The sequence below is a fragment of the Natronolimnobius baerhuensis genome, assembly GCF_002177135.1.
Classification (GTDB): domain Archaea; phylum Halobacteriota; class Halobacteria; order Halobacteriales; family Natrialbaceae; genus Natronolimnobius; species Natronolimnobius baerhuensis.
In genome coordinates this window covers 57672-284153 of sequence record NZ_MWPH01000002.1, presented here as the reverse complement: position 1 = coordinate 284153, position 226482 = coordinate 57672, and the positions used below count along the sequence as shown (strand labels likewise).

Genomic DNA, 226482 nt, shown 5'->3' with positions numbered 1-226482 from the left:
GCCGACGGCAGCCGATTAGTTGGCCGGGCCGCCAGCGTAGACGGATATCCGAGATATGCACAAGTTTCCCCGCGTGGGGAGCATTGATAGGCAGACGATTCCTTTGCGTGTATAATGACTGCAACACTGCAGCTCTCGCTGGTCGTCGGACTGGCGGCGGAGTTGTTCCCCAACGGGGTGAGCCACTACGCGGTCGGTGGCCTCCTCGTCGGGCTGGGAACCGCCGTGATCTACTTCGGCACTGGTATCGCCGCTGGCGCGAGTACCTTCCTCGAGTCGACGCTCTCGTACGGCTCGAGTCTTTCGCGCTTCCAACAGTATCGTCCTTCGCGTGACTGGCGCGTCGTCTTCACGCTCGGCATCGTCGCGGGCGCGGCCGTCTACGCGCTAACCTTCCAGTCCGGCCTCGTCTCGAGCGGGCTCTACCAGCCCGCCACGACCGGCCAACTGTACGATGTCGGCGGGATCACGCTCTGGCTGACCGATGTCCAGCCCTGGCGGCTGTTCCTCGGCGGCATTCTAATCGGGATTGGCACCCGCGTCGGGAAGGGCTGTACCTCCGGCCACGGCGTCTGTGGCGTTGGCTCGGCCTCGAGTGCGTCGTTCGTCGGCGTCGCGACCTTCCTGTTGGTGGCAATCGGCGTGGCACAACTGGTTGCGGCACTGGGGGTGAGTCCATGAGTGCCGAACACGAACAGCACCCGCTGTTCATGCCGCTGGTGTTCGTCGGCGGCCTGATCTTCGGCTTCGGACTCGGGTTCAGCCACATGGCCCAGCCCGAGGTCGTGATCAACTTCCTGAACTTCGATGACTTCGGCCTGCTGTTCGTCATGGGTGGTGCGGCGGTCATCACGGGCATCACCTTCTTCGGCATCGGACTGTTCCGAGAACGCGCACCCCTGACCGGGAGCGTCTACGCCCGTCGGCTGAAGACCCTCGATAGGAACGTCGTCCTCGGTGGCGGCATCTTCGGCGTCGGCTGGGGGCTGTCGGGCATCTGTCCCGGCGCAGCCTACGCGAGCCTCGGCGTCGGAAACATCTTCATCCTCTACGGCATCGCCGGCATGTTCGTCGGCGCGTACATCCAGGGCTTCGTCCGCTCGAGTCGCGCTGACGAGGACGCCCCGGCCACGGCGGCCGACTGACCGGGCGGCTTTTTGTCACGACCGTCGTATCGCTGACCAAATGAGCCTCGAGGCGTACAAACGACACCTTCGCACGCGAGTGCTCCTCATCTGTCTGCTAGCCGTCGCCATCTTCGGTGCTCGCTGGCTGGGCCTGCTCGAGGGCACGGGATCACGTTTACCGGGTCCAGGGGCCGGCGCACCAGTTTTGGCGGCCCTGGCCGTTGCGGGCTGGCTCGTTATCGCGGGTATCGGTGCAGTTGGGCTGTATCGGTGGCTCCGGTCCTAGCGTGTTCTATGTTAGTTCTCCATACACGACACAAACGCCTAACAGGCAGGTGTCCGAACACATCGTATGGTCGACAAAAACGTCGTTCGTCGGGGCTACGACGGCCTGGCAGAGACCTACGCCACCGAGCGCGACCCCGATGACCGAGAAGGCGAACTACTCGAGGGACTTCTCGAGCGCCTCCCGGAGTCCGGACGGCTGCTCGATGTTGGCTGTGGGCAGGGAGAGCCGGTCCTAGAGTGTCTGACCGATGAGCCGCAACTCGAGACGCTCGGCATCGATCTGTCGCGCGAGCAACTGCGGTTTGCACGTGAGGCCACAGCCGGCGTGTCGCTCGCCCGCGGCGACATGACGGCGCTGCCAGTCGAAACGAACGCGTTCGATGCCGTCACGGCGTTTCACTCGGTGATTCACGTCCCGAAAGACGATCATCAGGCGGTCATCGACGAGTTCGCGCGCGTGCTGCGTCCGGACGGATTCGTGCTCATGACCGAGGGGACCAACGACTGGCAGGGGACGAATCCGGACTGGCTCGAGAGCGGCGTCGAAATGCAGTGGCATATCGCTGGTGCAGAGCGGACGCGCGAGCAGTTACGGAACGCTGGCTTCGACATCTGCGACGAGTGGCTGGTCGGCGACGAACTCGCCGACGAGGACGCACACTGGACGGTATTTCTCGCGCGACTCAAGGACTACTGAGTGAGTCACGCATACCGAGGCGAGACATCGGATGGTGACGACGCAAAGTCTATCCCTCTGACGTCCATACAGGTGGGTATGGACTTCCCACCGAACCAGGGTCTCGATCAGGACGAAGTCACCGAAGAAGTCGAACAGGTTCTCGAGGAGAACGAGATCGTGCTGTTCATGAAAGGCACTGCGCTCATGCCCCAGTGTGGTTACTCCCGCAAGGCACTCGGCCTGATTGACCACCATCGCGACGAGTACGAAACGGTCGACGTCCTCGAGTCGCTCGATGAGTATCGAACGGCACTCAACGAACACAGCGGCTGGGAGACGATTCCACAGACCTACGTCGATGGCGAGTTCGTCGGTGGGTCGGACATTCTCGAGGAACTCGACGAACGCGACGAACTCGGCGAGACGCTGAACGCGGAGTAGTCCGCGCGCACCTGTGCGGATTCTCGCGGTTCTCAGTCAAATATTCGATTTGAGACGTAATTCCAGTGACCCCAATATCGCTTGTGTGGCAGGTACTGGCCCTCGAGAGAAAAACACACTACGAAGGGAGACTTAAATTTATCCGTAGTCAAAGGCGACGCATTTAATAGCAGATCATATAAGTCACGCCCACGTATTCACAACCAAGCGACCGTCGCCGCAACCTTCCCACTATGTCAACAGAGGATTCCAGACACGTTTATCGGCTGCATTCGACGCTCGAACTGCCCCTCGAAGACCTTCGAGAGCATATCGACGAAGCGAAGTATCCAGAGGGGATCAACGATGTGGAGATCACGCGGCGAAACAACACCCTCATCCTGAAAGCCGTGGCTGAAGACCAGTCGGTCAGTAAATACACGCCGACGGCACAGTTGAAAGCCAGCGTGACCGAAAACCGGGTGTACGAGGAAGATCCCGACGAGCGCCGTCAGTCCTTTAGCTGGGACGAAGAGGAAGAAGAGGAGATTGAGTCCGAACTCGTCGAGTTCGCCGCGTTCAAAGGCGACCGCGAGACCGTGCTCCAGAACTCCTTGCTCCAGTACGAGATGTTCCTCGTGCTCTGTACAATCGCAGAAGCCGCCGAAAAGGGCACGCTAACCGCCATTTCGGAACACGGCGGCACGCTCGAGGCGACCCGGATTGTCGACGGCGAACCACGCCCGGCCGACATCGAGGTCGTCGAGGGGCCACGCGACCACGGCTCCGGCGACGGCGGTGTCAACTGGCGCGATAACAAGTTCATCAGCGACTAACACCGCATCGACTGGTTCTGGTGTCTCTCCAGACGCCACACTCATTCGTTCTCGAGTGAGAACACTGTTTTTGATCAGCGATGGCGTCGGCGGGGAGTCCGTAGAGAAGAATGGGACGTCCCCACGGGTGCAAGCGAGGCGTACGGCTGGCCTATGGAGGCGCCGCCTGCAGTAGTGAGTGACAACAGGCAGGTAGCAGTCCATTTCGACTGTACGGTGGCCCAATACGGTATTGATGGCGCAAACGCTGTCGACAATCGAACCGTTACGCGACGAAAAACCGACCGGCGTCACAGCGCCTCGAGCGAACTATCGTCGCTGCTCCCAGTAGCACGCTGATAACGATATAGCGCGTGTTGGAAGGTGTAGGTGTCATGAGCTACGAGGTGATACGACGTGCGCTGTCTCTTCTTTAATAACACGCCGGCACACGTCCATCTGTACAAACACACGGTCAACCGACTCGAGGATGATGGACACGATGTGCTCGTTCTCGCGCGTAACGACGAGTTCACCGAAACGCTGCTCTCATATCACGACGTGCCCTACGAGACCTACGGTGATCGCTCGGAATCGTTGCACTCGCTGGCCTGGGAACTGCCGGCGCATCTGGCGACAATCGGCCGGCAGGCCCGGGAGTTCGATCCGGACGTAATCTTCGGGATCGGACCCTATGCGGCCTATACGGGGACGATCACACGGACGCCGGCAATCGCCGTGCTTGACTCCGAGCCGTCGCTCGATCACGTCGTCTCTCGGCCGTTCGTCCAGGCGTTTCTGACGCCCGCTGCGTTCCAGAAGGACCTCGGCGCGAAACACTACGAGTTTGAGGGTTTCAAAGAATCGGCGTATCTCCATCCCGACGTCTTCGAGGCCAACAAGTCGGTTCGTGACGACCTCGGCGTCGAACCGGACGAATCCTATGCCATCGTCCGATTCAACGCCTTCAACGGCCACCACGACGTGGGACGACAGGGCTTTTCCCTTGAGCAGCGCCGACAACTCCTCTCGGAACTCGCAGAGTACGCCACGATTTTCGTCTCGGACGAGGGCGGGGATCTCGAGTACGATGACCTACCGGCGCGGAAATTCGATCTCCACCCGGCGCGAATGCACGACGCGCTCAACGAGGCCGATCTACTGGTCGCGGACACGCAGACGATGATCACCGAGGCGGCGCTGCTTGGCACGCCCGCGCTCCGTTCGAACTCCTTCGTCGGCGAGGACGACATGGGTAACTTCGTCGAACTCGAGAAGGAGGGTCTCGTCGAGAACATCGGAGAATTCGAGGCAGTGCTAGAACGCTCACAGGAACTGCTTGCGGATGATTCGGCTCCCGAGCGGTGGGAGCAGCGGCGAAACGACTACGTCGAAGACATGGTGAATCTCACGGACGTTATTTCGGACGTTGCACTGGCGTACAGCGAGACGAGTACCGAGCCGGTTCAAGTCAACCTCTCGCCACGGGGGGTCAACTGATGCGGGTCTGTTCGGTCGTCGGCGCGCGCCCGCAGTTCATCAAAGCCGCGACTGTGTCTCGAAAGCTCCGCGACGTGGGCGAGGAGGTGCTGGTTCATACGGGCCAACACTACGACAAGGAGATGTCCGACGTCTTCTTCGACGAACTCGATATCCCCGAACCCGAGTACAACCTCGGCGTCGAATCCGACACCCACGGCCGCCAGACAGCGCGGATGATCGCCGAACTCGAGCCGGTTATCGAGGAGACCGACCCCGACGCCATCTTGCTCTACGGCGACACCAACTCGACGCTCGCCGGCGCAATCGTCGGCTCGAAGCGCGACGTGGTCGTCGCCCACGTCGAAGCCGGACTGCGAAGTGGCAATCGCGACATGCCCGAGGAGATCAACCGGATTCTGACGGACCACGCCTCGGATATGTGCTTCGCGCCAAGCAAAGCCGCAGTCGAGGCGCTCGCAAACGAGGGCATCGTCGACGGCGTCCACTGGACGGGCGACGTGATGTACGATGCAATCCTCGCCGCACGCGAGCGCGCACGAGAGAGCACAACGATTCTCGAGGACCTCGGCCTCACCGACGACGAGTTCATCCTGACGACGGTCCACCGGGCGAGCAACACGGACGACCGGGACAATCTCGAGGCGATTCTGGACGGCCTCGCGAGCGCACCGCTGCCGGTTGTCTTCCCTGCGCACCCGCGGACGGTCGACTGCCTCGAGTCGTACGGGCTCTGGGAGCGCGCGAACGAGGAACTCGAGATCGTCGAACCCCTTGGCTATCTCGATTTCGTGCGCCTACTCGACGGCGCAGAGCGAGTCGCAACGGATTCCGGCGGCGTCCAGAAGGAGGCGTTCTTCCTCGGGACGCGCTGTCTCACCATGCGCGAGGAAACCGAGTGGACGGAGACGGTCGACTGTGGCTGGAACCAACTCGTCGGGCCGAATACGGACTTGATCCGCGAGGCGCTGGTCACCGACTGGGAACTGGATCCGCGCCCGCAACCCTATGGCGACGGCTCGGCCAGCGACCGGATCGTTGCCCTGCTACAGGACGAACTCGAGGCCGTCGACCCAGAGCAACGGATCAAAGCGCCGTCGCTCGACTGACACTGGAGGACGACACAGCGTCTCGTCGAGATAATCTCGAGTTGTGGTCCTCCCTAATGTTGCCGCTTCCACTGTGCGGGCTGTGATGGGGATTTCGCGACGAATCGATGGTCGACTGGCCGGCGTTTCACGGACTCCGTAGGCAGAGCAGAACTCGAGGACACGTCACAGACACCACCACGGCACAGCAACCGGCCGTTCGATGATTTTCGCCCGGCAGCCGACAGCCGTCCTCCCGGGCAAGTAGCCGTGTCTGTTTTCTCGTCGCGAATTCCGTCAGAGGTTTCCGCTCCCCCAAAGGGTTTAAGTGAGGTAATTATATGTAATTACACGAAATGACGGAGAACTTCCCCGACTACGTCGACGTCGACTACGACGATGGTACCGGCGAAGACCCCGCGGACTATCCACACATCAACGACAAGATCGAAAAGGCCATCGAGGTCACGCGACAGGGTCTCGAGCAGTACGAGAACCCGGCCGTGATGTGGACCGGCGGAAAGGACTCGACGCTCGTGCTGTACTTCGTGACGCAGGTCGCCGAGCGCTTCGATCTCGAGGTGCCACCCGCAATCTTCATTGACCACTACCAGCACTTCGACGAGATCCACGATTTCGTCGACTCCTGGGCCGACGAGTGGGATCTCGAGGTCGTCTACGCGCGCAACGAGGACATCGGCCAGTACGTCGATGAAAACGGTCTCGAGCCGGGCGACGACATCCCAATCGCGGACCTCGACGACCACAACCAGCACCACGTCGAGAACATCCTCGAGTACGACGAAGACACCTTCCCGTTCCTGCTCGACACCTACGCTGGCAACCACCTGTTGAAGACCGTCGCGCTCAACGACGCACTCGAGGAGCACGACATTGATGGCATCCTCTCGGGCGTCCGCTGGGACGAACAGGAAGCACGCGCCGACGAGACGTTCTTCTCGGAGCGCCACGACCCGGACATCTACCCGCCCCACGACCGCGTCCAGCCCATCCTGCAGTTCGACGAGGCCGCGGTCTGGGAGGCCTTCTGGGACTTCGTCGTTCCCGATACGGTCGATGCGTTCCCCGAGGAAGGCTACGTCCCCGAAAGCAAAGACGACCTTCCGGACGACCTCGAGCCTGCGGACACCCCAGTCTCGCCGAAGTACTGGGAAGGCTTCCGCTCGCTCGGCAGCGAGATCAGCACCGAAAAGACCGAAGAGGACCCGGCATGGCTGCAGAATCTCGAGGAGACGACCGAGCGCGCAGGCCGCGCCCAGGACAAAGAGGACCTGATGGAGCGCCTGCGCGACCTCGGTTACATGTAGACTCGAGGCGTCAACGCCTCAGTGATTGATTCACGCGGGTTTGCGTTTTTGCGTTCATACTCTCAGTCAGCGCCAGCGCTTTCGCGAATCGGCAGCTACTATACATTACGTTCAGACAGTTCGTGCGTGTACCGAAGACTGTTCATGGCGACGGCGCTGCTCGCGTTTGTCGTGCGTCTCGGTGAAGCCGCCGTTGCGCTCGGCTCGGCGAACCCGTTCTGGAACTGGCTCGAGGCCAGTTGGACCGTCGCCTGGATCGGCGTCGTCGCCGTGGGTGTCGGCTGCTATTGTGTTGGGGATCGGATCGGCCTCGAGAGGGACGCTCGATCCGGACTCGCCGCTCTCGGTGCATTCGTCTGCGGGCCAGTCGTCGGCTACAGCGTCGGTTCAGCGCTGCTCATTGGTGTGGGCCTCGAGAGCACGCTGACGCCGGTCGGAGCACTGGTTTCCGGTGTACTCCTCGGGCTGTACGTTTTGCTCGGCGGAATGGCTGGCGTGACTGCTCGCAACGTGATGAACGGCGACCAGGTCGTCAATGCCCGGCTGCTAACCAGCGCAGGTGTTCTCGTCTTCATCGCGGCGATGGCAACGATGTCCGAGTACGGCTACGGGACGTGGGCTGACACCTGGTTTTTCATCCTCTTCAGTTCGTACTTGCTCGGGCTTGCCGGGCTGCAACGACGCAGCGCATCCAGCGCGGCGAGCCCACAGTAACGCCAATCCACGCCGCAAAAAACCACAGTCGCTCAGTTCGTCGCGCGGTACTCGCCGTGTTTGACGCCGATTGCGAGCATGATCGCACCGAAGATCGCCATCGACGGCAGGACCATCATCATGATCGTCTGCGTCGTCATCGGTGCCATCGGCGTCAGTTCCGGCAAGGCAAACAGCGCGCCGACGCCGACGACCAGTACTGCAACGAACGCCGCGAGCATTTTCGGGAGGTCAAGTGCCATACCAGGCGCTTCGGCGTCCTCGAGTAATTATATTTGGAAACCAGACGGTCTCGAGGCCGAACGTCTTCGGTTAGTTCGACGGGCGAACCAGATTCGCCAGCGAGACGAGGATGCCGAGGAACCATCCGAGGACGAACGAGAAACCGATCCACATCGCCGCGTAGGCCGCCCCCTCGAGTTCGAAGTTCGCCCAGAGGTACTCGTTGATGCCGCCAATCGCAAGCGGGTTCGCGAGCAGCCAGGCGGCGAACTGATAGCTCGGCTCGAGGACGTAGGGCTCGAGGGCGGGCGTGACGAGTGCGGCGACGACCGGCGGGAGGAACAGCGCGGTCATCCCGAAGGGATAGGCGAAGACCACGGTCGTGATGCGCCCGCCGACTTTGGCGAACAGCGAGGCGATTGCGGCCGACAGCGTCGCAACACCGCTTGCGGCGGCGACGGCGATGACGGATTCGACCGGAATGTCGACTTGCTCCATGTAGGACATCGCGCCCCAGATGAGCGTGAGCAGTCCCCAGCCCACCAGCGCCATACCGGTGACGCCCGCGATGCCGAGTCGCGTCCGTGTTGAGTCGAGTTTTGATGCGTAGTAGCGCGTCCCCAGTCCGACGACGGTCAGGGGATACATGAGGAGCAGTCCAATCGTTCCGAGGATGCTCCAGAGACGGTAGCCGATTTTCTGTGGAAGCGTTTCTGGCTCCCACTTGCCCATGACGGAGTGGCCGCGGCCGCGTTGCCTGGGGAAGACGATCTCCATCCAAGCTCCGTGTAACCGCTGTAAGTCGGTCTTAACCGCGCCGACGATCCCACCACCGCCACGATTCCGTGTGCGGGTAGACATACGCAAGCCAAACTGCCGGTGTACCGTAAACTTTCCTTCTCTTTCAGCACCGACAACACGTCACCGAAATTGCGGTCACAATCGAGTAAGCAGAGATTTCCCGGCCTCGAGCGGCGGGTTCTTAGTTCCAGGGGGCGTAGTCCGGGTCGATTTCGCGGCTGGTCTCGTCAATTGCATCGATCTGCGCGACATCCTCGCTCTCGAGGTCGAGCGTCAGCGACCGCCAGTTGTCGCGAATGTGCTCTGGCGTGACCGATTTCGGAATCGCGGTAATTCCTTTTTCGCGCAGCCACGCGAGGCTCACCTGAATTTCGGTGACGTCGTGTTTGGCTGCAACGTCTTGAATTTCGGGCTGATCGACAATCGAGCCGCGGGCGAGCGGGCTGTAGGCAACGACCTCGATATCGTGGTTCGCACAGGCCTCGCGGATGTGCTCCTGTGGCAACAGCGGATGGCACTCGACCTGATTTGCCAGAATCGGCGCATCACAGAGATCGACCGCTTGCTCGAGTTGGTCGGGTTCGAAGTTACTGACGCCGACGTTTTCGATCAGTCCCTCGTCGTACAACTGGGAGAACGCCGAGAGCGTCCCTTCGGGGTCGTACGTGCGCGAGGGCCAGTGGACGTACAGCAGGTCGATTGACTCCACACCGAGCCGGTCGAGACTGTCGCGCGTCGTCTCGAGGACGTCCTCATGAGAGAGATTCGAACTCGAGACTTTCGTTGCGAGAAACACGTCGTCGCGGTCGACGTCAGACTGTGCGATGCCTGCGCCAACGGCGTCTTCGTTGTCGTAGCCCTGTGCGGTGTCGATGTGTCGATAGCCACACTCGAGGGCTGTCCGGACGGCATTGGTACAGTCGTCGCCGCTGGCTTGCCACGTACCGAGTCCGAGCATCGGCATGCCATTTGCGGTTGGACACAGTGTCGAGTCGATTGCGTCGACGTCATTGAGCGTCATGTGACGGACAATGTCGCGGCCCTGAAAAGCAGTTGGGGTTGCAGAGATGCACACGCGTGCGTGACGTCACTCTCTTGTTCCACAGACACGTCACGGAAACTGAAAGACATGGGAAGTAATCCGAATTCAGTGTATGGACTGGCAGAATGGATGGCTTGATAGCTATATTTCTGGACGGTCATATAAATCACATCGAAAAATAATTGTCGATAGTGGCACTTACATGAGTTTGTCGACCAAAACATAAATAATCTATTCTCTGTGTTTACCCGTTACTATATCCACTCGAGTTCCGTAACTTATTAACCGCGGAGTGTGGCCCTACGTAGCAATGACGCGGATGCTCGAGACAGACAATACCAATCTCTCCGAACAGATCGTTACCGCAGTCGCCACAAAGCGTGATACTGACCCGACTGACCTGCCGCCGCTGTTTGACGCCGTTGATCCCGATGCATTGACGGCGGTGTTTAGTCCAACTACAACTGGTGCGCCACGAACGGGACGCATCGAGTTCCCGTATGCGGGCCACGATATCGAGATTGTCTTCACCGAAGACGAGACCACACTCTCGGTTAACTGATTCACGATTGTCCGTCCGTCTCGAGCGGACGGGGGTGGGACCAGGGCGTGGATCAGGATAGCCCTCGAGTGCTGTCTCCCTGTTACAGTGAGTGGCAACTCCGCACTACGCGTTCGAGGAGCCGTTCGGGGAACCGCAACCGCGAAAATCCGGGCGGCGGCGTTCGAATTCGAACGAGGATATCCGGCGATGGGGTCTGGCTCGTTCGAGGGCACGCTCAGACGATTTCCTGTCCGCCAGTTTCGGCACACCCTCGACCAGGCAGCGCCTGCGCGTCCATCGGTACGGCAATCCGTCTCAGTGGTCAATCCCTGGCCGCTGGAACGTGGTTTCGTCGCCAACTGGATCGGCGACTGCCCGTTCGATATCCGGGGCTGACAGCACCTCGTTTCGACTGGGTTCGTCGCTGTGTGTAAAGTAGTACGTCTCAGCGCAGCCGGCGACCATCTCCGCAAGTTGCTGATCATCGTTGTGAACGACCGAGACGAGATCACCGGCAACAGCGACCAGCACCGTCTCGTCGGGTTTGTGCAGCGCCTCCCGCAACTGGCCTGCCGTACAGTCGGTTGGCAGTTCGATTCGAACGCCGTCGACCGTCACCCATCGCGTTTCCATACCGCTCCTACGTGGGAGCGACCCTATACCATTGTGCCCGCAGCTACAGGCCGCCCCACCTATAGAGACGACTCTCGAGTGCTGAGAATCCGTATTTATCTGTTTTGAAGACGGTCGCTTTCACCGCACTATGTTGGTGTCGGGACAGACCATAGACAGCTGTCGGCTCTCGCCTCCGGCACTCTTAGGAGGGTTGCGGTCGGACAGAGTCGTGTGAGCGAGAATCGCGTCGTTCAGGGACGAATGGTCACAGCGCAGAAACTCGCGGAACTGATCGAGGACGACAGCGTCATGGAAACCGACTCGATGACCGACGCTGATCGGGACTGTCCCGACTGCGGCGGTGACGTGCTCGAGGTGACGTACATGCCATCGATCACGGAACTGGTCACCGGCTGGAAGTGCCAGGAGTGTGACTGGGGCGAAACGGACCGTGACTAAGTAGCCAGGTGATGGCCTCGAGCCGACGACTCCCTACCAGAGCACGAACTCGAGGGCGATAACGAGTGCGGCGAGAAAAACGTGTTCGCCGTCGACGACGAACCCGTAGAACAGCGGCCCGCGCTCAGCGGTCGCGAAGGGAATGTAGCAGGCGACGTAGGCGTTCATCGCGAGGACAACGAGGAACACACTCGAGAGCGCAGTCGTTGTGACGATGACGAGAACCGCCGTTGCGACGACGACGACGTTCCCTGCCTGTGACAGCCGTCGTGTCCACGGAACGCCGACCGTGTTCGGCACCGTTGCAATCCCTTCTGCACGGTCGCCTTCGATGTCTTTGATATCGAAGATGACGGCTGCAATCGTGATCATCGCGGTCATGTACCCCGCGAGAAACAGGATTTCTGGCGTCCAGAGACTGTTGTAGTAGTAGCCAACACCCAGCGGGAGCAACCCCCAGGCGACGCCGACGAAGAGGTTCTTGACGAGCAAGAGTCGCTTGATCCCGCCGACGGAGTACAACACCGCGGCGACGAGTGGCAACAACAAATAAATCGCACCCGGCACCCCCAGGACGACCGCAGCGCCAATCGCACCGAGATAACAACAGATGCCGATTCCCAACAACAGCCGCCCGTAGCGTTTCGTAAACGCCGCTCGATCCGGGACGTTTTCTTCGTCCTCCTCGAGGTCGGTAAATCGGTTGACGGTGTAGACGAACAGGGTCGCGCCGAAGACGATAAACAGCGGAATCGGCTCGAGTGGCAGGTCCGCCAGCACGACTGTCGTGACGACGACGCTCATCGTCGCCAGTGAGATAAAGAGGTTGCTGTGGACCAGCACGCGACAGATCGTCTCGAGCGATGAACGCCAGCGGTGCGCTCGCGACTGTGCGTGGGTGGTCGTCACCGCGGGCCAGCCTCCGAGTAGGGTGGAGACGAATGTGACATCGGATGGTGGGTGCCGACGCGGTCGTGTACGGGCGATGCTGGGGGACCGGCGCGTGTCTGTAGTCCCGTCCCCATCTCGAGCGAGTCGGAAGACCCTACGCGCGCGCTCGAGTCAAACCCTTCGGTCGGTGGCCATGGGTGGCGATAAATTGGATGGTCTTTCGTGATTTATTTGGCACGCAGCGACGATATCCGACAGGTAAACGGCGAATGTGACTTCACAAGAAAACTGTTGATTCGAGTCCTCATCTGGGTACCTTGTGGACAAACTTCGACGACTGGGCGCGTACCACGGTTGCATAGTTTTGATTCAGCAGAAATCTCTGGCTTGCTGAAGTAGTGTCTCAGCAGTTTCCTCACCGAAGTTCATGCACGTCGATGGATTCCGCTCGCGAGTGGAAACTGGCAGGATTTAAGCAAGGTCGGAACGCCCCTTCGAATGGCATGAAATTACACGAGTATCAGGCGAAGGAGGTCTTCGCCGATGCTGGGGTTCCGACGCCGGCATCACAGCTCGCCTCTGACGTCGACGGCGTCGTTGCCGCGGCAGATGAGATCGGGTATCCAGTCGCAGTCAAAGCGCAGGTACAGGTCGGCGGCCGGGGCAAGGCCGGCGGTATCAAACTCGTCGATGACGCCGAGGAGGCTCGCGAGGCAGCCGAGGACATTCTCGGCATGGACCTCAAGGGCTACCACGTCGGACAGGTCCTCGTCGAGGAAGCAGTCGACTTCGTGGACGAACTCTACGTCGGGATCACGATGGACCGCGGCGAGGGCAAACCCGTCGCGATGGTCTCGACCAAAGGTGGCGTCAACATCGAGGAAGTCGCCGAGGAAGATCCTGATGCAATCGCACAGGAACACATCGATCCATCCTTCGGGATGCACCCATACCAGGCCCGCAAGGCCGTCTACGACGCTGGTGTTGACCAGTCGGTCGCCCGCGACGTCTCGAGTGTCCTGACGACGCTCTACGAACTCTGGGCCAACCGCGACGCCTCCGACACCGAGATTAACCCGCTGATGGTCACCTCGGATAACGAGGTCATCGCGGCTGACGCCGTGATGAACATCGACGAGGACGCACTCTTCCGCCAGCCTGAACTGGCTGAAATGGAAGCGGAAGCCGCAAGCACCGGCGACGATCTCGAGCAAAAGGCTGACGAATACAACTTCGATTACGTCCGTCTCGAGGGCAACGTCGGGATCATCGGCAACGGTGCCGGTCTCGTCATGACCACGCTCGACCTCGTCGACCACTACGGCGGCGAGCCAGCGAACTTCCTCGACGTCGGTGGCGGTGCGAAAGCCGACCGGATCGCGAACGCGCTCGATATGGTGTTCTCCGACGAGAACGTCGACTCGGTCGTCTTCAACATCTTCGGCGGCATCACCCGCGGCGACGAGGTCGCCAAGGGGATCAACGAAGCACTCGAGCAGTTCGACGAGATTCCAAAGCCGGTCGTCGTTCGACTGGCGGGGACCAACTGGGAAGAGGGAATGGAGATTCTCAACGAGGACCTCGTGACGGTCGAACAGACCCTCGAGGATGCGGTTCAGCGGTCTGTTGCATACGCTGACGAGGTGAACGAATAATGAGCGTACTAGTCGACGACGACACGCGCGTCGTGGTACAGGGCATCACCGGTGGGGAAGGAAAGTTCCACGCCGAACAGATGATGGAGTACGGCACGAACGTCGTCGCCGGTGCGGTCCCCGGCAAGGGCGGGCAGGAAGCCGCCGGCGTTCCCGTCTACGATACGGTCCACGAGGCCGTCGAAGAGGAGAACGCCGACACGTCGGTCATCTTTGTCCCGCCAGCGTTCGCGGGCGATGCCGTCTTCGAGGCACTCGATACGGATCTCGACCTCGCCGTCGCGATTACGGAAGGTATTCCGACACAGGACATGGCGCGCGTCAACAAGCGCCTTTCCGAGACCGATACGCGACTCATCGGTCCGAACTGTCCTGGCCTCATCACGCCCGGCGAGGCCAAACTCGGTATTCTTCCCGGCAACATCTTCTCGGATGGTAACGTCGGTCTCGTCTCGCGTTCCGGGACGCTGACCTACCAGGTCGTCGATAACCTGACCAACCGTGGCATCGGGCAGACCACCGCCATCGGTATCGGTGGCGACCCGATCATCGGCACCGACTTCGTCGACGCCCTCGAACTCTTCGAGAACGACGACGAAACCGACGCTATCGTCATGTGCGGTGAGATCGGTGGCGAAGACGAAGAGGAAGCCGCCGCGTTCATCGACGAACACGTCGACACGCCCGTCGCTGGCTTCATCGCCGGCCGAACGGCGCCGCCAGGAAAGCGCATGGGCCACGCCGGCGCAATCGTCTCCGGCTCCGGAACCGGCACCGCCGAAAGCAAGATTTCGGCGCTCAACGACGCCGGCGTCCCTGTCGGCGACACGCCGGAAGAAGTCGCTGACCACATCGAAGAGTTCCTCGGCTAACGGAGCCGACACGCAGCAAGCACCGTTTTCGCTCGCGTGTTTCAGTTCTACAGACGTCCTCGAGATAGAGACATCTCCAGAGAGCCTTCTGACGAGCACTCAAAACGAACGAATCCGCGATGTCCATGACCGGAGACGTGGGCGAACAACTAAAACGGAGAGAGGGCACCGAGGACGCGCCGGATGAAGCCGGGCTTCGAAGACGAGTCGTCTTCGGAGTCTGCGTCTGTGGCTGGGTCAGCGTCACTCGAGGCGGGTTCGTCGGCTCGAGTGGCCTCAAGTGAGGGGATCGATTCGGGAGTATCCGGTTCCGAGTCGGAAATCGGGGACGTACTGCTAGTCGTGTCGCTGTCGTCTGTCTCTGAGTCGCTCGCAGTCGCCGACTTGCCATCGTCTTCGAGGATTTCGGCTGTCATCGCTTCGGGTGTTGCCGCCTCGTCCGTACCGACTGTCTCGCTCTCGGCGTCTGACTGGTCCGTCTCCGAGTCGACCGTCTCGCTTTCGGCGTCGGCCACGCCATCTGGATCGACCCAGAGGAACTCCTCGTCTTTCGTCCGCCCTGTAAGGAGGAGTTCCTCGAGTTCGTCCTCGTCGGCGAGCAACGCGTCGTCGATGGTCGAGTCGGGTTCGTCGACCGGTTCGTCAGCGCTTGCGATGATGTCTTCCGGTGTCTCGCCCTCGAGGACGTCATCACTCGTCTGCTCTACGGTGTCGGTATCGGCTTTGAGTTGGCCGAAGACGCTTGCTGCGGTCTGATCTTCGACACCGCCAGTACCGGCGTCGGCGTCACTGGCTGTCGACGATTTAGCGTCACTGGTCGGTGGTCGGGCCGTGCCCTGGTCGACGGCCGACGACGCGTGCTGTTCGTCTGCGATTGCCCCAAAGAGGTCGTCGGCGCTTGCCCCGACATCGAACCCGCTGTCGCCCGAATGCTCCCCAATCGTACTATCGGTCATGGACTCACTCATAGGAGGTACATAATCCCATGTAATTAAGTTTTGGAATTTTATCACTCACGCATCATTAGTAGTTTTCTATATGAGCGTAACGGCCGGGTCGTCGTCCGATGGTGACCAACTGTTTGAAAACTCGAGTTTCTGCTTTACTGGCGTCACTTTTGATCGTCCGACAGTCGTTCGAGTAGTGACTCGCGAACGAACACGTAGCCTTCGTAACTATTATACACTCGTCAACATGCCTAGAAACTATGGTTTACGAGACTGGGAATCCGACAGTTGACGACGCCCTCGAGCGCGTACTCGCCGGGAAACGCCTCGACCGGACCGATGGGGTGGCGCTGCTCGCCCAACCCGTCGAGGCACTCGCTGAGGCCGGCGGTGTGGTTCGCGAGCAGTTCGGCGATGGCACCGTCGATGCGTGCTCGATTGTCAACGCGAAAGCGGGTAACTGCGCCGAAGACTGTGGCTTCTGTGCGCAGTCGGTCCATTTCGACACCGGCATCGACACCTACGATTTTCTCGGCCCCGAAACAATTCTCGAGGCCGCAAAACGCGCCGAAGCCGACGGCGCACAGCGTTTCGGAATCGTCGTCGCCGAGAAAGGCGTCTCGAAAGAACACAGACCAGAGGAGTGGGAAGAAGTCCTCGAGTCGATTCGCCTCGTTCGCGACGAGTGCGACCTCGAGGTCGACGCCTCGCTGGGGATTCTCACCGAAGAGGAAGCCGAGATACTGGCCGCCGAGGGAATCGAACACTACAATCACAACATCGAAACCTCGCCGCGGTACTTCCCGGAAATTGTCGAGACGCACAGTTTCGACGACCGAGTGAAGACCCTCGAGGTGGCCAAAGACGCCGGGATGGACCTCTGTGCCGGCGTCATCCTCGGGATGGGCGAGACGCCGACGGATCGCGTCGAGGCCGCCGTGGCGCTCCAGGAGATCGGCATCTCGTCGCTGCCGGTGAACGTCCTCAATCCCGTTCCCGGGACGCCGCTGGCCGAGCAGGGCGTCGAGATCACTCGCGAGGAGATTATCAAAACAGTCGCGGTGTACAAACTCCTTCATCCGGAGTCGCGAGTCCGACTCACCGGCGGCCGCGAGGTCAATCTTGCACCCGACGAACAGCACCTGCCCCTCGAGGCCGGCGCGGACGGCCTCCTTACTGGCGACTATCTCACGACAGAGGGCCAATCGCCCGCCGAAGACCTCGAGATCATCGAGCGCGCGGGCCTCGAGCCGAATCGGTCGGTCAATGAGTTCGACCCCGAGGCCGTGAAACGACGCCACGAGAGACAGGACGAGATGGCTGCGACGAGCGCGACCGCAGAGTCGAGTGACGACTGAACCATTAGAACAGAGTACCATGCACGAAATTACATTTGCCGTACTCGGAACCGGTGGTATCGGACGACGAGCACTCGAGGTCAGCCAGCACAAGGCGGCGTTGACGCCGGTCGCGGCGTGTGACCGCCACGGCGTCGCACTCGACGCTGACGGACTGGCGGTCGAGGAACTGCTGGCGGCGACGGAGGGGAATATCGATAGTGGCCTCGATGACGTGGCCACGGATGGCGGTGACACGGCCACGAGCGGCGGTTCTGGTGTCAAGCAGCACGGCACCCAGCGCGGCGTCGTCGCCTCCGAGCAGGCGGTCGCAACCGACGAGCCGATTCAGGCGATCATCGATGCGGGCGCAGAGATTGATGCCGTGTTGCTTGCCCTGCCGAACTACGAACACGACTTCATCCCGCGAACGGCAGATCGCTTCATCGAGGCCGGCTACTCGGGCGTCCTGATCGACGTGCTCAAACGCTCGCGCGTGATCGGCATGCTCGAGGACCGACGCGACGCACTCGAGGATGCCGGAATCACGTTCATCTGCGGGGCGGGCGCGACGCCGGGCTTTCTCACCGGCGCGGCCGCGCTCGCCGCCCACTCGTTCGTCGAGGTCGAGTCCGTCGACATCTGGTGGGGCGTCGGCCTGAAGTCGGGCTACGAGGATAACCGGGGGACCGTCCGCGAGGACATTGCACACCTGCCAGGATACGACATCGAGACCGCGCGCGACCTCGCCGACGCCGACATCGAGGCGATCATCGACGACCACGACGGCGTCCTCGAGTTCGAGGACATGGAACACGCAGACGATGTGCTCCTCGAGCGCGCGGGGATCTGTGACGCTGCTGATGTGACCGTCGGCGGCATCCTCGACGTTCGCAGCGACGAAAAACCGACGACGACTACGGTGTCGGTGACCGGTCGGACGTTCGACGGCGAGCGGGCGACGAACACGTTCGAGTTGGGCGATGAGACGAGCATGGAGGCGAACGTCAACGGCCCCGCACTGGGCTACCTCAAAGCCGGTGTGCGGCGGAATCGAAACGGCGAATACGGCGTCTTCGGCCCGGCGGAGTTGCTTCCTCGGTTCTGAGTGACCCGTGTGTCCATGCCTCCATCGACGAACGAGAACCGTGAAAGTGATACCACGGCAATGACTTCCTTCACGCGAATGGAAGATCGCGGGTTCGACCTCGAGAATCGGCGCTCCACGCTCGAGGAACGCGAACTGAAACGAACGCTGTCGCCCGTCGACCGGGTTGCCGAGCGAGGCTACTTCGCTGCGGCCTCTGGGAGCGAGTTACCGGTTCTCGACGCCGATGAGGCGCTGGTGTTCGGTTCGAACAACTATTTGGGGCTGACGGCCGACCAGCGCGTCCAGGATGCGGCCAGACAGGCGGCTGCCACCGTCGGTACAGGCGCGGGTGCGAGCCGTCTCGTCACCGGCGATACGATGGTTCATCGCGACCTCGAGCGCCTGCTCGCCGAGACGAAATCGGCCGAGCGCGCGCTGGCGTTTCCCTCGGGATACGCAGCCAACGTGGGAACGATTACAGCTCTCGAGCCCGACGTTATCTTCTCGGATGAACTGAATCACGCGAGTCTGATCGATGGCTGTCGACTCTCGAACGCAGAAGCGGTCGTCTACGAGCACCGCAACGTTCCCGACCTTCGCTCAAAACTCGAGGCGCGTTCCGAGAGCGCGTCCGAGGCGGACGAATCCTGGCTCATCGTCACCGATACCGTCTTCAGCATGGATGGCACCGTTGCCCCACTTGTTTCGATCTGTGACCTCGCCGAGGAGTTCGGTGCCTGGGTCATGGTCGACGAGGCCCACGCGACCGGGCTCTACGTCGACGGCGGTGGCGTCGTCCAGGCCGAAGGCCTCGAGGATCGCGTCCAGATCCAGATGGGGACACTCTCGAAGGCACTCGCCAGTCAGGGTGGCTACGTCGCCGGGAGTAACGCCTTGATCGAGTGTCTGGTAAACGACGCCCGCTCGTTCGTCTTTTCGACCGGGCTCACGCCGCCGGCCGCCGCGACAGCCAGCGAGGCGTTACACCTCGCGCGACATACCGACGCCCGCGAACGTCTCTGGGAGAACGTCAGCCACCTCCGGGACGGCCTCGAGACGATGGGGTTCGACGTGCCCGGTGATTCCCAGATTCTGCCGGTGATCGTTGGTGAGCGCACTGGCGCGCTCGCACTCGCCGCGGGGCTGCGCGAACGCGGTATCGTCGCCCCCGCGATTCGCCCGCCATCTGTTCCGGAGGGCACAAGTCGCCTTCGCGTGACGCCGCTTGCGACACACGATCAAGCAGATATCGTAGCCTGCCTCGAGGCGTTTCGAACGGTTGGGGACGAACTCGGACTGCTATAACGATGGCAGAGAGCAACGGCGAACACTCGAGCGACGCCATTTCACCGGTCGCCGTCGTCGGAACCGGAACCGGCGTCGGCAAAACCGTTCTGACTGCGGCGCTCACGCGACACGCTCGAGCACTGGGACTCGACGCTCGAGCGATCAAACCCGCCCAGACGGGTCACCCGCCTGACGACGATGCGGCGTTCGTCGCCGAGGCCTGTGGCGACAGCGACGCGGCGACGTGTTCACGGTATCTCGAGCCGGCGCTCGCGCCTCGCGTCGCAGCTGAGATTGCCGACGAACAGCTCTCCTACGAGGAAATACTGGCAGCCTGCCGGGACGAGTGTGAGCGGGCTGAACGCGCGTTCGTCGAAGGAATCGGCGGCCTCCGTGTTCCACTCGCCGGCGACCGCGAGGTAATCGACCTCGTTTCCGACCTCGAGGCCAGCGCCGTCGTCGTCACTCGTTCGGGACTGGGCACGCTCAATCACACCGCGCTCACGGTCGACGCGCTCGAGCGCCGCGGCATCGACGTTGTCGGCCTCGTCTGTAACGAGTACGTAGGCGACACGCTCGCGGAGCGGACGAATCCCGCCGAAATCGAGCGCATGACTGGCTATTCTGTTGAGACGGTGCCGCCACTCGAGGGTAATCCAGAAACGCTTTCGGACGGGGTTGTTGAGGCCCTCTCGAGTGAGTTCCTCGAGCGAGTTGCGGGTGTCTCCGACTGAGACTGCTACCCGGATAGGTCGGCTGGAGCAGATAGTCCAAAAACATATAGTAGTGTGTTATGAATTACCAATATGGCTACAGGTCTGATCGAAGCCGCGACCCCGATTTTGAACGGGCTCGTCGGATACGAGCAAATGGCTGAACTGATGGAGCCGTTCATTCTCACCGCCGTGATCGTCACACCGATTCTGCTCGGTGCGCTCTACGTCGGCGCGCGATTCCTTCTTCGCCAATACCTTCAACGGGATTCGAACAGCAATCAGGGTCAGTATCAGCCAAAACTGCGGTAAGCGAGCGGCCACGTTCGCCGGTACTACGGCCCTCGTGAGCCGACTTGACTACATGAAGTCGCTCAGGCCCGACTGATCCTCGTCCGGTTCAGTCGGTTCCGGCTCCGGTTCTGGCTCACTCGAGTCGTCGTCGACTCCGTCGTCCGTTGACCCACTCGAGGCTGCAAGCGTCGCCTGCCCGTCGGCCTCGTCATCGGTTTCGTCGGGGTCGGCAGACCCGTCGTCCGCGCTCGAGTCCTCGGTGTCGCCGGTATTGAAGAACGCAGAGCCGGAGTGTTCGACGGCGAGTTCGGCCTGTTTCTCCTCGGCGTCCGCGACGATTGATTGGACTTTGTTCGTGTCTTTGCCGCTGCCGGTGATAAACGAGACCTCCGACTCGTCTAAGTCGTAGGTGGCGGCCATCTGCAGGGTGAGCTCGCGATTCTTGCAGTGGTGAGTCATCGCCGACAGGTAGGGCAGAATCTCGCGGCGAGCCGTCGCCACGCTCGTCCCTTCTCGTTCGGCGATGCGTTCGGCGATCCCATCGCGCGTGTTCCGAGTCCCCTTGCTGCGGCCGAGTTTCGACCAGTAACTCGGCGGACCGTAGCGCGTCCACCCGCCTTTCGGTTCGCGACGCGAGGCCGCGACACCGGCGGTCATGTTGTCCGTCGCGTACCGCCAGTACGAGTAGTTCTGACTCGAGCGCACGCGACCGAGCCAACGGTCAGCGTTCGCGAGGTATCCATAGGCGTCGGCCAGTTCTGCGCCGTGGTAATCCTTCGGGACGTTGTCTTCGATCCAGTTCAACATCTCGTCGGGGTTCTCGTCGACGTCGTAGGAGGCATGGAGTGCGCCCTGTGCATCCTCGTTTTTGATCACCGTATCGAGAAACTCGAAGATCCCTTCCGTCGTATCCCGGTCGCCCGTGACGACGTCCTCTACGGTCAGGCGCTCGGCGTCGTCGGCGACCGCCTGCAGATCGTTGACTGCCGAGCGCAGGTCGCCACTCGTCGCGTCCGCAATTTTCTCGAGGGCGGCGTCCTCGTACTCGATCCCCTCGCGGCGACAGATATCCCGCAACACGGGGACAATCGAGCGCTTGGAGACGTCTCGGAACTCGATTGTCTCGCAGTTATTACGCAGCGACTTGCTCATGTCGTAGAACTCGTTTGCGACGAGGACGATTGGCTGGTTTGCGTCCTTGACGACTCGCGTGACCTCTCGAGAGCCGCCGTAGTCTGCGTTGCCGTGGAAATTGTCTGCCTCGTCCAAAATCACGAGCCGGCGACCAGCGCCGCCCGCGGTGAGCGTGCCGCTTTTTGCGGCTTCGCCGGCAACCCGCTCGATGACGTCCGCCTGCCGGTCGTCACTGGCGTTGAGTTCCATTACCGGCCAGCCCATGTCGTTGGCCAGCGCGTGGGCCGCCGAGGTCTTTCCCACGCCGGGACTACCGTGGACGATCACCGCATCCTCGTGGTCGTCCCAGGTTTGTGCCCACTCCTCGAGTTTGTCGCGGGCTTTGTTGTTCCCGCGTACCTCCGACAGCGTCGTCGGCCGGTACGTCTCGGTCCAGTCGCTCATTGAGAGGTGATTGGTTCGAGTCGCGTTTAGGGATTGCGGAGCGTCACTCCTCGGTGACCGACTTCAGGTCGAGACGGGACGTAACATCTGCATACGTGTCGTCGCTCGAGACAATGGTGTCGCCGTTCGATTCCACGAGATGAAGTGCGTCGAACGGTGTAAACCCGTGGTCTTCCACGTACGTCGCCGCCGTAACGACCGTCTCCACGTCACCGCGTACCTCGACGAGGTTGGCGGCGTTCGAAACAACGCGTTCGGTATCACGTTCCTCCCGGTAGGCGACCATCAGGAGTTCGATGAGCGTGAACTGTGATGTCCACAACTCGTCACGGTGTTCCCGGTATGCCGACTCGGCAGCCTCGCCGAGCCAGTCATCGTCCTTAATCAGTGCGAGAAGGAAGTCGGTTTCCGCATACATCTATCATCCGGCCCCATCGAGCGCTGCATTGCGCGCCTCTTCACGGAGTTCGTCTGCCGATTTTTCGACGTCCTCGAATTCGTCCCTAAGGGCCTCGAGTGGGTCGTCGGCGACGGGAACCAATTTAACACCGTCGGAAAGTTGAACGACGTGATATCGGTCCCCGTATCGCTCTCGGACCTCCTTCGGGAGCGTGAGACGGCCACGGTCGTCAAGCGCTACGTCTGACATACCTCGGTGTACGGTGGGCGAAAGTAAAAGCGTTCCCCGATATAGGTGGATACCCATTCCACGTCCGCTTGTCGGAGTTGTCTCTGCTTTCATGAGCAGCCGACGACGGATATCCGACGTTCTCAGTTCATTGAATCTATATCGTATTTGTTCGACTGCACGGTCCAGTCGGTCATTGGATACGGGTTGGGGCGAGTCGCGTTTAGTGATTGCGGACGCTACTCTTCGAGGACCGATGTCAGGTCGAGACAGGACGTAACGTCCTCGTATGTGTTATCTCTCGAGATGATAGTCTCTCCGTTCGATTCAACGAGGCGCAGTGCGTCGAACGGTGTGAACCCGTGGTCTTCCACGTACGTCGACGCCGCAACAACTGTTTCCACGTCACCGCGTACCTCGACGAGGCTGGCGGCGTTTGTGACGACGCGCTCGGTATCACGTTCCTCGCGGTAGGCGACCAGCAGGAGTTCGATGAGCGTGAACTGCGGTGTCGATAACTCGTCGCGGTGCTCTCGGAACACCGACTCGGCGAGGCCGCCGAGCCAGTGGCCCAACGCTCAGGCATCGGGGTTGTAGATGTCGGGGTTTGCTTCGCCGTCGACGTCGATGACGGCGAGAGCGCCTTTCCGTCCGGCTCGTGAGAGCGCGTGATCGACGATTTTCACGGGACCGGGGACTTTCATCTCCATTTCAGCCATGGTAACTGTCCCGGGTGCGACGGGCGTCGTTTCGACGTTCCGTGCGGGATCGCTCAGGAGGTCGCCATCGCGGTAGAGACGACTGAAGACGTTCCCGATGGGGTGGACGGAACTGAGGAGGTTGGGGCCTCCGTTGGCGAAGTGAAGGCGAACCGTTTCGCCGACTTCGGCGTGCATTGGTCCGTGCGTGCCGTCTTCGGTGAGGCCGTACGCTTCCCCGTTGAAGAGGACGTACGTCGGGTCCTCGGCGGCACCAGCGTCGAAATCGTACGAGTGGTGGCCTTCTTCGCCGGTGTCGCCGTCGGTGTAGAGTTCGTGCTGGCCGAGGTAGAGTTCGCGGTCGACCTCGGGGAGTCCGTCTTTGGGTTCGACGAGGATGGCTCCGAACATTCCCGCACTGATGTGGTGATCCATGTTGGGAACGGCACAGTGGTAGATGTGGGAACCTGCGTAGTCCATCCTGGCGCTGATGGTCGCTTCCTCGTCGCCGGGGCGGAGCGTGGTGTGTTCGGCGCCACCACCAGGGCCGTATACCGCGTGGAAGTCGATGTTATGTGCGTACATGTTCGATTCCTCAGGGACGCGGAACGTGAGGTTGACCGTGTCACCTTCGCGGACGCGAACCATCGGACCGGGAACCTGCCCCTCGAACGTCATGAAGTGGAAGGTGACACCTGGCTCGATTTCGGCGATGTGTTCCGTACACTCGATGGTGATGTCGTGCTCGCGTGGCTCGTCCCAATCGACTGGGGCCGGGATGTCAGTGGGGTCGGCAAGGACACTGTCGACGTCGACCGATTCGGCGGCAGGGAGTCCGTCGTCGATCTCGTCAGCGGACGATCCGTTACCCTCGTCGGGAGCGGTGTTCTCAGTCGCTATACAGCCTGCAATCGCAGCGGCGCCCGTTGCGCCGAGTACCTGTAGCATGCGCCGTCGGTCAATGGTGGCTGAGTGAGTCATTAGGGCTCTATCTAATATAAGGTATATTAGGAATATATACTCGAGAGGCGTTTCCTATTTATCAGGAAATTTCAATAAACGACCCATGATATCAGGGGTGTATTTATACTTCTGGGGTGGGTCGTGACAGCTCAACAGCTCCGAACCGCTAACTGATGAGTCAGAAGGGCAAGCGAGAGATTCTCCCAACGAACCAATAGCTAGCGGAACGATCACTACTGAAGGCGATACTCGAGTCGAGACGACGACTCAAAACGTGGCGGAAAATTAACTTTCGACAGCGGCCGGCGACTCCTCGACGTGGTCGTACTTGTCTTCGAACTCTTGGATGAGCTGTCCCATCTTCGCGTACCAATCGTTGAGCGTTCGCTGCATCTGATTTGCGATCTGGTTCGGGTCGGTCGGATAGTAGACGTGGTAGTACCCGCCCTGATCGTAGTTGATCTGTTCTTTCTGGATGAAGCCACTCTGGAGTAGCCGCTGGATCGACCGATAGGCCGTCGAGCGCTCGCGGTCGACGCGCTCGGCGACTTCGTCAATCGTGAGTGGCTCCTCACTCTCGACCATCACGCGGAAGCAGTCTTTATCGAGTTGCTTGAGTCCGTGGATACACTCCAACAGTCCTTCACACTCCATGTCCTGCTGGAGCAGTTCTGCCATCGATTGTGCCATTACTATCTCTCACTACTCGTCGCACCGCTATAAGGGTTATGTGGATATTGTGCAATCACGGTGCACAGGTGAGAGGGCCGGTCATGCACCGATTTTCGCCGAGAATTACCGACGTTCATCGCATCCTGCACAGCCCGTTCGCCAGCGAACGACAAGTCCGATACCAGCCAGCGTCGCGACGGTCACGAGCACCTGCCCGAGTCCTGCACCGGCACCAGCTGCCACACCACCGCCTGCAACGGCGGCCGCACCGGGTGCGAGACAGCAGAGACTTGCCACGCCAGCGAGGCCAAGCAACGACCGGCGTGAGGCACGCTCCGAACCCATAGGCGACGGGACGGACGGAACCCCAATACGTCTTCGGGAACACGAAACCGCGGTCGCAGATCGCAGATTCAGTTCGCAGCGCAGTTGTTCGGTCCCAACTCGAGTTCTTCGACGTCGCCGCCGGGCTGGGTCTTCCCCCAGTTGATCTGCTTGATCTCGTTGTAGTTCGCCGGTTCGTCGGCCAGACTGTCGACAATGGTCTCGACGAACGACTCCTCGTCGCCGTCTGCGACATAACTCAGCAGTTCGTTGGTCGTTTCCGCTCGCAACTCCCCGAGGTCGGTCGTAACCGGTCGGACCGACTCGTCGCTAAAGTGACCGGGGAGCACGACGGTCTCGTCCGGAAGTTCCGTCACCCACTCGAGGCTGGCGAAGAGGTCGTTCGCAGCCGTTCGGATTGCGTCTTCGTCGCCGTCCTCGAGATCGGGTCGGCCGACGCTACGCAGAAAGAGGGTGTCGCCCGACAGCAGTGCATTGCCGAACTGAAGCGAGACGCTGCCCGGCGTGTGTCCCGGTGTATGCTGGACCTCGAGTGAGCGCTCGCCGACCGAAATCGAGTCTCCATCCGCGAGTTGGGAAAGGTGTTCGAGGTCGCCAGCGTCATCGCCGTGGAGGTAATACGGCACGTCGAGTTCACCAGCGAGTCGTCGCGCGCCTGAGACGTGGTCCGCGTGGGCGTGGGTGTCGATCACGCCCGTAATCTCGAGGTCACGCTCGTCGGCCGCGTTCAGGTACTGGTCGATGTACTGGCTCGGATCGACGACGACGGCCTCGCCGGCATCGAAGACGAGATACGAGACACAGCCAGTTCCCGGGCGGACGATCTGAACGACGCCGTCAGTCGCATCGACGTCGTACTGGCGATGGACGCGCCCCCACCCATTCATGCCATCATCGACCGACTTCGCGTCGAAGCCCTGATCGCGAAGGAACTCGGCGGCACGCGCGGACGTGATCCCGGCGACACAGATCGTGACGATTTCTTGCTTCGAGGGGAGGTCCTCGAGTCGGGACTCGAGCGTCGAGAAGTCGTGCTCGAGGAGTTCGTCGTAGATGGGGATGTTGGTGCTGTCCTCGATCTGCCACTCCTCGTAGTCGGCTTCGTTGCGGACGTCGAGGAGAAACAGGTCATCCTTGTCGTCGAGACGCTGTGCGAGGGTCGCTGGCTCGATGTCGTTATTGCTCATTAGAGACAATATAAGTGGATGTGGATTCTTAAAGTCGTTGCCTGAGACGGTCTGCAGGAAGCAATTCCGTGATCTGTGAGAGAAGTACGACCAGAAACACTGCAGTTTCCGGGGTGTTTCTTGAGATGGATGTTGTCAGAATACGACGGGACAGTGGATGGAACGCCCAAACTGACCGTCTTCACGACTGGACGTATCGCTTCGGCCATATTGCGACAATACTACACAACTATTATGCTCTCCGAGGTCGAACAGAGTCTATGAGCGATTCACAGGACGAACGTCAACGCATTCGCGAGCAGAAAGAACGGAAACTTCGAGCGCGCCTCGAGAACGGAACACTCGATGACGGCAACAGTAACGATGGCAACAGACAGACCCCAGCGGAACCAATCCAGATCACTGGCCAAGCCCATCTCGAGGAGGTTGTCTCGACCGACGACGTCGTCCTCGTCGATTGCTACGCCGACTGGTGTGGCCCCTGCCAGATGCTCGAGCCGACACTCGAGGCGCTGGCGGCGGAAACCGAAGCCGCAGTCGCGAAAGTCGACGTGGACGCCCACCAGCGATTGGCCCAACAACTCGGCGCACGCAGCGTCCCGACACTGGTGCTCTACGCTGACGGCGAGCCGGTCGAACGCATGGTCGGTGCACAGGACCGGACAACGCTCGAGCGCTTGATCGCCACGCACAGCTAACCAGTCTCGAGCTGGTCGCCGTTACTTGGTACCCTATTCCTCGATGATCGTTCGTGTATGAATGTCAGAAAGAGACAATATTGGACAGCCCGTGTTTCGGGATAACGGCGTCTAGTAGCTCTTTGAAAGTCTGAACGCTGGCCGACTACGCTGTAAGGTATCTCTGGATGTTTGGATACTGTGCAATGACCGATATCCTTTTGATGGTACAGAGTATATTGTGTAGTAGCTCCAATACAGAGCCGATTTTACTATGAGTGCAGACTACGATATCACGGAGACGCTCGACGTTAAAGGACAGTCTTGCCCGATGCCAATCGTCAAGGCGAAACAGGCCATCGACGACCTCGAGAGTGGTGACGTCCTCGAGGTTGTGGCGACGGACTCGGGGAGCATGAGCGACATTCGAGGATGGGCCGAGGGGACCGACGGCGTCGACCTGCTCGAGCAGGTCGAATCCGACGACCTGTACACCCACTACGTGACGAAGACGGACTAAGATGAGTACAGATACGCCAGCCGACGACACGGACGCACACTCGGCCGGGAGCGACGAGGTTGATCCGGCCGAACTGCAGGCGCTGCGCGAGCGCGTCGACGAACTCGAGGCGTCACTCGCAGACGCCGGGGAGGATGACGACGGGAAGAAGATGACCATCGTCGCCACGCAGGGGACGTTCGATATGGCGTACCCGCCGTTGATCCTCGCGAGTACCGCGGCGGCGTTCGACTGGGAAGTCATCGTCTTCCATACGTTCTGGGGGCTGGACATCCTCCACGAGGAGAAATCGACAAACCTCAAACTGAGTGCTGTCGGCAACCCGAACATGCCGATGCCGAACCTCCTCGCGGCACTCCCTGGCATGGACCGGATGGCCACGCGCATGATGGCGAAGAAAATCGACGAGAACGGCACGCCAACCATTGAGGATCTAATCGACCTCTCGCTCGAGCAAGGCGTCGAACTCCAGGCCTGTCAGATGACCGTCGAACTGATGGACTACGATGAGGATGACTTCTACGACGGCGTCACCACGGGCGTCGGCGCGGCAACGGCACTCCAGCACATGGCCGAGTCGGACGTGCAACTCCTTATCTGAGGATTCGCTCCTGTCTTATAACCGAAATGTTGTTTGGAGTGATTGATAGAACAGCGTGTATGTCCCTCCTCGCAACCGCCGTCTTCTGGCTCGCTCTTGTGGGTGTGCTGGCACTCGCTGCAGGCGTTTCCTTCGTCGTCGGCTCGTTGTACGGACTGTTCGCTCGCCACAGCGACGACGAGACCGCCGCTCGAGGCGCAACCCTCCTCGCCGTGTCACTGGCAGCCATTGTGGGTATCGCGAGTTGGGTTTTCATTCCCGCGGGGCTGGAAGTGACGACGACGCTCGAGGGTGACGGAGTACTCGAGAGCATCACCGGAGCGCTCGTTAGCGGACTCGCAGCGGGCGTTGTCGGCGCAACCACGATAGCCGGTCTCGGACGTCGGTATCCTGAATTTCCCGGCATTGAATCACCGTGGCGTGCTGGTCGACGGTATGGCCGGTATCTCGCGGTCATATTGGCAATCGTCTTTCTGTTTGTTGCGTTCACCGGCCCGGCGATCCGTGCCGGGACGGGTGGCATCGTTGCGATTCTGCTCGCGTTTGTTGTTGCACTCTGGATCGCATCCCCTGTCGTCCAGACACTGACAGGCAGCACTCGAGCCCCCACCGACGCTGAGCGTGAACGGCTCTCACCCCTGCTCGAGCGTGTGAATCTCGAGCCACGTGCTCTCCGCATCCTCGAGGGCGGCGACCAATACGTGACTGTCGATCTGGTCGGCGCTCCCGGCGGCCGCGTCCTATTCGTCGGCGAGGCCGCACTCACCTCGCTCGAGGATGAGACGCTGGTAGGAATGCTTGCAGCCACTCGCGAGCAGGCGGTGCACTATTGGACAGTACTCATTGGGTCACTCTTCGTTTGCGCGACCGCACCGCTGCTCGCTGGCGTGGGCGGCTCGATATCGCTGCTCGCCGGGGCAGGGACGACTGCCGTACTCGTCATTGCTGTATTCGCGTTTGCTCGGCGCGTTCGCTGGTATACCGATACGCGTGCCGCCGAGCGAGTTGGAGCCACAACACTCGCTGATGCGTTCGAGCGGGGCGCGACGGCCGCGGGCGTCGATCTTGGCGACCCCGATGACCGGAACTGGCTGTCGACACGCCCGCCGCTTGCAGCGCGAATCGCCCGCCTCCGTGAACGCGAGGGGCTCGAGGCTGGCAGCGACGAGCACCACGGCTAACTAACCGCGCTTCCAACAACTGCTATGAACGTCGCGATCATCACCGTCGGCGACGAACTGCTGGCCGGAACGACGACCAACACGAACGCTGCCTGGCTGGCGAGTCAACTCACCGACCGCGGCAGCACCGTCACGCGGATTCTGACGATTCCCGACGAGCGCGACCTCATTGCCGACTACGTCGCGCGCTGGCACGCAGATGACGCGTTCGACGCCATCATCGTCACCGGCGGCATCGGCGGCACGCCGGACGACGTCACCGTCGAAGGCGTTGCGGACGGCCTGAACCGCGACCTCGTCGTCGATGACTCGATCCACGACGGACTCCTCGAGAAGGCGGCCATCTTCCGCGAGGAGAACCCGGAACTGGTTGCTGAGTACGACCTCGAGATCGATCTCGAGGCGGCGGCCTCGCTGCCTGCGGGTGCGATACCACTCGTCGTCGAGGAGGCGTGGGCACCGGGCTGTGTGGTCGACGACGTCTACGTCTTTGCGGGGATTCCGGACGAGATGAAAGCGATGTTTCACGCGGTCGAGGCTGAGTTCGACGGGACCGCCACTGCACGCACGATCTACACGCCAGCGCCGGAAGGTGCCTTACACGACGTGCTCGAGGGCGTGAGCGAGCGGTTCGACGTCGACGTTGGAAGCTATCCACGCGGTGAGACACGGCCGGGTCGGATTCGTGTCTCCGGAACCGAGGCAGCGGCCGTCGATGACGCAATCGAGTGGATTCTCGAGCGAGTCGAGACGACCGATCCGGGAGCGTCGACCGGCGAGGCGAACGACTGAGGCGAAACGGAGCGTCAACCCGGTGGTATCAGCGGCATATCTGTGGCCAGTATCCGGTAGCTACTTGACTCGACCGGGCAACCGACGCATATGAGCGGACGTGGGCCAAAGCGCGAACTCGCGGAGAAGATTGCGGGCGAAATCACGCTCAGTGACGACCCTGGAGCCACGTTGCGCAAGTGGCGAACTGATTTCGACGTCTCACAGACGGATCTGGCGGCAGAACTCGAGGTCTCCTCGTCGGTCATCTCCGACTACGAGAGCGGCCGCCGAGAGAGTCCGGGCATCGGCGTCGTCGGCCGACTGGTCGAGGGTCTGCTCGCCATCGACGAACGCCGCGGCGGCGACCGCATCCGACAGTACGGACGCGTCCTGTCGGCCGGCTTCGACAGCGATGTCGTCCTCGATCTGCGCGAGTATGCGACCTCGATCCCGCTTTCGCGCCTGCACGATGAACTCGAGGCGACGAGCGTCACGACAGGCGATACCGACCATGTCAGCGGCCACACTGTCGTCGACAGCATCGAAGCGATCACGCGCCTCTCGAGTGAGGAGTTCTTCCGACTCTACGGCCAGAGTACGAATCGTGTGCTCGTCTTTACGAACGTCACCCGCGGCGAGGGCGTTGGGATTGCCCTGCGTGTGCTCAACCCGACGCCGAACGCCGTCATCTTGCACGGCCTCGAGGAGGACGAACTCTGGGAACACGCCCAGCAACTCGCCCGAATCGATGGCTACGCACTCGCGACGACGACGGTCCCACTCGAGGACCTCCTTGACCGACTTGTCTCACTCGAGTAACGATGGATCGGACGGAGCGTGGGACGGTCGCGTTGCTGGGCGGCTATCTGGTGACGCTTGCCGTCGCGTACGCATTCGATGAGGTGGTGATCTGGCTCGTCTGGGCGATTCTGATGGTCGCGCTATCCGGGAGCGCCATGATGTGGTACAACCGGTGATCGACTGGACTGCCTCGCTGTGGCCCGCTCGAGAGATTATCCGTCAGCTGACGACCATTACGGCTCGATGGCGAATCCCTGCTTTCGTACACACATAGTCGCCAAAACTGCATTATTTATCATGGGTTTGCATGCGGTGATCCATAGACCTATGGAGAACACGACCCAAGTGTTCGTTAGTAATGTCTCTGAGCCAGATCGATCTGACGAATCGGCAACGACGGACGCTTGTGACATTAGTCAACAAGTATCAACAGTCCTCGGAGCCAGTGACTGCCGAAACGCTTGCAAATTCCCTCGACCGTGATTCCGGCACACTTCGGAATCAGATGCAATCGCTGAAATCACTCCAACTCGTCGAAGGGATTCCCGGCCCTCGAGGCGGCTACAAGCCGACAGAGGCCGCCTTCGACGTACTGGATCGGTCACAACTCGAGGATGCAGAAACGGTCGTCTTCGCACAGCAGTATGAGCGCGTGGATACGACCGTCGACGAAATCGACTTTACGAGCGTCCACCACCCGGATCTCTGTCGGGCACACGTTCGATTCCAGCGATCCATTCAGAACGTCTCCAAGGGCGACGAGGTTATCATCGGCCCAACGCCGCTTTCGAATCTCGTTGTCGCCGGGATCATCGTCGACAGCGACAACACGACAAACACGCTGATTATCGACGTTGCACATCTAAAAGCGCCACTGATGGACGGCGACTGATCGCTCGAGTCTAGCAAGCCGAGCCGTCAGTACATCGTATCAGGTGCTGTCTCTGCGTTACTGTCCACTTGCGTCAGTAGATTAATGACTCGTCGTTTTCGACCATATACAGCGTTCGCGCTGCGATATTGACCGCGTGGTCGCCGACGCGCTCGAGGTCGCGAATCGTCAACAGCATTTGTGAGACGTCCTCGAGGAGTGTGTCGTCACTGCCATCAGCGTCGACGAGGCCACGGACGACCTGTCGACTCGCTTGTTCACAGTGGGTATCGATTTCGTCGTCTCGGGCAGCAATATCGTGTGTTGCATCGCTGTTGCCCCTCGCATACGCCTGCATCGCGTCTTCGACCAACTGAATCGTTTTTTCGCCGATCCGCGTGATGTCGATCTCGGCGTACCGATCCGATGTTGTCCGTTGGGTGTACTCGGCGAGGTTCACAGCGAGGTCGCCGACTCGCTCGAGGTCGGTGATGATTTTGAACGAGGAAGCGATCAGGCGAAGGTCGCTGGCAACCGGCTGCTGTAACGCCAGCAGATCGATACAGTCGCCCTCGATCTCGAGGTACAACTGGTTGATCGCGTGATCGCCCGTGATGACTCGTTCGGCCAGTGCCGTATCGTTTCGTCCGTACGCCTCGAGTGCGCGACGGAGTCGCTGGCAGACGAGGTCGCTCAGTTCGAGGACGGATTCACAGAGTTGCTCGAGTTGGTGTTGGTAGTCCGTTCTGGCCATCGTTATCCAAATTTTCCGGTGATATAGTCTTCGACGCGGTCATCTGCGGGGTTTTCGAAGATCGTCGCTGTGTCGTCGTATTCAACGAGCGTGCCACCGGTGAGAAAGACGGCCGTGTTATCGGAGATGCGGGCCGCCTGTTGCATGTTGTGGGTGACAATGATGACGGTGTACTCCTCGGCCAGATCGGCGATGAGATCCTCGATTTTCGAGGCGGCGACGGGATCGAGTGCCGAGGTTGGTTCGTCCATCAACAGCACTTCCGGATCTGGTGCGATGGCGCGAGCAATACAGAGGCGCTGTTGTTGGCCGCCCGAGAGATCAAGTCCGCTCGAGTCGAGTTGGTCCTTGACTTCGTCCCACAGCGCGGCCCCGCGAAGTGCGCGCTCGACTGCAGCGTCGAGGTCCACCTCGTCGGCTGTTCCCTGGATTCGCAGGCCGTACGCGACGTTGTCGTAGATCGACTTCGGGAACGGATTTGGCGACTGGAACACTTGCCCGATCTTCCGGCGCAACGCGACGGGATCGACGTCATCATCGTAGACGTTCTTCTCGCGGAAGTAGAGGTCCCCATCGATGCGCGCGGCCGGAATGCGGTCGTTCATCCGGTTGATCGAGCGCAGGAACGTCGACTTCCCACAGCCCGAGGGACCGATCATGGCCGTCACACGATGTTCTGGAATCTCAATTGTGACGTCTGTGAGCGCCTGGTCATCGTCGTAGTAGACGTCTAGCCCCTCCGCGCTGACGATTGTGTCGGCGCGTCCAGTGGTGCGACTCGAGTCGCTCCCAACGGTTACATCCGTTTCGATGAGTGCGTTTTCCGGCGGGCTGTTCGATCCGCTCGTTGCTTCGGCTGTCGATTCGTCAGTCGGATTGTGTGTGGTGTGCTTAGACATTGCTAATTGAGCCGCCGTCTGTTTCGTATCGCTTCCGTAGGTAGCCCGCGAGAGCGTACATTCCGACTAGGAACGTGAGCAAGACAACGATGCCAAGCGCCGCCAGCCCGTTGAACATCCGGTCAGCCTGGTAGGTCCAGTTGTAGATCTGGGTCGGCATCGCGCTGAACGATGCGAACGGGCCCGAGGGATAGCGCGTCGCGTGAAGCATTGTACCGACCATGATCAGGGGTGCCGTTTCGCCGATTGCGCGAGCGAGTGCGAGGATCGTCCCGGTCAGGATGCCGGGCATCGCCTTCGGGAGCACGACTTGGCGAACGGTTTGCCACTTCGTTGCGCCCATGGCGTAGGAGCCGTCGCGGACACTTTCGGGTACCGCGCGGATTGATTCGATTGAGGCGACGATGATGATCGGAACGACGAGCAGCGCGAGCGCGATGGCACCGGCGAGGATGATCGACCCCATGCCTGCGTCGTTGACGATCAGCGCGAGCACGAGCAGCCCATAGACAATAGAGGGGACCCCGGCGAGGTTCGCGAGGTTCGCCTCGATCAGTCTGGTCGTCCGGTTTTCGGGGGCGTACTCGACGAGGTAGAGTGCACAGCCGACGGCGATGACGAACGCCATACCGGCTGTCAGCACCATCAGCCAGAGCGAGGCGATGATCGACGCCCCGAAACCAGCCTGTCCGGCCCGGGAGGACGACGTGGCCGTGAGGAAGTTCCACAAGTCGATATCGTAGTTCAGCAATGCCTGTGCGGACTGCCAGATCACGTCCGCGATCAACAACACCAGCATGACGAGTCCGAACAGCGACGCCGCGACGAGCAGCCCGTGGAAGACGCGGTTGCGGAACTTCTCGCGGCGCAGGTCGATGTCGGAAAGGAACTCGCCAGCTCGTTTCGTACTCATCGGTACTCCTCCTGGAATCGCCGTTTCAGCAAGTCATTGAGCACGTTCATCGAAAGCGTCAGTATGAACAACAGTAAGCCGACGGCGAACAGGCTCTGATACTCGATGGTCCCAACTGCAGTCGTTCCGCGAGCCATCGAGACGAGATAGGCCGTCATCGTCATAATCTCGTCGAACGGGTTCGCGGTCAACTTCGCGTTGAACCCTGCGGCCATCGTGACAGCCATCGTCTCGCCGATGGCTCGCGAAAGCGCGAGGATGTATGAGGCGAATATCCCAGAGACCGCCGCCGGCAGGACGATTCGCAGTGAAACCTGATACTTCGTCGCACCGAGGGCGTACGCGCCGTTTCGAAGCTCATCGGGCACCGCCTGCATGGCGTCTTCGCTGATCGAGGAGACCATCGGGATCGTCATCGTCCCGACGACGAGAATTCCCGCGAGCATGCTGTAGCGACCGACGCTTGCGCCCATCATACCCGCGGCCAGCGGCTCGAGCAGCCCCGGTGCGAGATGGCTCACTGAGTCGAGTCCTTGGCCCACCGGATTGACGAGGTACGTCGCGATACCGTCGACGAGTACCGGCGTGAGAAACGAGATGGCAAAGTAGCCGTAGACGATGGTTGGGATCCCCGCGAGGATCTCGAGTATCGGTTTGAGTCGGTTCCGGGTTCCTGTCGTCGCATACTCGGAGAGGTACAGCGCCGTCGCGGTGCCAATCGGGATCGAGACCATGCCGGCACCGATTGTGATCGCCAGCGTCCCCCAGACGATTGGGAGGACTCCGTGGGCCGGCGTGGAGTGGTCAGGTGCCCACCGCGTCCCAGTGAGGAACTCGGTAAACGTGATCGTTCGGATGAACGAATCACCATCGAACAGTGCCTCGCTGATTCGTGCGCCGAAGAAGTACTGTGCTGCGTTATCGAACAGGACCAGGAAGATGGCGACCGTCGTCACCACGGTAATCGCCGCACAGCCGAACAACGCCCGCCGGACGCGTCTGTTTTTCTCGTGGGCGGCCTCGAGGCTGTCGTCGCCGGAAATTCCCGACCCTGATTGTGGTTCTGTACTCATGGGTATGGATTGGTGAACTGTTCAGCGGCCGCGTCAGGGATCCTGTCGCTCGACGGTGAGGTCATCGGGGTCTTCGCCGATCTCTTCGAGCACCGACTCGAGTTGGTCGTGGTTCTCGACGATGTGCTCGTCGGGCGCCCGGTAGAAGCCGACCTCCTCGGCGAACTGATGCTGGTTGTTGATGTAGAAGCGGGCAAACGAGCCGATAAGGTCCGGTTCCTCCTCGAGGGAGGCGTGATTAAAGTAGAAAAAGAGCGGCCGGGCAAGCGGCGAGTACTGCCCTTCTGCGATGTACTGTTCCTCGGGCGGGAAGAATTCGCCTTCGTAGTCGGGGTGGTTGCTCTCGACATCGACGGTCTGGAGCGTCCCGCCGGCGTCCTGTAGGCTCCGAAGGTGGCCGACACCACCCCAGCCGAGGGCCCACTCGTTGTCGTCGACGGCGTTCCAGATCTCGTCGGTCTGGCTCGTCGCGGAGTAGTCGTCGCGGATGTTGCCCATCTCGCCGTTGATGCTTCCGGTGAAGTAGTCGAACGTCCCCGACGCCGAGTCCCGTCCGTGTAGTGCGATGTCCTCGTCGGGCCACTCGTCGCGGACGTCGCTCCACTGTTCGACGTCGGACTGGAACTCCCAGATCATGTTGAGTTCCTCGAGCGTGATTTGGTCACACCAGTCGTTGTCCTCGTTGACCCCGACCGCGAGCGTGTCCTGGCCGACGGTGTAGCTGGTGTACTCGATGTCGTTCTCGCCACAGAGGTCGATTTCCTCTTCGGTGATCTCTCGGCTTGCACTCTGGAACGCTGAGTTACCCCGGCAGAACTCCTGGAAGCCCGCGCCGGTTCCTTCGGGTTCGACGTTGACCGCGACGCCGCCGTACTCGGTTTCGAAGTCCTCCGCCGCAATCTGCGTGATCGGCGCGACGGTGTTCGATCCCGATGCCTGAATCTCCCCTGAGAGGCCGCTGTCATCACTTCCAAAACAGCCGGCCAGACTCAACGCACCGACGCTCCCGACCGTTGCAATCGCCGATCTTCGCGTCATCTTGTCCCCCGCTGGGTGTTGGCTGGGTGCCATCACTCGATCCTTTCCAGAGGGCACATAAAAGCGATTCTAATATCTATATAGTCTATGGCATAAGTATATAGATTTAGCAATAGTCTGCTGTATACCGATAGAGAGCTATGTTCGACACAATAGACCCCAATACACACCTCTCTTTGTGGCTCGCTCTCAGTTTCAGACTCACCGTGTGTCTCTTGGGACCATCCCCGTATGTGTTACGTAGGACGAACCGACCGTAACACGACACTGGCGAGGATATCGAATACACCAAACACGATGGCAAACACGCCGAGTACCATCGGTCCAACCCCGAACCCGAGTGCTGTTGTTGACTCGAGGAGGCCGATTCCACCGACAGCAGCTAATCCGATGCCAGCCTGTGTCGCATCGACTCCCGACCGAGAGAAGAGAACGGCGAGTCCACCGATGACAATGAGCGCCGACACGACTGGAAACGAGAGAACGGATGCGCCGCCGAGCAACAGAATCCCGCCACAGATAACGCCAATGCCGGACTTTCCGAGTCTGCTGACGCCATCCGACGACGCGTCGGTCATAGTCGGTGTTTCGACCCAACCGAGAAAAGCGATTCGTCTCTTTGGCGACTCCGCGCGAATCTATATAGATATACCACCGATTGTGTCGTCTTAGGCGATCTGGTCTTCGTACTCGCCAGCCGAGAGCAATTCCTCGAGGTCGTCGTCGGGGTCGATCTCGAGCATCCAGCCCTCGCCGAAGGGGTCTTCGTTGACCAGTTCGGGGGCGTTGAACAGGTCCTCGTTGACGGCGACGACCTCGCCGCTGACGGGCGCGTAGAGGTCTGAGACGGCTTTGATCGATTCGACGACGCCGAACTCCTCGTTCTGGGTGACGCTGTCGCCCTCGTCGGGGAGTTCGACGAAAACCACGTCGCCGAGTTCGTCCTGTGCGAAGTCGCTAATTCCCACGCGGACGATGCCGTCGGTTTCGTGTGCCCACTCGTGCGATTCAAGATACTGTCGGTCCTCAGGGATGTCGAAGCTCATTATTGGGTTTCGATGAAGGGTAGTGGTTCAACTCTTGCCTTTTTCGACTGGCCGCGGACGACGACCTGCAGGGTCGTCCCCGGTTCTGCGTACTCGACCGGCACGTACCCAAGCCCGAGTGCCTGCTCGAGCGTTGGGCTCATTGTTCCACTCGTTACGGTGCCGATGACCCGACTCTCCGTGTTCGTGATGTCGTAGCCGTGGCGGGGGACCCCACGGTCGATCAACTCGAAGCCAACGAGTTGCTCCTCGAGGCCGTCCGCCTTGACTTGCGCTAAGGCGTCGCGGCCGATGAACTCGGTCTCGAGGTCGACGGTGAAGCCGATGCCGGCTTCGTAGGGCGTTCTTGGGTCGGATTCGTGGTCGAAGTCCTGGCCTGCAAGGAGCAAGCCTGCTTCGATGCGCAGCGTATCGCGTGCGCCGAGTCCGCATGGCTGGCAGTCAAACTGCGCCCAGATCGATTCGGCCTCAGTTTCGGGAACGATCAGCTCGAATCCATCCTCGCCAGTGTAGCCCGTACGAGCAATCCAGCAGTCGACGCCGTCGATGGTTGCGTTGGTCGCCTCGAATCGCGAGAGATCCGTGACCGGATCGTCGGTGACGTCAGCGACCAGTTCGACGGCGTTCGGGCCCTGGACCGCGAACATTGCGTACTCGTCGGTGCGGTTATCGACGGTCGCCTCGAGGTCCCACTCGTTGCGGTAGTCGATCCAGCGCTGGTGAGTCGCCTCGTCGGTCCCGGCGTTTGGCACGAACAGATACGTTGGCTCTCCCTCGAGGTCGTTGCCGTCGCTTTCGGCGACACTGCTTGTGTCGACGGGAGACCCGTTATCCTCGTTTGGCAGCCGATAGATGACGGTATCGTCGATGATGGTGCCGTCCTCGTCGGTGATCGTCGCGTACTGGGAGTCCCCAATTGCGAGTTCGCTCACGTCGTTCGTGGTGAGCCGTTGCATCAACGCCGTCGCGTCGGGGCCGGTAACGTGAATCTGGCCCATATGCGAGACATCGAAGATGCCGGCGTCCTCACGAACGGCTGCGTGTTCCGTTCGGATCGAATCGAACTCGACAGGCATATCCCAGCCGCCAAACTCCGTAAACTTCGCTCCACGCTCGTCGTGGATCCCACGTAACGGCGGCGTCTGAAGCGGCATAGTCGGGTGGACACTCCCGGGATAGTAATGTCTTTTCGTCGGCCAGTGCTGCTATCGCCGCTTCTCGAGTCGACTCTCTGTCATAAATAGGTGACGCGAGCGCTCGAGTCCGGTTACCGACCGCGTTCTTCGATTTCGAACGCGTAGGTGGCGCTGCCACTGCTTGCGTGTACTCGCAGTCCGAGATGCTCGTCGCCCTCGAGGTCGAGGGTGAGTTCGCCGTCCGCAGATAGCGACTCCTCGTAGGACCACCGATCCGGCACACTGCCGTCAGTATTTACGTAGAGTGTGACCGCAGCGTCGCCGGAACTCTCGAGCGTGATCGTCACGCCACAGGGGTTCGCCGTTCGCAGCGCGTACGTGTAGTCGTCGCTGTCGCCCCACCAGTTGCCCTCGAGTTCTCCCTCGGCTGCTGCACCGTCGGTTTCGGTGCCACAGCGGGGCTCGTCATCGCTATCGTCTTCATCTGGCTCGTCCTCGTCTTCGTCTCCGTCCTCGGGTTCGTTTTCGCCACCGTCGCCGCCAGTTTCGTCGATGATTTCGTCCGGTGTCAGTTCCTCGCCATCGAGTTCGACCCACATCACGTCGGGTTGCTCGAGGTCAAGTGAGTGGATCGGCCCGGTCACAGTGAACGAGTCACCGTGGCCGCCACCAGTGATTCCGCCGGCGTGGACTGGATCACTGTCGTCGTCGATGAAGTCCTCGCTCGTGTAGGTGCCACCTTCAATCGACCCGCCGGACGGACTCTCGTACGGCGCGTCGGTGAACTCGACGGGACCGGCCGCCGTGAACTCGTAGCCGGCGTTGCTGGCGTTTGGATCCGTGATAAACGCAAGGAGTCGCTCTATGGGGTCGACAGCATCGTCATCGTCGTCGCTCCCACCAGTTTCCTCGATGACTTCCTCGACACTCATCTCCTCGCCGTCGAGTTCGATCCACATGACATCGGACTGCTCGAGGTCGATATCGATGACTGCACCGTCGACGCGGAAGGCATCGCCGTGGCCGCCGCCGGTAATGCCGCCGGCGTGGACGGTGTCGCCGTCCTCGTCGATGAAGTCCTCGCCGGAGTACGTTCCACCCTCGATAGAGCCGCCGGATGGGCTCTCGTAGGGAGCCTCGGCGAATTCGACAGTACCCTCCGCCGTGAACTCGTAGCCTGCGTTTCTGGCGTCTGGGTCCGTGATGAACGCGAGGAGACGACCCGATTGTTCGTCCTGTTCGTCGTCATCGTCGGATTCGTCTTCCTCGTCTTCGTTCCCGCTATCCGGTGTCTCTCCGTCGTATCCCTCGGGAACGGTCGTGACGGCTTGCCCAGCATCGACGCGGCCGTCGCCCTGTGCGTTCGCAGAGAGTCCAACGTCGACCGCTGTCGACTGCAGGTGGTTGCGCAGTTCGGTCCCGGAGAGGTCGGTATAGGCCGATAAGACCAGTCCGGCAACGCCGGCGACAACGGGTGCTGCCATCGACGTGCCCGACATTCTGGTGTAGTTGTCCCAGGGAACCGCAGAGATGAGACGCGAACCGGGCGCGGCGAGGTCAATATCGGGGCCGTAGTTCGAGAACGACGAGCGCGAGTTGTTGCTGTTCAGTGCGGACACCGCGACAACTTCGTCGTAGGCTGCTGGGTACATGACGCCGTAAGAACCCGAATTCCCGGCTGCACCGACGAGCAACACGTCGTTGTTCGCGGCGTACCGGCAGGCCGATGCGAGCGTGCGGAAACTGCTCGAGGAACCCAGCGAGAGGTTAATTACGTCTGCGCCGGCGTCGACTGACCACTGGATCGCATCGGCGATGTCCGAGAGCGACCCGCGACCGCTTCGGTCGAGCGCTCGAGCGGAGAGCAGCGAGCAGTTGCTGATTCCGGCGTGGCCGGTGCCATTGTTCGTCCCGGCAGCAGCAATCCCGCCGACGTGAGTGCCGTGTTGTTCGTCGCCAGCGACCGGGTAGGGGTCGCTGCCACGGCCGACGAAGACGTTGCCGTGGTTCGAGACGCTGTCGTCCATATTGTCGGCCAGCACTGGATGATCGTACTGAATGCCCTGGTCGACAATCGAGATAACGACGTCGTCGCTGCCGAGTGTCGTCTCCCAGGCCTGTTCGCAGTTGACCTGCTGTGGTGCATGTTGTTGACCGTAGTAGGGGTCATTTGGCGTCGCAAGCGCCTCGAGCGTGGCGTTTTCTTCGACGTACTCGATCTGGTCGATGCCCTCGAGCGTGTCGATGATCGTTTTGCGTGCTGACTCGGGCGTTGATTCGGGAAGTGAGATGACCGCGTAGTGGATCGTCTCGTTCGTGTGTTCGATCCAGGCGTCGCCGGGAATTTCGGGACCGACTTCGGCTTCGATATCTGAGACAGACGGGGAGATACCGATGAGCAGTTCGTCTTCTTTCGGACCGGGGTCGCGCCCATCGTCGTCGGCACTGACGAGGCCAGTCGATGCGAGTAAGCCGGCCATCGAAGCCGACCCGGCACCCGTCAGAAATGAGCGGCGGTTGTATTCGGTGTCGTCGTGAGCCTCCCCATCATGGGGATCGTTCTGTGCCATGAGACGAAAGTCATCAAAACCTGAATGTAGTAAACGTTTATCGAACTTGAGTGTATTTATTCGGCGTATTATTCGAACTAGACGTCTAGAATGAGAAATAAATCAGTAATAAAGCGTGACTCTGTACACGTCGGTCTCTATACGACGTCAGTTCCCCGACAAAACCCGGCAAGGGTTTCCTCGACATGTGTGTCATGTTCACAGTGGACTGTATCGCTGTAACGCAGATTCTCAGGAGTCAATAGAACGCCTCACTCTGGCGATTTTGAGTACTGAATCTGGCGCGCGGGCCGTGGCTCAAGCGGGACGGTGACGGCCGTTCCGTCACACCTATCTCTCGGCCCCGGCAACTTCTCGGCATGTTTGATCAGGTTCGTTCCCGTCTCGGTCTCGAGGCGGAAACGCAGTCGCCACCCTCGGTCGGTCTCTTCGTGGACGGACCGAACGTCCTCCGAGAAGAGTTTGATGTTGATCTCGATGAGCTTCGAGCTGTCGCCCAGGATCTGGGCCGCGTCGGCGTTATCCGGCTCTATCTCGACGAACACGCCACACCGGGACTCATCCAGGCCGCTGAAGCCCGCGGCTTCGAAGTGATCGTCACGAGCGGCGATGTCGACGTCAAACTCGCGGTCGACGCCACTGCCCTCGGGAGTGCCGGCACCATCGACCGCCTCGCAATCGTCTCGAGAGATACGGATTTCAAGCCAGTCCTCGAGCACGCGGGTACCACAGGAATCGAAACAATTGCAATTGCACCGGGATCGTACGGTCGCTCGGATGCCCTCCGGAACGCGGCGGACAAGGCGGTCACAATCGAGGAGTAACTCGTCTTGCGCGTTGGTGAGACAGCCCACACCGTGTGAACCGACTCGAGTCTTTATGCCGACACCTCTCGTTCGAGTACCTATGGACACGGTATCACACCGCAATCGGGAGACAGCCTATGACTGGGTCGATCAGGGCGGGAACGGCCCGACGCTCTGTTGTATCCACGGAAGCGGCGGCCGCCACGATGTCTGGTCGTTTCAACACCGTCTGGCGGACCGCTACCCACTCGCAGCAGTCGACCTCAGCGGCCACGGCGACTCTGACGATATCGATGCGTCTGCAGGGTATTCGACGCTTTCCGCCTACGCCGATGACACCTTGGCCGTCGTCGAAGACACCGACGCAGACGTCCTCGTTGGCTCCACTCTCGGCGGTGCTGTTGCCATGCACATTCTACTTGAGCGGTCCTACAGCCCTGACGCCGTCGTCTTGACAGGTGCTGGCGCACGACTCGGCGTCCTTGAGGATCTGCTCGCGTGGCTCGCAAACGACTTCGAGCGGGCAGTCGAGTTCCTCCACGGCGAGGATCGACTCTTTCACCAGCCGGCCCCGGAACTCCAGGCCGATTCGAAAGATCGCTTCTATGAGTGCGGGCAGGCCGTGACCAACCGCGACTTTCGAACCTGCCACACCTTCGACGTTCGCGACCAACTCGAGGAGATCGAAGTGCCGGTCCTCGCCGTCTGTGGCGAATACGATCAACTGACACCGCCATGGTTCCACGAGTTCCTCGCAGACGAGATTCCCGCCGGCGAGTACGCCGAACTCGAGGATGCAGCACACTTACCGATGCTCGAGCAACCCGGTGCGTTCAACGACGCCGTCGTGGACTTTCTCGAGCGAGTGTGTTGAGTTGGAGTGAGCATCTACCCGCGGTGGCATCGATTTCGACCCGCGGAGCGATGTTGCACTTAACTGTCTATCGGCCGCCTCGAGTCCGTCTCATCGTCGGGAACCACCTGATCTGCAATCGATACGTCGCCGTATCGGAGGCGGACCCAGAGGCAGATGAGGGCGACACCAACTACCAGTCGAACAATCCACAACTCGACACTGACAGCGAGCGACGGCGTCGTGGTCCACTCGGCGACGACGATCGAGGGAAGCGTCAGTTCGGGGTCAGCGGAGACAGGTGACTGCATAACCGAGAGAATCGCCACCCCACCGAAGTGGACGCCGATCGGGAGTCCGAGCTGTCCAGTAAGTACGTATGCCGTTGCGAACAGAACACCGCCGACGGCGCTCGTAATGACGGCTGCGAACCCGCCGCCGAGCAGATGTATCGCCCCGAATAGCGGGAGGCTGACCGCGATTGCACCGAGAACGGCCGCCGTTCGCTCGAGAGTGCGCGCGTGGAGTCCCTCGGCCGCAGTGGGAATAAGAATCGCACGAAAGACCACTTCCTCGAAGGCGGTGTTGCTGAGATAAAACAGGACGAAGACCAGCAACACAGCCGGTGCCAGAATCGTCCCACCGACACCGATACCCGTCAGCTCTACGCTGACAGTCGAGTAGCCACGCAAGACGTGATAGCCGACTGCACCCACGCTGGCGAGGGCACCAATGAGTGCGCCTGCGCCGAAATCACTGACCCATCGACTGGAAATCGCAAATCCGTAGCTACGAACGTATCGGTGGTCGAGACGCGCAGCGACCACGATTCCCGTGATCGCCGACAGTGCGATCAGCACTGTCAGTGTCGCCAGCCCGGTTACGGTCGCGATAACGGTTGCCGTCCCCGTCGTACTCGTCCCGGCGACAGCACCCATAGCACTCTCGAGAAGCAGATGACTAACGAAATAGACTGAAACTGCGACGACGAGCGGGATGAGTGCCCGCCATGTCGCGCGCAACCGTGTTTCGCTCGAGGCGTACAGGAGTGTGCCAGCAGCGGTTCGGTTGGGATCGGTATTGCTGTCGACTGTCGAGTCAGCCATAGAGGGTGTACGAAATAGACATCCAAATACCGCCTATCACAGCTTCAAACGGAGAACCTGTGGGTGATAACAGAAATGGGGCAGACTATGTATAGCCGGGTAACCGCTGTCAGGGCTCCATCGTAATCGCATAGAGGATGCTCAAAAACGCGAAGACGTTCGTTACTTGGTAGATAGTAATCGTCCAGAACTGAGAGATGTCGACGACCCTCGTAATGACCGTCATCGCGAGTTCGGGAACAATGATCGCGGCAAACCCGAGCGCGAGAAACAGCATCGGGCGGCTCTGATTCCGGCGATAGCCCTGTAACGCGATGATGATAATCGCAAGACCAAGCACGGTTAGGATAACAAACAGGCTGCTCTGTACAATGGCTTCGAACGATAGATTGATGGTTGGAATCATGCTCACAGTTCCTCGATGAGTCTGGTAAACCGGTCCGCCGGTGTGTCTGTGCGTTCGATCGACAGTTCAAACCCGTCTTCGGTAAGTGTGACCGACAGTCGGCGCACGTTCGTTTTGTACACCTTGTAGTGGTTACCATCACGCTCGGGAACGGTCGACGCAACCACTAAATCGTGCTCGCGAAGCGTTTCGAGGCGACGATAGATCGTGACTGTCGACACGTCACAGTGGTCTGCAAGCGCGCTCGCCGAGACGGGGTCTGACTGTGCGTGAACGAGGATAGAACGGGCAACAGCATCTTCGAGAACACTGCCGATTGTTTCGACATCGCACTCCTCGCTCATATATAGAACTCCGTTTTGTGCGTCGTAAGGTAAACCCCACAGCTTCAGGGCCTGAAGTCGCGGGTAAGACGAGGTATGGGAGACGAATAGCGGCGCTCTGAGACCATCGGTCGAATCACACGTTCCGTAGTGGAGTCGCTCGCGGGATGGAGTCTCTCCTCGCACTCGAGAAGAATCGCATACGTGTCGGCCGCCGAATTTCCGGCCGCCTAGTCGACCGTCGTTCCCGGCTCTCCACCCTCGAGAAACGCCTTGATGTCCGCGAGGCCGAAAATAGACGCTGACGCCTCGAGTTCGAGGAGGGTCTGGACTTTTGCGGCCATACCGCCGGTGACGTCAGTCGATTCACTCTCGCCAAGGACGGACGCAACGTCGTCGAACGCTGTGATTTGCTCGATGACGGCATCATCGTCGTCCAGCACGCCCGGAACCGTTGAACAGAGTCCGACGCGGTCGGCCTCGAGTGCCGTCGCCAGTGCGGTGACGAGTTCGTCGCCGCTGACAACTGTCACGCCCGCGCCCGCATGAGCGACGAGGTCGCCGTGGAGGACGGGGACGAACCCTTCCTCGAGCAGCGTTTCGACCTGGCCGGTCGGGAGCGTCAGATCGCCGTCGGTGTCGCGGTGGGCCGCCGAGAACGGATGCACTGGGACTGCAGGCACGTCGTGTTCAGCCAGTCGGGTGAGGACGAATTGGTTGAGCGTCGTCATCGCGCCGTGGATGTCGAAGACGGCAGCCGTGTCGTGGCTTCCCTCGGTCGTCGTCACGCCGTGTTCGCTTGCGTTGTGGTGGCCGAAGCTCCCGCCGCCGTGGACGATCACAAGTCCCTCATCGCGTTCTTTGGCTGCATGCGTCACAGCAATTGCCGCTGCAGCCTCCTCGAGTGCCGCGCCGTCGAGCGTTTCGGGCCGATCCTTGTCCGTGATTGCGCTGCCGCCGAGTTTCAGGACGATCATTCGAGCCGTTTCACCCCTGTTTCGGCGAGTTCGGCGCGGAAGGCGTCCTCACAGCCGGGTGTAAACGAGAGCGCTGTCTCTGTTTCGGGCGTCGGATCGAGCGCCACGATACAGCCACCCCCGCCTGCACCCGTCAACTTCGCGCCGTGGGCACCTGCATCGCGAGCCCCCCAGACCATCGAATCAAGCGATCTCGAGGAGACACCCAGCGCCGACAGGAGGCCGTGATTGAAGTTCATCAGCCGGCCAAGTTCCTCTAAATCACCTGCAGCGAGCGCGTCTTCGCCGTTGCGGACGATATCGCCGATAGTTTCGACGGTGTCGGCCGCAAAGTCGTACTCCTCGCGCAGGTCGCGCACGCCAGAGACCAGTTCACCGGTGTCGCCCGCCCCGCCGTCGAAACCGATGACCAACGGGAGGTCGGGTGCGTCGATTGCCCGGCAGTCGTCGCCCTCCACGCGAACCGCGCCGCCGGTCGCAGAACAGAATGTATCTGCACGAGAGGCCTGTCCGTCCTGGACCGCGTGTTCGGTTCGGTAGGCACGCTCTGCGATTTCGTCAGGCTCGAGCGTGACCCCGAGTTCCCGCGTTGCGGCGTCGATGGCGGAGACGACGACTGCAGCGGACGAGCCTAGCCCTGCCCCGAGCGGGATGTCGCTCTCAATCGTGACGTCGAAGCCAATATCGTCCTCGTCAGTTACGTCGTATACCTGTTCGATTGCGCCGTCGACGTACTGTGTCGCCGCCATCAACAGCGATTCCGGCGCGTCGACGTGTGGGTGCTCGCCGGCCGTGCCGTCATACTCCACGGTGAACCCGTCCAGGCTGAGATCGTCCGCGTGGACGCGTAATTTCCCGTCGGTTCGTTGCTCGGCGGTGACCTGGGCCCGTACCTCGATTGCACACGGGACCGCAGGCTCGCCATAGACCACCGCGTGCTCCCCGAACAGATAGACCTTCCCGGGAGCGCTCGAGACTGTCATACTCGGCCGTTCGGCCGACGACGGTTAATAGCTATCTTCTCGAGCGTGCGAGTCGTGGACTCACCACACGACAATTGAGTATTCGAGGGTGTTATCCCTGGGTGGTTCCGAACGGGGATATGGACCGACGTACGTATCTTGGACTGGTCACAGGAACTGCAATCGCCAGCACGGCTGGCTGTCTCGATGGCGACGATGGGGCTGCTGACGACTCGAGTGACGATACTGACGAGTCGGCCGAGACAGATGAGTCAGGTACCGACTCAGTCGGCGAGTGGGCCGACGGTCACATCGAGTTCGGTCTCCCGCCGTTTCAGGACGCCGAAGACCTCGAGACACAGTACGCTGGCACCTTCGAGTGGCTCGCCAACGGCTTCGACGGCGTCGACGAGGTCGAGGGCGTTCCAACGACGAGCTACGCCGGCGTCGTCGAGAGCGTCGTCAACGGCCACACTGAACTCGCGAATCTCTCGCCGTTTATCTTCGTCCTCGCACAGGAAGACGACGTTCACCCGCTGGCGATTAACTGGTCACACGGCTCGGACTCCTATCACACCTACATCGCGACGCGAGCAGACACCGGCATCGAGACCATCGACGACCTCGAGGGCACGACAATCGCAATGGTCGATCCGATGTCCGCAAGCGGTGGCATGTTCCCTCGCTACCGGCTGAACGAGGCTGGCCTCCACGCGGGCGACCTCGAGACCGAACCCGAAGACTTCGACATTCAGTGGGCCGGCAGCCACGACGCCGCACTCCGCGTACTTGAGGAGGGCCACGTCGACGCCGCAGCATACGGCGATTTCGAGCATCCAGATGACGATGACATCGTCAAGATCGCCGAGAGCGACCCGATTCCGTTCGACGTGATCGTCGCCAAACCCGACACGCCCGACGACGTGCAGAACGAACTCGCCGACCGACTGATCGAAACGCCCGAGGACGCACTCGCGGACCACCGCGTCGACGAGTACGGCGAGTTCGATCCCGACCTGTACGATCACGTCCGCGACATCGCCGAACAGATGGGTCTCGATATCGAGACGCTCGACGACGCCGAAGACGACGACTAATACGCGGGCCTACTAACCGCGACGTACTCACACGCAATGCTCTCCGTCACCGACCTCACGAAACGCTACGGCGACCACGAGGCGTTCGCCGACGTTTCGCTTGACCTCGAGCCTGGCACGCTCACGATCCTCATCGGACGCTCGGGTGCCGGCAAGACGACGCTCCTGCGGTGTCTCAACGGCCTCGAGGAGCCAGATGCAGGCCGGATTCGACTTGACGGAGAACCAATCGACCCAACCGACGTCGCGCTCGTCTTTCAGGACGGTGCTCTTCTCGAGACGAAATCCGCGCTCGCAAACGTCCTCGATGGCGGTCTCGGTCGCGAACCGGTCTGGCGGGAACTGCTCGGCTGGCACGACCCCGACGAAAAACGCGCCGCACTCGAGCGCCTGCATGCGGTCGATTTGGCTGGGTACGCGGACCGTCGCGTTGGGGACCTCTCCGGCGGCGAGCGCCAGCGCGTTGGCATCGCCCGCGCGCTCCAGCAGGAGCCGCGAGTAGTGCTCGCGGACGAACCCGTCGCCTCGCTCGATCCGGAAACCGCGCGTGCCGTCCTCGAGCGCCTCGCAACGGTCGTTTCCGAGCACAACCTGATCGGCCTCGTGAGCTTGCATCAACCCCAACTCGCCGACGGACTGACGGACCGATATCTCGGCCTTGCAGATGGCCGTCTCACGCTCGATGCGACAGCAGATGAGGTCGATCCCGAGTGTCTCGAGGAGGTGTACGAGTCCGATGTCACGGCGTGATCGACCAGCGAACGGGGCCGATGAACCGGGCGTCGACGAGGAGTTCGACCAGATTCAACAACGCTGGCGACGACGCATGCTCGGGCGCGTCGCTGCCGTCGTGGGCCTGCTCGCACTCGTCGTCGCAACCGCGCGCTGGCTCGGATTCGACCTCGCGTATCTCTGGGCTCACCGAGACAACCTCCGAGATGTCTTACTCGAGGAGATGCTCGCGCCCGGCCAACTCTGGGCGCAACTCCAGGGTGACGCCTCGACACTCGTCCCGGCCACGCTCGAGACGCTCGCGATTGCAGCCGTCGGCACGGCACTCGGCTTGCCGCTCGCGTTCTGTCTTGGGATTCTCGGTGCGAGTAACGTGACGCCGCGGGTCGTCCACGAACCCGTCCGGCTCCTGCTCGGCGGCGTGCGTGCCGTGCCCAGCATGGTCTACGCACTCCTATTCGTGATTCTCGCCGGCCTTGGCCCCGTCGCTGGCGCACTCGCCATCGCCATGGGAACCATCGGCGACCTCGGCCGCCTCTTTGCCGACGAGATGGAAGAAATCGACAGCCGGCCAGTCGAGGCCGTCACCTCGAGCGGTGCGGGACTCCTCGCGACGACCTCCGCCGCCCGGATTCCACAGGTTGCAACCGCCTACGTCGCCTGGACGCTCTTTTATCTCGAGCTCAACGCGCGCAAGAGTTCCGTGCTCGGCATCGTCGGAGCCGGCGGGATCGGCTACCCGCTCATTATGGCGTTCAACGCGCGCAACTACACGCGGGTGATGGCCGCTATCGTCGCAATTTTTGTGCTCGTCGTTGGTGTCGAGTTCGTCGCGAATCGACTGCGTGATCTGCTCGATGCGGATCGTCAGACATCCCACTGACTCTCACCAGCACCTCGAGAGTGCGGACCACTCGAGCGAACCGGTGTAGTCGGATTTAAGCCACCGTCGTCCAAATCCCGAGCCATGTCGCTCGTCCTGCCGAACGAACTCGTCGTCGACCACTTTCTCCCGACAGTACGGGCGATGCTCGCGACGCGCCTGTCTGATCGCGGACTGACCCAACAGGAAATTGCAGACGAACTCGGCGTTACGCAAGCCGCCGTCAGCAAGTACGTCAGCGGCGACAGCGGCGGTGACGACCGATTCCGAGACCATCCCGAAACGGTCGCGACCGTCGACCGCATCGCTGATGGCCTCGCAGGTGGTGAGATGGACGGCTACGACGCCCTCGCCGAACTGCTCTCGCTCATCCGCTCGCTCGAGGACCGCGGCCCGATCTGTGAACTCCACGAAGAGCAGATGCCCGAACTGCAGGGACTTGGCTGTGATCTGTGCGTTCGTGGACTCGACCCCAGCGTTCGAGCTGAACGCGACGTGCTCGCGACCGTCCGAACCGCTGCGCGAACGCTCGCTTCGATCCCGGAGATGGCTGCGTTCATCCCGAACGTTGGCACCAACGTGGGGATGTGTCTCCCTGAACCGCAAGACGAAACCGATGTCGCTGCCATTCCCGGCCGAATATACGCAATGGGCGGGCGCATCGAAATCCCTGCAAACCCCGAATTTGGAGCCTCAAAACACGTCGCCACGGCTGTCCTCGCAGCCAATGCTGTCGATGCAGATGTTCGAGGCGCACTCAACGTTGCAACCGATGAACGCATTCTCGAGGCCGCCCGTGAGACCGGACTCGAGCCACTCGAGTTCGATGCAGACTACGAGGATCGACACGCGCATCTCCTCGAGCGATTCACAGAGTCGGATGGCGTCCCGCGAGTGGCCTACCACCGCGGCGCGTTCGGCATCGAGCCGACGACGTTCATTTTCGGGGCAACGGCCGCCGACGCAGTCGACTTGCTCGAGTCACTGCTAGTAGATGATTCGTCGCTCGCTGTCGATAGCGCTTGACAACGCACAGAATAGTGTTTGGCTTCGTGTGCCGGTTACAAGAGTGTAAGCAGAATCCGAACCGGAATCCCAATCGCAAACAGCGCGACCAACGCTGCCGTCGCGAGAAAGACCGGCGTCGGCATTTTCCCCTCGTCGAATTCGAACAGTAGATCGACCATACCCCGGTTTCGGACGGCCTGCAGGTAACTCCTTCGGACAGTACTGAGAGCGACTCGAGTGATGTGACTACGAGATTCCCGCTGAGAACCAGTGAAAATGATCGCTCGAATCGAAGCGAAACGCGTCTTTTAGACCATGCTCTCGAAGTCGTCGAGCGAGTACGACGGCTCGGCACCGCGTCGGTCGAGGACTTCGTTTGCGAGGAGCCAGTAGACGACTGAAAGCGCCTTTCGACCCTTGTTGTTCGTTGGGACAACGAGGTCGACGTTGCTGACTTGGTTGTTCGAGTCACACATCGCGATAACTGGGATCCCAACGGTGATCGCCTCTTTGACTGCCTGGGCGTCACCGATTGGGTCAGTGACGACGAGGACATCGGGTTCGATGTACCCGTCGTACTTTGGATTGGTCAGCGTCCCGGGGATGAAGCGGCCGGTGCGGGCGCGAGCGCCCACGGCTTCGGCGAACTTCTCTGCTGGGAAGCGACCGTACTGGCGCGAAGACGTGACCAGAATCTGCTCTGGATCGTAGTTTGCGAGGAAGTCCGCGGCCGTGCGGATGCGGCCGTCGGTCTTCGAGACGTCGAGAACGTAGAGACCATCGGTTCGGACGCGGTGGATGAACCGCTCCATGTCGTTGGTCTTTTGCTGGGTCCCGATGTGAACACCGGCACCAAGGTAGTCCTCGACGGGGATGAGCAGGTCGGCTTCCTCGTCAGACATCACGTCGTCGTCGAGGGTTGGACCGGCATCTTCCTCATCGGCTTCTTCAGCATCGGCCGCGTCAGCGGCGTCAGCGGGCTGTTCGTCTGCAGGCTCGACGTCCTCCTCGGGATCGGCGGCAGGGCCAGCCCCTTCGGCTGGCTCCTCGTCGATCTCCTCTTCGGCGGCGTCGAGCCCTTCCTGGGTTGCGTTATCGTCTGTCATGTCGCGTCGTCTGCGATTCTGATGAGCTCGTTGAGCTTTGCGGTTCGCTCGCCGCCGACGGCACCCGTCTTGATGAAGGGTGCATCGGTCGCCACGGCGAGGTGTGCAATGGTCGTATCCTCAGTCTCACCCGAGCGGTGGGAGATGACCGAGTCATAGCCGTTCTCCGTCGCGAGTTCGATTGCGTCGAAGGCGTCGGTCAGCGTGCCGATCTGATTCGGCTTGATCAGGATGCTGTTCGCTGCATCCTGTGCGATGCCGTCCGTGAGACGCTCGGTGTTCGTCACGAACAGGTCGTCGCCACAGATCAGTGTCTGGTCACCGACGCGGTCGGTGAGTTCGGCAAACGCCTCGTAATCGTTCTCGTCGAGTGGGTCCTCGACGTAGACGAGGTTGTATTCTTTGACGAGTCCAGCGATGTAGTCGATCTGTTCGTCAGTGTCGCGGCTGATGCCAGCAGACTCGTACTCGTAGGTTTCCGAGTCGGCGTCGTACATCTCCGCGGCAGCGACGTCCAGCCCGAACTCGATCTGGAAGCCAACCTCGTCTTCGACCAGCGACACGGCCTCGTCGACAAGTTCGAACGCGTCCTCGTCGTTAATCGACGGCGCCCACGCACCTTCGTCGCCCTTGCCCGACGGAACATCACGTTCCTCGAGCAGGTCGGCAACGGCGGCGTGGACGGCGGCGTTTGCGAAGACGGCGTCTTCGACGTTTGGTGCACCGACGGGGACGGCAAGGAACTCCTGAATGTCCGTCGCGTCAGCGGCGTGTTCGCCACCGCCGACGACGTTTCCGAGTGGGACCGGGAAGTTCTCGCCGCGGAACGCACCACCGAGGTGCTGGAACAGCGGGGCACCGAGGACATCGGCACCAGCTTTTGCGGCGGCCATGGAGATGGCGACCGCGCTGTTTGCGCCAATTTTCGAGAAGTCATCGGTGCCGTCGGCGGCGTGCAGAATCGAGTCGACCTCGCGCTGGTTGCCGGCGTAGGCATCCCCAACGAGTCGGGGAACAGCGTGTTCGCGGGCTGCCGCGATGGCTTCGCCTGGTGGCTTCTCGATGGCTTCGTACTCGCCAGTGCTGGCACCGCTCGGTGCGGCCGCACGGCCAAAGCCACCGCTTTCGGTGATCACGTCTGCTTCGACCGTTGGGTTCCCGCGGGAATCGAGGATGCGGCGGAGTCGAACGTCTGTGATGAGCGTCATCGATCCTTCCCTCGATTGACGGTAAACGGCAGGACGCCAGCATCGTACTCTTCGGCGGCGATCAGGATCGGTTGGGACTGATCCGTCTCGACGAGTACCGGCGCGCCATACGACACTTGCAGTGCCCGTGCGCCGAGGATGCGTGCTTTCTCGTAGCGGTTATGTTGCTGTTGCATAGTTTGGGTTCGCCTCGCTACTGGTACGGTGAGACGACGTCGACGAGGTCAGTGTGACTGACGAGCATCCGCCGACAGCAGTAGCGGTCGACACCGAGTTCGTCGAGTACTTCTTGTGGATCCTCGTCGCCCTCGTTCGCTCGTTCGTCAAACTCTTCCCAGTGTTCGCCGACCACGTTGCCACAGGTGAAACACCGAACCGGTACCATCATTGTTGAATCACCTTAGCGGTAGGACTTCTGGTAGCGCGCCCGAGCGCCTGGGCCGCCCCATTTCTTTGGTTCGGACTGGCGAACGTCGTTGACCAGCAGCGAGCGGTCGAACTCCATGTACGCATCGCGGAGTTCAGCATCGTTCGTGTGCTGGACGATCCCGCGTGCGATGGCCGTTCGGACAGCGTCTGCCTGCCCGCTCACACCGCCACCTTCGACGCGGATATCGATGTCCATCTCGTCGCGCAGTTGCTCACCCGCGATACGGAACGGCTCGAGCATTTTGAGCCGAGCCATCTCGGGGTCGACCAGTTCGACTGGCTGCGAATTGATTCGCACGCGACCCTCGCCCTCGCTAACGGTAGCGCGGGCAACGGCCGTCTTTTTCTTTCCACTCGTGTTAGTTACCATGTGACGTTAGCACCGAGTTGGTCGGACACTTCGCCCAGCTGGACGAAGCGGATGTTCGACAGACGATCCAGCGACGTGCCCTCGAGGACCTCCGCGTCCTGCTCGCCCTCGTAGGGGTTGCCGACGTAGACACGGATGTTCTCGAACGCTTCGCGGCCGCGTGGCTTCTTGTACGGAAGCATGCCACGGACTGCGCGCTTGAAGATCGTATCCGGTCGCTTTGGATAGTACGGCCCGCGGTCGGAACCGAGTTGGATCCGCGTGCGGTAGGTGTCGAAGATGTCTTCTTTGTTGCCGGTGATGATCGCATCTTCGGCGTTGACGATTGCGACCGTCTCGCCATCGAGGCCGCGCTGGGCGACTTCGCTTGCGACACGACCGAGAATACAGTCTCGAGCGTCGACGACGATGTCGGCGTCGAACTCGGATGCGTTAACACTCATGCAATCACCCGTACCTCAGAGCCGTCGGGGTTCTCTTCGAGCAGTTGCTCGAGCGGTACTAGCTCTCCAACTTGTTCGATCTTCGTCTCGGCCGACGACGAGAAGTCGACGGCAGCGACGGTGACCGATTTCTGTAGTGCGCCTGAACCCAGCACCTTGCCGGGAACGACGACAGTCTCTTCTTCGCGTGCGTATCGCTCGATGCGGCCTAGGTTAACCTCAGCGTGGGAACGCCGGGGCTTCTCGAGTCGATCCGCAATATCTCGCCAGACGTCGGCGTCCGAACTGCGGGACGTCGACTTCAGCTCGGCGATAAGATCGTTGAGCCTCGGATTAGTCTTGCTACTCATTGGTTTCCTCCAAATAGTATCGATGTGGATGTCGATGAATGCGCCGAGACCGGACTCGACGCTGAAACGGATTCGATTTCGGTTCTGCAGAAATGGAAGTGATGCAGGGAGCAGGATTTGAACTGCCGGGAGACGGCATAACCGCTCCGACTCCCGTAGCCCAAATCTGCACGGTGCATTTTCACGGCTCGTCTATCAGACGAACCGGAAAAGTGCAGGGAGCAGGATTTGAACCTGCGGACTCCTACGAGACAGCGCCCTGAACGCTGCGCCGTTGGCCTGACTTGGCTATCCCTGCGTGCACTTCCGTCTACCCGTCGCCCCTTCAAACCCCTTTCGATTCCAGTCCCTGCGTGTGAGTGTGCTGGCGTCCCAGCCTTGCGGCTCACGGGACGCACTGTGGACACACTCGAGTCAGGTGCTGGGGTCGTGTGGGTGGGGCGGTGGGTCATTTGTCTATAGTTGTACGGCTTCTTCGAGGTCGCGGGCGCGTGACTCGATTGAGTCGGCGGCGCGCGTGACGAGTTCGTCGACCGGCATTGAGCCGTCCGTCTGCACGTGGAAGACGAAGGCGTTCGAGACGTCTTCGACCGTCACCTGCTTGCCGGGATAGCGATTCGAGAGGTCGTGATCGAACTCGCTGGTCGAGACGAGTTCACCGTCGTCTTCGACAACACCGCGTACGATCTGACTCTCTTGGGCTTCGAACTCCGGCAGGTCGTCCCCGACCGTTACACGCTGAAGGTGGCTGTATCCGACTGCAGCGGCACCTTGATGTTTCGCGTGTGATTTTCCGTGGTCAAGTACGGCGTCGGCTTCGGCCTCGAGTCGCTGCCCGTCTTTGAGATCGATAATCGGCACGTTCTGTTCGGCGGGCTGAACGAGGTCGTCGCTGGACTCGAGGTCGCCCGAGTATGCCGTGTTCGGTCCCTCGACGTCGATTGCAAGCGTGACGGTGGCGTCGTCGCCGAACTCACCCTCGGGGGGAGTCGTCAGTGGGACGAGACCCAGGCGAAGTGCGAGTTGCTCGTCGAACATGACCGACGAGTTCTCGATGAAGCGAACTTCATCGATTGACATCGTCGGGACGTCGGCGAGCATCGCACGGCGGATGCCGTTGGCGAAGGCGGGGGTGACACCCCGGACGAGGAATCGCGCTTCGCGTTCCTCGCGTTCGACAAACTCGACGTCGTACTCTGCACTCATGGTCTAGTAGCCGCCCTTGCCTTTGGGTGCGCGCGATCCGTCGTGTGGGACCGGCGTGACGTCTTCGATGCGCCCGATTTCGATGCCGGAGCGTGCAAGCGCACGAATCGTTGCCTGCGCGCCCGGACCGGGGGATTTCTGGAGGTTTCCACCGGGGCCACGGACGTGTACGTGTAGGCCCGTGATGCCGGCTGCTTTGACCTCCTCAGCGATGGACTCGGCCATCTGCATCGCCGCGTATGGCGATGCTTCGTCGCGGTTCTGCTTGACTGCCGTCCCGCCGGAGGACTTGGCAATCGTTTCCGCGCCCGTGACATCCGTCACGGTCATGATGGTGTTATTGAACGATGCGTGCACGTGGGCAATTCCCCACTTGTCGTCGTCCTGGCTCATGGATTATTGTCCCTCCGCTCGTTCTGGGTGAAGCTCGTCCGCAAGCGGGCTCGTCTCGTCGAACGCGACGAGGTCTTCCTCATCGATGTCGACGACGTACGATGGCACCTGGTGGCGCTGGTCGTCGACGACGACGTGCCCGTGGATAATGAACTGTCGAGCCTGCTGGGGCGTGTTTGCGAGGCCCTTGCGGTACACAACCGTCTGCAGTCGGCGCTCTAAGACGTCTTCGATCTCGAGGGACAGAATGTCACCGAGGTCGTCTTCCTCGTCAAGGATGCCGACGCGCTTGAGTCGTCCAAGGAACTCCTCGGAGCGTCGCTGGACGGTTTCGTCGCCTTGTGCCTGGCCGAGCAGGTCTCGAGCCTCGCGCCGGTAGGAGCGAAGTTCGGACTGTGCTCGCCAGAGCTCTTCTTTGTTCGAGAGACCGTAGCGGTCGAGCAGCGAGTGCTCGGAGGCGATCCGCTCACCCTGATATGGGTGATTTGGCGTCTCGTAGTTCTTGGTATCCGTTCCGAGAGGCATTATTCGTCACCCTCCTCTTCGGCAGCGGCTTCTTCAGCCTGCTCTTCGCGGATTTCTTCGACGTTAACTCCGATGGTGCCCTCCGTACGACCGGTGGACTTGGTTCGCTGGCCACGGACCTTCTGGCCGCGCTTGTGGCGAACGCCTCGGTAGGAGTTAATCATCTTCATCCGGTTGATATCGTGCTGCCGGGTCAGCTGCAGATCGTTGCCGATCTCGTGGGTTGTTTCGCCGGTGTAGAAGTCGTTCTGGCGGTTGTTGAGCCAGTTTGGAACTTCGTCGGCGTAGTTCTCTACCAGGGTCACGACCTCGTCAATGACGTCGTCGTCGAGTCGACCGAACGTTGCCGTTCGATCAACACCCGCTTCCTGTGCGATGAGTCGGGCGGTCCGGTGACCAATCCCGTTCATCTCCGAAAGCGAGCGCTCGACCGACTTCGTCCCGTCGAGGTCGGTTTGACCGATACGGACGAAGTACTGAAGGTCTTCGTCGTCTTCTTGTTCTTGAGGTTCTTCCGCGCTCATAGTTGGGTATGTGTGTCTGGTCTGCGTGCGTTGCAAACGACTGACGAAAGCGCCAGTCCGACTGGCGAACAACACACGCGGCCACTCACCGCTGAGTGACGCGTGTCGGATTGTTCGACAGTAGTGTATCCGACGTCGTGGCGGGGATTCGAACCCCGGAGGCTTGACGCCACATGGTTAGCAACCATGCGCCTTGGGCCGCTTGGCTACCACGACACCGTGTCTTGTATCATCGCCCTTGCGGACTCGAGGATCACTCCTCTACACGTATCGCACCCAATTCTACCGCCGACGGGTACTTAAGCGCAACGAAAGGTGGTGAGATCGATGCGGTTCACCATGTTACCACTGCACACAAAAATGCTGACAATTTACTGAACTTCGAGTGAATACTAGCGAAAAAGACGCCTCATACCGCCTCCGGCACGCGATTTTCCCGGCAAAGATACCTCGAAGTATTAACTTATTACTATCGGCCTACAAGTGCTGGTAACTAGTGTCACGAAATACGCTCTTCCTTCGACTGCTTGCTGCCATTGGCGCAATCACCGCCATCGCTCTGGCCGCAGCAACGCTCGAGTCGCCGCTTGAAAGCGGCGGGAACGGCGGAATTGGAAACGGTGAAGGAGGTACACCGATGCAGCCACCGCCGACTGAACAACCGAACTCAGGCGTCGCCGATATCCCTGTCTTCCTCGAGTATCTGCTGTATGCACTTGCAATCGTCCTTGCGCTTGCGTTCGTCTGGTATTTACTCGCTCACCGCCGCGATGCGCTCCGGATGATCGCCGTCGGGTTGGGTGTCATCCTCGTCGGCGTTGGGCTCATCTACCTGTTCATGGAAAGTGGTGGAATGGATGTCGAGCCACCGGCTCCCCCTGAGGAGGTGAACGAAACGGATGGTGGCGGCAGTGGTACCAGTGGTGACGGCGACAACGGGGTGTTCTCGATGGGTCCCATACTGTTCGTGTTGGGCGTTATCACCGCAATCTTCGTCGGCGGCCTGTTCGCCACTCGAGAGGCAGGCGACGATGATGATCCGGCACCAGCCGAAGCCGACCCAGAACCAGACGAACACACCGACGCCGCGGCCGTTGCAAGCGCGGCCGGCCGTGCCGCAGACCGGATCGATACGGCAGGCGGCGACGACGTCGACAACGAAATCTATCGCGCCTGGCAGGAGATGACCGAGTTACTCGAGGTCAGCCGGCCCGAGTCGAGTACCCCGCGGGAGTTCGCAGACGCCGCTATCGATGCCGGCCTCGAGCGCGAGCACGTGGATGAACTCACACGTCTGTTCGAAGACGTCCGCTACGGCGATGCCGAGACGACGCCGGCGATGGAAGAACGTGCCCTCGAGGTGCTTCGACAGATCGAAGACACGTACGCTGGGGCAACAGCCGACGAGACACAATCGGACGCCGAATTCGGAGGTGACCAGTCATGAACTACCGACAGCTCGCACTGCTCGCCGGACTACTCTTGTTTGCCGGGGCGATTGCGGTCGCGACCGGCACGATTACGATGTCGTTGAACGAAGGCCTAATTATCCTCGTCGGGCTGGTCGCACTCGCAATCGGGACTCGCTCGCTCTTTCGACGTCGTGGCGCTCGCGTCAGCATTGACACGCCGACACCGGAACAACGAGCCGGTGTCCCAGCGCCCGGCGAGACAATTTCGGATGCAATCGGTGAGTTCCGCTCGATGACTTCGGAGTACAGCGTTGGCAGTCGCCGAATCGCAAGCGGGCTCCGAATCGCGGCGACAGCCGTACTCACCCGCTTTGGGGGCCACACCCGCACGGAAGCCGAGCAGACGCTCGACGACGGAACCTGGACGGACGATACGACGGCTGCCAAGTTTCTCGCACCGGAACGCCACCGCGAGCGATCACTTCAGGATTGGCTGCCAAATCGACTGAGTCGCCAGGAATCGTCGTTCCAATCGGCCGTGCGCCACACGACCGACGCAATTGCAAACGTCGGCTACAACAGCGGGACGCTCGAGGATGGAGACAGCGACACTGATGCCAACTCCACGTCGTCACTGCCGACCTACAGCGGTCGACGCGCGCACGCAGAGACTGCCTCGAGAACGACGACGGCCGACGTCGAGGGCATCGAAACGCGCGACCAGCGCTCGACGGAGTACTGGACTGGTATCGGCGTCGTCGCGCTGTTTGCGGTCGGCATCGGCGCGGTCGCTGAAGCGCCCGCCGTTGCACTCGCCGGCGTTATCGGCGTTGGCTATGCCGGCTTTGCACACGCGTTTGACCCGCCCGAACTCGAGATTGCAGTCGACCGGGAACTAAGCGTCGACAATCCCGAACCGGGCGACGAAGTCGACGTGACTGTTACGATCACCAACGAGAGCGGTCGCTTCGTTCCCGACTTGCGATTCATCGACGGTGTGCCGCCCGGACTGGCCGTCACACAGGGCTCGAGTCGCCTCGGAACGGCGCTTCGACCACAGGAGTCCGTCACGCTCGAGTATACGGTACTGGTCCAGCGTGGCACACACGAGTTCGATCCGGCGCTGGCGATTGTTCGTGATCTCTCGCGCTCGCGCGAGCGCGAGTATCTTGTTGAGAGCGAGAGCGAACTCGTCTGCGAACCAGTGTTGCGCCCGGTTGGCACCTCGGTCCCGCTGCGCTCGACTGCTGCCTCATTCTCTGGACGGCTCATGACCAGCGACGGTGGCTCCGGAACGACGTTCCACTCGGTTCGTGAGTACCGACCAAACGACCCACTCTCGAGGATCGACTGGAACCGTCACGCCAAAACGGGCGAACTCGCCACACTCGAGTTCCATGAAGAACGCGCAGCACGCGTCGTGGTGCTCGTCGACGCCCGGAAGATGTCGTTCCTCGCGCCCGAACCCGATGCGACACACGCCGTCGACCGGTCGGTCGGGGCTGCCGGTCGAATCGCTGCGTCACTGCTTGCAGAGGGCGATACGGTCGGCCTCGCTGCACTCGGCCCAGTCAGTCGAACCGGTGATGCGGCGGCTGACGCGGATCCATGTTGGCTCGCACCCGCGTCGGGACGCGACCACGAGGTTCGCTTGCAGGACCTGCTCGCGACGCATCCACAGTTCGATGCCACCCGACCCGAATCGGAGAGTCGCTGGCTCCCGCAGTTGCGGACGCTTCGCCGACGTCTCTCGGCGGAAACACAGATTATCTTCCTCTCGCCGCTGTGTGATACCGGCTCGGTCACCATTGCCCGCCAACTCGAGTCCCGGGGCCACCCCGTCACCGTCGTCAGTCCGGATCCGACCAGCGAGGAAACGACGAGCCAGCAACTCGCGGCCGTTGCCCGCCGGGTGCGTCGATTCGACCTGCAGCGAATCGGGATCCCGGTGATCGACTGGCCCGCCGACGAGTCCATCGATGAAGTGTTCGCGCGCCACGCGGGTGGTCGCCAATGAGTGACGCTGCTGCGACCGGCGAGCGGTCACACGCAGACACAGAACCGACACCAAGCGACACCACAACCGGAATGCACGCTCCCGACACCAACACTGACGCTGACAGCGAGACCGCTCCCGACGACGTCACCGACGAGGGGAGTATCGCGCTCACACACAAACCAACGCTTCTCTCGAGTGGCGTTGCACTCGTGGCTGCCGTCGTCGCGACTGCCGTGGCCGGCCTTGCCTCAACGACCGGTCTCGGCTTTGGGGCAGTCGGCGCACTCGCCATCGGTGCCGGCCTCGCCACAGGCGGGCGAACATTTGTCGACGTCGGCGCAGTCGCAGTCTTCTTCGGCGTCGTCGTTGCCGGCCTCGAGGCGACCGTCGTCGGGCCGACAGTGTTCGGGACGATTGCGGTCGTCCTGGCCTGGGACCTCGCACACACCGCAATCGATATCGGCGAGCAACTGGGTCGTGAAACACAGACCCGCCGGCTCGAGGCCGTGGCAATCGTCTCGAGTCTGCTGGTGGGCTTGCTCGCGGGGGCAATCGGCTATGCGGTGTTCATCGCCGGTGCTGGCGGGCAGCCGGTTGCGATGGTTGTCCTGTTGTTGCTGGCAGCAGCGCTCATTACAATTGGATTGGGCAAGCGCCGACAGCAGTCGGGACGCCAGCGCTCTCGGCATACGGAACGATCACGCCGCCACTAAAATTGGACGAGAAACGACTCGGCGAGGCGTCAGGCTCCCGCGAATTCCTCGATATACTTGTCGTTGACCTCCCACTCGCCGGCGTCGTTTTTGACCATGTATTCGCCGTAGTAAGGGACGCGATTCGAGACGACCTCGCGGAAGGCCTCACGAATTTCGGGTTTCGTCATTTCGCCCATCGATTTGAGGTCGTCGTTGCGGTTGAGACAGCCCTTCAGGTAGCCTTCGTGTGTCACGCGCACGCGATGGCAGTTCGCACAGAAGGTTGGATTCTCGACGGGGTCGACGATTTCGACCATGCCGCGGCCGTCGCAGTCGTCGCTTTCGATCCAGTAGCGCTTCCGGTTGTGCATCTCGCGGTGTTCGATCTCCGTGGCCTGCTCGGCGAGCCAATCGTGGACGCGCTCGATATCGATGTTCCACTCCGGCTTGCCCGTCAACTCGGGCATGTACTCGATGAGTTGCAGTTGCAGCCCCTCGTTTTCCGCGACGTGGTCGACCATCTCCGGCACGTAGCCCGCGGTGTGCTCGAAGACGACCATATTGAGTTTGACCGGATCGAGACCCGCCTCGAGTGCGGCGTCGACGCCCTCGAGGACTTTCTCGTAGGCCCCACTTTTTGTGACTGCGGCAAAATCCTCGGGATCGAGTGCATCCTGAGAGACGTTGACCCGCTCGAGGCCGGCATCGACGAGGGCCTCAGCGCGGCCGGGCAGGAAGGTCCCGTTGGTTGTCAGCGAGACATCCATCGACTCGGGTGTGCGACGGATGATCTCCGCTAAGTCCTGGCGAAGCATCGGCTCGCCGCCGGTGAACTTCACCGCGTCGACGCCGAACTCGGCGGCGACCTCGAGAAACGTGACGACGTCGTCGGCTGACATCTCGTCGTCCTGTGGGTCCATTGGTCCGCGGGTGTCCCCCAGGCCCTCGTTGTGACAGTAGACACAGTCGAAATTACACCGATCAGTGAGAGAAACGCGGACGCCGGTGACCTCGCGTCCGAAGTCGTCGGTGAGCATGTCACGCAGTTGCAGGCGGATCCGCTTAAACTCGCCGGGTATTTCTACCGCACGTAACCTATTTTGGTTTCGAACAGGGTGTGCTCACGGCCGTTCTCGCGACTGCCCTCGAGTTCGGCACAAGACCTACGCCCGTGACGACCGAATCGGCCAGTATGGACGAGGATATGCTCGCGGATCAGCGCCGACTCGTCGACCGCATCGAATCCGAGGGCTGGGACGTGACCGACCTCGAGATTTCGGCCTACGACAGTCCCTGGTCCGACGAAGACGACCCCGAGGCGACGATTACGATCACGGCGCGAAAGCCCTACGAGGGCGACGGCAACGGATCAGCGGACGGCGACGAGGACGAAGACGACGACAATCCATTCCGACTGAAGTGAGCCCTGTCACTGTGAGGCCGTCGCCGCCCCGAGAAACTGAAACGGCTCGCTTGCTTCTAACTGGTCGGATGCGTCGCCAGCGAAAACCGCTGACTGGTCCGGCCCCAACCGAAGTACACGGGCCTCAGCACCAGCCTCGAAATCGAGTTCCTCGAGTGACACCCAGAACGCGTTCGGCATGAGTGCCGATTCGAAGTAATAGATGCCATCGGTGTGGTCAGCGACGGTTCGCCAGCGCGTCGAGGAAATGTGTGGTTCGTCCGGCGTGGCGATGCCGTACGGGACGGAGACGTTCCGGATCACGCTTAACACGCTCGCGGTCGCGGCTCGCCGATCATCGGTCTGGGGAATCGCATCGACGTAGAACCGCGCTCGAGCGAAGCGGTCTGCCGGGCGGTTCGTTCCCGGGAGCATGACCGTACCGCCGATGTCTTCCCAGTACTCGACCAGCGCACGTTGCTTCTCGAACGTCGGCGAGTTGGTCATCACCTGATGCTCGCGGCTGTGGTGGATCACCAGGTCGCCGTTGACGTACTCCATGATCGCGCTGTCGCCGGTCACATCCGACAGCGAGAGATGGAGTGCTGCCAGTCGATCCTCGCCCGGCACCTGCTCGGTCACGACAGCGAATTCCTCGCGCTCGACGTGGTCGACCGCCTCGGCAACGGTGGCGAAGTTGTCGAGCATGTACTGTGCCCACAGCGAAATCGAAATGGCGGGCGTCTCTCCGTCCCAGTCTGGATACTCCGATTCGGGCAGCCACAGCAGATTGGCCGCCAATCCGGCCTCGTTTAGCCCATCGGTCGTGGCGATGTCGTACGCCGTCGCGACTACGCTGCCGTACTCAGCCGTCCAGGTCAGCGACGCCGGCCCGACGTTCCCCTCGCGCTCGAGGCCGCGCGGGAGCGCCCAGATGTTAGTCCCGATATCCTCTTTCCAGTCCATCGACCGAGCGGTAAGTACGCGACCGTCGGGACCGAGATAGGTGAGTCGCGTACACATCAGTCCGCACCCTCCGTTCGAGCGACTCGAGTCGCCCGTTTTCGCTGTTTGGAGTGTCCATTCAACCCGTCGTTCGTGGCGTCTCGAGAGGCACACACGAGGTGGTATTGGCCGTTCATTTGCACTCGTGGCACCCCGCCTGAGGTGATAAACATTACACAGGATACGCTGGTAGACTGCCCACACAGACTCTCGTGATCGGTGACGTCTCGAGTACTGTCCGGTAGTATCAAGAACCTATACGCCAATCAGTCGTCACGATACATGCCCTCCCCGATACGCAGCCTCCGCGTTCGAATGGCAAGTACGCTCCTTGCGCTTTTCGTGGTCGTCGCCGTTTTCCTCGCTGGCATTTGGGCAACCCTCTTTGGATTGCTTACGATTGTTGGATTTAGGCCGGCAACCTGGCCCGCGACTATCCTCACTGTCGTCTTGCTGGGCGTGATCGGCTACGCCGAGTACAAGCAACGGGACACAATCGAAGCGCTGGCGGGCGCTCGCCCAATCGATCCCGACGCAGAGTCCGAACTCGAGCGAATCACCACCCGAATCGCCGCTCAACTCGATGTCCCGAAGCCGACGATTGCAATCGCCGACCGACACGCACCCGAGGCGATGGCCGTCGGCTTTCGCCCATCGAACATCCACCTCGTCATCTCGAGTGGGGCGCTTGACTCACTCGAGACGACCGCGGAGCTCGAGGCGGTGGTGGCACACGAACTCGCCCACGTCGCCAACCGCGACGCGATGGTGATGACCGCAGTCTCTGCCCCTGTGGTGCTCGCCGATGGCCTACTCACGCGATTCGAACGGATCAACGACAACGAGGACAACAACGCTGCGTTTCTCTCCATCCTGACCGTCCCGCTTGGACTCCTCTCGCTCGTCGTCTCCTTTTGCGGGCGCTGTCTCACGGCACACCTCTCTCGAGAGCGCGAACGCGCCGCCGACCGCGCCGCCGTCGGCGTCACTGGTTCCCCGGCCGCACTCGCGACCGCGCTCGAGCGCCTCGACGACGAGATTACGGCGACGCCGACGCGAGACCTCCGTGATGCAGCCGCCGTGTCGTCGCTGTCGATCCTCTCGCTTGAGCCTGACGAACCCGAAAAGATCATGCTCGGTCCCGAGGGCCAGCAGGAACCGTCCTACTGGTGGCTTCGAAAACGCCTCTACAAACTGTTTCGGACGCACCCGCCGACGCCTGAACGGCTCGAGTGGTTGGCCGATGCGGAACGCCGGCAGGAGTAGGATTTCCGATAGTTATTTTTGACGTTGTCGTGTAGAACGCAGCATGACTTCCCCAGACTCGCCGATGAGTGAGTCAGCGACGAGCCACACGGGTTCCGACTCGCAAGCCTGGAGCGAGCGGCTTGTCGGTCGGTTCCGGAGGGCCGAAGATCCGCGGGAACTGTCGTGGGTCATCGTCGCCAGCGCAGCCATCATCGCAGGCGTCGCCTCCGCCGCGGGCGTCTCAGCCGGAAACGCATGGGTGTTCGGCTGTTTCGTCATGCTCGTGTTTGTGGGTGCCGAGTATAGCCTTGCTCGAGTACGCTGAGACAGCAGTTCTGGCGTCTCTGGACTGGCGCGCCGATGGTATTTTGAGCGCTGCTCGCACAGCACTGAGTGAATGGGCACTGGTGACGGCGAGTCGGACCAACGCGGCTACGGCGAGGGCTGGGAGGACCTCCGCCGGCAAACGCTGCGCCGCGATGGCTACGCCTGTACCCGCTGTGGGGCTGACGACCGCACGCTGCAGGCTCACCACATCATCCCGCGTGGACAGGGCGGCCCGGACGAGTTGTCGAACCTGTTGACGCTGTGTCGGCCCTGCCACGGCGTCATCCATCAGACGAACAAGTCATTCGACGACGTGCGCGACGACGCCCCGCTCTTTCCCAATCCCGACGCACCCGACCCCGTCGCGCGGATGCAGCGTCCGGACGATGGCTACTGCAGTCGCTGCGGTCACGACCAGTACCCGAACGACCTCGTCGCCTGGACCGACATTCCGGATTCCGACTCGAGGACACCTCGCGCCAGCGCCCCCGACCACCTCACGCTCTGCAAACCGTGTGCAGGCTTCCTGCTCGAGTGCGAATGTTCACCGATCCGGCGCGAGGACCTCACTGCCAACCATCGCTTTGGCATCCACGAACTCTCAGCGTGGCGACTCGACGCGCCTGTTCGCTCGAGTGTGTTTGCACCCTCGCAGGTCGCGGTCCGCCGGACGCCCCGGACGCTTCGCGAACGAGTAGTCGATGATACGCCGCTTCGGTTCGTCTGGAACCACGAGGGCGGGCGCTGGCTGGCGATTGGCGTCATAAGCTACGTGGCGCTGGTCTTCGTCGTTGCAACTGTGCTGTAACAAGCGAAACAGACTGCAATCGAATCGGCGGACGTGTGCTCGAGCGGGTGTCGAGGGCTTCTCGAGCCGAAATTCGATTACCCGAATTTGCCCGTAATGTAATCCTCGACGCGGTCGCTCTCGGGATTCTCGAAGATTTTGTTCGTGTCGTCGAACTCAACAAGGTGGCCGCCGGTGAGGAAGACCGCCGTCTTGTCGGAGATGCGGGCCGCCTGCTGCATGTTGTGGGTGACGATGACGACCGTATACTCCTCGGCGAGTTCTTCGACCAGATCCTCGATTTTCGAGGTTGCAACGGGGTCGAGCGCGCTCGCTGGCTCGTCCATCAGAATCACTTCCGGGTCCGGCGCGATAGCGCGGGCGATACAGAGTCGCTGCTGTTGCCCACCGGAGAGTTCGAGGCCACTCTCGTCGAGTTGATCCTCGACCTCCTCAAGGAGGGCAGCGCGCTCGAGAGCCGTTCGAACCTCTGCTTCGACGTCGACGTCGGCACCGTCTTTGCCCTGGACGCGCAGGCCGTAGGCGACGTTGTCGAAGATGCTCTTCGGGAAGGGGTTCGGTTTCTGGAATACCATTCCGATTTTCCGGCGCAGTGCAACGGGGTCGACGTCCTCGTCATAGACGTTTTTCCCGCGGAAAGAGAGATCACCGTCGACGCGTGCGATGTCGATCAGATCGTTCATCCGGTTGATCGAGCGCAAGAACGTTGATTTCCCACAGCCGGAGGGGCCGATCAGGGCCGTCACTTGCTGCTCGGGAATCTCCATGTCGATGCTGTGGAGGGCCTGATCGTCACCGTAGTAGACATCGAGATCGCGTGACTCGATAATCGGATCTGCAACATGTGGTGAGCCAAGTGGCGCATCAGTCATCGGGTCCGACCGACTCTCACCCGCCTCGGACGTCGATACGGTTCGTTGTCCGCCGCTATTCGCGGTCATAGGAGATACGTGAATCTTGGGCCTCGAGCAGTTACCAGTTCCGGATTTCTCCGCGGGGCCGGCGTGGACTGTTCCAGTCGTCTCCGCTCGCGTGACATACGCAAACCAGCGCGACGGGTGAATAAAGGGGATGCTATGAGGACTCTATTGAGACACTGCGATCTATAGAGGACTATATAGACCGACGACGGTCGTACTCCCGGGCATGAATCAGATCAGCAATTGGCACTCGAACCAGTAACCGAGCGACGCTTCAGAATCTCGAGAACAGCCGTCTCAGGAGTCGACTCAGGCAGAAACGCTCGAGTCGATTGGGTCCTCGCGGTTGCCGTTGATCTGGATGAAGCCGTAGTCACAGTCGGGGCAGTGCCACTTGATCTTGGTTCCCAGATGGAGGGTCGTACTCGCAGCGCGGTAGAACGTTTTGTCCGCCTCGCAGTCGGGGCATTCGTGGTCGAGTTCCAGTGTCATACGTGGGCGTTGCGTGCCGAGCGAGTTTAACGTACTGGTTCCGGGCGTCGACAGTCACACTGTTCGACTGAACGCGAGGATCGAATATCGATACTGCTGTTGTCCGGTACTATAAGTGCGCGTCTGCCGTCGACTCGACCATGTCGATCTACACTGGTCGCGGCGATGACGGGGAGACGGACCTCCGCGATATGACTCGTGTCTCGAAAGCGAGTCCGCGAATCGAAGCCTACGGCACTGTTGACGAACTCAACGCCCTCATCGGGACGATTCGTCCATCTGGATACGACGATATCGACGACTGTCTGCAGATGGTGCAAAATCACCTCCACATCATTCAAGCGGAGTTTGCAACACCCGAACCCGATGAAGACGACCCCGAAATCCGGCCCGATCACATCGATACTATCGAGACGTGGATCGACGACTTCGACGAGGAACTCGAGCCACTGACCTCGTTTATCCTCCCAACAGGAAGCGATGCCGGGGCGCGCCTGCATCATGCGCGAGCAGTGTGTCGCCGTGCTGAACGCCGCAGCGTTGCCCTCGCGGAGACAGAACAGATCAACAACGATGCCGTCCAGTACCTGAATCGCCTCTCGGACGGACTGTTCACGTTTGCCCGCGTGGTCAATGCTCGCGATGGCGAACCCGAAGACGCACCGCAGTACTAACGGTTTGTGCCGAAAGGGATGGATTCGACAGGGAATTGGTGGTTTGCCGCCAGTAGTTTCGTCTCGAGTCTGGAGACGATCCTATCGGGCAATCAGTTCCTGTTCTGTTGTCGTCTCGAGGAGTGCCTCGGCCACGTCGAAGTGTCGATCCGGCGAGATTTGTTTCGACTGGGGCGTGTACTCGACGATATCCGCGTCATCTAACAGCGGGAGATGGACGTGATGGAGTTCGATTTTGAACCGTGCTCGAGGGTGACCACCGTCCGGAGTCGTCGATTGTCGTTGCTCAAAGTGAGAGAGGATCGCTGTGATCTCAACCGTGTCCGATTTGGAAGCGAGGTACGCACACAGTTCGCGGCGACGGTGATCAGCGAGCGCTTCAAAAACCATATCAACAGTATCAACCTCTGTCATCGATTCTAATTTCCATCAGCTACTACTGTGTCGAACTGCCCTTGCAACGCAGGCCTTTATATATTACTGCCGCTCGAGTGTCGATTCGATCAGCGCCACGATGGCCCGACGCAACTGCTCCGAAACGGACTGCGAGGCCATTCCCAGCTGGGATCCGAGTTCACGCTGAGAGATCTGCCGTGGAATCTCGAAGTAGCCAGCCTCGTACGCCGTGAGTAACACCTCTCGCTGTGAACTCGAGAGCGAGGCCTCGAGAAGGTCACTACCCGCTGTTTCTTGGTAGAGTGCTAACAGCGCAAACGAACAGTCGTGATTGATGTAGGTATCTCGGTACTTGCTGAGTGTCGCTCGATCCGGGAGTCGCATCCGAATCCGCCATTCACCCTCTGTGGCCTGTGCATCGAGTAGTATAGCATCGTCATCGGCCCACATCGGAAACGTCGACATGTTGCGACCGACAGCCGTGAAATCGACTCGATACAAGTGCTGTGACTCGACGGTATCTAACCAGTGTAGATTCGTCACCGTTGGGTCAACTGCAACCGCTGTTTCGAACGGATCGTGCTTGACGCCAGACATCCAAAAGAAGAACCTGATCTTCCCACTCTGCGTCCAATACTGCGCCTCGTGAGACAGTTCAGCCGCAGGGTTGGCCCTCATCGTGTTGTGGAGTATTGTCGACGAAACAACGTACTCGGCCACCAACACGCCTAACCAATTAGGTCTATGGTGTATAAAGGATACTTCATCCGCAATTCGCAGTTCCGTACCCGAACATGGACGCCTGTCTTTGCTAACCGGGAGCGTCTGCTCGGGGAAACTCATGGGGACGTGTTCGCCGCTGGGGCACCCGAGAGGGACTCAACCACGGGTGACGAAAGGAAGTCTTAAGTCGCACGCAGGGCAATCATTTCGTGCGGGTTGGTGATCTAGTCCGGTTATGATACCTCCTTCACACGGAGGAAGTCGACAGTTCAAATCTGTCCCAACCCACTACTTCTGTCGCGAACAAATTCGTGAGCGACAGCATCGTCACGTTGGGGCAGTTTGAACCAGACGAGTCGCGCGCAGCGCGCACGTCTCGGCGAGGTTCAACTCTGTCCCAACCCGGAACTCGAGCCGACACGCAACCCATTCTCTACACCGACTGTTGGGTACACTCGAGGATGACACTCGAGTTCAGAGAGTGACTGTCCAGTTCCGGTGGTACTCGACTGCTAACGCTGGCCGTTCAACATTACCCTCGAGCGACTTTCTAACCAGTGATTGGTCCACAATCGGGATGGCACGAGGGTGAAATTCAGCGGGTAATGGCGTTGTTTACTTTGGTCCCGTACGGTGGCGCCTGTGATATGACGACAGCACAGACGCTCAGGAAGCATCTCGTTCCGAGTGAGTCGTTGAACGCGGTGTACGAGGGAGAACTCGAGACGGAGACGTCACGGACGCCGGTCACGCTCGGGGTAACTGATCGGCGGCTGGTCGGCTGTGGCGAGGATGGGACGTTTGTGGACGTCAAACACGACTATCTGACGACGATTCAGAGTACTCGGCGAGCGACATCGTCGTTTCGCGGGGTGGACGACCGGGTTGTGATGGCTGGTGGCGGAGTGATGGCGGTACTATCGCTATGTGGAATCGTCCTCAGTGCTGTGCTGGCTGGAATGGGCGGACTGTCCACGCTCGGATTGTCGGTCGCAGTCATTGCAGGAACCTGTGCCGCAGTGCTTGCGTTTCATCACGGGAGCCGGTTCGATCTGTTCGACGCGTTCGATGGGATGGACCAGGACCGTCCACCAGGCCGCGCTACCACAGCAACCCCCGATGGCGGCTCCGAACGCGACCTCGAGTCGGAGCGACAGAAGCTACTGCTTGCAGGCGGTGTAAGCGCGGTGCTCGCGACGCTCTCGTTTGGCTGGCTAGCGCAGTCGGGGAACGTCGCTGCAGTACTGCTGGTCGTCAGTGCACTTGCTGGACTCGCCATGGCGCAGTACGGCCGAATCCTCGAGAACGAGTACGACGGGATTGACTTCGAGACGCAGTACCGAAAACAGATTGAGGTGACGACTGTCGATGGCCGAACGTTTTCGATTTGGACCGACCCGTCGGCTGATCTCGAGCGCGAACTCGGGTGTTTGACGTCACAGCGCCAGCAGTTCTCACTCGAGAGCGTGCAGTACGAGCCGCGCTGAGTGGGCTGTGAGGGGTGGCCCACCAGTCGGAATCGATTTGCAGTCGCAGTCAAAACTCCGATCTGTGTTCAGGGATCGAACAGCTGTTCAAAACGGTGTGCTCGTCGCTGGTGGCTTTTTTCTGTTCACCGGCGTCGTCACAGGCCTGCTCCCAACGCCAGTCTTCGACCGCATGGTCCCCCGGACAGCACTCGAGTACGGGTTGCTCGCGACGACATCGCTCTTGCTCGGCGTCTACGTCGTCCAGCGGTCGACGCTCAAGGAGTGTTCTGGCGATGCGTGTGCCTACGGCGGGGCTGCGGGTGGCTTTGTTGCAGTTGCCTGTCCCCACTGTAACGCGATCCTCGTGGCAGCGGTTGGGACGTCGTGGCTTGCGACGTACGTCGATCCGCTGCGGCCGCTGCTCGGTGGGGCTGCAATTGCCCTGATTAGTGGGGTTCTATATCGACGATGGCAGCGGGAGGTGTCGCAGTGAGACGGACTCTCGAATCAGGTGGCGTCTGATCGACGGGGGGCGGGGAACCAGCGTCAGTCTTATTCGCGATGCGACTGGTACATGAGGTCCCACAGCGCGTCTTCAACCGTGTCATTGCACTGTTCGTCCAACTTTTCGTACAGTCGCTCCGAGATCGTGACTTCGGGCATCAACGATGGCTACAATCGGCTCCTATGTAAAGGTACCCTAATACAGAATCGAGTTAAAAATTCTGTTATGGTTGAAATAGTGATGTATTTGAGACTGGATAGCGGGTATCCGATTAGACGTCAGTCTCGAGTTTCGCTGCGACGATTGCGGTGTGAACCGTGCGCAGGTCCGTCTCCTGAATCGTCGCTGCGGCCTCAAATCGTTCGCGAAGCGCTGTGACCTGTGATGGTGTCGCAGCCACCGAAATAAGTCTAAACTCGGTCGGGTCGACGGCCTCGACCGCGTCGAACGCTGCCTCGTCGTACAGCGTCGCAAACTCGCTGACCAGTTCCGAGACGAAATCGTTCGTCGCGTCCGCACCAGGATCATCCGTCGAGATGGGGGCTGTCGTCTCCTCGAAGTACGACTCGAGGTCGACGACGCCTGCCTGTTCGTAGATGTACTCTTCGAGTGCGTCGGCAACCGTGGGTGAGACGTAGACACCGAACAGCGTGAACCGATCCTCGTCCATCATAGCTGGTCGTTTGCAGGGAAGATACAAAAAGCCGGACGGAGAGCGACGGGGCGATCCTCGAGCGCTCTCGTCTGTTCGACTACTCGAGGTCGCGTTCAGTTGTGCCCATCGTAATCTCGCCGTCGGCGCGAATCGTGCCGTCGACTTCGGCTCCGGGCTCGAGCGTGAGGTCGCGACAGGAGACGTCGCCGAGGATTCGTGCGTCGTTGCCGACGACGACATCGCCGTCGCGGGTCGTCAGATCGCCGTGAATTCGGGTTTCGGTGCCGACGGTGACGTCGCCGCGAGCGCGGAGACTGCCGAAGATGTTGCAGTTTTCACCGACATCGATTGTTTCTGCGCGGACGTTACCGTGGAGTCGGCAGTCGTCGCCAATCGTTGCGGGCGTTGAGACGCGCCAGGCGTCATCACCGACGCTCGCATTTCGTGGGATAACAAGGGGCTCTGCTGTTGGCTCGTCGTCTCCGTCGTCGACGACTTCGGAGATTAAACGCTGTGCGGTCTCTTCATCACCGACAAGCAAGAGATGTTTGAGATAGACGAACAGGAGGACGATTGTCGGCATCGGATTTCGAATGACGATCCAGCCGTTGGCCTCGAACCCCTCCTCGATGTCGACGTCGTCGCCAATGTCGAGGTCGCCAGCGACTTTGAGCTTTCCTGCGATATGAACGCGCTCGCCGATATAGGCGTCCTGGCCGACCAGTACGTTATCCGCGACATCACACCACATATCGAGTCGACAGTCACCACCGGCTTCGATGTCGCCGCCGAACTCGACGTTTTCTCCGGCGAGGACGTTGCGGCCGCGTACGCCGAACTCAATCGTCGACCGACTGCCGACGAGGACGTCACCATCGGTCTCTAAGGCGACTTCCTTTGCTTCGGTGCCGGCGGGGACGACGAGTTCGTCGAGCGGGTCCGTACTGAATGCCACACTCGCATCCAATGTGACCCCCGAGTAATAAACCTCTCGCGATGTCTGACACGGATCGGCTAGGGTTGGCTGTCGTCTCGCTCAGTCGACCAGTTTTTACTATCCCATCACGTACGCCCGGCTATGACAACGCTCGCGTTCGATGACGATGGCGTCGATGTCGTGTATGAAGGAACCGAGTTCCGCCTCGAGAAAGAGTTACTCGAGGAAGCAATCGAGAAAACGTACTACGACGTGACCGACCACGAAGTGCTCAAAATCGTCGCGAAACAGCCGAATCTACAGGGCGAACCCCGACGCGTTGGCGATATTCTCGACTGAGTCAACGTTCAGTTGTGCAGTCGGCTACTTGCTTTTCTCGTCTCCGTAGCGCTCAGCGGCCGATTCGAACCCCAACTCCTCGTGTTCTCGTGTTCGTCGGCCCTCGAGTTCCGCAATCGCATCCGGTTCGGGTGCGGCGTCATCCGTGATCCGCGCCCAGGAGTTGTGGACTTTCGCGTGACACCAGCGACAGAGATATACTGTGATTTCGTGCGAGAGCGTCTCGCCGTCGCGTGCATACGACAGATGGTGCTCCTCGAGCAGTGGGCGCTCATCGTCGTGGGCCATGCGCTTTTCCTCGAGTCCACAGCGGATACAGGCGCGTTCGCGGTTGCGTGAGCGAAAGTGTGGACAGTCGGCCCACGACCACTCGTGTTCGGGATCGACGACAGGACACTCGTGGTCGTTCTGTGCGCGCTCGCGGGCGAACTCGGGATCGTGTCCGTACTGCTCGAGGGCGTACCGACAGCGGCCATCGCCTGTGAGATAGTCACACAGCCCGGCGAACTCGTAGGGGTCGTCGACGCCGACCGATGTTCCCTGTGGCGTTTTCTCCATACCTCGTTAGGAGCCAGTTTCACTGCAAGAATTTGAATCTTCGGCTGCTGTTCGACGACTTGTGTTCAGCCTTCCAGAACGATATTGTAGAGACGCCCCTCTCTCAGTCCCATTTATCAGATTGACATCCTCCCCGCCCTGAAGGGCGAGGATTCCCGAGCGTTGGGATATTACGGTTTGCAGTCCACCACTTGTTCCCTCGGTGAGAATCCGTGGGACAAGTCATGAAGGTAGACTCCGGGCTGTGCCAACCAGCCGGTACTCCTATCCTCATCCAAACTGGCCGAAGACTCGGAGTTACTTTCGTTGTTGATGTCGAGCCGGATGTTCTCCGCCCCGTTCACGTCAGCGTTGAACGCCGCGTCACACTCCTCGCAGACGTACAAGCCACGTTCAACGCGCTGACTATCGTCTTCTCTACCGCAGACGCAACACGTCTTGCTCGTGCCACGTTCTGAAACCTCTACGACTCCGATGCCCTCGATTTTCGCCTTGTAGGTGAGAATGTTGGTGAATCGGTCGAACGCCCATCCGTGCAAATCAAGGTTTCCATGCCGACCCCAGTTCTTCGACTCGCCGTTTTCGTCTTCACGCACGCCGTTGAGTTTCCCGATGTTGATACGACCCACGCCTCGCTCGACACACTGTTCAACGATATGTTTGGCGAGACTGTGGAAAAAGTGGGTGCGGCGTTCCGACCACTTGTGGTGCAATCGGGTGGCTTCAGAACCGCTTGAGTTGTCGCACTTGGCGATTTCTTTCGGGAAGTAGTACCCGTCTTGCTTCACTCGGTTGCCGGGGTAGAGGTCGGCCTCCTCGGTGCTGTAGGCGACGGCGGCGAAGTTACAGATTCCAAGGTCGATACCCGCCGTCTCGGTGCCGGGTGCGGTAGGCGTCTCCACTTCGTGTTTGCAGACGAGGTGTAGTTCCCACCGCTGTTTCGACTTACTGTAGACGGCGCGGACTTGTTGCAGGTTTTCGACCGTGACCTCGGGGCGTGTCTCGTATTCGACGAGGATGTAGTCCCAGTCTCGCGGGTGGTCTTTGTGGTTCGCACCTTTCGAGAGCCGAACGCGGTTGTGGTTCGAGTCGTGACGGATGCCTTTCTGCTTCCACGTCACCGTGCTGCGTGGGTGTTCTTCGTGGACGCGATTGCCCTTGTTGTCGTAGGAGTTTTTCTTGCGGTAGCCGGGCGGATTCGCTCGATTATCCGACTTGCGTTTGCTGTACCACGAGTTGAAGGCTTCAGCGAGTTCCTCCAGAACGCGCTGACTGGACTGTGAATGGAGTCCTTTGTACTTGTTGTGGGTCTTCAACTCGCTTTTCAAGTCCGAGTCATCGGGAATCTCGCCCGTGTCCTCCCAGACTTCTCGGGAGTGATAGTTCGCAACGTTCCACAGTTTCGATGCACTCCACGCGTGCAGGTCGAGTATCCGCGCCACTTGGGAGTGGTTACGGATTTTCGCCCGGTATGTTCGGTGGACGTGCATTCGTGAAACGTCTCCATAACAGGTTATGTTGGCTTATACTGTAAATTTTTGGGTTGGCACGTGGAATATCCAGCCGTGCAGTTATCGGTGGAGAGTGCCATCCAGTGACGGCGCGTATCCCCGCCGTGAACGGCGAGGTTTTGCGCCTGTTCACCCCATAATACACTGGACACCCATCGGGCGTGAGCTTTTTGCGTCCTGCACGTCGATTCGATGCAGTGACACTCCGACACGTTCGCTCCGGTGCCGACGCTGTGACACTCGCCTCGAGTGTCGATATCGCCGACTCGCTGGTGAGCCAGACGCGCGGGCTGATGTTTCGTCGCTCAGTTCCAGACGACTATGCGCTCGTCTTTCAATTCGGGAGCGCGAAGACGCGCGATATCCACATGCTGTTCGTGTTCGTCCCGCTCGATGTGGTCTGGCTCGTCGATGGGGTCGTCCAGCGTGTCGAGCGCTTGCGCCCCTGGCTCGGCTTTAGACGCGAGGAGGCAGACACCATCGTCGAACTCCCGGCAGGCGCTGCGGCCGATGTTGAAGTCGGTGATCGGCTCGTTCTCGAGGAGTAACGAAACGCACTCGAGGTGTGAAACCGGCGAGTTTAAGTCGCAGTCGTTCGATAGAACGAGATACTATGGCACGAGATTCCGTCTCACCGCCGCACGAGGATAGAGGAAGTCGGGGCGACCCGGCTGGATGCGAAATTCAGCGACGAACGTAGTCGCAGTTCATCACATTTGCCTGTTAATTACTCCACCGAGCAGACGATTCCATCGGACCGTACCGTCCGCCTTCTCGATACCACGCTTCGCGACGGCGAACAAGCCCCAGGTGTGTCGCTCTCACCCGACGAAAAGGTCGAAATCGCCCGCGGCCTAGAGCGTGCGGGTGTCGCCGTCATCGAAGCCGGAAGCGCCTGTACCGGTGCGGGTGAGCGACAGGCCATCTCGAGAGTCACCGACCTCGAACTCGACGCCACCGTGACGAGTTTCTGTCGCGGCCTCGAGCACGACATCGACCTCGCGCTCGAGTGTGACGTCGACGGGGTCCACATCGTCGTCCCCGCGAGCGACCGCCACGTCGAGGGCAAGGTCGGCACCTCCCGCGAGGACAACCTCGAGGCCACCGCCGAACTCGTCGAGTATGCCACCGACCACGACCTCTGGGTCGAAGTCATCGGCGAGGACGGCTCTCGAGCGGATCTGGACTATCTCGAGGAACTCATGGCGACCGCACTCGACGCGGGCGCGGATCGAACCTGTTTCGCCGATACCGTCGGCCACACGGGTCCCGAGCGCACCGCCGAGGCAGTCTCCCGACTCGCCGATCTCGGCCCCGTCAGCGCACACACGCACGATGATCTGGGTCTCGGCGTCACGAACGCCATCACGGCCGTTTCGGCGGGTGCTGATCTCGTCCACTGTACGGTCAACGGCCTCGGCGAACGCGCCGGTAACGTCGCCTTAGAGGAAGTTGCAATCGCGCTCTCACACGTTTACGACGTGGAAACGCTCGAACTCGAGGAGCTGTACGATCTCGCCCAACTCGTCTCGCGAGCAACGGGCGTCCAACTCCCACCGAACAAGGCCGTCATCGGCGAGAACGCCTTCACGCACGAAAGTGGCATCCACACGGACGGCACGCTCAAAGACGACAAGATGTACGAGCCCTATGCGCCCGAAACCGTCGGCCGGGAACGCCGGCTCGCACTCGGCAAGCACACCGGCCGCGCGGGCGTCAAGGCCACGCTCGAGGAACACGGCGTCGAAGCTGGCGACGACGAGATTTCCGAAATCGCGACGCGCGTGACGGAACTCGGCGACCGCGGTCGTCGCGTCACCGACGCCGACTTGCTCGCAATCGCCGAGGACGTCACCGGCGACGACCGCGAGCGCGTCGTCGAACTGCTCGATCTGACTGCCACCAGCGGCGGTGCCGTCCCGACCGCGAGCATCCGACTCGCAGTCGACGGCGAGGAACGCGTCGCTAGCGGCACCGGCTCCGGACCCGTCGACGCCGCCGTCTCCGCCGTGCGCGAAGCGCTCGGCTCGCAGGCCGATGCGGAACTCGAGTCCTATCGCGTCAACGCCGTCACGGGCGGCACCGACGCCGTCGTCACGGTCGAAGTGACGATGGCTCGCGATGACCGCTCGGTGACCGTCGCCCGCAGCGAGGCCGACATCACCCGCGCCAGCGTCGAGGCGATGGTCGACGCGCTTGATCGACTTCTTGCCTCCGAGAATCAGCCACTCACGCCCGCAGACGACTAATCTCCGTTTTTATTCCTGCTCGTCGGTGCCCGGCATCATACGATCATGAATGCCCCACGGGTCGAACAGATAGACGACCGCGAGAAACAGGGCTAACACGACGACGAACAGCCGAATCGCGTCGTCGAACGACGTCGGCATACCGAACTCGAGGCTCATCGCCATCAATCCTGCAACGCCGATCCAGAGCAGCCCGACGATCAACCGTCCGCGTGAATTCATATGCGAGTGTTCGAACGAACCGTTATGAAGCTCTCGAGTTCGTATGCCGGTGGCGTTACAGTCCCAACTGATCTGCAACCCAGCTCGGGTCAACCGTCCCCTCCTCGAGGACGTCCTGTCGGTCGTCGACCTGCCCGACATCGGCGTACGAAATCGGCCCGGGAACCTGCTCGGCGTTCGGCCCCGGCTCGTTACCGATATAGATCACGTTCGGATTCGTGTTGTACTCCTCGAGCAGTCGGAACGTCGAGTCGGGGCTGCCGTACTCGCCTTCGACTAACCGCGTCGCTTCCGCCTCAGTGAGCGTGTCGGCATCCTCGTCGTCCTCGTCTGCAGGCTCTTGCTCGCCGGCGAGTATCTCGATTGCCTCTACTAACTCTTCGTCATCCTCCTCGTCTGGGTCGTTCTCGAGTGCACGCGCCAGTGGGACGTTATCGACGTACTGCTGGGGATCGCTCTCGGGGTCGTTCATGTCACCAAACTGGATCGCGCCGGGCGGACAGGCATCCTCGCAGGCGGTCGTCCCGACCATGTCCTCGCCCATCTGGCCGTCCTGACGCGCCGGATCGAAAATGCACTTTTCCATGACGCCGCGCGGACCGGAGCCACTGACCCAGCGGTCGCGCTCGTCGAACTGCATCTCCGCGTCCATCTCCTCGGCTTCCGCGGTCGGGTCATCCCACTGGAAGTAATTCACCCCGTAGGGGCAAGCGACCTGACAGTATCGACAGCCGATACAGACGTCATAATCGGTCAACACGAGGCCGCCTTCGTCTCGAGTGTGGCGAGCGGTCGTTGGACAGACCTTCTCACAGGGCGCATCGGTACAGTGCTGGCACGGCCGGATGAGGTAGTTGAAGTCCCGTGTATCCTCGAACTCGTCCGGCTCAGGCGACTCGACCGTCCCATCGTCGTAGGCCAGCACGTACATCCAGTTCGCCCCTTCGTTCCAGTTGTGCTCAGCGTTACAGGCCACGACACAGGAGAGACAGCCATCACAGACCTCGAGGTCGAGCGCCATCCCCCACTGGACGTCGTCGCCATCGCCCTCACCATCGGCGTCGGCTGCCGTCTCGTCGTCCTCCTCGTCTTGGGCCGCAACGGCACGCTCCGGGTCGTCACCGCTTTCTGACATAGTCCACGCACCGAATCCGACAGCGCCAGCCCCGGCTCCCATCTTCTTCATCATGCCACGGCGGGAGTCCTCGTCGAGTCCAAGCCGTGAAAGGAGTTCAGCACCGTCGTCGTCTGCCTCTCGAGCGGCTTCGATCTCCTCGGCCATCGGGCGGCTATCCTCGCCGAACTCCTCGACAACCTCCTCGTGGTAGCGGTCGTAGAACACCTCGTCGGAGAGTTCGCCTTTCGTCACCCGCATCGCATCCTTGGCCATCTCCATCCCGAGTTCGGCGTCGTACTCCGTCTCCTCGAGCATCTTTTCGAACTCCTCCTCGGCGGCCTCGCCGAGGGGGTGAAAGCCACCGTCGTCGTCACTGTGTGCATCGCTGGGTGAGTCAGGTGAACTCATCGCCTCTCACCCCACTGTTCCGGCGCGATCACAGACTGCGGATACCTCGAGATTATAGTCACGAACACGGTTCTCCGACCAGCCCAGTACGAATAAAAAAGGCCCCTGAGAATGACGGGCATGGACCGCGGTTACTGGGTTCGTTGCCTGGGTCAACGTGGTGGTCTGACTGCTCGAGAGTCGGCAGTCAGACTCGTCGCTCGAGTTGTAGTAGGAAGGCTTAAGCGGCGTAACAATGCCGAGAGGGAGATTTGAACAACGTCCAGACGTGCCCGCTCCGTTGTGCGCGCCTGACCTCGTTCAAATCTCCTCTGTATCGGTTTACAGCACCTGTCTGTGATTCGCGCCGCTATGCGTCGCTCATCGGAATTGGTGTTGTAAAAGCGCCGAGAGGGAGATTTGAACTCCCGAGTCCGTGAGGACAGTAGATTTCGAATCTACCGCCTTGGCCGGGCTAGGCTATCTCGGCTCACCTGTACATACCGGGGAGACGTTTTTACCGGTTTCGATTTTTCGCTGTGAGTGGAACGGATTCACGTGACGGCGTTTGGCCGTTGTGTCAATACACCACCTCGAGTGCCGAGAACGAAACTAATTTGATACGAGGGGCCGACGGCGTTGCCATGGACGTTACGCAGGCCAGCAGCGAGTGCGAGGCCGTCCTCGAGACGATCAGTGAGGCAGTCATCTGCGAGCGGTCGTTCCTCGAGGAGATTATGGTCGGCGTCGTCGGCCGCGGCCACGTACTCTTAGAGGACGTGCCCGGGACCGGAAAGACGCTCACCGCCCACAGTATCGCAAGCGCGCTTGGACTTTCCTTTTCCCGCATCCAGTTCACGCCCGACCTCCTGCCCGCGGACGTGACTGGCACGCACGTGTTCAACGAACGCGAGCGCCAATTCGAGTTCAACGAAGGCCCCATCTTCGCGAACATCGTGCTCGCCGACGAGATCAACCGCGCGCCGCCGAAGACCCAGGCCGCGCTGCTCGAGGCGATGGAAGAAGGACAGGTCACGACCGATGGCGAGACGCGCCAGTTGCCTGATCCCTTCTTCGTGATCGCGACGCAGAATCCCGTCGAACAGGAGGGGACCTTCCCGCTGCCAGAAGCGCAGGTTGATCGCTTCCTCGTCAAGACCTCGATGGGCTATCCCGACGAGGCCGGCGAGATCGAACTGCTGCGCCGCCGTGCGAGTCGCGAAACCGGGAGCCCGTCGCTTGAGTCGGTTCTCGAGCCTGAACAGGTTGCACAGCTTCGAACGGTCTCCGAATCCGTCCGTGTCGACGAGGATCTTCTCGAGTACGTCGCCAAACTCGCCCGCGAGACGCGGACTGATGGCCGCGTTGATGTCGGGGTCTCGCCACGTGGGACCCAGCGACTGTTCGAGGCGGCTCGCGCCTACGCGGCCATGCGCGGCCAGGAGTACGTCACGCCGGACGACATCAAGCGCGTCGCCCAGCCGGTGCTTGCCCACCGACTCGTCCTCACTCCCGACGCAACGGTCAACGAAGTCCAGAAATCACGCGTGATCGAGAGTGTCCTCGAGTCGGTACCAGTGCCGACGATTGACTAAGGCCTTCGACCGCACTCGAGAAACGTCGACTGATCAGGGCGACGTTTCGCACTTGAGAGACACCAACTCGAGCCTCGATTCGAGTTCGCTATCCGGTGTTTTTCATCCCGGCTGCGATTCCTTTCACCGTCAGGCGCAGCGTTCGCTCCTCGATGTCTGTGCGGTGCGTTCGGTCGAGCAGATAGGTTTGCAGCAGGTTCAGTGGATCGACGTAAGGATTCCGGCGCTCTAAGTTCTCGCCGAGCCAATCACGCGTGTGCAGTTGATCGCGCTGGCCAATGGTCTGAATAAGTTCCGTAGCCCGCTCGTACTCGCCGGTAAGTCGCGGGAAGAAGGTCTCTCGCAGGTCTTCGTCAGCCATATTCGCGTACCGCTCGGCGATCTCGAGTTCAGTCCGTGATAGCGAGAGTGCGGCATTGTCGACCGTCGTCCGGAAGAAGTCCCACTCGTCGTACATCTCCTGGAGGATTTTCTCCGAGCCGCCGTCCTCGAGGTAGGCGTCGATACCCGTCGCGATGGCGTACCAGCCCGGGAGGATACAGCGCGACTGGGTCCAGGAGAACACCCACGGAATCGCTCGCAGATCCTCGACGGTACGTTCGCCCGACCGGGAGGCTGGCCGCGAGCCAAGATCGAGGTTTTCGATGACGGTGATCGGCGTCGCCTGCTCGAAGTACTGGACGAACCCGTCGCTCTCGAGCAGATCACGGTACTCCTGGCGAGCGGCGTTGGCCATCGTCTCCATCGCGTCCATCCACTCGTCGGGAATCTCTTCTGTCGGGTTGTTGATCGCGTTGTGACGTGCGCGCAGTTGGGCGTTTACCATCTGTTCGATGTTGCGCTCGGCGATACGCGGGTTGCCGTACTTCTCGGCAATTGCCTCGCCCTGCTCAGTGAACTTGACCTGCCCCGTAACGGTGCTGTTTGGCAACGCGAGTAACGCCTCGCCCATCGGCCCGCCGCCGCGAGAAATCGAGCCGCCGCGGCCGTGAAACAGCCGCATCGTTACGTCGTAGTCGTCACAGATTTCGCCCAGTCGGCGCTGGTTCTTGTACAGCGACCAGTTCGCCGCGAGGAAGCCGTTCTCTTTGTTCGAGTCGGAGTAGCCAAGCATGATCTCCTGGGTCTGTCCGCGAGCCTCGAGCGCCTGGCTGTAGGCTTCGTTCTCGAACAGCGTGCCCATGATGCGCCGGGCACCGGAGAGGGCGTATTCGGTCTCGAGCAGCGGCACGATGTCGAGTCCGCAGTGTTCGGGCAGGGAGACGACACCGGACTGATCGGCGAGGAACAGCACCTCGAGGACGTGGCTTGGCTCGTCGGTCATCGAGATGGCGTAGGTGTCGATGGCCTCGACGCCGTACTCGGTCTGCCAGTCGCCGAGACTGTCGAACAGCCGAAGCACGCGGGCGGAGTCGTCCGAGAGGCCGTCGGTGTCGCTGAGGTCGATCACACGCTCGTCCTGCAGGATAGCATCCGTCAGTAACTCGACGCGCTCGTCTTCGTCTAAGGCGTGGTAGTCGATTCCTTCACCCTCGAGGGCGTCAGCGATGGCGTCGGTGTGTTTTTGCTGGTGTTCGCGCAGGTCCAGACTGGCCAGCGAGAAGCCAAACGTTGCGACCTGCCGTCGAATTGGATCGACATGGGCGGTGACGACGCTTTCGCCGCCGTTGTTCTGGAGACTCTCCGCGATGACCTCGAGATCCTCGAGCAGTTCGTCGACGGTTTCGTAGCCGCCGGGGCGAACATCGCCGACGCGGTCGAGGCGCTCGCGCATGAGCTTGAGTTTCTGGCGGTACGGTTCGCCGGGGTAGCGATCCTCGGCTTCGCGGGCGCTTCCCGGAAGCCGCTCCCGATCTGCCTCGAGCGTCGCCTGAAACGCAGAGCCCGCGTCGATTCGGCTGCCATCCTGACTGAGCACGCCTGAGAGCCGTTTGAGTTGTTCGCGGTAGCGCTCGAGGACGAGTGACCGCTGGCGCTCGAGCGTGTTGGCCGTGACGTCGGGCGTGACGTATGGGTTCCCGTCCCGGTCGCTGCCGGCCCACGAGCGGAACTCGAACAGTTTGGGAATCTCGAGGTCGCCGTCGACTTCCTCGTCGATGGCATCCGCAAGTTCGTCGTACACCTCGCCAACGACGTCGAACAGCGTGTTCTCGAGATACCACTGGACATTGCGTGCCTCGTCTTCGGGTTCTGGCTGGCGGTTCCGAACCTGCGGCGTCTGCCAGAGGCTCGTCACTTCCGAATCGATATCGCGCCAGACCTGCTCCGACTCCTTGTCTGTCAAGAGCCGTTCGTCCAGCGTTTCGAGGTCGGTCGCAATCGCTCGCAGCTTCGATTTGACCGTTTTACGCCGGGCTTCAGTCGGGTGGGCGGTAAACGTCGGCTCGATGAGTACGTCATCCAGTACCTGCTGGACGGTCTCGAGGTCGTCCGCACCGAGTTGCTCGGCTGCCGTCTCGAGGCTGTCCTCGAGCGTGCCCTCCTGTGATGCCTCGCGGATTGTTCGCACGCGCTCGCGCTCCTCGGCGAGATTAATCAGTTCGAAGTAGGTCGTAAACGCCCGCGCGACGACCCGCTGTTGGTGTGGTGAGAGCGTTTCGAGTTCCGAGATGAGTGACTCCCTCGAGTCGATATCCCCTGCGCGGTAGTCGATTGCTGTCTGGCGACAGGACTCGACCGTCTCGAACGACTTTCGAGAGGTTTGGCCCTCAAGTACGTTTCCAAGGAGTTCCCCGAGTTCGCGAACGTCCTGGCGAACGTCTCTGTTATGGAGTTGCATATCACGTCGATTGCGCTGGGGGTCTAAAAATCCCTCGCAGGCCGATTCACTATATAGTGGCTTACTTTCTGAGATAGTACAGTACAGGTGTGCATGAGTAATAGGGCCTGAGCAGTTCGTTCGAGACGACGACACATGCCCTACCGGGCGAATTCTGGTCTCTCGAATAGCGGCCTCTCTCAATACTCAGTCGCCGCGTTTCCGAGAAAGCCCTGATTCAGAAGTTCTTCGTACTATGTTGACTGTACATATACTCAGTGTTGTCTTCGCATCGATGCTTCTCCTCGAGATAGGGACTAGTTGTGCCACTCAGCAGCCGCTTTCGGCTGCGTTCACATCTTGTGTTGTACAGTCCTACTAGAATGCTGTGATGGAGAACGGCGTTTCCCTATAGACAAGAGGTCCCTTGAAGAAGAGAACAGCGCTCGAACGAAGCCAACCGTTCTCGTAACGTGTTACTTGACCAGGTACTGTTCGGTTGCGTCTCTCACACTGACTCGAGGTTACGCATTTTGCATGAACAACGCAAAGTACAGTCGCATCGCGCCTAGGAATACCGCGACGAACGTGAGCACGCCGAGCCCTGTTCCGGGATACCCACCACCGAGGGCGGTCCCGATTGCGTTCGCGAGCGCGCCTGCAACGGCGAGTGTCACCAGCAAGTACGCGATGTTTCCAAGCCAGTACACCGCGTCTGCAATCGAGTCGGCTCCGAGTCGTGCTGGTTCGTCCATAGAAATACTACAGATGGATTCCCTATAGCTGTTGTGCGCAGGTACTGGCTCAGTTACTCGTGGTGCTCGAGTGGTCTCGTCCGTTCTCCGAGAGATATTTTAGCGAACACTCAGGTACTCTCTCACTGTCTGAACCGATGGTTATGACAAATAGCCCTCGAGCAGATATTCTGGGCGGTGGCATTCCGTTTGGATTGCTCTGTCTCGCAAACGTCGAAGCGGGAAACCTCCTCGCAGTGATCGCATTCGGGTCCCTGTTCCTCGGAACCGTGATCGTCTGTGTGTCGGCGACCGCAGCGGCGTGGGTCAGTGCCAACAGAGCGGTGTACATCGGGTTCGTCGCACTCATTGCGCTCGGTGGGCTTCTCGACTGGATTCTGTGGTGAGTGCAGACTGATTTCTTGGTCACTACGGATGCGTATTCATCAAGATTGAATTCGCTCTATGAAGGTCACAGTTCGGTTCACTGTTCGCTCGAACCACGGATTCTCGGTGAAAAAGAAGTGGTCTCCCGGTGGTGTACGCAGTTCGACATCCACACCCGCGATGTTGAGGGCGTCACGGTACGCACGCGTTTCACGCATTGTGAGCCACTCATCGTCTTCTGCAAGGTACAGTAGCGTCGGCGGATGCGAAGATGTAACGCGCTCACGTGGTGACGCTTCTTGGTACTGTTTGGGGATCTCGGTCGGCGACCCGCCCATGAAGTCTGCTGTTTCACCGTGTTCTTTCGCACCGAGTAGGTCGTAGGGGCCATCGAAACAGACGAGTCCATCGACCGTCATCGCAGCGTTTTCGTATTCGTCATCGGGTGTCGGTTCGCTCGCCGCAGTTGCCCCGGTCAAAGCAGCGAGATGGGCTCCGGCTGAGTGCCCGCAGAGTACAATTTGGTGTGGCGTGATTCCGAACGGCTCCTCGTGTCGAATCCAGCGAACCGCACTCTTTACGTCCTGTACTGCAGCCGGATACGTCGCTTCGCCGGAACGCCGATAATCGGTCGTCAGCGCAGGGATACGTTGCTCGGCGAACGCTCGACATCGGTCGTCAAAGAACGACCGGTTGCCGCGATTCCAAACGCCGCCGTGAAGACAGATGACGACCGTGTCTCTCCACTCCTCGGTAGACGGAAGAAACACGTTCGCAAGAAGGTCGCGTTCAGGGGTTTGTTTGAAACGGATATTTTGTTCTTCAATGACACTACCCATGGGAACTAAGTAACGACACGTCCACAAAAATGTTCGCAGAGAGTGGTCAGTTACACCGGGGAGTGCGATCTATGGTACCCAATTTACTTCCCTCACTGATCACTGCGTGCAACTGCAGCACAGATAAAAAAAGCAGAATACGGGAGCGTTCGCCAATCATCAGTTCGTACTCACGATCTTGATCACAGATACTGAGTCCACACAGCGTACACAACAGATAAAATGCGATCTATTCTCGTCTGTTTCGTGATTACTACTGCTGTGGACATACTCTAGCAAAAGAGTCTTTGGACGATCAACTCTCAGAGTAGCGTATGTCCGACTGTATCTTTTGTGACATTGTCGACGAAGAGGAATCTACCCACCGAATTTACGAGGACGAGGAAAGCCTCGCCTTCCTCGACATCGAGCCGACCAACCCCGGACACGTGCTGGTTGTTCCGACGGCTCACTACGAAACGCTGACGGATATGGAAGAGACATTCGTGGGTAGCGTGTTCCAGACCGCTTGGCGTATAGCGGACGCCATCGAGTCGGCCTGTAATCCGGACGGAATAAACATCGTCCAGTCGAACGGGACTGCTGCTGGTCAAGAGATTTTCCATGCACACGTCCACGTCGTACCGCGGTACGAGGACGACGATGTGACCCTTCACTGGGCTTCCGGCGACTCTACCGAGAAGTCAAATCAAGAGGTTGCCGCCGCCCTCCGTAGCGAACTGTGAGAATGTGCTAATTCGTACTCACGATCTTGATCACGTCGCCCTCCTCGAGTTCGTACTCGTCGCTCACTTCCCGACTCGATTTCGCGTTGACGGCGTGCAGGTAGCCGTCGCCGATATCGGAGTGGACGGCGTAGGCGAGGTCGACGGGCGTCGAACCGTCGGACAAGAGAAAGGCATCGGGTAGAATATTCCCGCTGCCGTCGGACCACTTCGCGGCGTCTTCAACTGGATACGCTGTGATGTGCTCGAGTAGGTCGTAGACGGCGTAGTTGAGCGCGCCCTGGACACCGGTGCCGTCCCAGTTGGTCATCGTCTCGCGGAGTCCCTCGAGTGCCTCGCGCTGGGCGTCGGTGACGTCGTCGCCGATTGCGAGTGACTTGTCGCCAGGGTCGTAGTCGACGAGACCGTTCTCTGCTGCCCGCCGGAGCGCGAGTTCGCCCTCCGCAGTCGTCGGGATGACGGGTTTATCGAGTTCGAGTAGCTTTTCGACGTTCTCCTCGGGAGCGACGTCGATTTTGTTCGCGGCGACGACAATTGGCTTGGTGCGCTCGCGAACAAGACGGGCGAGTTCCTCGCGGTGGCTATCCTCCCACTGGATCGGGTCGGCCGGGTAGTCGAGTTCGCGCAGGACTTTTGCGATCTGGGTCGGTGAAGCGCCAAAGCCTGAGAGCATGTCCGCCAGCACGTCGTCGATATCGAAATCGGGCGAACGAGACTTTCGCTCGACGGATTCCCAGTTGTTTTCGACGATACCTGCAAGCCAGAGGTCCATCTCCTCCTCGACGAAATCGATGTCCTCGAGTGGGTCATGTTCGCCGATGTCGACGGGTTCGCCCTTCTCGTTCGTGCCACCGGAGGCGTCGATCACGTTGACGATGACGTCGGCGTTCGTGAGTTCATCGAGGAACTGGTTCCCCAGGCCTTTCCCCTCGTGTGCACCGGGGACGAGTCCGGCGACGTCGATCAGTTCGATTGGGACGTAGCGTTTGCCGTCCTCGCAGTCGTCAGCGTTACAGCGCTCGTCGCGCTCGAGGCACGGACACTCCGTTCGGACGTAGCTGACGCCCCGATTAGCGTCGATTGTCGTGAACGGGTAGTTGGCGACGTCAACCTCGGCCATGGTCGCCGCGGTGTAGAACGTGGACTTGCCGGCGTTTGGTTTTCCGGCAAGTGCAATCGAGAGCATGCGTCCTCGTAGCATCGTGGGTTCAAACTGTCTTTCGATTGTGTGTCTCGCGCTGGCGTCGACAGCCGCTCGCAGCTCTCGGTGGGACGACCAAGTCAGCCGCCGAGGCCAGTTCTGCTTTAAAACACAAATCCGTGCATCCGATGGCACTTGCACCAAGCGTCCCACCAACCGAATGCGCGGTTGCTCCCGTTCGACACAGTTGACTCGAGCACTGGTCCGCGCGTTGCATGATCGGAATAGATGTGGTGGGTGCTGGCGTCGCGCTCGCACTCGCGGTTGGAATTGGATTGTGTGCTCACGAGTGGTCGCATGCACTCGTACTCCGATCTGCAGGAATCGATTTTACCCTCGAGTATCTCCCAGATCGCTCGAGCGGACCGCTTGGACTCCTTGCGAGTTGTCCGTGGGCTGTCGTGGAACCCCAGCCTACCGGCCGCGATTCTGCCTGGGTGCTTCGAATCGCGGCGCTCATGCCACTGTTGCTTGCCGCTCCCGTCCTCGCACTTGGTGCTGCGGGGTATCTGACCGCCGCGACGCCGGCTGTCACGGCAGCGGCGATTGGCTGGCTCGCCTGCTCGATTCCAAGCCCACAGGACTTCTCCGTTGCCTTTCACGCCGAGCAACTGCTCGAGGAAGCGACGGACACGAGTGCGGTGGTAACGTGTTCCCGCGCTGACTGACGGTCGCCGGGTATCACCGTGTAGTGTGTTGCGTCCTCGAGTACGGTTGCGTCTTCGCTCTCCAATCTGTTGCTCTTGATGGGGACGAACTGCGAAAAACTGTGGCGGGCGACAGGTATCTGCGCCCGCAAGTAGATCTGTCCGCAGCGTCGGCCACACAGCCACGAATGGCCGATACTGCATGAGCACGAGTGATCCACCGGCGCTCACAGGCGATCTGGTGCCGATACGTCGGGGTCGGCATCACGCCGACAGTTGTATTACTGTTTGTTCAGCAATAAACCTATCTCTTAGCGCGAATACGACCAAAAGGTTGGATTTAGTGCCTGAACGTATTTCTTGGACCTGTCCTTGGTCGAAACTGTTGTATTCTTGAATGAGTAGCTGCCGGCAACTCTCCGTTTGTACACGTCGCTCCGACTCCGTGATCGGTTGCTCGCTGGTCCCCAGTTTAGGGATCGGCCTTCGTCGGCGCTCGTCGGTCAGTCAATTCTGAGCTGATCAGTGCATCGTGACTGCGCCGAAGCCGCTCCGACAGCGCCTGATGAGAAATATCTAATTCGGAGGCCAGTTCCTCGAGTGTGACCTGTCGCGGGACATCGAAGTAGCCCAGTTCATGTGCCATCGTGATCGTCTCGTACTGGGTCTCCGTCAGCGGCGTCTCGAGTCGGTCGAGATCGAGGTCCGCCGAATCGGTTTCCGTGATCCGTGTGACGTTGACGTGATAGTCGTACTGCTCGAACAGCGCGTGCGAGGCAGACACCGACTTGCGGTCGTGATACAGCAACCGAAGCGACCACGTGTTGTCGTGGCTGCGCGCCGACAGCATCGCCCCGTTGTTGCTCGAGACGATCTCCTGAAACAGTTTGATCTCCGATCCAAACTCGAGTCGGAACAGCCAGCGAGTGGCGCTTGCCCCAGTCGACTGTGTCTCGCCACTCAGGCAGGCGACGACCGAAACCGATGGATCGTCCTCGAGTGCGCGTTCGACCGTGTGTCGGTCTGGACCCGAGACGTGAACCAGCGGTGCTGTATCACCAATCAATCCGCCAACCTCACATTCGAACGTCGGGACGCGATCAAACGTCCGTGCGAGTCCAAGCCGTTCAGCCGGAATCTCGAGTTCGACGACCGTAGTCATCACCGGAATCCACCACAGAGACGTATAGACGCGTTGGGTTTCCGGTAGCCTTTCCCGCCACCCAATTCGGGTGAGAGTCAGTGTAACCAAACGGTCGGTTTGAGTAACCAATTACGCTGGCACTACTGTCGGTGACGAATACACTGCACTGGCCAACGCCCCCGTCGCTTTTCGAATCGAGGCAGTCTCACCCGTCTCGAGTCACTCGGTCTTGTCGCCAATAGATTTCGACGACACTCTCACTGCAAGCATTGACGTGGCCACTTCAGGGAGGGCTGTTTACCCGTCCTATGACGATACCTGTCGCATGGATATCCCGACTGATCGGCACCTCATTATGGTGATCGTCGCGACCGGGTTCGCGGTCCTCATCGGCGACTGGGCCGGTGGACTCGTCCACGCAGAAGCGACCGGGCTCAAGGAGATCGGCCTCCGCGTCGGATTAGGTGTCGTCTTCTTTGCTATTCTGCTCGGCCTCTGGTATCAGTTCGAACGGATCGTCGACGACTCGAGTGAGGAGTTTCTGTTCTCTCGAGCAGTATGCACCGCTCACGACGTTGTTCGCGGTGAGGAAATGGGGTCGGAGGGATTTGAACCCCCGATCGACTGATATCTCCGGTGCGCCTCGGAACTCCAGAGGGTCATCACACGGACACTGATCAGGTGTCCGATCAGTATATCAGTCTGGAGTGTCGTCCCGGGCGCGGTGCCTCTGGAGTCAGTCGCCATCCCTGGCTTGGCCACGACCCCTCGAGCATACGTTGGGGGATCCGCCCTAAAGTGGTTTCGATTCGAACCGTTACAACCAGGGGGCGCGTTCCTCGGTGTCGGTCGAGTCGTCGCCGGGAGACGACTTTGTGTCACCGCCGGTGCTGTCGTCGCCGTCACCAGCGTCACTCGAGTCAGTCGAACTCTCTCCCAGACTCCCGCCGTCGGTGAGCGGGCCGGTTCCGACTGCGGGGGCGAACGAGTCGTCGTCATCATCGTCCGAGTCGCCGCCGCGCTCGAGTGGGAGATCGAGGGCGAACAGGCCGGCGACGATGAGCGCGGCGAGTGGGGCCTGGCCGAACGTATCGGCGACCAGCGCGATTGGGAGCAAGCCCAGCGCAACGGCGCTCCCGAATCGGAAGCGGTCGAGGTCCATGTACTCACGCAGGTACGGGCCGGTGAGTGCAATGGCGAGCGCGAAGGCGACGCCAACCGTCGCGGAGAGCGTCGCGTTCATCACGAGCGCGGGGTCGTCCATGAGGACGAACGCCATGCCGTTCAGATCGAGACTCGCAACCAGTCCGAGGCCGATGATGACGGCGGGGCTGGGGAGATACTCGCCGATAGTCGCACTCGCGGTTTTTGCGGCGATTGCGAGGATTACCAGGGCGGCGAAGCGCTCGAAGATAACGATATCGAGGACGCTCTCGATTGCCGGCGCGAGCGCGGCCTGAATGGCCGCAAGTAGTATGAGCGGAATCCCGACTAACAGGACTATCGTCGCCTGCTCGCGGGGCGTGCCGCTCATCTCCGCGAGGATGACGGCGACGGTTGCACTGCCACCGAAGATGAGCAGTCCGACCTGAACTGCCCCCATCGGACTGTCGAGTGCGCCCGCGAGGATCAGCGCCGGGAAGACGCCGTCGATCAGCGGGAGCATCATTACCAGCGCCAGCAGCCGCGTGTCACCGCCGACTAATCGCTCGAGGCGAAGGGCAATCGGGTGTTGAGAGGTACTCATCGGTCAGGGACAGTGGCCATGACCCGAGGCCGGTGGGTAATAGGGTGGACGATGCCGTAACTGGGACGTCGGCGTCCAGTTCGTCCAGGTGTGGCCCCGTGCTGTGAGTTTGCGTTTGCGATTCCCGAATGTAAACGTGAAGGCGGAGTCACTGCTCACCTTGCCACCGATTCGGGAATCGATTGTACTCACAGCGTACATATTTGATGAAACGATGGGATTGTCAATAAGCGTTGTGTGAGACCGGTTTTCACGATCAGTCGCGTTCCCGACACTAACGTGCAGGTCCGGGCGTCGGTGTACTGATCTGCAACCTCAACCGGTGACGAAACGGAAAACGCGTTACTCTGGCGGCGCAACAACGATAATCTCGCCGCGACTCGAGACGGTTACATAACACCCGTGGTAGGAAAAGGAAACGAGTGTGGGGTGTGGACGATGTCGGCCATGGGCCATGAGTTCGGTCATTGCCTCGGTGTCGATGGAGTTAAACAGTGGCGGCATCGCGTCGACAGCCTCGTCGACGATGGTTGCAACGGTTGTGACGACTGTGACGACGACTGCATCAGATTCGTCAGTGTCGAATTCGGTGCGGATGACTGATTCGGGATCTGTCTCGAAAAACGCGTCGGCAGCAGCCACCGATTCAGCACGAGTCGTGTTATTATTCATTACTCCACATACGGATAGCGGAGTGGTAAGCGGCCGCGCTGACTAGTCAGCGTGCGTCTGCACCGGATTTTTCGAACAAGTGTCTGAAGACGATCTGTTGGGCTTTGCGGAGGTGCTGGTTGAACGTCTGGCGTGTCACACCGAAACTCGCCGCGAGTTCGTCGCCGGTACTGGTCCGGGGAGTCTCGAAGTAGCCACTGTAGTAGGCCGCATCGAGCGTTGCCAGTTGGCGGTCAGTCAGCGCATCCCGCACGACATCGGCCAGCAACTGCGGCGAGTAGACGAGGTCATCGTCGACCAGTTCGACCCCGGTGTGGAACTGTCGAATGCCATCCGCAACACGGCGATACTCGACATCACCCGGCAGTTCGCCGAGAAATCGAACCTCGTCGTCGGCAACGATGATCGCACAGGGCTGTCCACCGAGCGTCTGGAACAGTTCCGAGACCGTCGCTGACTCCGCACGCGCCTCGAGACGGCTGTATCCCTCCGTCGTGCTGAGCAGTCGGACGTCCGTGTAGTGGGGAACCTCGTCGATGGCAGCGAGAAACTCGCTCGCGGAGAGGTCGGCCGTGCCCATGTACTGGACAGTGCCGTTGTCGGGGACGGAGACGACGGATTCGATATCAATGCGTCGTTCGGTGGGCGTCTCGTTGGAACTGTTGGTATCGCTGTCACCGTCACTGTCGTCACCGGTATCGACATCGGACTCGTCGCTGTCGTCGATTGCATCGGGAGCGCCACGGAGCGACGGCGGCACGGCAGACTGGTCGACACGAAACTCGAGGTGGCGCATGTGGTCGCTGGTCAAGCGGTCCTCGCGCTGTTTGAGCGCTGTGACGTCCTCGAACGCGAGGACAACGTACTCGACAGTGCCGCCGTCGGCCACAACGGGACAGGAGTTGGTTGTGAGCCACCGTTTGGTGCCATCCGGAAGTTCGATCCAGTGTTCGAAGCCGAAAACGGGGTCGCCAGTTTCGAACACACACGTAACGGGATGGTCAGCCGGCGGAATCGGCGCGCCATTGTCGTCCGTCAGCGGCCACGTCGCCGGACCCGCCGTCTGACTCGTCAGTTCCGCCATCGAGATACCAAGCGTCTCGGTTGCCCGTTCGTTTGCAAACGCGATTGCCCCGCTCGAGTCGATGACGAGGGTGCTGATCGGCCCGACAGTGAAAATGCGCCGGGCGAGATCGGCTGGGAGGTGCCGAGCATCGCTGTCCGCATCGGACTCAGCAGCCTCGTGTGTCTCCGTTCGACCCCAGTCGGCAGGATCCGTCATCGAACCACCACTGGGAACTGATAGAACGCAGGATTGAGTCGGAGTGACTGTCTATTCGCTCGAGGGGTTCCGTCGACGAACGTCCGGTTTCTAGTTGTTTCATGCCCTGTACACACCATACGCCTACTTCGTTGTCAGCGAATATGAGTTGCGCGAGGAAACTGACAATCGAATATCTTCTTTGGCATGAGTAGGTCTGCTTTCTTCGCATCCGATTCGAGACGTCACTGCTCCGAAAGAATCACTGGTGGCCAGCGGTCTCGTCCGGAAAGAGTTGTTCCGGAAGGTACGCCGAAACGACCCAGTTCGGCGCGTTGACGACCTGATTGATTTTCAGATCGACAGCGACTGAGCACAGGATATATGCTTCTTCGCGCGCGAGGCCGCGCTCGCTGTGGAGATGATCGACCATCCCTCGAACGGCCTGTTTCGTCGCTTCATAGAGATCCGAATCGACTCCCGTCGTGCCGTACATGGGTTCGTCGCGGCCACTTGCGACGGCCGTTTCAAACTGGGGTCGCTCGAGCGAGCGATCTGACTGCAGGCTGAAGCGACAAGTGACGGACATCGGTGCCTCGAGGCCGTTGATACAGACCTCGCCGTCGCCCTGAGCAGCATGGCAGTCGCCGATACTGAACAGGGCGTTTTCGACGGCGACAGGCAGGTGCAGCGTCGACCCCGCAGTTAAGTGCTTAATATCGAGATTGCCACCGACGGATCGTGGCGGGTTCGTGCTGTGTTCTCCGTCCGCAGCAGGTGCAACGCCAATCGTTCCAGGGAACGGCTTGATCGGCACCTCGATGCCGTTCGTAAAGTGCGCAACGCCGTCCTCGAGGTCCCAGACGTGTATCGCAGGCTCCGGAAACTCCTCCGGAAGCAATCCGAGACCCATCTCACCCGGCAGGACGAGCGTGTATCCCCAGCCCTGATGTTCGAGTGCCAGAATTTCGACGGAGAGGACGTCACCGGGCTGGGCACCCTCGACTGCGACTGGCCCCGTCAGCGGGTGGATCTGGTCGATATCCAGCGACGGAAGGTCCGCGACCGTCGACGCTCGCGTGAGTTGGCCGTTCGTGGCATCTCGACACTCAAACTGGACGACGTCGCCGGGATCAATCGTCAGCACTGGCTCGAGGGCATTGTTCCAGACGCTGTGTATGGTTTCGTCGGTCGCTGGCAGGTGGTGATCGATTGCAGTGTTCGTCTCCGACATTCAGTGACTAGACGGCCTGACAGATGATAAACTGTTCACTGGTTGGGGCCGATGACTGTTTTTTGGCACACACAGATAGTGCGTGCTGATCGTAGGACCCATGTGAACGTGTATCTTCCTGACAAACGGTTCTATCTCGCAACCCTTTTTGCTGACGGCTTCGGACGGTTTACATGGCGAACGACGTTCCCGAGCACGAGCCTTATTTGTCGAAGCTACAGGTACCGGAAGCGCTAACGTTCGACGACGTCCTCTTGCGACCCAAAGAGAGCCGTGTCGAACCAGACGATGCAGACCTCACCTCGCAGGTCTCGAAAGACGTCGAGGTATCAGTGCCGATTCTTTCAGCAGCGATGGATACCGTCACCGAGAGCCGCATGGCTATCGCAATGGCTCGCCACGGTGGACTCGGTGTCCTTCATCGCAACATGAACATCGACGAGATGGTCGAGGAAATCGGCCGCGTTAAAAGCGCCGACGAGCTCATCATCCCACAGGATTCAGTCGTCACCGCTGACCCCGAGATGTCCGTCCGCGAAGTCGACAGCCTGATGGCCCGCGAAGGCGTCGGCGGTGCACCCGTCGTCAACACTCGCGGTGAAGTCCTTGGTATCATCTCGAGTACGGACATCCGCCCACATCTCGAGGTCAACGAGGACGACCCGGTCACGGAGGCGATGACGGACGAAGTCATCACGGCCGGGGACAAGATCGAGCCACGCGATGCGTTCGAGTTGATGTACGAGCACAAGATCGAACGCGTGCCGGTGGTCGACGACGAGAACCTCCTCGTGGGTCTCGTCACGATGCAGGGCATTCTCCAGCGTCGTGAGTACGAGGAAGCTGTCCGCGACGACGACGGCAAACTCCGCTGTGGCGTCGCCGTCAGTCCCTTCGAGATGGACCGTGCCGAGGCCGCAGACGAGGCGGACGCGGATATCCTCTTTATCGACACCGCTCACGCACACAACCGAAACGTCATCGACGGCGCTCGAGAGATCAAGGAGGCTGTCGATGCGGACGTCGTCGTCGGCAACGTCGGCACTCGCGAAGCGGCCGCCGAACTGGTCGACTTTGCAGACGGCATCAAAGTCGGCATCGGGCCGGGCTCGATTTGTACGACTCGAGTCGTCTCCGGGGCGGGGATGCCCCAGATCACGGCCGTCGCGCAGGTCGCAGATGTCGCGAGCGAACACGACGTTCCCGTCATTGCAGACGGTGGCATTCGATACTCCGGTGATGCGATCAAGGCAATCGCAGCCGGTGCGGACGCAGTCATGCTCGGCTCGTACTTCGCAGGCACCGAGGAGGCACCGGGCCGCGTCGTCACGATGAACGGCAAGAAGTACAAGCAGTACCGCGGGATGGGCAGTGTCGGTGCGATGAAATCCGGTGACAGCGACCGATACCTCAAAGAAGAACCGGACGAGGAAGAAGACTATGTCCCCGAGGGTGTCGAAGCCGCGACGCCGTACAAAGGGACACTCAAGTCCGAACTCCACCAACTCGCTGGCGGTATGCAGTCGGGGATGGGCTATGTCGGCGCGCCGACGATCCCCGAGTTCAAAGAGCGCAGTGAGTTCGTCCGCGTCTCCTCGGCCGGGCAGGCTGAGAGCCACGCTCACGATGTCGTGATTACGGACGAAGCGCCGAACTACTCACCGGATAGCTGATAAATTCGTCTGTCAGACGTCCATCGCGGGCGTTGCAAATGCTCCTTCGTCGAGTTCCGGTTCGTACTCCTCGAGCGCCGCGCGGACGAGGGCGAATACGCTGTCTTTCCCCCAGCGAGCCGTGTTGATGTGCAGGTCGTAGAACTCGCGGTCGTTGAGATCGATGTCGTAATAGGACTGATACCGACCCGCCTCACTGACTTCTCGAACACGCATCTCTGCTTCGGTCTCGAGTCGGCCCTCGATGCGCTCGAGGCGGACGGATTCGGGGGCATCGAGCCAGATTCGCAGGTCGGCACGTTCGCCGGCGAGCCAGCCAGCGAGTCGTGACTCGAGGATGAAGGGTTTGTTTGCCGTGCCCCATTTCTCGGCGATTTGCTGGAGCCGTTGATCGAGTGCGCGGTCGATCTCGTCGGATTCCTCGGCTTTAGCCGTTAGTTGGTTGAGACTCATCTCGCGGTCTTCGGCGAGTTCACGGAAGATGTCGCCGCCGGAGACGTACGGACAGCCAATCGCGTCAGCGAGGCGTTCACACAGCGTCGTCGCGCCACAGCCAGGTGGCCCGGAAACGGTAATAAACAGACTCGTTTCGATCTCCGCTGTCGATGTCTCGAATGAAGCCATATGTATCCAACAACAGGAGATCTGAAAAGCAATCCGACTCCAGCCATGAGGTGGGAAGACCATCGCATCGATGGGCACTCCGGTGTGAACGCAGCAAAGAGAAACGCATACAGTTGTTCAGTGCCGACTCACCAGTGTGAATCGCCGCAGCGTACTGCAGTCCGCAGGTGCACTCGGAATGGCTGGACTTGCAGGCTGTCTCGAGGGGGTCCAGGAACATTTCGGTCTGCAAGGAATCGTCCCACTCGAGATCTACAGCGAGGCCGAGGACGCGTACAACCTCCAACTGCAGGCTCGAGAAGACGAGACTGGACGCGAAACGTACGACGAGAGCTATGCGGTCACGCCAGAAGAGAGTATTGTGGCCCCGAATCTCGAACGGACGAACCAGAATCTACAGGTTGTCAAATACGAGCGAGACACCGACAATTCGATTGCTCGAGCCGTGTCTATCACCGACGAAACGGAACTCATAGTGGTGTATATCCGCGATGACGATCTCGTCGTCGAGGTCCGACAGAGCGACGACGTCGAGGTATACGATGGCGACGACGGCGAAATCGAGGCTAACGCGACGGATCTCGACGAGAACGGCGAGACGGACACCGAGGACGAACACAGCGAGTCCGACTAGCCCAACTCAATTGATTGCCGGTGATCAGTTACGGATACGGATGGAACGCACGCTCGAGTCGCGGCTCGAAGCCTAACTCGTCCGGGACGGTCTCAGCTCGTTCGCCGAAGAACGGCTCGCCGGTAAACAGCGGCTGTGCCTCGGGGATGACGACGCGAACCGCTTCGAACCCGATAGCAGAGACGTCCCGCGTCGTTATCCGCGCTGCAGACGGCGTCAGTCCTGCGTCCGTTACCCGCTCGAGAAGTGCCTCGAGTGCGTCCTGACCTGTCACCTCACCATCCGGGCCGACACTCGCTGCGGGAACCGTTCCATCGACATCGACGAATTCCTGAACGGTGTCCGGGAACATTGCATACTCTCCAATCGAACCCGATTGGTTGGCTGCGTTTGCCGCACCGATATCACGCAGTTCCATCCAGTTCTGGAGTGCCTCCTCGAGCGCCGAACTCGCGGCCTCCGTGGCATCCAGCCCTGCTGCGGAGCCGGCTGCAAACGCGGGCCACTCCGAGCTGTCAGGGTCGACAGCCCCCCCTGCAGGGTCACGATGGACGGCGACGGCGACGACCGGGACGTCTACGTCCTGGGTGACCAGCAGCGGCGTCACCGACAGCCCTTCGCTTCGCGCCCGGCGCTCGAGAACGTCGAATCGCTCGTTCTCGACTGTCAATTCGAGCGGCTCAAAAGACGAGTACCAGGCGAGCATCGTCGCATCGCGTTCGATGACTTCTGTTAGCCCTGAGATGAGCGCGTCGACGGTCGACGAACCGAGGCCGAGGCCGGTCGTAATCGCGGGCACCAGCGACGGGCCGGGCTGGGGAAACTGGACGGCCGCGGCAGGAAGGTGAACCGCTTCTCCGGTGGCGAGATTCTCGCCAGGGACCCAGGGATACTCGCTTTTCGGATCGTACTCGGCATCGGCAGGTCGGACGAAGTCAGCGGGTGAGACCGGATTCTCGAGGTCACCTTCGCGTGCGTGAACAAACTCCGACTCGCGGTAGACACCGGCACAGTAGCGCTCGAGACTCTCGCCGACGCCTTTCATCAGTGCGGCGTTCCAGTCATCGGCGACGCCGGCGGCCTCTGTCGGCGCGGTCGCGTCGCTGAACCCGCTCGTGTTCGCACTCCGGGCCAGATAGTACGGCACCGGAAACGAGTGGATTTCGCCGATGCTTGTGACGATTCCAACCCGGTCGTCGATTGCCGCTTCGGCGTGTTCAACCGCGGCATCGAGGGCAAGCGACTCGTCATCACGCTCAAGTCTGCGGTCCCGTTCGTCCCCATCGCAGTCACAACCGGGGACGGGCAGAAACCGGCGGCGATTATGTGGTAGTTCGACGACACGGCCGATAATCGAGTCGTCGGCACCTTCGAAGACGCGAACGCACTCTCGGCCTGCAAGCGCGCCGGCGAGTCGGGCCGTGCTGCGGTCTGCGCTTGGTTTTGCAGCAGTCTCGTCAGTCGTCGACCCAACGCGCGTGCGAAGACACTCGAAACAGCCCGCGCCAGCACCGGCGGCAAAACCTGAGATGGCGGCGTCGACGCCTGGAAGGGGGTGGCCCCCAACACCACCGATTTCGACGGCGACCCATGGTGTTCCGCCCGCTCGAGCGGCCTCATTTGCCCGTAGGAATGTCTCCGAACCGGCTACGTCGCTGACAACACCAAATCGCGCGTCGGTCAACTCTGCGGGTTCGGCATCAACGACACCGATATCGACATCCTCGAGCGCAGTGGCGACGGTTTCATACACTGGATCGTCGCCGACAAGATGTACGTCCATACCTGACTGTTACTGTCTGTGAGTAAAAACGCCATGTTCGCAGTGGCGAACAGCGCCCTCGAGTCGGGCGTCAAACAGACTCGTGTACGTCATGCCGGTGCAACTGCAGAACGGTCGTGGTTGCACCGGTCCATCGGTACACAGACCGTCTCAGTTCTGGTCCGTTCCGCCGTCGGTATCCGTCGCTCCCTGTCTCGTCTCCGCAACGTCAATCGTCTCACCCGTTTCCTCTGCGGGCATGTCCTCGCCTTCCTTGATTGCCTGGGCTTCCTGTTCCATCGCCTCGATGTCCATCTCGGCGTCCTCGATTTCGCCGATGATCTCCGCGATGTCGTCGAGACCGATCAGTTCGCGCGTTTCGTCGTCAAAGTCCAGACTCTCGAGGGAGTCGCCGTCGTCTTTGACGTCACTGCCGGAGAGGTGCTTCCCGTAGCGGCCGACCATCGAGGTGAGTTCCTGGGGCATGACGAACGTCGTCGAGTCGCTCTGGCCGATCTCTTCGAGCGTTTCCATCCCCTGATCGATGATCGCGCGTTCGCCCATCGACTCGGCGGATTTTGCTCGTAGCACGGTCGAAATCGAGTCACCCTGTGCTTCGAGGATCTGACTCTGCTTTTCACCTTGTGCACGAATGATCTCGGACTGCTTGTTACCTTCTGCCTTCTCGACGGCACTGCGGCGTTCACCCTGTGCCTCGAGAATCATGGCACGGCGTTTGCGCTCTGCGGAGGTCTGTTGCTCCATTGCGCCTTTGACGTCGCGCGAGGGCGTGACCTCCCGAACTTCGACGCTTTCGACGCGGATCCCCCACTCGTCGGTGGGTTCGTCGAGTTCTTGGCGGATCCGCTCGTTGATCATCTCTCGCCGGCTGAGGGTGTCATCAAGTTCCATGTCACCGATAACTGCCCGCAGCGTCGTCTGTGAGAGATTCGAGACAGCGCGTTCGTAGTCGTCGACCTCGAGAAACGCCCGTTTGGCGTTCATCACGCGGATGTAGACGACAGCGTCGGCGGTGACGGGCGAGTTGTCGCGCGTAATCGCTTCCTGACTCGGCACGTCAATCGTCTGTGTTCGCATGTCGAATGCGTAAATCCGCGAGACGAACGGCGGGACGATGTTGAGGCCGGGCTCGAGCAGTTTTCGGTACTCACCGAAGACCGTGAGTGCGCTTCGCTCGTAGGCGTCGACGATTTCCACCATCGACCAGACGGTGACGACGACGAGAACGAGTGCGAGCGCCCCCACGAGGAGGAGTGGGTCCTCGAGTTGGAGTTGCAACGGCGTGAGTGCATCGAAATATGATACCATTATGCAAACTATGGGTTCTAGCCGAATAACTCTTGGCCGAAACGACGTAGGGAACGGGCAGAAACGAGACTGTGACGATTCGAGTCTCAACACTTAGGGATTATCGTAGGAGTTCATAGTTTCCTAACGACAAACCGAGAAACGTCGCTACTGACCATACTTCGAACCCTCCGGTTGGCTACGATAATCCCTAACTGGCTCGACAGCGCTTGCTCAGACAGATTGCTGTACCGATTGACTGGCGTACCCGCCGCCCGGGTCGCGGGTGCGCCGGTACTGACGGACAGGAACCCGTCTCACTCGTCGTTGCGCAAGCGCTCTAAGACTTCCTCGGCGTTGTCGACTGCTTTCTCCTTTTTGGCGGGGTAGGCTTCGACCTTGCCGCGGAAGGTGATGCCGTCGCCCAGTTTGACGTCGCCGCCGAAGGCAGCCTGCTTGTCGAGGCGCAAAAAGAGTTCGGTGTTTTCGGTGACGCGCTCGTCGAGTTCGTCGATCAGCGTGTCGAACGACTCGAGATCGGCCAGTCTCGAGAGGACGTGCCGAATGTCGTTGGCGTTCTCAACGCGTGCAGAAAGGACGAGAATCCGGTCACCGTAGTGGCCGTCGCTTTCGACGCGTTCGATTTCGAATGGGTCGCGTTCGTCGTCATCGCTCCCGGGAAGGAAGGTTCGAAGCGCCTCCTCGACGCGCTTTTCATCCTCGGTGGCGTAGCAGAACGTTCGTAAATCGACGTAGTGAAGCGGAATCTGGGGCATCTGCTGGTCTGTAGTATCCGGTGGCCACAGTGGCCGTGCTCTGGCGGTTATTCGTCGTCTTCGTCAGCGTCTGCGTCCTCGTCGGCTTCCTCGAGGTCGCTTTCGGGAACGCCGGTCTCTTGGCCGTCCTCAAAGCTAACGGTGTAGGTGGTGTCGCCGAACATCGACTCCATCGTCTGGGTGATGGTACCGATTTCGCCGTCGAACTCGCTGTGCTCGTCGTTCAGAACGACCTGGTCGTCTTTCTCGAAGCTCATAGCGTGAGATTCCCCGTCTGCCCGTAAAAAGGAACTGATTCGATAGCTCTGGCGAGACGATGGGGCACCGATCAGTCTCGACTATCCGTGTTACTCTCGAGAACGTTTCCGTGCTCGTCGATTTCGTCGTTGACGATCCGCGTACTCGAGATGATATCGCCATCGTCGGCTTCGACGTGGGGGACGACAATGACCTCGAGCGGGTCGTGGCCGCGTTCGCGACGGATCTCGTTGATTCGCTCGCCGCCATCACGAGTTTCCGGCGAGACCACCAGATAGTCGAACTGCGGTTCGGTCGCGATGCCCGTTGGCTCCTCGAGCGGCCGGATCTCGAACTCGCGGTTCTGACTGGCGGCGAGCGCCTCGAGTTCGTCGGCGAGGGCGGCCTTGCGCGTGTCGTACGACCGAACGTGGCGTTCGACGTGGCGCGTCTTCGGTGCGAGGTCGTCACTCGTCAATCCGACAGTTACGTCTCCGAGTTCGAACGCCCGCTCGAACAGCCGTCGATGGCCGTCGTGAACAGGGTCGAACGTCCCACCAAGCGCGACGTCCATACCCGTGCTGACTGGCGCGGTGCGTATAAAAGGGTCGCCTCGCCGGACAGTCCACGCTGGCCACCGCCATACGCACCCAATTTATTTCGACAGCTGTCGAATGCCCCTTTCGCATTGTTTTTAGTGGTCGGATACAGTGTCACGGGTATGGGACTCGACGAGGATTCACTCGACTATCATCGCACCGATCCACCGGGGAAACTCGAGATTTCGACGACGAAACCGACGAACACGCAGCGCGACCTCTCGCTTGCGTACTCGCCCGGTGTCGCCGCACCGTGTCTCGAGATCGACGCAGACGAACGCGACGCCTACACGTACACGGCAAAGGGCAATCTCGTCGGCGTCGTCTCGAACGGCTCTGCAGTGCTCGGCCTCGGTGATATCGGCGCACAGGCATCCAAACCCGTCATGGAGGGGAAAGGCGTCCTGTTCAAGCGGTTTGCTGACATTGACGTTTTCGACGTGGAACTCGACGAGGAAGACCCACACAAAATCGTCGACGCCGTCAAAATGATGGAGCCAACCTTCGGCGGCATCAATCTCGAGGATATCAAAGCGCCGGAGTGTTTCACCATCGAAGAGCGTCTGCGTGAGGAAGCGGATATTCCGGTCTTCCATGACGACCAGCACGGAACCGCGATCATCTCCGGTGCGGCGCTCATCAACGCTGCCGACATCGCTGACAAGGACCTTGCGGATCTCGAGGTCGTCTTCTCCGGTGCTGGTGCGAGTGCAATTGCCTCGGCCCGATTCTACGTCTCGCTTGGCGTCAAGAAAGAAAACATCACGATGTGTGACTCGACGGGGATTATCACCGACGAGCGCGCTGCAAATGGCGACGTCAACGAGTACAAAGAGCAGTTCGCTCGAGACCTGCCCGAGGGCGACCTCGCCGACGCAATGGAGGGCGCGGACGTCTTCGTCGGCCTCTCTGCCGGTGGCATCGTCTCCCAGGAGATGGTGCGCTTGATGGGCGACGATCCGATCATCTTCGCGATGGCAAATCCCGATCCGGAGATCGGCTACGAGGACGCCAAAGACGCCCGCGACGACACCGTCATCATGGCGACCGGCCGCTCGGATTACCCGAATCAGGTCAACAACGTCCTCGGCTTCCCCTTCATCTTCCGTGGCGCACTCGACGTTCGCGCAACCGAGATCAACGAGGCGATGAAAGTTGCCTGCGCCGAAGCACTCGCGGAACTCTCTCGCGAAGACGTGCCCGACGCAGTCGTCAAAGCCTACGGCGACGACCCACTCCAGTTCGGCCCTGACTACATCATCCCGAAACCCGTCGACCCGCGCGTCCTCTTCCGTGTTGCACCGGCCGTCGCCGAAGCCGCGATGGAATCCGGTGCCGCACGCGTCGACATGGACCTCGAGGAGTACGAGGAGGAACTCGAGGCCCGCCTCGGCAAGTCCCGTGAGATGATGCGTGTCGTCCTCAACAAGGCAAAGAGCGACCCCAAGACGGTCGCGCTGGCCGAAGGCGAGAACGAGAAGATGATCCGCGCGGCCTACCAGATCCAGGAACAGGGCATCGCTGCCCCGATTTTGATCGGCGACGAGAGCGAGATTCGCCAGAGTGCGGCGAACCTCGGACTGGACTACGAGCCACAGGTCGCTGACCCGTCGGCTGGCGACTACGAGGCCTACGCCGAGCGCCTCCACGAACTTCGCTCCCGCAAGGGAATTACGCGAAGCGAAGCCGGCGAACTGATCCGTGGCGACTCGAATTACTTCGGCAGCGTGATGGTCGAACAGGGCGATGCCGACGCGATGTTGACTGGCCTCTCCCATCACTATCCCTCCGCGCTGCGTCCGCCGCTGCAGGTCATCGGCACCGCAGACGACGTCGACTACGCGGCCGGGGTCTACATGCTGACGTTCAAGAACCGCGTCATCTTCATTGCCGACGCGACGGTCAATCAGAACCCCGACGAGGACGTCCTCGCCGAAGTCACCAGACAGACCGGTGACCTCGCCCGGCGGTTCAACATCGAACCGCGCGCGGCCCTGTTGTCGTACTCGAACTTCGGCAGCGTCGACAACGAAGCCACGCGCAAACCCCGCCGTGCTGCGCAGCAACTTCAGAACGACCCAGATGTCGACTTCCCCGTCGACGGCGAAATGCAGGCCGACACCGCCGTCGTCGAGGACATTCTCGAGGGCACCTACGGCTTCTCGGAACTCGAGGAGCCCGCGAACGTACTCGTCTTCCCGAACCTCGAGTCGGGCAACATCGGCTACAAACTGCTCCAGCGCCTCGGCGGCGCAGATGCCATCGGCCCGATGCTGGTCGGGATGGACAAGCCGGTTCACGTCCTCCAGCGAGGCGACGAGGTCAAAGACATTGTGAACCTCGCGGGCGTGGCTGTCGTCGACGCACAGGATGAGTAGACAAGCGTAAGAAACGGGACTGCGAACGGTCGGACGAAATGCGTGAGCAGGCCTCCACGTCCCGTCGGCATCGCACGGCTCGAACGACGAGACGGCGCGTCCTCGCCACGGTCGGTGCCGTCGGACTCATTGGCATCGGGGGCCACACAGCAGTTTCAGCGCGGTCGCCTCCGGACTGCACTCGAGTCCTCGAAAATGTTGCAGACACGGACGTGCCTCAGGCGACGCCACAGCCGGTCGACGACGACATTTCGATGTTCCGACGTGGCCTTCGTCGATACGGCTACTACCCCGACGAGACCGTTCCAGACGAGGTTCGCGTCGACTGGTCGTTTCCGGTGAACCGTATCGGGCACACGGCGGCGAAATCGACGCCGAGACCGACGCCCGACGGCGAGACTGTTCTCATTGCGAGCGACACCGGAGCTATTCACGCCGTGACGCCAGAGGGCGAGCGACTGTGGACGCTCGAGACCGGCGCTGGAAACAGTCTCGGCTTTCACGGGACGCCTGCAATCGTCGGCGAAACGGCCTACATCGGCGGCTACGACGGCGCGTGCTACGCGGTCGATATTCCCACCGGCGAACTGCTCTGGCGAACCAGCGCCCGCGAGTTCGGCGGCTCGATTGCCATCGGCTCGAGTCCGGCCTACATCGACGGCACCCTTTACTTGCTCGCGGAGTACTCCAATCCGGCGAGTGGTGCGCTCTGGGAACTCGACGCCGAAACGGGCGCGACGACCTGGAGCGACGACGACATCTGGGGGATGCCCCATCCCTCGCCGGCAATCAACTGCGAGGCCGGGCGACTCGTTTCGGGCTCGAACGACGGCGTCGTCTACTGCTGGGAATTTCCCTCACTCGAGCGCGCCTGGACGTTTCAGGCGGGCGGCGAGGACGGCCCCGACGGGGACGAGATGGCCGGCGGGCAGTTCCATCTCGGCGCGGAGATCAAGGGCACGACACCGGTCTACGACGGCGCGGCCTTCGTCGGCTCGTGGGATGGGAATTTCTACCGGCTCGACCTCGAGGACGGCACCGAGGAGTGGGCCTTCGACACCGGCCGAGTAATCATGTCGAATCCGGCGGTCGACCCTGAGGAAGGCGTCGTCTACGTCGGCGGCGACGACAACCACGTCTACGCGCTCGAGGCCGAGACGGGCGAGGAGCTGTGGTCAGCGAATGTCGGCGGCAGCGTGATCGGCTCGCTCACCGCAACTGCCGAAACGATTCTGGTCGGCTCCTACGACAGCCATCTCTACGCACTCGAGAAAGCCACCGGCGAGCGCCGTTGGCGCGTCGAGAATCGCGGCCACGTGACGAGTGGGGCAATTCCTCGAAACGGGCAGATTTACTACGCCGAACGGGGTGTCTTTTCGAACTACTACGATGACGATGCAGAGACGGTATTCGAGGAACCGGGTCACGCGTACTGTCTGGTTGCAGACGAGTGACTGGTTTTCAGCGGTCTCGAGTGTGGAGACACAACGCGACGGTTGATCTGAACCCGTCAGCACGAAAGCGTGCATTCAAGTATTCGCCCCGACTGATTTCGGGTATGCAAGATCAGGGACGCTCTACGCGCAAGCGTACCGGCGGTCGACTGAAGAACGTTCGAAACACGCGAAAAGACGAAATCGGGCGTCTGCCCACCGAGACGCAGGTTGGCGAACCCCGCTTCCGAACGATTGCCGTCCACGGCAACGGCACGAAAACGCGTGCACTTGCAACGAACGTTGCAAGCGTCAACAAAGGCGACGAGACGGTCGCAGCCGATATCGAAGACGTCGTTGAGAACGACGCCAACCCGAACTACGTCCGCCGAAACATCATCACGAAGGGTGCCGTCATCGAAACCTCCGAAGGCCGCGCCCGCGTCAAGTCGCGTCCCGGCCAGACCGGTCAGGTCAACGCTGTTTCGCTCGAGTAAGACGGATTGTCGGACCGAGTGATCGGTAACAGAATCTGCTGCATCCGCGATTTCTGCGGGTGCGCTGACAGTGACGGAGAGCCAGCGGTCTGCCGGTGTTGACATCCGAGTCTGTGAGCCGTGTCGCCATAGCGCTCATATCGGATGCGTCCGTTAGTCGAGGTATGCCAATCGTTGCAGCCGTTGACCAGTCCGACCGAGCGGCCGTCGTCGTCGAACGGGCCGCGGATCTCGCCGAGAAATACGATACTGAACTCCACGTCCTCCACGTTGGACACCCGACCAGTGATTTCACCGAGGTTTCCGCGGATGCCATGCGTGAACAACACGAGGTCACAGCGAAAACGACAATCGAGAAAACGCAGAACGCGGCAACTGCAGTCGCATACGACATTGCGACGATGGTTGACGGCCTCGAGAACACCGATTACAAGGCGGTTGGACTGGTCGGCGATCCAGCGGAGGTTATCCGGTCGTATGCCACGGAACACGACGCCGAGTACATCGTCGTCTGCGGTCGGCACCGACGACCGCTCGGACAGGCGTTGTTCGGCAGTGTCACACAGGCGCTGCTGTTGAACGCGAACCGGCCCGTTGTCGCCGTGCCCTACGAGGACGACGAGGCCTAACTGTGGCGGTAACGGGATAGCATTATTAGTCTACAGGGTCAGCACCCGACTATGCCGACCATCTTCGCCGGATTCGTCTCAATCGCGATTATCCTCGCGGGCGTCCTGTGTTGGTACGAGTACACGCTCTACACCGCCGACGAAAAAGCTCGAGCGCCGGGACTGTTGTCCGTCTACCTCGGCATTACGGCACTGATGTTCGTCGCCGGAATCGGTGGTCTTGCGCTTACGATCATGACAACCGGCTGGGAGTGGCTGTTGCTCGGCGTTATCGGGATTCTCGCTGCTGCTTCCTCCGTGATCCAGTCACGGCTGCACGACCGAATGGGGCTCGATCAAAGTCCGTTCCTCGAGCGCGTCCTCAAGTAGTTCGGCTACGGCCGCGGTGCAGCCTTCTGTAACGCTGTTTCAGCGATATTTCCACCGTAGTCAGCACTTCGAGAGAGGGAGTCGACGATTAGTCCGAGCGACTGGGCTTGGACTGGTTCGAGGTCACGCAGCATATCGTCAATCGTTCTGGTGTGTTCGTCGATCTCGAGGACGGCTTCGCGGGCGGCGTGGCCGAGTCGATTCGCTTCGTCGGTCTCGTCGGCAACGAGTGCGTCCATGGCTTTCGCAAGCACGTCAGAGGCATCAGTACGAAGTGCAGCGAGTGCGTCGGCCACCGACTCCGGGATATCCTCGAGTTTGAGCGCAAGATTGCTGATTTTGGCAGCGTGATCAGCGACGCGCTCGAGTTGGCGCGCACTCGAGTGATAGTCGAAACAGTCCTCGCGCGGGAGGCCGAGTTCTTCGGCGGCTCGCGGTGAGCGCAGCGTCGCACGGAAGATTCGGGAGACGACGAGCCAGAGCCGGTCGACGTCGTCGTCGCGTTCGATGACGTCGCGTGCGATGTCGTCGTCGTTTTCGACCAGAGCGGTGATCGCGTCCTCGAGCATCGACGTTGCGATGAGACGCATCCGTGAAACAGCGTTGACAATCGACAACTCCGACGAATCGAGCAGATCCTGAATGACGACGCTGTCAGTCGTTTCCTCGAGGACTTCGACGCCGACGAGACTCTGGGTGGCGTCTCGAATCGCGCGGCGTTGATCCGTCGTGATCCGACTGGCCTCGAGTCGGATGATGTCGAAGCCGCTGACGTACATCGTCATGACCGCGCGCGTGAGTCGCTCGTCCTCGAGATCCGAGACGTCGAGCGTTCCCTCTTGACGACCCGTTTCGTTACGCGGGGTGACCAACAGCGCGTCGTCTTCGGGGTACAACTCGACTGTCGTTCCAGAACTCACGTCGTTCGCTGTTGCCCAGCCTTTTGGCAGCGAGACGGTATACGTCGACCCACCCGTTACTTGGACTTTCCGCGTCTCCATAGCCCCCGATTGCTGGCCAACCACTATAAATCCCGTCGTATCTATAGATTGGCAGCGTCGGATACGTTGGGTGAAACGGCTACAACGGCCGTTCTCTCTCTGAATCTCTCTCGAGAGCTGGGTTGGTAACCGTACACCTACATAGCAATATATAGTAAACATAGTAGGGTATTTAGAGACAATATCCTCTCTAGGTGAGTGATGGGAAACGAGCCGATAACTGGCAGCGCTGACGGTGGGCAAACGACCACTGGTCGGCGGGCATTACTCGGCGTCGCCGGAACCGCACTGGCGGGACTGGCGGGATGTATCACCCGCGGCGAGGACAGTGGCCTCGAGGGCGAGATTCGGATCGACGGTTCGAATACGTTGTTACCGAACAGCGCGCTCGTCGCCGAACTGTTCATGTGGGACAATAACCAAGTTCGGATTTCAGTCAGTGGGTCGGGGACTGGGGCCGGATTTCAGCAATTTTGCCGAGACGAAACGGACTTACAAAACGCGAGTCGTGCGATCAGCGATGATGAGGAACGCCAGTGTACGGACAACGATGTTGACTGGCTCGAACTCGAGGTCGTGATGGACGGGCTTGCGGTTATGAAGCATCCGGACAACACCTGGTGTGACGAACTCACTGTCGAGGAACTCAGACAGCTGTGGGAGCGAGGATCGGATATCGAAACGTGGTCCGACCTCGACGACGACTGGCCCGACGAAGAGATCTCCTTTTACGGCCGAGATGCTGCCTCGGGAACGTACGACTACTTCACCGAGCAGATCAACGGTGCCGTCGGGAATATCCGCAACGACTACAGCGGGTCACCGGACACGAACAACATCATCCGTGGCGTCCGTGGGAACGAGCACGCCATCGGGTTTGGTGGTGCTGGCTACTTCTACGAAAACGAAGACGACCTCGACCTGATCAGCATTTACAACGGTGAGGAGTACGTCGTCCCGACGCCAGACACAATCGAATCTGAGGCGTATCAGCCGCTCTCGCGGCCGATGTATCTCTACGTGAATCTCCCGGCACTCGAGCGTCCGGCGTTCCGTGAGTTCGCACGATTCTATCTTCGAAACACGCAGGAAACGGCGCGCGATGTCGGATTCTACGCCGTTCCTGATGAGACAATCGATGAGCAACAGGACAAACTCGAGGCGGCAATCGAGGAGCATGCATGAGTACGGACACTGAGCCGATGGATCTGAGTCGGGATGGAAACGACGTGGGGACGATTGGCGACCGTCTCGCACGCTACATCTTCTTCGCGTGTGCGTTCGTCACGGTTGCAACGACGCTTGCGATCATCGTTGTCTTGGTCGATGGTGCAATTGATTTCTTTGCGCAGGTTTCATTCCTCGAGTTCTTTACGGAGACGAACTGGTCGCCACGCGCAGCGGATAATCCGAGCTTCGGCGTGTTGCCACTGGTCTGGGGAACCCTCATGATCACCGTCGGGGCCGCCCTGATTGCGGTTCCAGTCGGGACGCTGACGGCGATTTACCTCTCGGAGTATGCGGATCCGCGCGTTCGAAAAGTTGCAAAGCCGACGCTCGAGATCCTCGCGGGAATTCCGACGATTGTGTATGGGTTCTTCGCGGTCTCGTTCATCACGCCGTATCTTCAGGTGCTTGGAGAGAACGTTGCGTTCATGCCAGTTCCGGGGACGTTCAACGCTGTTGCGGGTGCAATCGTTGTTGGCATCATGATTATCCCGATGGTGTCGTCGATTTCCGAAGACGCGATGTCGTCCGTTCCCGACTCGTTGCGAAACGCAGCCTACGGGCTTGGTGCGACGAAATTCGAGGTTTCGACACAAGTCGTCCTGCCGGCATCGCTGTCGGGGATTCTGGCAGCGTACGTTCTCGCGATTTCGCGTGCAATCGGCGAAACGATGGCCGTAACGCTCGCTGCGGGCGCACTGCCCCAGATGACCCGCAATCCGTTCGAGGAGATTCAGACGATGACGGCGTACATGGTCGAAATCGGGACTGGTGACGCTTCTGTCGGGTCGATTGGCTATCAGAGCCTGTTCGCCATCGGATTGACGTTGTTCGTGATGACGTTTCTGATGAACGTCTTCAGTATGTGGATTCGGTCGCGCTACCGGGAGGAGTATCAATGAGCACACAGACAGCAGACGAGACGGATGAGTTCGAGTTCGACGAGTCAGCAGTCAAGCGCAAACGCCAGCTCGGGAAGGTCTTCCTCGGGCTGTGTTTCGCTGCGACCATGGTCGGCGTCGTTGCCCTCATTGCGTTGCTCTACGACGTCGTCAGCGAGGCCTGGGGCTGGCTCACCTGGGAGTTTCTGACGTATCCACCGTCGCAGATCGTCGAGCACTACAACCCGGCGAACTACGGCAATCTCCCAACTGGTCCCGGCGGCATGTACCCGATGATTATCGGGTCGATCTACCTGATTACGCTCACTGCCATCTTCACCCTCTTTCTGGGTGTCGGCGCAGCGATCTATCTCGAGGAGTATGCCCCTGAGAATCTGCTTACGCGGTTCATCGAGGCGAACATCTCGAATCTCGCGGGTGTGCCCTCGATTGTGTACGGTCTGCTCGGGCTTGCGGTGTTCGTCCGAGCGATGCAAACCGGAGCGAGCCTCATTGCTGGTGCCTTGACGCTGACGCTGCTCATCTTGCCAATCGTCATCGTCCAATCACAGGAATCACTGCGCGCGGTGCCAGACTCGATGCGTCAGGCTTCCTATGGCACAGGGGCAACGAAATGGCAGACGATTCGAAATGTTATCCTGCCCGAGGCAGTGCCGGGGATTATGACCGGGATTATCCTCTCGCTTTCTCGAGCAATCGGAGAAACTGCGCCAATCCTGATGGTCGGGGCGGCAACGACGTTGTTTGCGCCGCCGTCGCTGACCGACCCGACCGGCCCCTTCGGCGCGATGCCGATGCAGATCTTCGAGTGGGCGAAGTTGCCCGAGGAGAACTTCCAGCACGTCGCTGCAGCCGGGATCGTCGTCCTGTTGACGCTGTTGTTGCTGATGAACGCCGTCGCGATCTACATCCGGAACAAGTACGACCCACGCGGGTAGTGTCGCCACGGCACTGTCGGCGATATTCGATTGGTAACTGAGCGTACTGATTTCGGTTTTGACCCGACAGACGATGCCTGCGGTGGGTTTATCCGCTCGACAAAGTATGGGTCTGTATGGGCAACCGAGGACACACCTCCGATGAGGGTGATGCTGTGCCCCCGGACGCGACACCCGGCGGCTACCACCACCTATTCGATGTCCTCGACGAACGCATCGCACAGTTTGATGCCACCGGCTGTCTCGTCTCCGTCAATGAGAGTTTCCTCGAGTTGCTTGGCACGAGCCGTGATGCAGCTGTTGGAACCCATCTCTCAGCGATCTTCGCACGTAAGGACGGTGACCGCCTCGAGAACGCACTCGCGTCACTTCTCGAGGGGGACACAGCCGAACGGACGCTCGAGGTGACGATGCGTACTGCAGACGGTGGCCACATTGTCTGTCACCTGGCTCTCTGTGTCGTCCACGACTCGGCTGGTGATGCGCGAGTCGCGATGGTCATCCGTGACACTGAACCAGCCGACCAGGAGCCGACACACTCACGGTCGACACCCCCAGTGGAATCGCTGCAGTCAGTAATCGACGAAGCCGACGTCGGTGTGTTCGTCCTCGATGAGTCGTTCGATGTCGTCTGGATTGACAAGAGTATTGAGACCTATTTCGGGGTTAACCGGGACGACGTGATCGGACGGGACAAACGCACGCTCATTCAGAATACGATTGCAAGCCGCCTCGAGGATCCCGCGACGTTCACAGAGACTGTGTTTGCGACCTACGATTCGAATACGGGTCCTGAACAGTTCGAATGTCACGTGCGTCCGGGACCAGACCGAGAGGACCGCTGGATCGAGCATCGAAGCAAGCCAATCAAATCCGGGCCGTACGACGGCGGTCGTATCGAGTTGTACTACGACGTTACGTCCCGCAAACAGGCCGAGAACGCACGCGTCGAGAGTGAAAAGCAGTTCCGCTCACTTGTGGATGCAGTCGAGGAGTACGCAATTTTTAGACTCGACCCGGACGGCCACGTCGTCAGTTGGAACGCTGGCGCAACCCGGATCAAGGGCTACGAACCGCGAGAGATTCTCGGGAAGCACTTTTCGCTGTTTTATACGGCTGCTGATCGGGACGAACACGTTCCGCAAGCGAACCTCGAGCGTGCACGGGAAAACGGCGTTGCCAAAGACGAAGGCTGGCGGTGTCGGTCGGATGGCTCACGGTTCTGGGCGAGCGTCACGATCACGGCGATTCGAGACGCAGATGGCACCCTCGAGGGGTTTGCAAAGGTGACGCGAGACATGACCGACCGTCGGGAACGGGAACAACGGTTGCAGCGGGAACGGGATCTGGTCGAACGGATTCTCCAGACCAGCCCCGTCGGAATTGCCGTTATCAATCCGGATGGTACGACGAACCAGGCCAACGAACGGATGGCTGAGTTGCTTTCAGTTCCTGTCGATGACGAACCGACGCTCGATCCAACCCAGCGCAAACTCTACGATTCAACGGGCTCGGTCATCCCGATTGAGGAGCGACCAGCGAGGCGTGTCTTCGAGACCGGTGAGCCAGTGACCGACAGGGAGGTCCGCGTTACGGAGCCAGATGGTCGAACGCGCTGGCTCTCGATCACTGCGACGCCACTCACAGATGAGTCGGGAGCGCCCGACCAGGTCGTCATGACCGCGACAGACATCACCGACCTCAAAACGATGGCGGAGCAACACAAACGGAAACTCGAGGAGCGCGAAAAAGAGTATACTGCGGTGCAACTCACGACGAGCCTGCTGGAGCCTGGCGACAAACCGACCGACAAATTACTCGATGAACTCGTCCAGACGCTTCCACAGGCGTTTCGGTTCCCTGAGAAGACCGAGGCGCGTCTCACGATGGGGGATGCGGAGGCGACGACGGATGGCTATCTCGCAGTCGATCCATCGATTGGTGCACAGACGGCGACAGCGAACGGGACACCGATTACGGTCACTGTCTGTCTCACAGACCCACTCACAGAGACCGAAGAGATGCCGTTTCTCACTGAAGAACAGGAGTTGATCGATACGCTCCTCACGCTCATCACGTTTCACTTCGAGCGCCGCGAGTACATCGACGAGTTACAACTCGAGACACGACGCCTCGAGCAGTTCGCCTACGCTGCCAGTCATGACCTGCAGGAACCGCTGCGGATGGTCTCGAGCTATCTCCAGTTGCTCGAGCAGCGAAACGCGGATGCGCTCGACGAAGACGGCATGGAGTTCCTTTCGTTTGCAAGAGACGGTGCAGATCGCATGCGTAACATGATCGATGGACTCCTTGCGTACTCTCGGATCAAAACGCACGGTGACCCGTTCGAGTCGGTCAATCTCGAGGTCGTCCTCGAGGGCGTCCTGTCCGATCTCGAGGGCGACATTACGGCGACGGACGCCGATATTACAGTCGAAGCGTTACCGACGATTCAGGGCGATCCACAGCAACTCTCGCACCTGTTCTATAACCTGCTCGAGAACGCGATCCAGTACAGTGACGAGCCGCCAGTCGTCACCGTTTCGGCCGAGCAACGGGGACCCGAATGGGTCATTTCGATCAGTGACGAGGGAATCGGTATCGATCCGGATCTGCATGGCCGGATTTTCGAGGTATTCGAACGCCTCCATAGCCGCGACAAGTACCCTGGCACCGGAATCGGACTCGCGATTTGTCAGCGGATCGTCGAACGCCACGGTGGCGACATTGGGGTTGAGTCGACGGTCGGAGAGGGCTCGACGTTTTCGGTCACGTTCCCAACGGCCGACGAACAGGACAGCTGATCAGGGTACACAACCGTCCAGACGGGACAGGGATACGTCAGTGATCGTCGGCATGCTGAGTATCCGTGGGTTCTGAGTGCTGTTGTGACTGCCAGCCAAGACAGAATAGGCCAACGCCAATTACGATCCACGTTACTGGAACGATGGCCCCGAGGATGTATCCAGAAGTCGGAAGCAGATCGAACATGTAGAGGTATGGAAACAGAAATGCCAGCAGTGCGAGCGCGAGCCCGTAGCCGGCGAACGCCATCATTTCAGTCGCGCGAAGCTGGTCTCGAAACACCGAACTGTACGTGAGAAACGCGGCGTAGGGGACGAACGAGACGAGTTTGACGACGAACTCGAAGATCGGCCGGAAATTCAGCCAGATGCCACTATCGTAGTGCGTGAGATAGACCGCACCGTCGTCGTCTTCGACGATCCCGTACATTTCGTAGGCCTCGACGTTATCCGGGAACGCTGGTCGCTCCTCGTATTCGTCACACATGAGCAGTCGGTCGTCACAGACCAGGACGATACCGAGCCGTTGCCAGCCGTCGCCCCGATTGTCGTCTTGTGATCGAGGGAGTGTTTTTGCCTCCTCGAGCGCTTGTTGCGTCGACGAGTCGAAGCTGCTCACCTGGACGGGATCGCCCGGCGTCACGTCGTCCTGTCCGACGGTCTCTTCGAAGGCCTCGGTTGATTCGTGGGCGATGGAATACGACGACGGACTCTGTGAGTACGGATACGTGAGCGCTGCCGGGTACGCAACAAAACCGACGAGTACGAGCGCAACGAGCAGCGAAATCACCACGACGAGCCGAGAGTTCACTCTGCAATCATGTCTCACTCGACGATAAATGTTTTCCGGTTGGTACGAACACACCCAACGCGAGACGGAACCGCTACTCGTCGTCGGTGAGTGCTTGCCAGGATAGTCGCGGGTTCCGCGCCGCGCTCGTCTGGTCGATCCGTCGGGCGGTGGTTCGGTCGGGCGCGTCCTCGAGCACCTCGTCGCCTTCCTCAGCGACAGCGTTGAAGGCGGCGGCGAGGCGGTCAAGCGTCTCCTTGCTCTCGATTTCGGTCGGCTCGGTCATCAGCGCCTCGGGGACGATTTCGGGCCACTTCGTCGTCGGCGGGTGGACGCCGTAATCGAGCATCCGCTTGGCGACGTCGGCCGCGTCCTGCTCGCCCGCGCTGGCGACAAACTCGTGATGGAACGGCTCGTAGGGCACGTCGTACTCGAGTTGGCTCGCGAGGTAGTTCGCGTTGAGGACGGCTTTGGCGCTTGCGTCCGCGAGTCCGTCGTCGCCGAGTCGCGCGATGTAGGCGAAGGCCTTGATGAGTACGAGCCAGTTGCCCTGATAGCCGTGGACGTGGCCGATGGTGTGGTCAGGGTCGAACAGCTCGTAGTCGACGTCGCCACCGTTGGCCTCCCGCACTCGAGGCGCGGGCAGGAAGGGCTCGAGGTCCTCCACAACGCCGACCGGTCCCGCGCCGGGGCCGCCGCCGCCGTGGGGCGTCGCGAACGTCTTGTGGACGTTGTAGTGCATGACGTCGAAGCCCATATCGCCGGGCCGTGCACGGCCGAGTAGCGCGTTCAGGTTCGCGCCGTCGTAGTAGAGCAGGCCGCCCACGTCGTGGACCATCTCGGCAATTTCCTCGATGTCGCGCTCGAAGAGGCCGAGCGTGTTCGGGTTCGTGAGCATGAGCGCCGCCGTGTTCTCGGAGAGGGCGGCCTCGAGCGCCTCGAGTTCGACCCGTCCCTCCTCGTTACTCGGCAGCGAGACGACGTCGTAGCCACCGAGCGCGGCGGTCGCGAAGTTCGTTCCGTGGGCGCTTTCAGGGATAATGACCTCGTCGCGGTGGCCCTCGCCGTTGTGCTCGTGGTAGGCTGCGGCGACGCGGATCCCGACGAACTCGCCGGCCGCGCCCGCAGGTGGCTGGAGCGTCACGGCGTCCATGCCGCCGATTCGGCCGAGGTAGTCCTGCAGTCGAGCGAGTAACTCGAGGGTGCCCTGGATCGACCGTTCGGAGCGGTCGGGGTGGACGGCCGCCGAAGGCAGCGCGGCCACGTCCTCGGTGAACTTCGGATTGTACTTCATCGTACACGAGCCAAGCGGATAGGGACCGCTGTCGATGCCGTAGATCATCTGCGAGAGGCGCGTGTAGTGGCGTGCGAGTTCGGGTTCGGAGAGTTCCGGCAACTCGAGTGAGTCACGCGTCAGGTCGTCGGGAAGCGGGGAGTCGACGCGTGTCGCCTCTCCTTCCTCGCCAGCGTCGGCGTCGCCAATCGCGACTCGCGTGAGGTCCTTTTCCGAGAGCAGCGGTTCGTACTGGCCGTTCTCGACGTAACGAGCCTGATCGTAGCGAACCTGGCTGGCGTCTATCGGTGTCTCCGCAGTTGTCCGTTCGTCGCTCATCGAACCACCTCCGAGACTGCCGTGACGAACGCATCGAGTTGCTCGTCAGTGACGCCCGCAACGCAGAGCTGGAGTTCGTGCTCGCCGACGACGTGGACCGCAAAGCCGCGCTCCTCGAGGGCGTCTGCAACCTCCTGTGCAGGCTGGTCGACGTGGGCGACGAACTCTCGAAGGTGGTGGCGGTCGTGAACCGCCGCTGTAACGCCCTCGAGGTCGTCGAGACGCTGTGCGACCTCGTCAGCGCGTCGGACGCCGCGGTTGGCGAGTTCGACCATGCCGGTCGGGCCGAGTGTGGCCGCGTGCATCGCCGTTCGGAGTGCGACCCAGGCCTGATTCGTACAGATGTTGCTCGTCGCGCGCTCGCGGCGGATATGCTGTTCGCGCGTCTGCAACGTGAGCGTGAACGCGCGTCGGTCGGTCGCGTCCTCGCTCGCACCGACGAGTCGGCCAGGGACCTGCCGAAGATAGTCGTCGCGACAGGCAAAGAGCCCGAGGCCCATCCCGTAACTCGTCGGCAACCCGAGCACGCTCGCGTCGCCGATCACGACGTCCGCACCGACATCCGCGGGACGCTGCAGGACGGACAGCGCAACCGGATCGGACCCGAGGACGAACAGTGCCTCGGCGTCTGCGGCGGACTCGCCAATAGCCGACAGATTTTCCTCGATTGTCCCGCGAATCGTCGGGTTCTCGGCGTAGATCATGACTGTTTCTTCGTCGACGATCTCCTCGAGCGCCTCGAGATCGGCGTTCCCGTCAGCTGTGGGGTACGTCTCGACTTCGAGGTCGGTGCCAGCGACGTAGTTCTCGAGAGTGCTCCGTCGTCCCTCGCGCAGTATGTCGGGGACGAGCACGCGGTGGCCGCTGGTATCGCGGACGCGGTCGGCGAGCGTCGCCGCTTCACCGAGTGCCGTCGCCGCATCGTACATCGAGCAGTTGGCGATTTCAAGTCCCGTGAGTTCGACAAGCAGCGACTGGTACTCGAACAGTGCCTGCAGAAAGCCCTGTGAGACTTCCGGCTGGTACTGCGTATAGGAGGTCAGAAACTCCGAGCGATCCGCGAGGTGGTCGACCAGCGAGGGGATGTAGTAGCCGTAGTGTCCCCGCCCGAGTAGTTCCGTCAGCTCGTCGTTGCGCTCGAGGACCGAGCGAACGAGGCGTCTGGTCTCTCGTTCCGTTCGTGCGTCGATTCCGAACTCGTCGTCGAATGCGACGGCCGCCGGAATGTCAAAGAGGTCCGCAGCCGTTTCGACGCCGACCGCCTCGAGCATCGCAGTCCGTCCATCGTCCGTATGGGGAGCGTATGGACTCCCCGTTTCGTGTGATCCATGCATATTAGCGTGCCTCTCGAGTCCCCTGACTCGTCGATAGGGTTCGTTGCAGGTGCAGATGCAGCCGTCGGGGTACCGCCGACAGCCACCTAGCCGTCAGTCTCCGCCCGTATCCGTCGTGAAAGCCCGTTTCGGCCACGATAGCTGTTGCTAGCGGCCAGGGGGTAATGAACACATTCTTTCTGTGACCGACGCCAGCGATGGCCGAACCAGTTAGGACTCATCGCGGTCGCCATCACGCTCGTCTCCCAGGATGTCAGTCTCCGGGTCAGCCGCACGCTCGAGGACAGTCATCACGCCCACGGCAGACGTATTGACTGCGGGGTCTGCCGCGCGTTCGTCGGCCGAGATCGGTTCCCCGTTGCCAGCGCGTTCGCGGGCGAACACGTCGAGCGTGATCTTTGCGCCGCCGAGGACGACGGGACCGATGAACAGTCCGACTGCGCCGAAGACCAGCAGGCCGCCGAAGATACCGACGACGACGATTGCGGAGTTAAAGGCGCTCGTGCGGCCGATCAGTGCCGGACGGAGGTAGGTATCGGAGGCGCTGACCAGCGAACCGTAGACGACGAGTACGGCGGCCGCGACGTACTGACCGGTCGCGAACAGGTAGATCGAAACGGGAACCCAGACCCCGAACGCTCCGACGAGTGGGAGCAACGCGAGGACGAACGTCGCCACCGTCAAGAAGATCACGGCGGGAACGCCGAGGATGGCCAGCCCGATCCCGAGGAGAACGGCCTGAATCGCCGCGACAGCGACGTTCCCGACGACAGAAGCCCACATGAGTTGGTCGAGGCCAGTACACAGTTCTTCCTGTAGCTCATCTCGAACCGGCAACACGCGTCGGAACCACGCAACGAGTGCGCCCCCATCGCGCAGCAGCGCAAAGAGAACGAACACCGTCACCGTCAACCCGATTAATACGTTTGGCAGTCGCGTCACGAGTTCGAGGCTGCTCGTTGCAAGTCCCTGCAGGGCCGATCCAATCGGCTCCTGATACGTCTCCCACATCTCGTGCAGATCGACCGAGTAGCCTGTCGACTCGAGTTGGCCTTCGATTTCAGCAATGCCGAGTCCATCCTCCTGAATGGCCGTCGCAATCTGGAGTGCTTCGTCGAGTGCAATCGCGAGGACGTATGTGAGTGGCAGTAAAATTGTGAGGATTGCAACAGCGACGAGGGCGAGCGCAGCAGTCATCGAGCTAACATACCGCTCGAGGCGTCGCTGGGCCGGCATGAGGATGTACGCGAGGACGAGTCCAAGCAGAACGTACTGAAGATACGGCAGGATGACGGCGATACCGAGCAGGGCGCTCACGATGGCGACAATGGTTAACCCGGTCCGATCTGAGAGCCACTGTGTCGGTCCGCGTGCGGGCGTCGACTCTGTCGAATCGGATCCAGTAGCGCGACGGGACGGAACCGGCGATATCGCAGTGGCGTCGAAATCAGCGTCTGCATGTTCGCCAGCATCGGCTCCATCGTCGCGTCCAGAATCGGCGTCGGGCCCGCCCATAGCGGAGCTACAACGGCATCACATATTAGCCCAGTGAAACATCACGGCCAAGGAGAGCACGGACGGACTCAACAGCAGTTCGTCTCAGTCCTCGAGCAACGACCGCGAGGAGTTCGTCACGACGAGCAGGCTGCTCAGGCCCATCGCGATGGCGGCCAAGAGCGGGTTGAGCAGGCCGGTCACTGCAAGTGGGATCGCGATGGCGTTGTAACAGAACGCCCAGCCGATGTTTCCTTTGACGCGGCGATCCGTCGCCCGCGCGAGTTCGAAGACTGTTTCGACCGACGAGAGATCGTCATCGACAAGCGCGACATCGGCCGCATCAGCGGCCATTGCAGTCCCACCGCCAAGCGAGATACCGAGATCCGCAGCCGCAAGCGCCGGCGCGTCGTTCGTTCCGTCGCCGACCATCACCGTCTGGCCGGTCTGCTTGAGGCGGTCGACAGTTTCGGCTTTCCCTTCCGGTGGCACACCTGCGAACACCTGATCGATGGCCGCGTGCTCGCGGAAGCGCTGCGCTGCGCTCGCATCGTCACCGGTCAGGACGACGATGTCGGTGTCGTCGGGGATTGCAGACAGCGTCTCGCCCCAGCCCTCGCGTAGTTCGTCGCCGACGACGATCACGCCCGTTGCACGTCCGTTTCGACCAACCGCGACCGGAACGCGTCCAGTCTCGCGATGGCCGTCGATTTTCGCCTCGAGTCCCTCGGAAATCTCCCAGCCCCGCGAGCGGAACAGATCGGGGTGTCCAACGACGATTTCCTCTCCGTCGACGACACCCGACACGCCGTGTCGGTGGCTCTCGAAGGCCTCGAGGCGGTCGTCTTCGAGGCCGTCGCCGTCGCTGTCACTCTCGTCATCCCCCACGTGCGCGGCCGACGGTTCGACCGCGCCGCCGTCCGTGGCAGTCTGTTCGGCGCCACCCACGGCCGCAATCGCCTCGCCGACCGGGTGTGCAGACCGCCCCTCGAGCACTGCTGCCTGCTCGAGCAACTCGTCGTCGCAGTCGGTCTCGAGGACGGTCATATCGCCGGTTGTCAGCGTCCCGGTCTTATCGAAGACGACCGTGTCCGCGTTCCGAATGCGCTCGAAGACGGTGTCGTCGAAGACGACAATCGACTGCTCGAGGGCGTCGCGGATGCCGGCGGCGACGGCGAGCGGGGTCGCAAGCCCGAGCGCGCAGGGACAGGAGACGATCAGGACGGTGAGTCCGATCAGCAGTGCATCGTCGATGCTCGTGCCGAGAACGAGGTTGAGCGCCGTGACGACGACCGCGAGGACGAGCACAACCGGGACGAAGATCGTCGCGAGTTTGTCCGCGAGCTTCTGGATGCCGTGTGTCCCGCTCTGGAGGTCCCAGACGAGTTCCGTAATGCGGTCGAGACTGCTCGTCGCGTCCTCGCCGACGCGAACCGTCACCGCGCCATCTGCGACCATCGAGCCACCGACAACGACATCGCCCGCGTCTTTCGTCACAGGGAGTGATTCGCCAGTGATGACCGCCTCGTCGACTGCGGCCTCGCCGTCGACGACCGTCCCGTCGACTGGGATTCGCTCGCCGGTTCGAACGAGCACTCGGTCGCCAGCCGCGAGTTCCTCGAGCGAGACGTCTTCCTGGTCGCCTCCCTCGCTGAGTCGGCGGGCACTGTCAACCTGGACGCTCGTCAGATCCGAGAGGCGTTCGGTCGCCTCGCGTTTGAGCGAGGACTCGTAGTAGCCCCCGACCGAGACGATGACGATGATCGCGACGGTCACGTCGTAGTAGATGTGCGGGCCGTCGACCGCAATCGAGAGCGTGCTGTAAACCCACGCGCTGACCGCGGCAATCGCGACGAGCAAGTCCATATTCGGCGAGCGCGTCTTGATCCCGACGTACGCTCCCTGCAGAATCGGCTTGCCGGTGACGGCGAGGATGATCGTCGTCAACGCCCCGATCATCAGGTAAAACGGCGTCGCCAGTTCGCTCGCCAGCGTTGCCTCGAAGAACTCGAGCGTTCGCTCGTCGTAGAACCACGCCCCGAAGTACGTCGGATAGATGATGACGACGTACTGCAACATCACCATCATTCCCATCAGGACACCGACCGCGATACGGGCCATCTCCCAGTTGTCCGCCTGTCGACGACTGAACGCATCGTCGCGGTCGTAGGCGCTGTAGCCGAGTTGACTGATCGTCTCCTCGAGGTCGGCCTGCGAAACCGCATCGGGGTCGTGGTCGATCCGAGCCGTTTCCGTCACGTAGCTTGCACTCGCCGCGCTGACGCCGTCAGTTTCGGTCGCGACTGACTCGATAAAGGCCTCGCAGCTCGCACAGTACATTCCGTCGACCTCGAGATAGGTCGTCTCGTGATCAGATGGGATATTGGAGTCGTCGACGTCGTTCTCACGGGCGCGACGAACGTCGTCCACGTCGACATCAGCCTCGATGTCACCGAGTACGTCGTAGACGTCTCGACAGCCGACACAGCAAAAGCGGTTGCCGTCTGCGGTGACGTCGCTGCCGTCGACTGGGAGGGCACAGAGCGTACACTGTTCATCAGCGTGATCGGCAGTCATCGGTGTGCGTGTGCGGTAGCGCGCATAGTTCAGTGTTGATCGTGGCCGCCTGCGTCCATACCGGGAACGTCGATGCCGTCGTAGAACGGCAGTTCAGGATGTGGGAGCCAGTGGATGCCGAGACTCATCAGCCCGTGTGCGAGTAGCACGTAGCCAAGGACGATAAACGCCACTCCAAGCAGCCGGTGAACTCGCCGCCGGTGGGTGATATCGACGCTCTCGATCAGCGTCCCGTAGGCGAACACCGCTGGAATCGTCCCAACGCCGAGTGCGGCCAGTGCAAGCGCGCCACTCGTCGGCGAGCCGGTTGTGAACGCGTACAAAAACGCGGGGTACAGGATCGGACACGGCAACAGACCATGGAGTGCGCCGAGGCCGATGATTCCCGGGCCGTTCGCAAAGCGGTCGACATGGGTCGTCAACACGCCGACGACGCGCTCGAGGCCGGGAATAGATACGCCGCCGGTCGTCCGCCCGAGCAGGTAGTACACGCCAGTGACGATGATGAACCCCCCAATCAGAAGTCCAGCACCACCACGGACGAGGTCAGCAACCGACGTGAGTTCCGCCGTCGTCACGAACAACACGCCGCCGAGTGCGCCAAAGGCGGCCCCCAGAAGCGTGTAGCTTGCCGTTCGCCCGAGATTGAACAGCACATGCTGGCGGACCTCGTACGTCGTCAGATGACTCCCGCGCCCACTCGAGCGAACGGTTTCCGTGCCGCCGTCGGTTGCCCGTTCGCTCCCTCCAGCGTCCATCCGCTGTGCATACACCGTCACGAGCGGTCCACACATTCCAATACAGTGTGCGCCACCGAGGAGTCCGATGACGAAAAACAACGTCACGTCGATGCCGAGGAATGTAAGTGGGTCCATCTATCTCTCGAGTAGTGATTCCGGGTAGTTCGACGTTCGGGTTCGCCTCTCGAATCCCGACCGCACCCCGTGCGTACTCGCGCTAGCCGCTCGAGCACATAATCGGTTTCGTCTCGGACGATTGAGTGAGGCGACTCTCAAGAGACGTTCCAATACTGTCTCGCTCCCACAACTCGACGCTACAAAACCGCCCACACCGTGATCGTTACTCGACGTAGCGGTACTTCCGCTCGCCCATACGCCCCCACCCATCGAAGACAAACTCCGAGTCGGGCGTCGTGAACTCCTCGACATCGACGTCCATCTCGTGGTTATGCGCGTCGTGAATCTCCTCGTAATCCGCCCACGACATGTCGTATCGCTCGGCGAGTTGCTCGTCGATGTTCAACGCCTCGAGTTCGGCTTCCCAGCCGTCCTGAACGATTTCGGCATGGATCTCAGCCTGTGCGCCACTGCCGTAGGAGCCCACGAGTAACTGCTCGCCGGCCATATCGCGGCCCTGCTCAAAGGCAGTCTTGAGCGCGCTGACTCTGGCGATGTGTACCGAGCCAGTGTACCAGTTGCCGACTTCGCGGGCAATCGACAGCGTCGGATCAATCGTCTCCGCGTACCACTCCTGGTAGCGGTCGGTCTCTTTGAGCGAGTCCATGTAATCGCGGACGGCATCGTGGAACGCCTCCTCGTCGTCGAACGCCTCTCGACGAGGCTGACGGCCGATTTCCTCGGCGAGTGTCTCCTCGATGGCAGTGTCGCGTGTGATGTGGCGATAGGCGAGCATCGCTGCCTTCCGAACCATACCGGGGAACGGCGTGTGGAACGGCGCGAACGAGACATCCGTTGGGTGCACGTCGCCGGCGACGCTCTCGTAATCCTCGAGCGCCTCGCGCATGCGAGCGAGATACACCTGCACCGACCGCTTGCCGTCGACGGATGGGAACTGCTGATTCGGCTTGAGGAAGTCCGTCTCGTCCGCCGAACCATAGCCCTGATGCGTCGAAAGTTCGACCAGATCCGGGTCCTCGTCGATATACATTGCGACGGCACCCGCACCCTGAGTTGCCTCGCCGGCGTCACCGCGGGCGTACAGTGCGGTGTCAGTTGCGATCACGAGCGCGCCGCGACCGCGGTTGCGACCCGCGCGAATCCAGTTGTACGCGTCGTCCAGACTCTGGGTCCCCGCAATGCAGGCGAACTTGCGCTCGCCCTTGTTCGCGTGGTGGAAGTCGCCGTCGTACACCGACTCGAGGCAGCCTGCGACGTACGTCGAAACCGGCTTCGAGTTGTCGAAGGAACTCTCAGTCGCAACGTCGATGCGACCGATGTCGTCGGGCTCGAGGCCCTTGCGTTCCATCAATCGATGGGCGGCGTTGGCCCCCATCGTGACGATGTCCTCGTAGCTGTCGGGGAACGAACTCGCGTTGAGACCGAGGCCCTTGGTGTACTTCTCGGGGTCTTCGCCTTTCTCCGGGGCGAACGTGCCGGGAAGATCCATCTTGAGGTTCCCAGTCCAGATTTCAATCGCGTCGATACCGACTGCAGTCATACCAACCCAATAGTGGGGAAGCCATATGGTAGTGTCGTTCGTGGTTTCGACGATTGTTGAACAAGATCAAAACCAGAGATAGATCAGAATTTCACTTATGGTTTTTCTTCGACACATGTCGAAAACCCAAATAAATAGGTGAAACCAGTGGGTTGTGTCGGTTTGACTCGACTGTCGAGATCAGCAGAGACAAATCATAAACAAAGGTGTTCCTGCTTAGTTTATTGTACGCTGGTAATATATGAGGACCTGTTGATAGTTGCCGGGTTCCCGTTCGTAGACTACGTTCAACTCTCCTGTGTCTTGAACTTCTTCCCTCGCAGCACTGTTCAACTCAAACGCAAGCTGTTCCGTGTCAGGTCTTGAAATATCTGCGTCTGCGGACTCTCGCTGGAGTTCGGAGCCATCTTCGTTAACGACAACAATGTCAATATCCCCATCATCCGAATCATCAGGTTCATAGAAACTGTATTCCATTTGAATGAGGTACTCATCAGCCGTTGTCGATACTCCTTCTGTTCTCATTCCAATCTCCATGTCATGATTTTGTGTATTGGGTATGCTCTCTGTCTCGAGGATAGCAAATTCATTCCACGGGTCCTCTCGCTCTGGTTGAGTCATGTCTTCGAAGTCCGACACCATTCCCCGTGCAGAGGAACCAGGAGGAATCGTTTCGTCATAGTAGGAGTCACCTGAACCACTCCCATCATTATAGCTAGTCACATACGAAACCTGACCAGTATTTCCATCGCTGACGTCAAACGATCCCTCTCCGTTGGCATCGTCAGTTATCGACGAAATGGCTCTTAGGCCGGTTGAGTCGGTCGCTTCAATCTCGATTTGGTAGCCGGAACATGTTCCCTCATTTGTACTACAGTCATCTTCTAAACTAGTTATACCTGTCTCAGAATCGCTGTTAGGTTCACTGATCACTTCGGAATCGACAGTAATACCATCCTGATCATACAATCGAATATCAACTTGGTCTAGGTTGCCGTCAGGATCTGAAACAGTCCACTCAACCTGATACTCGACGTCAAAGTTCGGGCTATTACCCCGTTGTTCCGTTTCATCAGTAACATCAAACTGATTAATGGTTGGGGCGTTCTGTTCTTCTCCGTTTTCGTCGGATTCTTCGATGGTCAACGGTGCTGTCTTACTTTCGTCTTCACTTGTCCAGACCCCTCGAGCATCCATCGATTTTACCTCCAACTCGTAGTCGCCGGATTCCAAGTCCCCAACATTAATATTGTCAGTCCCATTTTGAATAAGTTTCAAATCGACGAGGTCTTCTGGCTGATAATCAGGCTCTTCAAGTTGGAGCACCCCTTCATCTACTACCTCACCATTTTCCTCTGTAATGGTCCAGTTAGTGTCAATGATCGGTACGCCGCCACGTTCGCCTTCAGTATTACCTGTTTGAGTAAACTCCGTATTGTTGAACATGGCATTCACCTCAACGGATTCTTCCTCGCCTTTAGTTATCGTGTCAGGATTAATCGTGAGAGCAGTTACTTCGGGACCAGAGAGTCTGCTTGCGTCCCCTTCCATCTGAGAGTCACTCGTCTCTTCGGTAATATCGAAATCTCCACAACCGTCACCGGTGCCGTCGCCAACGACAACACACGCTATCCGGAGTTCGTACTCCTCGTCTGCCTCGAGTTCGATGCTCACAGTCCCCTCGGCGTCCGAGTCTTCATCAATCGTCACGTTCGACTCGTCGATATTGTTGTTCCACGCATCCGGTGTTTGCGTCGGAATCTTGATCTCCTCATCATCATTGTCCGGGACAATTGTTATCGGATCAGTCGGCCCACTCTTGAGTCGCACATCCATGCTGACGGCACTGCTTGAGGTTTCGGATAGATCACCGTCGACCTGTATGATTGTCAGGTCGGTGCCGTCAACAACGGGTTGAGACGTAAGGTCAACACTATTACCACCGAAATCATTGAAAGCGAACCCGTGTTCAATACGGGTTGTTGGGGCATTCCTATATTCGTTATAATCGGGTTCGTACACCAGTCCAGTGGTTGTAATACCATCATCAAAAATCTCTGATTCGACGTCGATCGGCACCTCATCATTGTCCCCGTCATCAACCACGTAGTCACCCGTGACTGAAGCATCGATTTCGATGTTGTCCTCCCCAGTTGTCTCGAGCGTCCCCTGTGGATTTGGGGGATTTACTGCGACTGTTCGAGTCGGATACTGCGTTCCTAGTGTTACCGAACTCGAGTGAGATTCGGCTCCGGTTCCGGTATTGAGAATCCCATTCCGAAGTTCTTGCATTTCGTTGTGAACTTCGTGGTTATGATTGAACTCGACCTCAGCATTCTGCTCGGGGACAACATTAATCTGATACAACGCGAGCGCAGAAAAAAGGATAGCAAGCAGTAACACTGCCCCAATCTGGACCGTAACGGCCCGGTCGTCCCCACGACGCATTCTAAAACAGGATAGTCGTCATCACGTATATGTCTGTCGGCATATGGATATGTTCGCCTTCGAAGACAATGAATTGAAAAACAGTCGTAGGTCCGATACGATACTGCGGGCGTTACTCGTCGTCTTCTTCGACAACTTCCGGATCGCTCATTGCGCTCTGGAGGCTGTCGAGACCATTGATCCACTCAGTGACCAGGCCGTACTCGAGGTCTTCGGCGACCTGCATATCGAGTTTTTCGCCGTCGACAATGAGTGTGCCAGCCTGGGCGGCGTAGCCGAGTGCAGCATCGAGATCTTCTTCGGCTTCGGCGTCTGCGGCAGCGCCGAGGTAGTCACCGACGCTGCCCTCTTCGGCGGGACCGTTGGCGATGAACTCTTCTGCGGCGAAGAAGACACAGACGAGGCTGGTCTGAACGCCGTCGACGAGGATCAGTTTCTCTTCGTCTTCGATATCGACTTCGCTGAGAACGATCTCACGGACATCTTCGATCTCGGCGAGTGCGTCCTCCTGGTCGATGTCCCCATCGTCGTAGGCGGCGACGATCTTGGCGATTGCAATCGCGGTATCGTCTTGTAGGTTCAGCAGGAGCCGCGCCGATGACTCGTCTTCTGGATCGATCTCTTCGTCTTTGATGCGGCCGATCCAGTTCTGCCAGCGTTCCTCCGAGTAGAACTCGGTCGGGGGATTGCTCATACAGACACCTACACCGGCCGCTTGAAATGCCTTTCTCTACACTAGCCGCCTCGACAGACAGTCGCGAACAGTGATCGAACTCGAGTGGACGGCCTGAGTGTCCGTCTCGACCCTCGAGGCACCGAATTTCCATCGTGATTCGTTTCGATGGGGCCGCTTACGGGCGCTCGAGTGTTGCCTTGGTGTCGATACCGTATACGCGCTTGGGCGTTTCGACGTGGGCGTTTCGGACGGCGTCGTCGTATCCTGCCTCGAGCAGCCAGCGGACGCGCCGCGGGACGGTCTTTGGCCCGAGAACGGCACCCGGTCGGCCGGGGTCGTCGACGTAGTCGGTTTCCATCAGGAATGGCTCGCCGCGCTCGGCCGCGCGCTCGAGGCGGTCTTTCTCGCTCATGACGCTCGGTGTGGGGCCCTCGAGTCGGCCTTCGGCGTAGTGTTTGACGACTTGGTGGCGCGCCATGCCAGCGTCTTCGGCCCAGTCGGCGACCTCGGTGAGGTCTTCGCTGGCTTCCGTATGGAGTTGAACGGCACACTCGAGGTCGCCGCCGTGCTCGAAGGTATGGCGCATGACGGCGTTTGAGGCGTCCCAGACCGCGTCAGAGACCTCGTAGTGTGGCCGACCGGATTTCAACGCCAGCGCGTCGCCGTCGGCGACGTACTCCGCGGCGAGATCGAGTCCACCCTGCATGATCTCGCGGGCTTCGTCCGGACTGTAGCCGCGTTCGTCGACCAGTCGCGAGATCAGTCCGGGATGGACGCCGAGGACGGGCCAGGCGCGCCCCTCGAGTGCGTCCGACGCCTCGGCGACGATCTCGAGGGTACGTTCGAAGACGGGGCGAAAGTCCTCGCCGGAGTCAACTTCACAGTCGAGGTGCCAGGAGGGTTTGTTGACGACGAGCAGGTGGGTGCCGCCAAGATGGGCGAAGTCCTCGACGGCGTCGATGCCGCGGTGGTTGTCGGGGTCGAGATGCAGGTGATTGTCCAGGACTGGCGTGTCGGCCTCGAGCATACGCGGACGTGGTGCGCGCGGGGTGAAAAGCCACCGTCTTGGTTGCAGTCTCTGGCCATCGGCCAGCACAGTCGCTCGCTTTCCACCGGTACGTGCTGTGAACCGCAAACAGCGGGTTTCTACGGTACCCCACTCACGTCATGCGATTCACTGGCGAAATGTTTTTATAGTAGCATAGATTACCTTGAGTTAGTTGAACCATGACTCTCGAGCAATTCACTTCGGACGGCGGGCAGGTTGCCCGGCGCTACGAGTACGACGACGCGACGGTACTGGCGGTCGATTTCGGAACGGAGGCTGTGGATGCCTCGGCCGATGTAGCCGATGGCACCGTTATCGTTATCGCTGACGACGAACAGTACGAGTTCGATCTCCCCGACGGTGCAAGCGACGCGCACACGTTTATCAAAAACGGGGTCCTCACTATCGAACTGGAGGACGATCTATGAAACTCACCGTCAAACCACTGAAACAGAAAGACGCTGGCCGCGGACTGGCCGCAATCGACCGCGTCTCTATGCGGGAACTCGATCTCGAGAACGGGGACTATATCGTCATCAGCGGCGGTGGCGAGAGCCAGGCCGTTGCGCGAGTCTGGCCGGGCTACCCCGAAGACGAGGGTCGCGGGATCGTCCGAATCGATGGACGACTGCGACAGGAAGCCGACGTCGGGATCGACGACCGTGTCGACATCGAGCCCGCGGACGTCAACCCTGCAAAGTCGGTCACTGTCGCATTGCCACAGAATCTCCGAATTCGGGGCGATATCGGCCCGCTCGTTCGCGATAAGCTGAGCGGACAGGCCGTCACCGAGGGCCAAACGGTGCCGTTCTCGCTTTCGTTTGGACCGATGGCGAGTTCCGGCCAATCTGTGCCGCTGAAGATAGCGAGCACCTCGCCAAGTGGGACCGTCGTTATCACCGATTCGACGAACATCGATATTTCGGAGACGCCAGCCGAACAGGTCAGTTCCGGCGGCGCTGGCACGTCGCCCGAGGGCGTCCCGGATGTGACGTACGAAGATATTGGGGGCTTGGACAACGAACTCGATCAGGTTCGCGAGATGATCGAGTTGCCGATGCGCCACCCCGAACTGTTCCAGCAGTTGGGGATTGAACCGCCAAAAGGCGTCCTGCTGCACGGCCCACCGGGTACCGGAAAGACGCTGATGGCGAAAGCCGTCGCCAACGAAATCGACGCCCACTTCGAGACCATCTCCGGCCCGGAGATCATGTCGAAGTACTACGGTGAGTCAGAAGAGAAATTGCGGGAAGTCTTCGAGGACGCAGAGGAGAACGCCCCCGCGATCATCTTCATCGACGAACTCGACTCCATCGCCGCCAAACGCGAGGACGCAGGTGGCGACGTCGAACGACGCGTCGTTGCCCAACTGCTCTCGCTGATGGATGGCTTAGAGGAACGGGGCCGTGTCACCGTCATCGCGGCGACGAACCGCGTCGACGACATCGACCCCGCACTCCGCCGTGGCGGTCGCTTCGACCGCGAAATCGAGATCGGCGTCCCCGACAAGGACGGCCGCAAGGAAATCCTGCAGGTCCACACCCGCGGGATGCCCCTGACCGACTCGATTGACCTCGAGCGCTACGCCGAGAACACCCATGGCTTCGTCGGTGCTGACCTCGAGAGCCTCGCCCGCGAGGGCGCGATGAACGCACTGCGTCGGATTCGTCCCGACCTCGATCTCGAGGAAGACGAGATCGACGCGGAAGTCCTCGAGACGCTGCGCGTGACCGAGGGCGACTTCAAAGAGGCTCTCAAGGGCATCCAGCCCTCGGCAATGCGCGAGGTCTTCGTCGAAGTCCCCGATATCACCTGGAACGATGTTGGCGGTCTCGGAGATACCAAAGAGCGCCTCCGCGAGACGATCCAGTGGCCACTCGATTACCCCGAGGTCTTCCAGCAGATGGACATGCAGGCCGCAAAGGGTGTGCTCATGTACGGGCCACCCGGAACCGGGAAGACGCTCCTCGCGAAAGCAGTCGCGAACGAAGCTGAGTCGAACTTCATCTCCATCAAGGGGCCCGAACTGCTGAACAAGTACGTCGGCGAGTCCGAGAAGGGTGTCCGCGAGGTCTTCGAGAAGGCGCGGTCGAACGCCCCGACCGTGATCTTCTTCGACGAGATCGACTCTATCGCGGGCGAACGCGGCCAGGGACAGACCGACTCCGGCGTCGGCGAGCGGGTCGTCTCCCAGCTGCTGACCGAACTCGACGGACTCGAGGAACTCGAGGATGTCGTCGTCATCGCGACGACCAACCGCCCCGACCTGATCGACAGCGCCTTGCTCCGCCCCGGCCGACTGGACCGCCACGTCCACGTTCCTGTGCCGGACGAGGAGGGCCGCAAGCGCATCTTCGAGGTCCACACCCGCGACAAGCCCCTGGCCGATGCAGTCGACCTCGAGTGGCTTGCCAGCGAGACGGAAGGCTACGTCGGTGCCGACATCGAAGCGGTCTGTCGTGAGGCGTCGATGGCCGCCAGCCGTGAGTTCATCAACTCGGTTGATCCCGAGGAGATGACCGACACGATTGGCAATGTCCGCATCAGCACGGACCACTTCGAGCACGCACTCGAGGAGGTCACCGCCAGTGTGACCCCCGAAACGCGTGAGCAGTACGAAGAGATCGAAGCGGAGTTCGATACGGCCGAACCACAACAGCAGGACCAACTCGGACGAACGTTCCAGTAATCTGCTGTGGTGCGTACTCGCGATATCACATTCGCGTCCAACGCACCAATCCACGGTGGCCGGTTTTCGGTCACCGTCTCGAGTCTGCGTCGGCTAACTCACTTTGGAACGGACCAGTCTGTATCTGAGGAGGAGAAAGCGTCCAGAAACCGCTGTTACGTCCTCATTCGTCGTTTTCGCGATTCTGCAGCGGTGACACCGTTACTGACTCGTCACCATCGACCGTGATGAGACAGTCCTGGTACTCGAACTGGATCTCGAGGTCGGCGTCAGTTGAGCGCCCGATAAGTCGCTTGAGGGCATCTGGATCGACGCTTTCGTACAGGGGACGAGTGAGATTCGGTGGCTGTGTGTCCTGAACCGCAGCGACACCATCGATGATTCGGTGGACGACTGACTCAGTACCATCAGTTACCGGACGCTGTGTTGCCATCGATATCGCTATGGCCGACTACAGTGTAAATGTGTCGGATATAATAGATTATTTGGTTACTGGCTCCGGTGTGCGTCGTTCGTGTCTCAACGCAACAGACAGTGTAATATATTCGACTCGAGGCTACTCGTCCGTAAATTCTTCACCGAGGTGATTGAACTGCTGCTCGGTTTCGTGGGTGACAACACCGGTTTTTGAGATCTCTATCCCGAGTTCGTTCAATTCGCTGACGACGTCCTCGGCACGTTCCTGCGTTTTCGTAATCAGTTCGATGTGGATATTGTCTTCGTCGGCCAGCAGTTGCGTGACAGAGATAACGTTGGTGACGGTACTGACACGCTCGAGGAGTTCTTCGGGGTCATCCTCGAGAATCGTCCCGACGAGTAACATGTGCTGTTCGTAGCCCGCCGTTTCGTAGTCGATTACGGGTGTATAGCCCTCGATTACGCCCTGTTCCTCGAGTGCTGAGAGACGATTCGCAACGGTGCTTGCGGCAAGTCCGACTCGCTCGCCAATCGCTTCAGTCGTCACGTTCCGGGCATCGTCTTGCAAAACGTGGAGGATGGCCTTGTCGGTCCGGTCGAGATCAACTGTCATATGTCGGGTATTCCGTGGCGCGGTATGTCTCTTTCACTCTGTTTCTCGCGACGTGTAACTGACGGGCGCCGCAGAGCCAGTGTCGCTTCGCTGTGTGGCCGTCTCGAGGAGTCTTATTTCGACTCGAGGTCCTCGAAAACTGCCGCTGCATGACCGTCAGGGGAGACGTTCTCGTAGACGGCGTCGATCTGGCCGTCGGAATCGACGACGTAGGTGTTACGAAAGACGCCATCGAAGGTGTTCCCGAACATTTGTTTTTCGCCGTAGGAGTCATACGCCGCCGAAACCGTACCGTCCTCGTCCGACAGCAAATCGAACGACAGGTCGTACTCGTCTGCGAACGACTCGAGGTCCGAGACGGGATCATCACTGATTCCGACGACAGCGACGTCGTGGGCGTCGAACTGTGCCAGCGTGTCGTCGAACTCGCAGGCTTCGGTGGTACAGCCCTCAGTATTTGCCCGCGGATAGAAGTAGACGACGAGTCGCTGGCCGTCAAAATCGGACCGGCGAATCGTCTCGCCGTGCTGGTTGGATAGTTCGAACTCGGGTGCGTCTGCGCCAATCTCGAGCATGCCTCATTCTTCGCGAGACGACGCGTAATCGTTGCGGTTTGTCATTCACTCAACAGAACCACTATGTGCACCGACTCCACTACTGTTTCCATGGATCGCGACTCACGCACGCTCGAGGCGACGATATTCGCCTCAATTGCCGTCATCCTGTTTCTCGACGTCCTGTTCGACATCTCTGCGTCTCTGCCCGACGGCTGGTTTCACCTGTTGCTGGGGATTGTGCTGTTTGTGAGTGCCATCGGCCTCGTCTTCACGACTCGTTCCAGCAACGGCTGAGGCGAGCGTTGTCGTCAGTTCTCCTCGAGCGATTCGGCTGCATCCTGCTCGAGCAGCGGTGTCGCGTTTTGCTCGGGGAGCGTGACAATGTCGTCGCTCGAGAGTGTGTACTCTCGGTCGTCGATCCCGAGAATCGGGCCGATATCCTGCGTGATCCGGACTGTGACGCGCTCAAGTGCCGATTCGGATGTCGATTCGCCACTCGAGTCAGTCGTTCGCGGCTCTTCGCTCGCCGGTGGCGACGGTTCCGGAGCAGACTCGTCGGTCGGTGGCGTTGGCGGCGCTGGCTCACCAGCGTCGGTGTCCGTCTCGGCTCCCGGAGATGTGCCGGAGTCGCCACCCATGACATCAGCCGGTGAGACGCCACTCGAGGACTCCTCCGAGGGCGTGTCGACCGGCGGTTCCGGTGTCTCTCCATCCGATGACTCTTGCTCTCGAGGTGGCACTGGCGGTGCGTCACCGTCACCGGGAGTGCGCGCTGGTGCGTTCTCGAGTCCGCTGTCGGGGACTGTGTCCGACTGTGAAGCTGGTGGTACGTCGTCGTCGAGTTCCGGGTCGGCCACCGCTGGCTCGACACCCTCGAGCACGTCGAGGACGCGCGTTTTGTTCGATTCGATGCGCTCGACGAGGTCATCAAAGAGATCGGCTTCCTCGGCCGTCAGCCCCTCGTCGTCGGCCGCCATCCCAGCTGCTGCCAGACTGGCCTGTTTGACGAGTTTGCCCATGCGGCGCTCGTAGATCGCTTCGACGACGTCTTTGGCCGTCTCGATTTCGTCGGTCAGGTGACTGACTTCCGGCGAAGAAAACGGGTTCGTCGCACGCTCGGCGGCCTGATCTCGCTCGTCCTCGAGATCGGAAATATACTGGCCGACCTCCTGATAGAACGAGGGGCGCAAGTTCTGGAGACTGTCTTTCTGGCGCTCCTTGCTCTGGACCGAGCGTAGTTCGTCTAAATTCATTCTGTTTCCTTTTCTGCCCTGCCACGAGCCATCAAGAAGACGGCAACGTACTCTGGGAGTGACTGGTCACCCGCCGCGATTGTAAAACTATCTCCTCCGAGGTCGACCTCCCCACCCTGAGTCACGTCGACAGCGATCTCTTGGCCTGTGAACGTCTTGGGGACTGCGTCGGTAAGCGGGTCGAAATCCGCAATCTCGTCACGCTCGAGTCGAACCGTCTTCAGGCCGCTGCCGCCGTGGAGACTGCCGGGCAGGCGGATAAGCCGGTTCGTATCAGTCGTGACCGGCTCGTCAATCGGCGCGTTGTCCCGTTCGACAGCCGTCTGTGCGAAGCGTTCGGCAAGTTGGGAGACGGCCGTGTGGACGGTGACGTTGCCCGACTCGAGGCCCTCGCGGTTGTTCCGGGCGGCATTGAGCGTCGCCGTGGCTTTCCCCTCGCCGATGCCGTCGAACGCCTGCAAGCGCTCGAGGGCGTCGTCTTCGTCCATCGCGAGCAACTCGTCGACGAAGGCCATGAAGTGTTCGTGGGTTCGTTTGCCCCAGCCGCCCTCGATCTGCAATGTTCGGCGCTCGGTGGGCGTCTTTCGCCCGAGTCCGGCGACGGTTTCAGTCTCAATCAGTTCCTCGTACTCGAGGCCGATGCCGCGAACGTAGTCGACGATTTCACGGCGGTGCTCGCGGTCGAGTTCGAGGATGTTCGTATCGCGAACGTGGACGTGGTAGCCCCGGCCACCCGAGAAGACGATCTGCATATCTTCGAATGCGAAGTCGTCTTCGAGGAACTCGAGCAATCGGATGAGGGCATCTTTACACGTTGCAAGCATCTCCGCGTAGGAATCCTCGCCGAGTGTGACGTTCGGGAGGTGGTCAGCGTCGAGATCGAAGACGAGATCGGCAGATTGCCAGTCTTTGGCGTGCATCGAACTCGCGCCCGGATCCCGAAAGTGTCCCGCGGAGAAGTAAACGTGGCGCGGGCGCTTTCGGACGAGAAATTCGGAGAGATCGCCTAACTCGAGTAGCGAACGGTGACGGACCATGGTTGTATCTGGCCCCTCAGTCCAGGGGATAAAGCCCCACTCGCGTTCGTTGGCTGCAGGTGGCGGTGTAATCTCCGTCCGGCGGTAATGGTCACGAAATCGCCCCCGCAGATACGCTCGCGTTCGCTCCTCCATACGACTCGAGTGGTCGGGGGTGGGTCCGTATAATCCTGCCGAATGTTGGTGCTCGTGACGATCTCTCTGGCAGTGGGCCAGGGGCCGATTAGCGCCGGATGAGATCCGACAGTCGATCCGTAATCCCGACGTCGGAGCCGAGTTTCAGGTAGTAGGCGTCGCCGCTGTCCTCGTAGTAGTTGTCGATCCGGCGTTTGATTTCGAAGCCGAGGTGTTCGTAGAACTGGAGTGCGTTTTCGTTGCTCGTGCGTGCGTGACAGGTGATGGTATCGTGGTCGTCGGCGACGCGGGCAACGAGGCGTTTGCCGATTCCGTTGCCACGGTAGTCGGGATCGACCGCGAGAAAGAGAATGTAGCCGTCGCGTCGAACGGCCGCAAAGCCGACGAAATCGCTGTCCTGTACGTAACAGTATACCGTCGAGCGTCGATAGGCATCGGTAAAGAAGTCGCGTCGCTGCTTGAGGACGCCTTCCTGCCTGTTGATCTGCTCTTTGAGGTCCCAGGCATCCTCGACGAAGTCGTCGCTGCCCGGCGCGACGACGCGACTGTCGATATTGACGCTCACTACCCCTTCCTAACACTGTTGCCAATATAATTCCACCGCCTATAGATCGGAACATCTACATTGAGCGATATATTCGGCGCGAGAAGAGACTGCAACAGCGGAACCGACGAACATACCAGACCGCTTCCCGAAGCCTCTCCAATGGCGTACGAACTCCGTGATCACACAGCAGATATCGCAGTCGCCGCAACCGGTGACACACTCGAGGCGGTCGTTTCGGCTGTCGCGGACGGGCTGGCCGCCGCGTCGTGCGATGACGTTCCGGCCGACACGGGCGAGCGCTTCTCTCTAACTGTCTCCGCAGAGAGTCGCGAGGCGCTATTGTTCGATTACCTCGACGAACTGATCTACCTGCGAGACGTGCGCGTCGAACTGCCGGTTGACCACTGCGTCGAGTCGATACAGCACGCTTCGGCGGACGACAACGCCACTGGTGCCGACGAGTGGACGCTCGAGGCCAGCGCTCGCGGCGTCCCACTGTCTGCCATCGATGCCCGCGAGATCAAGGCCGTCACCTACTCCGAAATGACACTCGAGCGCATCGATGACGGCGATGGCTGGTCCGCCTACGTTGTTTTTGACGTCTAGGTGCTTCGTCACGGCGAAAGAGCTTGTCGCCGTACGAAGCTTATTGGCGCCACTTGATGTACGCTCGACAGTGATCGCATCCACTCGCTTTCAGTCCCGTTCCCGCGGCTCGCAGCCCCGCGAGTACACACGGCTGTACCGCGCCTGGATCGTGACCCTCATCGCCCTCTCGAGTCTGCTCGTCGCGACATCGTCCGTAAGCGCACACGAGGAGTACGTTGTCGATGAGGAACAGGACGTCGGCCTCGTGGAGTTTCTTACCGAGGCGCTGACTGATCCGTTCGTCGTCGGGCCGCTGCTCGGCGGCGCAGTCGCGACTCTCGCCGTTCTCGGCGGCTATCTCGCCATCCGCCCGCTCCAGCAGGATATCGGCGTGTTTCGCTTTGCCATGCGAGAGTACAGTGACTACGTCCCCTGGCTGCTTCGCATCTCGCTTGGCATTCCGCTGATCGGCGCGGGCTTTAGTGGCTACTTCATCAGCCCCGCACTCGAGGTGGACCTTCGACTCTTGCAGGTCGGACTCGGCTTTCTGCTGCTCTTTGGCTTCGCGACGCGACTCGTCGCGCTGGTCGGACTTGCGACGTATCTCGTCGGCGTCGCCATCTGGCCGACGCTTTTGCTCCAACTCGAGTTCATCGGTGGATTCGCCGCACTTGCCCTCATCGGCAGCGGCCGGCCGAGCGCAGATCACGTCCTGCAACGCATCGCAGGCACGCGGGGCACGGTCTACCGGAAACTGGACCCGGTTCACGACTGGGCAGACGCATTTCAGTCCCGGATCGACCCCTACGAGCGGTTGTTCCCGACAGTCGTACGACTCGGCCTCGGTACCACGTTCATCTTCCTCGGGGTGACCCAGAAACTCCTCCAGCCAGCACTCGCACTCGCGGTTGTCGACCGATACGACCTGACTGCAGTCATCCCCGTCGCGCCGGAACTGTGGGTGATGGGGGCCGGCCTCGCCGAAACAGCACTCGGCATCGCGCTCATTCTCGGCTTTTTCACCCGCGCGAGCGCGGCGACCGCGATTACGATGTTCACGCTAACGCTCTTTGCGCTCCCTGACGACCCCGTCCTCGCTCACGTCGCGTTGTTCGGGATGGCCTCCGCGCTGTTGATTACTGGTGGCGGTCCCTACGCCATCGACGGCACACTCGAGCGCCTCGCAACTGATGCCGAGCGGGCGGATGCGACACCAACCGAGGCAACTACGGAGTAACTCATACTGCCGGACAAAACGAGTGACAGATTTTCGGCCGTCAAAAATCGTCACTGACTGTTATCCAGTAGTATCACCCGTTTTCCGACGCCGTCGTCGAGTACGTCTCACCGAACACGTGATGTTCCGTCACCGAAACCCGCCGGAGTCGGCCAGAGACTGTGGCCTCGAGTCGATAGCCGGATGCGACGAGATCGTCCGTACAGGCCATGGTGAACCCCGAATCGTCGGCCGCGACGACGAGCACATCGAGTCGATCCTGTGAGTCTTCGTATGCAGCGTGGGCCAACTCGACCGTCCCGCACTTGCTCGAGCCGTATTGAACCGTTCCCTCGGCGACAACTGTCTCGCCGTCGATAGTCACCGCTGGCTCGTCGTCGATATCGTACCCGGTGGACTCGAGTTCGAAGTCCGTGCTGACGCCCGATCCAATGACTGGCAGGCGCTCGAGACAGCCCGCTGTTGCGCCCACGGAAGCACTCGAGGCCGCTGCGAGGAATCGACGTCTGTGCATATCGTCTCCGAGGGACGAAATTACTATCTTCTGACAGCGAGAGAATCCCGGCGTTTACGCCGGGCGTGAATCGCGTCACTCAACTACGCAAACCACCGCTCGATAGCAGACTGGATATTCAACGCTAACCCAAACTATTTTATCGTTTCAGCTACATAGACTATGTATGGCGATTGAGGTCACTCGCACTTACGTTGGTTCCATCCAGAACCACCGACAGGTCTGCGATGGCCTCGATTCGCTCGGAGGCTCCGCCTCAAAAATCTGGAATGTTGCACGCTGGACAGCCGACCGTATCTGGGATGCGACCGGCGAGATCCCAGACGAAGGCGTGCTGAAATCGTACATGAAGAACCAGTCGTGCTGGAAAGACCTGAACGCACAATCCAGTCAGAAAGTCATCGAAGAACTTTCTGACGCTTTCCAGTCGTGGTTCGACCTGCGACACAAAGAACCAGAGGCGAATCCACCCGGCTACCGCAAACACGGCGACACCCGGCCACGAAGCACGGTCACATTCAAAGCAGACGGGTTCAAACACGACCCCGAAAACAACCGCGTCCGACTCTCAAAGGGGAAGAACCTCAAAGAACACTTTTCGGACTTCATCCTCTGTGAGTATCAGACCCGACCAGACGTTGACCTCGCAGAAGTCAACAAAGTGCAGAACGTTCGTGCTGTCTGGAATGGGGGCGGGTGGGAACTGCACTTCGTCTGCAAAGTCGAACTCGAAACCACCGACTCCGCAGACGGCGAAGTGGCGGGAATCGATCTCGGCATCAAAAACCTCGCCACGGTCGCATTCCCCGACGAATACGTTCTCTACCCCGGCAACTCGCTCAAAGAAGACAAGCACTACTTTACGCGAGCCGAGTACGATACTGAGGGTGAGAACGGCCCATCAGAGAAGTCAATGTGGGCACGTCGAAAACTCGCTGACCGAGAGACACACTTCTACCACGTCCTCACGGACACGATTATTACCGAGTGTGTCGAGCGCGGTGTTGGGACGCTCGCAGTGAGTTGGCCCGAAGACGTACGAGAGTCCGACTGGGGCAAGACCGGCAACAAGAAGTTGCACTCGTGGGCGTTCGACCGCATCTACCAGTACCTCGAATACAAAGGCGAGATACGTGGTGTCGAGGTGCTGAAGGAGAACGAGTGGGACACCAGTAAGACCTGTTCACGGTGTGGTGACGACACGAAGTCGAACCGTGTCGAACGCGGCCTGTACGTTTGCTCGTCGTGCGAGTTGGTCGGGAACGCGGATTGTAATGGGGCAGAGAATATGCGGCAGAAGATAACTCCGAGTCCTCACGGTGAGGATAGGAGTAACGGCTGTGTGGCACAGCCATCGACATACCTGTTCGACCGCGAGAGCGGGACGTTCAACACGAGAGAACAGGCCGTGTCGTAGACCGGCAAATATCCCACCTGCGGTACGGGAAGCCTCGCCGTTTACGGCGAGGAGGATGTCACCAAGCCACCGACGGGTCAAACACGAGTTGTACCATTCCATAGATACGTCTGCGAACGAACTGCGAATCACAGGACAGCGACCGAGAGACGAACATCTTTCACCGTTGCAGTGTGAGTATCGCGTATGAGCAACACGTTCGACGCCGACGGCATCACGCTCGAGCAGGTGCGTGAATTCGTCTGGGAGGTTCCACAGGAGGGAGACATGCGCGTCCCCGCACGCGTCCTCGCCAGCGAAGCACTGCTCGAGGAGATTTCGGATGACAAAACGCTCGAGCAACTCCAAAATACGACCCACTTGCCGGGGATCACGAACCACGCGATCTGTATGCCAGATGGCCATCAGGGCTATGGCTTCCCCGTGGGCGGGGTCGGCGCAATGGACGCCGAGGACGGCTGCATTTCGCCGGGAGCGGTCGGCTATGACATCAATTGCGGCGTCAGAATGATGCGGACGAACCTCACGTACGAGGAGGTCCAGGGGAACGAGGAGGAACTCGTTGACTCCCTGTTTGCCAATGTTCCGTCAGGTCTCGGCGGGGGCGGCATCGTCGAGTCCGGCATTGACGCCGTCGAGGAGATTCTTGAGCGCGGCGTCGACTGGGCACTCGAGAACGGCCACGCAGTCGAAGACGATCTCTTGCACTGCGAGGACGAAGGGAGGCGAGAGAGCGCCGATCCCGACAAAGTGACCCAGAAAGCCAAAGACCGCGGGAAGAACCAGATCGGCTCGCTCGGATCGGGGAATCACTTCCTCGAGGTCCAGCGCGTCACGGACGTCTTCGACGACGGGGTAGGCGAGGCGTTCGGCCTCGAGGAAGACCAGATCGTCGTCCTCATTCACTGTGGGTCGCGCGGGCTGGGTCACCAGACGTGTAACGACTACCTGCGCAAGATCGAACAGCAACATCAGGGCCTCCTGGAGGAGTTGCCGGACAAGGAACTCGCAGCGGCTCCGGCGGGCTCCCAACTCGCAGAAGACTACTACGGGGCGATGAACGCGGCGATCAACTTCGCGTGGGTCAACCGCCAACTCATTATGCACCGCACGCGCAAGGTCTTCGAGCGCGTCTTCGACCGCTCGTGGGAGGAGATGGAGATGGACCTGTTGTACGATGTGGCTCACAATATCGCAAAGAAGGAGACACACACTGTCGAGGGCGAGGAACGTGAACTCTACGTCCACCGGAAGGGTGCCACGCGGGCGTTCCCCGCCGGTCATCCCGAGGTTCCAAGCGCCTACCGCGATGTCGGCCAGCCGGTGATCATCCCCGGCAGCATGGGCGCGGGCAGCTACGTCCTGCGTGGCGGCGAGAACTCGATGGACCTCACGTTCGGATCGACGGCCCACGGTGCTGGCCGGCTAATGAGTCGCACGCAAGCGAAAAACGAGTTCTGGGGCGGCGACGTCCAGGACGAACTCGAGGAACAGGATCAGATCTACGTCAAAGCACAGTCCGGTGCAACGGTCGCCGAGGAGGCCCCGGGCGTCTACAAAGACGTCGACGAGGTTGTCCGGGTCTCGGATGCGCTCGGCATTGGTGACAAGGTCGCGCGGACGTTCCCCGTCTGCAATATCAAGGGATAGGGACACTCAGAGGGGATATCGTCGGCGTTCATCGGTTCTCGCTGACGAACCGAGAGACAGCGCTGAAGGCCCGATTTTGAGCGTTTTGGGAGGCGACTGTCAGCCGTCTCAGGCTGCGTCGACCGAACCGTCTGGACGAACCGTCACAACTGGAACGGGAGCCGTCTGAACGACTTCGTTCGTCACACTACCAATAAGGCGACGCTCGAGGCCGCTGCGGCCAGCGGTTCCGATGACGACCATGTCGGCGTCGATCTCGCCCGCGTAGGTGGCGATTTCGTCGGCTGGTTTTCCGACGCGGACAACTGCTTCAGCCTCGAGCGCGGCGTCTTCGGCCAGTTCGACGAGGTCTGTCGCCCAGCCGGCGGCAAGTTCGGTGACGTCGTCTTTCGTTTTCGGCGGTGGGCCGCCGACTGAGGAAATTTGGGTGAGATTTAGGTCGCCGACGGCGAGTGCGTGAATCGTCGCGTCCATCTTTCCAGCAATGTCGAATCCGACTTCAGCTGCATTTTCAGCGTATTCGCTCCCATCCGTCGGGATAATAATCGTATTTCCCATTGTTTGTATTCTACTCGAGTAGTTACGAAGACGCTCGTATAGTCGTTGCTGCTGGTGCAGTTTTTCGTACGTACCCGACGCGAGTGGGCCAGTGCCCGTCTCCACGGCGTGTTTCGCCGAGCTACAGCGAGCACAAGCTATATTGCCGCCCGGAAAGGTCGGTGGACTATGGCTCGGAAATCATATCAAGAAAAACTCGAGGAACTCCGAGAGGATATCCTCTACATGAGCGAGGTCGTAATGGAACGGCTTCGCATGGGGCTCGACGCACTCGAGCAGAAAGACGAAGCGCTCGCCGAACAGGTGATGCAAGGCGACGGTGAGATCAATCGGATGTATCTCGATCTCGAGCAAGACTGTATCGACTTGCTCGCGCTGCAACAGCCTGTTGCAAGCGATCTGCGATTTATCGCTGCATCGTTCAAGATCATCACTGACCTCGAGCGGATCGGCGATCTCGCGGTCAATCTCGGCGAGTATACGTTCGAGTCGGAACAGGAACTGTTTCCCGACGTCGACGTCCAGGCGATGGGCGATATGACCCTCGAGATGGTCGAAACGGCGATGGTGGCCTACGATACGGAAGATACCGACACCTGTCGTGAACTGGCCAATCGCGACGACGATATCGATCAGTTCGCTGAGCGTGCAAGCGGGATCGTCGTTCGGGACCTGATCGAGCGTGAACTGGAGGAAGCCGACGAAGTCGAACGCCTGCTCCAAGATGTCTCCCGACTGTTGTTGACGATTCGTGATCTCGAACGGGTCGGTGACCACGCGGTCAATATCGCGGCGCGGACGCTCTATATGGTCGAAAACGACGACGAACTCATCTACTAATACCGTCTGTTGTACCGGTTTGCCGGTGCACCCGTAGAACGGTCGCGGGTGCTCGGAACTGCCGTTTAACGGTCCATCTGATTCGCTCGAGTGTCTCGAATCGGCGGGAAACTCACTGAATACCAGCCGACGGCAGTGCTTTCGTGTCTCTGGTGGAGGAGTGCACCGCTGTTGTCTCAAGGGAGACGCCATCTTAGCGTACTAATTCGGAGTTACTGTCCAGTAAGGGCTGATAGATGTCGTGAAAGGCGAAAACAGTCGGCGCGGTTTATTGCTGGCTCGGCCCTGTCTGTGGATGGTCTCAGAACCCATTCTCTGGGGTTATGGGGTGACTGATAGCAATGACAACTTCACACGCACACACGGGCACACTTCGGCGGACACTCCTCCGAGCAGCCGCTGCAACGGGTCTCGCAGTCGGCATTGGGAGCGCAACAACACAGGCACGGCTGCAGGACGACGCAGATATCGTTCTCGAGGGGCGGACAACCGGCTGGGTTGGCGTCGAACCGGACGACATCGACGGCGAGCGAAATCCGACGCTCGAACTCGAGGCTGGCACGGAGTACGTCCTCGTCTGGGAGAACGAAGACGGCGTCGGTCACAACTTCGTGATCGAGGACGACGACGGTGAGAATCTGGTCGAGACGGAGATCATCTCCGGATCGGGCGAAACACAGACCGTCGAATTCACCGCCGAAGAGGGGATGGCAGAGTACTACTGTGCACCACATCCTCAGTCGATGCGTGGTGACGTCGAACTCGGTGACGCAGGCGAAGACGAGGACGAGGACACTGCTGACGACCCAGACGAGACCGTACTGGAATTCGCCGCTGTCGTCGAGGAACACTTCGAGTTTACGCTCGAGGACGATGGCTGGATTCTCGAGGAATCGGACGAGATAGACGCTGATGATGAGGATTTGGAGGCAGACGACGAGAACGAGCAGACAGACGACGTGAATCCAACCCTCGAACTCGAGGCAGGCAGTGCCTACGTTCTCACCTGGACGAACGACCTCGAGGCGAGCGAGGAGACGGACACCGATGCGGAGGAGACGGACGAAGACGATGCAGAGGAGACAGCGACAGACAATGCGGACGACGACCTTGAGGAGCAGGCAACCGAACTCGTCCTCGAGACGGACGACGGCGAGGAGTTCCTTCGCTCGGAGGCGCTCGAGGTGGGGGAGACAGGCGCGATTACGTTTGCTGCCCCACCTGAACTCGTGACCTACCGCGACGAGGAGACGGGTGCTGAAGGGGAAATCGAGGTTACAGGGGACGAGGACGCAGAAACGGAGACTGACACGTAGTCGCCGTGACGCACAGGCGGAGACGGGACGGTCCCGTCGAATCGGGTATTTCTCGCTGGAAGTCTCGACTTTCGTTAGTCAGTCACAGATTTGTCGCGGCCAATCACGGCTAGTGGGAAGACAAGTCAGTGTTACAAGAGGAACGATCTCAGTTGTTTATTGGTGGCGAATACCACGGAACGCGTGTTGTCTCGGTCACGAACGGGTGAAGAGTGACTGTAGAGACACCAACTCAGACAAGCCACACCATGAGCAACAATGATAACCGATCAGTAGCAAGACGAACAGTACTTCGAGCGGCCGCAGCATCGTCGCTTGTCGGCGTCGCAGCAACGTCTGCGGCCGGCTCGAGCCAGTCCTCCGCAGCACTCGAGGCAGCGGGCGTGCAGGAGGGCTCGATTTTCGCCGAGGGGCCAACTGTCGGCCTCGAGCAAGTTGCGTCGGGACTGACCGCGCCGACTGACTTTGTAACGGCCGAGGAGGAGACTGACCGTCGATTCGTTGTCGACCAGACTGGCCAGGTTTACGTCCTCACGGACGACGGCCTCGAGGATGAGCCGTTCCTCGACATCGAAGAACGGATGGCCGACATCGAGGAAGCCTTCGACGAGCGCGGACTCCTTGGACTCGCGTTCCACCCGGATTTCGAGGAAAACGGCCGCTTCTTCGTTCGGTATAGTGCCGAGGGCGAGGAGCCTGAGTACGGCGCACCCGGTGCAGAGGTGCCGGAGGAGGTCAACCACCTCGAGCGTCTCTCGGAGTTCCACGCCGACGACGACAACGAGACGGCCGACCCCGATTCAGAGGAAATCCTCCTCGAGGTGCCACAGCCACAGTTCAACCACAACGCGGGGCCGATTGCGTTCGGGCCGGACGGCTATCTCTATATGGCAACGGGCGACGGTGGCGGTGGCGGCGACGATGATGAGGGACACGTCGACGACTGGTACGGCGAGATTGCGGGCGGCAACGGACAGGACACCGAACACAACCTGCTGGGCGGAATCTTGCGTCTCGATGTCGACGGCGAGGACGACGAGCGCAACTACGGCATTCCGGACGACAACCCGCTGGTAGATGAGGAGGGCCAGCTCGACGAATACTGGTCCTGGGGTCACCGCAACCCGTGGGGAATGTCCTTCGAGAACGGCGAACTGCTCGCGGCCGACGTCGGCCAGGCGCTGTTCGAAACCATCAACCACGTTGAGGCCGGCGGCAACTACGGCTGGAACGTCTGGGAAGGAACCCACTGCTTCGACCCCGCCACTCCGGAAGACCCACCGGAAGACTGCCCAGATACGGTCGAGGGCGATGCCGGCCCTGGCCGCGACGGCGAACCGTTACTCGGCCCCGTTATCGAGTATCCACAGGAAGCCGACATAGGTCGCTACGCCGACGAGTACGGAGATGCCGGCACGCAGGGCGATGACCGCGACCGCATCGGCGTCGCCATCGTCGGCGGGCGTATGTACGAAGGGAGTGAGGTCCCCGGCCTCGAGGGATCATACGTCTTCGGCGACTGGAGCTGGAACGGCGAAGGCGGCGGCCGCGTGTTCATCGCGGAACCGCCCGAAGACTGGCCCAACGGCGAGGACGAGGAACTGGTCGACGATGAGGATGAAGAGTACGAGGACGATGCTGAAGACGAGGAGTACGAAGACGACGAGTACGCCGATGATGAGGATGACTACGAAAACGGCGATGACTACGAAGACGACGAGTACGCCGATGAGGATGACGACTACGAAAACGGCGACGACGAAGACGTCGACCGCGGCGAAGCGGACGACGCCGACGACGATGGGGCAGTAGACGACGCCGACGACGACTACGAAAACGACGAGACGGACGAGGAGGCGATGGACGACAACGGCGACGACGTCGATGCTGACGACGAGATGGACGACGATGTCGTTGATGAGGAGAGTCCCTACTACCCACCCGACGAGGTCGATCTCTGGTCGATGGAAGAGGTCACCTTCGAGGGCAACAGCGACGTGGTCGAGAACGGGCTGCTCACGCAACTCGTCTACGCCTTCGGCCGCGACCACAACGGTGAAGTATACGTCCTTACTTCGGACACCTCCACCGTCGAGGGCGAGGGGTACGTCTACCGACTCGTCGACGCAGACGACGAGATGGATGAGCCCGAGGACGACGTTGCAGAAGACGAGTACGAAGATGAGGAAGACGACCCAGAGGCCGAGGACGAACCGATAGACGGAGAAGACGAGGACTACGAGGACGACGATGCAATGGCTGAGGACGACCCAGACGACGACAACGACACCAACGGCGAGGATCCCGAAACCGCCATCGCCTAATACCGCTGGACAAAACGAGTGACAGATTTTCGACCTCCCGTTTGGTCGAACATCGTCACTGACTGTTGTCCGGTAGTATACCCCCCCCTCGCCGCTGACTCGCCGAGAGTCACTCGAGGCCGTTCTCACTGTTTTTTATGGCACTATCCGCTGCAAGCACTGCGTGTCGCTGTAAAAAGAGGCCGTGAACGTCGGCAATAGGGTGCGTTCGAGTGACCGGCCTACAGGTCGTCGTCGCTTTCGTCTTCTTCGTCTTCGGCGGCAGGGTCCTCTTCTTCGTCTTCGGCAGCAGGGTCGTCTTCATCGACGGGGTCTTCACCCTCTGTCGGCTCTTCTTCGCCCGGTCCCTCGTCGCCACAGCCTGCGAGTGCGGTGGCGGCGACGGCACCACTCAGTGCAATCAGTCGTCGGCGTCGGAGTCGGTCAGTCATGTACCACCGGAAACGGGACGCCGGTCATCAAGAGAATGAGCGACCTATAATAGACTGACTCGAGTGAGTGTTCGACCAACCAACTCTTACGCTCGAGACTGCCATCTTCGAGGGGGCCAGCCGGGAGAGACGCGACGAGGCCTCGAAATCACGGCCCCTGAGGCTCCTGTGTGGACTGTTTCAGCGGCGAAAATCTGTGTTACCGCACCACCGGTGTCGACAGCGACTGAAACGCGATGAAACTGTCTCGAGTCGCCGGCGATTTTAAATACTACGTTCTGACTGGACCTCACGTGCGGAACCGGGCTTGACAATTGCGAGCAGCCAAACGCATCCGGCGATGACTACAAACAAGTCCGTCTGTGGTCGCGAAGACGATCCAACGGAGCCGATCAGTCGTCTTTGCCGACGCTGATAACCTGAAACAGCGAGTAGACGGGAACACCGTCGATCTCCTCGACGCCCTGTTTGTCCGCGAGGACGACGCAGGCAAGCGGTTCGCCACCCTCTGTGCGAATTGCTTCGATTGTCTCGCGCATCGTCGTTCCGCTCGTAATCGTATCGTCAACGACGTAGCACTCGCGGTCCCGAATCGTCGCAAAATTCCGCGAGAACGTCCCGCCCAGATCCTCGATATCGCCTTCTTCCCACTGATGTTTTGCGGGCGTGTACGACGCCATATCGCTCTCGAGTTCGCGGGCGATGAGCGTTGCAATCGGGCCGCCGGCTTTCTCGATGCCGACTGTCAGGTCGACGTCTTCGCCGTGTTTGGCGAGCAGGTCGGCCATCGCCGTCGCGATGTGACCCAGTCGCTTGCTGTCGCGACCGATGGCGGACCAGTCGACGTGGATATCCTGTGGCCCGCTCGCTGATGCGTCAGTGGTAGTCGTTCCATTGCCCGACAGCTGGGTGGTCGAGCCGCTGCGTTCGACGAGCCAACTTGCCGTCTCACGGGAGACGTTCAGTTCGTCTGCAATCTCGCCCTTCGAAAGCCCGCGGTCTGCGAGTTCCGCCGCACTCTCGATGAGGTCGTCGACGTTTTTCATAAACGACGCTTCGAGCGCCATTTTTATAGTCGTGTCGTCGTCGGCCAATTGTTCGCCTGCGCTGACAGTCACAGCCTTCCGTGCCAGCGAACACACTCGAGTGAACTGCAAACGATTATCCCTCTGCCAGCGTCTGGTGCTATCATGGAGCGATACGACCTCGTCTACCGGCTCTACGACGAGTACGACACGAAGACGCTACGCGAGTATCAGGAGTTTGTCGACGTCTTCCCGGCCGTCGACTCCCGTGTCGCCCTCGATCACTGGCAGGAAGCGACGGACGAACTCGAGGCGCGCAAAGACGAGATTCGGTCGGGGTTTGCGGCCGGCGAAACCTTCGCGGAAGTCGCCTCGTGGGCCGACCGCGATCAGGCCTTTACCGCGCTCGATCTCGAGGCCAAGTACGGCCGCGCGGTGAACGTGCTCGTCCTCGACGTCGATGAGACGCTGCGGTCGGCCGGTGGAACGGACAACGAAATCCCCCGCGAGACGCTACACGTCCTGACGGAGTTTCACGAGGCTGGCGTGCCGATTGTCATCTGTACGGGCCAGACCTTAGAGAACGTCAAGGGCTTTGCAATCCAGGGGCTTGGCAGCGAAATCGTCCACTCGGGAGAGCTCTCCATCGTCTACGAGGCGGGCACTGGCGTCTTCACGCCGGGCCACGGCGCAGAGACGAAGCAGTTGCTCTACGAGGACTTAGACGACGAGATTCGGACGGTCTTCGACGACGTTCGCTCGCGTATCCTTCCCGAAGCACCCGAGACGCTTCGGCGTGGCTGTCACCTGCAGGGCAACGAGTTCAACGTCACGATGAAACCCAACTACGAGACCGGGTCGTCGGACGCTCGCGCCGTCATCGACGAGGCGCTGGTCTACCTCATCGACCTGCTCGCCGACGCCGTCAGGGCAGCCCTCGAGTTGGACGGCGAAACTGAAACCGAAACCGCCGGTGACGACGGTCCAACCGAGATCAGCGACGAGACCATCGTCGACTGGACCCGCGCCTTCTACGCCGCACAGGACCCCGAAATCCGGGCCGTCCTCGAGAGCGAAGGCGTCTATCCAGACCGCGATGCCGAGGAAGTTCCCGACCGAATTGCAGACACACTCGAGCGAATCGACGTCGCCTACTACGAAGCTGATGCCGCCGAAATCGGCAGCCTCGAGTTGAACAAGGTCGTTGGCGTCGAGCGCGCACTCGACGTGTTAGGAATCGACGATCCGTTCGCGCTCGTGATGGGCGACTCGAAAAGCGACCTGCGCGTCATGGAGTGGGTCGACGACACCAACGCAGGTATCTCGGCTGCGCCCGAACACGCCTCGAGAGAGACCCTGGAACACGTCCTCGAGACGGACGAACTCGTCTTCGATCAGGGCCAGAGCGTCGACGTGTTGCGGACGGTGTACGCGCTCAATCGGCTGGCGCGACTCAACTGAGCGGCTCGGAGTGCCCTGATGACTGTCACCACCCGCGGGACCGCGGGCTGGCAGTACATATATTCTCTTGCCGCTCCTATACTGTCGTAGCTGTGAGCACATACGACGCCGTCGTCTACGATCTGGACGGGACGTTAGTCGACCTCGAGGTAGACTGGGGAGCCGTTGCAACCGACGTCTCCGCGGTCTACGAGGAAGCCGGGAAAACGCCACCCGGCGACGGCCTCTGGGGAATGCTTGAGGCTGCGACCGATGTCGGCCTCGAGGCTGCCGTCGAGTCCGCTATTGCGGCCCACGAACGCGAGGGCGCACGCGCCGCGCCACGTCTGGCACACGCCGATGAACTGCTTGACCGGACGGTTCCCGTCGGCGTCTGCTCGCTCAACTGCGAGGCTGCGTGTCGGATCGCACTCGAGACTCACGACCTCGATTCAGCAGTCGAGTCTGTTGTCGGCCGGGATAGCGTCGCAACGCAGAAACCGGATCCAGAGCCGCTGTTAACCGCTGTTCGCGAACTCGAGGCCGAGCCTGCCCAGACGGTGTTCGTCGGCGACTCGAGGCGGGACGAACTGACGGCCGAGCGGGCGGGAACGGCCTTCGAGTACGTTGAGTAGTTACTCTTCCTGATGGCGCTTGGCGTAGGCGAACACCGCGAGTGCAACGACAATCCAGACGACGGCACCGACGCGGATAGCGAACTCGGCGCGGGAGGCCCACGTCGGCAGGTCGACGTTGATCGAGAGCATTGCGACGATGGGCGCGCCCACGAGGATCGTGATGACGAACGTCGTCTGCATCACCCAGCCGTAGTCGACGCCGTCGGGTGAACTCGTTTCGACGGGTTCTGGCACGGTTGACACTCCCGAGGGAGCCATCTTAAGCCTCGCGGGTTCGCTGTTCGGTGGTGTCTGTTTCCCATGTCGACCCCCTTGCGACATGCACGCACAGAACGATGCTGTTTACTCGGCGGGCGTGAATCTGTGGGTATGTCTACCGTTCGGGATCTCACAGCGAAGACGGGCGAGGAACCGATCACGATGCTGACGGCCTACGACGCCCCGACAGCGACAATTGTCGATGAGGCGGGCGTCGACGTGATTCTCGTCGGCGACAGCGTTGCGAACACCTCGCTCGGCCACGAAACGACACTGCCGGTGACCGTCGACGACATGGCTCGCCACGTCGGCGCCGTCTCGAGAGCCACGGATGACGCCCTCGTCGTCGCTGATATGCCGTTTCTCTCTGTCGGTGTCGACGAGAAAGACAGCCTCGAGAATGCCGGACGAATGCTCAAAGAAGAGGGTGCTCACGCGGTCAAACTCGAGAGCGGCCCCCACACTGTCGAGTTGACTGAAAAAATGGTCCAACTCGGGATTCCGGTGATGGCACATCTCGGACTGACGCCCCAGCACGTCAATCAGTACGGCGGCTATCCGCGGCAGGGAACTGAGACGAAAGAAGCCGAACGCATCCTCGAGCTTGCACAGGCCCACGACGAGGCAGGCGCGTTCGCGCTCGTTCTCGAGCACGTCCCCTCGAATCTCGCGGCACAGATCACTGACGCCGTCGAGATGGCAACGATTGGGATCGGTGCCGGGCCGGACTGTGACGGGCAGGTGCTCGTCGTCGACGACGCACTCGGGCTAAGCGAGTGGTCGCCATCCTTTGCAAAACAGTTCGGGAACGTCCGCGAGGAGATGGAATCAGCCGTCGACGGTTATGTTGACGCGGTCGAGTCCGGCGAATTTCCTGCTGAGGAGCACAGTCACGAGGAAGCCGACCTCGACGAAATTTATTGATTCATCTCAGTTGAACAGGAGGCGGTCGAGGATCGGTCGCAGGAACGATCCACGGCGCGTCTGCTTCGAGTGAACCAGCAAGACTGGCTGTTCAATCGCCGCTGCGAGGCGATCCGAGCGCTGTTCGACGACCAGATCCGGAAGCCGACGGTGTGTGACCGTACTCAACATCACCAGATCGGACGACTCGAGTTCGCTCGAGAGGCTGGACACGACGTCGTCGGTTCGAACGATGGCTGAGTCGACGGGGACGGTACAGAGGTCGTCCAGTTCGTCGTGGTAGTCCTCGATTGTCTCGAGTAGTTCCTCGGGTGCGCTCTCGTCGACGGCAAAGAGGAACCGAATGCGGGCACCAAGCACGTCAGCCATCGCGTTCGCGAGTTCGACCTTTAGCGGGTCGTTGAACGGGCTACGGTCGGTGACGACGGCGATTTCGTTGATGTCGGTTCGTTGCTCGTGCTGGACGAAGACCACGTCACACGGCGCGTGTTCCATGATCCAGTCCGTATCCCGGCCAAACAGCGTCCCGAGTCGGCTGGTCGCCTCCTGGCGAGCGAGGATGAGATCCGCACTCGAGCGCTCGGCGAAGTTCACGACCGCGTGGCGCGTGTCGTGGCTAACAATTTCGCCGACTTCGACGGGCACCTCGAGGTCGCACACGAGTTCGTCGGTTCGCTGTTCGAACTCCACGTCGGCTTCGGAGAGTTCCGCCGCGGCGGTATCCAGTGGCACCTGATCCGGCACTTCGTCGAAACGCACGACGCGAATGTGCCCGCCGCGCTGTCTGACAATCGGTGCGGCCATGTGGATCAGCGCGTCTTCTTGCTCCCGAGTCACGTCTTGGCGAATCGGGATGAGGATCTCGAACTCGTCGGCGCGCTCGAGTTGTTCTTCCGTATCTTGGACGAACTGACGACCGGCTTCGCGGCGGGCAAGCCCCTTGGCGACGCCCTCGCGGTCGACCTTGTCCGCGGCGTAGAGTTTGAACCAGAGGAAGCCCAGAATAACGATTCCAATCGAGCCAAGAATCTCGCGGGCTTCCATCTGCGTGATGATGAAGATCCCCGAGAGGATGCCGAACAGTTGCACCCAGGGATAGCCCGGCGTGTGGAAGTCGGGGTCATACCACTCGAGGTCGCGCTCGCGGAACGCAATGAGCGCGCCACAGACGAGGATGTAGACGAGAATCTGGAACGCGCCGGCCATCTTCGCGATTTCGTCGACGTTCTGGGTGGCGACGATGAAGATGATCACCGCACCCGTCGTCAGGATGGCGACTGTCGGCGTGTTAAAGCGCGGATGGATGTACTCGAAGCGCTCGAGAAAGAGCTTGTCCCGACTGAGCGCGAGTGGATATCTCGAGGCGGTTAGGATGCCGGCGTTTGCGGTACTGACGAGTGCGAGAACGGCAGCAATAATAATCCCACCGACCGCGAGTCCCCCAATCGGGACACCGCCGATCACCGTTTCACCGAATAGCAGTCGTGTCGCTTCTGCCATTGGTTCGTTGTGGCCCTCCAAATCGTCGGCTTCCATGACGCCGACGAGAACGAACACGATGAGAGCGTACAAGAACGCAGTGACGCCGAGTGAGATCGAAAGCCCGAGTGGGAGATTTCGCCCGGGATTCTCAATCTCCTCGGCGACGGCAGCGACCTTCGTCACCCCGGCGTATGAGACGAGTACGAGGGCTGTCGCCCCGAGGATGCCGTCGATTCCCTCATCGAAGAAGCCGTCGTAGTTCGCGCCGTCGACCTGTACGATTGTCGCAGCGACGAACACGCCGAGGATCACGAGCATGATGACGACCATAATCGACTGGATGCCGCCAGTCTGTTTGACGCCGATGAGGTTGATCCCGATGAAAATGAGGGCGAACGTGATTCCAAGCGCGCGAACGCCGGGGATCGGTAGCGTCGCCTCGAGAAGGGGAATCGCGAGTTCCCACGTCGGCAACTGATAGATGAAATTGATGTAGAACATGCCGCCATACAGTGCGAGCGAGCCTTTCAGCATCAGCATGAGCCACGTTCCAAGCCCTGCAATCGTCCCGAACGAGGGGCCAAGCCCCCGCTCGATGAAGACGTAATCGCCGCCCGCTTCGGGCATTGCTGTCCCCAGTTCAGCGATGGAAAGCGCCGCTGGAACGACCAGTATCGCTGCGATCACGAACGCGAGGATGACGGCTGGCCCGGCCTCTGCCATCGCGACACCAGGCAAGATGAAAATACCGCTGCCGATCATCGCCCCCATACTGATCGCGATGACGGCACCTAACCCGAGGTCACGCTCGAGATCCTTCGTCATTGCACACGACTTTCGAACGGAAGGTAAGAAGCCTTCCCATTTCGGAACCGAGTGTGTCTTTTGCCGGTACTGAATTGAAATCCAAAATAAAATCTCGGTTTTTTCAGGCCATTTGACCACATCGAACAGGCAAGACCCGTCTGTGGGCGCCCACAGCAATCGACACGTCACCAGTGAGTTACACGTACAGTGGGAAGCAGTCCAGAAACGACGACTCGAGTGCTGGCTCGAGGTGCGTCTGACGGATCCGAGACAACCCACTGTGTTTTTAACACCTGGGCGTGTAGGAGCAAGTACCGAGACCCGCGGGCAAGTGCGTTCGGAGCTCACAGGCGTGAGAACCGAGGGATTCACCCTCTCCCGGACGTATAGCGGGATTGACGTGGCCGACGAGCTGCAAGACGCCGGGGCCGCATAACCAGGAGTCCGCGGACCGTTTCGATGAGAGTCCACGAACGCGGCTTTCAGTACAACGAACCATGGAAATCGAAATCGCAACCATTGGCGGCTACGAAGAAGTTGGACGGCAGATGACTGCTGTCCGCGCTGGTGACGACGTCGTTATCTTCGACATGGGTCTGAACCTCTCGCAGGTTCTTATCCACGACAACGTCGAAACCGAGCGCATGCACAGTCTCGACCTGATCGATATGGGCGCAATCCCAGACGACCGGGTCATGAGTGACCTTGAGGGCGACGTGCAGGCAATCGTGCCAACGCACGGCCACCTCGACCACATCGGTGCCATCTCGAAACTCGCGCACCGATACGACGCACCAATCGTTGCGTCGCCGTTTACAATCGAACTCGTCAAACAGCAGATCGAAGGCGAGCAGAAGTTCGGCGTCGAAAACGACCTCATCAAGATGGAGGCCGGCGAGACGATGTCGATTGGCGACTCCGGTAACGTCGACCTCGAGTTCGTCAACGTCACCCACTCGATCATCGACGCGATCAACCCAGTGCTTCACACGCCCGAGGGCGCAATCGTCTACGGCCTCGACAAACGGATGGACCACACGCCCGTCATCGGCGACCCCATCGACATGGAGCGCTTCCGTGAGATCGGCCGCGAAGGCGAAGGTGTCCTCTGTTACATCGAGGACTGTACCAACGCGAACAAGAAGGGCCGGACACCCTCTGAAAACGTCGCTCGAGAACACCTCCGGGACGTCCTCTACAGCATGGAGGACTACGACGGCGGGATCGTCGCCACGACGTTCTCGAGTCACATCTCGCGTGTGACCTCGCTGGTCGAGTTCGCGAAGGATATCGGCCGACAGCCAGTTCTGCTGGGTCGCTCGATGGAGAAGTACTCGGGCACCGCAGAGCGACTCGACTTCGTCGACTTCCCGGACGATCTGGGCATGTTCGGCCACCGCAAGTCCGTCGACCGTACGTTCAAACGGATCATGAACGAGGGCAAGGAGAACTTCCTGCCCGTCGTCACCGGTCACCAGGGCGAGCCACGCGCAATGTTAACCCGCATGGCCCGCGGCGAGACACCGTACGAACTGGATGACGGCGACAAGGTCGTCTTCTCCGCACGCGTGATTCCGGAGCCAACCAACGAGGGCCAGCGCTACCAGGCCGAGAAACTGCTCGGCATGCAGGGTGCCCGCATCTACGACGACATCCACGTCTCCGGCCACCTCAACCAGGAGGGCCACTACGAGATGCTCGACGCGCTCCAGCCACAGAACATCATCCCCGCTCATCAGGACCTGAAAGGCCTCTCCGGCTACGTCAGCCTCTGTGAGAGCGAAGGCTACCAGATGGGACGGGACATCCACGTAACGCGCAACGGCAACCTCATCCAGCTCGTCGACTGATCACATGACAACCCCTGAGGCACGAGAAGAGACGGTACTCGAGGCGGTCCGCAAGCGACGGGAACTGGTCAACGAGGCTATCCCCGAGTCGCTGCCGGTTCAACAGCCCGAACGACTCTACGAGGCATCCCGCTACCTGCTGGATGCCGGTGGGAAGCGACTGCGCCCGACGATTCTGTTGACCGTCGCGGAAGCACTCGCCGATGTCGACACACTGACCGAGGACTACCACGCGTTTCCAACACTCACGGGAAGCGACGCAAACGGGAGTCCACCGAACGGCTCGACAGCCGAAGAGATCGACATCATGGACGCCGCCGTCAGCGTCGAAGTCATCCAGTCGTTTACCCTGATTCACGACGACATCATGGACGACGATGACCTCCGACGCGGCGTCCCCGCAGTCCACCGCGAATACGACCTCGAGACGGCGATTCTCGCCGGCGATACGCTCTACTCGAAGGCGTTCGAAATCATGCTCGAGGCAGGAGCCGATCCCGACCGCGCCGTCGATGCACTCGACGTGCTCGCGACGACCTGTACCAAGATCTGTGAGGGACAGGCACTCGACGTGACCTTCGAGGAGCGCGAGGACGTAACGCCTGAGGAGTACCTCAAGATGGTCGAGCAGAAAACTGCCGTTCTCTACGCTGCAGCGGCGTGTCTCCCGGCGATCTTGATGGGTGCCGATGACGAGACAATCGACGCACTCTACGGCTACGGACTCGATATCGGCCGTGCGTTCCAGATCCAAGATGACGTGCTCGATCTGACCGTTCCGAGCGAGAAACTTGGCAAACAACGCGGCAGCGACCTCGTCGAGAACAAACAGACGTTGATCACCGTCCACGCCCGCGAACAGGGCGTCACTATCGAGGATCTGATCGATACGACCGACGTCGACGCCGTCACCGAAGCCGAAATCGATGACGCCGTCGCCCGACTCGAGGAAGTCGGCTCGATTAGCTACGCTAACGAGACGGCACGCGAACTGGTCGAACAGGGCAAAGCGCGACTCGAGGTCGTGCCGGACAACGAGGCCCGTGAGTTGCTGTTCGAACTCGCGGATTACCTGATCGAACGCGGCTACTGACGTCTCACGCGACTCGCTCGAGTCGATTTTTTGGATAGCTGTAGTCGCTCGAGAGTCGCTACAGCGATCAGCCGCCAGCGTAAATCGTGTACGTGAGGATGGTTGCAAAGCTCACCCAAGCGAGGTAGGGCAAGAGCAACGCAGCCGCCAGTCGGCTGACGCGGTCGAACGCGACGATGGTCGCGACGATGGCAATCCAGAGCGCTCCGATGACGAGGAGTCCGAGATCTGCCCGCTGGAGGCCGAAAAAGGCCGGCGTCCACAGGAGATTCAACGCGAACTGAATCGCGAACAACGAGAGAGCGATGCGGACGGTGCGTTTGTGTGTCCCGCGTTGCCAGACGAGGAAGAGCGCGATTCCCATGAGCGTAAACAGCAGCGTCCAGGCAATCGAGAAGACGTAGCCCGGCGGGAAGAACCACGGCTCAGCAAACCACGACGTATCGGAGCCGACGAAAAACGCCGGCGACGAACCGAGGACGTTGACGCCGATGATAATCGCGAGGCCCGTAAGAAGTTCCCCTAACTCGAGGCGGCGAACACGTGTTTCCATATCGGTGCTGTTCGGTTCCGAAACGGGTAGTAACTCCCCTTGGCAGCACAAGCACCTGCCAACAGCGTGTTACAACGGGTCATCCGAACCCGCCAAAGCCGCCCATCCACGACCAGTCGCCGCTATCGTCGTGGTAGTACTCCCACTCGCCGAGCGTCTCACCCCATGCGACCGGCGGGATCTCGTCGTCGCCGTCGTCTCCCTCCTCGAGGCGCTCGCGGAGGTCGACAGCGTCGAAGCCGGCGTCTCGAGTGAGGGCGTCGACGTCCTGTGGTCGGGCGCTGATCCGGCGTTTGGTGACGTCCCAGTGCCACCACGAGGTGGTGCCGTAGGAGAAGACGAGATCGTACTGGCGGACGTGGACGTCGCGAAAGTGCGGGTGAAGGCGTCGAAGGATCGTTGCGGTTAGTCGATAGACGGCGGCCAACTCCGGGTCGTCTTCAGTTTCGAGTGTTAGTTCGACGACTGGGACGTACACCGGGTCGCCATCCCGGTTGGTGTTGACCTGATACACGTCATCGAGCGTCGGGGGCGAGTCCAGACGCTCCCCATCACGACCGAGTTGGCACTGCTCGAGCGTGTCCCTGGCCGTCGTCACCAGGGCGGACCGATCCATATCTGTGTTGACAGGCTAGTGCCACAAAAAGGTGTACCGGTTGTTTCTCGCTGCGTACCTGCACGCTGGTCTTGCGGGCGAACACCGCGAGGATTTTGAACGGGCGCGGTAAACGTTCTGCCAATGGACGACGACCTTCGCGAGCAAATCGAGCGTGAAGCCGAGAAACACGCGCTGTTGAACGCCGTCAAACACGAAAGCGATGCCAACGTCGGCGCGATTATGGGGCCATTGATGGGCGACAACCCCGACTTCCGCCCACACGGCGACGAGATTCCGGGCATTGCCGGCGGCGTCATCGGCCGAGTCAACGACCTCGAGTACGACGAAAAACGCGACCGCCTCGAGGAAATCGCGCCCGAGGAACTCGCCGAAATCGAAGCCGAGGAGGAAGAAGACGAACACGACCTGCCCGACCTTCCCAACGCGGACGACTACGACGAGATCCGCATGCGCTGTGCGCCGAACCCGAACGGCCCGTGGCACGTCGGCCACGCCCGCATGCCTGCCGTGATCGGCACCTACCGCGACCGCTACGACGGCTGGTTCTGCGTGCGCTTCGACGACACGGACCCCGAAACCAAACGGCCGGACCTCGAGGCCTACGACGGCATTCTCGAGGATCTCGACTATCTCGGCTTCGAGCCCGACGACACCTATCGCGCGAGTGACCGCCTCGAGACGTACTACGAGCACGCCCGCGAGTTGATCGAGATGGGCGGGGCCTACACCTGTTCGTGTTCGGGCGAGGAGTTCTCGGAACTCAAAAACAACGGCGAGGCCTGTCCACACCGCGATAAGGACGCAGACACCGTGCTATCGGAGTTCGCAGACATGATCGCCAGCGAGTACGAGAGCGGCGAGATGGTGCTTCGCGTCAAGACCGATATCGAACACAAGAACCCCGCGCTGCGTGACTGGGTTGCGTTCCGAATGATCGACACGCCCCACCCACGCGAGGAGGCCAGCGAATATCGGTGCTGGCCGATGCTCGACTTCCAGTCCGGCGTCGACGACCACCTGCTCGGCATCACCCACATCATCCGTGGAATCGACCTGCAGGATTCGGCCAAGCGCCAACAGTTCGTCTACGACTACTTCGGCTGGGAGTACCCCGAAGTGGTCCACTGGGGCCACGTCCAGATCGACGCCTACGACGTGAAGATGAGCACCTCGACCATTTCGGAGCTCATCGACGCCGGCGAACTCGAGGGCTGGGACGACCCACGCGCGCCGACGCTCAAGAGCCTCCGTCGCAGAGGTATCCGTGGCGAGGCCATCGTCGAGGCAATGACTGGCCTCGGCACTTCGACCAGCGACGTCGACCTCGCGATGAGCACCATCTACGCGACCAACCGCGACCTGATCGACGACGAGGCCGACCGCCGATTCTTTGTCCGCGACGGCATGCAGGTTCCACTCGCCGGCAACTCACCTGCTCAGGGGACCCCGCCAGTCCATCCCGACCACGACGAGCGCGGCGTCCGCGAGATCCCAGTTGGGGACTCCGTCCTCCTCGAGGCCGACGACCTTCCCGACTCAGGCGAACGGCTCTGGCTCAAGGGACTCGGCTGCTTCCGATTTACCGAGGAGACGCTGGAGTACACCGACGACGACATCGACGTCGTCCGCGAGGGCAACGCCGATGTCGTCCACTGGGTTCCTGCAAGCGAGAGCGTCCCCGTTCGGATGCGAACGATGGACGGCGACGTGACCGGCCGTGCCGAGCCAGGCGTCGGCGACCTCGCAGCCGACGAAGTCGTCCAGTTCGTCCGCGTCGGCTTCGCTCGCATCGACGACTCGAGCGGTGACGAGACGGTTACCTACTACACGCACGACTGACTCGGCGCTATCTCCGGGTGGCGACGACAGCGCTGGCTCGAGGATTGTGAAGAAATAGGTCGCAAACGGACCGAGTTGGCGAGTGCGTTACTCGTCGTCGCCGTTATCGCCGTTCTCCTCGTCACCGTTTTCGTCTTCGTCGCCGTTGTCGTCTTCCTCGTCGTCACCGTTGCCGTTGCCTTCGATTTCGATTGTGCCGCGCATCGTGGCTTCGTGTGGACGACAGACGTACTCGGCGATGTCATCGGTCGCTTCGAACTCGATGAACTGATCATCGCCACCTTCGCTTTCCTCTTCGGTTTCGTAATCGTCGACGACCTCGTCGTCCTCGTCGACCAGTTCGATGTTGTGGTTAGAGCCGTCGCCTTCTTCCCAGCCGATTTCGTACTCTTCGCCTTCCTCGAGCGTCAGCGTTGGGTTCTCATCGTCGGCGATTTCCTCTGGTTCGACACCAACCCAGCCGGCAGTCTGTGCATCAAGTTCGATTGTCGTGCCGGGTTCGATGGCGTCGCCGTTTTCGTCGTCTGCCTCATCCTCATCAGCTTCGTCTTCTTCCTCCTCTTCTTCGTCAGGGTCGTCTTCTTCCTCATCCTCCATTTCGTCGTCTTCTTCCTCGTCTTCGTCTTCGACTGGCGCGGTGTCGTCTTCCTCGTCGGCGGGGTCATCTGCTGGGTCTTCTTCCTCCTCACCGTTGCCATTACCATTGTCTGCACAGCCAGCAGCCGCTGCTGTGATACCGGCAACACCAGTCAGTTTGAGCATCGTTCGACGGGACAGGTCGTCGGAGTCCTCCATGGACACCCCTATGCGGACACACTCCGAACACCTATCCCTTTCATATGCAGCGAGTTAATCCCCGCCTGCAGGCCATATACTGCCCAATCACGCTACTGTCTGGTGATTTCTCACTCGAGCGAGTGCACTCGCTCGAGTCCCGACGCAGTCTGCCTCGAGAACGGTCAGACAGGGGCGCTGTTGGTGTGGTGTGGTGACGTCACAGGAGAATCGACCACTGCACAGCTCAGAACACGAAGACTGCGATGACAAAGCCGAACAGTATCGAAATCGTCAACAGTGCCTGGACAGCCGTCGACGCGAGGATGCCGCCGGTCGCATACAGTGCCGACTGAACACTGCCATCGACGTCACCGCCGCGGACGAACTCGAGGGCGAAGACAGTCCCGAACAGGCCGACGATCAGCCCGAGCGGGCCAGTGACGAGCATGAGCAGGATGCCAACGGCGGCGGCAGCCGCGGTCGTCGACCAGGAGGCACCGCCAGCCCGTGCCGCAATCGACCCGCCGAAAAATTCGACGAGCAGCGTGAGTAGTCCCAGGAACGTCAGGACGGCCAGCGAGATGGTTCCCGGTGCGGTAAAGCCCGAGTGCCACCAGTACAGATAGACGCCCGACAGCGAGAGCAACCCGCCGGGAACGAGCGGCACGAGCGTGCCAACCACGCCACCGACGAGCAGCAAAACCGCGACAATCGTGATCGCGTCAACCATACTCGCTTCTCGAGTGGATCAGGCAAAGACCTACTGCCTTCTCGGCCGGTGTCTCAATACCTGCTCCGACAGGACTACGTACTGGCCACCGAACCGGTGAGTATGACGCGTGGTGCGATCATCGTCGGCGCATCCTCGGGCATCGGCAAAGCGCTGGCTCACGAACTCGCCGACGATGGCTACGAGATCGGACTGGCCGCCCGCCGAACGGACCGCATGCGACAGATCGGGGCCGAACTGCCCACCAAAGCCTACGTCGCGACGCTCGACGTGACGGACACCGCAGATGCCCGCGAGGGATTTTTCGAACTGGCTACGGCAATGGAAGCTGTTGATCTCGTCGTCATCAGCGCTGGCGTTGGCGAGGCAAATTACGACCTCGAGTGGGAGCGCGAACGCCGAACAATCGATGTCAACGTGCGTGGCTTCACCGCTATTGCGACGGCTGCGCTCGAGTACTTCGAAACCCAGCCCGACCACGCGAGCGAGTCGGATGGCCACCTCGTCGGCATTTCGTCGGTCGCCGCTCACTTCGGTAACGGCGGCACGCAGGCGTACAACGCCTCGAAAGCGTACGTCTCGCGCTATCTCGAGGGGCTTCGCGCTCGGCAAGCGAGCAGCGACGCGGACGTGACGATCACGACAATCGAACCCGGTTTCGTCGACACCGAGATGGCCTACGGCTCGTTCTGGCAGTGTTCGCCAGAGACTGCAGCGGCACAGATCGCTCGAGCGATCCGCAAAAAGCGCACTCACGCCTACGTCACCCGGCGCTGGCGGCTGGTCGCGTGGCTGTTGAAAGCGCTCCCGGAGTCGGTGACCCGGCGACTCCTCTCGTAGTGTGATTGTCTCCCACACCAGCGTAACAGCTACTCCGGCGGCGGCAGACGACTCGAGTGGATGACGACCGTTCGAGATCTCACGCCGAACGATGCAGCCGCGTTGACTGACCTCTACGAAGACTACAAATGGTGGGCCGACCGCGAACGCGAGGGGGTTCGAAGGGCGCTTTCTCAGACAGATGTGGCGGTTGGACTCGAGGACACAGCAACAGACGACCTCATCGGCGCTGCTCGAGTGCTGACCGACGGAACGTACTACGCGACCGTTTTCGACGTGCTCGTCGCCGCTGACCGACGTGGCGAGGGAGTCGGTAAACGGCTCATGCAGGCGGTCGTCGACCACCCCGACCTGCAGGATGTCGTGGGGCTGTCGCTGCTCTGTCGGCGAGGGCTAGTTCCGTACTACGAGTCGGTTGGCTTCGACCTATTCGACCCCGAAATAGAGATTCCTGAGGGCGGTACCGAGGAACTCGTTCGGATGACTTACGAGCAAGATAGGGACTGATCTGAGACAGGTTACTCCTCGAGAAACCGCTCCCGAACCTCGTGTGCGACCTCGACACCGTCGTCCACGCCGTAGTGATCGACCAGCGGCTGGAACGCATCACCCAGTGCCCGCATGCACTGGCCCGTCGAGTGATACTCGAGGCGATCCGCGACGTGTTCCCAGTCGTGTGTTTGCAGGACGCGCAAGATGAGGAGCCGTTCCCGACGGGTCGTCAGGTCGAGTCCGTCGGGCCGCTCGATCAGGTATCGGACGGCCAGTTGTCGGAACGGGCTGGGGTTGACGTCGAACAGGCCGGGACCGTAGGCGGCACCGGCGACGACGCGCCAGTCGTGGTCGCTGAGGTGGAGCGTCGGTGCCGCATCCGCGTCGACGCTTCGCAAGACCGCACGGGCGACGTCAGGCTCGAGATCCCCCAACTTGTCCGAACAGAGCGCCCCGAAGCGGTCGGCGAACCACGTTGCGTGGCGCTTTGCGAGCGTTCTGCCGGCGTCGCTGAGAGGCGCAAGCATCAGCACCGAGTACTCGCCGCTGGCGTCGTTTCGCGTCGTCGAGAGGTGAATCGCTCGGGAGCCGCTCTCGCGCCAGAACTCGAGGAGGCCGGGCGTCGCGCCGAAGGCGGTGCCGAGCCAGTCAACCTTGGATTTGAACTCATTGCGAATGCACTCGAGGAGGTGCGAGCCAAGTCCCTGGGAGCGAACGGCATGATGGGTCGCGATCCGAACGATTCGCACACCAGCGGGCTCGGCGGCGGCCTCGTCGCGAAGTTGGCTCGTCAGGATGTCCGGGAGCATGTTCCCGCGGACGCGCCCGCCCTCGTACATCATCGTCCGGGTTTCCTGCTCGAGGCCGCCCTCGCGGGCGAGCAAGGCGACGCTGACGACGTGGCCGTCGTGACAGAGCGCCCGCGCCTCGAGATTGGGCGCATCGAGCAGCCGTGCGAGGTCGTTGGGTTCGGTCCGGTAGTGTGCGAGGACGAGCAGGCCGAACGCCTCGCAAAGCAGTTGCTCGTCCGCGAGTAGATCGTCGGGCTCGAGTCGTCGGTAGGTGACGGTCTCCGGGCCGGCGTCGGCGACGAGCGGTTCGACCGGCGGGCGCGCATCGAGCAAAAGTGCACGGAACGCCCAGACCTCAAGGGGATCGCCCGCGGCGTAGCGAATTGGTTCGACGAGCGTACAGTCAGTCACCGCGTGGTCGCTCTCCGCGAGTCGGTCACGGAACCGGACCGAGAACCCCCGCCCAGCGCCCTCGTAGCCGTGGATTGTCGTCGCGAAAGCGATTCGATCCGCCGCGAGAAATGCCTCGAGTCGCGAGACGGGAAGCGCCGCGGCTTCGTCGACGATGACGATATCGGCGTCTGCGAGTCCGTCGAGGGCCTCGGCAGGCTCGAGAAAGTGAACGCGTCCGCCTGCGTCCGTCTCGAGTTGTCGCGGGCCGGTCGCGGTCACGGTACTGCCTGAGAGCGTCTCACAGAGTGCCGTCGCGCGTTCGAAGACTTCGGCCGCATTTCTCGCGGCCGGTGCGGTGACGAGCACCTCGAGTCCGTCGGCGGCGAACGCGCCCGCAGCGACACCTGCTGCGCTCGATTTCCCGCGGCCGCGGTCCGCCTCGAGGACGACGGAACGCTGTTGGGAATCGCTGTTATCCGAGTCCGGGTGTAGCGACTCGAGCGCGCCGACGGCGTTAGCCTGATCGCCCGTGAGACAGGCCGCGTAGGATTCGGGCGGGAATCCCCCCGTGCGGTCGCCGGGGGCGCTCTCGAGCCAGTCCGCGGTCTGTCGGTCGATGCTCGGCGCGGGATTCGTGTGACCGTCATCGACGACCGTGTCAGTCTCGAGATCGACGATTCCGATGCCTCGATGTGCTCGCAGCGTCTCGGCGAGTCGTCGCTGGAATCGCCCGGTCACATCTGACAGCGCGAACGGCGGGACGGCAAGCGACTCGGCGAACGCACCCTGTCGGTCGGGCCACTCCTCGAGGGGCGGCGTCAGGAGAATAAGGAGGCCACCGCCGTCAACTGCGCCCACAACCTTGCCGAGTGCGTTCGGCTGGAGGTCATCGGAGGCGTCGAGGGTCGCGATGGTGCGCGTCGTGCCGAGTAGTTGGCTTGCGTTCACCTGCTGGACGTGCTCACAGCGCAGTCGATCCTCGGGACCGACCAGCGTCGTCTCCGTGATTCCCACCGGCAGCGCATCGAGGACGGACTCGAGCGTTCGATACCCCTGTTCGCGCTCGCCCGCGAGGACGAGGGCGCGTCGCTCGTTCGTCTGGGTCGCCTCCTCGAGCAGCGACTCGGCGAGCGAAACGGCGTCGACATCCATGCAGCGTTCTTGGTGTCGGAACAGTAATAGACAGCGGAGCGACCCCGACAAGCGTGGAAGACTGCCTTGGTGGGACGCCCATGCGCCACCATCCCACGCCGCCGTTCGTTTGAACACGCTTTTAAGGGGGGCAACGCTACAGACGTAGTACACCCTATGCGGGGTTGATGATGCTCCTAGCCCTACAGGACTTCCGCCGGCACGACGCCGGCACGGGAACCTCGTTCCCGGATGGCAGGGGAGCGCGAGCCCACGTGTAGGAGAGGTGAACAACCTATGTCAGTCTACGTCAATACCGACATCCCAGCTGACCTCGCAGATGACGCCCTTGAGGCGCTCGAGGTCGCACGAGACACAGGCCGAGTAAAGAAAGGAACCAACGAATCTACCAAAGCGATTGAACGCGGTAACGCAGACCTCGTTTTCGTCGCTGAAGACGTCTCCCCCGAGGAGATCGTCATGCACATTCCCGACCTCGCAGAGGAGAAGGGAATCCCAGTCGTCTTCATCGAGACACAGGACGACGTCGGCCACGCTGCCGGCCTCGAGGTTGGCAGCGCGGCTGCGGCAATCGTCGACACCGGCGAGGCCGACGGCGACGTCGAAGATATCGCCAACAAGCTCGAGGACCTCGAGTAGGTGATCAGAGATGAGTGCTGAAGAGGACGAAAGCGGATCCACGCCCGCCGAGGTCATCGAGATCGTCGGCAAGACCGGCATGCACGGTGAAGCCATGCAGGTCAAGTGCCGCATTCAGGAGGGCGAGAATCAAGGCCGTATCATCACCCGAAACTGCCTCGGGCCGGTCCGCGAAGGGGATATTCTCCAACTTCGTGAGACCGCCCGTGAGGCCGACTCCATCGGAGGTCAGTAACCAATGGTCGAGAAACGAACTTGTGACTACACGGGCGAAGATATCGAACCCGGGACGGGCATCATGTACGTCCGAAACGACGGCAGTGTGCTCCACTTCGTCGACTCGAAAGCCGAGAAGAACTACAAACTCGGTCGCGAACCGCGCGATCTCGAGTGGACCGAGGAAGGTCGCGCTGGCAAAGGGCCAGCCCAGACTGAGACGGCTACCGACGAGACGGCCGACCAGGACGAGGCCGTCAACGCGGACGAAGACGAGGATCTCGAGGAAGAAAGCGAGGTCGACGAAGACGACGTCGCTGCCGATGACGAAACGGTTGAGGAGACCGAATCGGACGACGACGAGCAGGCGGAGGCCGAGCAATGAGCGACGGCGGTCACGAGCGAACCTTCGTGATGATCAAGCCCGACGCCTTCGGTCGCGGCCTCGTCGGCGAGGTTATCTCCCGACTCGAGGAACGCGGACTCAAACTCGTCGGCATTAAGGTCGAGACCATGCCCCGCGAACGGGCTGAAGAACACTACGGAGAACACGAGGACAAACCGTTCTACGACGACCTCGTGGACTTCATCACCTCGGGACCGGTCGTCCCGATGGTCTGGGAAGGACAGGACGCAACCCGTCAGGTTCGCCAGATGATCGGCGAAACCGACCCACTCGAGGCCCAGCCTGGAACGATCCGCGGTGACTTCGCACTTGACCTCGGTCGCAACGTCGTTCACGCGGCCGACCACGAGGACGAAGGCGCAAACGAGCGTGAAATCGGGATCCACTTCGACGACGATGAGCTGATCGACTACGATCAGCACGACGCCGAGTGGCTCTACGAGTAATCGCCTTCGCCTTCGAACCAAATTTCTCTTTGTCCACTGCCCACTTTAGTAACCACTAACCGTCACTGTACACCTGCTCATTAATCGGATCAGTGATCAGTGTCTCACTCGTCCAATTGTTACGATGGGTATTGGAGATTACTGTTGGATCGTCCAATATCGTTCGTTCACTGTTTCCTAGAGTGCCGTCAGAGGTACTGTACCCTATTATACTGCCAAAGAATAGTATGTATAAAAGACAGATATTGTTCTAGGGAGACGTAACATCTAATGTGTCGGCTGTAGAAGGGGCTGTTGGTGGTTTCGAATGGTAACTTATCGTAGGTGGTCCGTGGATGCGTGAAACTGAGCAAGCGTCGACACCGCTCGAGGCAGACGTAACGCCGTCGCTGGATGAGGTTTTTCGCCTGCTCTCGAGTCGTCGACGCCGGTATACCCTGTATCATCTTTACGAACAGGATGACGGTGTTGCAACGGCAACTGAACTGACGAATCACGTTGCTAGACTTGAGGTTGCAGCTGATGAGACGCCGCCAACGGAGGTAACCGACGAACTCATCACGACGATTCGGACGGAACTACAGCACGTCCACCTGCCCAAACTCGAGGATGCGGGGGTTCTCGAGCAAGATCAGCGGAGTGAGACGGTCCGATACTGGACGCAACCGTCGCTCGAGGAGTGGCTCGAGCACGCCTACCACAAAGAGTCGACGACACCGTTGTAGCCGTCTCGGTCAGGCCTGGTTCGACACGTGACAGCGTACGCATTCGATGGCGGAGATGCATCCGATGTGGCTACTCCTGCGTATTTCGTTGCAACCTCATGGTGTCCGTACATATCAACAGTGACGGATATCGACCGTATGAAAGGTTTAACACACCCATTGGTGTGGAACGAACTGAAGGCCCGATTGTCAGTGACGAAACGCGGGCCGTGTAGTATGATAGCGTTTCTCTCCTCAACGTTTAACAGGAGAGATACCGTAACCTAGCAACAGGTGAGACACATGGCTGACCACGAACTTCCACCACTACCATACGATTACGACGCACTGGAACCATCGATCTCCGAACAGGTCGTTACCTGGCATCACGACACCCACCATCAGGGCTACGTCAACGGTCTCAACGCCGCTGAGGAAACCCTCGAGGAGAACCGTGAGTCCGGCGACTACGGTTCGACTGCTGGTGCGCTCGGTAACGTCACCCACAACGGCAGTGGACACTATCTCCACACGCTGTTCTGGGAGAACATGAGTCCAAACGGCGGCGGCGAGCCAGCGGGCGACATCGCCGACCGCATCGAAGAGGACTTCGGTTCCTACGAGGGCTGGAAAGGCGAATTCGAGGCTGCAGCCAGCGCTGCTGGTGGCTGGGCACTGCTCGTCTACGACCCAGTTTCCAAGCAACTGCGTAACCTCGCGGTCGACAAGCACGACCAGGGCGCACTCTGGGGCTCGCACCCAATTCTGGCGCTGGACGTCTGGGAACACTCCTACTACTACGACTACGGCCCAGACCGCGGCGAGTTCATCGATGGCTTCTTCGACGTCATCAACTGGGACAGCGTCGACGAGGAGTTCCAGAAGTGCCTCGACCACTTCGAGTAATCCAGTTGCCGTAACGCGACGACCCGGTCAACACAGATTTTCTTTCGGAACTATCGGAGAGCGACAGCGTTCGATGCCCACAGAGTCAAAGAGCAATGGGCAGTCAGGAACGAACGATTTAGGCGTTCGAAGCCGAAACAACGGCGTATGCCCGTTCCAAAATCCGAGTTCGAGAACCGGCCACCGTGTGACTTCTACACGCCGGCAGAGTTGCTCGAGAACGACCAGATGTACACTGTCTACGAAATCGCGCGCCTGCTACAGGGACTCGAGGCCGAAGCAGAGATCGAACCGGAGACAGAGGATGTCTTGCTCGACTGGGCGATTCCGTGGATCATGACGAACGCGAACGACCTCGTCGTCGCCGAACCACGCAGTGATGACGAACCCGGCTACTACGGCGTCAGGGAGGACGACACCGACGACGAATGATCGTTCTGGTCGTCGGTGCCGACCGCGTCGATGCCGGTAAGACCACGTTCTCAGCTGGCCTGCTCGAGCGTACCGGCGCGGCTGGCTACAAACCCCGCGCAGGCAACGACTTCTGGTTCGATCACGACGACTGCCGACGAGCCCTTGCTGACGGCCGACTCTACGGCAAGGATGCAGCGACGCTCGCTCGCGCAGAGACGAGATCGCGTCCACCCGAACAGCTCAATCCCGTTCATCGGCTCTGGCAGCCTGCGCCGGGCGACGACGACGGTCTGTTTGGACGCAGTGACCGCGCCTTCGTCGTCGACCGCGTGGGCCGAACTGACGGGGAGTGTCGCTTCGTCTACAACGCGACTGCAGAGATTCCTGCAGCAGTGTCCGAGACACTCCCACTCGAGGATGCGATTCCGGTCGAGACCGTCGCGGAGTTCAACACAGTCGCCGAGCGCCAATACGTTCCCGCCTTCGAACAACTCGCCGCAGACATCGAATCCGAACCCGTCGCCGTCGTCGAATCCTACGGCGACATCGCACAGCCGTTACAGGCACTCGATCCAGCCAACATCGATGCCGTCGCTGCTGTCGAGCCAGGTCAAGCGCGGATCTACCCCGGCCATCGGTACTGTCGCGCCTGCGAACTCGTCTCTGCGAGTCCGACCGACGGCTACCTCGAGAAGCGCGTCGGTGACGTTCTCGAGCACCTCGACCCGCTCGAGTGTGTTCGGTTACCCCCGCTTCGTGATAACGAACGCAAGTCGCTCGAGCAAATTTCTGCTGCCTACGCGGCTGCGTACGATGCAGTGTTGGCCGCCGCCCAGCAGTGACAGTCGTCGGTTTCGTGCTGCCGGCCAACACGAGGCAGAACTGTTTGACTAATCGGGTAAATCGACCTGCACAACTGGATCATCTCTCAGAGCGCACTACGCCTGCCGTGCCAACTGACTCGCAAGTTCGATATCCCTGTACGGATTACGCGTCACACTCGGCCCGTGACCCGTATGCATCGCCTCGAGATCATCCTCGACAACCGAGAGAACGCGGTCGATACTCTCGATCAGCGTTGCACGATCTCCTTCCGGAAGGTCGGTACGCCCGAAACTGCCGTTCTGGAAGACGAGATCGCCCGCAAAGAGAACGCCTGCCTCACTCGAGTGAAAACACAGATGGTCGTCTTTGTGACCGGGCGTGTACAGCGCCGTATACTCGTGATCACCGAGTTGGACCGTCGCCTCGTCTGCGATTTCGTGGTCGACACTGACGTCGTCGAGTTCGGTATCGTAGCCCCACGTTTCGATACCGAACTCGTCGGTAACGGCCTCGAGATTGCCGATATGATCGTGATGGGTGTGCGTGAGGACAACGGCCTCGAGGTCGTCAACGTGCTCGCGAACGGCTGCAACGACGTCGAAGTTCGAACCCGTATCGATCAGGACGGGTCGGTCGCCCTCGACCAGAAACGCATTACTCGTAAAGGTCTGGACGCCGCGTGCGAGATTCGTGATCATACCTGTGCTACAGTATCGATTCGTTTGTGCGTATCGACACGGGTGTCGACCAATAGGGCCCCATCTATTCACAAACATTTTTAGTTCCCGCACGTAGGGACACACCAATGAACCAGCCGGTTATAGTCGGGCTGCTCGTCGCCATTCTCGCCATCGGTTTGGTCGCTGGCGTAGGTGGCCCGATAGTGGCGGCTGGGAGTGGTGGGACTGGGTTCGACACTGTATCGCCCGCTATCACCGGACCGGCCGACACGACAGCTGAACCATCATCTGCGTCCGTCCAGACACAGCACCCGACCGCCGCAGCGGCTGCAACTGACGACATTAGTTCCGGCGATTTCGACAGTACAACGTTCGAAATTACCGTCCACGAAAACGGCAGTGCGACCTGGACGTTCCGATACGAACACTATCTCGAGGACAGCGGTGACGAAACGACTCGAGCGGAGTTCGAAACGTTTGCCGAGGAGTTCGAATCGTCGGAGAGCGATCTCTACACGCTCTTTTCCGAGCAAGCGCAAGCCATGGTCGAAAGTGGTGACGACCAGACAGCACGTGAAATGGAAGCCACCGGATTCAACCGCTCTGCACAGGTCGAAGGCGCATTCAACCCTGTTGGCGTCGTCGAGATGACATTCACCTGGCACGGATTCGCCACCGTTGACGACGACAGCGTCGTCGTTGGCGACGTCTTCCAGAATCAGAACCTGATCCTCACCGAGGACCAGGCGATGGAACTGCAGACAGCTGACGGGCTCGCGTTCGAACACGTCGAGCCAGACGCCCAGTACGTCGGGACCTCCCTTTCGGAGGCCAATTACGTCCGCTGGAGCGGCGAACGGCAGTTCCTCGATGGCCATCCTCGAGCGGAACTGACCGTAACCGAGGGAGGGCCGAACTCGCCAGTGACGGCGATGACCGAGCGCGCTGATACCTCGTGGCTGCTCGTCGCTGGTGGTCTTCTCGTGCTGGCAGTCGCTGCCGGTGCGTTCTGGTACCGACGGAGCGGCCACACAGCTGGTGACTCCGTCGGTACTCCACAGCCAACAGCATCGTCTTCTGGTGATTCCGAGCACGGCCCTGCCACAGCCGATTCTCAGCCACCCCAGCCCGGAGCAACCGACCCGTCGACAGGCGCTGACACACCAAAGCAACCCGACACAGTAGCTGGTGTCTCTCCACAGCCGACACTCTCCGAAGACGACCTACTCACCGACGAGGACCGCGTCGTCAAACTCATCCGCGAAAACGGCGGTCGAATGAAACAGGTCAAGATCGTCGAGGAAACCGGCTGGTCGAAATCCAAAGTCAGCATGCTATTGTCTGAGATGGAATCCGACGACACAATCAGCAAACTCCGCGTCGGCCGCGAGAATATCATCAGCCTCGAGGGTTTTGAACCCGAGGCGACCAAATCTCCCTTTGACGAACAGGAGTAGCCACAAGACCGGGACCACGACCGGTCAGCAACGTGGTATCTCTCCCCAACCTCGAATCGAAACGGAATGCTTAAACATCGTACTGCGTTAGAAACGGATGCAGACGCACACCCGCTCCGATGGTGTAGTCCGGCCAATCATATTGCCCTCTCACGGCAATGACCTGGGTTCGAATCCCAGTCGGAGCATTTTACGACGAACAAAACGGTGAGCTGTGAATGCGACACTGGACTCGAATCACGGAAATCCGAGTACTGCGAGGATTTACATCAGGTTCGAATCCCAGTTGGCGCATCTCACATGTCGCGTTCTTGCAGTCTTCACCGTGAACTACTTACAGGTGACGAACGCGGAGGTCGTTCTCCTGAGACAGCGTAATACGACAGCCTTCATATTTGAATTCGAACGTCACGTCGGAGTCGTGTTGCCGTGCATGTTCCAAGACAGCAGCGAGTGGCTCCGGATCAACATACTCATATAATGGTGTGAGTTCGGCCTGAGGAGTGTTCGTACAGATGGAGACCCCCCGGACAATCGACTCGACTAGCGATTCGGGATGGTGGATTTCAGACTCGATGACGACAGAATTGTCCGCCTGTGAGCCTCCACAGTTTTGATTGTTCACATCAGTACTTGTGACTATCTACGGAAAGAACCTGTCCCAAAATGGATTGGGTAACAGGCGGTCTACTCACAAATACGGTAATAGCACTGCCCAAATACACCCTCGTATGATGGTTTCGTTTAATATGGGCCATCAGCCAACAGTCTCGAGAAAAGAGATATACGTTCCACTGTCCCATGCGTTGTACAATATTGCCCTACTCAACCTCGACTCACGAGAAGTCGGGCAGATACGCGTCGTTCGCCTCGAGAAGTTCTTCGGTCATCTCGTGAATCTCCTCGAGTGAGAGTGTCGCCGCGGTCAGTGGATCGAGTGTGACAGCCTGATGGATGGCATCGCGGTTGCCCTCGAGTGCGCCTTTTACGGCAAGACGCTGGACGTTAACGTTGGTTCGGTTGAGCGCAGCGAGTTGCGGTGGGAGGGTGCCCACAGAACACGGATGAACGCCGGTTCCATCCACCAGACACGGGACCTCGACACAGGCATCGGATCTGAGATTCTGGATGTGGCCTGCCTCGTTGTCGACGTTCAGATTGAGTCGGCGCGGTGTCCCCGTCTCGAGTGAGTGAATCAATCGCGAGGCATACTCCTCCGAGCGTTCGATTGAAACGTCCTCAGGGTCGAATTCGGCATGTGCATTGTCTCGCTCTTCGGAGCGTTCCAGCCAGCCCTCGAGATACGTCGCAGTCGGCATCCGCCCGGCGTAGTTCGTCCCCGCCAACTGCTCGATTGATTCGCTGTCCGTGCGGAAATACGGGTGATACTCCGAGTTGTGATGGCTCGATTCCGTGACAAACGCGCCGAAGTGGTCCAAGAGTTCGAAGCGAACGGTATCTTTCTCGTAGGTGCCCTCGTCCTTGAGTGCCTCCTGTAGCTGTGGATACACGTCCTCACCCTGCCACGTACACTCGAGGAACCACGCCATGTGGTTGATGCCAGCGACCCAGTACTCGAGTTCATCGCTGGGGACGTCGATATACTCCGCAATCGCATCGACCGTGTGGGGCACACTGTGACAGAGGCCAACGGTCTCGATATCAGTCGCTTCGAACATCACCCAGCAGACGATAGCCATTGGGTTCGTGTAGTTCAAAAGCAAGGCATCAGGGCACACTGCCTCCATATCCGCGGCAATCTCGAGCATTGTCGGGATCGTGCGCAGGCCCCTGAAAATGCCACCTGGGCCGAGCGTATCGCCGATTGCCTGTTCGACACCGTAGCGCTCGGGAATGCGAATTTCGTTCTCGAACGGTTCCGTCCCACCAACGTTGATCATGTTGAGGACGTAATCGGCACCCTCGAGGGCTTCTCGACGGTCTGTCGTCGATTCGATGGTTGCCCCAACATCGCCGTTTTCGACCAGCGCCTCAGCGACGGCAGTCGTCTGTGCCAATCGCTGCTCGTCGATATCCATGAGCGCGAGTGTACTGTCCTCGAGTGCCTCGAACGAGAGAATATCTCCAATGAGATTCTTGGCGAAGACCATACTGCCGGCACCGATGAACGTGATTTTGGCCATTGGCGAAGTACTCTCGTCAGTTGGCATAAATGTGAATGTCCGAGTGCTGTACTGCGACGTACAGAACAGGATGCAGTCTCGAGTAACGCAAGTTCGCCCGCCCAATCATGGAAGGGCAGACGGTAGATGCTGAGTATCGTGATAACTATCTGAATGTATTGGGCCAGCGGAGCGTTTCGAAAAACAGACTCCCAGAAAGCCAATTTTGAGATTGGCGAGTTACAGTCCTCTCAGCCCAGGATGTACCGGAGTGTGGGGAACCGCTCGAGGAGCGGTTGGCCGCCGACGGTGAGCTGTTCGATGTAGCGGTCGAGGCCGACGATCCGACCGGCGGCGAACGCGCCCAGCGCCAGGAACAGGATGGCGTAGATCAGCGTCGAGTCGAACAGGGCGAGCCACTGTCCTTCCCAGCCGCCGAGGTAGAACATCGCCATCTGCATCGCGCCGCCGAGGGCGGCCAGACGGACGAACGCGCCGGCGATCAGTGCGACGCCGATCAGCACCTGCGTGACCGGGACGACGACGTTAATGACCTCGAGGAGGGCGGCGTTGCCGGCCATCGCAGCGAAGAGGCCGCTGACGGGGCTGGCCGGGTCGACGCCGTGAATCAGGAAGCCGCTGGCGTCGAACGCTTCGCCGCTGACGACCGCGAGCTTGCCAAGGCCTGCGAACAGAATCATGCCGCCCATCACGAATCGGAGGGCGACGACGAACCATGCAGTCAGCGCGTGAGGGTGTCCTTCGAGTGTAATTCCTGCATATCGGCTTTCGAGTTTGTTTTGCGTTGTTGTGGACATCGTGGGTCAGCTCTTGTATTTGTACAGAGGGACCCCACGGCGATGATCGAATACCCTCTATTTGATGGGTCCACTGTGCGCTCCGATCTGAACACCGCAGTGCTCTGGTTACTGCGTCAGACCACGTCTTGTCGTCTTGGGTAGTTGCTCTCCTTTCCGTTCTATCGTCGAAACCGTTGTTGGCGGTACAACGACCGACTCGAGTACCGAGGTATGCTGGTTGTCGTTCCCGAACCGTTCTCGAGTGCGAAAACGCTTGTTTCAGTGCCGAAACAGCATTTCATGCAACATTATCGCTATGATAGTAAACACCCTCTCACGCGTCTCGATACCTGCATGCAACGCGAGACGCTTTCGCGACGATCAGTAGTGGCGCTTACAACCGGCTGTATGGCTTCTGGCCTCGGTGCGGCGACGGTCGGCGGAACGCTCGAGGACGATGCAGAAGACGGCGATGACGCCGACACTGGGGCAACCGAGGCGGACCTCTCTCGAGACTCGTTTTCTATTATGGCAGGAACGACACACGAGACGACGGTGTACGTCATCGACGCACCAGTCGATGGCCCGACCGCCGTCGTCGTCGGGGGGATCCACGGCAACGAGGTCGCTGGCTACGAGGCGGCGGGTGACATTAATGGCTGGCAAATTGACGCTGGAACACTCGTTGTGATTCCGGAGGCCCACGCGGTCGCTGTCGAGCAGGGCACCCGAAGCGGCGACGACTGGAGCGATCTCAATCGCCAGTTCCCCGAAAGCGAGGCCCCGGAATCCGACCTCGCGGCGGCGATCTGGGACGTACTCGTCGAGTACGATGCCGATGTGGTCGTCGATCTCCACGAGTCGACGGGGATCTACGCCGGCGACCCCGTCGACGGCGTCGGGCAGGCGATCTTCCACGGTGACAGCCCGACTGAAGTCGAAACCGCCGCAGCTGCCGCCGAGTTCGCGACGGACCAGTACGTCGACGATCCCGCCCTCGAGTTCGAAACCGGTCCCTTCAGCGGCCCAAGCACCGAACCGAGCGGCTTACTCGTCCACAAGGCGACTCGAGACCTGGGTGCTGACTCCTATCTCGTCGAGACGCTCTCGACTGATGTGCCCCTCGAGACTCGCGTCCAGTGGCACCTCGCCATCACGGAACAGTTGGTCGCCGATGCGGTGTTCGGTTCCGAGCCTGACAATGGACACGCGCCCGATGTCGACGGGGAGACTGCAGCTGCGGACGAGAGCGACGACACACCTGACGCCGAGGACGACGAAGACGACGAAGCGGACGAGAACGTTGCGGATGCTCCAGACGAGACACCGGTCGCCGAGATCAGAACCGACCCCGACGGTGCCGCTGATCTGGCGCTCGAGGCAGGTCAGACCGTGACGCTCGATGCGACGTGTTCAACCGCCCCTGCTGGTGAGATCGTCTACTATCAGTGGGACGTCGGCGCCACTGCTGTGTTCGATGAGTCTGGTGAGACACTCGAGGTGACAGCCGGTACCAATGGCCGCGATACGATTGTCTTGCGGGTCGTTGACGATGCTGACCGGACTGCAACCACGTCGATCACGCTCTCGACGGACTGATCTGCCGTCTCTCGGCGGACATCGCCTCCATAGCATTTCCCGTTTTGTGCTCCGTTCCCCCATCTGTCCGACTGTGATGGATACTCGAGGGACAACGTTCTCTGGATAGCACGATACTGCAGATATCGTACTTTAAAGTATGATACTCTCAAGTATGATTCTTGGCGCCGTCGTATCGGCGCTCATGCTGGGATTGGTAGATCGAACAGACAACCTCTCTCGTCTACCCGTTCTCTACAGATGAAGCAGGCTGAGTACCTTGAAGACTCGAGTAGAACGGTCGCCCTCGTCGGATCGTCGAGCAGTCTGTTGGACAAACCGCCTTTCAATAGTGCGGTTCAGTGCGCATCTCCCAGAGGTCGTCGAACGTGATGACCTCGACATCAGCGTCGTCGATGTGCTCGAGGAGTTCCTCGTAGTCGTCCGCGGGCATCGTGTTGTCCTGGTCGAAAGCGTGGAAGTTCAGGATGGTACACTGGTTGTGTTCGGCGGCGAGATCCACACAGCGCTTCGAAATATCGAGGTCGTGGCCGATTGTCCGCGGAAGCACGAGGGGATCGAAGCCGTAGACGCTCGTCGTGTTGACGTCCCCGGCCTGATTGAACCCGCCGCAGTAGTGATACTGTGCCGTGTGCTCGAGGCTGGTTTTGTCGAAGCTGTTGTGCGGGTAGACGATGTAGTTCGCGCCCTCGAACCCGTTCTGGATGAACCAGCGTTTGTCCTGTCGGAGCCTGGTTTCGACGGCCTCCTCGTCTTCGTACTCGTGGATCGGGTCGTGGGTTCCGTGGACGACGATCTGGTCGCCTTCATCCTGGCGTTCCAGCAGTTCGGCGGTGGACATAATTCCGTCACGGCCCTGCTCGGTCCAGCGGGGAACGGGTGCCTGGACCGTTCGGAAACCGAATTCGTCGTGCAGCGGCGACGCCGTCTCGTAGTAGTCGGTGAATCCGTCGTCCCAGACCAGCATGACGTAGCCCTGGTCGGGCCGGTCGTGCATCCGCAGGTCGTCGACCCAGACCTCGGCCTCGTCCATCGAGTGTAGTACCTGTATCTCGAGGCGGTCGAGGTGGTCCATTGCGGGCTCGTAGTCGTCTTGCTCGAAGACGCCGGGACTCGCTCGGAACCAGCCGACATCGGGTTCGCGATAGGTAATCTCGCGCAGCGAGTGCACGCGCGCGCTCCCGAACTGATCGACGAGTCGCAGATTGATCGTAATGTTCTGCGGTGTCGTCGTTCGAACGGCAAACGACAGGTCAATCTCCGTCAGGTCTTCGCCCTCGAGACTGCGCTGGGCAACGATGTTTGCTTCGCCATCGGACTCGAGTCGGAAACTCTGGTCGCCGTCGAAGACGATGTCCTCGTCTGCTTCGCCCGACCCCTGGACGACCTCCCAGGCGTCGAGATCGCTGAAGTCGTCCAGCTGGTCGCCCGGCTGGCGGTACTGCTCGCGGCTGTTGTACTCGGTTTCGAGGTCTGGAACCCCGTCTACGGGCGCGGCCGGGCCTGCGCCATCGTCGATATCTGCGTCGGTTTCCGAGTCGCTTTCGTTGCCGGCGTTGGTTTCGTCGTCATCGTCGGAGCGGTCGGTAACCGAGTTGAGTCGGTCTGCACAGCCTGCGATACCAGTGATTCCAGCCGCACTCGAGAGTGCGAGGAACCGTCGTCGTGTCGAACGGTGCTGTGACATCGTGCCCGATTGTTCTGGCAATGACCCCATTATTATAGAGCGAATAGGTGACGACACTGTCGACGCTGCGGTTCACTGAAACCGCTGAAAACACCGTTCTCGAGGCTTATTGATACCATAGTTATTGGTTGGTACTCCGGATGGAGTGATAGTGACGCGTCCGCGAGTGCAGTCCGCTCGAGTGTACCCGAGGGCTGAGCGTGGACGCCGAGTCGCTTGTGGAGTGAGTGGAACCAATGACAATGCATAGGGAACTCTTCGGCGTTTTCGGTGATCGCGAGCAGTTCGACCGCTTCAGATCGAGCGACGAGTTCGACGTCGTCTGTTCTGGCCCCCAGCTCACGGTCGGGATCAGAGACGACGACCTCGGCGCACCCGGCTGGAGTGCACAGTATAGCGACGACAGGGGCTGTTGTGTGGTCTGGGGCGAAGCCTACGTCCCCGACTCCGATGTCGAGGCGACGTCGAATACGGCACAGTGGCTCGTCGAGCAGTACGAAACCCGCGGCCACGGCGTCCTTCGGGACCTCAACGGCTCATATCTGGTCGTCCTCGACCACGAGGCAGCCGACGAAACGTTCGTCGCGACGGATCCCGTTCGCTCGAGAGAGTGTTTCTACACCGACGACCCCGGGCCTCGAGTCTTCGGTACCGACGCCGCTGCCGTCGGAGAGACAATTCCAGAGCCAACGCCAAACCGAGCGGGCATCCTCGAGTACCTGCATCTCGGGGTCATCCTCGGCGAGAAGACGGCGGTCGACGAACTTCGCCGACTGCCAATTGATAGTCGACTCGAGTCAGCTACGATCACGTCGCTCGACCGGTTCGTGTACCGACCCACGGAGTTCGATTACGTTTCGGAACTGGCGAGTCGCCTCGAGCGGGCGCTACAGCGTCGTTCACGGCTTCCCGGACACAAAGGCGTCCTCCTTTCGGCGGGCTATGACTCACGGATTATCCTCTCGCAGGTCGAGGGGATTGAACACGGCTATACCGTGGGGTCGCCCGCTGCACAGGAGGTGGCCGGGGCGAAACACCTCGCAGCGCAGTACGGCGCTTCCCACACCGCGTTTCCGCCGGACGAACGCTATCTTCGCCCCGACGAGTCGAAGATTCGCTACTCACAGGGTATCAAGGAGTCCTTGCACATCCACCACGCCGGCTATACCGACGAAATCGGTGTCGAGACAATGTACCACGGACTGCTCTGTGATACGTTCTTCCGCGGGCACTTCACCGCGCGTGAGACCGTCGATGTTCTCGACAAACGCATTCCGGTTGGCCGACTCGAGGCTGATCCGAACCCCGTCGAAACCCTCCTCGAGAAGTTCGGCTACAGTCGTGAGGCAAGCCTCGAACTCACCGAGCGAACGACGTTCGACGTCGATCCGGAATCGTTCGTCAGAGAGGCCGTCGGCGACGAGTTCGACGCCTGCCAAGCGCGGGCTGATGGCGTCCAGAACACGCTGACGTGCTGTGGCATCGCAAACCAGCCCTCGATACCGTTCCACACCCAGCTGTCGGATCACTTCCTCACGTCGTTTCTGGCGACGGATCGCGAGTTGATCGACTGGCACCTTCGAACGCCGCCAAAACACCGGACGACGGCAACGTTCCTCGAGGCCTGCGAGCAACTCGACAGTGAGATTCTTCGCCATCGGCCGCCGGATCGACCGCACGATGCGGCGCTACTCAATGAGATCGAAGGCTTCGTGCGTCGGAAGACGCCGTTTTTGTCCTCGTTCGAGCCGCCGTGGCCGAACCGCGAAGCACTCTTCGACCGACACGACTTCGATGAGCGGCTTTTGGCTGACCTCGAGTCCGTCCACTCGTTGCCAGCCCGACATAAACTCAGAATCACGGACCTTCGTGGCTGGCTCGATTCCTGGGACGTTGCTGATCCTGCTGTCCAGCGCTGGTTTCGACCACTGAAATCGACGAGTCAGACTATTTGATCTGTCTGTATACACCTGTTAATCGAGCTAGTTTTCTCTATACGTGTAGATTGCCGCTAAAATCCACTCTAAGAGGCTTTGAAATCGTTTGAGCCGGCTAAACCGTGAAAATACTTATATGCAAAGAAGGGGTAGCCCGGAATATGCGTCTGACGCCGGCTTGGTTGCGCTCTTCATCGGACACTCCCCCCGAGGAGCGCCAGGAAAGGTCTGAGGCATCTTCCGGACCAGACGTGCCTATTTACCGCAATCTGCAGGGCACGTCTACAGCAGGGGGTGGCGATGTCGACGCATTTCTTCCTGACTCCGACGGTGAACTGTGTGACACCCTCGAGGAGATGCAGTTACCAGCAACTGTCGATGAGATCACTGATGAGTTGATTACACCGGCACAGCCGCCACTCGACACGTGGGCTGGCGTTCACGAACGCTTGCACCAAGATCGTTTGCCAGCACTCGCGGAGGCAGGTGAGATCGAGTTCGATGAGACACAGGGGGTCGTCGAGCGTTCGATGACGCAGATGGACGAGGAGGGGACAACACTCTCGGCAGCTGTTTTCGGGACGATTTCGCTCGTCTTGCTGTTTGCGTTGCTCACGCTGGTGTCGGTGTCGCTACTAACTGCGCTTACGGTGACGGTCGTTACGACAACAGTCGTCTGGTTCGTTCCGAGTTTCGTGTAAGACAGTCGTTGTAGCTCGGAGGGGCCAGGTGGTTAGTTAACAAGTCGAGTAATCGTGAGGACGGTGAACAGGAACAAGATCAGTGCGCTGAGGCCGATCCCTGAGAGGATCGACATGAACGGCAACTCTATCACTGCGCCGAACAAGACCATGTAACAGACAGCGGTCGCGACGATGTAGTAGTCGTCCCAGTTCTCTGTTGTTGCGTCTGTCTCAGCTGGTGACTCGTCGGTGTGCTCGATATCGAGATACGCATCGACTGTGTCAGCAAACGGTTTCCGTTCGACGATTCCGCGATCTTTCTGGTAGTCGATGACACCTGCGTCGTCGAGCTTCGTGAGGTGTGACTGATAGAGCGGGATGTAGACACGCTGGCGCTGTTTCGATGTGAGCTTCTCAACTGTCGTCTCGTGCTCCCACGCTGCAACCTGCTCTGCGACATCACGCATGCGTACGGGGCCTTCCGTCCCGCGAAGATACCGGATGACCATCCGTCTGCGCTCGTTTTGGAGCAGATGGAAGAGTTCGTCCTTTGAAACTGCGGCCTCCTCACCGGAACACTCACTCTCCGTCTCCGTTTCCGCGCTGGACTGTTCTTCCGTGGTGATATGTGTCGGTTTCATCGCGTCGATCATCCCTATCCACAGGTGGGTAATAAAGCATAGATACAGTGTATTTCGTGACGGTTCAATTTACCAGATTTTAATGCCCAGATGAATGTTTTTCAGCCATTTTAAAACTCTATTTATTCGCCTATTAGGGTCTGTAACTCCCATATAGATTATGTGTGAGGGTGTTTATTCGCATGGTATCTGATGTAGTATTATTGTAAATGATCATCTTGTATTTCGGTCTGTTGCAGCTACTGGGACAGTTCAAAACAGCCGTCGAGTATATAGATGATACCTGTATAGTTTTTCTGATAGATACCCGTCTGACGGCCGTCAGACGACCCCCTCAATACGGCGCTTACTGGGGCGATAATAAACCCCATGAGACTCCAACTGCTGATCGTATGAGCGATACCAACTGGTGGTTCTTAGATCTGGCACTGGTCATTGTCATTGCTGGCACTCTCACGTTTGGGATCATTTCCGGTATTAGTGGTACTGGACGAATACTGCTCGCAATACCGCTTATTTGCTTTCTTCCCGGGTATGCACTCGTTTCAGCGCTCTTTCCTGACGAACCAAACGACAAGTATCAGTCGTTCGATGAAGGGAAAACTGGACTCGGAAATCCCTTGCTCGTCAGTGGTGGCCTCGAGTCGATTGAGCGATTTGTCCTGTCAATCGTCTTTAGCGTTGCCCTCGTTCCGACGATCACCCTTCTTGCGTCCGTGACCCCCAGGGGTGTGACGGTCGAACCGGTACTCTTCGGGATTGCAACTGTGACTGTCCTGTGTTCCCTCATCGCAATTGTGGCACGCTACCGATGTACACCGAAACGTCGATACACACCCGCTGTGCGACCGATGATACCGTTTTTTACCCCACGGTCGACGCTTTACGACCAGTCCAGTACGCGAGCGTACAACGTCGCAATCGTCGTTGGACTGGTGCTCGTGGTTGGGGCTGTTGGCTTTGCGGTTGCCAACCCACCACAGCACGATGGCTACACCGAGTTCGCGATTGAAACCGACGCTGTCGATGGGGATGTCGAGACGATCTATGAGTCGGCCTACGACGGCGATGGACCACAGGAACTCGAGACGACGATCACGAACAATGAACACGACGAGCGGACGTACACAACTGTCGTCATGCTCGAGGACGTGAGCTACGACGATGGAGACGAACGCGATGTCACGGTCCATGAGGCCGATGAGCTGGATCGTCAGACAACGACGATTGGCGACGGGGAGACGATCCAGCAGACGCTTGATGTGACGCCAACGATGTCTGATTCGGAGCTTCGGTTGACGCTGTTGCTCTACGACGATGAGCCGCCGGAAGACCCCACGGCTGAGAACGCCTACCGCGTGATTCAGCTTCCGATGGAGGGAGCATAATGTGGCCGTGGGAACATCTCGTCGTCGCGTACGTGTGTTACTCGCTGCTGGTTCACGTCACCTGGCGGCGACCACCGACGACGCGTGAGACGATTGCGGTTGCTGTTGGCTCGCAACTGCCCGATCTGATCGACAAGCCGCTCGCGTGGACATTCGGCATCACCGACACCGGCTATGCGATTGGGCATTCGATTGTCGTCGTTCCGTTCGTCTGTCTCGCCGTCTTCGCGATCACAGCCCGTTTTCGGGACGGTCGATTCCTTACGGGGGCGTTCTCACTGGCGTATGGCTCCCACCTCGTGACCGATGTCCTCAACCCGATGCGAATGGGCCGCGACCCGGAGTTACGCGTGATCCTCTGGCCGCTTGAATCGCCGCCAACGGATGACCACGGCGGCTTTCTCGATCACTTCGTCATCTACTTCGTCCGGTACACAAACCAGCTGCTCAGCGGCGGCCTGTCGGGTGCGCTTCTCGCCCAACTCTGGGTTGTCGTTGCCGTCGTTGCACTCTGGCTTTACGACGGCGCACCCATCGCCAGCGACTGTGTGCGAATCGTGCGGTCTCGGCTTCGGTGACGTAGCCAAGCCACTCGAGCAGCATGATCATGTTCGGTTGGGTCGTGAGATCCAGGTCTGCGATTTATCCCTCGTTGCGCCAGATCAGATGGTGTCTGGTTGTGCGCAACGAGGGATATACGTCTCATGTTCTTGCGTTTGAACGAAGCGGTTACGTGGCTTGCTCCGGATGAAACAGTATGTCAGACGCCGACGCGACGTACTGGGGCGAGCCGAACACACTCGAGCGCGGCGGGTCACGAATTCACTACTGGGTTGTTGGGCCTGACTCCGGGCCGCTGGTTGTGCTTACACACGGCGCAACGATGGATCACCGCCTGTTCGACGCCCAGCGACAGCCACTCGTCGACGCTGGCTATCGCGTTCTCGCGTGGGACGTTCGCGGGCACGGCTACTCCAAACCGATTGGCACCGGATTCAGTGTCCCGCTCGTCGTCGAGGACCTCTGTGCGATTCTCGATCACCTCGAGTACGATGAGGTGATACTTGTCGGCCAGTCCTTCGGCGGCTACGTCTCACAGGAACTGTTGTTTCGGTCCCCAGAGCGTGTGAGCGCACTCTGTGTGATTGGCGCGACCGATATTACTACGACACCACCACTACTCGAGTCACTGGCCCTTCGATTCTCGCCGTACCTGTTCTGGCTGTGGCCGGATCGCCATCTTCGCAAGACCATCGCCAGGTATACCGCCGAGACAGTGGACGCACAGCGGTATGCCTACAGTGCGACGTGCCAACTGTCCAAGCGAGAGTTCATCACGGTCTGGACGGGCGTTGCCGATTCACTCCACGACGAACCGGCCTACCGAATCGAGAAACCGGCGCTGCTCACCCACGGCGAGTCCGACCGGACGGGAACGATTGCCCGTGACGCGCCCGCGTGGGCGGCTCGCGAACCCAACTGCCAGTACGAGGTGATTCCGAACGCCGGACACAACGCAAACCAGGACAACCCGACAGTGTTCAACGATCTGCTGCTCGAGTTTCTTCGTGAGCACGTCCCGGTGACGTAGTCACGTCATCTCGAGACGAGTGTCGGGGCAGAACGGAAGCGAAGCCGATAGAACGTATCGGGAGGGAGTGCGTCAGCGGAACGGGAGTGAGGACCGTCGTTAGCTCGAGGCCGGCGATGGCGTACACAGCGTCACGTCGCCGTTCGTGTAGACGGTCGCCTGATCGCTGCGACACAGTTGGCTCGAGTCAATCTGTTCGATTCGTCCCTCACCGTTTTCGTCGGTGAAGTAGACCGCATCGGACGATTGTGCAGAACGATAGACCGTGTAGTCGTGGTCTGCAACACCACCGTCAGGGACCGTCGCGGTTGTTGTCGACGGATACGCGCCGGTTCTGGTGATCACAGTCTGATACGGATGATCCGTGTGGAGTTGCTGGTCTGGTCGAATCTCGCTCCCGCTTGGTGATCCGGTAATCTCGGCAATCGACTCGGCGGCCGCAAGGTCGGGTTCGTCGTAGGCGAGTCGCTCGTGCTGGCCGTCGAAGACCGGGTTGTCGATGTTGCTCTCGGCCGCAAAGATCATCGCGCCGGGGAAGGCCAGCGCGAACAGTAAGAGGACTGCGGTGATGATCGCTGGGTTCAGATTCGCACTGAGCGTTCGCAGCCCGATTGCGCCGAGGATAGCCATCGGCGCATACAGGAACGCGAACCAGCGCGTCGGGATGAAGTTGTGGATGCCGAACATCGGGAAGCCAAGAACGAACACCAGCATGAACGCCGAGGCGAGCAACAGCGTAAACACCGACTGCTCGGCACGGCGTCGGTGGACGACGTACAGACAGCCGACGAACGTCGCCCCCAGCAGGAACAGGAAGCCAAGGACGTCGATGTAGGGAACGAGTTGCTCGAGTAGTGTCGGCGACGCAGCCGCTTCGGCGGCGTCCTCATCGCCTGCAGTCGACCCACTCGCGATGTTGAGGAAGCCGGCACTCTCCTCGAGCGTCTGGGTGAAGAAACTCAGGATGGTCTCTAAGAACGAGTCCTGTCGGTAGGGTGTCAGCGACCAGGCGAAGATGGTCAGCCCGACGTTGAAGACGACGAGGCCGACGAGGTTGACCGGCTTTTTCGCCCGGAAGACGCTCGCGTCGAGTCGGGTGAGTCCGAGCGGGCCGACAACGAAGACGAGTTGGGCGACGAACGCGGCCAGCAACAGGACGAGCATGATGAACGTCGACACCTGGTGAGTGAGGACGACGGCGACGCTCAGCAGCAACAGCAACGAGAAGTCACGGATGGTGTACTCGATGCGCATCACGCGGATGAGCGCGTACAGCATGCCGAGGAAGAAGACCAGCCCCAGACTCGTCGGGATCGGGTGGATACCCCACATCGAGACGTGGCTGGCGAGGGCATACAACGCCGCAGAGAGGGTCGCCCACCGTGGGGAGACGAGCAGGTTTGTGGTTGCATACACCAACAGGATCGACAGCGGCATCACGAGGCCGACGGAGAGATACACTGCGAGCCGGATTGGAACGTCGTACACGAGCGCCGATGCAGCCACCAGCAGGTGGTAAAACGGCGCGGCGTAGTGTTTGTCGTCTGCAATCCCGCTCAGGGACTGTTCGGTCAGGATCGACCGCGTCAGCTCCGCGTGCGTCCAGATGTCGATCCCGATGTATCCCGGCGTCACGTACAGCGCCGTAAACCGGAAAATAAACGCGAACAGGACGATCTGGAGCACCAGCACTCCCGGATGGAGATCCTCGTCGCTCGCAAAGAGAATCTGTCCGACGACCAGCGTCCCGACGACGCTCGCTGCTCCGAAAAAGAGCGGCGTCCGCGTCTCCTGGACGATACCAAGCGCGACGAGTCCGGCGAGTGCAACGAGGACGATACCCGGCAGCGCCATCGTCACGCTCGAGGGCAGCGTCGGCAGCGTCCGAGCGTCGTCCTCCTGATACAGCGAGAGGAGGTACAACGCACACGCGGTCCCGAGGACAATCGGAACCGTGTTGAGATACACCTGCGACGCTAACAGCTGTAGCGGAAGCAGTGCGATTGCGAGTCCGAGTCCGACGATTGCTGCGACCGTATCGAGACGAAGCGGACGCACGTCAGTTAGTCTGCTAAATACCATGGTCTACCCCCGTCTGTTGCTCTGGATTGTGGTCTCTATCGGACTGTTCGCCTCCGCCAGCGCGTCGGTCCAACACCGTCTGGTACACCTCGAGCAGCCGGTCGCCCATCGCCTCGAATCCCAGTCCATCGATCACGTCGCGGCCATTTGCTCGGCCACCGTCGGCGACGATTCGCTCGAGCCCATCGATGAGGATGGAATCCGAGTCGCTGACGACGCAGTTGTCCACGCCGGCAAGCGTTTCGCGGACGAAGCCGACGTCGGTCGAGACGACCGGGAGCGTACACGCTGCGGCCTCCTTGACGACCATCGGCCCGCTTTCGCGACGCGAAGTGACCAGCAACACGTCGCTGGCGTTCATATAGTAGGGAATTTCCGCGTGGCCGACGCCGGAGACGGTCCGCAACTCGAGGTCGGTTTCGGCCCGGTCGACGAGTCGCGTGGCTCGCGAGAAGTCCTTTACTGCCCGGGTCTGATCGTACGGAAACAGTGCGACCGGCCGGTCCGTCTCCCAGCCGACGCGCTCGCGCGCCTCGTCCTGTGGAATCGGGCGGAACAGGTCGGTATCGACGCCGAACGGAATCAGTTCGTGGTCGGCCTCGAGTTGCTGGGACATCGCCGGACTCGGCACGACCGTCGCGTCCGAACGGCGTGCGCCGAACCGACTGAGGGAACGGAGCCAGCCGATATCACTCATCAGGTCGGTCCCCCACAGTGTCGTGACGACTGGGCGGGTCGGCTGTGCGAGTGCGAACGGCACGACGAGCCCGTAGTTCGCGTGAACGAGGTCGTACTCCGTCTCGCGGACTGTGTTGAGTATCTCTGGATAGTATCGCACGTAGTCCATCGGCGAGCGCGGGGAGTCACCGTCGTACGCACCGGGAACGGCGAGCACTGTACAGTCGACGCCGCGGTCCTCGAGGACGTCGACCTGCTGGTCGAAGAACGGTCGCGGCGACGTGACCAGTTGCAGTACCTTCATCGTTACCCTGTGTTGGTCGCTGGCGTTCCGGCAGCCATCTGTGGCTGTGCGAGCGATTCGATCTGGCGGACGACGAACGCCGTGACGTCGAGGCGTTCCTCGAGCAATCGTTCGCGTCGGTCGCGCCACTCATCAGCGGGTTGCTTGACGACCGAAACGGCTCGTTCGAGGCCACGAACGTGGCGATTTTCGCCGTTGTACTCGAACAGCAGGCCGTACTCCGCCTCGAGTTCCCGCGTGTATCCGAGCGAGAGCGGGTTCACGTAGACTGCTGGCGTGCCAAGAACGGCAGCCTCCGCCGCAGTCGTTGCCCCCTCGCTCAGGACGACGTCGGCTTCGGCGAGTAGGTCGTGCATCCGGTCTGGGGCCGTCGAGAACTGGTACGCCTCGAGTGCGGCCGGTGGCTCGCCTTCCGCAGAGAGCAACACCTCGAGTCCGACTTCCTCGAGTCGGTCGACGAGTTCCTGTGGGTCGTCGAACCCGCCGTGACCGACGTCGTGAGACGCCTTCCAACTGCTGAGACGGACGACGGCGAACGAATCGTCCGGCTCGAGTCCGACTGACTCGCGGATCGACGACTCGGGCTCGAAGCGGTCCGGGTGAAGGTAGGCGAGTTCGTGGTAGCCCGGATACGTCACCTGTTTCGACCCGATCTCCTCGCGGTAGCACTCGGGCGTGCAGATCACGTCTGCGAACGGGTAGCCAAGCGCCGTGATGAGCGTCGCGTGCTCAGTGTCGTAGAAGACGATGCTTTGGGCCCGCAGTATGGAGGAGACGTGGGCCGCGGCGACGCCGCCGATTGCCGTAATCACGTCCGGATCGATCCGACGTGCTCGCCGCAACAGTCGCGCCTCGTAGGTGGCCTGGACTGTTGCCAGCGAGACCAGCGAGCCGGATTCGCCGGCCAGCACCTCGTGGTCGATGTCGTAGGCCTCGAGGAGATCGATTGCCACGTCGTTCTCTCGAGCGAAGACGTGGACCTCGTGGCCGCGTGCCGTTAACTCCGTAATCGGGTGCCGAAAGAAGTGGACGTGCCCGGGGTGTTGGATCGTGACGATAATACGCATTACACGTCACCTCCGTCGCCGTTTCGTCCAGTCGCTCGAGCCAGCGGCTCCTCTCGATAAGTGCGTGTTGCACTCGAGCTTGGGTCCGCCGTCGGGACAGCCCGGATCGATGGCGTCGCTCGTTGGCATCCGCCACAGTTCGACCTCGGCTGCATCAGTTTCGGCACCCACATCGGTTCACAACCTCCGATAGACGAACCCGGCGTCTGCTGCAGTTGCTTCCTCGAACGTGCCAGTCACGTCGATGAGTGCCGGACAGTCCTCGAGTTCGGCAGCGACGACCTCGAGATCGAGCTGTTCGAACTCGGCATGGGGCGTCGCCAGCAGAACCGCATCGATGCCCTCGAAGGACAGCGACTCCTGGGTCTCGAGGCTGAACGCGTCTTGGACCGCGTCGGTGTCAGCGAAGGGGTCGAATCCCTCGACATCGACGCTGTACTCCGCGAGTTCGTCGACGACATCAGCGACTTTCGAACTTCGAATGTCGCCAACGCCCGGTTTGTACGACAGGCCAAGAACCAGTACGCGACTGTCTCGAAGCGTCTTGTGGCAGTCGTTGAGTGCCTTGATCGTCAGGTCTGCGATGTGTTCGGGGACGGATTCGTTGACCGCCCGACCCGTTTTCACGAGATCGGGTTCGAACCCTTCGCGGGCCGAGCGATGGGCCAGGAAGTACGGATCCACCGGAATACAGTGGCCGCCGACCAGCCCGGGCCGGTAGTCGTGAAAGTTCCACTTCGTGCCCGCGGCCTCGAGTACCGCGTGTGCGTCGACGTCCATTCGCTCGAGGGCCATCGAGAGTTCGTTGACGAACGCGATATTTACGTCACGCTGGGCGTTCTCGACGACCTTACTGGCTTCTGCAACCGAAATCGACGGCGCACGGTGGACGCCCGCGTCGACGACCGATTCGTACAGCGTCGCCACGTCCTCGAGCACCTTCTCGTTCTGGCCACTGACGACTTTGATGACGTCTGCGAGGCCGTGCTCGGGATCGCCCGGTGTCGCCCGCTCGGGCGAGTAGCCAACGAAGAAGTCCTCGCCTGCGGTCAGGTCGGAGGCGTCTTCGAGCGCGGGGACGAGGACCTCCTCGGTCGTTCCCGGGTAGACGGTCGATTCGAGGATGACCGTCGTTCCGGGGTCCATTCTCGAGCCGACGGTTCGACCGGCCTGCTCGACGTAGCTGAGGTCCGGCTGGTCGTCGTCGTCGATTGGCGTTGGGACAGTGATGATGACGTAGTCTCCCTCACTGATCTGGCCTGCATTCGACGTATACGAGATGTCGTCGTCGGAAATGGCCTCACTCGAGAGGTCGCCGGTCGTATCGATGCCCGACTGAAGTTTGTCGACGGTCTCATCGTTAATGTCGAAGCCGATGACGCGGTAGTTCGACTGTGCGAACCCGACCGCAAGCGGGAGTCCAACGTAGCCGAGGCCGACGACGCAGACAGTCGCATCCCGCGCTACTACCTCTCCGGTGTGTTCCAGCGTCGTTCCACCCGTCGTCGAGTCGCGGGCGTTTTGCTCGTGCTCTCCGTCGTCCGCTCGAGGGTCCGTATTGGTGAGTGTCGTGGTCATGGTGAACGTTGCCTGTTGTCTCGTGGCCATCACACGACTGCGTGTGATGGCGAGTGGTCGTCTCGGAACACCCGCATCCGTGGGGCGTGCCGCTGAGTACACCCACTCCATGGGGGCGGTTTACTATAGCGCGAATAAACCGTTGCAGCGGCTACATCGGCGCGAAACAGGCCGCTCGAGTCTCGCTACTGGTAGTTCTCGAGAAAATTCGGAACCGTCCCGCCTCAGTGGTTTAAACCATTGTTAAGCGGACCTGTAGCGCTCTATAATGAAGTACTCTGTTCGCGTCGTCTCTCCTGCGGTCGAGGTTCCCACCACCATCACCACCCTACCCACCACACCTCGACCGCAACAGAACCGCGATCACACATGGCATCAACCGTCCCAACCGGCGCCCGAATCGGACTCACAGCACCCCGTGAGTCGATTCTGGCGACGACTCACCAGTACGACGCACACGCAATCATCACACGCCACACCGATCAACGCAGTGGACCGTTGTCCTGGTTGCACTTGTCTGACCTCACGTCGTCCTGGGAGCTAGCCGTGCTGGCGGTTCTGTTCGTGCTACTCAGCGGACTCATTGTCCTCCGCCTGCTGGCGGTGGCATCGGACCGTGGCTACACGCGTCCGAGCAGTCCGTTGCAGTCCAACTCAGAGACGGACACCGATACCGAATCCGGCGACTCGGCTGAGAGTGTTGAGCAACCACACACACACCGCTCAGAACCAACCGATCATCAGGGGTACGAACACTATCTCTCACCCGAGACGCCGACAGAACTCCTGAGCGATGAAGGCACAGTCGTCACACTGTTAGTCGCAAACCACGGTCGAATCCGTCAACATCAGATCACGGACGAGACTGGATGGTCGAAGTCGAAAGTCAGTCGGATCTGCTCGCAGATGCACGCTGACGGCACAATCGAGAAACGATCAATCGGTCGGGAGAACGTTATCGCGCTGTCCGACACACACCCACCTGCGGATGACTCGGGCGAGCCGACGCAGTCGGACGACCCCGAGAATCCGGTCGCCTAGCCGTTCTATTTTTCAAACTGTCCGATACACCATCCGTGGCGAGCGGTTCCCGCTCGCTCAGCGCAGTTGCCAGAACGTCTTGTCGCCGTCATTCCAGCACGTGAACTCGAAGAGCCAGTGAACCGCCTCGGGGTCAAGTGGTTCGAGACGCGGAGCGTCTCGTCATCACGGAAATCAGAGATTTCCGTACGACCCCGAGGCTTCCCGTGGTTTAGTCGGACACTCCCACGATACCATCGGTCTGATAACCTCGAACGGCGTCGTGGGTCACGGTCGGGGCGTCCACGGCCCCCGATGCCTGCCGTCGCACCTTCCGAACAACGGGAAGGCTGTTGAGAGCAGGCACATTCCAGTCTTGATGCTTCTTGATGCCTTTGACGGCGATGTTGACGCTTGCAACTCGGTCGCTGTGGTCTTGATGGGAACAAGACCGACACTTGAACCGCTTCTTGTTGCGGTTCGCACGCTCTGTATGCCCGCACATCGGACACCTCTGACTCGTGTACTCGGGGTTAATCCACGCAGTCGGAATCCCCTTGAACGACGCTTTGTACGACGTATAGAACTGAAGGGCGCGGAACGGGAGGTGGTGCAAGCGTCGGTTCATCCGCGTGCCGTAGTCGATACTGTCGCGCATCTCTTTGAGGTCTTCAAAGACGATGCACGGTTTCTCGAACTGCTGGCTCCACTCCACGATGTGTCGAGACACCTTGTGGAGTCGGTCACGGACGAACCGTTCCTCGCGCCCTTCAAGCGTGTCGTGGATGCTGTCCTTTCCCGCGTTCTGCACGCGCTTTCGCATCGTGAAGTAGCGATGACGCTCGAACTTGATTTCGGGGAAGTCAATAACCAGCGTGTCCTCGACGCCATCCTCGGAGAGCGCGGTGAGAGCCACGTTATCCTCGTTCACGTCCACACCGACGACCGTTCGTGAATCCTGCTTGTCTCGGACGGTCTGCTTGGTGTTGGTGACGTTGACGTGTAATTCGGCGTTCTCGTTGTGGAACAGGGCTTCTGCTGTCCCAATCTTCCACTCGTCGCTCGTGAGCGCGGTCTTGAGAATGTCGAGGTGGGCGTCGTCGCCTTCGAGAACGCCCTTGACGTGCTTGTACGGCTTCGCGCTGATGCGGAACGTCACGTCACCGTCGTCGGTGAGCGACAAGTTGTAGCCTTCCTCGTAGTTGGCTCGGAGCGGGTATGCGCCGTCCTTGGTGTGACTCGGTTGGGCGAAGTCGTCGTACTCGTAGTAGTTCTCCATCGCACCAAGAGCCTTGGCGACGACGCGCTGTGTCGTGTTTTTCACGAGGTTGGCGTCGTCGGCCACACGGTCGGGAATCATGTCCCAGTCCACGCCTTGTTTGGCGAGGCGGATGGTTTCATTATATACTGAGCGCGATTCAAGGGTGGCGTCGTACAGCAGGCTCTCGTTGTCACTCTGAATGTCGAGTTGGAAGTCCAGCGTCTTGACGAGAACCTGTTCGTTGGTCATTCTTGGTCGTTGGGTTGGACGTGACGGTAGTGGAGGAGGAGCGTGCGGAGTACGCTGTCGAAACTCGTGTGCCCCTCCTCGTCCTTGAGTTCGTCAAGGTCGTCGTACACGGCGTCGGATACCTTGAGTTGCTTCGTCATGTCTACCCCTTGTTCTCCCACGCTTAAAAGTCTACTGGTGGTAGTCTATGAGTCTTCCCAAAGAATACTTCTGATTGGTCGTTGTATTGGTAGGTATGGGTGAGAAGCGGTCGAACCACACGGTGTACAACGTCAACTACCACTTCGTGTGGTGTCCAAATACCGCCACGCGATTCTCGAACCAATCGAGGACTCGCTGGAAGCGAGTTTCCGCAATGTGTGCGACGAGTACGACTACAAGATACTGGCGTCGTCCGAAAATCGGAGATTTTCGGGATCACGAGAGACATCGTCTCTCGAACGACTCCACATCTCACCCGACCACATACACCTGTTTCTGTCAGCACATCCGAAACACGCACCGAGCGAAATCGTGCGAACAGTCAAGAGCATCACGGCGCGGGAGATGTGGGAACAGCACGAACCGCTCTTGGAGGAGTATCTATGGGGCGGTGGATTTTGGGAGGAATCGTACTACGTCGGGACAGCAGGAGATGTTTCGACCGACACGATTGAGCAGTATATCGAGCGAACGGAACACGTTTAACGGGGCTTACGGCCTTCACCCTCGGGGTCAAGTGGTTCGAGACGCGAAGCGTCTCGTCATCACGGAAGACAAGGTCTTCCGTACGACCCCGAGGCACTCGGCCTGTTCCGCCTGTAGAAGGGGCTGGCATCCGCTGGCACTTCGTAGGCAACCTCGCCAGCACGCGTTTCCCCATCGACCAGCGGCTCTGTCTCATCGAGCGGCCGGGAGAGTTCCGAACTCGCCCCGAAGTCCTCCTGATAACTGTATCCCTCGCCGTCCTTGATGAGCATCTGTAGCATCGTCGAAATGCGCTGTTCCTCGCCGCTCTCGTTTGTGATCTCGAGGTCGAGAATCGCATACTCGTGTCCGTCGTCGGGCTGGGCAAACATCCCCAGTTCGGATTCGTACTCGACGTCACGCACCGCAACCTGTACGTCGCCGTACTCGACCGTCTCGCCGACATCGTATACGTCGACGCCGAGGTCCTGCTCGAGTATGTAGACGTCCGCCTCGCTCTCGAGGTCGATATGTGCGCGATCAACGCCACCGAAGAGGCTGACATCGAAGTTGAACCAAAGCTCGAGGCCGCCAGCGTTATCGGGCACTTCGAAGGCGAGTATTCCGCGCTCGACCTCACCAGGGGCGAACTGGCCGTCATTGAATGTGTTCCCTCCGCCGGTCGCAATTGTCTGGTCGTAGGAGTAGTCCTCGTCATCGCGTACGCTCGTCTGGAGCAGGTTCGATACCGAGAGGAATTCGTCGGAAACGTTTTTCATCGCGAGATCGACGACGACGAACTCGCTGCCGGCGTCGGCGTCCTGGAACTCGCCGAGTACTGTCGTTCGTTCGACGCCTTCGACAACGAGGTGCATCTGATCGCCCTCTACCAGTTCGCCGATGACGGCGTCAACGTCTTCGCCATCGGCGTCGGCGTCATCTGTTTCGTCCGCATCGGTTTCGTCAGCACTGTCGTCATTCCCGCCGTCGCTTCCATTTCCGCTCTCATCTCCCCCATCGTCGACAGCCGCTGGTTCGTCGTCTTCGCTCCCTGCACACCCAGCCAGCACAGCTGAGAACGCAACCCCACTTCCGAGCAGTACCGTTCGTCGGTCCATGCCTGTTTGTCACTCCCTCACACAGTATATCTGTTTTTGATGTGCTCAGGAACTACTTTTCTGGATGTATTGAACGTTCTGCGGCCTGAGAGTTTTACCCTCTCTGCTGGCGTCTTTCTACACTCGAGACACACAACTCGTCAATCGATGACCGTTTCGCTGAGCGCAACATCCGTCTTCCCCCTCTCAGCAGGCACAGACTGCGTGGTTGCACTCGAGACTGGAGCGATTTTCAGTCGTCACTCTCAGTCATCTCCCCTCTCGAGTCGCACGTTCTGGCTCGAGGATTGAACTGAGTACTGCGGGGTGTCTCTCGAATCCCTGAGCGGACAGAATCGACGCCAATGCCGGTTTTCAACGGCGAAACAAGGGGGAGGGATCGACTCAGGACCGGTCATGTTCGGCCGCTCACTGACGATTTCGTGTGCTAATTGCTGGTGGTCTCTCATAGGTGCCGCCAGACCAGTCTCACACGTCTCGCCAGTCTCTTCCGTCGCCATCCGTAGACTCGTCGTCACCCTTACCTACTCGAGACTTGCACGCGCTGAAACCGTCTTTTGCGGTCGGTAGCAGCGGGCTTATCAGTCATATAGTAATGGGCGCTGTCGCCCTCGCTGACGATAGCGACCCGCCCGTCTCGGATACGACGGTTGCGGGCAGGTGACAGCAATGACACGACCTAGTACCCCCCGCTGGACATCGATCTCGAACCGAGCCGGTACGACCACTGCAACCGTCTCCCGAACAGAGGTGACCGGCTAATGTGTGGCATCATCGCCCGCATCGGTCACGGTGACGCCGCGGAGACGCTGCTGTCGGGACTGGAGAACCTCGAGTACCGTGGCTATGACTCGGCGGGAATCGCCGTCCAGAACGGCTCTGGCGTCAAAGTCCACAAGTGTTCGGGCGAGGTCGACGACCTCAAGTCCTCGCTCGAGCGCCAGCCCCACGGCAATATGGGGATCGGCCACACGCGATGGAGTACGCACGGTCCACCAACCGACGAAAACGCACACCCGCATACGGATACCGCAGGCGACGTTGCCGTCGTCCACAACGGTGTCATCGACAACTACGACGAACTCAGAACCCAGTTACAAGCACAGGGCCACGAGTTCAACAGCGACACTGACACCGAGGTCATCCCACACCTCATCGACGAGTATCGTCAGGAGACCGACGACACCGAGCAGGCGGTCCGCAAGGCCGTCGAGACGCTCGAGGGAAGCTACGCTATCGCCGCCATCGTCGACGGCGAAGAGCGTGTCTACGCGGCACGCAAGGGCTCGCCGCTCGTGCTCGGACTCGACGACGAGGAGTGGTTCCTCGCCAGCGACGTCCCAGCCTTCCTCGATCATACGGACCAGGTGATCTACCTCGAGGACGGCGATATCGTTGTCCTCGAGCCTGACAACTACCGAATTACCAACCTCGAAGGCGAGCCACTCGAGCGCTCAGTTGACACCGTCGACTGGGACCCGGAAGACGCCGGGAAGGGCGAGTACGACCACTACATGGAAAAGGAGATTCACTCCCAGCCGACGTCGCTCGCAAACACTATCGAGGGTCGTGTCGAGGACGGCACGGTCTCGTTCGACAGCCTCGAGCCGGGGACGTTCGAGAACGTCGACGCCGTCCAGTTCGTCGCCTGCGGGACCTCCTACCACGCGGCGATGTACGCCGGCCAACTGCTGCGGGCCGCGGGACTCCCAACCGACGTCATTCGTGCGAGCGAGTACGAGACAGCGGCAGGCCCGGTCGACGAGGGAACCCTCGTCGTCGCAGTCACCCAGAGTGGCGAGACTGCAGACACGCTCGATGCCGTTCGAACGGCAGCCGGCCACGGCGCACAGACGCTTGCCGTCACGAACGTCGTCGGCTCGACCGCTGCCCGCGAGGCCGACAACGCACTGTACATCCGCGCCGGCCCGGAGGTCGGCGTCGCCGCGACGAAGACCTACTCCTCACAGGCCGTCACGCTGACCCTGTTGACCCAGCGACTCGCAGCGGACGTCCCCGAGGCAACCCCCGCCGAGGATCGCGAGGACCTCCTCGAGACGCTTCAGGACCTCCCCCAGCACGTCGACACCGTCCTCGAGACGTCTCGAGCGAGAGTACTCGCTCGGGAGTTCATGAATAGCACCTCCTATTTCTTCATCGGGAACGGCTTCGGGCACTCGGTCGCCCTCGAGGGGGCGCTGAAGTTCAAGGAGATCACCTACGAGCACGCCGAAGGCTTCGCCTCGGGCGAACTCAAACACGGCCCGCTCGCGCTCGTGACCGACAAGTCGCCCCTGTTTGCGGTCTACACCGACGGCTCCGACGACAAGACGAAGACCAACGCAATCGAGGCTCAGTCTCGAGGCGCACCTATCGTCGCCGTCGGACCGGCGGATCATCCGCTCGTCGACGTCGCCGACGCGCATCTGTCGGTTCCCGACACCCACCCTGTCTGGGCGGGCCTGCTCGCGAACGTCCAGTTGCAACTCGTGTCGTATCACGCGGCGACGCTACTCGAGCGCTCGATTGACAAGCCACGGAATCTCGCAAAGAGTGTCACTGTCGAGTGAGTGGATAGTTTCTTATGTTGTATACATATTTTATGTATTAGTCATTGACGAAAGTGGGTTATCTGGCAATGTATCGGAGAAACATGGATACGGACAATTTTGGACCGGTCCTCGGGAAACTCTTTGCTGCCTCTGTGTTTGCGTTCGTTCTGTCACAAATTATAATTATTTTACTAAGTTTGTTATTCCCAGATGAAGCGGACGAATTAACGACAACTGATCTCCCAGTGTTGTTGCTCATCGGTTCGTATCTTGGGGCTGGGTTGTCGTTACTCTGTTACAGTGGCTGGTCGTTCTGGCAGGTTCGGCAGATGCGTAAAGAACACTCCGGGGGAGGACACAGCAACCCACTTAAAAGCGCGATCTATATACTCTGGATTCTGTCCACCAATAGTAACGACCTCACGGCGTACGAAACGCGGTTAAAACGAGCCATATTGACGGGATTTTTGGTATTCCTTATGCTGGTCTGGGTCCCGCTGAGTATCGTTACCGGCTTCGCTCGCAGGGTCAGTTGATACAGACCATTGGAAGTCATTTCCGCCGCACCTGCAGGGCAGGTCGCGGGTGCGGCGGTAAAACTATGGGCGTCAGTTCATGTGGCACAGTGGTTCTCACTTGAGAATCAACACACCAAGGAATTCTCTCGACAGAACTCTTATTTGAGTGTCCCCACAACTATCTTCTCATGGCAGAAACAGCTGATCGGCTCCGTCGCTATCTCGAGGACGAACTCGGAGAGTGCCGAAATAAGGATCTTCAGGACCGTCTTGACGAACTCGACGATCTGGAATCAGTGCTTGATGAGAACGTTATTTCGAGAGATGTTCAAACGCTATCTGCACTTGGCAATGAAACACGGTATCGACTCGTACGGCTCCTTGTTGAAGCTGATGATGAACTCTGTGTCTGTGAAATAGCACCACTGGTTGATGTAAGTGATAGTGCTGTGAGCCATGCGCTGTCGACCCTTACTGACGCAGGTCTCGTGACGAAACGCAAAGATGGACGATGGCGGAAGTATCGAGCAACAAGCCGAGCAAGCGCTCTTCTCACTGTTCTCGACGGGTCGCGGTGAGTACATCAGCGTCGATACTTTCCTCACGTCTCTCTGTGACGGAGAAGTTCCCTATCCGATAGATCGATAGACACATTTATATTTGAGCAATTAATCAAACGATGTGTGAATCGCTCGATCAACACCGAATCATCACAGACCGCGCGATTGAGTAGTACAAGCAAGCGCCAGCGCGACGGACCGAGTCATACGGGTGCGTTTGGAACGCGAACCGGTGATTCAGACCTCGTCTTTCTCGAAGGCATCCTCCCCGAATCCGACGAGGAAGTATTGAACGATCTCTCAATCGAAGAGCAGGCCTCGACTTGCTTCGACAGACTCGAGGCCGTTCTCTCTGCACGAGGACTCGATCTGACGAACGTGATGAAAGTAGAGATGCAACTGACCGATCTCGCCGACCGAGCTGTCATAGACGACGTGTATCAAGACCGGTTTGATGGAACCTATCCACCACGAACGACGATTGGTGTCTGTTCGCTTCCGGGTGATGCGGCTGTGCAGTTCGATGTCATCGCTGCTGAAGAATAATGTGGAGACAAATGAACACGAGCACCCCACCACTGCTGAAATATCACGAAGACGCAGGGATGACTTGGTATTGGGGTGGTGATAACTGATGAGTGGGCTCGAACACGAACACGGGCCCGACTGTGGCTGTCCGGACTGTGGTGATCCGCGGTCGATGGACTTCCTTGATAAGTACCTGACCGTCTGGATCTTCCTTGCAATGGGGCTGGGTGTCGGCCTGGGGTACGTCGCTCCAGGGATCGTCGACCCGATTCAGCAGTACCATCTCGTCGAAATCGGCCTGATTGCGATGATGTACCCACCGCTGGCGAAGGTCAACTACGGCCAGTTGCCACGGGTGTTCAGCGCGTGGCGCGTGCTCAGTCTGAGTCTGATCCAGAACTGGCTCATCGGGCCGACGTTAATGTTCCTGCTTGCAGTTGTTTTCTTCAGCGGCCTTGTGCCACCATTCCCAGCCCACCCCGAGTATTTCCTCGGGTTGATCTTCATCGGCATGGCTCGGTGTATTGCGATGGTACTCGTCTGGAACGACCTCGCTGACGGCTCCTCGGAGTACGCTGCCGGACTGGTCGCGTTCAACAGCGTCTTCCAGATCATCACCTACGGAGTGTACATCTGGTTTTTCGCGCTGTTCCTGCCGCCGCTGCTGGGGATGGACGCACTGGTCGCCGGCATCGGCACATTCGACATCACGGTCACACAGGTATTCTGGGCGATTGCGATCTTCCTCGGCATACCCTTTGCCGGTGGGATCCTGACCCGTCTCGGCGGCGTCCGATCCAAGGGTGAGGAGTGGTACGAAGAACAGTTCGTCCCGAAGATCAGTCCCGTCACGCTGATCGCACTCCTGTTTACCGTCGTCGTGATGTTCGCGACGCAGGGAGAGAACATCCTCGCTCAGCCGACCGATGTCGTCTGGATTGCGGTCCCGCTGACGATTTACTTCGTTATCATGTTCCTCGTGAGCTTCGCGATGGGGCGGGGTATCGGCGCGGACTACTCGACGACGACTGCAATCGGCTTTACCGCGGCGTCAAACAACTTCGAACTCGCGATTGCAGTTGCCGTCGCCGTCTTCGGCGTCGGTTCCAGTGTCGCCTTCGCCACCGTGGTCGGTCCGCTAATCGAGGTCCCAGTCCTGCTGGCGCTGGTCAACGTGGCCATCTACTTCCAGGAAAAGTTCGACTGGGCTGGGTACGATACCGGCCAACTCGAGAGTACGAAGCCTCCAAGCGAGGACGTGACTCATTCAAAAACAGACGATGACTAACCACTAATGACATTCGACGGCTGTGTTGAATCGCTAGACGGCGTCGGGAAGGTCAGTAAATCAAAGGAGTTGAAGCGGGAGACTTCAGTTGTTCATGACGCAAATTTCCCGCTTCACCGAGCGTTGCGTTTCGATAGCACAAAGCGTTACGGGTGAACGAGGCCACCAACAGCACTTTTAGCCAACGTCACCACTTTTCCAGTGAAGCGGGAAACTTTGGACATAGACCATCCGCCGTTTCCCGCTCCAATTCCCTAGTTGTAACGGATCAACTCGACGCCGTCTAGTGATTCACCAGAGCCAAATATACAGATATGTATACTTCAAACTGATCCACTATTTACTCGTTCATAGTTATTCTAATAGTCACAGTAGGTATCTATTAGATTTAAAAGAAATAGTAGGAACGCTAAAACAGGTGCAATAAAAAACCTCTTCTTATCTGCTAACCATCACTATGATGGCGCCAATGTGGAATAGTATTGGTATAACTTTGTTCCGGTGCTCTGTCTCTATTCCGCTGTGCCCTCGAGCGTTAGCAGGACCGTCTCGTCGTCGCCGTCGAGTTCGATATCGTCCTCGGCGTCGTCGTAGCCGTCAGCGGAGGCGGTGAGTTCGTAGTCACCGTCTGCGAGTTCGAAGACGGCCTCCCCGTCGTCGTTCACGTCAGCCTCGTCGGAGTCGCCGAAGAGTCCGCCTTCGTCGACCTCGACGGTCGCGTTCTCGACTGGCTCGCCATCGTCATCGACGACGACCGTTGTGAGTGTGTTCGCATCGTCTTCGTCTGCATCGCTCTCGTCGTCCTCGTCGCTTGCCTCGAGTGTCAGCACGACGAACTCACCGTCGCCGTCGAGTTCGACCTCGTGCTCGACGTCCTCATAGCCATCAGCGGAGGCAGTGAGTTCATAGTCGCCGTCCGGCAGTTCGAAGGTTGCCTCCCCATCGTCGTCGACCTCGGTTTCGTTGGTCACGCTGTCGTTGTCACTTCCGTCGACTGTGAGGGAGGCATTGTCGAGTGCATCGCCGTCTTCATCCTCAACGAAGGTGGTGAGCGTGTGCGTTTCGTCAACGGATTCGTTTCCGTCTTCGTGGTCGTCCTCGTTCTCGTCGTCGGATTCGTCATCCGACCCGTCTGTGCCGTTATCGTCGCCAGTTCCGTCCTGATCGTCCGCGCCGTTGTCACCGTCATCAGCGCCACTATCGTCATCATCGACGCTCTCGCCGTCGTCATCAGATCCGCTGTCACCATCAGGTTCGTCGTCGCTACCGCTGTCACCATCGGCGTCGTCACCGTTGCTGTCTTCGTCGTCTTCAGATGCTGCCGGTTCGTCGCTTCCCGAATCGCCCCACTCGTCGCTGACGGTACCGACCGCGCCGTTGATGGAGGCACCGCTTGCAGCAAGCGCCAGTCCAGCGACGAGCAGTCCAATACCGGCGAGGACCAGCAGGGCCTGTACGCTGTTCTGGAGTGATCGCGTCTTCGCGTTCGTTCTGCGGGAATGTCGGCTCATAGTGTGTTAGGTTCGATAGCTGTTAGCCGTCGTGACGGTCGTTTGTGGGGCGTCCCGGCGGTTCGAGAACTCGCTCTACCCGGTCGGTCCGGTGATACTGCGGTTGTTGCATTGTGAGAATCGTTTCACTCCCCGGTGGTTCACTATACGGTTGTTAAACCGGTTTTCGAACCGGAACGAGCCGGAGTATGGGTGTGGTGGCCGAGCGAACGTGGCCTTTCTGATCGGCGGCTTCCGCGGTCGTCCCGTCTCGAGTGTCTACTCTCACGTTCTCACCGTACGTCGGCATGTCCGTCGGAACCAACTCTCTCGAGCACTGAGACGGCGTTTAACAGCCGTATAGTAGTGTAGGGGTCGTTCGTGTCATCGCTATGGTCCGCTATACGCTTGCGTTCAAACCGGCGATTGGGCTCTACGGGCAACATGATCCCAGCGCGGTTCTCTTCGAAGACGGAACGCCAGTGTTCGGCATCGAGGAGGAACGGCTGACGAGACAAAAACACGCCCCGGAGACCTTCCCGACGAACGCAATCGCCGCCTGTCTCGAGCATCGCGACCTCGAGTTGGCGGATATCGACCGTATTTTGCTCCCCTACGACCCGACACTTCGCTCGCAAATTCGAGGGCATTACGTGACTGACGCCCTGCGGGCACCGGGTCTGACACGAAAACTCTCGGCACTCGAGCAGACTGCTGTCGACGAACTCACGAGCCGCCTGGCACCGACCAGTCGCGTCGAGCGCCATCTCGAGGAGATCGACACGCCGGTGCCGCCAATCGAGACGCTCTCTCATCATCGCTGTCACGCCGCCAGCGCGTTCCATCCCTCCGGTTTCGAGGACGCACTCGTGTTGACGATTGATGCGAAAGGCGAGTACGACTCGACGGTCGTCTGGCGCGGGAGCGAGGACGGACTCACGCGTATCCACACCCACGAGCATCCGAACAGTCTCGGACTGTTCTACGCGATCATCACGGAGTATCTCGGCTATCGGATGTTCAACGGCGAAGGGAAGGTCATGGGACTCGCACCCTATGGACAGTACAACCCCGAGATCGAACGCACACTTCGAGAGTTCGTCGATGTCGGCCCCGACTACGACGTGACGGACCTGACCAAGCGCTGGGGGACCGGCTACGGCGTCGAGCAACTCGAGGCGGCGTTCGACCGTCCCCGAACGGACTCGCCCGGCGAGTTCGACCAGTGGGAGAAAGACCTCGCGTACACCGCCCAGCGCCTGCTCGAGGAGATCGTCTGCGAACTCGTTCGCGAGTACGTCCCCCAGGTCGGTTCGACCCGTGTCGCGCTCGCCGGTGGTGTCGTGCTCAACTGCAAACTCAACAAGGCCATCCGCGAGCTTCCAATCGTCGACGACACGTTCGTTCAACCCGTCGCACACGATGCTGGCTTGGCGCTCGGTGCTGGCTGGGCAACACAGCGTCCGACCGCAGTCGACCCGCTCGAGTCAGTCTACTTCGGGCCCGAGTACGATGCCGACGAAATCGAACAGCGACTCGAGACGAACAAAATCGCCTATTCGAAACCGGACGACCTCGAGCGCTACGTCGCCGAATGTCTCGCAGCGGGGGCGCTTGTCGGCTGGTTCCAGGGACGGACGGAACTGGGGCCGCGAGCGCTGGGGGCGCGGAGCATCCTCGCCGATCCGCGTACTGCTGCCTCACGCGACCGTGCCAACCGATTCGTCAAACACCGCGAGGAGTGGCGTCCGTTCGCGCCATCGATGCTCGAGGAGGGCGCTGACACGTACCTCGTCGATGGCCAGCCAGCGCCGTTTATGATCGACACGTTCGACGTCCGCCCGGAACGAGCCGAGGACCTCGCTGCCGTGGTGCACCCGGCTGACGGCACGACGCGCCCACAGACTGTTCGCGAGGATCAGCACCCACGCTATCACCGACTGCTCTCCGAATTCGAGGAGCTGACCGGCGTCCCTGTCCTGCTCAACACGTCGTTCAACGACCACGGCGAACCAATCGTCAACACGCCGACCGAGGCCGTCAAGGACTTCTACGGGATGGGGCTCGACGTGCTCGTCCTCGAGGAGTACATTCTCGAGAAAGACACAGTCGAACGGCTCCCAGAGCACGCAGCGGGCGAACCACAGACACTCGTTCCCGGCAACTGAGGAGGTTGTCAGCTCGTCGAACAGTTCTGTCCGCGCTGAACGCGACTGGCAGGACGCGCTACTCGTCCTGCAGCGCCGCGTTGATCGATTGCAGTTCTGCTTTCCGGAAGGACCGCTCGAGCGTTGCTGGATCGACTTTGTCTTCGGCATCGATTCGCTCGAGAATAGTGGCTCGCATCTCTGATTTGGGCGGCAGTTTGTGTGTCTCGATCTCGGCACCCAATGAGGTACAGATTGCAGCGAGCGCTTCTTTGGTGAACCCAGTCGATTCGATCCGTTCGTATCTCCCCACGGCTTTCCGAATCTCGTTTCGGAGTTCAGCCACTGTTTTCGCCATATGCCGCAGACGAGGCGCGTTGTTCTGTAGATTTCGGTCGGATTTGACCGTCGTCCAATTCGACTGCAGCCAGACGCTGGCTGTCGAGCACACGTCCCAACGCTGTTCGACGTGCGGGCGTACTCGTGAGGACAACCGTGATGGCGAGCACTTCGAGTGCTTGAAGTGCGGGTATCAGAACCATGCGGATTACAGAAAGTACAGGCGAAAGCCCACGGCGTCAGCCGTGTGGAGGATGTCAACGGTGAGCCTTACGCTTCAATCTCGAGCGTCCACTCGCCGTCAGCCGCGACGGTGAGCCAGACTGCGCCGCCGGCGCTGTAAGACCGGGAACTGTCGAACTCGCCGACCCGATTGATAAGCTGTTCAGTGTGGCCGTCAGCCCCGTGGCCGTCAACGATGAACTGTCCGGTGCCGTCGTATGTCGCGGTGACGCTAACGTTGCCCTCAGTCCGAAGTGGGCCAACGACTGCAGAGCCACTGCCCGAGGCCGAGGCTGGGAGCCCCTCGAGATCGTCTGCATGCACTGCCGGCTGCTCGAGATCGATCTCCCACGAGTCGTCTGCGTCGACGGCGAGCCGGTACTGTCCTGCGTCGACAGGGACGAGTGACTCACTCGCACCCGATGCTGTGCCCAGTATCTGAATCTCTCGCGCGCTGTCGTCGTCGACCGAAATCAGCTCACACTCGAGGGGCGACCCACTGTCGTGAGTGACAGCCAGTCTGACGACGCCATCCGCGAGATCGAACGTCTCGGACTCGGTCGACCCGTTGCCCTCGAATGTCTGCTGTTCGCCCGCTTCGAGAATGGTCCCCTCGAGATGCTCGGTCTGGTCATCGTCACGGGTGTCAGTGCTGTCCAACCGGCCGTCGAGCACGTCAGAGGGCGTCACCACGTCGAGGCCGCGGTGCTCGAGGTGGTCGAGCAGGTGCTCGAAATCCGCGAGGGACATGCTGTTGCTTCCGGCTTCCTCCTCGACGATCCGGGGAATGCGAAGCACGACGAGTTGCTGGTACTGATCACAGAGGTTGATCGCCCGGCGAACCCCACCGTGGAGGTCTGGTCCCCAGATCACCGGCGTTGCGTAGCGTCCAGTCGGCGGCGCACCGGTTGGAGACGCACCGAACAGGAACGCAGACTCCTGGTGCTCGCGGATGATGGCCTGCGTTTGCTCGTCCAGTCGGTCGCCCGGAACGAACAGGTGGCGCGCACCGTCGTCGAAGCCGAGATCCTCGAGGCTGCCTCGAGCGGTTTCGACGATCTGTTGGGTCCGGTCTTCCGGCAGGGCTGGCAGCGGGCCATCAACGGTCGGATACGAACAGATATCCCAGCCTCGGTCGTTCAATTCGCGCAACTGTTGGGCATCCATACGGCCGCCGTCACCGATGTGACTCGGTTCGACTGGCACTGCAGCACCCCACCCGCGCTCCTCGAGTCGGGGCGCTGCAAGTTCGTAGTGCGAGGGATCGCCGTCGTACAGTGCGAGGATTGCCTTCCCGTTGTCAACGGCGTCGGTTCGACGAAGGTCATCAGCCACGAGTCGCGTCCCGCTGTCGGAGCCAACTGCGATGATGTTTAGTTGACGCACGTTGGAGAGATCCGGCTCGCCGTGTTTCTGGATATACCCGAAATCGAGACGCAACCAGCCGTCGTGATCGTCGGGGACGTCACGAATACTGGTCAGGTGATCGCCACGCTCGGGAGCCATGAACTCGACGTGGACTCGATCCGCGGCGTCTGCCTTGATCGCCATCGAGAGGTCCCAGCCCTCGAGATCGAGTCCACGTGGGAATTCGATCCGCATTGCAGCCGTTTCCTCGTTGCTTTCGACGGCAATTGCCTGCGTTCCCGAGGGTGCATCGGAGACCGTCTCGAGGTCGCCAGTCACTGCCGTCCACGCTGCTGTCGTCTCGAAGTCTGAGACGACCTCGCCAGCCTCGATAGCGGGCCAGGTGTAGTCGCCAGCCGCCGACTCGTCCTCACCGTCCGTGGACGATTCGTTTCCATCGTTGAGTTTGGACTCTGTCCCGGGGGTTGTCTCTCCGTCTCCCTCGCTATCGAATACGTTGAGACAGCCTGCGACCGTGATCGAAGCAGCACTGACAGCACCAACGAGTTGTCGTCTTGAGATATTACGGTCCATACAACCTGCTTCCGGCGCTACGGTCTTTCTAATATGCGCGTTAACTCCGTTTCACTGGCTACACCAGTCTCACTCTTAGCGAAGTTACACACCGTATCCACCCACAATCGCGCGTTCTGCCCGGATTGTCGAGCACTGCTCAGTACTTGTGCTCGGACGGGGCCAGTCCGAGATCGTCGTAAAACGCCTGATCGATACGATTTCGTTGGGCTACCCACCGTTCGAATCCGGCCGCCGCAAAACAGCCCGCGATCCCGACACCGACTACGTCGTACTGGTCGTGCGCCATTCGGTCTGTTCTGTGCGTTCGGTGAGGCACGCAACTTTTGCTTTTGCGGTGGTTCGGACGGTGAGGTAGCCAAATTATCAGTTCAGATGATTTCCTCAATACGTCCCTGACCGTTCTGGATCAATTGAGGTACCAGACCTGCTGGCGTCAGTCAATGTGGCGATCTACTTCCAGCAGCAGTTCGATTGGGGCGGCTACGAAACACGGCAACTCGAGAGTGTGACGCCCGCAAGCGAGGACGTGACTCATTCAAAAACAGACGACAACTGATCCGTGTCCGAATCGACGATCAGACCATTTCGAGGAACGCCCGGAGTTCCTCGGTCGCACGTTCGCGCTCGTCCCAGAAGACACAGTGTCCGGCGTTGTCCACGTGTACGAGTCGCCCGTCTGGGAGAAACGCAGCGATCTCTTGTTCCCGCTCGCGTTCTGCCTCGTTCGCGTCGGCTTTCAGGATAAGCGTCGGTGCCTCGAGATCGCCGTACAGCTCGGTGGGATCGAGCAGTCCGGCCTCGAACACGCGAGCGATTTCGGGCCTGAGTCGGCGTCTCGCTTCGGCCACTCGCCGTGCGAGGTCGGCCTGTCCGCGCTCGGCGAGGTCTCTGAACATTGTCTCGGCCTCAAGGAGGTCTTCGACGCTGTGGTCCTGCCAGTTCGCAATCTGTGCCTCGATACCATCTCCTGGGTCAGTCTCGATTACAGCATCGTTGACCCCCTCGACCATCCAGACGGGGTCCTCGAGGATGACAGCTCGCGGTCGATCTGGTCGGCGAGTCGCGGCTTCCGTGACCGTATCGGCACCCATGGAGTGGCCAAACAGGATCGGGTCTTCAATTGCGAGCGCCTCGAGCAGGCCGAACAGGTCCGCCGCCCGTTCAGATGCGCCGTATTCCTCGTCAGGGGCGTCGGACCGGCCATGGCCTCGAGCGTCATACAGTACGACATCGAACTCGTCCTCGAGTTCACGGGCGAGGTCGAGCCGACAGTACCCGTCATCGGTCAAGCCGTGGGAGATGACGAACGGCGGACCCGACCCGCCGGTGCGGCAATAATGCACCTCGATGCCATTCGTCTCGACGAAACCGCGCTCCCACTGTTCCGGGATCTGTGGTCGTCCACTCATTGGAGTGACCTCGCACCCGGGGCAAAAAAACATCGGGGGTTGTTTGGTTGTGGAGAGACGGCGATTGTAGCGTTTTTAGCTGAATACAGGCGGTAAGCCCCCTTCCTCAAGGAGCAACACAGGCCGGAGGCCGAGTAGCGCAGTAGGGAGGGGATACACCGTCCCCAGAAATCGAAGATTTCTGGTGTGCGAACGAATCGCGGAGCGATTCGTCCCCGCTGTCATCGTCTCTCATACACTGCTCTCTATCACTACTCCACACCCCACGCACCGACACATTTATGTTGAAACAATGTATAAATACAGGTGATGGATAGACACGAAATCGAAGGCCACGAAGTCATCGAAGGCGAGGTGAAAGCCACCGGAAACGGCGCACACGTCCTCGTTCCGAAACAGTGGCGTGGCGCAGACGTGAAAATCGTCCGAACGTCTGACCCCGACGAATAGCTACTCCCAATGCACTACGCCTATAGGTTCCGACTCAATCCCACGCCCGAACAGCGTGAGCAACTGGATTACCACCGTGACACCTGTAGGCAACTCTACAACCACGCACTCAACGAATTTGAGCAAATCCCAGACTCGGCGGGGACACTCAACCAACGAGTGCGGCAGGTTCGGGATCAACTCACCGACCTCAAAGAGTGGTGGAATGAGCTGAACGATCTGTACTCGACAGTTGCACAGGCAGCTGTCATGCGAGTTGAGGACAGTATCAAAGCTCTCTCCGAACTGAAAGAGCGGGGCTACAACGTCGGTAGTCTCAACTGGAAAGCCCCACAGGACTTCCGTAGTTTCACTTACGTACAGTCTGGTTTCGAGTTCGATAGTAAGAACGGCCAGCCTGTACTGTCACTGTCGAAACTCGCGGATATTCCAATCGTGAACCACCGAGAGATCCCCGACGACGTGACGATCAAAGAGGTCACGATCAAGAAAGAGCCGACTGGTGAGTGGTTCGCCTCATTCGCTGTCGACGGCAAACAGACACCGGAGAAACCAACCGACTCCGAGCGATGTGTTGGGATCGACGTTGGGATACTCAAATACGCCCACGATACCGATGGAACTGCTGTCGGGTCGCTTGACCTGTCCGACGAATGCGAACGGTTGGAACGCGCCCAGCGCGACCTCTCACGGAAAGAACATAGGTCGAACAACTGGGAGAAACAACGGAAAGTCGTTGCCCAACGCCATGCCGATCTAAAACGGAAGCGACGTGATTTCTTGCACAAGCTGTCGAACTACTACGCCACCGAGTACGACTTGGTGGCCGTCGAGGACTTGGACGCGAAAGGGTTGGTTGAACTACCGGGCAACTCTCGAAACCGAGCGTCGGCGGCGTGGGGGACGTTCAAGCGGATGCTCGAATACAAATGCGACCGTGAAGGCACGCACTTTGTGGCGGTCGACCCGAAAGACACGACCAAAGAGTGTGCGTCCTGTGGCGTGAAAACCGAGAAACCGCTGTGGGTTCGTGAACACTCTTGTCCTTCCTGCGGGTTTGAAGCGGATCGGGACGCGAACGCAGCGATCAATATCCTTTCTCGCGGATACGACCAGCTAGGAGTGGGATACTCCGAAGAAACGCCTGTGGAGACTGCGCTCCCTGTGGATACATCCGTGTCTGCAAAGCGCGTCGTGGAAGCAGGAAGCCCCATCACCAGAAGTCAAAGACTTCTGGTTAGCAGTCAGAACTCGAAGAGTTCTGACGACACCCTCAAGGAGCGAACGGCGTCAGCCGTGAGCGAGTAGGGTGGGGTAGTTCACGACTCGTAGACGAAGCGTTCGATCACCGCATCCGTCTCGCAGGTGGTTCCGTGTCCGGTCGCGTAGGGACCGATGAAGACGCCCGTAAACCCGGTGGCGACCTCCGTCGAGAGGTACCGGGTCGCCGCCGAAGCGAGTTCGTCGCCGTCGACGCGAAAGCGGTATTCGTCGGTGTCGGCCACCACAGCCAGGTCGGTCGATGCCCCAACCGGAGTGCGTCCGACGACGTCGGTTGCGTCTCCGATACGGAGGCGGACGATGGCTTCCCGCTGCCCGTTCCGACGGGTTACCCCGAGTTGATAGTGGTGGCGTTCGTTGGCGACCACCGCGAGGCCGGCTTCGTCGCCGTTGGCCGGATCGAAAGATAGTGACATTTCAGCCTGGCAGTCGAAGGCAGTCTGGCGACGGCCGACGAAGGTCGAACCGGGCTCGTTGAGTGTCTCGGGACCGCCGTGGAGTTGGAGTCCGTCGGACGTCGGCCGATAGCGGTCGTGGTCGGGGTTGCGGCGGAACTGCCACTCGACCCCCAATCCGTCCGCGAACGTGGTTTCGGTGCGCTCGAGCGTGTTCGGTTTTGCCTGGCGTTCGCCGGGGAGTGGCGCCTCCATTTCGGCCTCAAGCGGCTCACCGTCGTTGACCACCGGCCAGCCATCCTCCCACGAGATGGGGGCGAGGAACGTCTCTCGACCGAGGTGGTGGTATCTCGGCCACGGTCCACGCTGGCGGATGCCGAGACAGACGAGCCACCACTGCCCGTTGTTGTCCACGACGATGTCGGCGTGACCGACTGCACGGATATCCGCTCGTGGACGTCCCCAGTGTGTCAGGATGGGGTTGTCTGGACACTCCTCGTACGGACCAGTCGGATCGTCGGCACGCGCTGCGACGACCATGTGGCCTGCGTGAGTCCCCCCTTCGGCCAGAAGCAGGTGATACGTTCCATCCCGTTCGATGATGTGTGGTGCCTCGACGTACGGATCACGGAAGCCCGTCCAGATCGTCTGTGGGTCGCCGAGTTCGCCGGTTTCGACGTCGAGTTCGGCCTGTCGGATCGGATTCTCGGGATCTTCGTCGTGATACGTGAAATAGCAGGTGCCGTCGTCGAAGAAGAGGTCGGGGTCGAACCCCGGTGCGTCCACCCACGTCGGGTCGGACCACTCGCCCGCCGGATCCTCGGCGGTGACGAAGAAGTTGCCGTCGCCGCCGACGTTCGTCGTGACGAGGTAGAACGTCCCGTCGTGGTGACGGAGTGTGGGTGCGAAGATGCCGCCGGACGCACCGATGTCTCGGACGTCGAGTTGGGACTTGCGAGTGAGTGCGTGACCGATGGGTTCCCAGTCAGCGAGGTTCTCGCTTCGATAGAGCGCCACTCCGGGGAAGTACTCGAAGGTACTCGTGGCGAGGTAGAAGGTCCCATCGACTTGGCAGAGAGAGGGATCTGGATGAAATCCTGGCAGTATGGGGTTCTCGTAGCGCATAGGCATCTCTTTTCGTAACAGATGTTTATTCTACCGTTCTGAGGAAGGTGATTGTTGATGGCGAGAGCAGCGGTTAGATCGACTCTGTCTTGCTGGCTACGAGTAGCCACTTGCCGTCTACACTCACCGACTTCCTGTTGACGGTTTCCCTCGAGATTGCGGTGGACGAGATACTGCTGACAGCCGGTGAGTGCGACGGAGTGGTGTCTTCAGCACTCATTTCGGCCGATTAGGCTGCCAAAAGACGACTCGTACTGCCGTTCCTCCGATACTGTGTACCAGTCAGGCGGAATAGTATTTCGATAGCTCAGCCGTCTCCGTGGACAGCAGACCGTTATACGCATCGGACTCGTGTTCGACTGATACTCGAGTGATGACCAGAGAGTGACATCAGTAGCCGTCAGTGATTTCTGTGGATTATCCGTCAGACCGAGCGAAGTAGGGTCAGGGAACGTGGCCGCCACAGCCACACTGGTCGATATACTCCCACTCGAGCGCCCGGTCGTGCTCGAGTTGGGAGCGGATCAGAGACGGGTCGATGTCTCGCTCGGTAGTGATTTCGAACTGGTCACCGGGATCAGCTGCTGTGAACGGCTCGGAGAGGTGCGTGTGATACTCGTCGGTTGGATGGTCTCGGAGATCAATGTTGGTCGTCATCGATGTCAGTGTCATGAGTACGGAAACAGGAATGATAGTCCCCTCTGCTGAAGCGATTCGGCCAGTACGACTCCGTTAGTTGTGTACATCCACCCACAAATGAGTCTCAGCTGGTGCATTCTCTATCGATGGTGCTGGTGGGACTTCGTTCTGGTAGACTAACCAAACAATTCGGATATCAGTACCAATTATCGTTGGCTCAAGATCGTATTGGAATCGTTCCGTCTCATCGTGTGATAGTTGTATTTCAAATCGATCAATCTCCCGTTGTTCTTCAGTGATCATCTCGTTTCCATTGGTTCCGATGTCTTGCTCGAGGACAACGACAGTATAGTTGACCGGCCGATATTCGTGGTTATCGATGCCAACAATGAGCTCTTGACTCTCACCGTGTTCAAACTCCGTCGGATAGTCGTCTGCGATCTGTTCGCCGTCATCGTCTTCAGTCAAAAGATACACTGCTGAGAATTGCTCGTCGTGAGTCGTCGAGATCACGGCGTAACCGACACTGCTTGCAGCCACCACAATGGCGATGACGACTAGGACGTTTAGTGCGGCGTCAGCACGTGTCGCTGGTTCGACGAACTCCGTCCGAACTGCCGCGTACCAGTTCCGATACGGGACCTGTAACCGCTTCTCTGGTTCGAGGTTCCACCTTCGGATGAGAGCAATTACCAACAGTGCGAGTGTAATTCCACTAATAGCGACCATAGAGGGAATCAGTCGGAGTCCCCAGGGGGTGGCGTTCAGAACGAATCCGACAAGTGGCACAATCGAAACACTTAGCGTAATCGAAAGAACCACTCGCTCGAGTCCACTGATCCGTGACCGCGCTGAATCGACGGCGGCTTGCTCGTGTGCGATCTCGGTGCGTTCAGAGTTGCCTTCAGTCGGACCGGTGCCACGTTCAGGAAACAGCGCCGCAACAAACGTGTATCCCGGGACAAACAGCGCGAACGTGAGACCCAGCGGAACGAGGACCCACGTGCTGCTGACTACCGGGGTGAGGACCACCAGATTGATCGCAATACCGACCACGACGATGGCAGCTAGATCGATCGGAAATGTCTGAATCGGTCGAAAGAGACGCGTTCGTATCCGATCAGAGTCCACCATCTTCCCATGGTACTCGGTAAAGCGGCAAAAAGCTAGCCGGTATAATTATCAATTGTGGATGGCCTCCCGTATCACTAGTGAATATCTGCACCCCAGACCGAAATTAATACGATTATACCAACTCACTCTCCTAAAAAATGATACGTGGAGAAAAGCTCGAGTATAGATTTCTTCCGCCGATAGCGGTGACAACGGAAATATCCGTGATTGTCGCAGCTATTTGCACCCATAGACAACAGGTCTTTTCGGATTTTTAGCATAAACACACACTATAGTAGCCACTGAACGTCACTGTACACCTGATCGAAAGGTGGCTTCGTAATCAGTGTGTACGTTGTTTCATACGGTTTACTGTAAGTCATTTCCGGTGCAACCGCGACCCGGCCGGCGGTTGCACCGGTAAATCGGTACAGCAATCCGTATCAGTAGCTCCTATAGAACAACGACACAATTCCCGGTCACTGAGCAGAGCACGCAACGATTTTCGTGAAGGAAATATCGTCATCGATGACCCGCGGAGTGAGGGTGTGAACTTCTGATGAGTATATATTGCTGATTACGTTGAATAACAATCGGGTCACTTCTTATCGAATTGTGGTGTCCGAAAGCATGTCATGGACGGGGCAACAATTGGGTACGAATATGACCCGGACTCACGCGAACCAGTTCTGGGAGATAATACAACGATTCGAAGCGGTACGGTCATCTATAACGACGTTGTCGGCGGTGACGATCTACAGACAGGTCACAATGCAGTTATCAGGGAGTTCACCACCCTTGGAGACAACGCCCTCATCGGTACAAACACAGTTATCGACGGAAATACCGACATTGGATCGAACGTACGCTTACAGACAGGCGTCTACATACCAACGAACACGAGCATTGGGGACAACGTGTTCATGGGGCCCAACGCAGTTCTGACGAATGATCCGATGCCCACACGTACCGAGGTAGATCTCCGCGGGCCGACACTCGAGGACCACGTTTCGGTCGGAGCGAACGCAACTATTCTGCCGGGGGTGACGGTCGGTCGGGGCTCGTTCATCGCTGCTGGTGCAATCGTGACGCGAGACGTTCCCGCGGAGTGTCTAGCGATTGGCGCGCCGGCCACACATGAACCGCTTCCCGACCAACTGCAAGGAGAGAATCGTATGGAATGATCACTATCGCACAGCCACTTCTCGATGAGACAGAGATTACACGGGTTGGAGACGTCATCCGGAGCGGGACAATCGCCGACGGCCCCGAGGTTCGCAAGTTCGAGCGCGAATTCGCGGCGTACTGTGACACTGCTCATGGCATCGCAACGTCGAACGGGACGACTGCACTCCACGCAGCACTTTCCAGCCTTGGAATCGGTGTCGGTGATCGAGTTCTCACGACACCATTCTCGTTCATTGCGACTGCGAATGCAATCAAGCACGTCGGTGCCGAACCGGTGTTTGCGGACATCGATCCGACAACGTATAACCTCGATCCCGACTCTGCCAGAGACGTCGCGACCGAAACACAGGTTGATGCGATCATCGTTGTCCACCTCTACGGACTCCCGGCAGAGATGGACGCGTTTGTCGAACTTGCCGACGACCTCGAGGTTCCACTCATCGAGGATGCAGCGCAGGCCCACGGGGCACGGTACGATGGCCAACCCGTCGGAACGTTCGGCGACGCAGCGTGCTTCTCGTTCTATCCGACAAAGAATATGACGACAGGAGAAGGTGGAATCGTCCTGACGGACCAACCTCGACTTGCAGAGCGTGTGCGGCAGTTCATCAATCACGGACGCGAGCAAACTGGCACCTACGAACACTCTACCGTCGGGTATAACTTTCGTATGACCAGTCTTGCAGCGGCAATCGGTCGTGTTCAACTCGAGCGGCTGCCCGGGTTCGTCGACCGGCGTCGGGAAAATGCCACCCGACTCTCCGCCGGACTCTCGGACACGGATCTCGTGCTTCCGGTCGAATCGCCACCGGCGAAACACGCGTTCCATCAGTACACCGTTCGTGTCCGCTCGCACGACCGCACCGCCCTCGCGGACCACCTTGCCGACCACGATATCGGGAGCGGCGTCTACTATCCCACCTGCATTCACGACCAGCCTGCCTACGACGAGATCGACGCCGACGCCCCCATAGCAGAGCAAGCGGCACGGGACGTCCTCTCGCTTCCCGTCCACCCCTCGGTTTCAGACGCAGAAATCGCTCAAATCTCGACGGTGATCACACAGTACCTCACCTGAGATGCACCACCTACACCACGAACATCAATGACAACAGAGACTCCCCAAATCGATGTCGGCGTCATCGGCGTCGGCAAAATGGGCCAACACCACGCACGAGTATACAACAACCTCCCGTCCGCGAATCTCGTCGGCATCTGTGACTATGACCGGTCGCTTGCCGAAGAGGTCGCCAACGAGTACAGTACGAAGGCACTGGACCTCGAGGAGTTACTTGACTCCATCGACGCTGCCTCTATCGTCGTTCCCACGGTTCATCACTACAATCTCGCGGTCAAATGCCTCGAGACGGACATCGGGATCATGATCGAGAAACCGGTCGTCGACGAACTCCACGTCGGGTACAAACTCCTCACGAAGGCGAAGGAATCGACGGAAGTCGTCCAGGTCGGACACGTCGAGCGCTTCAATCCCGCGGTCGTCGCTCTCCAGGAGTTTCTCGACGAGTTGACCGTGATCGATATCACGTCGAGGCGTCTCGGCCCGCCACCAGACCGCTACATCGCGGACAGTGCCGTGATCGACCTGATGATCCACGACATCGACATCATCCTCATGCTGCTCGGCGAGATGCCGGCTACAATCCAGAGCGTGGGCGTCTACGGGAACAAACACGCCACGGGACTGCTCGAGTTCGACTCGGGCATGATGGCATCGCTGACGGCGAGTCGGCTGACACAGCAAACGTCTCGAACGCTCGATATCACCGCCGAAGAGTGCCTCGTCAAACTCGACTACAACAACCAGTCGATCAATATTCACCGAGATTCGATGCCGGAGTATCTCGAAGATCAGGGGCGAGCGCTGTATCGCGAGATGAGCACCATCGAACAGCCACAAATTTACGGTGAAGAGCCACTCGCAAGGGAACTCGAGTCGTTTCTCGACGCCGTCAGTTCGGAAAGTATACCGGAGGTGACCGTCAGCGACGGGCTCCGGGCGCTCGAGGTCGCACAGAAAATCGACGAGATCGGAACGGATCTTCCAGAACCATCACAGATCGCAGATGACTAATCACCGACCCGGAACCAAATCGACGCCGCTGTACAACTCGGACCACTCCAGCGAGCACCAGATCGAGGCGCTGCAAAGCGGTTCAGTTCCAATTTCGGTCTACGGACTCGGGAAGATGGGACTCCCGCTCGCGGCAATGTACGCAAAGACGACCGAAAACGTCCTCGGGGCCGATGTCGATCCTGCGGTCGTCGAAGAACTCAACGAGGGTCACTGTCACGTCAAAGGGGAGCCGGGACTCCCGGAACTCGTCGCGGAACTCGTCTCGAACGGGGCGCTCTCGGCGACGGCCGATCCGCTCGAGGCCGCCGAATACGGCATCGTCCACGTCGTGATCGTTCCGACGCCGATCACGGCCGAACACGAACCCGACCTCTCGATCCTCGACGCTGTCATCGACGATATCGGTTCGGGACTCGAGGCGGGTGACATCGTCATCATCGAGTGCACCGTCCCGCCGAGAACGACGGCCGAACGCGTCCGTCCCGCTCTCGAGTCCACATCCGGCCTGTCGGTCGGTGAGTTCGGACTCGCTGTCTGCCCCGAGCGAACCTCGAGCGGGCGCGCACTCAGGGATATCCGGGGTGCGTATCCGAAGGTCGTCGGCGGTATCGACGCCGAAAGCGGGCGCGTGACGGAGCTTATTTACGGCGAACTCACGGATGCGGACGTACTTTGCGTCTCGGATGCGACGACCGCGGAAGCCGTGAAGGTGTTCGAGGGACTCTACCGCGACGTCAACATCGCGCTCGCGAACGAGCTGGCGACGATGGCGGACGAGTTGGGAATCGACGTTCTGGAGGCAATCGAGGTCGCGAACACCCAGCCCTACTGCGACATCCACCGGCCGGGCCCGGGTGTCGGCGGCCACTGCATCCCCTTCTATCCCTACTTCGTAATCGCCCCCTTCGAAACGCCGACGCCGCTGCTCGAGACCGCTCGAGCGGTCAACGATTCGATGCCAGGATTCGTCGTCGAGAAACTTAGAGCGGAGTTCGAGGCCGAAGGCACGACGATCTCGGAGGCCTCGATACTCCTGCTGGGACTTACGTACCGGCCGGGTGTCGAAGAGATTCGAGCGTCGCCGTCGCTGGCTCTCGCCCAACAGCTGTCAGAACAGGATGCGTCGGTGTACGGCGTCGATCCGATGCTCGAATCCGTCGGGGAGTTCAACCTTCAGCGACTCTCTCTTGCCGACCTCGAGGATCGACTGTTCGACGCCGTCGTCGTCGTCACGCCACACGAGGAGTTCGAATCGATACAGTGGGACGAACTCGAGCGCGAGAGCGGTCAACTGTTCGTCCTCGACGGACGCGACGCGCTCGACGTCGCTGAGATCACCGACGCTGGCCACCGACTGTACACGATCGGTGTCGGAGGTGATCGCGGTGTATAGAACGCACACTGTGGGTGTCGTTATCCCAGCGTACGATGAAGGGGCGCTCATCGGCTCGGTTCTCGAGCGACTGCCGTCGTTCGTTGACCGAGCGTACGTGGTCGACGACGGCTCGAGCGATGAGACGTGGAGTGAACTCACACGCCACGCTGTGCGCCTCAACGAGAGGTCGTCTCGTACCAACCAGACGGCGGAAACCGACGGCGACGCCGCGCTCGAGCCACGAATCCAACCGATGCGACACGAACACAACCGCGGTGTCGGAGCCGCGATCAAAACCGGGTACATGGCGGCACTCGACGACGATATCGATGTCATCGCCGTCATGGCCGGTGACGATCAGATGGACCCGCTCGTGCTCAAACGGCTGCTGGATCCGGTCGTCGAGAATCGGGTGGACTACGCGAAGGGCACTCGATTACTCTCTCGAGAGTTCCGCCAGGGGATGTCCACGTGGCGCTTCGTCGGGAATACGGTCCTCTCCGTGCTAACGAAGATCGCCAGCGGCTACTGGAAGACGACTGACCCGCAGAATGGGTACACGGCGATCTCCGGCGACGCGCTCGAAGCGGTCGACATCGAAGGGCTCTACGAGGACTACGGCTACTGCAACCATCTCTTGGTGAAGTTGAACGTCCAGGAGATGCGGGTCGCCGACGTGGCAATTCCCGCGATATACGCCACCGAGCAGTCGGGGATCATGTACCCGCGGTACATCCGAAAGGTCTCTCTCATGTTGCTCTCGAGTTTCTTCTGGCGGTTACAGGCCAAGTATCTGGTCCGAGACTTCCACCCGCTTGCGCTGTTGTACTACGCCGGCGCGGCAACGGCAGGGAGCGGCATACTCAGCGGTCTCCGAACGCTCCACGCGGCGAGCAACCACGACGACCACCTCCACCTCAAGGCGGCCTCGAGCATCCTGTTGTTCGCACAGGGGTGGCTCTTCATGCTGCTTGCGATGGTGTTCGACATGGAGCACAACGAGGACAAAGAGCTCCGGATCGAGACGACTCGATCCGATTCCGAATCGGTCGGAATCGACGACCAACCACCGAAATTCGATACGCGATGAAAGTACTGTTCGACGTCAGCCACCCCGCACACGTCCACCTGTTTAAACACGCCATTCGCGCGCTCGAGGCGGACGGCCACGAGGTGCTGGTGCTCTCTCGGGAGAAAGACGTCACGATCCAGTTGCTCGACAGTGACGAAATCGACCACCTCCCCATCTCGAGGATCGGTACTCGGAAGCTCTCGTTGCTCTCCGAGTGGCTGGCACGCGAAGTTCGAACGATTCGACTGGTCAAGCGATTCGACCCTGACGTCGCGCTCTGCGTCATGAGTCCCGCGACCGCTCACGCCGGGCGACTGCTCGACTGTCCGGTGATCGCGTTCAACGACAGCGAACCGGTCAAGCTCGCGTCGTCGCTGACGCTTCCGTTCGTCGACCGCCTCTGTACGCCGACGAACTTCAGCGTCGATTACGGCGACAAACACCGGACGTACGACGGCTACCACGAACTCGCGTACCTCCATCCGGATCGGTTCAGTCCCGATCCAGATTCGCTCCGAGCGTTCGGCGTCGAACCCGAGAAACCGTACGCCGTCGTTCGGTTCGTCTCCTGGGGCGCACACCACGACATCGGACAGCGCGGGCTCTCGAGCGAGGCCAAGCGCGAACTCGTCTCAGTTCTCGACGAGTACGGCGCGGTCTACATCAGCAGCGAGCGACCGCTCCCCGAGGAGTTCGACTCGTACCGCCTGCCGATCCCGCCCGAACGGATGCACGACTTGCTGTACTACGCCGACCTGTACGTTGGCGACTCGCAGACGATGGCGACTGAAGCCGCCGTCCTCGGGACGCCAGCGGTTCGTTCGAATACGTTCGCTGGCGACGCCGACATGAGCAACTTCGTCGAACTCGAGGACGAGTACGGGCTCCTGTACTCCCGCTCGGACGCCGACGAAACGATCAAACTCGTCCGCGACCTGTGTGAATTGCCTGCTTTACAGGAGACATGGTCGGCGAAGCGAGCGCGGCTCGTCGAGGAGAAGATCGACGTCACCGAGTATATGCTCGAGCAGATCGCCGACGTCGGGGGTGGCGCATGAAACTCGTTTCCGTTGTCGGTGCTCGGCCCCAGTTCGTCAAGGCGTTCGCGGTCTCTCGCCACCTTCGGCCCGATCACGAGGAAATTCTCGTCCACACCGGCCAGCACTACAGCGACGACCTGTCGGCGGTGTTCTTCGACGAGCTCTCGATACCGGATCCGGACTACAACCTTGGCGTCGGCTCCGATACACACGGTCGACAGACCGCAGCCATGATCGAGGGTATCGAAGAGATCCTGCTCGAGGAATCGCCTGATATCGTCCTCCTCTATGGCGATACGAACTCGACGCTCGCAGGGGCGATTGCCGCTTCAAAGCTCGACGATCCGATCGCCCACGTCGAAGCCGGGCTCCGGAGCCACGACCGGTCGATGCCGGAAGAGATTAATCGGGTCCTCACGGATCACGTCTCCGATCTGTTGTTTGCACCAAGTGACCTGGCAAAGACGATGCTCGAAGGAGAAGGCATTACTGACGGCGTCCACGTCGTCGGCGACGTCGGATACGACGCTATCCGCTGGGCTCGAGAACGGGCGGCGGACCGAAGCGAGATCCTCGAGCAATCGGCGCTCGAGGAGGACAATTACGTTCTGGGTACGATTCACCGGCCGAAAAACACCGAGACGCCGAGTCGACTGACCACTATTATCGACGCCCTCGTCGCTGCGCCCCAACGGGTCGTCGTTCCCCTGCACCCGCGAACGGAAGCGCCCCTGCGCGAGTACGGCCTGTGGGAGGCTGCAAACCGGGGCCTCGAGATCATCGATCCCGTTGGCTACCTCGATTTCGTGCACCTTCTCGAGGGTGCCGAGCGCGTCGTCACCGACTCCGGCGGGGTACAAAAGGAGGCGTTCTACCTCGAGACGCCCTGCATCACGCTGCGCGAGGAAACCGAGTGGCAGGAGACGGTCGACTGCGGGTGGAATCGACTCGTCGGCGCCGACCAAGAGGCACTCACCGCGGCGCTCGAGACAGACTCCTGGCCGACGTCCACGCCGTCACTCTACGGTGACGGCCGTGCGGCAGAGAAGATCATCACTATCCTCGAAAATGACGACCGCGACTGAATCCGAACTGAGACGAACCGATGTAGAGCGTCTATCGATCGCGAGGGACGCCCTGCAGTACGCAAAACGGCGACAATACAGTGGCTACGACAAGGCAGACGGACTGAGCAGCAGGCTCCTTCAGGCGGTGCCGGTCGAGAACCGATGGCTCAATATCGCCGTCCAGGAGAGCTGTAAGCGAGCGCCGATCAACATCCGTCCGCTGTTTCTCGTCCCCAAACGACGGAATATCAAGGGAGCGAGTCTCTTCGCTGTCGCGTATCAGAACCTGTTCGACTGTCTCGCCGACCACCGGTACCGGAGCGAATCTCAGCAGTTGCTCGACTGGATCTGCTCCATGCGCCGCGAGGGATACGCCGGATTCTGCGCCGGCCACCGACATCCGGTACAAAGTCTCGAGTCGAAGACACCAGCGAATACGCCAGACATCGTGACAACGTCGTATGCGGTTCGCTCGTTGTGTCGGTCGGGTATTCCGCGGTACCAACAGATCGCCACGTCGGCCGCCGAGTTCGTGTACACTGACCTCGAGTACCATACTATCGAGACGGAGTTGGGGACGGGTGCGCGACTGACGTACAAACCAACGAGTTCGACCGACCAGTTCACGCTCAACGCGAACGCTCTCGGCGCGCGGCTGTTCGTCGATCTGTACGAGCAGACGGGGACGGAAGCATACGCCGACACTGCGCGTCAGATCCTGCACTACGTTGCGGCGAACCAGCACCCAAGCGGCGGCTGGAAGTACCGCGACCCGCCGTCCGCCTCGCACGTCTCGATGGATAACTACCACAATGGCTTCATCATCGAGTCGTTCGTCCGGTACCGAGCGGTCATCGACCCGGATGCATTTACGGCCACTGTCGACCGTGCACTCGAGTTCTACCGAACCAGCCTGTACGAGTCGTCGGGCGCCCCGAACTGGGATGAGCGATCTACCTACCCCCGCGACATCCACGCTGCCGCGCAGGGAATTCTCGTCTTTGCGTACGCTGGCAAGCCAGCGTTCGCCCGACGGATCGCCGACTGGGCCATCAATACGCTCTACGCTGGCGGCGGACGGTTCTACTACCAGCAGCGAAAGCACTACACGAAGCGGTTCACCCTGATGCGATGGTGTCAGGCGTGGATGGCGTACAGTCTCACCGAACTTGTTACGACTCCGTCCGACGGTGTGGTGTCAGCGTGAGACTCCTCCAACTCGGTGGCGTGCCGCCGGACATCGGCGGACGGAGCGCAGGCGGCGTCGTTACCCACTCCTGGGAGCTCTCGGCGCAACTGGCAGCAAACGGTCATGAGGTCGCGCTGCTCGCAAACAACGTCTCACAGTCATCACACCCTGTTCGAATCGACGGCGTTGACGTATACGGCGTCTCGCCCCAAGACGGCCTCCGGGCGCTCGGCCGAAACCTCCGGTCGATACCAATCGTGCGAACACTCTTCTCGTGGTTCGACGACTTTCCAGCGAGCGCTCGAGCGCGGTACGTCGCCTACTCGTTCGTCTGCCTCGACGTAATCCAGCGGTTCGAACCGGACGTGATCCATGTCCACCATGCCGAGGTCCGGTTCCCGCCGGCGCTCATCGCCGCTCGAGAGGCCGCGTCCTCGCCACCGCTCGTCGTCACCGTCCACAGCACGCATACCATCACGCAATCCGAGCCAGCGGTGGTCGCTCGGTTCCATCCACTCGTAGCAAAGAACGTTCAGTACATCGACAACATGATTTACGTGAGTCAGGACGTCCGCGAGGACTTTCACGAGCACTTCTCGCCCTGTCCACATGAGTGGGTCGTTCCCAACCCGATCGATATCTCGCGCTTTTCGAACGTGACGGCCGATCTGCCACAGCCACTGTCCTCGTCTACCGGTACGTCAGGGACGGCTGCTCACCAGTTGCTGTTTGTCGGCAATTTAGTGAAGCGAAAGGGGATCTACGCGCTCCTCGAGGCGATTGCCGCCGTTGTCGAGACGCATGACGTTCACCTCACTGTCGTTGGAGACGGTCCCGAACGCGATTGTGTGCAGTCGTACGCTCGAGAGCAGGGGATCGCTGACCGCGTTTCGTTCGAAGGAATCGTCGATGACGTCAGGCCGTACTACGAGGCAGCCGACCTGTTCGTCCTGCCGAGTCGGTCCGAATCGTTCGGCATCGTCTACCTCGAGGCGATGGCCTGTGGCGTTCCCGTCGTTGGAACAACGGCCGTGCCCGAAATGGTCGTCCCCGGCGATGGGATTTGCAGTGTCCGCGTCGACCCTGATGATGTAGATGCACTCACCGAGGGGATTCGAGAAGCCCTCTCGGCCGAATGGGATTCGAGTCGGATTCGCGCGTTCGCGAACGAGTTTTCCTGGGAGACGTGTCTCACGCAGTACGAACGAATCTATGCGGAGGTCGATAGCCGTGAATAACGTGCTGGTCGTCTCGTATACGTTCCCGCCTCACGGAGGCGTGAGCGTCTTCCGAACCGTGAAATTTCTCAAATATCTCCCCGAATATGGCTGGACGCCGTCGGTGCTGACCGCCAGTAGGGACGCCCAGTTCGAACCGGTGGCCCACGAGTTTCGAGACGATGTACGAGGCGTCACCGAGATTCGACCCGTACAACCCCTCGGCGGGACACTTACCACGCGCGTGCAACGTCGCCTCCTCAGCGACTCGTCGCCGTCGTTCAACCTCCTTGCGCTTCGCTGGATCTTGCCCGTCGTGCAGGCCGGTATCCGAGTGATTGATACGCACGATATCGACATCGTCTACTACACTGCACCTCCCTTTCCACAACTCCTTGCAGCGCCGCTGCTCAAGCGGATGACCGGACTCCCCTATATCGTCGATCTCCGTGATCCCTGGTCGATCCACCCCTATACGAGCGGCGGCGTAACCGATGTGTTTCGAACCGCACTTGCGGACATTTTCGAACCGACTGTCCTCCGAAATGCTGCTCGAGTTTGCTGCGTCACCGAACCGATGACACGGCGATACGTGGCTGCCTATCCGGAACTCGAGGACACGTTCGAGACGATCACGAACGGATTCGATCCTGACGAGTTTGATACCGACGAGGACGAAACGAGGGAATCGCGCGAACGAATTGACGGGCCAGTGACCATCGCGTACGCCGGAAAATTCTCGTCGTACCGCGATCCGGAACCGTTCGTAACGGCGCTTCGTGCCCTCCTCGATGACGGACAAGACGTCCGCTTTGTGCATTTCGGACGGCCGGAAAACCGCCTCGTCAACCTCGTCACCGAGTTGGACCTCGAGTCGATTGTCCGGTTCGCCGGCTACGTCGACCGAGACGAGTTGGTAGCGGAACTGTCGCAAACGGACCTCGGACTGGTCGTCAGCGGTGGGGACGAGACCGAACTGACGACGAAGGTCTTCGACTACATTGGGTGTAATCTGCCGATTCTGGCTGTCGGACAGCAGACGGGCGCGCTGGTCGATGTCGTCTCTGCGTTCGAGAACGGGTACATCTGTGCGAATCGAGCCGATGCGATTCAGGAGACGATACGACAGATTCTCGATCAGCAGCCACCGACACTTGGCGATGACCGGACTCGAGCGACGTTCTCCCGGAAGCGGTTGACCAGAACGCTTGCAACCGTCCTCGAGACGGCTGCCGCCACGGGTGTCGATGAGTACCAGTAGTACTGCCGGGCGATCAATTGGGCAGTTGTTCGCGAGTCGGTCGCTGAGTTCGTTCGTCTCCTTCGTCGCGATTGCAATCTTCGCACGGGAGCTTGGTGCTACCGAAATCGGCGTCTTCTTTCTCTACCAGACGCTAGTGAACCTTACCTCGATCGTCGTCGATTTCGGCATTCGTGGCGCGATAGAGAAACGGATCAGCGAGGGCACGAGTCCGGAAACGATGCTTGCGACCGGACTCGCGATCAAGTGCATACCACTACTCGCGCTGTTGCCCGTTGTGCTCGTCGTCCGCGAGCCGATCGCCGGCTACGTCGGCGCTGATGTCGCCGTGTTGCTCTGGCTTGGAATCTGTGCGTACGAGTTCGGGGATACGTTTTTGCGCCTTCTGCGTGCGGAGTTTCGGATCGGCGAGACGGCCTTGATTGAGTTCCTCCAGAAACTCGTCTGGGCAGGCGGTGGACTCCTGTTTATCACGGCCGGCTATGCTGCCAGCGGGCTAATCTATGCGTATGTGGCCAGCTACGTCGTCGTCTTCGTCTGTGCCGTCGTCCGAGCGTCGACCGTCCCGTCGAGACCTGATCCAGCCGCGGCGACGTCGCTGCTCGGATACGCGAGACACAATGTCATCGCCTCCGTTGGCGGGCAGGTGTACAACTGGATGGACACCGCTATCATCGGACTCTTTCTTGGTGCCGAAGCGGTCGGGTTGTATGAGGTGGCCTGGCGGCTGGCCTCAATCGTCGGGACGCTCGCACAATCAATCGAGACCGCGATCTTCCCCGAAGTCAGCGCACTCACGTCTGCGGGCGATACCGACCGTGTTCGTGCGTTAGTCGCTGACTCTATTTCGATATCGACGATTTTCGTCCTGCCGGCAGTGATGGGGATTGTCGTCCTCGCTGACGATCTCCTGCGGTTGCTGTTCGGTGCACCGTTCGTCGCCGCACAAGTCGCGCTCGTGATACTCATGGTGGACAAACTATTCGAATCCTACTCCGTGATCTTTCGCCGAACGCTCATGGGTCAGGACCGTCCCCAGTACGTCTCACGAATCATCAGCGTCCTCGTCGTCTTCAATATCGTGTTAAACGTCATCCTGATTCCGCGCGTCGGGATCAGCGGCGCTGCCGCGGCGACGGCCACGGCAACTGCACTTTCGACGATTGGATACTACTATTACCTCTCGAGGACGATCACCGTCGAGTTCGTCTGGACCGACGTTGGGTGGACCGCGGTCGCAACGCTGGTCATGGGACTGGTCGTTTTTGTCGGTAAGCACACAACCGAGACAGGAGGAATGGGCGTCCTGCTTCTCGTCGTCCTGGGTATCGTCATCTACGTTGGGCTCATCTCGCTCTCTGAGTCGCTACGAACGCAGGTCGTTCGATTTGCGAATACATTGCTGTAACATCTTATTTCAGATCATAATTGAGCATTTCGGGGTGTCGAGTTTTTCACCATTGAGAGTCGAGATACCAAGACCAGATGTCGGGGCCGACAGCGTCGAGCTACGAGACGTCAATCACGGTGGTCAGCTACCTCCTTCTCCAGTATATCACACCGTTCATCGGCATCGGCATCATCCTCTATACGCTCGTCACAGACGATCTCCAGTTTCTCGTCGTCAGTTCGTTTATTACCATTCCGTTGATCGCCGCCCCACTCGCGTACTGGCTACTCGAGAAGCAATGGGGTCGGACCGTACGGCCGCTCGAGTTCGACCGACAGGCCGGCGACCGGCTCTCGGCATCGGGTGTCGAGGACCGACTGGTCCCGTTCAGGTTACCGGGCGCGGACGCGTTCGACGTGATCCGGCTTGGGAAGTGCTACGTGATCCTGTATTCGATCAGCGTCGTCGTTGCGGTCGTCGCCGAGACGCGGCCACTCGTCTATGTCATCGTTGCCTCCGCGATGGGGACGGTGATCCTCATCCAATCGTTGGCCGCTACAACGCGCACGCACCGGTGGCTCGTCCTCCTCGAGGCAGGGCTCTTCCTTGGCAATGTGATTCTCACAATGACGATGAAGTACCACTACTTCGTCGGTGGGACTGATCTCATTCTCCACGCTGAATGGGCGCACCACATTGTCGAGACAGGCCACTCGAGTGAGGTGATGGATGTGTACGAGCCGTACCCGCTCTGGCATTTCGTCATTGCGTTCGTACACATGGTGTTCGATGGCGTGCTCTCTACGCACCGAGTAATGGTACTGGTGAGTGGCCTGCTCTTTTGTCTCCTCCCGACGGCCGTGTACTGCATTGTTAAACGGATCATCCGCGACGATTCGATCTCGCTCCTCAGTGGCGTCTTCGTCAGTCTCAACCCGATCATTGTCTACTATGGCATGTATGCGACGCCACGGAGCATCGTCTCCGTTCTCTTTGCGGCCTTCCTATTCACCTGCCACGTCCGTCTCAAGTGGCGGTGGTTCGGGCTCTTGGCGGTTTTGACCACAGCACTCGTTCTGTTTCACCCCGCCTCCCCACCGTTTGTTCTGGCGGTGCTGTGTCTCTACGGCGTATTCATCTCCCTCTTTCACCAGTACGAGTTCGACTTTAACTGGAGTTTCATCGCGATTCTCGTCCTCATCACAGCATTTTATTGGATCTACATGACGCCGGGAGTGGTCGAAACATTTGTCGGCATTCTCGAGGACAGCATCAGCCCCGATGGCGACGTTGCGTCCTCGGCGACGGTCAGCGAGGAGTTCAGTCTGTCCACCGCTGCTGCCGACCTGTTCAACAACGGCGCGTACGCAGTGTTGCTCTTTCTTACGGTGTTCGGCGCGCTCGAGGGATTCCGGTCCGAACAAATTCGGTACTATCCGGTGTTGATAACCGCGCTCGTGTTGATTCCGCTGTCGGTTCCAGGCCTTTCGTTGCTCGTACCAGATCTGACCACGACGTTGAATTTCGACCGCTGGAGTCAGTACACATATATTTTCCTCGCATGTTCCAGCGCTGTTGGCTGTTACGCCATCATCGGTCGGTTGGGCTCGAAAGGAACGCTACTGGTACTCCTCGTCCTCCTGTTCACGATCCCGTTTTTTTCTGTTGGCAATATCTATGTTGTTGGTGACAACCCCATTGCGATGTCCGAAACCCATACGCCCTATCTGACAACCGAGGAGACAACGACCCTTGAGAACGTCGACGAGTTCAGCCCCAACTACGTGTTCGTTGATTACGTCTCCCATCGATACCTCTCGACCACCGTCGAGAATTCGTCAGCGCATATCCTCGAGGCTGATGACACGGGAACGCTGATACCTCGGGATGAGACAACCGAGAACGTGACCGGGACAGGCGACGTCTACCTGTTCAGGGTCGAAGAGTTGAATGAGCGCGGATTGAAAATATACTATCCACCGTCGAACGAGTTTGTACTGGAACCGACCTACCGAGACTCGCTCGGTAACTTCCGCGACGGTGACCAGACGGACG

The 226482-nt window shown here is 60.1% G+C and carries 232 protein-coding genes, 6 tRNA genes and 2 pseudogenes (2 of these 240 running past the window's edge); 119 read left to right on the top strand and 121 right to left on the bottom strand.

Annotation, left to right across the window (positions count from 1 at the left end; translation table 11 throughout):
- From B2G88_RS07685 to B2G88_RS07635, 11 genes are all read left to right on the top strand, one after another.
- Positions 1-19 carry the end of a M14 family metallopeptidase gene (locus B2G88_RS07685; protein WP_054862803.1) on the top strand. It extends 779 nt beyond the left edge of the window, so only the last 19 of its 798 coding nucleotides appear in the window; its start codon lies off the left edge, out of view; its stop codon occupies positions 17-19.
- Between the two features lie 95 nt (positions 20-114).
- Positions 115-681 carry a YeeE/YedE family protein gene (locus B2G88_RS07680; protein ID WP_087714451.1) on the top strand — a complete coding sequence of 189 codons (567 nt, stop codon included), beginning with the start codon at positions 115-117 and terminating at the stop codon, positions 679-681.
- Positions 678-1145 carry a DUF6691 family protein gene (locus B2G88_RS07675; protein WP_087714450.1) on the top strand — a complete coding sequence of 156 codons (468 nt, stop codon included), beginning with the start codon at positions 678-680 and terminating at the stop codon, positions 1143-1145. The genes B2G88_RS07680 and B2G88_RS07675 overlap by 4 nt, the downstream gene beginning before the upstream one ends.
- 40 nt (positions 1146-1185) lie before the next feature.
- Positions 1186-1413 (top strand): hypothetical protein, encoded by a 228-nt coding sequence (locus B2G88_RS07670; protein ID WP_054862804.1) that lies wholly within the window; start codon positions 1186-1188, stop codon positions 1411-1413.
- Positions 1414-1479: 66 nt separating this feature from the next.
- A complete protein-coding gene (locus tag B2G88_RS07665; RefSeq protein ID WP_087714449.1) occupies positions 1480-2112 on the top strand; it encodes a class I SAM-dependent methyltransferase in 633 nt (210 codons plus the stop codon).
- A 78-nt stretch (positions 2113-2190) separates the two neighbouring features.
- Entirely contained in the window at positions 2191-2535 is a 345-nt protein-coding gene (locus B2G88_RS07660) for a glutaredoxin family protein (RefSeq protein WP_087714448.1), read from the top strand.
- A gap of 233 nt (positions 2536-2768) precedes the next feature.
- Positions 2769-3350, top strand: a complete 582-nt coding sequence (locus B2G88_RS07655; protein WP_087714447.1) for a DUF7110 family protein — start codon at positions 2769-2771, stop codon at positions 3348-3350.
- 396 nt (positions 3351-3746) lie between these two features.
- Positions 3747-4829: a hypothetical protein gene (locus B2G88_RS07650; RefSeq protein ID WP_087714446.1), complete on the top strand. Its 1083-nt coding sequence runs from the start codon at positions 3747-3749 to the stop codon at positions 4827-4829.
- On the top strand, positions 4829-5938 hold the full coding sequence (wecB, locus tag B2G88_RS07645) for a non-hydrolyzing UDP-N-acetylglucosamine 2-epimerase (RefSeq protein WP_087714445.1): 1110 nt from the start codon (positions 4829-4831) through the stop codon (positions 5936-5938). The genes B2G88_RS07650 and wecB (B2G88_RS07645) overlap by 1 nt, the downstream gene beginning before the upstream one ends.
- A 335-nt stretch (positions 5939-6273) precedes the next feature.
- The gene (locus B2G88_RS07640) at positions 6274-7245 is read left to right on the top strand and encodes a phosphoadenosine phosphosulfate reductase family protein (protein WP_087714444.1); all 972 of its coding nucleotides are present in this window, start codon (positions 6274-6276) and stop codon (positions 7243-7245) included.
- Positions 7246-7371: 126 nt separating this feature from the next.
- On the top strand, positions 7372-7959 hold the full coding sequence (locus tag B2G88_RS07635) for a hypothetical protein (protein WP_140408827.1): 588 nt from the start codon (positions 7372-7374) through the stop codon (positions 7957-7959).
- 32 nt (positions 7960-7991) lie between these two features.
- Here the strand turns inward: B2G88_RS07635 and B2G88_RS07630 are convergent, their stop codons facing one another.
- From B2G88_RS07630 to B2G88_RS07620, 3 genes are all read right to left on the bottom strand, one after another.
- Entirely contained in the window at positions 7992-8201 is a 210-nt protein-coding gene (locus B2G88_RS07630) for a DUF7333 family protein (protein ID WP_054862806.1), read from the bottom strand.
- A 70-nt stretch (positions 8202-8271) separates the two neighbouring features.
- On the bottom strand, positions 8272-9042 hold the full coding sequence (locus tag B2G88_RS07625) for a hypothetical protein (RefSeq protein WP_087714443.1): 771 nt from the start codon (positions 9040-9042) through the stop codon (positions 8272-8274).
- A gap of 121 nt (positions 9043-9163) precedes the next feature.
- Positions 9164-10003 carry an aldo/keto reductase gene (locus B2G88_RS07620; protein ID WP_087714442.1) on the bottom strand — a complete coding sequence of 280 codons (840 nt, stop codon included), beginning with the start codon at positions 10001-10003 and terminating at the stop codon, positions 9164-9166.
- Between the two features lie 331 nt (positions 10004-10334).
- On the opposite strand from B2G88_RS07620, the gene B2G88_RS07615 reads away from it, so the two are divergent.
- Complete coding sequence (locus B2G88_RS07615) at positions 10335-10586, top strand: HalOD1 output domain-containing protein (protein WP_054862815.1); 252 nt, start codon at positions 10335-10337, stop codon at positions 10584-10586.
- Positions 10587-10883: 297 nt separating this feature from the next.
- Here B2G88_RS07615 and B2G88_RS07610 read toward each other — a convergent pair whose 3' ends face one another.
- The gene (locus B2G88_RS07610; protein WP_087714441.1) at positions 10884-11201 is read right to left on the bottom strand and encodes a hypothetical protein; all 318 of its coding nucleotides are present in this window, start codon (positions 11199-11201) and stop codon (positions 10884-10886) included.
- Between the two features lie 213 nt (positions 11202-11414).
- Between B2G88_RS07610 and B2G88_RS07605 the strand changes: the two genes are divergently transcribed.
- On the top strand, positions 11415-11642 hold the full coding sequence (locus B2G88_RS07605) for a DUF5795 family protein (protein ID WP_054862808.1): 228 nt from the start codon (positions 11415-11417) through the stop codon (positions 11640-11642).
- A gap of 33 nt (positions 11643-11675) precedes the next feature.
- On the opposite strand, the gene B2G88_RS07600 is transcribed toward B2G88_RS07605, so the two are convergent.
- On the bottom strand, positions 11676-12551 hold the full coding sequence (locus B2G88_RS07600; RefSeq protein WP_054862809.1) for a UbiA family prenyltransferase: 876 nt from the start codon (positions 12549-12551) through the stop codon (positions 11676-11678).
- Between the two features lie 485 nt (positions 12552-13036).
- Here B2G88_RS07600 and sucC point away from each other — a divergent pair, with 485 nt between their 5' ends.
- Positions 13037-14188, top strand: a complete 1152-nt coding sequence (gene sucC / locus B2G88_RS07595; RefSeq protein ID WP_087714440.1) for an ADP-forming succinate--CoA ligase subunit beta — start codon at positions 13037-13039, stop codon at positions 14186-14188.
- A complete protein-coding gene (gene sucD, locus B2G88_RS07590) occupies positions 14188-15060 on the top strand; it encodes a succinate--CoA ligase subunit alpha (RefSeq protein ID WP_054862810.1) in 873 nt (290 codons plus the stop codon). Before sucC ends, sucD begins: the two co-directional genes overlap by 1 nt.
- A gap of 149 nt (positions 15061-15209) precedes the next feature.
- Here the strand turns inward: sucD and B2G88_RS07585 are convergent, their stop codons facing one another.
- A complete protein-coding gene (locus tag B2G88_RS07585) occupies positions 15210-16028 on the bottom strand; it encodes a hypothetical protein (RefSeq protein ID WP_087714439.1) in 819 nt (272 codons plus the stop codon).
- A 239-nt stretch (positions 16029-16267) separates the two neighbouring features.
- Here B2G88_RS07585 and bioB point away from each other — a divergent pair, with 239 nt between their 5' ends.
- From bioB to B2G88_RS07560, 5 genes are all read left to right on the top strand, one after another.
- On the top strand, positions 16268-17365 hold the full coding sequence (gene bioB / locus B2G88_RS07580; RefSeq protein ID WP_087714438.1) for a biotin synthase BioB: 1098 nt from the start codon (positions 16268-16270) through the stop codon (positions 17363-17365).
- 19 nt (positions 17366-17384) lie between these two features.
- Entirely contained in the window at positions 17385-18452 is a 1068-nt protein-coding gene (locus tag B2G88_RS07575; protein WP_087714437.1) for a saccharopine dehydrogenase family protein, read from the top strand.
- Between the two features lie 78 nt (positions 18453-18530).
- Complete coding sequence (locus B2G88_RS07570; RefSeq protein ID WP_087714932.1) at positions 18531-19739, top strand: aminotransferase class I/II-fold pyridoxal phosphate-dependent enzyme; 1209 nt, start codon at positions 18531-18533, stop codon at positions 19737-19739.
- Between the two features lie 2 nt (positions 19740-19741).
- On the top strand, positions 19742-20455 hold the full coding sequence (bioD, locus tag B2G88_RS07565; protein WP_054863735.1) for a dethiobiotin synthase: 714 nt from the start codon (positions 19742-19744) through the stop codon (positions 20453-20455).
- A 72-nt stretch (positions 20456-20527) separates the two neighbouring features.
- Positions 20528-20746 carry a hypothetical protein gene (locus B2G88_RS07560; protein ID WP_087714436.1) on the top strand — a complete coding sequence of 73 codons (219 nt, stop codon included), beginning with the start codon at positions 20528-20530 and terminating at the stop codon, positions 20744-20746.
- Positions 20747-20794: 48 nt separating this feature from the next.
- Here the strand turns inward: B2G88_RS07560 and B2G88_RS07555 are convergent, their stop codons facing one another.
- From B2G88_RS07555 to B2G88_RS07520, 8 genes are all read right to left on the bottom strand, one after another.
- The gene (locus B2G88_RS07555) at positions 20795-22306 is read right to left on the bottom strand and encodes a replication factor C large subunit (RefSeq protein ID WP_087714435.1); all 1512 of its coding nucleotides are present in this window, start codon (positions 22304-22306) and stop codon (positions 20795-20797) included.
- Between the two features lie 43 nt (positions 22307-22349).
- Positions 22350-22724, bottom strand: coding sequence for a type II toxin-antitoxin system VapC family toxin (locus B2G88_RS07550; RefSeq protein WP_054863733.1), 375 nt, complete (start codon positions 22722-22724; stop codon positions 22350-22352).
- Positions 22725-22727: 3 nt separating this feature from the next.
- Positions 22728-22955 carry an AbrB/MazE/SpoVT family DNA-binding domain-containing protein gene (locus B2G88_RS07545; RefSeq protein WP_054863732.1) on the bottom strand — a complete coding sequence of 76 codons (228 nt, stop codon included), beginning with the start codon at positions 22953-22955 and terminating at the stop codon, positions 22728-22730.
- Between the two features lie 218 nt (positions 22956-23173).
- On the bottom strand, positions 23174-23509 hold the full coding sequence (locus B2G88_RS07540; protein ID WP_054863731.1) for a glycosyltransferase family protein: 336 nt from the start codon (positions 23507-23509) through the stop codon (positions 23174-23176).
- Between the two features lie 3 nt (positions 23510-23512).
- Positions 23513-24613, bottom strand: a complete 1101-nt coding sequence (gene nirK / locus B2G88_RS07535) for a copper-containing nitrite reductase (protein WP_054863730.1) — start codon at positions 24611-24613, stop codon at positions 23513-23515.
- Positions 24614-24880: 267 nt separating this feature from the next.
- Entirely contained in the window at positions 24881-25285 is a 405-nt protein-coding gene (locus tag B2G88_RS07530) for a helix-turn-helix domain-containing protein (protein WP_054863729.1), read from the bottom strand.
- A gap of 105 nt (positions 25286-25390) precedes the next feature.
- Positions 25391-25612: a hypothetical protein gene (locus B2G88_RS07525; protein ID WP_087714434.1), complete on the bottom strand. Its 222-nt coding sequence runs from the start codon at positions 25610-25612 to the stop codon at positions 25391-25393.
- Between the two features lie 68 nt (positions 25613-25680).
- Positions 25681-26799, bottom strand: coding sequence for an MBL fold metallo-hydrolase (locus B2G88_RS07520; protein WP_087714433.1), 1119 nt, complete (start codon positions 26797-26799; stop codon positions 25681-25683).
- Between the two features lie 260 nt (positions 26800-27059).
- Here B2G88_RS07520 and trxA point away from each other — a divergent pair, with 260 nt between their 5' ends.
- From trxA to B2G88_RS07485, 8 genes are all read left to right on the top strand, one after another.
- Positions 27060-27497: a thioredoxin gene (trxA, locus tag B2G88_RS07515; protein WP_054863728.1), complete on the top strand. Its 438-nt coding sequence runs from the start codon at positions 27060-27062 to the stop codon at positions 27495-27497.
- A 253-nt stretch (positions 27498-27750) separates the two neighbouring features.
- The gene (locus tag B2G88_RS07510; protein WP_054863727.1) at positions 27751-27996 is read left to right on the top strand and encodes a sulfurtransferase TusA family protein; all 246 of its coding nucleotides are present in this window, start codon (positions 27751-27753) and stop codon (positions 27994-27996) included.
- 1 nt (position 27997) lies between these two features.
- A complete protein-coding gene (locus B2G88_RS07505) occupies positions 27998-28597 on the top strand; it encodes a DsrE/DsrF/DrsH-like family protein (protein WP_054863726.1) in 600 nt (199 codons plus the stop codon).
- Positions 28598-28656: 59 nt separating this feature from the next.
- A complete protein-coding gene (locus tag B2G88_RS07500; RefSeq protein ID WP_054863725.1) occupies positions 28657-29778 on the top strand; it encodes a M48 family metalloprotease in 1122 nt (373 codons plus the stop codon).
- Between the two features lie 24 nt (positions 29779-29802).
- Complete coding sequence (locus B2G88_RS07495) at positions 29803-30570, top strand: competence/damage-inducible protein A (protein WP_054863724.1); 768 nt, start codon at positions 29803-29805, stop codon at positions 30568-30570.
- Between the two features lie 90 nt (positions 30571-30660).
- Positions 30661-31371 carry a helix-turn-helix domain-containing protein gene (locus tag B2G88_RS07490; RefSeq protein ID WP_087714432.1) on the top strand — a complete coding sequence of 237 codons (711 nt, stop codon included), beginning with the start codon at positions 30661-30663 and terminating at the stop codon, positions 31369-31371.
- Between the two features lie 2 nt (positions 31372-31373).
- Positions 31374-31529, top strand: a complete 156-nt coding sequence (locus tag B2G88_RS19515) for a hypothetical protein (RefSeq protein ID WP_176393196.1) — start codon at positions 31374-31376, stop codon at positions 31527-31529.
- A 188-nt stretch (positions 31530-31717) separates the two neighbouring features.
- On the top strand, positions 31718-32245 hold the full coding sequence (locus B2G88_RS07485; protein ID WP_087714931.1) for an HTH domain-containing protein: 528 nt from the start codon (positions 31718-31720) through the stop codon (positions 32243-32245).
- A 73-nt stretch (positions 32246-32318) separates the two neighbouring features.
- On the opposite strand, the gene phoU (B2G88_RS07480) is transcribed toward B2G88_RS07485, so the two are convergent.
- The 9 genes from phoU (B2G88_RS07480) to B2G88_RS07440 all read right to left on the bottom strand — a co-directional run bounded on the left by phoU (B2G88_RS07480) (position 32319) and on the right by B2G88_RS07440 (position 41653).
- Positions 32319-32978, bottom strand: coding sequence for a phosphate signaling complex protein PhoU (gene phoU, locus B2G88_RS07480; protein WP_087714431.1), 660 nt, complete (start codon positions 32976-32978; stop codon positions 32319-32321).
- A 2-nt stretch (positions 32979-32980) separates the two neighbouring features.
- A complete protein-coding gene (pstB, locus tag B2G88_RS07475) occupies positions 32981-33877 on the bottom strand; it encodes a phosphate ABC transporter ATP-binding protein PstB (protein WP_054863722.1) in 897 nt (298 codons plus the stop codon).
- The gene (gene pstA / locus B2G88_RS07470; RefSeq protein WP_087714430.1) at positions 33870-34790 is read right to left on the bottom strand and encodes a phosphate ABC transporter permease PstA; all 921 of its coding nucleotides are present in this window, start codon (positions 34788-34790) and stop codon (positions 33870-33872) included. The genes pstB (B2G88_RS07475) and pstA (B2G88_RS07470) overlap by 8 nt, the downstream gene beginning before the upstream one ends.
- Positions 34787-35863 (bottom strand): phosphate ABC transporter permease subunit PstC, encoded by a 1077-nt coding sequence (pstC, locus tag B2G88_RS07465; RefSeq protein WP_087714429.1) that lies wholly within the window; start codon positions 35861-35863, stop codon positions 34787-34789. Before pstC (B2G88_RS07465) ends, pstA (B2G88_RS07470) begins: the two co-directional genes overlap by 4 nt.
- A 33-nt stretch (positions 35864-35896) precedes the next feature.
- Positions 35897-36934: a PstS family phosphate ABC transporter substrate-binding protein gene (locus B2G88_RS07460; RefSeq protein ID WP_087714428.1), complete on the bottom strand. Its 1038-nt coding sequence runs from the start codon at positions 36932-36934 to the stop codon at positions 35897-35899.
- A gap of 203 nt (positions 36935-37137) precedes the next feature.
- Positions 37138-37479, bottom strand: a complete 342-nt coding sequence (locus B2G88_RS07455) for a hypothetical protein (RefSeq protein WP_054863721.1) — start codon at positions 37477-37479, stop codon at positions 37138-37140.
- 90 nt (positions 37480-37569) lie between these two features.
- Positions 37570-37947 (bottom strand): glycine cleavage system protein GcvH, encoded by a 378-nt coding sequence (gene gcvH, locus B2G88_RS07450; protein WP_054863720.1) that lies wholly within the window; start codon positions 37945-37947, stop codon positions 37570-37572.
- Positions 37947-39101, bottom strand: coding sequence for a glycine cleavage system aminomethyltransferase GcvT (gene gcvT / locus B2G88_RS07445; protein WP_087714427.1), 1155 nt, complete (start codon positions 39099-39101; stop codon positions 37947-37949). Before gcvT ends, gcvH begins: the two co-directional genes overlap by 1 nt.
- 113 nt (positions 39102-39214) lie before the next feature.
- Positions 39215-41653 carry a S8 family serine peptidase gene (locus B2G88_RS07440; protein ID WP_087714426.1) on the bottom strand — a complete coding sequence of 813 codons (2439 nt, stop codon included), beginning with the start codon at positions 41651-41653 and terminating at the stop codon, positions 39215-39217.
- Positions 41654-42012: 359 nt separating this feature from the next.
- Between B2G88_RS07440 and B2G88_RS07435 the strand changes: the two genes are divergently transcribed.
- On the top strand, positions 42013-42477 hold the full coding sequence (locus tag B2G88_RS07435; RefSeq protein ID WP_087714425.1) for an NYN domain-containing protein: 465 nt from the start codon (positions 42013-42015) through the stop codon (positions 42475-42477).
- 82 nt (positions 42478-42559) lie between these two features.
- The gene (locus tag B2G88_RS07430) at positions 42560-43333 is read left to right on the top strand and encodes an alpha/beta fold hydrolase (protein WP_054863718.1); all 774 of its coding nucleotides are present in this window, start codon (positions 42560-42562) and stop codon (positions 43331-43333) included.
- 59 nt (positions 43334-43392) lie between these two features.
- On the opposite strand, the gene B2G88_RS07425 is transcribed toward B2G88_RS07430, so the two are convergent.
- The 5 genes from B2G88_RS07425 to mvk all read right to left on the bottom strand — a co-directional run bounded on the left by B2G88_RS07425 (position 43393) and on the right by mvk (position 47107).
- Positions 43393-44418: a CPBP family intramembrane glutamic endopeptidase gene (locus tag B2G88_RS07425; RefSeq protein ID WP_054863717.1), complete on the bottom strand. Its 1026-nt coding sequence runs from the start codon at positions 44416-44418 to the stop codon at positions 43393-43395.
- A gap of 109 nt (positions 44419-44527) precedes the next feature.
- The gene (locus tag B2G88_RS07420; protein WP_054863716.1) at positions 44528-44824 is read right to left on the bottom strand and encodes a DUF7521 family protein; all 297 of its coding nucleotides are present in this window, start codon (positions 44822-44824) and stop codon (positions 44528-44530) included.
- 2 nt (positions 44825-44826) lie between these two features.
- Positions 44827-45168 (bottom strand): winged helix-turn-helix domain-containing protein, encoded by a 342-nt coding sequence (locus B2G88_RS07415; protein ID WP_054863715.1) that lies wholly within the window; start codon positions 45166-45168, stop codon positions 44827-44829.
- 209 nt (positions 45169-45377) lie between these two features.
- Positions 45378-46124, bottom strand: coding sequence for an isopentenyl phosphate kinase (locus B2G88_RS07410; protein ID WP_054863714.1), 747 nt, complete (start codon positions 46122-46124; stop codon positions 45378-45380).
- Positions 46121-47107, bottom strand: a complete 987-nt coding sequence (gene mvk / locus B2G88_RS07405; RefSeq protein ID WP_087714424.1) for a mevalonate kinase — start codon at positions 47105-47107, stop codon at positions 46121-46123. Before mvk ends, B2G88_RS07410 begins: the two co-directional genes overlap by 4 nt.
- 119 nt (positions 47108-47226) lie before the next feature.
- On the opposite strand from mvk, the gene B2G88_RS07400 reads away from it, so the two are divergent.
- From B2G88_RS07400 to B2G88_RS07385, 4 genes are all read left to right on the top strand, one after another.
- Positions 47227-48183, top strand: a complete 957-nt coding sequence (locus B2G88_RS07400; protein ID WP_087714423.1) for a phosphate/phosphite/phosphonate ABC transporter substrate-binding protein — start codon at positions 47227-47229, stop codon at positions 48181-48183.
- Positions 48184-48219: 36 nt separating this feature from the next.
- The gene (locus tag B2G88_RS07395) at positions 48220-48933 is read left to right on the top strand and encodes a phosphonate ABC transporter ATP-binding protein (RefSeq protein WP_087714422.1); all 714 of its coding nucleotides are present in this window, start codon (positions 48220-48222) and stop codon (positions 48931-48933) included.
- The gene (gene phnE / locus B2G88_RS07390) at positions 48920-49798 is read left to right on the top strand and encodes a phosphonate ABC transporter, permease protein PhnE (RefSeq protein WP_054864002.1); all 879 of its coding nucleotides are present in this window, start codon (positions 48920-48922) and stop codon (positions 49796-49798) included. Before B2G88_RS07395 ends, phnE begins: the two co-directional genes overlap by 14 nt.
- An 84-nt stretch (positions 49799-49882) precedes the next feature.
- The gene (locus B2G88_RS07385; protein WP_087714421.1) at positions 49883-50824 is read left to right on the top strand and encodes a thiamine-phosphate synthase family protein; all 942 of its coding nucleotides are present in this window, start codon (positions 49883-49885) and stop codon (positions 50822-50824) included.
- Positions 50825-50859: 35 nt separating this feature from the next.
- On the opposite strand, the gene B2G88_RS20065 is transcribed toward B2G88_RS07385, so the two are convergent.
- From B2G88_RS20065 to B2G88_RS07320, 14 genes are all read right to left on the bottom strand, one after another.
- On the bottom strand, positions 50860-50985 hold the full coding sequence (locus B2G88_RS20065) for a hypothetical protein (protein ID WP_281253855.1): 126 nt from the start codon (positions 50983-50985) through the stop codon (positions 50860-50862).
- Positions 50986-51114: 129 nt separating this feature from the next.
- Entirely contained in the window at positions 51115-51912 is a 798-nt protein-coding gene (gene rpsB / locus B2G88_RS07380; protein ID WP_087714420.1) for a 30S ribosomal protein S2, read from the bottom strand.
- Entirely contained in the window at positions 51909-53120 is a 1212-nt protein-coding gene (gene eno / locus B2G88_RS07375; protein WP_087714419.1) for a phosphopyruvate hydratase, read from the bottom strand. Before eno ends, rpsB begins: the two co-directional genes overlap by 4 nt.
- Entirely contained in the window at positions 53117-53296 is a 180-nt protein-coding gene (locus tag B2G88_RS07370) for a DNA-directed RNA polymerase subunit K (protein WP_054864004.1), read from the bottom strand. The genes eno and B2G88_RS07370 overlap by 4 nt, the downstream gene beginning before the upstream one ends.
- Positions 53297-53313: 17 nt before the next feature.
- Positions 53314-53508, bottom strand: coding sequence for a DNA-directed RNA polymerase subunit N (locus tag B2G88_RS07365; RefSeq protein ID WP_054864005.1), 195 nt, complete (start codon positions 53506-53508; stop codon positions 53314-53316).
- Positions 53509-53520: 12 nt separating this feature from the next.
- Positions 53521-53919 carry a 30S ribosomal protein S9 gene (locus B2G88_RS07360; protein WP_054864006.1) on the bottom strand — a complete coding sequence of 133 codons (399 nt, stop codon included), beginning with the start codon at positions 53917-53919 and terminating at the stop codon, positions 53521-53523.
- Positions 53913-54362 (bottom strand): 50S ribosomal protein L13, encoded by a 450-nt coding sequence (locus tag B2G88_RS07355; protein ID WP_087714418.1) that lies wholly within the window; start codon positions 54360-54362, stop codon positions 53913-53915. The genes B2G88_RS07360 and B2G88_RS07355 overlap by 7 nt, the downstream gene beginning before the upstream one ends.
- Positions 54359-54712 (bottom strand): 50S ribosomal protein L18e, encoded by a 354-nt coding sequence (locus B2G88_RS07350; protein WP_054864008.1) that lies wholly within the window; start codon positions 54710-54712, stop codon positions 54359-54361. The genes B2G88_RS07355 and B2G88_RS07350 overlap by 4 nt, the downstream gene beginning before the upstream one ends.
- A gap of 213 nt (positions 54713-54925) precedes the next feature.
- Positions 54926-55010, bottom strand: a tRNA-Leu gene (locus B2G88_RS07345).
- A gap of 158 nt (positions 55011-55168) precedes the next feature.
- Positions 55169-55918 carry a DNA-directed RNA polymerase subunit D gene (locus B2G88_RS07340; RefSeq protein WP_054864009.1) on the bottom strand — a complete coding sequence of 250 codons (750 nt, stop codon included), beginning with the start codon at positions 55916-55918 and terminating at the stop codon, positions 55169-55171.
- Positions 55919-55921: 3 nt separating this feature from the next.
- On the bottom strand, positions 55922-56311 hold the full coding sequence (locus B2G88_RS07335) for a 30S ribosomal protein S11 (protein ID WP_054864010.1): 390 nt from the start codon (positions 56309-56311) through the stop codon (positions 55922-55924).
- Positions 56312-56314: 3 nt separating this feature from the next.
- Positions 56315-56836: a 30S ribosomal protein S4 gene (locus tag B2G88_RS07330; protein WP_054864011.1), complete on the bottom strand. Its 522-nt coding sequence runs from the start codon at positions 56834-56836 to the stop codon at positions 56315-56317.
- The gene (locus B2G88_RS07325) at positions 56836-57360 is read right to left on the bottom strand and encodes a 30S ribosomal protein S13 (RefSeq protein WP_054864012.1); all 525 of its coding nucleotides are present in this window, start codon (positions 57358-57360) and stop codon (positions 56836-56838) included. The genes B2G88_RS07330 and B2G88_RS07325 overlap by 1 nt, the downstream gene beginning before the upstream one ends.
- 133 nt (positions 57361-57493) lie before the next feature.
- Positions 57494-57576, bottom strand: a tRNA-Ser gene (locus B2G88_RS07320).
- A gap of 280 nt (positions 57577-57856) precedes the next feature.
- Between B2G88_RS07320 and B2G88_RS07315 the strand changes: the two genes are divergently transcribed.
- From B2G88_RS07315 to B2G88_RS07305, 3 genes are read left to right on the top strand one after another with little or no spacing between them, the layout of a single operon-like run.
- A complete protein-coding gene (locus B2G88_RS07315; protein WP_054864013.1) occupies positions 57857-58807 on the top strand; it encodes a DUF4129 domain-containing protein in 951 nt (316 codons plus the stop codon).
- A complete protein-coding gene (locus B2G88_RS07310) occupies positions 58804-60789 on the top strand; it encodes a DUF58 domain-containing protein (protein ID WP_054864014.1) in 1986 nt (661 codons plus the stop codon). The genes B2G88_RS07315 and B2G88_RS07310 overlap by 4 nt, the downstream gene beginning before the upstream one ends.
- On the top strand, positions 60786-61484 hold the full coding sequence (locus tag B2G88_RS07305; RefSeq protein ID WP_245835331.1) for a DUF7519 family protein: 699 nt from the start codon (positions 60786-60788) through the stop codon (positions 61482-61484). Before B2G88_RS07310 ends, B2G88_RS07305 begins: the two co-directional genes overlap by 4 nt.
- Before the next feature lie 29 nt (positions 61485-61513).
- On the opposite strand, the gene moaA is transcribed toward B2G88_RS07305, so the two are convergent.
- Positions 61514-62503, bottom strand: coding sequence for a GTP 3',8-cyclase MoaA (moaA, locus tag B2G88_RS07300; RefSeq protein ID WP_054864015.1), 990 nt, complete (start codon positions 62501-62503; stop codon positions 61514-61516).
- A 155-nt stretch (positions 62504-62658) separates the two neighbouring features.
- Here moaA and B2G88_RS07295 point away from each other — a divergent pair, with 155 nt between their 5' ends.
- Complete coding sequence (locus B2G88_RS07295; RefSeq protein ID WP_087714929.1) at positions 62659-62889, top strand: hypothetical protein; 231 nt, start codon at positions 62659-62661, stop codon at positions 62887-62889.
- 6 nt (positions 62890-62895) lie between these two features.
- On the opposite strand, the gene B2G88_RS07290 is transcribed toward B2G88_RS07295, so the two are convergent.
- Entirely contained in the window at positions 62896-63891 is a 996-nt protein-coding gene (locus B2G88_RS07290) for a linear amide C-N hydrolase (protein WP_054864017.1), read from the bottom strand.
- Between the two features lie 297 nt (positions 63892-64188).
- Here B2G88_RS07290 and B2G88_RS07285 point away from each other — a divergent pair, with 297 nt between their 5' ends.
- From B2G88_RS07285 to B2G88_RS07275, 3 genes are all read left to right on the top strand, one after another.
- Complete coding sequence (locus B2G88_RS07285) at positions 64189-65139, top strand: M48 family metalloprotease (RefSeq protein ID WP_245835330.1); 951 nt, start codon at positions 64189-64191, stop codon at positions 65137-65139.
- A gap of 43 nt (positions 65140-65182) precedes the next feature.
- Positions 65183-65446: a hypothetical protein gene (locus tag B2G88_RS07280; protein ID WP_140408826.1), complete on the top strand. Its 264-nt coding sequence runs from the start codon at positions 65183-65185 to the stop codon at positions 65444-65446.
- Between the two features lie 72 nt (positions 65447-65518).
- Positions 65519-66256 carry an HNH endonuclease gene (locus B2G88_RS07275; protein ID WP_087714415.1) on the top strand — a complete coding sequence of 246 codons (738 nt, stop codon included), beginning with the start codon at positions 65519-65521 and terminating at the stop codon, positions 66254-66256.
- Positions 66257-66333: 77 nt separating this feature from the next.
- Here B2G88_RS07275 and pstB (B2G88_RS07270) read toward each other — a convergent pair whose 3' ends face one another.
- Entirely contained in the window at positions 66334-67197 is an 864-nt protein-coding gene (gene pstB / locus B2G88_RS07270; protein ID WP_087714414.1) for a phosphate ABC transporter ATP-binding protein PstB, read from the bottom strand.
- Positions 67198-67485: 288 nt separating this feature from the next.
- On the bottom strand, positions 67486-67668 hold the full coding sequence (locus tag B2G88_RS07265) for a DUF7838 family putative zinc beta-ribbon protein (RefSeq protein WP_054864066.1): 183 nt from the start codon (positions 67666-67668) through the stop codon (positions 67486-67488).
- A 140-nt stretch (positions 67669-67808) separates the two neighbouring features.
- Between B2G88_RS07265 and B2G88_RS07260 the strand changes: the two genes are divergently transcribed.
- Positions 67809-68342: a cob(I)yrinic acid a,c-diamide adenosyltransferase gene (locus B2G88_RS07260; RefSeq protein ID WP_054864065.1), complete on the top strand. Its 534-nt coding sequence runs from the start codon at positions 67809-67811 to the stop codon at positions 68340-68342.
- An 81-nt stretch (positions 68343-68423) separates the two neighbouring features.
- Here the strand turns inward: B2G88_RS07260 and B2G88_RS07255 are convergent, their stop codons facing one another.
- Both B2G88_RS07255 and B2G88_RS07250 read right to left on the bottom strand, forming a co-directional pair.
- Entirely contained in the window at positions 68424-68732 is a 309-nt protein-coding gene (locus B2G88_RS07255; RefSeq protein ID WP_054864064.1) for a DUF7344 domain-containing protein, read from the bottom strand.
- An 87-nt stretch (positions 68733-68819) separates the two neighbouring features.
- Positions 68820-69416, bottom strand: coding sequence for a helix-turn-helix domain-containing protein (locus B2G88_RS07250; RefSeq protein WP_245835329.1), 597 nt, complete (start codon positions 69414-69416; stop codon positions 68820-68822).
- Positions 69417-69674: 258 nt separating this feature from the next.
- On the opposite strand from B2G88_RS07250, the gene B2G88_RS07245 reads away from it, so the two are divergent.
- From B2G88_RS07245 to B2G88_RS07235, 3 genes are all read left to right on the top strand, one after another.
- A tRNA-Val gene (locus B2G88_RS07245) sits at positions 69675-69749 on the top strand.
- A 359-nt stretch (positions 69750-70108) separates the two neighbouring features.
- Positions 70109-70948 carry a hypothetical protein gene (locus B2G88_RS07240; RefSeq protein WP_140408825.1) on the top strand — a complete coding sequence of 280 codons (840 nt, stop codon included), beginning with the start codon at positions 70109-70111 and terminating at the stop codon, positions 70946-70948.
- Positions 70949-71012: 64 nt separating this feature from the next.
- Entirely contained in the window at positions 71013-71423 is a 411-nt protein-coding gene (locus tag B2G88_RS07235) for a hypothetical protein (RefSeq protein WP_087714412.1), read from the top strand.
- 283 nt (positions 71424-71706) lie between these two features.
- Here B2G88_RS07235 and B2G88_RS07230 read toward each other — a convergent pair whose 3' ends face one another.
- Positions 71707-72108: a hypothetical protein gene (locus tag B2G88_RS07230; RefSeq protein WP_054864061.1), complete on the bottom strand. Its 402-nt coding sequence runs from the start codon at positions 72106-72108 to the stop codon at positions 71707-71709.
- 79 nt (positions 72109-72187) lie between these two features.
- Positions 72188-73045: a polymer-forming cytoskeletal protein gene (locus tag B2G88_RS07225; protein ID WP_054864060.1), complete on the bottom strand. Its 858-nt coding sequence runs from the start codon at positions 73043-73045 to the stop codon at positions 72188-72190.
- Positions 73046-73168: 123 nt separating this feature from the next.
- On the opposite strand from B2G88_RS07225, the gene B2G88_RS07220 reads away from it, so the two are divergent.
- On the top strand, positions 73169-73366 hold the full coding sequence (locus B2G88_RS07220; protein WP_054864059.1) for a DUF5800 family protein: 198 nt from the start codon (positions 73169-73171) through the stop codon (positions 73364-73366).
- Positions 73367-73390: 24 nt separating this feature from the next.
- On the opposite strand, the gene B2G88_RS07215 is transcribed toward B2G88_RS07220, so the two are convergent.
- Positions 73391-73924, bottom strand: coding sequence for a DUF7097 family protein (locus tag B2G88_RS07215; protein ID WP_054864058.1), 534 nt, complete (start codon positions 73922-73924; stop codon positions 73391-73393).
- A 170-nt stretch (positions 73925-74094) separates the two neighbouring features.
- Positions 74095-75414 (bottom strand): RNA-guided endonuclease InsQ/TnpB family protein, encoded by a 1320-nt coding sequence (locus tag B2G88_RS07210; protein WP_087714411.1) that lies wholly within the window; start codon positions 75412-75414, stop codon positions 74095-74097.
- A 218-nt stretch (positions 75415-75632) separates the two neighbouring features.
- On the opposite strand from B2G88_RS07210, the gene B2G88_RS07205 reads away from it, so the two are divergent.
- Positions 75633-75983 (top strand): DUF192 domain-containing protein, encoded by a 351-nt coding sequence (locus B2G88_RS07205; protein WP_054864057.1) that lies wholly within the window; start codon positions 75633-75635, stop codon positions 75981-75983.
- 168 nt (positions 75984-76151) lie between these two features.
- Entirely contained in the window at positions 76152-77684 is a 1533-nt protein-coding gene (locus tag B2G88_RS07200) for a (R)-citramalate synthase (RefSeq protein WP_087714409.1), read from the top strand.
- Positions 77685-77693: 9 nt separating this feature from the next.
- Here B2G88_RS07200 and B2G88_RS07195 read toward each other — a convergent pair whose 3' ends face one another.
- The 3 genes from B2G88_RS07195 to B2G88_RS07185 all read right to left on the bottom strand — a co-directional run bounded on the left by B2G88_RS07195 (position 77694) and on the right by B2G88_RS07185 (position 79900).
- The gene (locus B2G88_RS07195; protein ID WP_054863391.1) at positions 77694-77906 is read right to left on the bottom strand and encodes a hypothetical protein; all 213 of its coding nucleotides are present in this window, start codon (positions 77904-77906) and stop codon (positions 77694-77696) included.
- 55 nt (positions 77907-77961) lie between these two features.
- Complete coding sequence (locus tag B2G88_RS07190; RefSeq protein WP_087714408.1) at positions 77962-79431, bottom strand: 4Fe-4S ferredoxin N-terminal domain-containing protein; 1470 nt, start codon at positions 79429-79431, stop codon at positions 77962-77964.
- Between the two features lie 384 nt (positions 79432-79815).
- Positions 79816-79900: transfer RNA gene (locus B2G88_RS07185), tRNA-Ser, on the bottom strand.
- Between the two features lie 154 nt (positions 79901-80054).
- Here B2G88_RS07185 and B2G88_RS07180 point away from each other — a divergent pair.
- Complete coding sequence (locus B2G88_RS07180) at positions 80055-81005, top strand: AAA family ATPase (RefSeq protein ID WP_087714407.1); 951 nt, start codon at positions 80055-80057, stop codon at positions 81003-81005.
- Between the two features lie 88 nt (positions 81006-81093).
- On the opposite strand, the gene ppc is transcribed toward B2G88_RS07180, so the two are convergent.
- On the bottom strand, positions 81094-83784 hold the full coding sequence (gene ppc, locus B2G88_RS07175; protein ID WP_087714406.1) for a phosphoenolpyruvate carboxylase: 2691 nt from the start codon (positions 83782-83784) through the stop codon (positions 81094-81096).
- 503 nt (positions 83785-84287) lie between these two features.
- Complete coding sequence (locus B2G88_RS07170) at positions 84288-84518, bottom strand: hypothetical protein (protein ID WP_054863390.1); 231 nt, start codon at positions 84516-84518, stop codon at positions 84288-84290.
- A gap of 143 nt (positions 84519-84661) precedes the next feature.
- Between B2G88_RS07170 and B2G88_RS07165 the strand changes: the two genes are divergently transcribed.
- Positions 84662-84904 carry a hypothetical protein gene (locus tag B2G88_RS07165; protein ID WP_087714405.1) on the top strand — a complete coding sequence of 81 codons (243 nt, stop codon included), beginning with the start codon at positions 84662-84664 and terminating at the stop codon, positions 84902-84904.
- 39 nt (positions 84905-84943) lie between these two features.
- On the opposite strand, the gene B2G88_RS07160 is transcribed toward B2G88_RS07165, so the two are convergent.
- Positions 84944-85723 (bottom strand): alpha/beta hydrolase, encoded by a 780-nt coding sequence (locus B2G88_RS07160; RefSeq protein ID WP_054863388.1) that lies wholly within the window; start codon positions 85721-85723, stop codon positions 84944-84946.
- Positions 85724-86037: 314 nt separating this feature from the next.
- Here B2G88_RS07160 and B2G88_RS07155 point away from each other — a divergent pair, with 314 nt between their 5' ends.
- The gene (locus B2G88_RS07155) at positions 86038-86448 is read left to right on the top strand and encodes an HIT family protein (protein ID WP_054863387.1); all 411 of its coding nucleotides are present in this window, start codon (positions 86038-86040) and stop codon (positions 86446-86448) included.
- Positions 86449-86455: 7 nt separating this feature from the next.
- Here B2G88_RS07155 and B2G88_RS07150 read toward each other — a convergent pair whose 3' ends face one another.
- A complete protein-coding gene (locus B2G88_RS07150) occupies positions 86456-87634 on the bottom strand; it encodes a redox-regulated ATPase YchF (protein WP_087714404.1) in 1179 nt (392 codons plus the stop codon).
- 230 nt (positions 87635-87864) lie between these two features.
- On the opposite strand from B2G88_RS07150, the gene B2G88_RS07145 reads away from it, so the two are divergent.
- Positions 87865-88317 (top strand): hypothetical protein, encoded by a 453-nt coding sequence (locus tag B2G88_RS07145; RefSeq protein WP_087714403.1) that lies wholly within the window; start codon positions 87865-87867, stop codon positions 88315-88317.
- Between the two features lie 451 nt (positions 88318-88768).
- On the opposite strand, the gene B2G88_RS07140 is transcribed toward B2G88_RS07145, so the two are convergent.
- From B2G88_RS07140 to B2G88_RS07110, 6 genes are all read right to left on the bottom strand, one after another.
- Positions 88769-89458: a helix-turn-helix domain-containing protein gene (locus B2G88_RS07140; protein WP_054863386.1), complete on the bottom strand. Its 690-nt coding sequence runs from the start codon at positions 89456-89458 to the stop codon at positions 88769-88771.
- 575 nt (positions 89459-90033) lie between these two features.
- A tRNA-Trp gene (locus tag B2G88_RS19510) sits at positions 90034-90208 on the bottom strand.
- A 49-nt stretch (positions 90209-90257) separates the two neighbouring features.
- Positions 90258-91187, bottom strand: a complete 930-nt coding sequence (locus tag B2G88_RS07125) for a DUF5794 domain-containing protein (protein ID WP_087714402.1) — start codon at positions 91185-91187, stop codon at positions 90258-90260.
- A gap of 342 nt (positions 91188-91529) precedes the next feature.
- Positions 91530-91859: a HalOD1 output domain-containing protein gene (locus tag B2G88_RS07120; protein ID WP_140408824.1), complete on the bottom strand. Its 330-nt coding sequence runs from the start codon at positions 91857-91859 to the stop codon at positions 91530-91532.
- Positions 91860-91905: 46 nt separating this feature from the next.
- Positions 91906-93141, bottom strand: a complete 1236-nt coding sequence (locus tag B2G88_RS07115; RefSeq protein WP_054863384.1) for a helix-turn-helix domain-containing protein — start codon at positions 93139-93141, stop codon at positions 91906-91908.
- 241 nt (positions 93142-93382) lie between these two features.
- The gene (locus tag B2G88_RS07110; protein WP_087714401.1) at positions 93383-94354 is read right to left on the bottom strand and encodes an acetamidase/formamidase family protein; all 972 of its coding nucleotides are present in this window, start codon (positions 94352-94354) and stop codon (positions 93383-93385) included.
- Positions 94355-94527: 173 nt separating this feature from the next.
- On the opposite strand from B2G88_RS07110, the gene guaB reads away from it, so the two are divergent.
- Complete coding sequence (gene guaB, locus B2G88_RS07105) at positions 94528-96027, top strand: IMP dehydrogenase (RefSeq protein WP_087714400.1); 1500 nt, start codon at positions 94528-94530, stop codon at positions 96025-96027.
- Positions 96028-96039: 12 nt separating this feature from the next.
- On the opposite strand, the gene cmk is transcribed toward guaB, so the two are convergent.
- Complete coding sequence (cmk, locus tag B2G88_RS07100) at positions 96040-96651, bottom strand: (d)CMP kinase (RefSeq protein WP_054863383.1); 612 nt, start codon at positions 96649-96651, stop codon at positions 96040-96042.
- A gap of 178 nt (positions 96652-96829) precedes the next feature.
- Here cmk and B2G88_RS07095 point away from each other — a divergent pair, with 178 nt between their 5' ends.
- Positions 96830-97285, top strand: a complete 456-nt coding sequence (locus tag B2G88_RS07095) for a hypothetical protein (protein WP_087714399.1) — start codon at positions 96830-96832, stop codon at positions 97283-97285.
- Between the two features lie 28 nt (positions 97286-97313).
- Here the strand turns inward: B2G88_RS07095 and B2G88_RS07090 are convergent, their stop codons facing one another.
- From B2G88_RS07090 to B2G88_RS07070, 5 genes are all read right to left on the bottom strand, one after another.
- Positions 97314-99068 (bottom strand): YcaO-like family protein, encoded by a 1755-nt coding sequence (locus B2G88_RS07090; RefSeq protein ID WP_054863381.1) that lies wholly within the window; start codon positions 99066-99068, stop codon positions 97314-97316.
- A gap of 150 nt (positions 99069-99218) precedes the next feature.
- On the bottom strand, positions 99219-100376 hold the full coding sequence (locus B2G88_RS07085; protein ID WP_054863380.1) for an SPFH domain-containing protein: 1158 nt from the start codon (positions 100374-100376) through the stop codon (positions 99219-99221).
- Positions 100377-100672: 296 nt separating this feature from the next.
- The gene (locus B2G88_RS07080) at positions 100673-101131 is read right to left on the bottom strand and encodes an RNA-binding protein (protein WP_054863379.1); all 459 of its coding nucleotides are present in this window, start codon (positions 101129-101131) and stop codon (positions 100673-100675) included.
- A gap of 47 nt (positions 101132-101178) precedes the next feature.
- Complete coding sequence (locus B2G88_RS07075; protein WP_054863378.1) at positions 101179-101388, bottom strand: hypothetical protein; 210 nt, start codon at positions 101386-101388, stop codon at positions 101179-101181.
- A 71-nt stretch (positions 101389-101459) separates the two neighbouring features.
- Positions 101460-101942, bottom strand: coding sequence for a phosphopantetheine adenylyltransferase (locus B2G88_RS07070; RefSeq protein WP_087714398.1), 483 nt, complete (start codon positions 101940-101942; stop codon positions 101460-101462).
- 147 nt (positions 101943-102089) lie between these two features.
- On the opposite strand from B2G88_RS07070, the gene B2G88_RS07065 reads away from it, so the two are divergent.
- The 5 genes from B2G88_RS07065 (at position 102090) to B2G88_RS07045 (ending at position 107273) form a co-directional block, all read left to right on the top strand.
- Positions 102090-104345, top strand: coding sequence for an NADP-dependent malic enzyme (locus tag B2G88_RS07065; protein ID WP_087714397.1), 2256 nt, complete (start codon positions 102090-102092; stop codon positions 104343-104345).
- Positions 104346-104383: 38 nt separating this feature from the next.
- Positions 104384-105799 carry a PQQ-binding-like beta-propeller repeat protein gene (locus B2G88_RS07060; RefSeq protein ID WP_087714396.1) on the top strand — a complete coding sequence of 472 codons (1416 nt, stop codon included), beginning with the start codon at positions 104384-104386 and terminating at the stop codon, positions 105797-105799.
- 104 nt (positions 105800-105903) lie between these two features.
- Positions 105904-106275, top strand: coding sequence for a 30S ribosomal protein S8e (locus B2G88_RS07055; protein WP_054863394.1), 372 nt, complete (start codon positions 105904-105906; stop codon positions 106273-106275).
- Between the two features lie 164 nt (positions 106276-106439).
- Positions 106440-106904, top strand: coding sequence for a universal stress protein (locus B2G88_RS07050; RefSeq protein ID WP_054863377.1), 465 nt, complete (start codon positions 106440-106442; stop codon positions 106902-106904).
- 51 nt (positions 106905-106955) lie between these two features.
- Positions 106956-107273, top strand: coding sequence for a sodium:proton antiporter (locus B2G88_RS07045; protein ID WP_087714395.1), 318 nt, complete (start codon positions 106956-106958; stop codon positions 107271-107273).
- A gap of 5 nt (positions 107274-107278) precedes the next feature.
- Here the strand turns inward: B2G88_RS07045 and B2G88_RS07040 are convergent, their stop codons facing one another.
- Complete coding sequence (locus tag B2G88_RS07040) at positions 107279-108274, bottom strand: phosphate signaling complex PhoU family protein (protein ID WP_054863376.1); 996 nt, start codon at positions 108272-108274, stop codon at positions 107279-107281.
- A 201-nt stretch (positions 108275-108475) separates the two neighbouring features.
- Between B2G88_RS07040 and B2G88_RS07035 the strand changes: the two genes are divergently transcribed.
- The 4 genes from B2G88_RS07035 to B2G88_RS07020 all read left to right on the top strand — a co-directional run bounded on the left by B2G88_RS07035 (position 108476) and on the right by B2G88_RS07020 (position 114145).
- Positions 108476-109459, top strand: a complete 984-nt coding sequence (locus B2G88_RS07035) for a PstS family phosphate ABC transporter substrate-binding protein (protein WP_054863375.1) — start codon at positions 108476-108478, stop codon at positions 109457-109459.
- Positions 109456-110403, top strand: a complete 948-nt coding sequence (pstC, locus tag B2G88_RS07030; protein ID WP_087714394.1) for a phosphate ABC transporter permease subunit PstC — start codon at positions 109456-109458, stop codon at positions 110401-110403. The genes B2G88_RS07035 and pstC (B2G88_RS07030) overlap by 4 nt, the downstream gene beginning before the upstream one ends.
- Positions 110400-111341: a phosphate ABC transporter permease PstA gene (gene pstA, locus B2G88_RS07025; RefSeq protein WP_087714393.1), complete on the top strand. Its 942-nt coding sequence runs from the start codon at positions 110400-110402 to the stop codon at positions 111339-111341. Before pstC (B2G88_RS07030) ends, pstA (B2G88_RS07025) begins: the two co-directional genes overlap by 4 nt.
- A 116-nt stretch (positions 111342-111457) precedes the next feature.
- Complete coding sequence (locus B2G88_RS07020; protein ID WP_087714392.1) at positions 111458-114145, top strand: PAS domain-containing sensor histidine kinase; 2688 nt, start codon at positions 111458-111460, stop codon at positions 114143-114145.
- Positions 114146-114182: 37 nt separating this feature from the next.
- Here B2G88_RS07020 and B2G88_RS07015 read toward each other — a convergent pair whose 3' ends face one another.
- The 10 genes from B2G88_RS07015 to B2G88_RS06970 all read right to left on the bottom strand — a co-directional run bounded on the left by B2G88_RS07015 (position 114183) and on the right by B2G88_RS06970 (position 128521).
- Positions 114183-114956, bottom strand: coding sequence for a hypothetical protein (locus B2G88_RS07015; RefSeq protein WP_087714391.1), 774 nt, complete (start codon positions 114954-114956; stop codon positions 114183-114185).
- A 73-nt stretch (positions 114957-115029) separates the two neighbouring features.
- Complete coding sequence (gene gcvPB, locus B2G88_RS07010) at positions 115030-116547, bottom strand: aminomethyl-transferring glycine dehydrogenase subunit GcvPB (protein ID WP_087714390.1); 1518 nt, start codon at positions 116545-116547, stop codon at positions 115030-115032.
- On the bottom strand, positions 116544-117881 hold the full coding sequence (gcvPA, locus tag B2G88_RS07005) for an aminomethyl-transferring glycine dehydrogenase subunit GcvPA (RefSeq protein ID WP_087714389.1): 1338 nt from the start codon (positions 117879-117881) through the stop codon (positions 116544-116546). Before gcvPA ends, gcvPB begins: the two co-directional genes overlap by 4 nt.
- A 210-nt stretch (positions 117882-118091) precedes the next feature.
- Positions 118092-119396 (bottom strand): AI-2E family transporter, encoded by a 1305-nt coding sequence (locus B2G88_RS07000; protein ID WP_087714388.1) that lies wholly within the window; start codon positions 119394-119396, stop codon positions 118092-118094.
- 84 nt (positions 119397-119480) lie between these two features.
- Positions 119481-121952: a heavy metal translocating P-type ATPase gene (locus tag B2G88_RS06995; RefSeq protein WP_087714387.1), complete on the bottom strand. Its 2472-nt coding sequence runs from the start codon at positions 121950-121952 to the stop codon at positions 119481-119483.
- Between the two features lie 29 nt (positions 121953-121981).
- On the bottom strand, positions 121982-122827 hold the full coding sequence (locus B2G88_RS06990; RefSeq protein ID WP_054862921.1) for a sulfite exporter TauE/SafE family protein: 846 nt from the start codon (positions 122825-122827) through the stop codon (positions 121982-121984).
- A gap of 205 nt (positions 122828-123032) precedes the next feature.
- On the bottom strand, positions 123033-124370 hold the full coding sequence (gene hmgB / locus B2G88_RS06985) for a hydroxymethylglutaryl-CoA synthase (RefSeq protein WP_054862920.1): 1338 nt from the start codon (positions 124368-124370) through the stop codon (positions 123033-123035).
- A gap of 216 nt (positions 124371-124586) precedes the next feature.
- Positions 124587-126818 carry a hypothetical protein gene (locus tag B2G88_RS06980; RefSeq protein WP_087714386.1) on the bottom strand — a complete coding sequence of 744 codons (2232 nt, stop codon included), beginning with the start codon at positions 126816-126818 and terminating at the stop codon, positions 124587-124589.
- A 112-nt stretch (positions 126819-126930) separates the two neighbouring features.
- A complete protein-coding gene (locus B2G88_RS06975; RefSeq protein ID WP_054862917.1) occupies positions 126931-127512 on the bottom strand; it encodes a DUF2150 family protein in 582 nt (193 codons plus the stop codon).
- Positions 127513-127669: 157 nt separating this feature from the next.
- A complete protein-coding gene (locus tag B2G88_RS06970; RefSeq protein WP_087714385.1) occupies positions 127670-128521 on the bottom strand; it encodes a TatD family hydrolase in 852 nt (283 codons plus the stop codon).
- Positions 128522-128721: 200 nt separating this feature from the next.
- Here B2G88_RS06970 and B2G88_RS06965 point away from each other — a divergent pair, with 200 nt between their 5' ends.
- Together B2G88_RS06965 and B2G88_RS06960 are read left to right on the top strand one after the other, a co-directional pair.
- Positions 128722-128970 carry a DUF7127 family protein gene (locus B2G88_RS06965; protein WP_087714384.1) on the top strand — a complete coding sequence of 83 codons (249 nt, stop codon included), beginning with the start codon at positions 128722-128724 and terminating at the stop codon, positions 128968-128970.
- Positions 128967-131231: a CDC48 family AAA ATPase gene (locus B2G88_RS06960; RefSeq protein ID WP_087714383.1), complete on the top strand. Its 2265-nt coding sequence runs from the start codon at positions 128967-128969 to the stop codon at positions 131229-131231. Before B2G88_RS06965 ends, B2G88_RS06960 begins: the two co-directional genes overlap by 4 nt.
- Before the next feature lie 163 nt (positions 131232-131394).
- On the opposite strand, the gene B2G88_RS06955 is transcribed toward B2G88_RS06960, so the two are convergent.
- The 3 genes from B2G88_RS06955 to bcp form a co-directional block, all read right to left on the bottom strand.
- On the bottom strand, positions 131395-131664 hold the full coding sequence (locus B2G88_RS06955; protein ID WP_087714382.1) for a HalOD1 output domain-containing protein: 270 nt from the start codon (positions 131662-131664) through the stop codon (positions 131395-131397).
- A gap of 123 nt (positions 131665-131787) precedes the next feature.
- Positions 131788-132261: an Lrp/AsnC family transcriptional regulator gene (locus B2G88_RS06950; protein WP_054862914.1), complete on the bottom strand. Its 474-nt coding sequence runs from the start codon at positions 132259-132261 to the stop codon at positions 131788-131790.
- Between the two features lie 113 nt (positions 132262-132374).
- The gene (gene bcp, locus B2G88_RS06945) at positions 132375-132836 is read right to left on the bottom strand and encodes a thioredoxin-dependent thiol peroxidase (RefSeq protein WP_054862913.1); all 462 of its coding nucleotides are present in this window, start codon (positions 132834-132836) and stop codon (positions 132375-132377) included.
- A gap of 90 nt (positions 132837-132926) precedes the next feature.
- Here bcp and B2G88_RS06940 point away from each other — a divergent pair, with 90 nt between their 5' ends.
- Complete coding sequence (locus B2G88_RS06940) at positions 132927-133112, top strand: hypothetical protein (RefSeq protein ID WP_054862912.1); 186 nt, start codon at positions 132927-132929, stop codon at positions 133110-133112.
- Positions 133113-133126: 14 nt separating this feature from the next.
- On the opposite strand, the gene B2G88_RS06935 is transcribed toward B2G88_RS06940, so the two are convergent.
- The 3 genes from B2G88_RS06935 to B2G88_RS06925 all read right to left on the bottom strand — a co-directional run bounded on the left by B2G88_RS06935 (position 133127) and on the right by B2G88_RS06925 (position 135808).
- Positions 133127-134071: a hypothetical protein gene (locus tag B2G88_RS06935; protein ID WP_087714381.1), complete on the bottom strand. Its 945-nt coding sequence runs from the start codon at positions 134069-134071 to the stop codon at positions 133127-133129.
- Positions 134068-135243: a DNA primase small subunit PriS gene (gene priS, locus B2G88_RS06930; RefSeq protein ID WP_087714380.1), complete on the bottom strand. Its 1176-nt coding sequence runs from the start codon at positions 135241-135243 to the stop codon at positions 134068-134070. Before priS ends, B2G88_RS06935 begins: the two co-directional genes overlap by 4 nt.
- 88 nt (positions 135244-135331) lie before the next feature.
- Positions 135332-135808: a GNAT family N-acetyltransferase gene (locus B2G88_RS06925; protein ID WP_087714379.1), complete on the bottom strand. Its 477-nt coding sequence runs from the start codon at positions 135806-135808 to the stop codon at positions 135332-135334.
- Positions 135809-135949: 141 nt separating this feature from the next.
- Between B2G88_RS06925 and B2G88_RS06920 the strand changes: the two genes are divergently transcribed.
- Positions 135950-136396, top strand: a complete 447-nt coding sequence (locus tag B2G88_RS06920) for an archease (RefSeq protein ID WP_087714378.1) — start codon at positions 135950-135952, stop codon at positions 136394-136396.
- Between the two features lie 148 nt (positions 136397-136544).
- Positions 136545-137615, top strand: coding sequence for a DoxX family protein (locus B2G88_RS06915; RefSeq protein ID WP_245835373.1), 1071 nt, complete (start codon positions 136545-136547; stop codon positions 137613-137615).
- Positions 137616-137688: 73 nt separating this feature from the next.
- On the opposite strand, the gene B2G88_RS06910 is transcribed toward B2G88_RS06915, so the two are convergent.
- Positions 137689-138129, bottom strand: coding sequence for a hypothetical protein (locus B2G88_RS06910; RefSeq protein WP_087714376.1), 441 nt, complete (start codon positions 138127-138129; stop codon positions 137689-137691).
- A gap of 166 nt (positions 138130-138295) precedes the next feature.
- Between B2G88_RS06910 and B2G88_RS06905 the strand changes: the two genes are divergently transcribed.
- Positions 138296-139546: an RNA-guided endonuclease InsQ/TnpB family protein gene (locus tag B2G88_RS06905; protein WP_054862911.1), complete on the top strand. Its 1251-nt coding sequence runs from the start codon at positions 138296-138298 to the stop codon at positions 139544-139546.
- 186 nt (positions 139547-139732) lie between these two features.
- Positions 139733-141196 (top strand): RtcB family protein, encoded by a 1464-nt coding sequence (locus B2G88_RS06900; protein WP_087714375.1) that lies wholly within the window; start codon positions 139733-139735, stop codon positions 141194-141196.
- A 108-nt stretch (positions 141197-141304) separates the two neighbouring features.
- On the opposite strand, the gene B2G88_RS06895 is transcribed toward B2G88_RS06900, so the two are convergent.
- Entirely contained in the window at positions 141305-141754 is a 450-nt protein-coding gene (locus tag B2G88_RS06895) for a universal stress protein (RefSeq protein ID WP_054862910.1), read from the bottom strand.
- 168 nt (positions 141755-141922) lie between these two features.
- Between B2G88_RS06895 and phoU (B2G88_RS06890) the strand changes: the two genes are divergently transcribed.
- The 3 genes from phoU (B2G88_RS06890) to B2G88_RS06880 all read left to right on the top strand — a co-directional run bounded on the left by phoU (B2G88_RS06890) (position 141923) and on the right by B2G88_RS06880 (position 146234).
- Positions 141923-142594: a phosphate signaling complex protein PhoU gene (phoU, locus tag B2G88_RS06890; RefSeq protein WP_054862909.1), complete on the top strand. Its 672-nt coding sequence runs from the start codon at positions 141923-141925 to the stop codon at positions 142592-142594.
- Positions 142595-142935: 341 nt separating this feature from the next.
- Positions 142936-143910, top strand: coding sequence for a cupredoxin domain-containing protein (locus tag B2G88_RS06885; RefSeq protein WP_054862908.1), 975 nt, complete (start codon positions 142936-142938; stop codon positions 143908-143910).
- 248 nt (positions 143911-144158) lie between these two features.
- The gene (locus B2G88_RS06880; protein WP_087714374.1) at positions 144159-146234 is read left to right on the top strand and encodes a PQQ-dependent sugar dehydrogenase; all 2076 of its coding nucleotides are present in this window, start codon (positions 144159-144161) and stop codon (positions 146232-146234) included.
- Between the two features lie 221 nt (positions 146235-146455).
- On the opposite strand, the gene B2G88_RS06875 is transcribed toward B2G88_RS06880, so the two are convergent.
- Entirely contained in the window at positions 146456-146665 is a 210-nt protein-coding gene (locus tag B2G88_RS06875) for a hypothetical protein (RefSeq protein WP_054862904.1), read from the bottom strand.
- 392 nt (positions 146666-147057) lie between these two features.
- On the bottom strand, positions 147058-147711 hold the full coding sequence (gfcR, locus tag B2G88_RS06870) for a transcriptional regulator GfcR (RefSeq protein ID WP_054862923.1): 654 nt from the start codon (positions 147709-147711) through the stop codon (positions 147058-147060).
- A 144-nt stretch (positions 147712-147855) separates the two neighbouring features.
- On the opposite strand from gfcR, the gene B2G88_RS06865 reads away from it, so the two are divergent.
- Positions 147856-149151 carry an HAD family hydrolase gene (locus B2G88_RS06865; protein ID WP_087714373.1) on the top strand — a complete coding sequence of 432 codons (1296 nt, stop codon included), beginning with the start codon at positions 147856-147858 and terminating at the stop codon, positions 149149-149151.
- Between the two features lie 92 nt (positions 149152-149243).
- Entirely contained in the window at positions 149244-149765 is a 522-nt protein-coding gene (locus B2G88_RS06860; RefSeq protein ID WP_054862902.1) for an HAD family hydrolase, read from the top strand.
- Here B2G88_RS06860 and B2G88_RS06855 read toward each other — a convergent pair whose 3' ends face one another.
- Complete coding sequence (locus tag B2G88_RS06855; RefSeq protein ID WP_054862922.1) at positions 149766-150002, bottom strand: DUF5822 domain-containing protein; 237 nt, start codon at positions 150000-150002, stop codon at positions 149766-149768. It lies immediately after the preceding gene.
- Positions 150003-150137: 135 nt separating this feature from the next.
- Here B2G88_RS06855 and panB point away from each other — a divergent pair, with 135 nt between their 5' ends.
- Positions 150138-150950, top strand: a complete 813-nt coding sequence (gene panB, locus B2G88_RS06850; protein ID WP_087714372.1) for a 3-methyl-2-oxobutanoate hydroxymethyltransferase — start codon at positions 150138-150140, stop codon at positions 150948-150950.
- 6 nt (positions 150951-150956) lie between these two features.
- Here the strand turns inward: panB and B2G88_RS06845 are convergent, their stop codons facing one another.
- Complete coding sequence (locus tag B2G88_RS06845; RefSeq protein ID WP_087714371.1) at positions 150957-153257, bottom strand: amino acid permease; 2301 nt, start codon at positions 153255-153257, stop codon at positions 150957-150959.
- Between the two features lie 479 nt (positions 153258-153736).
- On the opposite strand from B2G88_RS06845, the gene B2G88_RS06840 reads away from it, so the two are divergent.
- Together B2G88_RS06840 and idsA3 are read left to right on the top strand one after the other, a co-directional pair.
- Positions 153737-155089, top strand: coding sequence for a ribonuclease J (locus B2G88_RS06840; protein WP_087714370.1), 1353 nt, complete (start codon positions 153737-153739; stop codon positions 155087-155089).
- A 4-nt stretch (positions 155090-155093) separates the two neighbouring features.
- Positions 155094-156182: a geranylfarnesyl diphosphate synthase gene (gene idsA3, locus B2G88_RS06835; protein ID WP_054862901.1), complete on the top strand. Its 1089-nt coding sequence runs from the start codon at positions 155094-155096 to the stop codon at positions 156180-156182.
- A gap of 67 nt (positions 156183-156249) precedes the next feature.
- On the opposite strand, the gene B2G88_RS06830 is transcribed toward idsA3, so the two are convergent.
- Both B2G88_RS06830 and B2G88_RS06825 read right to left on the bottom strand, forming a co-directional pair.
- Positions 156250-156735: a TspO/MBR family protein gene (locus B2G88_RS06830; RefSeq protein WP_087714369.1), complete on the bottom strand. Its 486-nt coding sequence runs from the start codon at positions 156733-156735 to the stop codon at positions 156250-156252.
- Between the two features lie 79 nt (positions 156736-156814).
- Positions 156815-157351 carry a hypothetical protein gene (locus B2G88_RS06825; RefSeq protein WP_054862900.1) on the bottom strand — a complete coding sequence of 179 codons (537 nt, stop codon included), beginning with the start codon at positions 157349-157351 and terminating at the stop codon, positions 156815-156817.
- Between the two features lie 123 nt (positions 157352-157474).
- Here B2G88_RS06825 and B2G88_RS06820 point away from each other — a divergent pair, with 123 nt between their 5' ends.
- Positions 157475-159193 (top strand): glutamate--tRNA ligase, encoded by a 1719-nt coding sequence (locus B2G88_RS06820; RefSeq protein WP_087714368.1) that lies wholly within the window; start codon positions 157475-157477, stop codon positions 159191-159193.
- Between the two features lie 87 nt (positions 159194-159280).
- Here B2G88_RS06820 and B2G88_RS06815 read toward each other — a convergent pair whose 3' ends face one another.
- Positions 159281-159988, bottom strand: coding sequence for a twin-arginine translocation signal domain-containing protein (locus tag B2G88_RS06815; RefSeq protein WP_054862899.1), 708 nt, complete (start codon positions 159986-159988; stop codon positions 159281-159283).
- A 226-nt stretch (positions 159989-160214) separates the two neighbouring features.
- Positions 160215-160700, bottom strand: a complete 486-nt coding sequence (locus B2G88_RS06810) for a DUF456 domain-containing protein (RefSeq protein WP_087714367.1) — start codon at positions 160698-160700, stop codon at positions 160215-160217.
- Between the two features lie 102 nt (positions 160701-160802).
- Between B2G88_RS06810 and B2G88_RS06805 the strand changes: the two genes are divergently transcribed.
- Both B2G88_RS06805 and B2G88_RS06800 read left to right on the top strand, forming a co-directional pair.
- Positions 160803-161540 carry an SDR family NAD(P)-dependent oxidoreductase gene (locus B2G88_RS06805; protein ID WP_087714366.1) on the top strand — a complete coding sequence of 246 codons (738 nt, stop codon included), beginning with the start codon at positions 160803-160805 and terminating at the stop codon, positions 161538-161540.
- A gap of 60 nt (positions 161541-161600) precedes the next feature.
- Positions 161601-162047 (top strand): GNAT family N-acetyltransferase, encoded by a 447-nt coding sequence (locus B2G88_RS06800; RefSeq protein WP_087714365.1) that lies wholly within the window; start codon positions 161601-161603, stop codon positions 162045-162047.
- Positions 162048-162058: 11 nt separating this feature from the next.
- Here the strand turns inward: B2G88_RS06800 and tmcA are convergent, their stop codons facing one another.
- Complete coding sequence (gene tmcA, locus B2G88_RS06795; protein WP_054862898.1) at positions 162059-164368, bottom strand: tRNA(Met) cytidine acetyltransferase TmcA; 2310 nt, start codon at positions 164366-164368, stop codon at positions 162059-162061.
- Positions 164369-164644: 276 nt separating this feature from the next.
- On the opposite strand from tmcA, the gene rpl7ae reads away from it, so the two are divergent.
- From rpl7ae to B2G88_RS06750, 8 genes are all read left to right on the top strand, one after another.
- Positions 164645-165007: a 50S ribosomal protein L7Ae gene (gene rpl7ae, locus B2G88_RS06785; RefSeq protein WP_054862897.1), complete on the top strand. Its 363-nt coding sequence runs from the start codon at positions 164645-164647 to the stop codon at positions 165005-165007.
- A 10-nt stretch (positions 165008-165017) separates the two neighbouring features.
- A complete protein-coding gene (locus B2G88_RS06780) occupies positions 165018-165242 on the top strand; it encodes a 30S ribosomal protein S28e (protein WP_087714364.1) in 225 nt (74 codons plus the stop codon).
- A 3-nt stretch (positions 165243-165245) separates the two neighbouring features.
- Positions 165246-165608, top strand: a complete 363-nt coding sequence (locus B2G88_RS06775; protein ID WP_054862896.1) for a 50S ribosomal protein L24e — start codon at positions 165246-165248, stop codon at positions 165606-165608.
- Positions 165605-166075 carry a nucleoside-diphosphate kinase gene (gene ndk, locus B2G88_RS06770; protein WP_054862895.1) on the top strand — a complete coding sequence of 157 codons (471 nt, stop codon included), beginning with the start codon at positions 165605-165607 and terminating at the stop codon, positions 166073-166075. Before B2G88_RS06775 ends, ndk begins: the two co-directional genes overlap by 4 nt.
- Before the next feature lie 335 nt (positions 166076-166410).
- Positions 166411-166800, top strand: a complete 390-nt coding sequence (locus B2G88_RS06765) for a DUF7344 domain-containing protein (protein ID WP_054862894.1) — start codon at positions 166411-166413, stop codon at positions 166798-166800.
- 282 nt (positions 166801-167082) lie between these two features.
- Positions 167083-167685 (top strand): superoxide dismutase, encoded by a 603-nt coding sequence (gene sod, locus B2G88_RS06760; protein WP_087714363.1) that lies wholly within the window; start codon positions 167083-167085, stop codon positions 167683-167685.
- Positions 167686-167832: 147 nt separating this feature from the next.
- Positions 167833-168117 carry a DUF5827 family protein gene (locus B2G88_RS06755; RefSeq protein ID WP_054862892.1) on the top strand — a complete coding sequence of 95 codons (285 nt, stop codon included), beginning with the start codon at positions 167833-167835 and terminating at the stop codon, positions 168115-168117.
- Complete coding sequence (locus B2G88_RS06750) at positions 168114-168941, top strand: hypothetical protein (protein WP_054862891.1); 828 nt, start codon at positions 168114-168116, stop codon at positions 168939-168941. The genes B2G88_RS06755 and B2G88_RS06750 overlap by 4 nt, the downstream gene beginning before the upstream one ends.
- A 96-nt stretch (positions 168942-169037) precedes the next feature.
- Here B2G88_RS06750 and B2G88_RS06745 read toward each other — a convergent pair whose 3' ends face one another.
- Positions 169038-169622 (bottom strand): MBL fold metallo-hydrolase, encoded by a 585-nt coding sequence (locus B2G88_RS06745; RefSeq protein ID WP_054862890.1) that lies wholly within the window; start codon positions 169620-169622, stop codon positions 169038-169040.
- Between the two features lie 107 nt (positions 169623-169729).
- On the opposite strand from B2G88_RS06745, the gene B2G88_RS06740 reads away from it, so the two are divergent.
- Both B2G88_RS06740 and B2G88_RS06735 read left to right on the top strand, forming a co-directional pair.
- A complete protein-coding gene (locus B2G88_RS06740) occupies positions 169730-171061 on the top strand; it encodes a helix-turn-helix transcriptional regulator (protein ID WP_054862889.1) in 1332 nt (443 codons plus the stop codon).
- A 113-nt stretch (positions 171062-171174) separates the two neighbouring features.
- Positions 171175-171249, top strand: a tRNA-Glu gene (locus tag B2G88_RS06735).
- A gap of 146 nt (positions 171250-171395) precedes the next feature.
- Here the strand turns inward: B2G88_RS06735 and B2G88_RS20170 are convergent.
- The 3 genes from B2G88_RS20170 to B2G88_RS06720 all read right to left on the bottom strand — a co-directional run bounded on the left by B2G88_RS20170 (position 171396) and on the right by B2G88_RS06720 (position 174002).
- Entirely contained in the window at positions 171396-171686 is a 291-nt protein-coding gene (locus B2G88_RS20170; protein ID WP_054862888.1) for a HalOD1 output domain-containing protein, read from the bottom strand.
- 211 nt (positions 171687-171897) lie between these two features.
- Positions 171898-173205: an alpha-glucosidase/alpha-galactosidase gene (melA, locus tag B2G88_RS06725; RefSeq protein WP_087714361.1), complete on the bottom strand. Its 1308-nt coding sequence runs from the start codon at positions 173203-173205 to the stop codon at positions 171898-171900.
- A 230-nt stretch (positions 173206-173435) separates the two neighbouring features.
- Positions 173436-174002: a DoxX family membrane protein gene (locus B2G88_RS06720; RefSeq protein WP_087714360.1), complete on the bottom strand. Its 567-nt coding sequence runs from the start codon at positions 174000-174002 to the stop codon at positions 173436-173438.
- Positions 174003-174338: 336 nt separating this feature from the next.
- Here B2G88_RS06720 and B2G88_RS06715 point away from each other — a divergent pair, with 336 nt between their 5' ends.
- Positions 174339-175583: a succinylglutamate desuccinylase/aspartoacylase domain-containing protein gene (locus tag B2G88_RS06715; protein WP_087714359.1), complete on the top strand. Its 1245-nt coding sequence runs from the start codon at positions 174339-174341 to the stop codon at positions 175581-175583.
- Positions 175584-175908: 325 nt separating this feature from the next.
- Here B2G88_RS06715 and B2G88_RS06710 read toward each other — a convergent pair whose 3' ends face one another.
- A complete protein-coding gene (locus tag B2G88_RS06710) occupies positions 175909-177270 on the bottom strand; it encodes a polysaccharide deacetylase family protein (RefSeq protein ID WP_087714928.1) in 1362 nt (453 codons plus the stop codon).
- 242 nt (positions 177271-177512) lie between these two features.
- Between B2G88_RS06710 and B2G88_RS06705 the strand changes: the two genes are divergently transcribed.
- Positions 177513-179225: an asparagine synthetase B family protein gene (locus tag B2G88_RS06705; protein WP_087714358.1), complete on the top strand. Its 1713-nt coding sequence runs from the start codon at positions 177513-177515 to the stop codon at positions 179223-179225.
- A gap of 233 nt (positions 179226-179458) precedes the next feature.
- Positions 179459-179908 carry a hypothetical protein gene (locus B2G88_RS06700; RefSeq protein ID WP_245835327.1) on the top strand — a complete coding sequence of 150 codons (450 nt, stop codon included), beginning with the start codon at positions 179459-179461 and terminating at the stop codon, positions 179906-179908.
- Between the two features lie 32 nt (positions 179909-179940).
- Here the strand turns inward: B2G88_RS06700 and B2G88_RS06695 are convergent, their stop codons facing one another.
- Positions 179941-180531: a DUF7344 domain-containing protein gene (locus tag B2G88_RS06695; RefSeq protein ID WP_054862540.1), complete on the bottom strand. Its 591-nt coding sequence runs from the start codon at positions 180529-180531 to the stop codon at positions 179941-179943.
- Between the two features lie 392 nt (positions 180532-180923).
- On the opposite strand from B2G88_RS06695, the gene B2G88_RS06690 reads away from it, so the two are divergent.
- From B2G88_RS06690 to B2G88_RS06680, 3 genes are all read left to right on the top strand, one after another.
- Complete coding sequence (locus B2G88_RS06690; RefSeq protein ID WP_087714356.1) at positions 180924-181919, top strand: DUF1616 domain-containing protein; 996 nt, start codon at positions 180924-180926, stop codon at positions 181917-181919.
- A complete protein-coding gene (locus B2G88_RS06685; protein ID WP_054862533.1) occupies positions 181919-182497 on the top strand; it encodes a metal-dependent hydrolase in 579 nt (192 codons plus the stop codon). Before B2G88_RS06690 ends, B2G88_RS06685 begins: the two co-directional genes overlap by 1 nt.
- Positions 182498-182676: 179 nt before the next feature.
- Positions 182677-183510 (top strand): alpha/beta fold hydrolase, encoded by an 834-nt coding sequence (locus B2G88_RS06680; RefSeq protein ID WP_087714355.1) that lies wholly within the window; start codon positions 182677-182679, stop codon positions 183508-183510.
- A gap of 99 nt (positions 183511-183609) precedes the next feature.
- On the opposite strand, the gene B2G88_RS06675 is transcribed toward B2G88_RS06680, so the two are convergent.
- The 5 genes from B2G88_RS06675 to B2G88_RS06660 are packed head-to-tail and all read right to left on the bottom strand — an operon-like array spanning position 183610 to position 189219.
- Positions 183610-185592, bottom strand: coding sequence for a hypothetical protein (locus tag B2G88_RS06675; protein WP_087714354.1), 1983 nt, complete (start codon positions 185590-185592; stop codon positions 183610-183612).
- The gene (locus B2G88_RS06670; RefSeq protein WP_087714353.1) at positions 185582-186574 is read right to left on the bottom strand and encodes a glycosyltransferase family 4 protein; all 993 of its coding nucleotides are present in this window, start codon (positions 186572-186574) and stop codon (positions 185582-185584) included. Before B2G88_RS06670 ends, B2G88_RS06675 begins: the two co-directional genes overlap by 11 nt.
- A gap of 2 nt (positions 186575-186576) precedes the next feature.
- Positions 186577-187641, bottom strand: a complete 1065-nt coding sequence (locus B2G88_RS06665) for a DUF354 domain-containing protein (protein ID WP_087714352.1) — start codon at positions 187639-187641, stop codon at positions 186577-186579.
- A 6-nt stretch (positions 187642-187647) separates the two neighbouring features.
- Positions 187648-187812: a hypothetical protein gene (locus B2G88_RS19500; protein WP_176393194.1), complete on the bottom strand. Its 165-nt coding sequence runs from the start codon at positions 187810-187812 to the stop codon at positions 187648-187650.
- Positions 187813-187818: 6 nt separating this feature from the next.
- The gene (locus B2G88_RS06660) at positions 187819-189219 is read right to left on the bottom strand and encodes a nucleotide sugar dehydrogenase (RefSeq protein WP_087714927.1); all 1401 of its coding nucleotides are present in this window, start codon (positions 189217-189219) and stop codon (positions 187819-187821) included.
- A 369-nt stretch (positions 189220-189588) separates the two neighbouring features.
- Between B2G88_RS06660 and B2G88_RS06655 the strand changes: the two genes are divergently transcribed.
- Positions 189589-190260, top strand: a complete 672-nt coding sequence (locus B2G88_RS06655; RefSeq protein WP_245835325.1) for a helix-turn-helix transcriptional regulator — start codon at positions 189589-189591, stop codon at positions 190258-190260.
- Between the two features lie 211 nt (positions 190261-190471).
- Here B2G88_RS06655 and B2G88_RS06650 read toward each other — a convergent pair whose 3' ends face one another.
- Complete coding sequence (locus B2G88_RS06650) at positions 190472-191749, bottom strand: RNA-guided endonuclease InsQ/TnpB family protein (protein WP_087714351.1); 1278 nt, start codon at positions 191747-191749, stop codon at positions 190472-190474.
- On the bottom strand, positions 191746-191889 hold the full coding sequence (locus B2G88_RS19495; RefSeq protein ID WP_021074811.1) for a hypothetical protein: 144 nt from the start codon (positions 191887-191889) through the stop codon (positions 191746-191748). The genes B2G88_RS06650 and B2G88_RS19495 overlap by 4 nt, the downstream gene beginning before the upstream one ends.
- A 95-nt stretch (positions 191890-191984) precedes the next feature.
- Here B2G88_RS19495 and tnpA point away from each other — a divergent pair.
- Positions 191985-192436: pseudogene (gene tnpA / locus B2G88_RS06645) on the top strand (IS200/IS605 family transposase).
- A 59-nt stretch (positions 192437-192495) separates the two neighbouring features.
- Here tnpA and B2G88_RS06640 read toward each other — a convergent pair.
- Positions 192496-193533: a DUF4352 domain-containing protein gene (locus B2G88_RS06640; protein ID WP_087714350.1), complete on the bottom strand. Its 1038-nt coding sequence runs from the start codon at positions 193531-193533 to the stop codon at positions 192496-192498.
- 761 nt (positions 193534-194294) lie between these two features.
- Here B2G88_RS06640 and glmS point away from each other — a divergent pair.
- The 4 genes from glmS (at position 194295) to arsB (ending at position 198979) form a co-directional block, all read left to right on the top strand.
- Positions 194295-196103, top strand: a complete 1809-nt coding sequence (glmS, locus tag B2G88_RS06635; protein WP_087714349.1) for a glutamine--fructose-6-phosphate transaminase (isomerizing) — start codon at positions 194295-194297, stop codon at positions 196101-196103.
- A gap of 688 nt (positions 196104-196791) precedes the next feature.
- The gene (locus B2G88_RS06625) at positions 196792-197181 is read left to right on the top strand and encodes an ArsR/SmtB family transcription factor (RefSeq protein WP_087714347.1); all 390 of its coding nucleotides are present in this window, start codon (positions 196792-196794) and stop codon (positions 197179-197181) included.
- Between the two features lie 105 nt (positions 197182-197286).
- On the top strand, positions 197287-197709 hold the full coding sequence (locus B2G88_RS06620; protein ID WP_245835323.1) for a RidA family protein: 423 nt from the start codon (positions 197287-197289) through the stop codon (positions 197707-197709).
- Between the two features lie 88 nt (positions 197710-197797).
- A complete protein-coding gene (gene arsB, locus B2G88_RS06615) occupies positions 197798-198979 on the top strand; it encodes an ACR3 family arsenite efflux transporter (RefSeq protein WP_087714345.1) in 1182 nt (393 codons plus the stop codon).
- A gap of 512 nt (positions 198980-199491) precedes the next feature.
- Here arsB and B2G88_RS06610 read toward each other — a convergent pair.
- A complete protein-coding gene (locus B2G88_RS06610) occupies positions 199492-200490 on the bottom strand; it encodes a carboxypeptidase-like regulatory domain-containing protein (RefSeq protein WP_087714344.1) in 999 nt (332 codons plus the stop codon).
- 371 nt (positions 200491-200861) lie between these two features.
- Here B2G88_RS06610 and B2G88_RS06605 point away from each other — a divergent pair, with 371 nt between their 5' ends.
- On the top strand, positions 200862-202637 hold the full coding sequence (locus B2G88_RS06605; RefSeq protein WP_087714343.1) for a carbamoyltransferase family protein: 1776 nt from the start codon (positions 200862-200864) through the stop codon (positions 202635-202637).
- Positions 202638-202695: 58 nt separating this feature from the next.
- On the opposite strand, the gene B2G88_RS06600 is transcribed toward B2G88_RS06605, so the two are convergent.
- On the bottom strand, positions 202696-202974 hold the full coding sequence (locus tag B2G88_RS06600; RefSeq protein WP_054862537.1) for a hypothetical protein: 279 nt from the start codon (positions 202972-202974) through the stop codon (positions 202696-202698).
- 85 nt (positions 202975-203059) lie between these two features.
- Here B2G88_RS06600 and B2G88_RS06595 point away from each other — a divergent pair.
- A pseudogene (locus B2G88_RS06595) lies at positions 203060-203167 on the top strand (zinc ribbon domain-containing protein); the annotation flags it as partial.
- A gap of 58 nt (positions 203168-203225) precedes the next feature.
- On the opposite strand, the gene B2G88_RS06590 reads toward B2G88_RS06595, so the two are convergent.
- The 3 genes from B2G88_RS06590 to B2G88_RS06585 form a co-directional block, all read right to left on the bottom strand.
- A complete protein-coding gene (locus B2G88_RS06590) occupies positions 203226-205118 on the bottom strand; it encodes a polysaccharide deacetylase family protein (RefSeq protein ID WP_087714342.1) in 1893 nt (630 codons plus the stop codon).
- Positions 205119-205257: 139 nt separating this feature from the next.
- Positions 205258-205407: a hypothetical protein gene (locus B2G88_RS19490; protein ID WP_176393193.1), complete on the bottom strand. Its 150-nt coding sequence runs from the start codon at positions 205405-205407 to the stop codon at positions 205258-205260.
- A 289-nt stretch (positions 205408-205696) separates the two neighbouring features.
- Entirely contained in the window at positions 205697-206530 is an 834-nt protein-coding gene (locus tag B2G88_RS06585) for an alpha/beta fold hydrolase (RefSeq protein WP_054862528.1), read from the bottom strand.
- Positions 206531-206839: 309 nt separating this feature from the next.
- On the opposite strand from B2G88_RS06585, the gene B2G88_RS19045 reads away from it, so the two are divergent.
- Both B2G88_RS19045 and B2G88_RS06580 read left to right on the top strand, forming a co-directional pair.
- Positions 206840-206980, top strand: a complete 141-nt coding sequence (locus tag B2G88_RS19045) for a DUF2080 family transposase-associated protein (RefSeq protein WP_121600587.1) — start codon at positions 206840-206842, stop codon at positions 206978-206980.
- 9 nt (positions 206981-206989) lie between these two features.
- Positions 206990-208288, top strand: coding sequence for an RNA-guided endonuclease InsQ/TnpB family protein (locus tag B2G88_RS06580; RefSeq protein WP_087714341.1), 1299 nt, complete (start codon positions 206990-206992; stop codon positions 208286-208288).
- Between the two features lie 11 nt (positions 208289-208299).
- Here the strand turns inward: B2G88_RS06580 and B2G88_RS06575 are convergent, their stop codons facing one another.
- The 3 genes from B2G88_RS06575 to B2G88_RS06565 form a co-directional block, all read right to left on the bottom strand.
- A complete protein-coding gene (locus B2G88_RS06575) occupies positions 208300-209781 on the bottom strand; it encodes a glycoside hydrolase family 43 protein (protein ID WP_087714340.1) in 1482 nt (493 codons plus the stop codon).
- Positions 209782-210225: 444 nt separating this feature from the next.
- A complete protein-coding gene (locus B2G88_RS06570; protein WP_176393192.1) occupies positions 210226-210438 on the bottom strand; it encodes a DUF2249 domain-containing protein in 213 nt (70 codons plus the stop codon).
- A gap of 75 nt (positions 210439-210513) precedes the next feature.
- Positions 210514-211554 carry a DUF1616 domain-containing protein gene (locus B2G88_RS06565; RefSeq protein ID WP_087714339.1) on the bottom strand — a complete coding sequence of 347 codons (1041 nt, stop codon included), beginning with the start codon at positions 211552-211554 and terminating at the stop codon, positions 210514-210516.
- Positions 211555-212168: 614 nt separating this feature from the next.
- Here B2G88_RS06565 and B2G88_RS06560 point away from each other — a divergent pair.
- The 12 genes from B2G88_RS06560 to B2G88_RS06505 form a co-directional block, all read left to right on the top strand.
- Positions 212169-212717, top strand: a complete 549-nt coding sequence (locus B2G88_RS06560) for an acyltransferase (protein ID WP_054862525.1) — start codon at positions 212169-212171, stop codon at positions 212715-212717.
- Positions 212714-213799 carry a DegT/DnrJ/EryC1/StrS family aminotransferase gene (locus B2G88_RS06555; RefSeq protein WP_087714338.1) on the top strand — a complete coding sequence of 362 codons (1086 nt, stop codon included), beginning with the start codon at positions 212714-212716 and terminating at the stop codon, positions 213797-213799. The genes B2G88_RS06560 and B2G88_RS06555 overlap by 4 nt, the downstream gene beginning before the upstream one ends.
- Before the next feature lie 27 nt (positions 213800-213826).
- Positions 213827-214813, top strand: a complete 987-nt coding sequence (locus B2G88_RS06550; RefSeq protein ID WP_054862524.1) for a Gfo/Idh/MocA family protein — start codon at positions 213827-213829, stop codon at positions 214811-214813.
- Positions 214806-216209: a nucleotide sugar dehydrogenase gene (locus B2G88_RS06545; protein ID WP_054862523.1), complete on the top strand. Its 1404-nt coding sequence runs from the start codon at positions 214806-214808 to the stop codon at positions 216207-216209. Before B2G88_RS06550 ends, B2G88_RS06545 begins: the two co-directional genes overlap by 8 nt.
- Positions 216202-217281, top strand: coding sequence for a glycosyltransferase family 2 protein (locus B2G88_RS06540; RefSeq protein WP_087714925.1), 1080 nt, complete (start codon positions 216202-216204; stop codon positions 217279-217281). The genes B2G88_RS06545 and B2G88_RS06540 overlap by 8 nt, the downstream gene beginning before the upstream one ends.
- Positions 217278-218321 (top strand): DUF354 domain-containing protein, encoded by a 1044-nt coding sequence (locus B2G88_RS06535; protein ID WP_054862522.1) that lies wholly within the window; start codon positions 217278-217280, stop codon positions 218319-218321. The genes B2G88_RS06540 and B2G88_RS06535 overlap by 4 nt, the downstream gene beginning before the upstream one ends.
- The gene (gene wecB, locus B2G88_RS06530) at positions 218318-219388 is read left to right on the top strand and encodes a non-hydrolyzing UDP-N-acetylglucosamine 2-epimerase (protein WP_087714337.1); all 1071 of its coding nucleotides are present in this window, start codon (positions 218318-218320) and stop codon (positions 219386-219388) included. Before B2G88_RS06535 ends, wecB (B2G88_RS06530) begins: the two co-directional genes overlap by 4 nt.
- A 127-nt stretch (positions 219389-219515) precedes the next feature.
- Positions 219516-220577 (top strand): prenyltransferase/squalene oxidase repeat-containing protein, encoded by a 1062-nt coding sequence (locus B2G88_RS06525; protein ID WP_245835321.1) that lies wholly within the window; start codon positions 219516-219518, stop codon positions 220575-220577.
- Positions 220574-221797: a glycosyltransferase family 4 protein gene (locus tag B2G88_RS06520; protein ID WP_054862521.1), complete on the top strand. Its 1224-nt coding sequence runs from the start codon at positions 220574-220576 to the stop codon at positions 221795-221797. Before B2G88_RS06525 ends, B2G88_RS06520 begins: the two co-directional genes overlap by 4 nt.
- Positions 221790-223037: a glycosyltransferase family 4 protein gene (locus B2G88_RS06515; protein ID WP_176393191.1), complete on the top strand. Its 1248-nt coding sequence runs from the start codon at positions 221790-221792 to the stop codon at positions 223035-223037. The genes B2G88_RS06520 and B2G88_RS06515 overlap by 8 nt, the downstream gene beginning before the upstream one ends.
- Positions 223024-224445, top strand: a complete 1422-nt coding sequence (locus B2G88_RS06510; RefSeq protein WP_087714333.1) for a flippase — start codon at positions 223024-223026, stop codon at positions 224443-224445. The genes B2G88_RS06515 and B2G88_RS06510 overlap by 14 nt, the downstream gene beginning before the upstream one ends.
- Before the next feature lie 77 nt (positions 224446-224522).
- Positions 224523-226482: the 5' portion of a hypothetical protein gene (locus B2G88_RS06505; RefSeq protein WP_087714332.1), read on the top strand. 80 nt of this gene lie beyond the right edge of the window; 1960 of the gene's 2040 nt are visible here — the first part of the coding sequence; its start codon is at positions 224523-224525; its stop codon lies off the right edge, out of view.

Coding starts and splice junctions, on each gene's coding strand:
- B2G88_RS07195 (WP_054863391.1), bottom strand. CDS start 77,906: ATGAATTCACGCGGACGGTTGATCGTCGGGCTGCTCTGGATCGGCGTT.
- B2G88_RS07160 (WP_054863388.1), bottom strand. CDS start 85,723: ATGGGTAGTGTCATTGAAGAACAAAATATCCGTTTCAAACAAACCCCT.
- B2G88_RS07555 (WP_087714435.1), bottom strand. CDS start 22,306: ATGAGCGACTGGACCGAGACGTACCGGCCGACGACGCTGTCGGAGGTA.
- wecB (WP_087714337.1), top strand. CDS start 218,318: ATGAAACTCGTTTCCGTTGTCGGTGCTCGGCCCCAGTTCGTCAAGGCG.
- B2G88_RS06550 (WP_054862524.1), top strand. CDS start 213,827: ATGACAACAGAGACTCCCCAAATCGATGTCGGCGTCATCGGCGTCGGC.
- B2G88_RS06880 (WP_087714374.1), top strand. CDS start 144,159: ATGAGCAACAATGATAACCGATCAGTAGCAAGACGAACAGTACTTCGA.
- bcp (WP_054862913.1), bottom strand. CDS start 132,836: ATGCTCGAGATTGGCGCAGACGCACCCGAGTTCGAACTATCCAACCAG.
- gcvH (WP_054863720.1), bottom strand. CDS start 37,947: ATGAGCTTCGACATCCCTGAGGACCGACAGTATCTTGAATCGCACGAG.
- B2G88_RS07055 (WP_054863394.1), top strand. CDS start 105,904: ATGCAAGATCAGGGACGCTCTACGCGCAAGCGTACCGGCGGTCGACTG.
- bioD (WP_054863735.1), top strand. CDS start 19,742: ATGGCAGAGAGCAACGGCGAACACTCGAGCGACGCCATTTCACCGGTC.
- B2G88_RS07280 (WP_140408826.1), top strand. CDS start 65,183: ATGACTTCCCCAGACTCGCCGATGAGTGAGTCAGCGACGAGCCACACG.
- glmS (WP_087714349.1), top strand. CDS start 194,295: ATGTGTGGCATCATCGCCCGCATCGGTCACGGTGACGCCGCGGAGACG.
- mvk (WP_087714424.1), bottom strand. CDS start 47,107: ATGACAGTCTCGAGCGCTCCCGGGAAGGTCTATCTGTTCGGGGAGCAC.
- B2G88_RS06845 (WP_087714371.1), bottom strand. CDS start 153,257: ATGACGAAGGATCTCGAGCGTGACCTCGGGTTAGGTGCCGTCATCGCG.
- B2G88_RS07355 (WP_087714418.1), bottom strand. CDS start 54,362: ATGAGTGTTAACGCATCCGAGTTCGACGCCGACATCGTCGTCGACGCT.
- B2G88_RS07425 (WP_054863717.1), bottom strand. CDS start 44,418: ATGGCTGACTCGACAGTCGACAGCAATACCGATCCCAACCGAACCGCT.
- B2G88_RS07250 (WP_245835329.1), bottom strand. CDS start 69,416: ATGAGGGCCAACCCTGCGGCTGAACTGTCTCACGAGGCGCAGTATTGG.
- B2G88_RS07400 (WP_087714423.1), top strand. CDS start 47,227: ATGGACCGACGTACGTATCTTGGACTGGTCACAGGAACTGCAATCGCC.
- B2G88_RS07110 (WP_087714401.1), bottom strand. CDS start 94,354: ATGTCGGAGACGAACACTGCAATCGATCACCACCTGCCAGCGACCGAC.
- B2G88_RS07285 (WP_245835330.1), top strand. CDS start 64,189: ATGGCAAGTACGCTCCTTGCGCTTTTCGTGGTCGTCGCCGTTTTCCTC.
- B2G88_RS07020 (WP_087714392.1), top strand. CDS start 111,458: ATGGGCAACCGAGGACACACCTCCGATGAGGGTGATGCTGTGCCCCCG.
- B2G88_RS07085 (WP_054863380.1), bottom strand. CDS start 100,376: ATGGTATCATATTTCGATGCACTCACGCCGTTGCAACTCCAACTCGAG.
- eno (WP_087714419.1), bottom strand. CDS start 53,120: ATGACGCTCATCACAGACGTTCGACTCCGCCGCATCCTCGATTCCCGC.
- B2G88_RS07180 (WP_087714407.1), top strand. CDS start 80,055: ATGGACGTTACGCAGGCCAGCAGCGAGTGCGAGGCCGTCCTCGAGACG.
- B2G88_RS06565 (WP_087714339.1), bottom strand. CDS start 211,554: ATGGTGGACTCTGATCGGATACGAACGCGTCTCTTTCGACCGATTCAG.
- B2G88_RS07330 (WP_054864011.1), bottom strand. CDS start 56,836: ATGCCTCTCGGAACGGATACCAAGAACTACGAGACGCCAAATCACCCA.
- B2G88_RS06555 (WP_087714338.1), top strand. CDS start 212,714: ATGATCACTATCGCACAGCCACTTCTCGATGAGACAGAGATTACACGG.
- B2G88_RS07210 (WP_087714411.1), bottom strand. CDS start 75,414: ATGCACGTCCACCGAACATACCGGGCGAAAATCCGTAACCACTCCCAA.
- B2G88_RS07170 (WP_054863390.1), bottom strand. CDS start 84,518: ATGGACGAACCAGCACGACTCGGAGCCGACTCGATTGCAGACGCGGTG.
- rpsB (WP_087714420.1), bottom strand. CDS start 51,912: ATGACAGACGATAACGCAACCCAGGAAGGGCTCGACGCCGCCGAAGAG.
- pstA (WP_087714430.1), bottom strand. CDS start 34,790: ATGAGTACGAAACGAGCTGGCGAGTTCCTTTCCGACATCGACCTGCGC.
- B2G88_RS06610 (WP_087714344.1), bottom strand. CDS start 200,490: ATGAGCCGACATTCCCGCAGAACGAACGCGAAGACGCGATCACTCCAG.
- B2G88_RS06920 (WP_087714378.1), top strand. CDS start 135,950: ATGGCGTACGAACTCCGTGATCACACAGCAGATATCGCAGTCGCCGCA.
- B2G88_RS07165 (WP_087714405.1), top strand. CDS start 84,662: ATGACAAATAGCCCTCGAGCAGATATTCTGGGCGGTGGCATTCCGTTT.
- B2G88_RS07140 (WP_054863386.1), bottom strand. CDS start 89,458: ATGACTACGGTCGTCGAACTCGAGATTCCGGCTGAACGGCTTGGACTC.
- B2G88_RS06560 (WP_054862525.1), top strand. CDS start 212,169: ATGGACGGGGCAACAATTGGGTACGAATATGACCCGGACTCACGCGAA.
- B2G88_RS06935 (WP_087714381.1), bottom strand. CDS start 134,071: ATGAATTTAGACGAACTACGCTCGGTCCAGAGCAAGGAGCGCCAGAAA.
- B2G88_RS07385 (WP_087714421.1), top strand. CDS start 49,883: ATGTCGCTCGTCCTGCCGAACGAACTCGTCGTCGACCACTTTCTCCCG.
- B2G88_RS06995 (WP_087714387.1), bottom strand. CDS start 121,952: ATGACTGCCGATCACGCTGATGAACAGTGTACGCTCTGTGCCCTCCCA.
- B2G88_RS06895 (WP_054862910.1), bottom strand. CDS start 141,754: ATGGGAAATACGATTATTATCCCGACGGATGGGAGCGAATACGCTGAA.
- B2G88_RS06570 (WP_176393192.1), bottom strand. CDS start 210,438: ATGACGACCAACATTGATCTCCGAGACCATCCAACCGACGAGTATCAC.
- B2G88_RS07655 (WP_087714447.1), top strand. CDS start 2,769: ATGTCAACAGAGGATTCCAGACACGTTTATCGGCTGCATTCGACGCTC.
- B2G88_RS06900 (WP_087714375.1), top strand. CDS start 139,733: ATGAGCAACACGTTCGACGCCGACGGCATCACGCTCGAGCAGGTGCGT.
- B2G88_RS07585 (WP_087714439.1), bottom strand. CDS start 16,028: ATGAGTGAGTCCATGACCGATAGTACGATTGGGGAGCATTCGGGCGAC.
- B2G88_RS06905 (WP_054862911.1), top strand. CDS start 138,296: ATGGCGATTGAGGTCACTCGCACTTACGTTGGTTCCATCCAGAACCAC.
- B2G88_RS06625 (WP_087714347.1), top strand. CDS start 196,792: ATGGCAGAAACAGCTGATCGGCTCCGTCGCTATCTCGAGGACGAACTC.
- pstC (WP_087714429.1), bottom strand. CDS start 35,863: ATGAGTACAGAACCACAATCAGGGTCGGGAATTTCCGGCGACGACAGC.
- B2G88_RS06910 (WP_087714376.1), bottom strand. CDS start 138,129: ATGCACAGACGTCGATTCCTCGCAGCGGCCTCGAGTGCTTCCGTGGGC.
- ndk (WP_054862895.1), top strand. CDS start 165,605: ATGAGCGACGGCGGTCACGAGCGAACCTTCGTGATGATCAAGCCCGAC.
- B2G88_RS07035 (WP_054863375.1), top strand. CDS start 108,476: ATGGGAAACGAGCCGATAACTGGCAGCGCTGACGGTGGGCAAACGACC.
- B2G88_RS07000 (WP_087714388.1), bottom strand. CDS start 119,396: ATGGGCGGGCCCGACGCCGATTCTGGACGCGACGATGGAGCCGATGCT.
- trxA (WP_054863728.1), top strand. CDS start 27,060: ATGAGCGATTCACAGGACGAACGTCAACGCATTCGCGAGCAGAAAGAA.
- B2G88_RS06810 (WP_087714367.1), bottom strand. CDS start 160,700: ATGGTTGACGCGATCACGATTGTCGCGGTTTTGCTGCTCGTCGGTGGC.
- B2G88_RS07215 (WP_054864058.1), bottom strand. CDS start 73,924: ATGGAGAAAACGCCACAGGGAACATCGGTCGGCGTCGACGACCCCTAC.
- B2G88_RS07350 (WP_054864008.1), bottom strand. CDS start 54,712: ATGAGTAGCAAGACTAATCCGAGGCTCAACGATCTTATCGCCGAGCTG.
- B2G88_RS07395 (WP_087714422.1), top strand. CDS start 48,220: ATGCTCTCCGTCACCGACCTCACGAAACGCTACGGCGACCACGAGGCG.
- B2G88_RS06665 (WP_087714352.1), bottom strand. CDS start 187,641: ATGCGTATTATCGTCACGATCCAACACCCCGGGCACGTCCACTTCTTT.
- B2G88_RS06965 (WP_087714384.1), top strand. CDS start 128,722: ATGACTCTCGAGCAATTCACTTCGGACGGCGGGCAGGTTGCCCGGCGC.
- B2G88_RS06720 (WP_087714360.1), bottom strand. CDS start 174,002: ATGTCCACAACAACGCAAAACAAACTCGAAAGCCGATATGCAGGAATT.
- B2G88_RS06590 (WP_087714342.1), bottom strand. CDS start 205,118: ATGGACCGTAATATCTCAAGACGACAACTCGTTGGTGCTGTCAGTGCT.
- B2G88_RS07575 (WP_087714437.1), top strand. CDS start 17,385: ATGCACGAAATTACATTTGCCGTACTCGGAACCGGTGGTATCGGACGA.
- B2G88_RS07040 (WP_054863376.1), bottom strand. CDS start 108,274: ATGGAGACGCGGAAAGTCCAAGTAACGGGTGGGTCGACGTATACCGTC.
- B2G88_RS06765 (WP_054862894.1), top strand. CDS start 166,411: ATGCGTGAAACTGAGCAAGCGTCGACACCGCTCGAGGCAGACGTAACG.
- B2G88_RS07420 (WP_054863716.1), bottom strand. CDS start 44,824: ATGATTCCAACCATCAATCTATCGTTCGAAGCCATTGTACAGAGCAGC.
- B2G88_RS07275 (WP_087714415.1), top strand. CDS start 65,519: ATGGGCACTGGTGACGGCGAGTCGGACCAACGCGGCTACGGCGAGGGC.
- nirK (WP_054863730.1), bottom strand. CDS start 24,613: ATGACTCACTCAGCCACCATTGACCGACGGCGCATGCTACAGGTACTC.
- B2G88_RS07490 (WP_087714432.1), top strand. CDS start 30,661: ATGAGCGGACGTGGGCCAAAGCGCGAACTCGCGGAGAAGATTGCGGGC.
- B2G88_RS06800 (WP_087714365.1), top strand. CDS start 161,601: ATGACGACCGTTCGAGATCTCACGCCGAACGATGCAGCCGCGTTGACT.
- gcvT (WP_087714427.1), bottom strand. CDS start 39,101: ATGCCGCTTCAGACGCCGCCGTTACGTGGGATCCACGACGAGCGTGGA.
- B2G88_RS07305 (WP_245835331.1), top strand. CDS start 60,786: ATGAGTGACGCTGCTGCGACCGGCGAGCGGTCACACGCAGACACAGAA.
- B2G88_RS07455 (WP_054863721.1), bottom strand. CDS start 37,479: ATGACCGACGCGTCGTCGGATGGCGTCAGCAGACTCGGAAAGTCCGGC.
- B2G88_RS07625 (WP_087714443.1), bottom strand. CDS start 9,042: ATGTCTACCCGCACACGGAATCGTGGCGGTGGTGGGATCGTCGGCGCG.
- B2G88_RS06715 (WP_087714359.1), top strand. CDS start 174,339: ATGCAACGCGAGACGCTTTCGCGACGATCAGTAGTGGCGCTTACAACC.
- B2G88_RS07095 (WP_087714399.1), top strand. CDS start 96,830: ATGGCTGGACTTGCAGGCTGTCTCGAGGGGGTCCAGGAACATTTCGGT.
- B2G88_RS06695 (WP_054862540.1), bottom strand. CDS start 180,531: ATGAAACCGACACATATCACCACGGAAGAACAGTCCAGCGCGGAAACG.
- B2G88_RS06865 (WP_087714373.1), top strand. CDS start 147,856: ATGGAGCGATACGACCTCGTCTACCGGCTCTACGACGAGTACGACACG.
- B2G88_RS07640 (WP_087714444.1), top strand. CDS start 6,274: ATGACGGAGAACTTCCCCGACTACGTCGACGTCGACTACGACGATGGT.
- B2G88_RS19515 (WP_176393196.1), top strand. CDS start 31,374: ATGGATCGGACGGAGCGTGGGACGGTCGCGTTGCTGGGCGGCTATCTG.
- B2G88_RS06710 (WP_087714928.1), bottom strand. CDS start 177,270: ATGTCACAGCACCGTTCGACACGACGACGGTTCCTCGCACTCTCGAGT.
- B2G88_RS07090 (WP_054863381.1), bottom strand. CDS start 99,068: ATGGACGTACATCTTGTCGGCGACGATCCAGTGTATGAAACCGTCGCC.
- B2G88_RS07620 (WP_087714442.1), bottom strand. CDS start 10,003: ATGACGCTCAATGACGTCGACGCAATCGACTCGACACTGTGTCCAACC.
- B2G88_RS07230 (WP_054864061.1), bottom strand. CDS start 72,108: ATGATGGACGAGGATCGGTTCACGCTGTTCGGTGTCTACGTCTCACCC.
- pstA (WP_087714393.1), top strand. CDS start 110,400: ATGAGCACACAGACAGCAGACGAGACGGATGAGTTCGAGTTCGACGAG.
- gfcR (WP_054862923.1), bottom strand. CDS start 147,711: ATGAAAAACGTCGACGACCTCATCGAGAGTGCGGCGGAACTCGCAGAC.
- phnE (WP_054864002.1), top strand. CDS start 48,920: ATGTCACGGCGTGATCGACCAGCGAACGGGGCCGATGAACCGGGCGTC.
- wecB (WP_087714445.1), top strand. CDS start 4,829: ATGCGGGTCTGTTCGGTCGTCGGCGCGCGCCCGCAGTTCATCAAAGCC.
- B2G88_RS07295 (WP_087714929.1), top strand. CDS start 62,659: ATGGACGAGGATATGCTCGCGGATCAGCGCCGACTCGTCGACCGCATC.
- B2G88_RS06940 (WP_054862912.1), top strand. CDS start 132,927: ATGGATCGCGACTCACGCACGCTCGAGGCGACGATATTCGCCTCAATT.
- B2G88_RS07500 (WP_054863725.1), top strand. CDS start 28,657: ATGTCCCTCCTCGCAACCGCCGTCTTCTGGCTCGCTCTTGTGGGTGTG.
- sucC (WP_087714440.1), top strand. CDS start 13,037: ATGAAATTACACGAGTATCAGGCGAAGGAGGTCTTCGCCGATGCTGGG.
- ppc (WP_087714406.1), bottom strand. CDS start 83,784: ATGCAACTCCATAACAGAGACGTTCGCCAGGACGTTCGCGAACTCGGG.
- B2G88_RS07610 (WP_087714441.1), bottom strand. CDS start 11,201: ATGGAAACGCGATGGGTGACGGTCGACGGCGTTCGAATCGAACTGCCA.
- B2G88_RS06680 (WP_087714355.1), top strand. CDS start 182,677: ATGTCAGACGCCGACGCGACGTACTGGGGCGAGCCGAACACACTCGAG.
- B2G88_RS06690 (WP_087714356.1), top strand. CDS start 180,924: ATGAGCGATACCAACTGGTGGTTCTTAGATCTGGCACTGGTCATTGTC.
- B2G88_RS06685 (WP_054862533.1), top strand. CDS start 181,919: ATGTGGCCGTGGGAACATCTCGTCGTCGCGTACGTGTGTTACTCGCTG.
- B2G88_RS06670 (WP_087714353.1), bottom strand. CDS start 186,574: ATGAAGGTACTGCAACTGGTCACGTCGCCGCGACCGTTCTTCGACCAG.
- B2G88_RS07045 (WP_087714395.1), top strand. CDS start 106,956: ATGCCGACCATCTTCGCCGGATTCGTCTCAATCGCGATTATCCTCGCG.
- pstB (WP_054863722.1), bottom strand. CDS start 33,877: ATGTCTAAGCACACCACACACAATCCGACTGACGAATCGACAGCCGAA.
- gcvPB (WP_087714390.1), bottom strand. CDS start 116,547: ATGAGCGACGAACGGACAACTGCGGAGACACCGATAGACGCCAGCCAG.
- B2G88_RS07530 (WP_054863729.1), bottom strand. CDS start 25,285: ATGGCACAATCGATGGCAGAACTGCTCCAGCAGGACATGGAGTGTGAA.
- B2G88_RS06955 (WP_087714382.1), bottom strand. CDS start 131,664: ATGGCAACACAGCGTCCGGTAACTGATGGTACTGAGTCAGTCGTCCAC.
- B2G88_RS07615 (WP_054862815.1), top strand. CDS start 10,335: ATGACGCGGATGCTCGAGACAGACAATACCAATCTCTCCGAACAGATC.
- B2G88_RS06970 (WP_087714385.1), bottom strand. CDS start 128,521: ATGCTCGAGGCCGACACGCCAGTCCTGGACAATCACCTGCATCTCGAC.
- B2G88_RS07520 (WP_087714433.1), bottom strand. CDS start 26,799: ATGAGCAATAACGACATCGAGCCAGCGACCCTCGCACAGCGTCTCGAC.
- B2G88_RS06640 (WP_087714350.1), bottom strand. CDS start 193,533: ATGGACCGACGAACGGTACTGCTCGGAAGTGGGGTTGCGTTCTCAGCT.
- B2G88_RS06750 (WP_054862891.1), top strand. CDS start 168,114: ATGATCGTTCTGGTCGTCGGTGCCGACCGCGTCGATGCCGGTAAGACC.
- B2G88_RS06980 (WP_087714386.1), bottom strand. CDS start 126,818: ATGCGTCGTGGGGACGACCGGGCCGTTACGGTCCAGATTGGGGCAGTG.
- guaB (WP_087714400.1), top strand. CDS start 94,528: ATGGCGAACGACGTTCCCGAGCACGAGCCTTATTTGTCGAAGCTACAG.
- B2G88_RS06535 (WP_054862522.1), top strand. CDS start 217,278: ATGAAAGTACTGTTCGACGTCAGCCACCCCGCACACGTCCACCTGTTT.
- B2G88_RS06990 (WP_054862921.1), bottom strand. CDS start 122,827: ATGGACCCACTTACATTCCTCGGCATCGACGTGACGTTGTTTTTCGTC.
- B2G88_RS07190 (WP_087714408.1), bottom strand. CDS start 79,431: ATGAGTTCACCTGACTCACCCAGCGATGCACACAGTGACGACGACGGT.
- B2G88_RS06815 (WP_054862899.1), bottom strand. CDS start 159,988: ATGGAGGACTCCGACGACCTGTCCCGTCGAACGATGCTCAAACTGACT.
- B2G88_RS06580 (WP_087714341.1), top strand. CDS start 206,990: ATGCACTACGCCTATAGGTTCCGACTCAATCCCACGCCCGAACAGCGT.
- bioB (WP_087714438.1), top strand. CDS start 16,268: ATGGTTTACGAGACTGGGAATCCGACAGTTGACGACGCCCTCGAGCGC.
- hmgB (WP_054862920.1), bottom strand. CDS start 124,370: ATGACTGCAGTCGGTATCGACGCGATTGAAATCTGGACTGGGAACCTC.
- B2G88_RS07630 (WP_054862806.1), bottom strand. CDS start 8,201: ATGGCACTTGACCTCCCGAAAATGCTCGCGGCGTTCGTTGCAGTACTG.
- B2G88_RS06585 (WP_054862528.1), bottom strand. CDS start 206,530: ATGAGTGGACGACCACAGATCCCGGAACAGTGGGAGCGCGGTTTCGTC.
- B2G88_RS07070 (WP_087714398.1), bottom strand. CDS start 101,942: ATGGACGTCGCGCTTGGTGGGACGTTCGACCCTGTTCACGACGGCCAT.
- B2G88_RS06575 (WP_087714340.1), bottom strand. CDS start 209,781: ATGCGCTACGAGAACCCCATACTGCCAGGATTTCATCCAGATCCCTCT.
- B2G88_RS06875 (WP_054862904.1), bottom strand. CDS start 146,665: ATGACTGACCGACTCCGACGCCGACGACTGATTGCACTGAGTGGTGCC.
- B2G88_RS07080 (WP_054863379.1), bottom strand. CDS start 101,131: ATGCCCCAGATTCCGCTTCACTACGTCGATTTACGAACGTTCTGCTAC.
- B2G88_RS07145 (WP_087714403.1), top strand. CDS start 87,865: ATGATCGGAATAGATGTGGTGGGTGCTGGCGTCGCGCTCGCACTCGCG.
- B2G88_RS20065 (WP_281253855.1), bottom strand. CDS start 50,985: ATGGTCGATCTACTGTTCGAATTCGACGAGGGGAAAATGCCGACGCCG.
- B2G88_RS07290 (WP_054864017.1), bottom strand. CDS start 63,891: ATGTGTACGCGACTCACCTATCTCGGTCCCGACGGTCGCGTACTTACC.
- sod (WP_087714363.1), top strand. CDS start 167,083: ATGGCTGACCACGAACTTCCACCACTACCATACGATTACGACGCACTG.
- B2G88_RS06840 (WP_087714370.1), top strand. CDS start 153,737: ATGGAAATCGAAATCGCAACCATTGGCGGCTACGAAGAAGTTGGACGG.
- B2G88_RS07560 (WP_087714436.1), top strand. CDS start 20,528: ATGGCTACAGGTCTGATCGAAGCCGCGACCCCGATTTTGAACGGGCTC.
- B2G88_RS06825 (WP_054862900.1), bottom strand. CDS start 157,351: ATGGATCGGTCCGCCCTGGTGACGACGGCCAGGGACACGCTCGAGCAG.
- B2G88_RS07240 (WP_140408825.1), top strand. CDS start 70,109: ATGACGACAGCACAGACGCTCAGGAAGCATCTCGTTCCGAGTGAGTCG.
- B2G88_RS06510 (WP_087714333.1), top strand. CDS start 223,024: ATGAGTACCAGTAGTACTGCCGGGCGATCAATTGGGCAGTTGTTCGCG.
- B2G88_RS07075 (WP_054863378.1), bottom strand. CDS start 101,388: ATGAGCTTCGAGAAAGACGACCAGGTCGTTCTGAACGACGAGCACAGC.
- B2G88_RS07670 (WP_054862804.1), top strand. CDS start 1,186: ATGAGCCTCGAGGCGTACAAACGACACCTTCGCACGCGAGTGCTCCTC.
- B2G88_RS07065 (WP_087714397.1), top strand. CDS start 102,090: ATGGGACTCGACGAGGATTCACTCGACTATCATCGCACCGATCCACCG.
- B2G88_RS07310 (WP_054864014.1), top strand. CDS start 58,804: ATGAACTACCGACAGCTCGCACTGCTCGCCGGACTACTCTTGTTTGCC.
- B2G88_RS07545 (WP_054863732.1), bottom strand. CDS start 22,955: ATGTCAGACGTAGCGCTTGACGACCGTGGCCGTCTCACGCTCCCGAAG.
- B2G88_RS19495 (WP_021074811.1), bottom strand. CDS start 191,889: ATGACGAAGCAACTCAAGGTATCCGACGCCGTGTACGACGACCTTGAC.
- B2G88_RS07525 (WP_087714434.1), bottom strand. CDS start 25,612: ATGGGTTCGGAGCGTGCCTCACGCCGGTCGTTGCTTGGCCTCGCTGGC.
- B2G88_RS06775 (WP_054862896.1), top strand. CDS start 165,246: ATGGTCGAGAAACGAACTTGTGACTACACGGGCGAAGATATCGAACCC.
- B2G88_RS07115 (WP_054863384.1), bottom strand. CDS start 93,141: ATGACGGATCCTGCCGACTGGGGTCGAACGGAGACACACGAGGCTGCT.
- B2G88_RS06755 (WP_054862892.1), top strand. CDS start 167,833: ATGCCCGTTCCAAAATCCGAGTTCGAGAACCGGCCACCGTGTGACTTC.
- B2G88_RS06660 (WP_087714927.1), bottom strand. CDS start 189,219: ATGACCACGACACTCACCAATACGGACCCTCGAGCGGACGACGGAGAG.
- B2G88_RS06950 (WP_054862914.1), bottom strand. CDS start 132,261: ATGACAGTTGATCTCGACCGGACCGACAAGGCCATCCTCCACGTTTTG.
- B2G88_RS07120 (WP_140408824.1), bottom strand. CDS start 91,859: ATGAATAATAACACGACTCGTGCTGAATCGGTGGCTGCTGCCGACGCG.
- B2G88_RS07675 (WP_087714450.1), top strand. CDS start 678: ATGAGTGCCGAACACGAACAGCACCCGCTGTTCATGCCGCTGGTGTTC.
- B2G88_RS07360 (WP_054864006.1), bottom strand. CDS start 53,919: ATGGTAACTAACACGAGTGGAAAGAAAAAGACGGCCGTTGCCCGCGCT.
- B2G88_RS06600 (WP_054862537.1), bottom strand. CDS start 202,974: ATGGCGAAAACAGTGGCTGAACTCCGAAACGAGATTCGGAAAGCCGTG.
- B2G88_RS06655 (WP_245835325.1), top strand. CDS start 189,589: ATGGCATCAACCGTCCCAACCGGCGCCCGAATCGGACTCACAGCACCC.
- rpl7ae (WP_054862897.1), top strand. CDS start 164,645: ATGTCAGTCTACGTCAATACCGACATCCCAGCTGACCTCGCAGATGAC.
- B2G88_RS07680 (WP_087714451.1), top strand. CDS start 115: ATGACTGCAACACTGCAGCTCTCGCTGGTCGTCGGACTGGCGGCGGAG.
- B2G88_RS07340 (WP_054864009.1), bottom strand. CDS start 55,918: ATGAGTGCAGAGTACGACGTCGAGTTTGTCGAACGCGAGGAACGCGAA.
- B2G88_RS06780 (WP_087714364.1), top strand. CDS start 165,018: ATGAGTGCTGAAGAGGACGAAAGCGGATCCACGCCCGCCGAGGTCATC.
- B2G88_RS06975 (WP_054862917.1), bottom strand. CDS start 127,512: ATGAGCAATCCCCCGACCGAGTTCTACTCGGAGGAACGCTGGCAGAAC.
- B2G88_RS06650 (WP_087714351.1), bottom strand. CDS start 191,749: ATGACCAACGAACAGGTTCTCGTCAAGACGCTGGACTTCCAACTCGAC.
- priS (WP_087714380.1), bottom strand. CDS start 135,243: ATGGAGGAGCGAACGCGAGCGTATCTGCGGGGGCGATTTCGTGACCAT.
- pstB (WP_087714414.1), bottom strand. CDS start 67,197: ATGACCGCGAATAGCGGCGGACAACGAACCGTATCGACGTCCGAGGCG.
- B2G88_RS07265 (WP_054864066.1), bottom strand. CDS start 67,668: ATGACACTGGAACTCGACCACGAATGCCCCGACTGCGAGGCGGACAAA.
- B2G88_RS07125 (WP_087714402.1), bottom strand. CDS start 91,187: ATGAGTACCTCTCAACACCCGATTGCCCTTCGCCTCGAGCGATTAGTC.
- B2G88_RS07415 (WP_054863715.1), bottom strand. CDS start 45,168: ATGAGCGAGGAGTGCGATGTCGAAACAATCGGCAGTGTTCTCGAAGAT.
- tmcA (WP_054862898.1), bottom strand. CDS start 164,368: ATGGATGTCGACGCCGTTTCGCTCGCCGAGTCGCTGCTCGAGGAGGCG.
- B2G88_RS07325 (WP_054864012.1), bottom strand. CDS start 57,360: ATGAGCGCGGAAGAACCTCAAGAACAAGAAGACGACGAAGACCTTCAG.
- moaA (WP_054864015.1), bottom strand. CDS start 62,503: ATGCTCACCGACGACTTCGGACGCGAGGTCACCGGCGTCCGCGTTTCT.
- B2G88_RS06830 (WP_087714369.1), bottom strand. CDS start 156,735: ATGGAAACACGTGTTCGCCGCCTCGAGTTAGGGGAACTTCTTACGGGC.
- B2G88_RS06820 (WP_087714368.1), top strand. CDS start 157,475: ATGGACGACGACCTTCGCGAGCAAATCGAGCGTGAAGCCGAGAAACAC.
- phoU (WP_054862909.1), top strand. CDS start 141,923: ATGGCTCGGAAATCATATCAAGAAAAACTCGAGGAACTCCGAGAGGAT.
- B2G88_RS07155 (WP_054863387.1), top strand. CDS start 86,038: ATGTCCGACTGTATCTTTTGTGACATTGTCGACGAAGAGGAATCTACC.
- arsB (WP_087714345.1), top strand. CDS start 197,798: ATGAGTGGGCTCGAACACGAACACGGGCCCGACTGTGGCTGTCCGGAC.
- B2G88_RS07460 (WP_087714428.1), bottom strand. CDS start 36,934: ATGGCACCCAGCCAACACCCAGCGGGGGACAAGATGACGCGAAGATCG.
- B2G88_RS06805 (WP_087714366.1), top strand. CDS start 160,803: ATGACGCGTGGTGCGATCATCGTCGGCGCATCCTCGGGCATCGGCAAA.
- B2G88_RS19490 (WP_176393193.1), bottom strand. CDS start 205,407: ATGGCGCACGACCAGTACGACGTAGTCGGTGTCGGGATCGCGGGCTGT.
- B2G88_RS06675 (WP_087714354.1), bottom strand. CDS start 185,592: ATGGTATTTAGCAGACTAACTGACGTGCGTCCGCTTCGTCTCGATACG.
- B2G88_RS07150 (WP_087714404.1), bottom strand. CDS start 87,634: ATGCTCTCGATTGCACTTGCCGGAAAACCAAACGCCGGCAAGTCCACG.
- B2G88_RS06960 (WP_087714383.1), top strand. CDS start 128,967: ATGAAACTCACCGTCAAACCACTGAAACAGAAAGACGCTGGCCGCGGA.
- B2G88_RS07255 (WP_054864064.1), bottom strand. CDS start 68,732: ATGGTTTTTGAAGCGCTCGCTGATCACCGTCGCCGCGAACTGTGTGCG.
- B2G88_RS07550 (WP_054863733.1), bottom strand. CDS start 22,724: ATGTATGCGGAAACCGACTTCCTTCTCGCACTGATTAAGGACGATGAC.
- B2G88_RS07335 (WP_054864010.1), bottom strand. CDS start 56,311: ATGAGCCAGGACGACGACAAGTGGGGAATTGCCCACGTGCACGCATCG.
- gcvPA (WP_087714389.1), bottom strand. CDS start 117,881: ATGCATGGATCACACGAAACGGGGAGTCCATACGCTCCCCATACGGAC.
- B2G88_RS06740 (WP_054862889.1), top strand. CDS start 169,730: ATGAACCAGCCGGTTATAGTCGGGCTGCTCGTCGCCATTCTCGCCATC.
- B2G88_RS06605 (WP_087714343.1), top strand. CDS start 200,862: ATGGTCCGCTATACGCTTGCGTTCAAACCGGCGATTGGGCTCTACGGG.
- sucD (WP_054862810.1), top strand. CDS start 14,188: ATGAGCGTACTAGTCGACGACGACACGCGCGTCGTGGTACAGGGCATC.
- pstC (WP_087714394.1), top strand. CDS start 109,456: ATGAGTACGGACACTGAGCCGATGGATCTGAGTCGGGATGGAAACGAC.
- B2G88_RS07220 (WP_054864059.1), top strand. CDS start 73,169: ATGACAACGCTCGCGTTCGATGACGATGGCGTCGATGTCGTGTATGAA.
- B2G88_RS07660 (WP_087714448.1), top strand. CDS start 2,191: ATGGACTTCCCACCGAACCAGGGTCTCGATCAGGACGAAGTCACCGAA.
- B2G88_RS07435 (WP_087714425.1), top strand. CDS start 42,013: ATGTTTGATCAGGTTCGTTCCCGTCTCGGTCTCGAGGCGGAAACGCAG.
- B2G88_RS07365 (WP_054864005.1), bottom strand. CDS start 53,508: ATGATGGTACCGGTTCGGTGTTTCACCTGTGGCAACGTGGTCGGCGAA.
- B2G88_RS07260 (WP_054864065.1), top strand. CDS start 67,809: ATGTCGATCTACACTGGTCGCGGCGATGACGGGGAGACGGACCTCCGC.
- melA (WP_087714361.1), bottom strand. CDS start 173,205: ATGGCCAAAATCACGTTCATCGGTGCCGGCAGTATGGTCTTCGCCAAG.
- B2G88_RS07410 (WP_054863714.1), bottom strand. CDS start 46,124: ATGATCGTCCTGAAACTCGGCGGCAGCGCAATCACGGACAAGGATCGG.
- idsA3 (WP_054862901.1), top strand. CDS start 155,094: ATGACAACCCCTGAGGCACGAGAAGAGACGGTACTCGAGGCGGTCCGC.
- B2G88_RS19045 (WP_121600587.1), top strand. CDS start 206,840: ATGGATAGACACGAAATCGAAGGCCACGAAGTCATCGAAGGCGAGGTG.
- B2G88_RS07570 (WP_087714932.1), top strand. CDS start 18,531: ATGGAAGATCGCGGGTTCGACCTCGAGAATCGGCGCTCCACGCTCGAG.
- B2G88_RS07665 (WP_087714449.1), top strand. CDS start 1,480: ATGGTCGACAAAAACGTCGTTCGTCGGGGCTACGACGGCCTGGCAGAG.
- B2G88_RS07440 (WP_087714426.1), bottom strand. CDS start 41,653: ATGGCACAGAACGATCCCCATGATGGGGAGGCTCACGACGACACCGAA.
- B2G88_RS07505 (WP_054863726.1), top strand. CDS start 27,998: ATGAGTACAGATACGCCAGCCGACGACACGGACGCACACTCGGCCGGG.
- B2G88_RS07430 (WP_054863718.1), top strand. CDS start 42,560: ATGGACACGGTATCACACCGCAATCGGGAGACAGCCTATGACTGGGTC.
- B2G88_RS06885 (WP_054862908.1), top strand. CDS start 142,936: ATGACAACTTCACACGCACACACGGGCACACTTCGGCGGACACTCCTC.
- cmk (WP_054863383.1), bottom strand. CDS start 96,651: ATGGCTTCATTCGAGACATCGACAGCGGAGATCGAAACGAGTCTGTTT.
- phoU (WP_087714431.1), bottom strand. CDS start 32,978: ATGGCCAGAACGGACTACCAACACCAACTCGAGCAACTCTGTGAATCC.
- B2G88_RS07510 (WP_054863727.1), top strand. CDS start 27,751: ATGAGTGCAGACTACGATATCACGGAGACGCTCGACGTTAAAGGACAG.
- B2G88_RS07050 (WP_054863377.1), top strand. CDS start 106,440: ATGCCAATCGTTGCAGCCGTTGACCAGTCCGACCGAGCGGCCGTCGTC.
- B2G88_RS06705 (WP_087714358.1), top strand. CDS start 177,513: ATGCATAGGGAACTCTTCGGCGTTTTCGGTGATCGCGAGCAGTTCGAC.
- B2G88_RS07495 (WP_054863724.1), top strand. CDS start 29,803: ATGAACGTCGCGATCATCACCGTCGGCGACGAACTGCTGGCCGGAACG.
- panB (WP_087714372.1), top strand. CDS start 150,138: ATGTCTACCGTTCGGGATCTCACAGCGAAGACGGGCGAGGAACCGATC.
- B2G88_RS06545 (WP_054862523.1), top strand. CDS start 214,806: ATGACTAATCACCGACCCGGAACCAAATCGACGCCGCTGTACAACTCG.
- B2G88_RS07060 (WP_087714396.1), top strand. CDS start 104,384: ATGCGTGAGCAGGCCTCCACGTCCCGTCGGCATCGCACGGCTCGAACG.
- B2G88_RS07370 (WP_054864004.1), bottom strand. CDS start 53,296: ATGCAACAGCAACATAACCGCTACGAGAAAGCACGCATCCTCGGCGCA.
- B2G88_RS06745 (WP_054862890.1), bottom strand. CDS start 169,622: ATGATCACGAATCTCGCACGCGGCGTCCAGACCTTTACGAGTAATGCG.